Raw genomic sequence first — 230,686 nt, forward strand, 5'->3', positions numbered from 1 at the left:
CTTGTTCATGCCGCACCTCTCGGGATCCGCACCGTGCATTACCGTGTGCTAATCACGTGGGCATCTCAGAAGTTACGATCCGCGTCCATCGTATGACCGTGCGTCAGGTGAGATGATCGGCGGCCCGGATCCGCGGCCCGGCGCCCCGCCGACGCCTACGCGTTGGCCATCGCGGGCTTGAGCAGGACCTTCGTCCAGCCCTCGGCGCGCTTGTCGAACTGGTCGTACGCCTCGGGCGCCTGCTCGAGCGGCAGCCGGTGCGAGACGACGAACGACGGGGTGGCGCGGCCCGCGATGATGAGGTCGCGCAGCTGGCGGTTGTAGGACTTGACGTTGGCCTGCCCCGTGGCCATCCGCTGGCCCTTCTCGAAGAACTTGCCCATGCGGAAGAGCAGCTCGCCGTGCTTGGCGCTCTCGCTCGGGCCGCCGGGGTCGGCGGGGACATACAGGCCGACGACGCCGATCGTGCCGGTCGCGCGGACGGCGTTGACCAGGGTGTTGAGGATCATCGCCGGCTGCTCGTGGCCCTCGGGCACGGTCGCCTGGTACCCGACCGCGTCGATGCCGCGGTCGGTGCCGTCGCCGCCTGTCTGCTCCATGATCTGCTCGGCCGCGTCACCCTTGGTGTAGTCGATCGGGATGGTGCCGATCTGCTCGGCCAGGCGCAGCCGGTCCGGCTGGCGGTCCACCACGAACACCTTGGACGCGCCGCGGATCAGGGCGGAGTAGCCCGCCATCAGGCCGACGGGCCCCGCGCCGAAGACGCACACGGTGTCGCCTGGGCTGACCCCGGCGAGCTGGGTGGCGTGGTAGCCGGTGGGGAATATGTCGGCGAGGAGGGCGAAGTCGTCCTCGTGGACGTCGCCCGGCGGCAGCTTGAGGCAGTTGAAGTCGGCGAACGGCACCCGCAGGTACTCGGCCTGGCCGCCGCGGTAGGGGCCCATCGACACATAGCCGTAGGCGCCGCCCGCGAAGCCCTGGTTCACGGTGAGGCAGAAGCCCGTCCTGTTCGCCAGGCAGTTCTTGCAGAAGCCGCAGGCCACGTTGAACGGCAGGACCACCCGGTCGCCCTTCTTGATCGTCGCGACGCCCGAGCCGACGTCCTCGACGACGCCCATGTTCTCGTGGCCGAAGATCAGGCCGGGCTCGGCGCCCGTGCGGCCCTCGTACATGTGCAGGTCCGAGCCGCAGATGGCGGAGGTGGTGACCCGTATGACGACGTCGGTCGGGTCCAGGATGCGCGCGTCGTCCACTTCCTCGACCGTGACGGAGTAGGGCTCTTGGTATACGACCGCCTTCACAGCTGCCTCCCGGGGTGGCGTGGGATGTCCCTTGCGGCCTGCGCCCTTTGCGGCGTTTTGACCGCCTCCTCACCACCTTAGGGAGGGAGAGCGGAAGTCGCGACAGCAGACGGGTGGCGCGCGGTGCGGATCGACCACGAGCCGATCACGTTCCGCCGCCACTCGTGCACGCCCCGCCCATGAGGGCAAAGCCACCCAGCCGTCTCATGGTGAAAATCGACCACCACTGCTCAGGCGTGACCATTGGCGGCCCCCGGGGGGACTCCTACTCTCGGACCTCAATCAGCGGCGCCCGGCTGGCCCGGCGCCGATCTGACCGAGAGAGGTGGTGTGGCCGCTCTGGGCGCAATGACGCGTTCGCCGAGCCGTCGGCGACTGCTGGGCGGCGCGGCGGCCGGGGCGGCCGCACTCGCCGCCGCGGGGTGCGGGTTCACGCGGGGGACGGGCGACGGGCTCGTGTTCGGGTTCCACGGCGACACCCACGCCCTCGGCCTCTACCAGCGGGTGGGCGACCTGTACCGGCGCCGTAACCCCGGCGTGACGATCCGCTACACCTACGCCGACTCGCTCGGCTTCTTCCAGCGGCTGCCGCTGATGTTCCGCGCGGGCACGGCGCCCGACGTCATCGTGGCCGCGGAGAGCTGGATCTCCGGGCTCAGCCAGCTCGGCGGCTGGGCCGACCTCACCCCCTACCTGGAGCGCGACGGGCTCGGCGAGGACACCTGGGTGCCGGGCGCGCTGACCCCCGCGCGGATCGGCGGCGAGACGCTGTGCCTGCCGTGCCTGGTCTATCCCAAGGGCATCGCCTACAACCTCACGCTGATGCGCGAGCGCGGCGTCCCACCGCCCGGCGAGAGCTGGACCGAGGACGCGTTCCTCGAGACGGCCGCCGCCCTCGGCCACGAGGCCGCGGGGGGACGCGTGTACGGGCTGCACAACGGCTTCGGCACCGCGCAGCCCTATGACGTGCCCACCGTCTACGGCGGGCTGCCGTTCGACCCGGTCGCCCGGCGCATGACCGCCACGTCGCCCGAGGTCACGCGCTCGCTCCAGCTGATGTCCGACCTGATCCACGCGCATGGCGCGATGCCCGACGCGGGCTCGGGCCAGGAGCAGGAGGTACTCAACTTCACCAGCGGGCGCTTCGGCCTCGGCCTCTTCGCGGGCTACTCGCTCCTGCCCTGGACCGAGCAGATCGGCACCAACTTCGAGTGGGGCGTGGCCCCGTACCCCGACGCGTGGTCGGGCACCTACCAGAACAACAACGCCGCCGTCTTCGCGGGCTCGTCACGCAAGGAGGAGGCGTGGGACTTCGCGAAGTTCCTGTCGACCGACCCCGAGGCGCAGGCGATCCTCGGCGGCAACGGCACCCCGGCGCTGCGCGGCGCCGCGGCCGCGTGGTCCCGCTCGCTCGAGGGCCCGGCCCGCGACTACCCGTGGGAACCCATGATCGACCGGATGGCCGGGCAGATCGTCGCCTACCAGGGAGGGGTCTTCAACAAGATCTGGGACATGCTCGGCGTCGCCGTGCAGGCCGTCGAGAACGAGAACGACCCGGTCGACGAGGCGCTGCGCCGCGTGCAGGCGCGCGGAACGGAGCTGCTGCGCGCATGACCGCCCCCACCACGACCCGCGCGCCGGGCGCCGCGCCCCGCACCCCCGCGCCCGCCTCCGCGCCCACCCGGTGGCAACGGCTGCGCCGCTCCGAGGCGTTCGCGTTCTACCTCTTCCTCACGCCCTGGCTGGTCGGCCTGGTGGGGCTCACCCTGGGCCCGATGCTGTTCTCGCTGTACGCCGGGTTCACGCGGTGGGACGGCGTCAACAGCCCGGAGTGGATCGGATTCGACAACTTCCGCGTCATGTTCGGCTCGGATCCGGACTTCTGGCCTTCGTTCGGCCGCACTTTCTTCTACGCCGGTGCCCGCGTGGCCCTGGGCGTCGCGCTGGCCCTGGCGCTCGCCGTCATCCTCAACACCCGGCTGCCGGGGCGGACCTTCTTCAGGACCGTCTTCTTCCTCCCCACGATCGTCACGGGCGTTCCGATGTTCGTGGTCTGGGCGTGGATGTTCGACCCCGATCTCGGCATCCTCAACTACCTGTTGAGCCAGGTGGGCATCGAGGGCCCGGCCTGGCTCGGCGACACCACATGGGCCATGCCCGCGCTGATCCTGATGAGCCTCACCGCCACCGGCGGCACCATGATCATCTTTCTGGCTGGCCTCCAGGGCGTCCCGCTCGAGCTGCGCGAGGCCGCCGTGGTGGACGGCGCGGGCTGGTGGCACCGCTTCAGGGCGGTGACCGTGCCGATGATCTCGCCGGTCATCCTCTTCAACGTCCTGATGGGCCTGATCGCCTCGCTCCAGGTCTTCGCCGAGCCGTTCGTGATGACCCAGGGCGGCCCCGAGCGCTCGACCTACGTCTTCGGGATGTACCTGTTCAACGAGGCGTTCTGGTACTCCAACGTCGGCTACGCCTCGGCGCTCGCCTGGGTCCAGTTCCTGGTCATCGTCGTCCTGACCTTCCTGGTGCTGCGCTTCGCCAGGCGACGCGTCCACTACCTGGGATCCTGAGGAGAGCCGCGCCCATGACCTCCACCGCCCCCGAGCGCGGGCCGCGCGGCGCCGCGCCCCTGCGCCTCACCCTCACCCGCGGCCGGGTCGCCCTGGTCCCGCTCTATGTCCCGCTCGTGATCGCGGCGTTCTTCTTCGCCCTGCCGTTCGCCTGGATGCTCACCGGGGCGTTCAAGGCGCCGAGCGAGATCACCCACTATCCGCCGACGTTCCTCCCCGAGCGGCTGAACGCCGACAACTTCACGCAGGCGGCCGACGACGTCTCGCTGTGGCGCTACCTCGGCAACTCCCTGCTGGTCGCGGTCGTCTCCACGGTCGGCACGGTGCTGTGCGCCTCGCTCGCGGCGTTCGCCTTCGCCTATCTGCGCGCCCGCGGCAGCCGCGTGATGTTCGGTCTGGTGCTCGCCACGATGATGCTGCCGCCGTTCATCCTGCTCATCCCGTCCTACAGCATCTACCAGTGGCTCGGCTGGCTCGACACCTATCTGCCGCTCACCGTCCCGCACTTCCTTGGCGTGGGCGGCGCGTTCTACATCTTCCTGCTGCGGCAGTTCTTCCTCGGCATCCCCCGCGAGATCTTCGAGGCCGCCAGGATCGACGGCGCGGGGCGGCTGCGCCAGTACGCCACGATCGCGCTGCCGCTGGCCAAGCCCGCGCTGATCACCGTGGCGCTCTTCCAGTTCGTGGCGTCGTGGAACGACTTCTTCGGCCCGCTGATCTTCCTCACGGACTCGTCGAAGTTCACGCTGCCCGTCGGCATCCGCTTCTTCCAGGGCCTCTACGCCACCGACTACGGCAACCTGATGGCGGCCACGACCGTGAGCGTCGTCCCGGTCCTGCTGTTGTTCCTGGTGGCCCAACGCTTCTTCGTCCAGGGCATCGCGACGACGGGCGGCAAGGGGTGAACGCTGCGCTGGCCCGCGCGACGGCCACGGCGGGTCCGCTGGCGCGTGTCGTCGCCCGTGGTGCGGGTCACAAACTACTGTCTCTGACCCGCACTTCGTGAAGTCGGTCGGTCGGCCGACGGGGAGCGGGAGGGGCTCCGCCCGTGGCCGCCCGGCATGAGCTGTGCGAGCAGCGGGAGTTGTTCCGGGTCGTCGAGGGCGGAGCCCACCGCGAAGCCGTGGCAGCCCGCGGCCAGGAACGCCGGGGCGTTGTGCGCGTCAAGGCCGCCGGTGGCCACGAAGCGCGCCCACGGGAACGGTCCGAGCTGCGCCGTGATCCACCCCGGCCCCAACTGGGCCGCGGGGAACGCCTTCAGCCAGGTCAGCCCGAGCGCCCGCGCCCGCGACACCTCCGTGGCCGTGGCCACCCCGGGCAGGTGCGGCAGGTCGCGCTCGGCGCACGCCTCGACCACCTCGGGCAGCAGCCCTGGCGCCACCGTGAACGCCGCGCCCTCCCGCGCCACTTCCTCGACCTGCTCGACCGTGGTGACCGTTCCGGCCCCGACCGACCTGCCGCGCTCGCGCCCCGCCGCGATCGCCGCCCGCAGCGAGGGCAGCGCCGAAGGGACGTGCACCGGCACCTCCACCAGGTCGATGCCCAGGTCCCACGCCCGGTGGCACGCGGCCACGGTGCGCTCGGGGTCGTAGCCGCGGAAGATCCCCATCACGGGCCCCGCGGCGAACGCCTTCTCGAAGTAGTCGGTCATGCCCGTCCTCCGGTCGTGTGCGGGGCCAGCCGGGGGCGCGAGCCCTCCGCCCAGCGCGCCCGCGGAATCCCTGTCCGCTCGCAGATCGTGTCCACGTCAGGCAGCGGGCCGTGGTCGCCGGTGCTGCGCAGCGCCGTCCCCGCGATCAGATGCCCGAGCCGCAGCCGCGCCCCGTGGTCGAGCCCGCGCAGCAGCCCGCTGAGCCACCCCGAGGCGAACGCGTCCCCCGCGCCCACCGGTTCCACCACCTCGACGGGCGGCGTGGGCTCGGCCACCACCGCGTCACCGTCGAAGCACACCGCCTCGGTCGCGCCGTCCTTCACCACCAGGCACGCCGGCGCGCCGATCAGCTCGCGCACCCCCGCCGCGTCGGCCACGCCCCACAGCTGCTGCGCCTCGTCGAGCCCGACGAAGACGACGTCAGCCGCCCTCGCGAGCCGCAGCAGCTCGGGAGCGGCGTCGCGGCGCCACAGTGTGGGCCTGTGGTTGACGTCGAAGCTCACCAGCGGCCCGCCGGGGGGCCGTTCCCCCAACAGCCCCTCCACCAGCGCGCGGCAGCTGTCGGACAGCGCCGGGGTGATGCCGCTGAGATGGATCAGCCGGGGCCCGGCCGCCAGGGCGGCATCGCCGGTGTCCGTGTCCATCCCCGAGGCTGCCGAGCCCGCCCGGTAGTAGTAGACCGAACTCCCCCCTGGCGCCGGGTCCTTGAAGTACACCCCGGTCGGCCGCTCGGGATCGCGCGCCACCAGCGACGTGTCCACGCCCGCGCCCGTCAGCTCGGAGAGCAGCAGCTCACCCAGCGGATCCGTGCCCACCCGGCCGCACCAGGACGCCCGGTGGCCCAGGCGCGCCAGGCCCATCGCGACGTTCGACTCCGCGCCGCCAGGGCGCATGTCCAAGGGTGAGCCGCCGTCGAGCCGCCCACCGGGGACGGGCGTCAGCTGCACCATCGTCTCGCCGAGGCAGACGGCGTCGATCGGATCCGGGGATATCGCCACCACGGGGGCATCGTAGTCACCGGGCCCTCTTCCCTGGGGCGCCGGGGTCTGGAAAGGTATGTTTCCCACACGTTGGCATAGGAACGTCCGCGGCCGGAAGCCATACTGGGGAGGGTGGGGCGCCGGCTGTCGGATTACGGGGGCGAGAGACGGGCGATGGTGGAACGCTCGCTGATCCATGGTCGTTACCAGCTGCTCGAGCTCATCGGGCGCGGTGGCATGGGCGAGGTGTGGCGTGCTCGCGACGAGGCGCTCGACCGGCGCGTCGCGGTCAAGTGCCTCAAGCCGCTGGGCACGCGGCAGGACGAGCAGTTCCTGCGGGTGCTGCGCGAGCGGTTCAGGCGCGAGGCCAGGGTGGCCGCCGGGCTCCAGCACCGCGGCATCACCGTGGTGCACGACTTCGGGGAGTCCGACGGCGTGCTCTACCTGGTGATGGAGCTGCTCGACGGCCGGAACCTCAGCGAGCTGCTGAGCGCCCGCCGCCCCGAGGCGCTGCCCGTCGGCGAGGTCGCCGACATCGCGCACCAGGTCGCCGCGGCGCTCGCGTACACGCACGCCCAGGGCGTCGTGCACCGCGACCTCAAGCCCGCCAACGTCATGCGCCTGCCCGACGGCACCGTCAAGATCCTCGACTTCGGCATCGCCAGGCTCGCCCAGGACATCGGCCTCAGCGCCAAGCTCACCAGCGCGGGGATGGCCATGGGCACCCCGCACTACATGTCGCCCGAGCAGATCGCCGGGCTCACCGTCGACCACCGCAGCGACCTGTACTCGCTCGGCTGCGTGCTCTACGAGATCGCCACGGGAGCGCCCCCGTTCGACCTCGGCGACCCCTGGGCCATCCTCCTCGGGCACCGCGACACCCCGCCCGAGCCGCCCCGTCTCCGCCGCCCCGAGCTGCCGCCGCAGCTCGACGCGTTCATCCTCGCGCTGCTCGCCAAGGACCCGGGCGAGCGGCCCGACGACCCCGCAGCGCTCGCCCGTGACCTGGTCGTCGCGCCCTGGCAGCACACCGCCGCGGCGCTGCGCGTCCCCGCGCCCCGGCCCACGGAGCGGCTGCCCGAGTGGACCCGTGGCATGCGCCCGGGGTCGCGCGCCAGCGGCTCCTGGTCCCTGCGGCTGCCGCCCCCCGACAGGACCGCGGGGCTCACGGGGCAGTGGACCGGGCTGCCGCCCGCCACCGTCGTCGAGGCGCCGCCCGCCGAGCGGCGCGGCCCCGCCCCCGAGTACCTGGCCGTGCTGACCAGCCGCCACCGCGCGGGGCTCAGCCTCGGCCGCCTCGGCCGCTGGGAGGAGGCGTGCGACGTGCACCGCGCCGTCGCCGCCGAGCGGGAGCGCGCCCTGGGCGGCGACCACCCCGACACCCTCGAGAGCCGCTACGAGACGGCCTACGCGCTCGGCCGCCTCGGCCGCTGGCGCGAGGCGCTCGACGGCCACCGGCACGTCGCCGACGCGTGCGCCCGCGTCCTCGGCCCCGACCACCCGGCCACGCTCGGCGCCCGGTACGAGACGGGCATCGCCCTGGGCAGGCTCGGCCGCCCCGCCGAGGCGCTCACCCTCTACACCGACCTGGTCGCCGCCCGCTCCCGCGCCCAGGGCGCGAGCCACCCCGAGACGCTCCGCGCCCGGCACGGCCGCGGTATCAGCCTGGGCAGGCTCGGGCGCTGGGACGAGGCCCTCGACGAGGCGCGCGAGGTGTGGGCCGTGCGCGGCCTCGTGCTGGGCGACGACCACCCCGACACCCTGGTGAGCAGGCGTGAGATCGCCGTGGCGCTCGGCTGGTTGGGCCGCTGGGAGGCGGCCCTCGAGGAGTACCGCGAGGTGCGGCAGGCCAGGGAGCGCGTGCTGGGGCCCGGCCATCCCGACGCTCTCACCAGCCGCAACGACGAGGCCCACTGCCTCGAACAGCTCGGCCGCGCGGGGGAGGCCGTCGAGCTGTACCGGCAGGTGGCGGCCCCCGAGGACCGGGGCGCCGCCGACCGCTGAGCGGCCGGGTACGCCCACGTACCATGGCCGCATGTCGTTTCTCCGCCGCCGCAACGCCTCTTCACCCGCCGGGCCCGACTTCGACGTGCTGGCCATGGACCCGGGCGACTGGCCCGGAGTGCTCGGCGCCGGGCTGCTGCCCGCGCCCGACGGGAGCTGCCAGGGCGTTGTGCTGCGCTACGACCTGTTCGGCGGGCGCGGCCCCGCCATGGTCATCGGGAACCTCCCCGAGGGCTCCCCGGCGCGCGAGGTGGCCGACGACGATGTGCCGTTCGAGGTCCACCAGTTGCTGCTGGCCCTGGAGATGGACGAGGAGGTGACGGCGACGGGCGTCGAGGAGGTGCCGGTGATGCACGAGGGCAGCCTGCTGATCGTGCGCCGCGTCAGCTGCTCGGAGGGCAGGATCTCGTGCGTCCAGTTCGACCGCAGCGACGGCGTGCTCGTCACCATCGCCAGCTGGGACCGCCCGATCACCGACGAGCTGTACCAGCTGCTCAAGCCCCTGCCCGCGGAGATGTTCCAGCGCTGATCGCGGCCCCGTTCTCCCGCGCGTCCTAACGCGCCCCCACCGCGGCCCGCACCGCCTTGCGCGCCACCGCCCAGTCGTCGTAGAGCCGCCGCAGCAGCTGTCGGCGCCGTTCGCCGAAGGACACCCCGCCGGGGGCGCGCTCCTGCTCGGCGGGCGCCGCCGGCCCCGGGTGGCGCATGGCGCGCTGCACCGCCTCCTCGCAGCGGCGGATGTCGCGGGTGAGCACGAGCATGAGGTTCACCAGGAACGCGTCGGCGCCGAGCGGCCCAGCCCCCTGCGCGGTCTGGCTGATCAGCCGCCTGAGGCCGGGCGCGTGCGGCAGCGCCGTCCACAGCCGCGCCAGGTCGTAGCCCGGCAGGTACCAGCCCGCCGCGTCCCAGCCGACGAGCACCGGGCCCGCGGGGGAGAGCAGCACGTCGTCGGGCAGCTCGCCGCCGTGGCAGAACTGCCGGGGCGGCCCGCCGCGCCCGCGCGGGGTCAGGGCGCGTAAGAGCGCGCCGAGGTCCCCGGCGTCGCGGTCGGTCAGCAGCCCCATGGCGTGGTAACGCGCCACCCGCGCCGGGTAGTTGACGACGTCGGGGAACGCGCCCCGCGGGGGCCGCCAGGCGTTCACCCGGCACACCGCGTTGAACGCCATCCGCAGGTCCGTCGTGGACGTGCCCGCCGCCGGGTGGCGCGCGGCGGCGCCCTGGCGCCCCGCCACGAACTCCGTGACCAGCACGCAGCCGTACGGGTCGTCGGCGATCAGCCTGGGCACCCGCACCGGCGGCCGGTGCCGCACGAAGAGGCGGTGCGCCGCGATGTCCCTGCGCAGGCCCTCGGCCGCCGTCCCGGCCGCGTCGGGCGGGCCCGCCACACAGGTGGCCACCACCGCGCGGCGCCCCGCCGTCCCCGCGACGACCACGCGCCCCGTGCCGTCGGCCAGCAGCCGCACCGGGCTGAACTCGGGGCAGAGGTCGTGCACGGACGCCAGCGCGGCGCGCAGCCGTTCCCCCCGTTCGCCGGAGAAGTCGAGGCGGCCCGCGCCCCGCGGTGTCCGCACGCCCCCGCGGGCGGGCTCGTCGTGTCCCGCGCCCGGCGGGCGCCCCAGTCGCGGACGCTGCCGGGGGATGACGGGGAGGGGTGCTGAATACATGGGCGGGCATGGTCCCTTCGTCTGCCGGAGGATGCCGGAAGGTCTGTCGCGCTCCCCGGCCCGGAGGGGTCATCGGCACCCTGGGGAAGTGCCGTCCGGCCCCGGTCCGGGGGAGCGCACACTCCACACCACTCCCTCCCACGGGTGGCACACCATGTGGCGAGACATGGCGGACCCTGGCGAATCGTCATGGGCCCCGTTTCCTGCGGTTAGTGTCAACTCAGCCGAGATCCTGGGGGCTTGACGTGAGCAGACGACCCAACACCCGCCTCGCGGACCTGTTCGGGCTCGCGGGGTGGTCCAAGGGCGAGCTGGCCCGGCTGGTGAACCGCCAGGCGGCCGCCCAGGGCCACCCCCAGCTGGCCACGGACACCTCGCGGGTGCGGCGGTGGATCGACATGGGGGAGACCCCGCGCGATCCGGTGCCCGAGGTGTTGGCGACGCTGTTCACCGAGCGACTCGGCCGTGTCGTGACCACCGAGGACCTGGGGTTGCGCCGGCCAGGCGACGCGGGCAAGCGGCCGTCCCTCGACGGACTGCCGTGGGCACCCCGCAGAACCGCCGCGGTCCTCACCGAATTCACGGGAATGGACCTCATGCTCAACCGACGCGGCATGGTGGGCGCGGGCGCCGCGCTCGCCGCGGGATCCGCACTCAGCGACGCCATGCACGACTGGCTCCTGGCCTCACCGGCCGGGGACGCCGGGCCCGACGGCGCCTCGGCCCTCGGCGACCCCGTGGGCCTCGACCGCTACGAGGCCGCGCCCGTCGGCCTCCAGGAGATCGAGGCGCTCGAACACTCCGTGGAGGTCTTCCGCGCGTGGGACGCCGCCAGGGGCGGCGGCCTCCAGCGCAAGGCGGTGGTCGGCCAGCTCAACGAGGTGGGCGGCATGCTCGCCTACCGCCACCCGCCCGCGCTGCAACGCCGCCTGTGGGGGGTGGCCGCCAACCTGGCGGTGCTCGCCGGGTGGATGTCCCACGACGTGGGCCTCGAGCCCACCGCCCAGAAGTACTTCGTGATCGCCGCGCACGCGGCCCGCGAGGGCGGCGACCGCCCCCGCGCGGGCGAGGCGCTCTCCCGCGCGGCCCGTCAGATGGTCCACCTGGGGCGGCCCGACGACGCCCTCGACCTGATGCAGCTGGCCCGTTCCGGCATGGGCGAGGGGGCGCTGCCCCGCACCCGGGCCATGCTGTGCACGATCGAGGCGTGGGCCCAGGCGGCCAAGGGCCAGGGTCAGGGCATGCGCCGGACGCTGGGTGAGGCCGAGGACCTGTTCGTCTCCGACCGGGGAGACGTGCCGCCGCCCAGCTGGATGCAGATGTTCGACGAGGCGGACCTGCACGGCATGGAGGCGCTGGCCTACCGCACGCTGGCCGAGCACGACCCCGCCGCCGCCGCGCCCGCCGAGCGGCACGCCCGCCGCGCGCTCGACCTGCGCGCCGGTGAGCGGCGGCGTTCGCGCATCTTCGACCAGCTGACCCTGGCCTCCGCGTGCCTCCTGGGCGACGACCCCGACCAGGCCGACCGCTACGCCAGGCTGGCGCTCGTCGCCATAGGGGAGAACTCCTCGCACCGGACATGGGACCGGCTGCGCGAGATGTACCGGCTCACCGGCTCCTACGTCCAGGACCCCGGCATCGCCCGACTCCGCGAGGAGATCGCCGAGGCGATGCCCGAACGGGCGCCGGGGGGCGACGCCATCGGCGTTCCCCACCTGGCGGGGGGCGCCGGGCTGGCGGGGCTCAGGATCTGACGCGCGCCACCAGGACGCACGCGTCGTCCGTCCGCCCGGTCTCGCCGCACGCGTCCACCACCACGCGCAGGCACTCGCCCGCGCTGGTGGCCGCGGCGAGCCGGGGGGCCAGGCCGATCAGCCTGGGCTCCCCGCCATGGCCCGTGCGGCCGTCGGGCGGGATGTCCGAAAACAGGCCATCCGTGTGGAGCACCAGCACATCGCCCGGCTCGAGCAGGTCGGTCCGTTCCGCGTAGCCCGCGTCGGTGACCGCGCCGAGCAGCGGCCCGGCGGGCCGGGGCAGGGCCCACCCGGTGGACCCGCGGCACAGCAGCGGCGCGGGATGGCCCGCCTGCGCCCAGGTCAGCAGCCCGCCCATGGGCTCCCAGCGGCAGCACAGGGCGCTCACCAGCACCGGGTGCACCCCGCCGTCGAGCAGCTGGTTGAGATGGGCGAGCAACGCGCCCGGCCCCGCCCCCGTCAGGGCGATGCCGCGGATCGCGCCCAGCGCGGTGGCCGTTCCCGCCACGGCGGCCGGGCCGCGCCCCGACAGGTCGCCCACGCTCAACACGCAGCCGCCGTCCGGGAGTTCGAGGGCGTCGTACCACTTGCCGCTCATCGGCGTCCCCCGCCGCGCCGGCAGGAAACGGGCGGCGAGCTCGAGCGAACCGGGCCGCCCCCGCACCCGCCCCGCCTCGGGCGAGCCCAGCCAGGGCGCGAGCGCCGACTCCTCCAGGTCGATCACCACGCCGTGCGCCGCCCCCACGGGGGCGCGCGGCCGCTCGGCCGCGCCGGCGCGCACCGCGGCGACGGCACTGGCCCGCAGCTCGCTCACATCGCGGATCACCGCCCACATGGCGACCGTTCCGCCCCGGTCGTCGAGCACCGGCTCGCCCGCCATCCGCACGGTGCGCAGCGACCCGTCGGGCCGCCTCACGCGGAACTCGCAGTCCACGGGCCGCCCGTCCACCAGACACCCGGTGACGGCCGCGGTGAGCGCGGGCTGGTCCTCATCGGGCAGCCACGACGGCAGCTGGTCAAGGGTGAGCGGGCCCTCGTCCACGTCCCTGCCGAAGATCGAGAACAGCTCGTCGGACCAGGCGACGCCGTCGGTCATGAGGTTCCACTCGGCGCTGCCGACGCGCATGCCGAGGCTGGCCCTGCCCGGCGGCTCGGGCCCGGCCAGCCGGGCGAGCTGGTCGGTCGCCTCGTCGAGGCGGTGCGCGACCATCGCCCACACGGCGTGCCGTATGCCGTGCCCGGTCCCGGCCGCCGCCTCGGCGAGCCGGACGGCGTCCAGGTCGTCGCGCAGGTGGTGGACGCGCTCGATGAGGTCGTCGAGCGTGGGCCCCGCGGGAACGTCGTTCGCGGGGTGATCCGGGTTGTGGGACGAGAGCATGACTGATCCCCGATACGGCGCGGTCGGGCCCCGAGAGGCCGAGCGGTCGGAGCGGACGACTCCAGACTGTTGCACAGCCTTCCCCTTCCGGTGAGAGATTCAGCCGCCCGAGGCGGCGGTTCCCGTGTGGAAGGTGTAGAACGGCTGTGACCGGCAAGGAGCCCGCCCAACGGAAATCCCGTTGCCAGCTCATCGCACGCACCGGATGCTGACTCATATGTTCGCCAGTCCGACCGAAACAGACATAGCGCCCAGCGGATCCCTCCTCGGGCTCCTCCAGCGAGGGCGCGGCGACGGGTGGCTGCACGCCCTCGCGGCCCCCAGGGCGGAGGCCGTCGCCGCGCTCGAGCGCTGCGTGCTGCACGATCCCCGCCAGGACTGGCAGCTGGAGCACCGCTCCCTCTACTACGCCCGCCTCTACGCGGAGCTCGGCGCCGACCTCGACGCCGTCGAGGCCCACCTCACCGATCCCGAGGACGCCCTGCGCGACGACGAGGAGCGCACCGGGCTCGCCCTGTCCGTCCTCGGCCACCTCACGTCGTACGGCGACCGCAGGGCGCTACGGCTGCTGCGCCGCTACGCCGTCTCGGGCGCCAACTGGCGCTGGGCGCTCGACGAGCTGGCCGTCCGCGACGACGACGCGGGGCTGCGCGCCCTCGGCCCGCGGATCCTGGCCCGCTTCCCGGCCGACGCGGCGGGCGAGGCGGCCCTGACCAGGGCCGTTCGCGACTCGTTCGAGCCGCGCCCCTGGCACCTGTGGGCCGGCGACCCGGCCCGGCCAGGACAGCGCGCCCGCCTCGAACGGGCCCTGGAGCACGGCGACTTCGACCGCTGGCAGCGGCAGCTGCGCCCCACGGGGCCGCAGCCGGGGTGGAGCGTCGCCTCCGTCCTGGAGTGGGCCCGCGAGGGCTATGAGCAGACCCCGCGGCAGTGGCGCGAGGCGTCGGCCGCGCGCTGCCTCGGCGCCGTCGCGGGCCCCGAGGACCGCGGCACGCTGCTGGCCGCCGCCGCCGAAGGACACCCGGCCGCCCGCGCCGCCGCGCTGCGGCACCTCGCCGAGCGTGGCGACCCCGACGTCTTCCCGCTGATCGAGGCGGGCGCGGTGGCGGCCGACGAGGACGTGGCCACGGCCGCGGTCACGGCGTTCGCCCGCATGCGCGGGGCCGCCGCGCTCGCCAGGGCGCGGCTGTGGGCCGAGCGCGCCGACGACCTCGGCGCGTGCGCCGCCGTCCTGCTCGCCGGGCGCGGCGGACCGCGGGACGCGCCCCTGGTGCTGGCCGCGCTCTACCGCGCGGTGCGCACCCACGGCACCGACGCGCGGGAGCTGCGGCCGCTGGTCGAGGGCGTGGGGCGGCTCGCGGTGCCGGGCGCGGTGCCGGTGCTGCGGCACGTCTACCGCGAGACGTCGTCCTCCCATCTGCGCGGCCACACGGCCACCGCGCTGGCCGCCACGGACGGCTCGTTCCCGGCGGGGTTCGCCGTCGAGTGCCTGTGGGACTGCGAGGAGGACACCCGCGAGGTCGGCGCCCGCTGCGCGACCACGGTGGACAGCCGCGTCGTCGAGCGCCTGCGGCGGCTCGCGACCGACCCGGCGGAGCAGGCCGGGGTGCAGACCGCGGTGCGGGGGCGTCTCGCGGGTCGCGCGGGCGGCCGATGAGCCCCTGGCGGTGATGCTCATGGGACGTTTCCCGAACGGACATACGGATGTGGGCGGGGGCACGCCGACGCCGGTGACAACTGCCCTATGCGCACCTCCCCGATGCGAGTCGCCATCATCACCGAGTCCTACCCTCCCGATGTCAACGGCGTGGCCCGCTGCGCGCTGGAGACCGCCCGCCACCTGACGCGGCGCGGCCACCACCCGCTGGTCGTCGCCCCCGCTCCCGCTCCCGCCCCCGGCGTCCGCGCCCGCCACGACGGCCCCGCTCCCGTCGTGCACGTCCCCTCCCTCCCGCTGCCCGGCTATCCCCAGGTCAGGGTCGCCCTCCCCAGCCGCAAGCTCGCCTCGGCGGTGGCCGCTCACCGTCCCGATGTCGTGCACCTGGCCAGCCCGTTCGTCCTGGGGGCCCGCGGCGCCTCCCTCGCCGTGCGGCTCGGCGTCCCCGCCGTCGCGGTGTACCAGACCGATCTCGCGGGCTATGCCCGCACCTACCTGGGCGCGGGCGAGCTGGCCGCCTGGCGGCGCATACGCGCCGTGCACACCGCGGCCGACCTGACCCTGGCACCCTCCACCGCCTCGCTCAACGCCCTTGAGGCCAGGGGAGTTCCCCGGGTCGCGCTGTGGGGCAGGGGCGTGGACACCGAACGCTTCACGCCCGACCGGCGCGACCCCGGGCTGCGCCGCGAGCTGGCCCCCGGCGGCGAGCAGCTGATCGGCTACGTCGGCAGGCTGGCGCCCGAGAAGCACGTGGAGCTGCTGGCCGAGGCGGCCGCCCTGCCCGGTGTGCGGGTCGTGGTGGTCGGCGACGGGCCGAGCGAGGGCGCCCTGCGCGCCGCGCTGCCTGGCGCCCACTTCCTCGGCCGGCGCACCGGCGACGACCTGGCCCGCGTGTACGCGTCGCTCGACGTGTTCGTGCACACCGGCCCTTTCGAGACGTTCTGCCAGACCGTCCAGGAGGCCCAGGCCAGCGGCGTCGCCGTGGTGGCCCCGGCCGTCGGCGGGCCGCTCGACCTGATCGACCACGAGGTCACGGGCCTGCTGGTGCCGCCCCGCGACCCGGCCGCCGTCGCCGGTGCCGTCGCCGCGCTGCGCGACGACGCCCCGCGGCGCGGCCGCCTCGCCGCCGCGGGCCTGGCCGCCGTGGCGGGCCGCACGTGGGAGGCCGTCGGCGACCAGCTGATCGGCCACTACGGCCGCGTGCTCGACGCCAGGGCGGTGGCCGTCAGGTGAGCGGCCGGAACGGTGCGGGGCTGCGCGTCGTCCGCCTCGCCAACTTCGTGGCCCCCGCCTCGGGGGGCCTGCGCACCGCGCTGCGCGAGCTGGGCACGGGCTACGCCGAGGCCGGGCACGAGCCCGTGCTCGTGGTCCCCGGCGAGAGCGCGGGGGACGTGATGACCGGGCAGGGACGGGTGATCACGCTGCCGGGCCGCGTGCTGCCCGGTACCGGCGGCTACCGCGTGCTGACCGACAGGCCGCGGCTGACCCGGCTGCTCGCCGAGCTCGCCCCCGACCGCCTCGAGGTCTCCGACCGCACCACGCTGCGGTGGACGGGGGAGTGGGCCAGGCGGCACCGGGTGCCTGCCGTGATGGTCTCCCACGAGAGCGTCGACGGCGTCCTGGCCACCTGGGGCCTGCCGGAGAGCCTGTGCCGAAGGGCCGCCGACCGCCTCAACCTCCGCACGGCGCACGCCTACACGCGCGTGATCTGCACCACGGAGTGGGCGGAGCGCGAGTTCCGGCGCGTCGGCGCGCGCAACGTCGTTCGCGCCCCCCTGGGCGTCGACCTGCGCCGCTGCCGCCCGGGCTTGCGCGACCGCGCGCTGCGGGACGAGCTGGCGGGGGGCGCCCAGGTGCTGCTCGCGATGTGCTCGAGGCTCTCCCCGGAGAAGCGCCCGGGGCTCGCCCTCGACGCCCTGGCCGAGCTGCGCCGCGGCGGCACGGACGCCGCGCTGGTGATCGCGGGCGAGGGCCCGCTCGGCGGCAGGCTCCGCGAACGCGCCAGGGCCGAGCGGCTGCCCGTGGCCTTCGCCGGGCACGTCGGCGACCCCGCGGACGTCGCCGTCCTCCAGGCGAGCGCGGACGTCGTGCTCGCCCCGGGCCCCGCGGAGACGTTCGGCCTGGCCGCCATGGAGGCGCTGGCCTGTGGCACCCCCGTGGTGGCGAGCGCCAGGTCCGCGGTGCCCGCCCTGCTCGGCACGGCGGGCACGCGCGCCGACGGCACGGGCCGCTCGTTCGCCGACGGGGTGCGCCGCCTGCTGGCCCGCCCCGAGCCCGACCGGCGCGCGGCGGCGCGCGCCCGCGCGGAGGAGTTCCCGTGGCGCGCCGCGGTGGACGCGTTCCTCACGGCCCTCGACGCCCCGCGCGTCCGCGCCACCGCGGGCGGCGAGCGATGAACGGGGAGTCCGAGCACCGGGGCGCGCGCCTCGTCGCCCTCGGCGACTCCCTCACCGAGGGCCTCGGCGACCCCCTGCCCAGGGCGTCGGGCGGCGCGGGGCCGCGGTGGCGGGGGTTCGTGCCGCTGCTCGCCGAGGGGCTGCCGCCCCCCGGCGGCGCGGTCCGCACGGTCAACCTGGCCCGCAGCGGCGCCCGTTCCGCCGATGTGGCGGGCGCCCAGCTCGCCGCCGCGCTGGCCCACAGGCCACGGGTGGCCTCGGTCATCGTCGGCGGCAACGACACGCTGCGCTCGCCGTTCGACATCGCCCGCACGGCCCGCGACCTGGACAGGGCCATCGGCGCGCTGACCGCGGACGGCGCCGTGGTGCTCACCGCGTGCCTCCCCGACCCGGGGCGCATGCTCCGGCTGCCGCGCGCCGTCACCGCGCCCCTCGCGCGGCGCATGCGGGCGCTCAACGACGTGGTGCACCACCTCTCCTGGCGCTACGACGCCGTGCACGCCCACCTCGCGGACCACCCGTGTGTCGCGGACAAGGCGGCCTGGAGCGTGGACCGGCTGCACCCGAGCGAGCTGGGGCACCGGCTGCTCGCCAGGGAGTTCCACGTGGGCCTCGCGGCGCGCGGCCTGGCCGCGGGCCGCCCGCCCTCGCCGCTCGCCGACCAGCCGCCGCCCAGGCCCACGGCGAGCGCCTGGTGGCTGGCCACCCGGGGCACCCGCTGGGTGGCGGCCCGCTCCACCGACCTGCTGCCAGGACTGGCGCGGCTCGCCCTGGTCGAGACCAGGCACCGCGTCGCCGGGACGCTGGAGACGCTCGAGCGCGCCACCAGGGAGGCGACCCGCGACGCCCTGCGCGCCACGGCGGGCCCGCCCAGGGCACCCACCCCCGCCCCGACCCGCGCACCGGCCGCGGTCCCGCCCCCGGCCACCGAGGAGAGCGCCCTGGGGATCCTCGACTAGCCACGGCCATCGCGGCGTTCAGAAGACGAAACCCTTTCCCGTCCGACCGGCGTGCGGGGCGAACAGGTCGAGCAGGCGCGTCCGGGCCGCCCGCACCCGGTGGGCGAGGATCTCCACGATCACCCGCAGCAGCGCGTAGCCGAACGCCGGGTCGCGGTCGCACAGCTCCTGCACCTCCGCGCCGTCGAACCGGTAGGCCCGCACGGGGCTCAGCGCCTCGGCGCCGAAGTCCCACTCGTACGGCGGGAAGAGCCAGGACCAGCCCAGCAGATCGCCCGAGTCGAGGGACGACACCGCCGTCGGCCGCGTTCCCGAGAGGCGCAGGTCGAGCGTCACCGTCCCCGAGCGGAGGATCCAGAACTCGTCGGCCCGCCCCTTCTCCTCGAAGATCCGTTCCCCCTGCGCGAACGAGACCTCGGAGGCCACCTCCATGAGCCGGTCGCGGTACTCGGCGGGGAGCACGCGCAGCAGCCGCCGTGGAGCCGTCATCTCCGAGCCTCCTCCCGGTCCCGCCGGTGCCCTCGTCCTGCCGGTGCCCCGTCCTGCCATTGGACCCCGAACGGCCCATTCCCGCATCCCGGAACGGTGCAGGTGAAGTCGCCGCGCGCCCCCGTGTCCTGGACAGTGGGGGCTCAGGGGGAGGCGAAGGGCGCCGCGTGGCCGAGGAGGAATGTGAACGCGATCCCGCACCCGGGGCGCCTCAACCGCCCGCTCGGCGGAGCCGCCGCCCTCCTGCTGCTCGACCGCGACGGCCGGATCCTGACGGGGACCGCGAGCACCGAGCGGCTGATCGGCCGCCGCCCCGGCGAGCTGCGCGGCATGCGGTTCTCCGACCTCGTCGGCGAGCCGGAGGTGTGGGCCGACCTGGAGGAGCTGACCGACGTCCACGAGGTGGGACATGGCTTCGCGACCCTGCGCCGCCCCGACGGCAGGAGCGCCGACGTGCGGATCGACGTCTTCCCGCTGCTGCCCGACCGCGCGCCCCGCCAGCTCGTCGCCCTCACCGCGGGCGACGCGGCCCGCCGCCAGGAGGAGAACCGCGCGCTGATGCGGGCGCTGTTCTCGCAGAGCAGGGTCGGCCTGGCCATCCACGACGCGGACCTGCGCATCACGCGCATGAACGGCGACCCCGCGGGCGTCGCCCGCCCCACCGACGCGCCCCGGGGGTTCACCCTCCCCGCCGCGCTCGACGACATCCTGGTGGCCGAGGACGCCCGGGCCACCCTCGACCGGTTCCGCCACGTGACCGCCGTCGGCGAGCCGCTCATCCAGTGGGAGCACTCGGGGCGCCTGAAGGCCGCCCCGCAGCGGGAGCGGCTGCTCGCCAGGTCCGCGCTCCGCCTCCAGGACACCAGGGGCCGCCCGCTCGGCGTGCTGAGCATCTTCAGCGACATCACCGAACAGCGGTTCGCCGACCGCAGGATGGACCTGCTGCACGACGCGGCCCAGCGCATCGGCCCCTCACTCGACGTCACCCGCAACGCGGAGGAGCTGGCCCGCGTGCTCGTCCCCCGGTTCGCCGACCTCGCCGCCGTCGACCTCTCCGAGGCGCTGCTCACCGGCGACGAGCCCGGCGCGGTCCACCACGGCGCGCCCGTGCGCCGGGTCGCCGCCGAGGCGGCCGACGGCGCGTGGCCGCCGGGGGCGCACGCCTGCGGCGCGACGTTCCGGATCCACCACCCGCCGGACCACTCCACGCCCGAGGTGCGCACCCTGCGCGAGGAAGAGGTCACCGAGCTGCGCACCGGATCCGTCGAGGACGCCCCTGACGCCCGCCCCGACGCCGACGACGGCGGGCTCCTGCCCGACGAGCACGGCTCCCGCATGGCCATCCCGCTGCGCGCCAGGGGACAGGTGCTCGGCTCGCTCGCCGTGTGGCGCTCGCCCGAGCGCCCGGCGTTCGGCGACTGGGACGCGGAGCTGGCCGAGGAGATCGGCTCACGCGCCGCGCTCAGCGTCGACAACGCCCGCCGCTACACCCGCGAACACCGCACCCTGGAGAGCCTCCAGCGCAGCCTGCTGCCCCAGCCCGACTTCGCGTTCAGCGCCGCGCGCGCCGCGGGCGGCTATGTGCCCGCGGCCACCGCGGCGGGCATCGGCGGCAGCTGGTACGACGTCATCCCGCTCTCCTCCGCGCGCGTCGCGTTCGTCATCGGCGACGTCGCCGGGCACGGGCTGAGCGCCACCGCCACGATGGGCAGGCTCCGCACGGCCGTCCAGACCCTCGCCGACCTCGACCTCGCCCCCGACGAGCTCCTGAACCGCCTCGACGACCTCGCCATCCGCCTCGCCGACGTCGAGCCGCACCCGGACGGCACGCGCGGCGGCGCCATCGGCGCCACGTGCCTGTACTGCGTCTACGACCCCGTCACCGGGCACTGCGCCATGGCCGCCGCCGGGCGCGTCCCACCCGTGGTCGCGGAGCCCGGCGGCCCGGCCAGGGACGTCACCCTCGAGCCAGGACCCTCCCTCGGGACCGGCGGCCCCCCGTTCGAGACGGCGAGGCTGCGCCTCGAACCCGGCAGCATGCTGCTGTTCTTCAGCGAGCAGCTCGTCGCCCGATCCGGGGAGGGCCGGGCAGGCGGCGCCCATGGCCGCGCGCGCCGACTCGCCCTGCTCCGCGACCGGGTGACCGCGTCGGCCGCGGCGGGCGACGCGCCCGCGACGGTCGGGCGCGCCGTCCTCGACGCGCTGCTGCCCGACCGCTCCCCGGCCAACGACGTGGCGCTGCTCGCCGCGACCGTGCACGCGCTGCCCGACGACGCCACCGCCGACTGGGAGTTCCCCGCCGACCCCGCCGCCGTGGGCCGGGCCCGCGACGCCGTCATCACCCGGCTGAAGGACTGGGACCTCGCCGAGCACGCGTTCGCCAGCGAACTGATCGTCAGCGAGCTGGTCACCAACGCCATCCGCTACGCGGGCGGCCCCGTCGGGCTCCGGCTCATCCGGGACAAGACCCTCATCTGCGAGGTCTCCGACCCCAGCGAGACGCAGCCGCACCTGCGCCGCGCCCGCCCCACCGACGAGGGCGGCCGCGGCCTGTTCCTGGTCGCCCAGGTCGCCCACCGCTGGGGCAGCCGCTACACCGTCTCGGGCAAGACGATCTGGACCGAGCAGCTGATGGAGCAGGCCGACCGGTAGGGGCGTCACCGGGTCGGCCGCCGGGCGGCGTTGTCAGTGGCAACGCCTAAGGTGTGGCTCGTGACCGTACGTGCCCGGACGACCAGCTCCCCGACCCCCGCGAGGACCGCCCCAGGACCGGCGGCCGACGAAGGACTCGCCCGTCGGCTGCGCGCCCTCGCCTGCACCGCGCCGCTGCACGACCTCGACGCCCGCAAGGCCAACCTCGCGGGCGAGTACGGCACCTACGCCATGGCCGAGGTGGCGCTCGCCGCGATCGATCACGTCACCCTCAGCATGGACTTCGACACCGGCGCGGACCACGAGGAGATAATCGCCCGCCTGCTGCCCCGCGTCGCCGCCCAGGCCCCCGGCCGTCCCCCCACCGAGCACGAGCGCGTCGCCCGCTGGGTGTTGGACAACCTGATCAACGTCGGGAGCGTCGACCGCGGATTCCGCGCGGTCTACGGGACGTTCGACCCCGACGGCGCCTATGTCCGCAGGGACTACGACTTCAAGCTCATCGAGGAGGTCCCGGGACCCGGCGGCGCGGTCTATCTGCGCACCACCGACGAGGCGGTCAACGTCCTGGTGGGCGCCCTCGACACCGATGTCACCAGCGCGCAGATCGCCGCCGAGGTCAAGCTCGACGTGCTCATCAGCCGCGGCCGCCTCGCCGACGCCCAGCTGGCCGCCGAGCAGGCGCGTTACCGCACGGTGCAGTACGCCGAGACGCTGCGCCGCACCCTGGAGACCACCAGGCGCGACGTCCGCGCCGTCGACTGGCTGCACACCGTCCCCGACCTCATCACCGAGGCCCTCGACCACATCGCCGACCGGTACCGCCACGAGAACGCCATCCTGACGAACATCCGCCGCGCCCGCGACGAGGCCGTCGACACCGGGCACAAGCTGCGCGCCGCCGAGCTGGTGGACATCGTCAAGGACTGCATCCGCCGCCACACCCGCCTCCAGAGCAGGCTGCTCGAGGCCGGGCCCCTCTTCCGCGCCGAGCAGGACCGGCAGGCGTTCCGCGCGCCCGCCGCCCGCGCGGGGACCGACCTGTACGGGCAGCTGCTCGCGCCGCTGCTGCCCCTCCCCGTCGAGCGGGCCACCCGCGTCACCGACGCCTTCTTCGCCCGCGGCACCGGACCGCGCCCGCCGGGCGCCGTCCGCGTCGCCGACCTCGTCGAGCTGCTGCTCACCCCGCCCACGCCCCGCGAGCACCTGGGCGCCGAGCTGCCGGAGCCCGACCTCGTCGCCACCCCGGACGACAGCCGGTTCAGCGACGAACAGCTCGCCGCCGCCCTCGAGTTGCTCCAGCTCCCCGAGGACGCGCCCCGCCGCCTCTCCGGGCTGCTCGCCGACGCGCGGCGCGCCGACCCCGACCTGCCCCACCTGGTCGCGCTGCTCGCCGTGCACGCCGCGAGCCCGCCGGTCGGCACCGCGCACCGCCAGGGCGAGTCCCGGCTGCTGTTCGCCGTCGACGACGGCACCCCGCTCGCCGACCCCGGCTTCGGGGGCGCCGACCTGATCGTCGGCACCGCCCTGCTCGGCCGGGTCGAGCACGCCGCACACGAGGAAGCCCCATGACAGAGAGCCGCACCGAGCCACGCCCCGACGCCCCCGCCGACGGCACGCGCGCCGGGGACCGGCGCGCCGAGGGCCCGCGCCCGCTCACCCCGGCGGACGCCGCCGACGCCGCGCGCCTGGTCTCCTTCGGCCTCCAGCCCAAGCTGGTCCCGGCCCGCGACGCCGAGTACGCCGGGCTCCTGCGGCGTTACCAGGAGGACCCCGCGTTCGCCAGGGTCGCCGACGCCGTCGCCACGGGGCTCGGGCTCGTCGTCCTCGAGGTCTCGCCGCGCGCCGGGATGGCGGTCACCGCCGCCGACGACTCCGTGTTCGCCGTCCGCATGGGCGAGTACGCCCGCCGCGCCACCGCCGACACCGCCGACCGCTTTCTGCACGGCCTGGCCCATCTCGCCGTCGCCGCCCTTGCGTTCCCCCGCCCCGAGGACCTCGCCGACGACGGATACCTCGGCCGGATCACGGTCAACGGCGTGGAGGCGTTCGTCCGCCAGGCGTGCCGCCGCCTGGCGGAGCGCGCCGCCGAGCACGGCGAGATCACCGACCCGGCCACCGACGCCCCCGGACTCGAGGCAGCCTGGCGGGTCTTCGACCGCCGCAGCGCCACCGGGGCCACCAAGGACGCCCGCAGGCTGGCGGGTTCGACCACCGGCATCGTCGGCAAGGCGGTCGCGTTCCTCGCCGACTCCGGCTTCCTCCAGCGCACCGGCGACGACGCCGGGGGCGCGTACCGCACCACCGCGCGCTACCAGTTGCAGGTCAGGGACATGGCGGCGGGCGCCGCGATGTCCGAGCTGCTCGCCCTCGGCGTCGTCCCCACCGACGACGGCTCGGGCTCCCTGGTCCCGGCCGCGACCGACGACTCCCTCGACCTGGTGGACGGGGCGGGGCTTCCGTTCCACCGCTGACCCACGTCCGACCCACGCCCGCGCACACCCCGAAGAGACCCGCCATGTACGAGCTGTCCCGGATCCGCCTCTACTCCATCGGGCCGGCCGGCGCCCGGTACGCCGACACCGTGCTCGACCTGCGCGACGTCGGCGATCCCGTGCCGAGCCCCGCGCCCACCCAGGCGGACTTCTTCGAGGACGAGCCCGTCGGGCCGCCCCGCCGCCCTGCCCCGGCGGGCGTCCTCTTCCTGGAGAACGGCGGGGGCAAGTCCGTGCTGCTCAAGCTGATCTTCTCGGTGATGCTCCCCGGCCACCGCAACACCCTGGGCGGCGCGAGCTCGGGCGTGCTCCGCAAGTTCCTGCTCGCCGACGACTGCGGCCATGTCGCCCTGGAGTGGCAGCACACCCTCACCGGCGAGACCGTCGTGGTCGGCAAGGTCAGCGAGTGGCGCGGACGCCAGGTGAGCAGCGACCCGCGCAGGTTCGCCGAGGCGTGGTACTCGTTCCGCCCTGGCCCCGGCATGAGCCTCGACTCGCTGCCCGTGGCCGAGTCCACCGTGCTGCGCCCCCGCCCCGACGCCGCCGACGGCACGTCGGGCGCCCGGGGCAGGCGCCGCACCATGAAGGGCTTCCGCGACGTCCTGACCGAGACGGGCAGGTCCTACCCCCATCTCGACGTCGTCTGGGAGGAGGTCCACGAGCGCTGGGTCGACCACCTGGGCCGCCTCGGCCTCGACCCCGAGCTGTTCAGGTACCAGCGCGAGATGAACGCCGACGAGGGCGAGGCCGCGGGCCTGTTCTCCGTGAAGAACGACTCGGACTTCACCGACCTGCTGCTGCGCGCCGTCACCGACACCCGCGACACCGACGGGCTCGCCGACCTCGTGCACGGCTTCGCCCACAAGCTGGGCCGCCGCGCCGAGCTGTCCGCGGAGCGGGAGTTCACCGCGGGATCCCTCGACCTGCTGGCCCGCGTCACCGAGGCGGCGGCCGAGCGCGAGTCCGCGCGCGCCGTGCACGGCACCGCCGAGCGCCGCACCCGCGCCCTCGCCCGGCGGCTGACCGCCAGGGGCCTGGCCGAGCGGTCCCGCGCCGCCGAGCTGGCCGCCCGCGTCGCCACCGCCGCGGCCGCGGCCTCGGACGCCGACCGCTCGCGGGCCCACGCGGCCCGCACTGCCGCCGAGTTGGACTTCAGGCACGCGTCGCTCGCGCTGGCCGCCGCGGAGAAGGGCGCCGCGGCGCAGCGCAGGGAGCTGAGCGAGGCCCGCACCCTCCACGCCGCCTGGCAGGCCGCCGAGACGGTCCTCGCCCACCGGGCCGCCGCCGACCGTTCGGCCCGCGTCGCCGCCGCGATCCGCGAGGCCGAGCGGGACGCCGCCCCCGCCCTGGCCGCCCGTGGCCGGGCGGCGGCCGCGCTGGTGCGCGCCCTGCACGCGGCCGCCGCCGCGAGCGAGGGCGTCGCGGCCGATGGCGAGGAGCGCGCCGCCGCCCTCAGAGCGGACTCCGAGGCCGCCCACCGCGACGCCACCGCGGCCGCCACCGAGGCCCAACGCGCCCGCAGCGAGGCCGAGCACCTGCGTCAACGCCTCGCCGAGGTCGAGCAGGAGACCGCGGAGGCCGTCCGCGCCGGCTGGCTCGAGGGCGCGGGCCCGCACGCGGACCCGGCCCGCGCGGCGCTCGCCGCGAGCGACGCCGAGCAGGCCGCCGTCGCCGCGTGGGAGGCGGCCAGGGAGACCGCCGCCCGCACCGCCGAAGAGGCCAGGGCCGCCGCCGCGGAGCACGCCGCCGCCGAGCTGGCCGCGGCCCGCGCCGCCGACGCCGCCCAGGCCGCCGACGCGGCCCACGCGGCCGAGCACCGCGCGGCCGCCGCCCTCGCGGGCGAGGAGCGCCTGGCCACGCTGCTCGGCCTCGCCCCCGCACCCGCGCCGGGCGAGCGACCCGACGGCGCCGAGGCCGCGGGCGGCCAGGCGCCGCTCGGCGCCGATGAGGTGGACCGTTCCGCCGAGACCCTGGGCGAGCTGCTCGACGAGGCCGTCGCGACGGCCGAGCGCCGCCTGTTCGACCTGCGGACCGCCGCGGCCGACGACTCCCGCATCCTGGGCGCCCTGGGCGACGGCGGGCTGCTGCCGCCGGGGCCCGACGTGCTGGCCACCGTCGAGTTCCTCGGCGAGCACGGCATCCCCGCGCTGCCGGGCTGGCGCTATCTCGCCCAGGCCGTCGACCCGGTCGACCACGCCGCCGTGCTCGCCGCGCGCCCCGAGCTGGTCGACGGCGTGATCATCACCGACCCCGACAGCCACGCCCGCGCCCGCGAGGCGCTCGGCGCCGCCGCGCTGCTACCCCGCTCCGCCGTCGCCGTCGGCACCGCCGCCGCGCTGCTCGCCCCCACCCCGCCGCCCGGCGGCCAGGACAGCGGCGTCTTCCTCGTCCCGCCCAACCCCGCGATGCACGACGAGCGCGCCGCCGACGCCGAGCGCCACGCCCTGCGCGAGCGCGCCACCGCGCGCGACGCCGACATCCGCGCGCTGGCCGCCGGGATCGCCGCCGACCGCCGCCTGGCCGCCCGCCTCGCGTCGTGGCGCGCGGGCTGCCCCGCGGGGCGCCTTGCCGAGCTGGCCGCGGGCGCCGAGGCCGCGGCGACCGCCGCCGAGGCCGCCGCCCGCCGCCTCACCGACGCGGCCGCCGCCCGCGCCGCCGCCGATGAGACCGCGGCCGAGGCCGCCGCCGCCCGCGACGACCGGCAGGAGGCCGCCCAGCGCGCCCGCCGCTCGGCCGACGCCCTGGCAGGCCTGGCCTCCCGGCTGCGCGAGCGGGCCCGTTGGGCCGCCAGGGTCAGGGAGTTGACCGCCGACGCCGCCGAGGCCGAGGCCCGATCCGCCGCCTGCCTCGACCGCGCCCGCGCCGCCGACGAGGACCACCGCGGCGTCCAGCGCGCGGCCGACGACGCGCGCCGGACCGCGCGCGCCCTGCGCGCCGAGCGCGCCGAGGTCACCGGCGCCCCCGAGGACCCCGAGCCGCCCGCCCCCTCGAGGGCCGAGGCGTCGCTGCCCGCGCTGCGCGAGGCGTACCGCTCGGCCTCCCAGCTCTACGAGAAGGTCGGCGTCGGCGCCGACCTCCGCGCCGAGCAGGCCCGCGCCGAGGGCGACGAGAGCGCCGCCCTTGCCGCGCTCGACCGCCTGAGCAACAAGGTGCGCACGCGCGCCGCCCGCCTCCTCGACGGCACCGAGGGCGCCGACGGCCCGTCACGACAGGCCGCGGCCGCCCGCGCCGAGGCCCTGGTCCAGCTGATCGAGGGCCGCGCGGCCACCGCGAGCGAGCAGCTGGGGCGGCTGCGCGGCGAGGCCGAGCGGCTCGCCCCCGCCGAGGGCGGCGCCCACATCGAGCTGCCCGACGAGCTGGTCCCCGCCGACGCCGAGCGCGCCAGGGAGCTGTGCAGGGCCGCCACCGCCGACGTCGCCGCGCGCGAGGCCGCGCTCCAGGCCGCGCGCGAGACCCACGAGGAGCTGTCGGCCGACCACCGCGCCGCCCAGGACGCGGCAGGCGGCTTCGACGAGATCGCCGCGCTCCTGCGCGACCTGCTGCGCGACCCCCCGCCGGGCCAGGCCCCCGCCGACGCCGCCACGGGCGAGCCCGAGCCCGCGGCGCCCGAACCCTATGGCGGCACCCTCGCTGAGGCCCGCGAGATCGCCACCGCGACCCGCCGCGACCTGCGGTCACGCGCCGCGGGCCTGGCCGCCGCCGAGGCCGCCGTCAGGGAGGCCGCCGACCGCCTGGTCCGGCACGCCAACGCCACCAGGTTCGAGCACGTCCGCACCCCCGCCCGCCAGCAGATCAGGGAGCTGCCCACCGCCGCACTCCCGGCCCACTCCGCCGCCTGGGCCGAGGCGTTCGCCCCCAGGCTGCGCGTACTCACCGACGAGCTGGCCCAGTTGGAGCGGAACCGGGACGGCATCGTCGACCGGCTGCGCGGCCTGGTCGAGTCCTCGCTCGACACGCTGCGCTCGGCCCAGCGGCTCTCCCGGCTCCCCGAGGGCCTCGGCGAGTGGTCGGGCCAGGAGTTCCTGCGGATCCGCTTCGACGACCCCGACCAGGCCACCCTCACCGAGCGCCTCGGCGAGGTCGTCGACGAGACGACCCGCGCCGCCGTCAGGAAGAACGCGGACCTGCGCCGTGACGGCATGTCGCTCCTGCTCCGCGGCGTCCACGCGGCCCTCGGCCCGCGCGGCGTCCAGGTCGAGATCCTCAAGCCCGACGCGGTGCTGCGCGCCGAGCGGGTCCCCGTCGGGCAGATGGGCGACGTGTTCTCCGGCGGCCAGCTGCTCACCGCCGCCATCGCGCTGTACTGCACGATGGCCGCCCTCAGGGGGAACGACCGGGGCCGCGACCGCCACCGCCACGCGGGCACCCTGTTCCTCGACAACCCCATCGGCCGCGCCAACGCCACCTATCTCCTGGAGCTGCAACGCGCGGTCGCCGACGCCCTGGGCGTGCAGCTGCTGTACACCACGGGCCTGTTCGACACGACGGCGCTCGCGGAGTTCCCGCTGGTCATCCGCCTGCGGAACGACGCGGACCTCCGCGCGGGGCTCAAGTACATCAGCGTCGAGGAGCACTTGCGCCCCGGGCTGCCCTCGCGCGAGCGGGCGGCCGAGCCGGTGCACGGCGAGATCACCGCCACCCGCGTCTTCCGCCGTCCCGCCGCCACCGCGGACGAGCCGGGGCGGTGACGGCCGAACGGCCCGCGGCGACCCGCCCGTTCAGCGGCGGCGGGCCAGCGGGCGCCGCCGCGCCGCGCTGCTCGGCGCCGACACCACACCGTTGCGCTGGAGCCACGCCTGCCGCGTGATCCAGATGTCGAGCACCGCCCAGGTCGCCACGAACGTACTGGCCACCGAGGAGAGCACCATGGGGAACGCCAGCCAGGATCCGGCGAGGGTGCACAGGAGCACCACGACGACCTGGGTCAGCGTCAGTGCGATGATGATGACGGCGCGCACCGCTGCGGTGCGGACCGTGTCCGGCATGCGGGGTCTCGCATACACTCCGCCTTCGCTCCCTGTCAGGTGAGATGCGCGGATATGTCCTCCGTCCCACATGGTAGAACGCCTTGCGGGCCGGGTCAGGACGCCCCAGGACGAGCGCCCCGTCGAGTCAACTCCAGGCGATCCCCGGGTGATAGGCGAGCGCGCGCCCGACCGGTAGTAGGCTCGCGCTGCCGGACGGTGTCGGTGACCGCCGTCGGCTCGCCGGGAGAACCCAAGGGGAGGGCATGCGCTTTCGCGGCACATCGGTGCGACGCAGGACGGCGGCCCTGATGCTGGTGCCCCTGCTGTCGCTCGTGTCGGTCTGGGCGGTGGCGACGTTCATCACCGTGTCCGACGCCCGGTCCGCCCTCGCCGCCTCCGACGCGGCCGACTTCCTGACCGGGCCCACGCAGGGCGTGATCGGCGCGGTGCAGGCGGAGCGCCGCCAGTCGCTGCTCCACCTCGGGGACCCGCGCAGGGCCGAGGAGTTGAGCCGCCTCCAGGATCTGCGGGCCGCCACCGACGAGGCCATGGCCGGGCTCAGGGACGCGGCGGGCCGGGGCAGGGGCGACCTGGGCGGCACGGGAGAGGAGCGCCTCGACGCGCTGCTCGCCGCGCTCGACGACCTCGACCAGCTGCGCGACCAGGTCGACAGCAACACCATCGACCGCCCCGACCTCCTGGACGCCTACAGCGGCGTGACCGGCCCTGGCCTCGGCCTCCTCGCCGTCCTCCCCCCCGGCGCGGGAGCGGACAACGACCGGCGGTTCCGCGCCGTCGTCGGCCTCGCCCAGGCCCGCGAGCACCTGTCCCAGGAGGACGCGCTCGCGGCGGGCGCGCTGGCCGCTGGCGTGGTCACCACCTCCGAGCTGCGCGGGATCGACACCCGGATCGTCAGGCGCGAGACGGCGTACGAGACGTTCCTGCCCGACCTCCCGGTCGACGACCGGCAGGCCCACGAGAGCTTCTGGGACAGCGGCCGCGGGCGCATCCTGGTCACCACCGAGGAGGGCCTGCTCGAGGGCGGCGCCCCCGTCGTTCCCGCCGACCACTGGGCCGACGCGGCCACCGGCGCCCTGGAGTCGCTGGGCGAGCTGGCCGACGAGGCGAGGGGCGCGGCCGACGAGGACACGGGCCCGGCCGTCACCGGCGCCGTGTGGCGCGCCGTCCTGGTGGGCGGCGTCGGCCTGGTGGCCGTGGTCGTCTCCGCGGTCGTCGCGCTGCGCGTCGGGCGCGGCCTCGACCGGGACCTCCAGGCCCTGTCCCGTGAGGCCAGGGACGCCGCCGAGCTGCGGCTCCCCGGCGTGATGCGGCGGCTCGACGTCGGCGAGCACGTGGACGTGGAGACCGAGGCGCCGCGCCTGGAGTACCCGCCCGACGAGGTCGGCGAGATCGGCCGCGCCCTCAACACCCTTCAGCGCGAGGCCGTTTCCGCCGCCGTCGAGCGCGCGGAGACCCGCCGCGGCGTCTCCGAGGTGTTCGTCAACCTCGCCCGGCGCAACCAGGTCCTGCTGCACCGTCAGCTCGGCCTGCTCGAGGCGTTGGAGCGCCGCACCGAGACGGCCGACGAGCTGACCGACCTCGTCCGCGCCGACCACATCGCCACGCGCATGCGGCGGCACGCCGAGGGCCTTGTCATCCTCTCGGGCGCGGCCCCCGCGCGGCAGTGGCGCAAGCCCGAGCAGCTGATGGACGTGGTCAGGGCGGCCGTCGACGAGGTCGAGGAGTACGAGCGCGTCGAGATCCACCGGCTGCCCCCGCTGGCCGTCACCGGAGGAGCGGTCGCCGACCTCACCCACCTCGTCGCCGAGCTCCTGGAGAACGCCACGGTGTTCTCCCCGCCGCACACCGCCGTGCAGGTCACGGGCGAGCGCGTCCCGCACGGCTTCACCCTGGAGATACACGACCGCGGCCTCGGCATGACCGCGGAGGCGCTGCGCGAGGCCAACCAACGGCTCGCCGAGACGCCCGAGTTCGAGCTGTCCCACACCGACAGGATCGGCCTGTTCGTCGTCTCGCGCCTCGCCGACCGGCACGGCATACGCGTCGCGCTCAGGGACTCGCCCTACGGCGGCACCACCGCCGTCACCCTGATCCCGGGCGAGCTGCTCACCGAGACCGCGGAGGAGCCGCCCGAGCGGGAGCGGCTCCCGCGCTCCCCGCACCGCCCCGCGCTCCTGCACGGCCCGATGGACGGCCCGGTCGAGCTCGAGGCCCCCGTCGGCCCCGACGACCACGACCCGGCGGCCGAGCCTCCCGTGGAGCACACCGCGGCCCAGGAGCCCGACACGGTGACCCCGCTCCCTCGGCTGCCCCAGCGCCGGGCCGCGCCCGTGCTGGTCTCCGACCACGGCCGCACGGTCGGCCCGCCGCCCGAGGCCGAGCAGGAGGCGCGCGGACCGGCCCGCCACCGGCAGCAGCGCCCCGGGACCGAGGGCACCACGGGCGCGGGGCTGCCGCGCCGCGCCCGGCACGCGGCCCCCGCGGGGCCCGTCGCCCCCGCCGCCTCCGTTCCGGCCCCCGGCTCCACCCGGGAGGCCGAAGCACCACCCGAGCTCGACGCCGAGCAGGTGCGGTCCCGCATGGCCGCCCTGCAACGCGGCTGGCGGCTCGGCCGTCAGCAGAGCGAACCGGACGGGGACGACTCCCCGCCCCTGGCCCGCCCTTAAGAGACCCAGATCACCGTGAGGCAGGACCGATGACCGCACCGGAGGCCGGGAGCCCGCAGGAGAGCAGGCAGATCGGAGCGCTCCTGGACGAGCTGGTCACGCGCGTGCCCAGCATCCGCCACGCCCTCGTCCTGGCAGCCGACGGGCTGCCCCGAGGCGCCTCGCGCTCGCTGAGCAGGGAGGACGGCGAGCAGTTGGCGGCGGTGGCCTCCGGCTTCCACAGCCTGGCCAGAGGCGTCGGCCAGCACTTCGAGACGGGCTCGGCCCGGCAGACCCTGGTCGAGCTCGACGACGCGTTCCTGCTGGTCGCCGCGGCCGGGTCGGGCAGCGCGCTGGCCGTCTTCGCCGAGTCGGACGCCGACATCGGCACGGTCGCCTACGAGATGACGCTCCTGGTGCAGAGCTTCGGCTCGTCCCTGTCCACCGCGCCGCGCACCATTCCCGGCAACGCCTTCTGACCGACCGCTTGTTCTCGGGTCCGCCGCGCTCGTGTCCCGAACAGGTGACAACGCCGACCGGGCGCGAACCGTTCGCCGCCGCGTCACGTCGATGCGGATGACGGCGGCGGCCCGGGACCGACGGGGGTGGCTCCGGACCGCCGTCGTCCCTGGCGCCAGGGCGGCGGGCGGTCAGGGCGGCGGGCGGTCAACGGCCGCCGGAGAGCGCGCTCCTGTCCACCGGGAAGTCGAACTGCCGCCTCGGGAACGGCTCGTCGTCGAGCGCGAAGTGCCACCACTCGGTGTCCACCGGCGCGAAGCCCTCCGCGGTGAGCGCCGCGCGCAGCAGGGCGCGCGCCTCCCGCTGCTCGTCGTCCACGTCGTCGGACGAGGGGGCCGAGCGCGGGTCGAAGAAGTCGAAGCCCGTCCCCATGTCGACCTGGCGACCCGAGCGCCGCACCAGCGTGACGTCCACGGCGCTGCCGCGGCTGTGCCCCGAGCGTTCGGCGAGATAGCCCTCGTCGAACAGCCGGTCCTTGGGCACCCTCGGATAGAACTCCTCGCGCCGCCCCGTCGCGTCGGGGTCGTCCGCCCAGCGCAGAAAGGACTCCACGGCCCGCCGCGGCCGGTAGCAGTCGTACACCAGCAGCCCGAACCCCCGCTCGCCCAGCGCCCGATGCGCGCGGCGCAGAGCGAGCGCGGCGTCCCGCGTGAGGAGGCACACCGGCTCGCGGTAGCCGTCCACCACGCGCCCCGTGAAGTTGTCGCGCGTGGCGTAGCGGATCTCCTGCCGGATGCCGGGGGCCACGTCGGCGAGGTCGACGAACGCGTCGGGTGCCCTGGCCCCGGCCGCCGCGGGCGCCCCCGAAGCGGCGAGTCCGCCCAGCAGCGCGACCAGCCAGAGAGCTGCGGTGAGGCGGCGCACACACCACTCCTACCAGCGGCCCGCGGCGCCCGCAGGCGCTCGCGGCCCGGCTGCCCGGCGTTCGGGTGGCGCGACCCCGGCGCGGCCCCGGCCTGACCCCGGCCTGACCCTGGCGCCACCCTGGTGCGCGCCCGCGTCTGGTGGCATCGTCTGCTCAGCCGTGCCACGCGTACCCGCCGGGAGGCGCCATGACTGTCCCCACGTCCGCACCGCCGTCCGCCCCCGAGCCGCTGTGGCGGCCCTCGGCGCAACGGGCCTCCGCCGCGCGGCTGACCCGTTTCCACGCCTGGGCCGCCGAGCGGCACGGCGCCCCCGCGCCCGTCGAGGGGGACGCGGCGGCGAGCTACGCGGCGTTGCACGGCTGGTCGGTGAGGGATCTGGAGGCGTTCTGGCGCGCGGTCGCCGAGTGGTTCGACGTCCGCTTCGCCACGCCGTACGGAGCGGTGCTCGGCGCGCGGACGATGCCGGGCGCCGAGTGGTTCCCCGGCGCGACCCTCAACTACGCGGAGCACGCCCTGCGCACGGGCGAGGACCCGGCGCGCGCCGACGAGCCCGCGCTGCTCGCCGTGGACGAGCGCCACGAGCCCGAGCCGATCAGCTGGGCCGAGCTGCGCCGCCGCGTCGGCTCGCTCGCCGCGGCGCTGCGCGAGCTCGGCGTGCGGCCCGGCGACCGGGTCAGCGGCTATCTGCCCAACATCCCCGAGGCCGTCGTCGCGCTGCTCGCCACCGCGGCGGTGGGCGCGGTGTGGACGTCGTGCGCCCCCGACTTCGGCGCGCGCAGCGTCCTCGACCGGGTGCACCAGGTGGAGCCGGTGGTGCTGTTCGCCGTCGACGGCTACCGCTACGGCGGGAAGGTCCACGAACGCGCCGCCACGGTCGCCGAGTTGCGCGAGGGGCTGCCCACGCTGCGGGCCACCGTGCACATCCCGCTGCTCGGCTCGGCCGCGCCCGAGGGGGCGCTCGAGTGGGCGGCGCTGACCGGCTCCGACGTCGAGCCGGAGTTCGAGCGGGTGCCGTTCGACCACCCGCTGTGGGTGCTGTACTCCTCGGGCACCACCGGGCTGCCCAAGGCGCTGGTGCAGTCGCAGGGCGGCATCCTGCTCGAACACCTCAAGCAGATCGGCCTCCACTGCGACCTCGGCCCGGGGGACCGGCTGTTCTGGTACACCTCCACCGGCTGGATGATGTGGAACTTCCTGGTCTCGGCGCTGCTGACGGGCACCACGGCGGTGCTCTACGACGGCAGCCCCGGCCATCCGGACACCGGCGCGCAGTGGCGGGTCGCCGAGCGGACGCGCGCCACCCTGTTCGGCACGTCGGCCGCGTATGTCATGGCCTGCGCCAAGGCGGACGTCCACCCCCGGCGCGACCTCGACCTGTCCGCCACCCGCTGCGTGGCCACCACGGGCTCGCCGCTGCCGCCCGACGGGTTCCGCTGGCTGCACGACGAGGTCGGCGACGACCTGTGGATCGCGTCGGTCAGCGGGGGCACGGACGTGTGCAGCTGCTTCGCGGGCGCCGTGCCCACGCTCCCGGTCTGGACGGGGGAGTTGCAGGCCCCGGGGCTCGGCACCGACCTGCGCGCCTTCGGGCCCGACGGCACCCCCCTGGTCGACGAGGTGGGCGAGCTCGTGGTGACCGCGCCGATGCCGTCGATGCCGATCTCCTTCTGGAACGACCCCGGAGGACGCCGTTACCACGACAGCTACTTCGACATGTTCCCCGGCGTGTGGCGGCACGGCGACTGGACGACCCTCACCTCACGCGGCACGGTCGTCATCCACGGCCGCTCCGACTCCACGCTCAACCGGCAGGGGGTGCGCATGGGTTCGGCCGACATCTACGAGGCCGTCGAACGGCTGCCGGAGATCAGGGAGTCGCTGGTCATCGGCGTCGAGGAGCCGGACGGCGGCTACTGGATGCCGCTGTTCGTCACGCTCGCCGACGGCGCGGCGCTCGACGACGAGCTGCGCGCCAGGATCCGCGCCGCCATCAGGTCCGCGCTCTCCCCGCGTCATGTGCCCGACGAGATCATCGAGATCCCCGGCGTCCCGCACACGTTGACGGGCAAGCGCCTCGAGGTCCCCGTCAAACGCCTCCTCCAGGGCGCCGCGCTCACCTCGGCGGTCAACCCGGGCTCGGTCGACGACCCCAGGCTGCTCGGCTTCTTCGAGAAGCTGGCCGCCGAACGGGCCACTGTCAGTGGCGGCGACTACTCTCGGTGATCGAACGCTTTCGATCCGTCGAGGGGGAGTCATGGCACACACCACGGGGCGCGCGTCGCGGCGCGCGGCCGTTCCGCTGGGGGAGTCGGCAGGCACGGTCGCGGTCATCGCCGACGAGGCCGCGTTCGCGCTGATGCGCGGGTACGGCAGCTTCCGCTTCACCGACCATCCCAGCTATCTGCGGCGCACCGAGGCGCTGCTGCGCGCGCTGGCCCGCCGTCACGGGCACACGAGCGTGGCCCTGTTCGACCCGGTCGGCTTCGCCGACTTCTGCGAGCGGGAGCGCCTGTCACCCGACAGCCAGGCCGCCCGCGCGCGCTACACCGCGGAGATCGCCGCGCGCGGCCCGACGGTGGCCTACGACGGGCAGCCGCTCGACCGGCTGGTCCCTGAGCTGCTCGCCGAGCACATGCGCTGGGAGACCTGGGAGGTGGGCACGGATCTGCTGGCCGCGGCCGGGCCCTGCCCCCGCTGCGGCGCCCCGCAGTCGCGCTGCGCCTTCAGACGGGCGGCGGGCCTGCTGGCCGCGGCGCTCGAGTGGGTCCCGCCGGGGACGCACCACGTGGTGTGCAGCCTGATCACCGAGCCGGGCCCGCTGACCGCTTCCGTGCGCGCGGTGCGCGGCGCTGACGGCTCGTTGGAGATGGCCGAGCCGGAGGCGCTGGTGCTCTGCACGCTCCTCGCCGTCGGCCTGGCGACGGGCGATCCCGGCGGTCTTGTGCTGCGTTCGGCCGCGGACCCGGACGCCGAGCCGCCGCACCGGGGCGAGGAGGTGCGCGGCTGGAGCGTGCGGGACGGGCGGCTGATCCCGCTGACCGAGGGCGGCGTGTTCGCGGCGTACTGCACGGATGTCCTCACCGGCGAGCCCGTTCCGCCCGAGCACGGCGTGGCCTATCGCGCGGCGCCCGCCCTTCCACCCACCGACTGCCAGGGGCCATGAGCCGCGGCCCCCGGGGCTCACTCCCCCGAGAGCACCGCGAGGGCCGCGGCGCGCGCGTCGTCCGCGCTGTCCGCGGCCCGCGCGGCGGCGGCCGCGCGCCCGCACTGCGCGCGGGTGTGCCGCGCCAGCGTCGCCCTGACCCCGGGGATCGCGGAGGCGCCCATGGAGAGGCTGGTGACGCCGAGTCCGGTGAGCACACAGGCCAGTTGGCGGTCGGCCGCCGCCTCGCCGCACACCCCGCAGCCCTTGCCCTCCGCCGCCGCGGCCTCGGCGGCGGCCGCCACCAGGTCGAGCAGCGCGGGCTGCCACGGGTCCTGGAGCCTGGCGACGGCCCCCAGCTGCCGATCGGCCGCGAAGGCGTACTGCGCCAGGTCGTTGGTCCCGATCGAGAGGAACGCCACCTCACGGAGCAGCGCGCGGGCCCGCAGCGCCGCGGCGGGGATCTCCACCATGGCGCCGCACTCGGCGCGCAGCCCGGCGGCCCGGCACGCGACGGCGAACGCCCGTGCCTCCGCCCGGTCGGCGACCATCGGCGCCATCACCTCGGCGCGGACGGGCAGCCCCTCGGCGGCGGAGGCCAGCGCGCGCAGCTGCGTGTCCAGGATGTCGGGGCGTTCGAGCAGGGCGCGCAAGCCGCGCACGCCCAGCGCGGGGTTGGGCTCGTCGGCGCCCCGAAGGAAGGGGAGGGGCTTGTCCGCGCCCGCGTCCAGCACGCGCACCACGACGCGCCCCTCGGGGAACGCCTCGAACACCTGGCGGTACGCGGCCCGTTGCGTCTCCTCGTCCGGCGGCTCGGCCCCCGAGGATCCCCCCGCGCCCTCGGGCCCGAAGTAGAGGAACTCCGTGCGGAAGAGGCCCACGCCCTCGGCCCCCGCCGCCAGGGCGGCCGGCACGTCGGCAGGGCCGCCGATGTTCGCCAGCAGCGGCACCCGGTGGCCGTCCGACGTGACGCCAGGCCCCACGGCCGCCGCCGCGGCCCGCCGGTCGGCCGCGGTCCTGGTCATCGCGGCCCGTTCCTCGGCGCTGGGATTCACCACGACCTCGCCGGTCCCGCCGTCCAGCGCCACGACGGCGCCCTCGGCCAGGTCCTCCGCGCCCGCGAGCGCCACCACGGCGGGCACCCCCATGGCGCGGGCCAGGATCGCGCTGTGACTGGTCGGCCCGCCCTCCCGGGTGATGAAGCCGAGCACCAACGAGGGATCGAGCAGAGCGGTGTCCGCGGGGGCGAGGTCGCGCGCGACCAGGACATAGGGCTCGTCGCTGTCCGGCACGCCGGGCACGGGGACGCCGAGCAGCCGGGCGACGATCCGGTTGCGCACGTCGTCGAGGTCGGCGACCCGCCCCGCGAGATACTCCCCCGCGCCCGCGAGCAGCCCCCGGTACGCGGCGAACGCGTCGCTCACCGCCCGTTCCGCCGTGGCACCCACGCCGATCCGGCGCGCCACGTCGGCCATGAGCTCGGGGTCACGGGCCATCAACGCCTGGGCCTCGAGCACCGCCTGGGCCTCGCCGCCCGCCAGGGTGCCCCTGGCCACCAGGTCGGCGCCGACGGCCTCGGCCGCCCGCTGGGCCCGGCCCAGCTCGTGCGGCGCCTCGCGCGCCGAGGTCTGCCCGGCCGGCGGCTCGAGCACGGCCGTGCCCAGCTGCCTGACCTCGCCGATCGCCACACCGTGGCTGACGCCGACACCGCGGAGCCTGGTCTCCATGTCACCCGCCTCGGCCCGCCACGTTCGGGCGGTGCGCCATGTCAAAGGGTAGGTGATCCGCCCGGTCCACCCCACTTCGCGCCCCGCCCCCGGCCCCGGACGACCGGCCGGGGGAGCGGCCCCGCGCGGCCGGTAGAGTCAGCACCGCACAGCGCCGGCACGGGGTGAGTAGGAGGGCGTCCGGGTGGAGGTCCAGGAGACAGACATTCAGACGGACCGGATCCTGACCATCCCCAACCTCCTGAGCATGGCCCGCCTCCTCGGCGTCCCGGTCTTCCTGTGGCTGGTGCTCTCCCCGGTCTTCGACGGCCCCGACCTGGACGGCTGGGCGTTGCTCGTCCTCGCGGCCAGCGGCGTCAGCGACTACCTGGACGGCAAGCTCGCCCGCCGGTGGAACCAGATCAGCGCCCTCGGCCGCATCCTCGACCCGGCCGCCGACCGCCTCTACATCCTGTCCACGCTGGTCGGCCTGACGTGGCGCGACATCCTGCCGCTGTGGCTGACCGCGCTGCTGCTCGCCCGTGAGCTGGTGCTGTTGGTCACCGTCTGGCGCCTGGACAGGGCGGGTTATGCCCCTCCGCAGGTGAACTTCCTCGGCAAGGCGGCCACTTTCAACCTGATGTACGCCTTCCCGTTGCTCCTGCTCAGTGAGGGAAGTGGCTGGGTGCCTTCTCTCGCTGCTATTTTCGGATGGGCGTTCGCTGGCTGGGGTACAGCGCTCTACTGGTGGGCAGGGATCCTCTACGTGGTCCAGGTCCGCCGTATCCTCGCGGCGGATGCCACGGCCGACTGAGCTCGCCCTGGCAGCGTCGCAGGGGCTTGGAGCCCGCATGTGTCGCACTTTTCCGGGGAGAGCCACCCCGGGCCCGGGCCCCTCCAGACGGGCGCAGTCGGAGTGACTGTCGACTCCCCAAGGAGGACACTTCCGATATGAAGGCCGTCGTAATGGCTGGTGGCGAAGGCACCCGGCTTCGCCCGATGACCGCGAGCATGCCCAAGCCGCTGCTGCCCGTGGCAAACCGCCCGATCATGGAGCATGTGCTCCGGCTGCTGAAGCGGCACGGGCTCACCGAGACCGTCGTCACGGTTCAATTCCTCGCCTCCCTCGTCAAAAACTATTTCGGTGACGGTGAGGAACTCGGGATGGATCTCACCTACGCCCATGAAGAAAAGCCTCTGGGCACGGCCGGAAGTGTGAAGAACGCCGAGGACGCACTCAAGAACGACTCATTCCTGGTGATCTCAGGGGACGCGCTCACCGACTTCGACCTCACCGACCTGATCCGCTACCACCGGGAGCGCGGTGCGCTGGTCACGGTCTGCCTGACCAGGGTGCCCAACCCCCTGGAGTTCGGCATCACCATCGTCGACGAGGACGGTCGCGTCGACCGGTTCCTCGAGAAGCCCACCTGGGGACAGGTGTTCTCCGACACCGTCAACACCGGCATCTACGTGATGGAGCCCGAGGTCTTCGACTATGTCGAGTCCGACGTTCCCGTCGACTGGTCAGGCGATGTCTTCCCGCGCCTTCTGAAGGAGGGAAAGCCGGTCTTCGGCTATGTCGCCGAGGGATATTGGGAGGACGTCGGCACGCACGAGAGCTACGTCAAGGCGCAGGCCGACGTTCTCGAAGGAAAGGTCGAAGTCGAAATCGACGGCTTCGAGATCTCACCCGGCGTCTGGATCGCCGAGGGAGCCGAGGTCCACCCCGACGCGAAGCTTCGTGGCCCGCTGTACATCGGCGACTACGCCAAGGTCGAGGGCGGCGCCGAAATCCGCGAACACACCGTCATCGGCTCGAACGTCGTGGTGAAGTCGGACGCGTTCCTGCACAAGGCCGTGGTCCATGACAACGTTTACATCGGGCCGCAGACCAATCTGCGCGGCTGCGTCGTCGGCAAGAACACCGACGTGATGCGCGCCGCGCGCATCGAGGACGGCGCCGTCATCGGCGACGAATGCCTCGTCGGCGAGGAGTCGATCGTCCAGGGAAACGTGCGGGTCTACCCCTTCAAGACGATCGAGGCAGGCGCGTTCGTCAACACCTCGGTCATCTGGGAGTCCCGGGGCCAGGCCAACCTGTTCGGGGCGCGCGGCGTCTCCGGCATCCTCAACGTCGAGATCACCCCCGAGCTGGCCGTCAGGCTCGCCAGCGCCTACGCCACCACCCTCAAGAAGGGATCCACGGTCACCACGGCGCGCGACCACTCCAGGGGCGCGCGCGCCCTCAAGCGCGCCGTCATCTCCGCCCTCCAGGCCAGCGCCATCGACGTCCGCGACCTGGAGAACGTCCCGTTGCCCGTGGCCCGCCAGCAGACCGCACGGGGCAGCGCGGGCGGCGTGATGATCCGCACCACCCCCGGCGTCCCCGACTCCGTCGACATCATGTTCTTCGACGAGCGCGGCGCCGACCTCTCCCAGGGCGGACAGCGCAAGCTCGACCGCGTCTACGCCCGCCAGGAGTACCGCCGCGCCTTCCCGGGCGAGATCGGCGATCTCCGTTTCCCCGCGAGCGTCTTCGACGGCTACACCGGCTCGGTGCTGCGCGACGTCGACACCACGGGCGTGGCCGAGTCCGGGCTGAAGATCGTCGTGGACGCCGCCAACGGCAGCGCCGGTCTCGTCCTGCCCAGCCTCCTTGGCCGCCTGGGCGTCGACGCGCTCACCATCAACCCAGGCCTCGACGAGGCCAGGCCCACCGAGACCGCCGACGTCCGCCGCGCCGGGCTCGTCCGCCTCGGCGAGATCGTCGCATCGGCCCGCGCCGCCTTCGGCGTCAGGTTCGACCCGGTGGGCGAACGCCTCGCGCTGGTCGACGAGCGCGGCCGCATCATCGAGGACCAGCGGGCCCTGCTGGTGATGCTCGACCTGGTGGCCGCCGAGCGCCGCAGCGGGAAGGTCGCGCTGCCGGTCACCACCACCCGCATCGCCGAACAGGTCGCCGCCTACCACGGCACACAGGTGGAGTGGACGACCACCTCGCCCGACGACCTGACCCGGGTCGCCCACAAGGAGGGCTCGATCTTCGGCGGCGACGGCCAAGGGGCGTTCATCATCCCGGAGTTCTCCTCCGTCTTCGACGCGACGGCGGCGTTCGCCCGGCTGGTCGGCCTGGTCGCCCGCACCCAGCTGTCCCTCTCCCAGATCGACGCCCGCATCCCGCGCGCCCACGTCGTCAGCCGCGACGTCGTGACCCCGTGGGCGATCAAGGGCCTGGTGATGCGCCGCGTGGTCGAGGCCGCGGGCGACCGCTCCGTGGACACCACCGACGGCGTGCGCGTCGTCGAGCCCGACGGCAGGTGGGTCCTGGTCCTGCCCGACCCGGCCGAGGCCGTCACCCACCTGTGGGCCGAGGGCCCGGACGACGCGGCGGCCCAGGAGCTGCTCGACGAGTGGTCGAGCGTGGTCGACAGCGCCGACCGCTGATCCCGCACTCCGCCGGGCCCTCGCCCAAGGGCCTTGCCACCGGGGCCGGTTCGGTCTTCTGAGTGACGCGTGCGACGATGTGCGCCATGCCACAGCAGGAGCCCGGACCGCGCCCCACCGCGCGCCCCGACGCCTCCATGTCGCTGCTGACCACCCTCATGAGCACGACACTTGACGAGGGCTACGCCGAGGCCGCGGCCAGGCGGCGAGCCGAAGGCCGGTCGGACCTGCCGCGCACGCTGCGCGCCAGGCTCTGGCTGGCCACGGGTCTCGTGCTGGCCGGGCTCGTCGTCACCCTGGGCGCCGCGCAGGCCCGCGAGTCCGCCCCCACCGTCGCCCGCGAGCGCTCCGAGCTGCTCGACCGGGTCGACGCGGGCACCGCCGCCGTCGACGTCCTGCACGACGACGTGGACGAGCTGCGCGCCGAGGTGGCCGCCCTGCGCCGCGAGGCCCTGGGCGGCGCGGGGGCCGAGGGCGCCGAGCTCGCCGCCCTGCTGGCCGGGGCGACGCCCGTGACGGGCCCGGGGATCGAGCTCACCGTCGACGACGCCGAGGGCACCGCGGGGACCCCGGGGGATCCGCGCGACGGCGGCGCGTTCGACGCGGGCCGCGTGCGCGACCGCGACCTGCAACGCGTCGTCAACGGCCTGTGGCACTCAGGCGCCGAGGCGATCGCCGTCAACGGGCAGCGGCTCACCGCGCTCTCCGCGATCCGCGCCGCGGGCGACGCCGTCCTGGTCGACAACCGCCCGCTCGCCCCGCCCTACTCCGTCCTGGCCGTGGGCCCAGGCGACGACCTGGCCACCGCGTTCGCCGCGAGCGACGGGGGGCGCCACCTGGCGGCGCTGCGTGACCGTTACGGCGTCAGGGCGGGCACCGACGTGCGCGACGAGGTGTCGCTGCCCGCCGCGCCCGGCCTCACCCCGCGCGTGGCCAGACCCGCGGCCTGACACCGCCGCAGCCCAGGGCACACGGGCCCAGGGCACCCAGGCCCAAGGGAAACAGGAGAGAGCCCCCAGTGATCGCCGTCGCCGGACTCGTCATCGGAGTCATGGTAGGAATCCTCACCCGCCCGGTCGTGCCCACCGGCGTGGAGCCCTATCTGCCCATCGCCGTCGTCGCCGCCCTCGACGCGGTCTTCGGCGGCGTGCGGGCCCTGCTCGACGGGATCTTCGACGACCGGGTGTTCGTGGTGTCGTTCCTCTCGAACGTCACGGTGGCGGCCTTGATCGTCTTCCTGGGCGACGAGCTCGGCGTCGGCGCCCAGCTCTCGACCGGCGTGGTCGTCGTGATCGGCATCCGCATCTTCTCCAACGCCGCCGCGATACGCCGGCACGTCTTCGGGGCCTGAGGCCGATGACCGACGAGCCGATGACCGACGAGCCGGAGAACGCCCCCGCCCCGCCCACGGGAAGGGCCGCGCTGCGGGCCGCCCTGTGGCCGCCCCGCGCCGGTCGCGGCCAGCTGCTCGTCGCGCTCCTGCTGTTCGTGCTCGGGCTCGGCCTGGCCATCCAGGTACGCGCCGCGGGAAGCGACGACACCGCGCTGCGCGGCGCCCGCCAGGAGGACCTGGTGCGGATCCTGAGCGACCTCGAGGACCGCACCGACCGCCTGGAGGACGAGAAGGCGGACCTCGAGGACCAGCGCACGGAGCTGGAGACCAGCTCGGACCAGGCCGAGGAGGCCAGGCGCCAGACCGAGGAGCGCGAGCGGCAGCTGGGCATCCTGGCGGGCACGGTGGCGGCCGAGGGCCCCGGCATCACCCTGCGTATCGACGACCCGCTGAGCGCCGTGGAGGCGGATATGCTGCTCGACGTCGTGCAGGAGCTACGCGCGGCCGGTGCCGAGGCGATCCAGATCAACGACGTGCGCGTCGTCGCCGCCACCGCCCTCGTGGACGACAACGGCGGCGTGCGCGTGGACGACCGGCGGGTCGGGGCGCCGTTCGAGATCAGGGCGATAGGCCGCCCCCAGGATCTGGAGCCCGCGCTCAACATCCCGGGGGGAGTGGTGCAGGCCCTGGAGAGCGAGCGGGCCGAGGTCGTCGTCGAGCGGCCCGAGACGGTGACGATCGACGCCTTGCGATCGGCGGAGCAGCCTGACTACGCTCAGTCGTCGTCGTGACCGCGCTCGATGTCGCGGGGGTGCCACACCCCCGGGGTGTCCGGTGAGGGAAACTGAACGGGGGCCGTGGACGTTGTCGAGACATCCGTCACGGCCGGTGAGAGAGAATGGACCGCCCCGTCCCACGACGGGCCGGCCTAGGTGCGAGGGGATCGCTGGTGAGCTTTTTCGCTAGATTGTTCGGCAGGCGTCAGAGCGGCATGCACAGTGCCGCACGGCCCCGCGCCCGCCAGCAAGGCGAGCCAGCGTCGGCAGCCGGCGCGGAGCCCGGCCGTCCGTTGTTCCGCGACGAGGTGTCATCGCCCGGCGGCATAGGCTCCCAGGGCGGCGAGCCCGCGACGGTGACGTGTTCCCGCTGCGGCCACAGGTCCCCCGCGACCAGCCGTTTCTGCTCGAACTGCGGCAATGGCCTGCGCCCCGGGCTCGAGGGCTCATCGGAGACGACCTCCACGATCTCCATCTCGGGCCTCGAGGCGTACGAGGCCGAGATCACGGGCCAGCACCCCGCGCCCGCGCTCTCCCCCGAGGCCCAGGCCGCGGTCGAGGCGCTGCCGCCGGGCTCCGCGCTGCTCATTGTTCGCCGCGGGCCGAATTCCGGCAGCAGGTTCCTGCTCGACGGCGAGGTGACCACCGCGGGCCGCCACCCGCACAGCGACATCTTCCTCGACGACGTGACCGTGTCCCGGCGCCATGTGGAGTTCAGGCGGCAGCCCGACGGCGGCTTCACGGTGAGCGACATCGGCAGCCTGAACGGCACATATGTCAACCGCGAGCCGATCGAGCAGACGACCGTGCTGGGGAATGGCGACGAGGTCCAGATCGGCAAGTACAGGCTGGTCTTCTTCGCCAGCAGGCAGGGATTCTGAGCCGTCGAGCGGCGCCCGGGCGCCGCGCGGCGGTGCTCGACTATCCAAATGCACCGGGCACCGCCTAGGGTTGCTGTGTGAATCAGCTCGACGTCGTGGGCGTACGGGTGGAAATGCCCAACAATCAGCCCATCGTGCTCCTCCGTGAAGTCGGCGGTGATCGCTATCTCCCGATCTGGATCGGGCCGGGAGAGGCGACCGCCATCGCGTTCGCCCAGCAGGGGATGACCCCTGCCCGGCCGTTGACGCACGATCTCTTCAAGAACGTGCTGGAAGCGGTGGGGCAGGAGCTCAGCGCGGTGCGGATCACCGACCTGCGTGACGGGGTGTTCTATGCCGAGCTCGTGTTCGCCAGCGGTGTGGAGGTCAGCGCCCGCCCGTCCGACGCCATAGCCCTCGCCCTCCGCGTGGGCACGCCGATCTACGGCAGCGATGCCGTGCTCGACGACGCGGGGATCATCATCCCGGACGAGCAGGAGGACGAGGTGGAACGGTTCCGCGAGTTCCTCGACCAGATCTCCCCCGAGGACTTCGGCACGAGCAGCCAGTGACGGCGCGTGGCGATCGTTGACGCGCTGAGGGTGGATGCCTGGCGTCGATGGGGCATGTCTTGGGAGGAGCGCTGTGCGCGTGCTCATCGTGACAGCCGGTGAGCGACGAAGACACGGTAGGGGCATGCGGAACGGAGGCCGGCGTGACAGGTGACGGCGACAGCAGAGCGGTCGGCGGGTTGTCCGCCCTCCCGGGGGCACCTCAGGTGGCGGGTGCGGGGCCGCGGCCGTCCGTCGGGACCCAGGGGCGCGGAGCGCCCGAGCAGCTCGGCTATCGGGGCCCGAGCGCCTGTGCCGCCGCCGGGATCACCTACCGCCAGCTGGACTACTGGGCCCGCACCGGGCTCGTCCAGCCCAGCGTCCGCCCGGCCCATGGCTCGGGCACCCAGCGGCTCTACAGCTTCCGCGACGTGCTCGTCCTCAAGATCGTCAAGCGGCTGCTCGACGCGGGGGTCTCCCTCCAGAGCATCCGCACCGCGGTGCGTGCCCTGTGCGCGGTGGACCTCGCCGAGCTGTCCACCATGACGCTCATGAGCGACGGCGCCACCGTCTACCGCTGCGCCTCCCCCGAGGAGCTGGCCGAGCTGCTGCGCGGCGGCCGTGGCGTCTTCGGGATCGCGGTCGGCGCGGTCTGGGCGGACGTGGAGAGCGCGTTGGCGCAGCTCCAGGCCGAGCGCCTCGACACCGGCGAGGCCCTGCCCGCCACCCACCCTTCGGACGAGCTGGCCCGCAGGCGCCACCGCGGCATCTGATCGAGCGGCGTCTGATCCGACGGCGCGGGCCGCCCCCGGTGTCAGACCCGTGGGGCACCATCGGTGGGGTGAGAGGTCAGCCCACGGTCCTGCACCTCGACATGGACGCCTTCTACGCCTCGGTCGAGCAGGCGGCCAAGCCGAGCCTGCGCGGCAAGCCCGTCATCGTCGGCGGTCTCGGCCCGCGCGGGGTGGTCGCCACCGCGTCGTACGAGGCGCGGCGCTTCGGCGTCCACTCGGCGATGCCCATGGCCCAGGCCAGGCGGCTGGCGCCGCACGCCGCGTGCCTCGTGCCGCGCTTCGGGGTGTACCGGGGGATCAGCGAGACGGTGATGCGGCTGCTGGCCGAGCTGTCGCCGCTGGTGGAGCCGTTGAGCCTGGACGAGGCGTTCGTCGACCTGGCGGCGGGCGACCCGGGCGCCGCGACGGCCGATGAGGCCCTGCGCGTCGGCACGCTGCTGCGGGCCAGGATCAGGGCGGCCACGGGGCTCACCGGCTCGGTGGGCCTCGCGGGGTCCAAGATGCTGGCCAAGATCGCGTCCGAGCGGGCCAAGCCCGACGGCCTCGAGCTGATCCCGCCGGGCGGCGAGCGCGACCTGCTGGCCCCGCTGCCGGTGCGCACCCTGCCGGGGGTGGGCCCGGCCACCGCGGAGACGCTGCGCAGGGCCGGGATCGGGACGATCGGCGAGACGCTGCGGGCGGGGGAGGACGAGCTGTTGCGGCTGCTGGGCAAGGCGCACGGCGCCTCGGTGTTCGCGATGGCCTCGGGCGTCGACGAGCGGCCCGTGGTGCCCGACCGGGACACCAAGTCGGTCTCGGTCGAGGACACCTTCGACGTCGACGTGACCGACCGGGCGCGCGTGCGGTTCGAGGTGGCCGGGCTCGCCGACCGGTGCGCGCGGCGGCTGCGGGAGGCGGGCCGGTCGGGGCGGACGGTGGTGCTCAAGGTGCGGCGTTACGACTTCACCACGCTCACCCGCTCGGAGACCCTGCGCGGCCCGACGGACGACCCGGCCGTGGTGCGCGAGGCGGCCGCGCGGCTGCTCGAGCTCGTGGACACGACGGAGGGCGTCAGGCTGCTCGGGGTGGGCGTCAGCGGGCTCGCGGACTTCACACAGGAGGACCTGTTCGCCCAGGCGGCCCAGGCGGCCAGAGCCGACCGAACGGTCCCGGCGGTCCACGGTGCCCAGCCGGTCCACGGTGCCCAGGCCGGGCCGGAGCGCCCGGCGGGCGAGGACGCCGGGGCCGCCGAGCCCTCGCCCGAGTCGACGCCGGGGGAGGGGCGGGCCGCGGCGCGGTCGTGGCTGCCCGGGCTCGACGTGGCGCACGCGCGCCTCGGGCCCGGATGGGTCCAGGGCAGCGGGCTCGGGCGCGTCACCGTCCGCTTCGAGCGGCCCGACTCGACGCCGGGCCCGGTGCGGACGTTCTCCGTGGACGACCCCGAGCTCGCGCCGGGCGAGCCCCTGCCGCTGGTGCCGGACGGCGAGGGCTCAGGCGTCCTCATCGGTCCCGGGAGCGGCGAGCCGCCCGAAGTCCCTGTCGGGTGAGAGCGCCGGGTCCACCGGGCCGCCGCGCGGCACGTCGAGCCCGTAGTGGTGGTAGAGCTGGAGCTCCTGCTCGGGGGAGAGGTGGCGGCCCACGCCGAAGTCGGGGGCGTCCTTGATCAGCGACCTGGTGAACGGGACGCGCAGCGCGTCGTCGACCACCTCGCTCGGGTCGAGCGGCACGAACGCGTCCCTGCTGAAGAGCCCCGTGCGCACCGCCGCCCATTCGGGTGTCCCGGTGGCGTCGTCGAGGTAGACCTCGTCCACCGTGCCGATCTTGTTGCCATCGCGGTCGAACGCCTTGCGGCCGATCAGACTGCGGGGGTCGATGTCGGTCTGCACGCTTCCTCCAACTGATCGCCACTGTTCACCGAGTGCCCCGGTATGACCTACGTAAGAGCAGATTGCTCGGGCTGGCCAGTCGAGTGGCGGCCAGGATCCCGCCGGAAGGACCGCTGGTAGGCTCGAAGGCGGTTGACGACCTCATGCGGGAGAGTCCCGGCGCCCGAAGGGCCCGGGCGCCGAAGGAGCAAATCCTCCCCGGAATCTCTCAGGCACCCGTACCGCGTGAGTCAGGCCACTCTGGAAAGCAGGGTGGTGGCGGGGCAGCGCTCCTTCGCCGCCCTCACCGACGGTGCAAGCCGTGGCGCGCGAGTGCCGCGGTGAAGCTCTCAGGTCGACATGACAGAGGGGGAGGCCCGTCAGGCACGGCCGCCTGACGCCCCCGCAGGTCGCCGCGACCAGGAGGAGCCTCCCGATGACCACCGACCACACCCCGTTGGCCGCCCTCGAACAGGGCACGCCGTTCGCCGCCCGGCACATCGGGCCCGATGCGGCCGACCAGGCGAAGATGCTCGCCCACATCGGCTTCGGCTCGCTCGACGAGCTGACCGCGGCCGCGGTGCCCGAGGCCATCAGGACCAGCGAGGCCCTGCTGCTGCCCGAGGCCAGGGACGAGGCCGGCGTGCTGGCCGAGCTGCGCGCGCTCGCCTCGCGCAACACCGTGCTGCACTCCATGATCGGCCTGGGCTACCACGGCACCTTCACGCCGCCGGTCATCCTGCGGAACGTCATGGAGAACCCCTCCTGGTACACCGCGTACACGCCGTACCAGCCGGAGATCTCCCAGGGCCGCCTGGAGGCGCTGCTCAACTTCCAGACGGTCGTGGCGGATCTGACCGGGCTGCCGACCGCGGGCGCCTCGCTGCTCGACGAGGGGACGGCCGCGGCCGAGGCGATGGCGCTCGCCCGGCGCGTCGGCAAGGTCAGGAACGGCGTCTTCCTGGTCGACGCCGACTGCCTGCCGCAGACGATCGCCGTCGTCAGGACCCGCGCCGAGCCGACCGGCGTCCCCGTGGTGGTGGCCGACCTGAGCGAGGGCATCCCCGCCGAGGTCGCCGAGCGCGGCGTCTTCGGCGTGCTGATCCAGTACCCGGGCGCCTCGGGGGCCGTGCGCGACCCGCGCGCGCTCATCGAGGAGGCGCACGCCCTGGGCGCGGTGGTGACCGTGGCCGCCGACCTGCTCGCGCTCACGCTGCTGACCTCGCCGGGCGACCTCGGCGCCGACATCGCGGTCGGCTCGAGCCAGCGCTTCGGCGTGCCGATGGGCTTCGGCGGCCCGCACGCGGGGTTCATGTCCGTCCGCGACGCCTACGCCCGCAGCCTGCCCGGCCGCCTGGTCGGCGTCTCGCGCGACGCCGCCGGCGCCCCCGCCTACCGGCTTGCCCTCCAGACCAGGGAGCAGCACATCCGGCGGGAGCGCGCCACGAGCAACATCTGCACCGCCCAGGTGCTGCTCGCCGTGATGGCCGGGATGTACGCCGTCTACCACGGGCCCGAGGGCCTGACCGGCATCGCCCGCCGCGTGCACCGCTACGCCGCCCTGGTGGCCGCGGGGCTGCGGGACGGGGGCGTGGAGCTCGTGCACGAGGCGTTCTTCGACACGGTCACCGCGCGGGTGCCCGGCGGGGCCGCGGCCGTGGTGGCCGCGGCGCGCGACATGGGGGTCAACCTCAGGCTCACCGACGACGACCATGTGGGCATCTCCTGCGACGAGTTGACCGGGCGCGCCCAACTGGCCGCCGTGTGGGCGGCGTTCGGCGTGGCCGGGGACGCGTTCGGCATCGAGATGCTCGACGCCAGGACCCCGGACGCGCTGCCCGAAGGGCTGCTGCGCACCGACGAGTTCCTGAGCCACCCGGTCTTCCACCGGTACCGCTCGGAGACGGCGATGCTGCGCTATCTGCGGCGCCTCGCCGACAAGGACTACGCGCTCGACCGCGGCATGATCCCGCTCGGCTCGTGCACCATGAAGCTCAACGCCGCGGTCGAGATGGAGCCGGTCACCTGGCCGGAGTTCGCCGCGCTCCACCCGTTCGTCCCCGCCGACCAGGCCGAGGGGTATCTGGCGCTCATCCGCGAGCTCGAGGAGCGTCTTGCCGAGATCACCGGGTACGACAGCGTCTCGCTCCAGCCCAACGCCGGGTCCCAGGGCGAGCTTGCGGGGCTGCTCGCCGTGCGCGCCTACCACAGGGCGGCGGGCCGCCCCGAGCGCACCGTGTGCCTCATCCCCTCGTCCGCGCACGGCACCAACGCCGCGAGCGCCGTGATGGCGGGGATGCGGGTCGTGGTCGTGGCCACGGGCGAGAACGGCGACGTGGACGCCGACGACCTGCGGGCGAAGATCGAGAAGCACCGTGATGAGCTGGCCGTGCTCATGGTCACCTACCCCTCGACCCACGGGGTGTTCGAGGAGGACATCGCCGGGATCTGCGCCGCCGTGCACGACGCGGGCGGCCAGGTGTACGTGGACGGCGCCAACCTCAACGCGCTGGTGGGGCTTGCCAGGCCGGGCAGGTTCGGCGCCGACGTCTCGCACCTGAACCTGCACAAGACGTTCTGCATCCCGCACGGCGGCGGCGGCCCCGGCGTGGGTCCCGTGGCGGTGCGCGCCCACCTCGCGCCCTATCTCCCCGGCCACCCGCTGCGGCCCTCGCCCGCCGACGGCACCACGGGCGCGGTCTCGGCCGCGCCGTGGGGGTCGGCCGGGATACTGCCGATCTCGTGGGCCTATCTGCGGCTGATGGGCGCCTCGGGGCTGCGCCGCGCGACGCAGGTCGCGGTGCTCGGCGCCAACTACGTCGCCAAGCGGCTCGAGCCGCACTTCCCCGTGCTCTACACGGGCCCGGGCGGGCTGGTGGCGCACGAGTGCGTCATCGACGTCAGGCCGCTGACGCGGGCGACCGGCGTCACGATCGACGACGTGGCCAAGCGGCTGATCGACCACGGGTTCCACGCGCCGACGATGTCGTTCCCGGTCGCGGGGACGTTCATGATCGAGCCCACGGAGAGCGAGGATCTCGCCGAGCTCGACCGTTTCTGCGACGCGATGATCGCGATCCGCCGCGAGATCGACCGGGTCGGCTCGGGGGAGTGGCCGAAGGAGGACAACCCCCTGGTCAACGCCCCCCACACGGCCGCCCAGCTGAGCGGCGGGTGGGACCACCCCTACAGCCGTGAGGAGGCCGTCTTCCCGGCCGGTGGCGGCCAGGCGGAAGGCCAGGGCGGCGCGGGGAAGTACTGGCCGCCGGTGCGGCGCATCGACGGGGCGTTCGGTGACCGGAACCTGGTCTGCTCGTGTCCGCCGGTGGCCGACTACGCGGGCTGAGCGACGGGTCGCCCTCCCGCGCGGGGGACCGATGGTGCCGGGACCGGTTCGCGCCGTTGCGGGCCGGCCCCGGACGTCCGGTCGGGTCAGCTCGCCAGACCGAGCGGCGCCACCCTGCTCGTCAGCAGCGGCAGCAGGGCGTCCGTGCGGACCGCGCGCTCCGCGGCGATGCCGGGCGGCGCGGGCGCCAGCGGCATCAGCAGGTCGCCGGGCAGCGGGCTGCCGGACTCGGGGTCGGCCCCGAGGTCCGTGTGCAGCCACAGCGTGAGCATGTACAGCTCGGGAACGGACAGCAGCCGGGGCTGGTAGGCCGCGGGCAGGGACTCGGCCAGCAGCATGGCCCGCTCCGTGGACGCGATGAAGGGGCCCTCGGTGACGTGCGAGAACGCCCACCCGTCCGCGGTGAGCATCGTCTCGGCGGCGCCGACGGGGCGCCCGTCGCGGGCCAGCAGGAAGCGCCAGCCGGTGAGCCGGGCCTCGGGGGGTTCGGTCGTGCCGGTCACCGGGGCCAGCCGGTGCACGGGGAGGGGGAGGACCGGATCCAGGTCCCCCCGTTCCAGGCGCAGCGGGTGCGGTGACCTGACGGTGGGCGAGTGCAGCGCCGTCCGTACGCTGCGCGTCGCGGCGGCGGGTGCCGTCGGTATGAACAGGGGCATGATGGGTCGCCTCTCGCTTCGGAGTAGGTCGCCTCTTGTATGGGGAGACACGCCGGCGAAGAGCTTATACGGGGGATGTTCTCCCTACGTTTCAAGTAGCTGACCTGTGAGGTAACGGCAAGAGGGAAAACAGGCCGCCAAGGCGCCAAGAAATCACCAAGGATGCGGCAATTATTCCGCCGGAATATGCCGTCGAGGGAGGTGAGCGCCGTGCGGGGCATGCGTGCCACCCCCGTCACGTGGGCAGGATCGAGCCCGTGACACCGAGTGGTGAGGGAGGCGGCCATGGGCGAGAAGGTGATGGCGGACCGGTTCGACCTCGACGCCCGCGAGCGCTTCAGGGACCGGGTCCACGCGTGTATGGCGGCGCTCGGGACCCTGCTGCGCGACGGCCGCTTCGAGCGCTCGCGTGACCTGATCGGCCTCGAGGTCGAGCTGTGCCTCGCGGATTCCGAAGGCTCGCCGCGCATGGTCAATGACGAGGTGCTCGCGCGAATGGCCACCCGAGATTTCCAGACCGAGCTGGGCCAATTCACGCTGGAGCTGAATATGTCCCCGCGCGCGCTCGCGGGAAGGGTCTTCGACGATCTGGCCGAAGAGCTGCGTATCGCGATCGGATACGCCGACCGAATGGCGGCCGAATGTGACGCGCGCCTGGTCATGACCGGGGTGCTGCCGACGATCACCGCCGAGCAGATGCTGCCCGGCACCCTGTCGCCCAACGATCGCTACAGCCTGCTGAACGACCAGATCATGGCCGCGCGCGGCGAGCCCATCCAGCTGGACATCTCGGGGGCGGAGCGGCTGCGGGGCACGTTCGAGTCCATCGCCCCCGAATCGGCGTGCACCTCCGTGCAGTTCCACCTCCAGGTCACCCCCGAGCGCTTCGCCGCCACGTGGAACGCCGCGCAGGTCGCCGCCGCGGCGCAGGTCGCGGTCGGCGCGAACGCCCCGTTCGTCTTCGGGCGCGAGCTGTGGCACGAGTCGCGGCCGCCGTTCTTCCTCCAGGCCACCGACAGCCGCCCGCCGGAGTTCGCGGCGCAGGGGGTGCGGCCGCGCTCGTGGTTCGGCGAGCGGTGGATCTCCTCGGTCACCGACCTGTTCGACGAGAACGTCCGCTACTTCCCCGCGCTGCTGCCGCTGCTCTCCGACGAGGACCCCGAGGCGGTGCTGGCCGCGGGCGGGGTGCCGAGGCTGGCCGAGCTGACCCTGCACAACGGCACCGTCTACCGCTGGAACCGCCCGGTCTACGCGGTCGCCGACGGCGTTCCCCATCTGCGCGTGGAGAACCGGGTGCTCTCCACGGGCCCCACCGTCGTCGACACGGTGGCCAACGCCGCCTTCTACTACGGGCTGGTCCGCGCGCTGGCCGACCAGCCGGACCCGGTGTGGACGCGGCTGCCGTTCGCCGCCGCCGAGCGGAACTTCTTCGACGCCTGCCGCCACGGCATCGACGCCGAGCTGACCTGGCCGGGCGAGGCGCCGGGGTCGGCGCGGGTCAGGCTGCGCGCGGCCCGGCTGATCGCCGAGCGGCTGATCCCGCTGGCCGCCCAGGGCCTGGACGCGTGCGGCGTCGCGGCGGCCGACCGCGACCACTATCTGTCGATCGTCGAGGAGCGCTGCCGCCGCGGCGTCACCGGCGCCGCGTGGCAGGCCGACGCCTACCACCGCGCGGTCGATGGGGGCGCGGACAGGGCGGCCGCGCTGCGCGATCTGGTGCGGCGGTACTGTGAGCTGGCACGGACGGAGGCACCCGTCCACAGCTGGCCGACCGGGGGGTGACCGCCCGGCGGCCCCGGCGGCCGGACGGGAGGCTCTCAGGTGTGGGTCAAGCCGGAACGGGCGACGGAGCGGCCGCCTGAGGGCGGCCTCCCCCTGTCGATCGACCGCGTCAGGCGGCAGGAGCTGCTGCTGGTCCTCGCGGTGTCGTTGGGGGCGAGCGCGGTCAGCGCGCTGATCAGCTTTGTCGGGGACCTGACCCGCCCGGGAGGGCTCGCCGACCAGGCGGCCACGCTCAACGGCTCGCGCGCCCCCGGGCGCCCGTGGCTGGACCTGGCGTGGCAGCTGTTCTCGCTGTCCACCGGCATCGTCCCCGTGCTGCTCGTGGCGCACCTGCTGCTGCGCGAGCGCGCCGAGGCGGGGGCCGCGGGCGTCGCAGGGCCGCGCGCGATCGGCTTCGACGCCAGACGTCCGGCGTTCGACCTGGGCTGGGGCGCGGCCGTGGCGGCGGGCATCGGCGGGAGTGGGCTGCTGCTCTACCTGGGGGCGCACGCCGCGGGCGCGAACCTCACGGTGGTGCCCGAGTCGCTGCCCGAGGTGTGGTGGAAGTACCCGGTGCTGATCGCCTCGGCGCTCCAGAACTCCCTGCTCGAAGAGGTCATCGTCGTCGGCTATCTGCTGCGGCGGCTCGACCAGCTCGGCTGGACGCCGATGGCCGCGCTGGCCGTGAGCGCGCTGCTGCGCGGCACCTACCACCTCTACCAGGGCATCGGGGGGTTCTTCGGCAACGTGGCGATGGGCGTGATCTTCGTCTGGCTGTACCGGCGGTGGGGGCGGGTCATGCCGCTGGTCGTGGCGCACGCGTTGATCGACATCGTGGCGTTCGTCGGCTACGGGCTGCTGGCCGGCCGCGTCGACTGGCTTCCCACCCTCTGAGGCACGATCCGAGGGCTCTGTCCGAGGGCGCGTCATCCCGGGGCCGTCACCCCGGGCCCTCGCCCGCCGCGAGCGGCAGGGTCTCGATGCGGCCCTCGCCGCACACCGCGCCGAGCGACCAGTCGGCCGTGGTGGCGCCGTACTCGTCGGGCGGGATGACCTCGATCGACGCGGGCTCGGGGCCGCAGGGGCCGTTCGCCGGGTTCTCATCGCCCGGCACCACGGTCCAGTGCAGCTGGGCCCAGACGCTGCGGCCCGGCTCGACGGTCAGGGGCCTGGGGGACTCGGAGTCGTCGCGCACGGTGGTGGTGGGGATGGAGTCGCCGTCGCCCGCGGCCAGTTGGAGCCCGGGCCAGCCCTGGGTGCGGCAGCCGGCGTCGGAGGAGTTGGTGAGGACGAGCGCCGCGTGTCGGCCGCCCGCGCCCGCGTCCAGTGGGTGAACGGCGGCGGTGAGCGCGTCGGGGGAGCACCACGCGTCGTCCGCGTCGCCCCCGGCGCCCTCGGGCTCGGGGGCAGGCTCGGGGTCGGGCTCCCTCGGGGCCTCGGAGGGCGCCAGGTCCTGGTCCTCCGCCGCGTCGGTGTCGTCGGTGTCGGTGTCGTCGGTCGTGGACTCCGGGGCGGCGTCGCGGGGTTGCTCGGCGGGCGGGCGGTCGGCCGACGAGCCGCCGTCCCGCGAGTCGGTGGACTCGGCGCAGGCGGCGACGGCGAACAGGGTGAGTGCGGCCAGGGCCGCGGCGCGTACGGGGTGGGACGCCATGGGATCCTCCGGTGGGGGAGTCGGCGATGCGGAGGAGTGCTGTGGCCATGGGACGTGGCCATGTCACAACGGGTTCCCGGGGGCGCGCCGTGGCACGCCTCACGCCGTGGATCGCGCCATGAGATAGCGGGGCACGGGGATCCGGGGCCCGCCCGTCGTCCGCGGGGGCGGGCTCGCCATGGACCGTCACGACCGGGACGACGCCCGCCCAGTGCGGCAGTGACACGTCCTCGGGCTCCTCGTTCACCCCGCCGGCGCGGACCTTGGCGGAGACCTCGGCCAGATCGAGGGCGAGCACGGCGGTCGCGGCCAGCTCCCTGGCGTTCGGCGGTCGGCAGTCGGCGGCGCGGCCCCGCTGCTCTACGGGGGCCCGCCCGTCGACGAGGAGCTGGCCGCCGTCGCGCGGGCCGCGTTCGACCGCGACGGCGTCCCCGCCGGGCCGATCGCCGTCACCTCGGGCGCGCTCGACGCCATCGAACGCGTCCTGGCCGCGCATCTGCGCCCCGGCGACGCGGTGGCCGTCGAGGACCCGGGCTGGGCCGGATTCCTCGACCTCATCCCCGCCCTCGGCCTGCGCCCCCTGCCCGTCGCCGTGGACGACGACGGGCCGCTGCCCGGGCCCACGGGCCATGCGCTGCGCGCCGGGCGCGCGCGCCCTCGTCGTCACCGCCCGCGCGCAGAACCCCACGGGCGCCGCCGTCTCCCCCGCGCGCGCCGAGGCGTTGCGCGCGGTCCTCGCCGCCCACCCCGACACGCTGCTGATCGAGGACGACCACGGCCATGGCGTCGTCGACCTCCCGCTCCTGCCGCTCTCGGGTCACACGAGCCGCTGGGCGCTGGTGCGTTCACCCGCCAAGGGCTACGGGCCCGACCTGCGGATGGCCGTGCTCACCGGCGACCCGGTCACCGTCGACCGCGTCCAGGGGCGCCAGCGGCTCGGCCCCGGCTGGGTGAGCCACCTGCTCCAGCGGACCCTGGCCACGCTCTGGGGCGAGGGCGCGATCGACCCCGCGGAGGTCGCGCGCTCCTATGGCGCGCGCCGGGACGGCCTGATCGCCGCGCTCGCCGAGCGCGGCGTCGAGGGCCGCGGGCGCAGCGGGATGAACGTCTGGGTGCCCGTGCCCGACGAGACCGGGGCCATCGCCCGGCTGCTGCACGCGGGGTGGGCCGCCGCGCCGGGCGCGCGCTTCCGCCTCGACTCGGCCCCCGGTGTGCGGCTGACCGTCTCCTCGCTCGCCGCGGCGGACCTCGCGCCGCTGGCCGCCGCGGTCGCCGCCGCGGTCCGGCCCCCGGCGGCCCGCAGGACCGACTGACCGGCCGACCGGCCGGGGAACGCCCCATCTAACCTGGGGGAATGCTGCGCGAAACGTTCGCGACCCGCTATGTCACCCCCCTGCGGGAGGGCGGCTCGCTGCCGGGGATCGTGGAGGCCGACGACCTCGGCACCTATGTCATGAAATTCACCGGCGCCGGGCAGGGCCGCAAGTCCCTGGTGGCCGAGGTCATCTGCGGCGGCCTCGCCCGGCGGCTCGGGCTGCGCGTGCCCGAGCTGGTCCGGATGGGCCTCGACCCGGTCATCGGGCTGGGCGAGCCCGACCAGGAGGTGCAGGAGCTGCTCAAGGCCAGCGGCGGCCTCAACCTCGGGATGGACTACCTCCCAGGATCCCTCGGGTTCGACCCGCTCGCCTACCGGGTCTCCGCCGCCGAGGCCGGACGCGTGGTGTGGTTCGACGCCCTGATCAACAACGTCGACCGCTCGTGGCGCAACCCCAACCTGCTCGTCTGGCACGGCGATCTGTGGCTCATCGACCATGGCGCCGCGCTCATCTGGCACCACAACTGGCCCACCGCGGCCGCCTCGGTCGCCCGCCCCTACGACGCGTCCGACCACGCGCTGGCGCTGTTCGGGCCCGATCTGGCAGGCGCCGCCGCCGAGTTGGCCCCGCGGGTCACGGGCGAGCTGCTGGCCGAGACGCTCGCCGAAGTCCCGGACGAGTGGCTCGCCGACGAGCCCGGGTTCGACGCGCCCGACGCCGTGCGCGCCGCCTACGCCGAGGCGTTGACCACCCGCGCGCGCACCGTGTCCGGCGCCATCGCCGTCGGGCGCCCCACGGAGGACAGGCCCTCCCAGGCGCCCGGCTGGCTGACCGGCCGTTCCCACCCGGAGAGCGAGGCCGCACGGTGAACGGACGCGTGAAAGGACGCGAGGTCTTCGAGTACGCGGTGCTGCGCGTCGTGCCGCGCGTGGAGCGCGGCGAGTCCATCAACGGCGGCGTCATCCTCTACTGCCGCGCCCGGTCCTTCCTCGCCGCCCGCGTCCACCTCGACGAGCGGCGCCTGTTGACGCTCGACCCGGGCGCCGACGTCGAGGGCGTGCGCGCCGCGTTGCGCGCCGCCGAGTGCGTGTGCGAGGGCGGCGACGGGGCCGGTGCCGCCGCGGGCGACGACCCGGGGCGCCGCTTCCGCTGGCTGATCGCCCCGCGCAGCACGGTCGTTCAGCCGGGGCCCGTGCACACGGGGCTGACCGCCGATCCCGGCGGCGAGCTCGACCGCCTGGTGCGCGTGCTCGTCCACTGAGCGGTCCTCGCGACCGCGACCCCCCTTCCCCACATCGCCCCCGCCTGGTTACCGTGCGGTAGTCAGTCGTCCGACGGCAAGGAGAACGCCCCATGGCACCCACCGAGCAGCGCGTCGCCATCGTCACCGGCGCGGCCCGAGGCATCGGCGCGGCCACCGCCGAGCGGCTGGCCGCTGAAGGGCGCGCCGTCGCCGTGCTCGACCTGGCCGAGGACGCCGCCGCCGCGACGGTGGGGCGCATCACCGCCGCCGGGGGCACCGCCGTCGCGGTGGGCTGCGACGTCGCGGACGCCGAGGCGGTGCGGCGGGCGGTCGCCCGGGTCGCCGAGACGCTCGGCCCGCCGCAGATCCTGGTCAACAACGCCGGGGTGCTGCGGGACAACCTCCTGTTCAAGATGAGCGAGGCCGACTGGGACACGGTCATGAACGTTCATCTGCGGGGCGCGTTCCTCATGTCGCGCGCCTGCCAGGCGCACATGGTCGCGGCGGGCTTCGGACGGATCGTCAGCCTCTCCTCGAGCTCGGCCCTCGGCAACAGGGGCCAGGCCAACTACGCCGCCGCCAAGGCCGGTCTCCAGGGCTTCACCAAGACGCTGGCCATCGAGCTGGGGAAGTTCGGCATCACCGCCAACGCCGTCGCCCCCGGCTTCATCGTCACCGAGATGACCGCGCAGACCGCGGCGCGGGTCGGCGTGGGCTTCGAGGAGTTCCAGAAGGCGCGTGCCGAGGAGACGCCCGTGCGCCGGGTCGGGCGGCCCGAGGACGTGGCCGACGCCATCGCGTTCTTCACGGGCGACGCGGCGGGCTTCGTCTCGGGCCAGGTCCTCTACGTGGCTGGTGGCCCGCTCGACTGACGCACCGTTCCCGGGGCGCGACCGTTCCGAAGGGTGGGAGAGACCATGACGGATCCTCAGGCGGCCGAAGGCCCCCGCGTCGCCGTCGTCACCGGCGCGAGCCGCGGCATCGGCCTCGGCATAGCGCGGGCGCTGGCCGCCCGCGGCGACCGCGTGTGCGTCACCGGGCGGAACGCCGAGCCGCTCGACGCCGCCGTCGCCGAGCTCGGCGGCCCGGGGCGGGCGATGGCCGTCCCCGGCAAGGTCCACGACGAGGCGCACCAGGACGAGGTGATCGCCCGCGTCATGGCCGCCTGGGGCCGCGTCGACCACCTCGTCAACAGCGCGGGCACCAACCCCGTCCTCGGCGGCCTCGCCGACCTCGATCCCGGCGTGCTGCGCAAGGTCTTCGAGATCAACGTCCTCGCGCCGCTCGCCCTGGCGCGCCGGGCGTGGCACGCCTGGCAGCGCGAGCACGGCGGCACCGTCGTCAACGTCTCGTCGGTCGCCGGGCTCTCCGCCTCGCCGTTCCTCGGCGCCTATGGCGTCAGCAAGGCCGCGCTGATCAACCTCACCCAGCAGCTCGCCCACGAGTTCGCGCCCGCGGCCCGGGTCAACGCGGTCGCCCCCGCGGTCGTGAGGACGAGGTTCGCCGCCCCGCTCTACGAGGGCCGCGAGGAGGAGGCGGCCGCCCGCTACCCCCTGGGCCGCCTCGGGGTGCCGGGCGACGTGGCGGGCGCCGTCGCGTTCCTCTCCTCCGACGCGTCCTCCTGGATCACGGGCCAGACCCTCGTCGTGGACGGCGGCCTCTTCCTCAACGCGGGCCTCGCCTGAGCCGCCGTTCCGCCGCTGTCCGTTCCTCCGCTGTCAGTGCCACCGGGTACGTTCTGATCAACAACTGACCGCGTACCTTCGGAGGTTCACGACGTGACCGGCATGCTGCCCGACTCCTGGCAGGGCGTCCTCGGCGAGGAGCTCGGCAAGCCCTATTTCAAGGAGCTCACCGAGTTCGTCGAGGAGGAGCGGGCGCGCGGCCCGGTCTACCCCCCGCGCGAGGAGGTCTTCGCGGCGCTCGACGCCACGCCGTTCGATGACGTCAAGGTGCTGGTCCTCGGCCAGGACCCGTACCACGGCGAGGGCCAGGGGCACGGCCTGTGCTTCTCGGTCAGGCCCGGCGTGCGGATCCCGCCCTCCCTGCGGAACATCTACAAGGAGATGCACGCCGAGCTCGGCCACCCCATCCCCGACAACGGCTATCTGATGCCCTGGGCCCGGCAGGGCGTCCTCCTGCTGAACGCCGTGCTGACCGTCCGCGCCGGGGAGCCCAACTCCCACAAGAACAAGGGCTGGGAGACCTTCACCGACGCGGTGATCCGCGCGGTGGCCGCCCGCCCCGACCCGGCGGTGTTCGTGCTGTGGGGCGCCTACGCCCGCAAGAAGCTCCGCCTGATCGACACCGAGCGGCACGCCGTGGTCGAGGGCGCCCACCCCTCCCCGCTCTCGGCCAAGAAGTTCCTGGGGTCCAAGCCGTTCACGCGGATCGACGAGGCGGTCGCCGCCCAGGGCCACACCGCGATCGACTGGCGCGTCCCCGACCTGGGCAGGTGAGCGCCCGGGCCGCGCGCCCCGGGGCGTAGTCCGGGGCGCGGCCGAAGGCGCGGGGGACGGCCGCCGCGGTGGCCCGCCCCGCGCCGTCCCGCGGGCCGACGGGCCCGCGTATCCTGCCGGTCCATGTTTGTGCGATCGCGAAGGAGCGCCCTGTGAAGGTCGGCGTGATCGGGCTCGGGGACATCGCCCAGAAGGCGTACCTGCCCGTGCTCACCACCCAGCCCGGTGTCGAGCCCCATCTCCACACCCGCACCCGCGCCACCCTGGACCGGACGGGTGACACCTACCGGATCCCCGCCGAGCAGCGCCACCACGACCTGGACGCGCTCATCGCCGCCCACCCCGACGCGGCGTTCGTCCACGCGCCCACCCACACCCACCCCGAGATCGTCACCCGGCTCCTTGACGCGGGCATACCCACCTATGTCGACAAGCCGCTCGCCTACCGCCTCGCCGAGGCCGAGCGCGTGGTCGAGCTGGCCGAGGCCCGCGGCGTGGCCCTGACCGTGGGCTTCAACCGCCGCCACGCGCCCGCCTACGCGGGTCTCCTCGAGCATCCGCGCGACCTGATCGTGATGCAGAAGCACCGCAAGGGCCTGCCGGAGGACCCCAGGCGCATGGTGTTCGACGACTTCGTCCATGTCGTGGACACCCTGCGCTTCCTCGCGCCGGGCCCGGTGGACCGCGTCACCGTGAGCACGCGGGTCAGCGGCGGGCTGCTGCACCATGTGGTGCTCCAGCTCGCCGGTGAGGGGTTCACCGCCGTCGGCGCCATGAACCACCGCTCGGGGTCGACCGAGGAGAGCGTCGAGGTCTCGGGGCAGGACGCCAAGCGCGAGGTCCGCAACCTCGCGGAGATCATCGACCACAAGGGCCAGCCCAGCGTCCGCCGCCGGGGCGACTGGGTGCCCGTCCCGCGGCAGCGCGGCATCGAGCAGGCGGTCGTGGCGTTCCTCGACGACGTGCGCGCCGGGCGCACACCCGGCGCGCGGGACGCGTTGCGCACCCATGAGTTGTGTGAACGGATCGTCGCCTCCGCGCTCGAGGAGCACGGAGCGGGGATCACTCCTCGGAGGTGATCTCGTCCCCGGTGCCCACGTCCTCGCCCGCGTGGGGCTCGACCACGCCGAAGAAGATCAGCAGCAGCAGCGCCACGCCGATCACGACGCGGTACCAGACGAACGGCATGAACGTCCGGGTGCTGACCCACTTCATGAACCAGGCGATCACCGCGAAGCCGACCAGGAAGGACACGACCGTCGCCAGGATCGTCGGGCCCCACGAGATGTGCGAGCCCTCCTCGCCGATGGAGGTCAGCTCGTACCCGCCGGAGGCGAGCACCGCGGGAATGGCCAGCAGGAACGAGTAACGCGCCGCCGCCTCGCGGGTGTAGCCGAGGAAGAGGCCGCCCGTGATGGTGGCCCCCGACCTGGAGACGCCGGGGACCAGCGCCATGGCCTGGGCGAATCCGTAGATCAGGCCGTCGCGGACCGAGAGCTGCTCGAGCGTCTTGCGCGGCTTGACGGCCCGGTGCTTCCCGCCGGTCGCGTCCCGCAGCGCCATGCGGTCGGCGACGCCGAGGATGATGCCGAGCACGATCAGGTTCACGGCGATGAGCCGCAGATCACGGAACGGGCCGTCGATCGCGTCCTGGAGCGTCAGCCCCAGCACGCCGATCGGGATCGAGCCCACGATGACCAGCCAGCCCATCCGCGCGTCGGGATCCGAGCGCGCCGCCTTGTCCCGCAGCGACCTGAACCACGCCCTGATGATCCTGACGATGTCCTTGCGGAAGTAGATCAGGATCGCCGTCTCCGTGCCGATCTGGGTGACGGCGGTGAACGCCGGACCCGGGTCCTCCCAGTCGAACGCCACGGCGGTGAGCCGCAGATGGGCGCTTGACGAGATCGGCAGGAACTCCGTCAGCCCCTGGACCAGACCGAGAATCAGTGATTCGAACCAAGACATGAACTCTGCGGCATCCCAGGGGAGAGTGTCGTAAGGAGCGTGAGAAGTGCGAGAAACGCGTGGGGTTGATTGATCGGGATCACTCTAAGCCAGCCGGGGGAGTGCCTCGTACCGCGGCCTCCACAAAACCGTTCGACAGGGAGCCCGCGGCGCGTCATCATCGCTTCCGTGATCCGGTACGCCCTCCCCGCAGCGTCGGCCGCAGCAGCGGCCGCGCCGAGGGCTGCCCTCACGTTCCTCCTCGCCGATCTCCCCGGCCTCTCCCTCGTCGCAGCCGACGGCGCCCGACGCTGACCCTTCCCGGATCGTTCCGCGGACCCCGCAGGGGGAGGGTCGGCCGGAAGCCAGGGGTCCGTGTCCCGGCCGCGCGCCGGGATCCCACCTCAGCAGCGAGGAAGAGACCGTCATGCCCAAGCAGGCATACGTGCGCACCAAGCCCCACCTCAACATCGGCACCATGGGGCACGTCGACCATGGCAAGACCACGCTGACCGCCGCCATCACCAAGGTGCTCAGCGACCGCGGCACCGGCACGTTCGTCCCGTTCGACCGGATCGACAAGGCCCCCGAGGAGGCGGCCCGCGGCATCACCATCACCCTGGCGCACGTCGAGTACGAGACGGAGACCCGGCACTACGCGCACGTCGACATGCCGGGCCACGCCGACTACGTCAAGAACATGGTGACCGGCGCGGCGCAGCTGGACGGCGCGATCCTCGTCGTCTCGGCCGTCGACGGCGTCATGCCGCAGACCGCGGAGCACGTGCTGCTGGCCCGTCAGGTCGGCGTCGAACACGTCGTCGTGGCGCTCAACAAGGCCGACGCGGGCGACCCCGAGCTGACCGACCTGGTCGAGCTCGAGGTCCGCGAGCTGCTGACCGCGCACGGCTACCCGGGCGAGGCCCTGCCGGTGGTCAGGGTCTCCGGGCTCGGCGCGCTCGCGGGGGAGCCGCGGTGGACGGCGGCCGTGGAGGCGCTGCTCGACGCCGTGGACACCTGGGTCCCGGTGCCGGAGCGCTACCTGGACGCGCCGTTCCTGCTCCCGGTCGAGAACGTCCTGACCATCACGGGCCGCGGCACGGTCGTCACGGGGGCCGTCGAGCGCGGCACGGTGCGGCTGGGCGACCGCGTGGAGGTGCTGGGCGCGGACACGGAGACGGTGGTCACGGGGCTCGAGACGTTCGGCAAGCCGATGGCGGAGGCGCAGGCGGGCGACAACGTCGCGCTGCTGCTCCGCGGTGTGCCGCGGGACGCGGTGCGGCGGGGCCATGTGGTGGCCAGGCCAGGCAGCGTGACGCCGCGGGACGCGTTCACCGCCGAGGTGTACCTGCTCGGCGGCGACGAGGGTGGCCGCCGCACGCCCGTGGTCACCGGCTACCGGCCGCAGTTCTACATCAGGACCGCGGACGTGGTCGGCGACATCGCGCTGGGCGACGCGGGGATGGCGCTGCCGGGCGAGACCGTGACCATGAACGTCAGGCTCGGCCACCCGGTGCCGCTCGAGCCCGGGCTCGGCTTCGCGATCCGCGAGGGCGGCCGCACGGTCGGCGCGGGCACCGTGACCGCGGTCGAACGCCCGTGAGAGTGGCCCCCCGCCCGGTGACCGCCGGGCGGGGGGCCACCACGGGGGGTGGACAATGGGTGGGTGGACGAACGGCTGCCTGTGATCAGGGACACCGACTTCGGCGAGGCCCGCCTGCTGCCCGACCTCGACAGGGACGGCGCCTGGCTGCTCACGATGGACGGCACGCCCCAGTCGTATCTGGACGTGGCCGACCCCACCCACCTGGAGTTCGAGTACACGCGCAGGCTCGCGCACGTGCTCGACACCGCCGTGCCCGAGGGGCGCGCGTTCGACGTGCTGCACCTGGGCGGGGGCGCGTTCACGCTGCCCCGCCGGGTGGCGGCCGTCCACCCGGGGGCGCGGCAGCGCGTCGTCGAGGCGGACGGCGGGCTGGTCGCGCTGGTCGCCGAGCACCTGCCGCTGCCCGAGGGCGGCGGCATCGCCGTGGAGCGGGGGGACGCGCTGGCCGGGCTGGTCGCGACCGACGAGGCGACGGTGGACGCGGTGGTCGCTGACGTCTTCAACGGCAGCCGCGTCCCCGCGCACCTGACCACCCTGGGCTGCGCCCGGGCCGCGGCCCGCGCGCTGCGCCCCGGGGGCGTCTACGCGGCCAACCTCGCCGACGCCGCGCCCTTCGCGTTTCTCCGCTCCCAACTCGCCACGCTGCGCGCCCACTTCGCCGAGCTGTGCCTGGTCGCCGAGCCCTCGGTGCTGCGCGGCAGGCGCCTGGGCAACGTGGTGGTGGCGGCCTCGCGGCGCCCGCTCGACACCGCGGGGATCGCGCGGCGGGCCGCCGCCGACCCGTTCCCCGCCCGGGTGGTCGATGGCGAGGTGCTCGACCGGTTCATCGGCGACGCCGCCCCCGTGCCCGACGACGCGCCGCTGCCCTCGCCCCGCCCGCCGTCGGGCGCGTTCACCATCCGCTGACGCGGGCGGGCTCCACTCCTCGACCTGGCGTCACTCCTCGACCGGGAAGGGCCGCAGGCTGCTGAGGATCTGGTCGATGGTCTCCTGGGAGGGCTCGCCCTCGTAGCCGGTGTCCATGACCAGCACCCAGGTCGCCATGTCGTTGCTGAGGTCCTGGTAGGAGACGGTGATCACCTTGCCGCCGCCGGGTGAGCCGCACGGCTCGTCGGGGTCCTCGGGAACGCCCGTGACGGTCGCGGTCGCGGTGTGCCCGACGATGCCGTGGTCGCTCTCGAACGGCACCGCGTCCGTGACCTCGATCGTGCCCTCGCGGTCGGGGTCGTAGGCCGCCCAGGCCCACGCGCCCGCCTCGTTGTAGGCGGCCTCCTCGGTGCCGGTCGCGCCCTGCGCGCCCTTGGTCCCGGCCGTCGCGCGCCAGCTCGCGCCGGTCTCCGACTCGGGGCACCAGCCGTCCATGAAGATGGCCGCGCCCGCCATGGAGACATACAACTCGGGCGGCGCCCACTCCTCGTCGTCGGCGGGCTCCTCGGCCTCGGGGTCCTCGTAGCCGACGTACATGCCCTCGCTGCCGATCGTCCAGTCCTCGGCCGGGACGTCGAAGGCGATGTGGCGGTTCTCCAGGGTCTGCACCTGCCAGTCGGGCGCGACCACCGGGTCGGGTATCTGGGCGATGCCCTGGCGCGGGTCGTCGGGGCCGAGGTCGGGCCCTTCCTCCTCCGCCGTGGGCTCCTCCGAGGGGCTGGGCGAGGAGTCGCCGCCCGCGCCCGCGTCGCCGCCGTCGTCGTCACCGCTCAGCACGACGACGCCGGTGATCACCGCGGCGGCGAGCACCGCGGTGGCGGAGACGATGGCGATGGCCATGGTCTTGCCCTTGCGCCCGCCCGAACTCCCGCCCGGCGGTGGGACGTCGGGTGCGGGCACGCCCTGGCCATCGGTCGGCGGGCCCAACGGGCCCGGCTGCTGCCACTGTCCCGGCTGGGGCTGCCCCGGCTGGGTGCCCCACTGCTGCTGCCCGGTCGGCGTCGCGCCCTGGTAGGGGTTCTGCTGCTGATACCCGGGCTGTTGATACGGGTTCGACCACGGGGAGTTGGGCTCGCCCCCCGGTTGCTGTTCTCCTGCCCTCATGCGCGTGACCCTACGGCCCGGCGTGCGCCGGGGCTACGTCGGCCTCGGGTATTGCTACGCACCTGCGACTTACCCGTTGGTAACCTGTGTTCATGACCGACGAACAGACGGCCGACGCCCGCCCCGCCCTCGGCGAGCTCCTCGCCGCCACCGTCCCCATGGTCCGCACGCTCGGCCTCGAGGTCCTCGCGGCGGACGCCGACCGGGCCGTGGTCCGCCTGCCCGACGAGGCCGCCTTCCACAACCACATCGGCGGGCCGCACGCCGGCGCGATGTTCACGCTGGGGGAGTCGGCGAGCGGCGCGATCGTGCTCGCGGCGTTCGGCGACCACCTCTCGGACGCGGTGCCGCTCGCCGTGCGCGCCGAGATCGCCTACCGGAAGCTGGCCAAGGGCCCGGTCACGGCGACCGCCACGCTCGGCCGCCCCGTCGACGACGTGCTCGCCGAGCTGCGGGCGGGCGGCCGCCCTGAGTTCCCCGTGGCGGTCGCCATCGAGCGCCAGGACGGCGCGGTCGCCGGGGAGATGACGATCACCTGGACGCTGCGCCCCACCGGCTGAGCGGCGCGTCGGGCGCGGGCGCGCGCCTCACCCCGAGGCCAGCAGGAGCGTGCCCGCCACCGCGAGCCCCGCGCCCGTCGCCTGCGCCGCGCGCAGCCGCTCGCGCAGCACGCCGCGCGCCGCCACCGCCGTGACCACCGGATCGAGCGCGGCCAGCGAGGCGGCCACGGTGACGGGACCCATGCCGACGGCCAGCGCGTAGGTGCCGTTGGCCGCCACGTCCGCAAGGCCCACGAACGTCAACGCGGGCAGCGCGCGCAGCAGCGTCGCCCGGCCGCCTGGGGGCAGCACGGGAGCGCCCCGCCGCGCCGCGACCAGGAGCGCGGCGCCGCCGGTCGCGACGTTGCACACCCGCTGCACGAACAGCGCGAGGAACAGGCCGTTCACCGACGTCGACGCCTCGGCGATCAGCGCGAGCACCGCGCCGAACCCCACGGCGGCGAACAGCGCGTACCCGATCGTGCGCCGCCGCACCGGCGCGCCCCGCCGCAGCGGCCCGCCCGCGAGCACGATGCCGCCGAACGCCACGAGCAGGCCCGCGCACTGCCAGGGCCCCGGCCGCTCGCCCAGCAGCAGCGCGAGCCCGATCGGCACGGCCGCCGCGGTCGAGGCCAGCGGCGAGACGACGCCCATCGGGCCGAGGGCCAGCGCGTGGTAGAACGCCAGCATCGCCACCGGGCCTATGACCCCGGCCGCCACCGCGAACCACAGCCGCGCGTCCGCCTCGTGCCACGCCCCGGTGGCCACCACGACCGCGCCGAGCGCCACCGCGGCCAGCGCCTGCGACGCCACGACGACGGTCAGCGCGGGCAGCCGCCGCGTCAGCAGGCCGCCGCCGAAGTCGGCCAGGCCCCACAGCAGGCTGGTGACCAGGGCAAGGGCGACCATGCGGCACCTCCGGGACGGGAGACCACACGATCGGTACAGTGTGGTGAACGAAAGAGTCCACTCCAGCGTAGTTCATTGAAATGAGCTTGCGGTACAGGATAGTGATCCACGCCGCGGGTCCACGATGTGCGGAAGGCGTCCGTGACCGATCTCGACCAGCTCACCCAGTCGCTCGCCAGAAACCTCAAACGCCTGCGTGCCGCACGGGCGTTGACCCTCGACGCCCTTGCCGCCCGCTCGGGCGTCAGCCGCGGCATGCTGATCCAGATCGAGCAGGCCAGGACCAATCCCAGCGTCGGCACGGTCGTCAAGATCGGCGACGCGCTCGGCGTGAGCGTGGCCACCCTGCTCGACGCCGGGGCGCCGCCCGCGGTGCGCGTCGTGCCGCCGGGGGAGACGGTCCGCCTGTGGGCCACCCAGGCGGGCAGCCACAGCACGCTGCTCGTCGGCACCGAGTCGCCGGGCCCGCTCGAGCTGTGGAGCTGGCGCCTGATGCCGGGCGAGGGGCACGAGTCCGACCCGCACCTCGTGGGCACCACCGAGCTGGTGCATGTCACCGCAGGGGTGCTCACGCTCCGCGTGGACGGCCTCGACCACCGCCTCGACGCGGGCACTTCGGCCGTCTTCCCCTCCCATGTCCCGCACGGCTACCGGAACGAGGACGCCGACCCCGTCGAGCTCACCATGGCCGTCTCGGTCCCCGCCTCGGCCCCGTCCCCCCGCGGATGACCTGCTGCTACGGTGCCGACATGCGCGCTCCCATCGGTGACTTCCCCGACGCACGGCCCGCCCCCGAGGCGCTGGAGCTGCTCCCCGAGCCGGTGTCCGCGGCCGTCGCCGCGTGGTCGGGGCCCGTTCCCGCCGACCAGTTGGTGTTCGTGGACAGCGACCCCGCGGTGGCCGACACCGCCGACTTCGTCGCGGCGCACGGCTCCGACCTGCTGTCCGCCTCCGCCAACTGCGTCGTGGTCGCGGGCAGGCGCGGCGGCGAGACGCGTCTCGCCGCGTGCGTGGTGCCCTCCGCGGCCCGGGTGGACGTCAACGGCACGGTCCGCCGCCATCTCGGCGTCCGCAAGGCGTCGTTCGCGCCGCACGAGGTCGCCGTCGGCGAGAGCGGCATGGAGTACGGCGGGATCACCCCCGTCGGCCTGCCCGCCGACTGGCCCGTCCTGCTCGACGCGGCCGTCGTCGACCTGCCGTGGGTGCTGCTCGGCAGCGGCCGCCGCAGGGGCAAGCTGATCGTGCCGGGCAAGGCCCTGCTCCAGATCGCGGGCGCCGAGGTGATCGAGGGCCTGGGGCGCTGAGCGTTCTTCGCGGGGCGCGGACCGGTCCCCGACTGATCCGGCATCTGGGCCCGTGGCCAGGTCTCCACCTCGCCCACCGCGTCACCCCTCGGTAGCCCAGGTCGCCCGGACGGGGCCGGGGCCCCGGGCCGACCGGCGTCCCCCGATCCCAACGCCCCTGGTGCGGAAGGGTGTTCGGGAGCACCGTGCCGGACTCCCCGGCCGGTGTGGCGGATTACACTGGCCGCCGTGACCACACAGAGCGGGGTGCCCGGCCGCGCCGAGCGCGGACGGGCCACGCTCAAGGATGTCGCACTCCGGGCCGGGGTCTCGGTGCCGACCGTCTCCCGGGTGATCGCCGGGAACTACCCGGTCGCCACCGCGACCCGCCGCCGCGTCGAGAAGGCCCTGCGCGATCTCGACTATGTCGCCAACACCCACGCCCGCGCGCTGCGCGGCCACGGCGCCAAGACGGTGGCGTTCGTGCTCAGCGACGTGCGCGGCCCCTCGTTCGCCCAGGTCGCCCACGGCATCGAGGAGGAGGCGTCCCGCCGGGGACGGCTGTGCCTGCTCTGTGTGAGCGGCGGCGACCCGGCGCGCGAGCTCGAGGCCGTGCACCTGATGCGCCAGCAGGGCGCCGAGGCCGTCATCCTCATCGGCAGCGTCGTGGACGACGAGCCCTACCGCCGCACGATGGCCGCCCTCGCCCGCTCCCTCGACCGGTCGGGCTCGCGCCTGGTGCTCGTCGGCCGCCCCCCGTTGGGCGAGGCCGTGCCCGCCACGGTCGTCGAGTACGACAACGAGGGCGGCGCGCACGCGATCACCGGGCGCCTGCTGGCCGCGGGCCACCGCGACGTGCTGCTGTTCGGCGGCGACGCCGCGCTGACCACGAGCGCCGAGCGCCTCGCCGGATATCGCCGCGCGCTGGCCGACTTCGGCGTCCCCCATCGGGACGCGCTGGTCGAGAAGGCGTCGTTCGACCGGGGCGAGGCGTATGTCGCCATGCGTGAACGGCTCGCCCGCGCCCGGGACTTCACCGGCGTCTTCGCCCTGACCGACGCGGTCGCCGCCGGGGCGCTGCGGGCCATCACCGAGGCCGGGCTCGCCGTTCCCGACGACATCTCGCTCGTGGGCTACGACGACGTGCCGCCCGCCACGGATCTGCGGCCCCGGCTGACCACCGTCCATGTGCCCTACGAGGAGATGGGCCGCACCGCCGTCCGCCTCGCGCTCGACCGGCACGGCCCCGCCGCGTCCCCCGCCGACCAGCACGTCCTGCTCGGCACCCGGGTGGTGCTCCGCGACTCCGTCGCCCCGCCCCCGACGCGGCCCCGCTGACCGAACGGCGGTCCCTACGGCTCGCCGATGCGCAGCGTCGTGACGCGGGACGTCTCGCCGAGCAGCGGCTGGAGCGAGGACGCCTCGCGCGCGTACTTGGCGCGGTAGGCGTCGTCCACGGCGGCGCGGGTCGCCTCGTCGTCCACCCGGGTCACGGCGACGGGGTGCCTGCCGCGGTCGGACACGATGGTCGCCCGGCCCGCGCGCGTGGCCCGCCGGTACCAGTGGGAGCCCTCGCCGTAGGCGCTGCGCACATAGGGGACGTCGTCGACGGTGACGGACCAGATCGGGGTCTCGCGCTCGCCGCCCGAGGCGAGCGGGGTGGCGATGCGGATGGTGTTGGCGGTGTCCAGGTAGTCCTTGACGGCGGCGAATTCGGGGGTCATCGTGCGGCTCCTCAACGTCCGGCATTGCCGACAAATCGGCTCATGACGGAACGAGGGTAGGCCGGGCGCTCCGCCATCCCCGGCATTCGCCGCTCCGCCCGCGTGGCCCTGACGGCGCCGCTGAAGGAATCTTTCTCTCCCAACCCCCTTGATCTGGAGGAGATTTACGCCATTCTCGGGAATCGAAGGCTCCCCCTCCGCTCCCCTCCCCCCACAGGAGTGCGCGATGTCCCGTGCCCGACGCAGGAGGCTCCTCCGGTCGCTCACCGCGGCGGCGGTGACCGCGGGGGTGCTGCTGACCACCCCCGCCCCCACGGCCACCCCCGCGCCCACCGCGTCCCCGAACCCGTCCCCGAACCCGGCCCCGGCCCCCACCTCGGACCCCGCCGCCCCGCCCGCCGAGACCCCGCCCGCCGAGACCTCGCCGCGCGCCGAGGCGTGGGTGGACGAGCGGCTGGCGTCGATGACGTTGGAGGAGAAGGTCGGCCAGCTCTTCGTCACCTACGCCTACGGCGCCACCGCCGACACGGACGACCCCGAGGACGTCGCCAGGAACCAGGAGTGGCTCGGCGTCGCCAACGGCCGCGAGGCCGTCGAGCGTTACCACCTCGGCGGGATCATCTACTTCACGTGGTCCGACAACCTCGCCGACCCCGTCCAGGTCGCCGAGCTGTCCAACGGCCTCCAGCGCGCCGCGCTCGACCAGCCGTCCGAGGTGCCGCTGCTGGTCACCACCGACCAGGAGCACGGCGTCATCACCCGCCTCGGCGAGCCCGCCACCCGCTTCCCCGGCGGCATGGCCCTTGGCGCCTCAGGCGACCCCGACGACGCCCGCGAGGCCGCCCGCATCGCCGGGGCCGAGCTGCGCGCCGTCGGCATCACCATGAACCACGCGCCCGTCGCCGACGTCAACGTCAACGCCGCCAACCCCGTGATAGGCGTCCGCTCCTTCGGCGGCGACCCGGCCATCGCCGCCGAGCTGACGGCCGCCCAGGTCGACGGATACCAGTCCGACGGCGGCGTGGTCGCGAGCGCCAAGCACTTCCCCGGGCATGGCGACACCGCCGTCGACAGCCATGTGGGGCTCCCGGAGATCACCCACACCCTGGAGGAGTGGCGCGCGCTCGACGCCCCGCCGTTCGCCGCCGCCGTCGAGGCCGGGACGGGCGCGGTCATGAGCGGGCACCTCCGGTTCCCCGAGCTCGACCCGTCGGGCGCGCCCGCGACCCTCTCCGAGCCCATCATGACCGGCCTGCTGCGCGAGGAGCTCGGCTATGACGGCGTCGTCATCACCGACTCGCTCGGCATGGCGGGCGTGCGCGAGACCTACCCCGACGCCGAGGTCCCCGTCCGCGCGCTCGCGGCCGGGGTCGACCTCCTGCTGATGCCGCCCGACCTCGAGCTGGCCCACCGGGCGGTCATGGACGCCGTCGCCTCGGGCGAGCTGACCGAGGACCGCGTGGACGCGTCGGTCCGCCGCGTGCTCACCCTCAAGTGGGAACAGGGCGTCGTGGACGACCCGTTCGCCGACGTCGACCGGGTGGACGACATCGTGGGCAACGCCGACCACCGCGCCGCCGCCCTCGACATCACCGGGCGCACCACCACCCTGGTGCGGAACGAGGGCGCCACCCTGCCGCTGGCCGCCGACGGCGGCGACGCGCTGGTCACGGGCGCGGGCGGCGCGGTGCGCGGCCTGGCCGACCGGCTCGCCGCGAAGGGCCTGCCCGCCACCGCCCACCCCGCGGGCACCGACCCGGACGCGGACGCGATCGCCGAGGCCGTCGCGGCGGCCGATGGCCACGACACCGTGCTGGTCGTCACCGCCAACACCGCCGCCAACGCCGGGCAGGCCGCGCTCGTCGAGGCGCTGGCCGCGACCGGCAGGCCCGTGGTCACCGTCTCCACCGACGTCCCCTACGACATCGCCCACCACCCGGCGGCCGACGCGCACCTCGCGCTCTACTCGTCGGTGCCGGTCGCCCTCGACGCCGCGGCGGCCGTGCTGCTCGGCGAGCGCGGCCCGCTGGGCACGCTGCCCGTGGACATCCCCGCCGCGGACGACCCCGACCGGGTGCTCCACCCCCTGGGCCACGGCCTGCGTTACCCCTAGCCAGGAGAACGAGCGAGAAGCGCAAGAGAACGAGCGAGAAGCGAAGGACGGAACCGATGCGTCAACCCCCGCGCCAACCCCCGCGCCACCTCCTGCGACGCCGACACCTGCTGGCCGCCGCCCCCGCCGCCCTGGCCGCCTCGGCGGCCCCCGCTGCCGCCGCCCCCGCCCGGCCCGCGCGCCCAGGGCGCCGGGTCACCACCGGGTTCGACGCGCTGCGCGCCGACGGCTACGCCTCCCTCGCGGGGCAGCGCGTCGGCGTCATCTCCAACCCCACGGGCGTCGACCGCGACCTCGACCATGTGGTCGACGTCATGGTCGCCGACGGGCGCGTGGACCTCGTCGCCGTCCTCGGCCCCGAGCACGGCTTCCGCGGCACCTCGCAGGCGGGCGAGGGTGAGGACTTCTTCATCGACGCCAAGACGGGCCTGCCGGTCTACAACGCGTACAACGACGCCGCCACCATGGAGGAGCTGTTCGCCGAACTGGCCCTCGACACCGTGGTGTTCGACATCCAGGACGTCGGCGCCCGCTTCTACACCTACATCTGGACGATGTATCTGGCGCTGGAGGCCGCCGCCCGCCTCGGGCTGCGGTTCGTCGTCCTCGACCGCCCCAACCCCCTCTCGGGCGCCGAGGCCACCGGGCCCGTCCTGCACCCGGAGCACGCCTCGTTCGTCGGCCTCAAGCCCATCGCCCAGCGGCACGGCATGACGATCGGCGAGCTGGCCGGGCTGTTCAACGCGGTCTTCGTCCCCGAGGCCACCGGGGGCCGCGCCGCCGAGCTGCGCGTGGAACGGCTCGGGGGCTGGCGCCGTTCGTACCGCTACGCCGACACCGGGCTGCCCTGGGTGCCGCCCTCGCCGAACATGCCCACCCCCGCGACCGCCGACCTCTACGTGGGCACATGCCTGTTCGAGGCCAGCGCCCTCTCCGAGGGCCGTGGCACCACGTTGCCCTTCCAGCTGCTCGGCGCCCCCGGCATCGACCACCGCTGGTCCGAGGCGCTGAACGACCGCGGCGTTCCCGGAGTCCGGTTCCGCGAGGCGTACTTCAACCCCACGTTCGCCAAGTGGGCCGGGGAGACCTGCGGCGGCGTCGAGGTCCAGGTGACCGACCCTGAGGCCCACGACCCGATCGCCGTCGCGCTCACCCTGCTCACCGAGCAGTGGCGGCTCTTCCCCGAGCACCGCTGGCGGTCCCAGGACGGCGGCACCGCCTACTGGCTCGACAAGCTCAGCGGCAACAGGGCCGTCCGCCTCGCCATCGAGGACGGCGCCGACGCCGACGAGCTGCCCGCGCTCTGGGAGGACGACCTCGCCGCCTTCCGCCGCCTGCGCCGCGACCACCTCATCTACCGCTGACGCCGCTGACGCCGCCGACGCCGTTGACACGTTGACGCCCCTGATCCCCGTGCGCCCCACCCCCGCCGATCCGAGAGGACCCCGCAGCGATGAGACGCCGCCGCTTCCTGCACGGCCTGACCGCGACGGCCGGAGCGCCGCTGCTCACCGCCGCCGCGCCGCACGCCGCGCGCGCCGACGACCGGGCGGGCCCGGGCCGTTGGCGCGCGGGACCGCCCACCCTCACGCCCGACGACATCCGCTTCCCCACCCGCTCACGGGCGCTGCGGTACGGGCGCCCCGACGAGGTGGGCCTGATCGGCGACGAGGTGGCACGGATCGTCGATGAGGCCGAGGCGTTCCTGAGCCCGGGGCCCGGCAGGCCCGCGCCGTCGTTCCCCGGCTTCGTGCTGCTCGCCGCGCGCGACGGCGTGATCGTCGCCCACGAGGCGCGCGGCCATGCCGTGCGCTACTCCGGCTGGGACGAGGCGACCGCGACGCCCGTCGAGCTGCCGCGCGACGCGTGGGTGCCCATGGCCAGGGACACGATCTTCGACCTGGCGTCGGTGAGCAAGCTGTTCACGGCGACGGTCGCCACGCGGCTCGCCGAGCGGGGCGCGCTCGACCTGGACGCGCCGGTGGCCGCCACGCTGCCGGAGTTCGCCGCCGCCGACCCGGCGAAGGCGCCGATCACCGCAAGGCAGCTGCTCGTCCACCGCTCCGGCCTGGTCGCATGGCTCAACCTGTGGTCGCTGCCCGACAACGAGGCCCGCCTCGCCGCGATCCACGCCTCGCCCCTGGCCCGCGAGCCCGGCAGCGGCTACGCGTACTCCGACCTCAACCTCATCGTCCTGGGCACGCTCGTCGAACGCCTCACGGGACACCCCCTCGACACCCTGGTCGCCGAGTGGGTCACCGGGCCGCTCGGCATGGCCGACACCCGCTACAACCCACCGCCCGAGCTGCTGCCGCGCATCGCCGCCACCGAGTACCAGCCCGCCACGGGGCGCGGCATGGTCAGGGGCAGCGCGCACGACGAGAACGCCTGGGCGTTCGGCGGCGTCGCGGGCCACGCGGGGCTGTTCTCCACCGCGGCCGACCTCGCGATCCTGGGCCAACTCCTCGCCGACGGCGGCCAGTACGCGGGCACCAGGCTGCTGGCCACCGACACCGTGAGACAGGTGCTCACCGACCACAACGCCGACATCGGCGCCTCGCCACGCGGCCTCGGCTGGCAGGTCGACCAGCGCTCCTACATGGACGCCCTCTGCTCCCCGGTGACGGCGGGCCACACCGGCTACACCGGCACGTCGATCACCGTGGACCCGGTCGAGCGCACGGTGTTCGTGCTGCTGACCAACCGCGTGCACCCGACCCGCACCCGGGGCACCGACAGCGTCTACCGGCGGCGCCCGGCCCGCGCGTTCGCCAGGTCCTTCCCCGTCAGGCCCGTCTCGGGCCTGACGGCGTGGCGCGCGGGCGCCGCGGACGGCGCCACCGCGACGCTGACCACGCCGGTGCGCGGCCTCACGGGCGAGGGGCGCGTGGCGTTCCGCCTCTGGTACGACACCGAACCCGACCACGACATCGGCGCGTTCGAGGCGTCGGGCGACGGCGGGGCGAGCTGGGCGCCCGTGCCGCTCGCGCTGCGCTCCGGCGACTGGCGGTGGGAGACGGACGGCACGTTCCACGGCTGGTCGGGGCGCCGCTGGGCCCACGCCACCGCCACCGTGCCCGCGGGCACCACCCAGCTGCGCTGGACCTACCGCACCGACCCCGACCACCAGGGCCGCGGCGTCCTGGTGGACGCCATCCGCGTCACCCGGGGGCACCGCCTGCTCCTGGCGGACGAACGCCCCGCGGACGCCGCCCGTTTCGTCGCCGACGGCTGGACGGCGACGGAGCGCTGAGCGCTGAGCGCGGCCAGGGCGCGCATGGGACGGGTCAACGGGGGTAGGCGCCGAGCCGGTTGCTCAGCTGCTCAGTTGCTCGGCGACCTCGCCGGTGGGCGAGGTCGCGGACGTGTGGAAGGGGCGATGACGGTGATGACGGTGTCGACGATCGGGACGATCGGGGCGGGCGACGCGGGCGCGCTGCCGGATGTCGCGGAGCCACGCAGGGTCGCGCCGAAGGACGCCCGCGCGCTCTCGAAGCTGTTCTTCCGCCAGTTGGCCACGCTGGATGAGGGCACGCACGAGTACCAGTACGCGCGCAACACCCTGATCGAGATGAACATGTCCCTCGTCCGCTTCGCCGCCGGGCGCTTCCGGGGCCGGGGCGGCGACGACATGGAGGACATCGTCCAGGTCGGGATGATCGGGCTGATCAAGGCGATCGACCGGTTCGAGCTGTCCCGCGAGGTCGAGTTCACCACCTTCGCCGTGCCGTACATCGTCGGCGAGATCAAGCGCTTCTTCCGCGACACCTCGTGGGCCGTCCACGTGCCCCGGCGCCTCCAGGAGGCGCGCGTCCAACTCGCCCGGGCCACCGAGGAGTTGCACACCCGCCTGGGGCGTTACCCCAGGGTCCCCGAGCTGGCCGCGCTGATGAACCTCACCGAGGACGAGGTCATCGAGGCCCGGCTGGCGTCCAACGGCTACACCTCGTCGTCCCTCGACGCCGCCATCGACGGCGACCAGGAGGGGGAGACGGCGCTCGCCGACTTCATCGGCGACGAGGACCCCGCCATCGCGCTGGTCGAGGACTTCCACTCCCTCGCGCCCCTCATCGCCGGGCTCGGCGAGCGTGACCGGCGGATCCTGCACCTGCGGTTCGTCGAGGAGCTGACCCAGGCCGAGATAGGGGAACGGCTCGGCTGCTCCCAGATGCATGTCTCCCGCCTCCTCGCGCGCGTGATCAAACGCCTGCGCGAGGGTCTGCTGACCCGGCGATGAGCGCGTCGAGGCGTCAAGGTCCCGTGGAGACCGCCCTGTTCACGACCGACGAGCGGCGGCGCGTGCGCGAGCTCGTCCTCGCGCGGGCCGAGGCCGACGGCGACCGCTGGTCGGACACCGACGCCGCCCTGGCCGCCGCGACCGCCGAGCTCGAACGGTCCGCGCCGGCGCTCGCCGCCCGCCTGGCGCCCGCGCTCACCGCGCTCGCGCCCCGGCCCGCGCCGGAACGCGCCCCCGCGCCTCACAACAGACCGTGAGCGCCCGGCGCACACCGGCGTGAACGCCCGTCGGGCGCGGAACCATACAGGGGGGTGACCGCGCCTTGACGGGGGAAGGGGCCGTGATGTCACGGGCGAGCGAGGCATGGGGGTACGCGCGGGAGACGGCGCGGGCGCTCACCGGGTGGCACATCGGCCGCGATCCCGGCGAGGGCGAGGGCGAGTCCGCGCGGTCCTGGCGGCTGGCCACCGACCTGCTCGCGCTCGCGGTGTGGCGCGTCGCGGGGGAGTCGCGGCTCCCGGTCGAGGACGTGCCGCTCGCCGCGGTGGCGGGGCGGCTCGGCGACGCCCGCGTGGAGGGCCTGCTCAGCCGCGGCTACCCGCCCGCCGACGTGCCGGGCCCGCCGCCCGGCTGGCGCGGCATCCTGCGGCGCGGCCCCGCGCTGGCGCGCGGCGCCCGCGCGGTGGTCGAACGCCACCTGGCCGCCGCCGTCGATGACGACGTGGCCGACGAGACGAACGGCGGTGCGCCCGGCATGCCGCCCGCGCTGTGGGGCGACCGGGCCAGGGCCGTGCGCTCGGCGGGCCGCCCCGGCACCGTCCCGGCCTGGCGGGAGGCCGCCGACCTGACGCTCGAACAGCTCGCGGACATCGCGTCACGCCACGCGGCGCGGCACTGGGCGCCGGGCAGCGCCGAGCGTTTCGCCACGGCGCAGCTGGCCACCCTCGTCCCCGCGCTCGGCGCCCAGGGCGCGAGCGGCGGCTGGCTGCCCCGGCTGCGCGGGCTGGCGGGCGCCGAGGCGTCGCTCACCGCGGTGACGCGCCAACATCCGCCAGGCGTGGGAGCGTTCGGCCCCCGCCTGGGCGGCGCCCTGGTCTCGGCCAGGGCGGCCCTCCACCCGGCCGTGACCCTCGCGGGCGAGCTGGACCGCGTGTGGGCGCGCAGGCCCGCGGCCCAGAGCGTCGCCCGCTGGGAACGCCAGCACCTGCCACGCCCCCTGCGCACCCAGGTCGCGGGCCTCGAGGACATGGTGGCGGCCGTGGAGCACCTGATGCGTCGGATCGCCGGGGGCACCTGACGTCGACGGTGGCCCCGCGCCTTTTCAACGACGGATCCCGTCCCGAATGCCCGAGCCCTCACCGCCGAACGCCGAATGCCGCCGTGCTCCCCTTGACGTCCACCGGGGAGACGGCTGTCATCGAGGAAAAGCCATTTCCCGTCGTGCCACGGGCACGGAAAGGGGCGCCGTGCTCATGGCGGAGCAGGTGACCGTAGGCGAGTTACTCATGGCCGAGTACGACCAGATCAAAGAGGAACAGCGCGCCCGCATCAGTTTTCGCGACAATCTCCTCTACGCCACGCTCGCCTCCATGGCCGCGGTCGTCGCCGCCGTGCTCCAGGCGGACGGCCGCCCCGGGCTGTTGCTGCTGTTGCCGCCCGTGTCCGTGCTGCTCGGCTGGACCTATGTGGTCAACGACGAGAAGATCTCCGCGGTCGGCCGGTACGTCCGCGAGGAGCTGGCGCCCCGGCTCGCCGAGCTGTCCGGCGGACACGAGCCGCCGAAGGTCTTCGGCTGGGAGGTCAGGCACCGCGCCGACGACCGCAGGACCACCCGTAAACGCCTGCAACTCGCCGTGGATCTCCTGACGTTCTGCCTCGCGCCGATCGCCGCGCTCGTCGTGTTCTGGTCCAGCGGCGCGGGCCCGCTGAGCCTGCTGCTCGTCTCCCTCGGGGAGCTGGCCGCGATCACCGTGCTCGGCTGGCAGATCGTCACCTACGCGGACACCACACGCTCCTGAACGGCGCGTCCCCCCACCGGGCCTCCGCACCGCCCGTGCCCCGCCTTGGCGCGTACACCGCCTTTCGCGAGCGCGATCGCCGGGTCACCATGGAAGGGCGCTGCCGAGCCCGCGCACCGACCGAGAGAAGGATCACGTGATGGACCGAGCGGCGTCCGAAATGGAGACCGAGCTGCCCGACCTTTCGGCGGCCGGGTTGTGCGATCTCGACGACGGGCGGCAATTCACTTCCGTGACGCGGCGCCTGCTCGAACTCGTCGAATCCCCACCCACCCTTTCCATCGCGCGTGATGACAACTGCTGAGAATCCGGTGTCACGGTGACCTCGTTCGGCCCGGATTCGAGGACGGGCGGAGAACCCAGGGAGACGCGCCGCCACCGGCTGCCCGCCGCGGCGTTCGCCGAGCTGGCCCGCGGCTCGGGCGGCCAGGCCGTCGTCGCCCGGCTCCGCGCGGGACAGCGCAGCCGGGCGATGCTCCTGCTGCGGGCGCTGATCGACCTGTCCTCCCGCCACCCCGGGCTCCCCGGACCCCTGCCACCGCCCCGCGTCGCCTGGGAGCTGCTGCTCACGGTCGAACGGCACAGGGCCGCCGAGGTGGACCGGATCCTGCTGCACCCCCAGGTCGGCGCCTGGCTCAGCCGCGCCCTGCGGGCCCTGCGCGGGCGTGGCACCCCCGACGTGCCGCTGTGGCGCGAGGTCGGGCATGTGCACGCCGTTGCCGCCTCGGCCGCCCTGCGGTCCGGCATCGCCTTTCGGGCCACCGTCCCGGTGCGCCACGGCGGAGTGATGATCCCGGCGCTCGGATTCGCCCGACTGCCCGAGGGCGCGGGCGACATCGCCGAGGTCCGCGCCGACGGGCGCGGGCAGCGGACGGTGAGGGCGGCCACCGGCGGCGTTCACCTGCCGAGGGACCTCACCGGGGACGCCCCTGGCTGGTCCGCCGTCAGGCGCCTGCGCGGCGGCCATGGCCCCCTCGCGTACGCGTTCCCGCTCGACGACCTCGACCCCTACCGGAACTTCCTGCGCCCGCTGCCGCCCGAGCGGCTCGGCGAGGACGCGGTCACCCGCTGGGCGACGGGATTCGCGCGGGCGTGGCCCCTGGTGGCCGAGCAGTCGAACGTGGACCCTGCCGGGGTCGCGGCCTGCCTGGCCTCCGTCGTCCCCGTGCCGGGAGTGGCGGGCGCCGAGGCGTTCAGCGCCTCATCGCCCGAGGCGCACGGCTGCGTCCTGCTGAGCCCGCACGACGACCCCGAGAGCCTGGCCGCCTCGCTCATCCACGAGACCCAGCACATCAAGCTGAGCGCGCTGCTCGATCTGGTGCCCCTCATCGACGGCGGCCTCGAGGAGATCCACTACGCGCCATGGCGCTCCGACCCGCGCCCGCTGCGCGGCATCCTCCAGGGCGTCTACGCGTTCCTCGGCGTGACCGGCTTCTGGCAGGCGCGGCGCGCCACCGCGGCACCCGGGGGCGCCCGAAGGGCCGCCACCCTGGAGTTCGCCCTCAGGCGGACGCAGACCGCGGCGGGCCTGCGGGCGCTGCGCGAGCACGCGCGGCTGACCGCGATGGGGGAGCGCTTCCTCGACGGGATCGCCGAACGGCTGGCCCCTTGGCTCGGCGAGCCGGTCGCCGACGACCTGCTCGGCACCGTGGACGACCTGGCCACCGACCACCGGATCGTGCACCGCATGCGGCATCTGCGGCCCGACGAGGAGGGGGTGAACGCCTGGGCACACGCCCGTCGTCGGGGCCAGGAACCGCCGGTGGCCGCGCCGGGCACCGCGGTCCTGACGGCTCGAACGGGCGGCCATGGCCCCCAACTCCGCCTCGCGCTCGCCCGGATCCACGCGCGGGACCCCGCGGCGCTCGCCCGGGCGGCGGACGGCTCGGCGCCCCCGCCGCCCGGTCTGCACACCGCCCCTTCGAGGGCCGAGCTGGCCTGGGCCGCGGGCGACCGGGACGCGGCCCTGCGCGCCTCCCGCGCCGTGCTCGACCGGGACCCCGACGACGTGACGGCCTGGTCGATGCTGACCCTGGCGCTGCCTCCCGGGCCCGCGAAGGCCGCCCTGACGACCCGCCCCGAGCTGGTCCTCGCCCTGCACCGGGCCCTGCGGAAGGGCGGGGGCGAGGGCCCCGACCCGACCGCACTCGCCGTCTGGGCCGCCCGGGGGCTCACCGGGTGAACGCCCCCGCGGCGGCCGCGTTCAGAAGGCGAACGTCGGCACGTCGCACTCGGCCCTGATGCCGCGGACGGCGGACCTGACCGCCGGGTGGCCGTCGCCCAGGACCCGGCGCAGCCCGGCGACGGCCGCCGAGTGCGTCTCGTCCGCCGCCCTGACCTCGCCGAGCGCCCGCAGATCGGCCGACAGGTTGATCGCGCAGGCCAGCGTCGTCGGATGGTCATCGCCCAGGTGCTCCCTGCAACGGGCGAGTGCCGCGGCGTCCAGGTCGTGCGCCTGTCTGAAGTCCGCGAGCGCGTAGTGGTCGCTGCCTTCGTTGATCGCGCCGACCAGGGTGACCGGATGGTTGTCGCCCAGGATCTCGCGCATCACCGGCAGCGTCTCCCGGGTGAGCTCGGCCGCGGGCTCGGGCTCGCCGAGCAGGCGCAGGGTGACGGTCAGGTCGGTCGCGGCGCACAGCGCGGCCGGGTGGCGTTCGCCCAGGACCTCCCGCAGCTCCCGCAGGCTCTTCTCGCCCACCTCCCTCGCGCCGCTGAGATCGCCGGTGTGCCGCAGGTCCATCGCCAGGTGCAGCTCGGTCGTCGCGATGCTGAGGTGCGGGTCGGAGTAGCGGAGCCGATAGCGCTCCAGCGCCTCGCGGTCGAGCACGAGCGCCCCCGTGCCGTCACCCGCCCTGCGGCGGGCCACGGCCAGGGTGGTCAGGGCGGTGATGACGATGGAGGCGTTCGGCGGCAAGGTCCTGGCCGCGTGCGCGTAGACCTCCTCCTGCATCGCGCGGGCCCTCATGAAGTCGCCCAGCTCCCGCACGTCCACGGTGACATTGGTCGCGAGCAGCACGGTCAGCAGCCTGTCCTCGCCCAGGACCACGGCGCTGGTGTCCCGCGCGCGCTCGGAGACACGCAGCGCCGTGGCGTGGTCGCCCACCGCGCGCAGGGCGTGCGCGTAGTCGTTCGCGGCCCCCAGCGTGTAGGGCTCCTCCTCGCCGAGGAGGCGCGTGGCGCGCTCCCAACGGCTGTGGTTCAGCTCGAGGGCGCGCTCGAAGTCGCCCAGGATCCTGGCGTCGTTGGCGACCGAGCCGATCGCCGCCAGGGTGTCCTCGTGGTCCTCCCCGGCCTCGGGGCTCTCCCGCAGCAGCCGCAGCGTGCGGGCGTTGAGCTCCCTGGTCTCCGGATAGTGGCCCAGCGCGTCCAGCGCGTGGCCGAGCCTCCGGGACACCGCGAGCGTCTCCAGGTGCGCCTCGCCCAGGAGCCGCCGCCACGTCGTCACCACCTCGCTGGCGAACACCCGGCAGCCCTCGTGGTCGGCCGAGATGTAGAGGTAGCGCACGAGGTTGGCGACCATCTGCCGGACCCAGGGGTCCTCGCACTCCATGGCCCGCGAGCTGCGGGCGTGGGACAGCAGCTCGGAGTAACGCGGGAACGTGGCGGGGAGGACTTCGTTCGGGTCTCCGTGGGCGAGCAGCAGATGCGCGCCGTGCCGCATGTCCGCCTGCTGCTGCGGGGACATCTGGCCGACCAGCACCGCCTGGACCAGCCGGTGCATCTGAATGGTGTTGCTGCGGTGATTGATCTTCATCAGGGCGTAGCGGTTGATCTCCCTGATGGCCTGGCCGAGCCTGATCGGATCCTGGAGGACACGGGTCAGCTCCGGCGGCAGCGAGATGCCGCGCACCCCGGAGAAGAGCCGCCGTGAGATGGGCTCGGGGGCGAAGAACGAGCAGACCTGGAGCAGTTGCAGCGCCCCCGGGTGGTGCTCGGCGAGCCGCCGCAGCGACATGTTCCAGGCCGCGGCCACCGGCTCGGGGTAGTCGACGGGCACGCCGGCCGTCAGCAGCTCGTGGCGGCGCGAGCCCACGTCGGCCCGTTCGTCCTCGAAGACCTGGAGGTACTCGTCCACCGGCATGCCCGTCTCGCTGAGCCACGCCGCGGCCTGCTCGATGGCGAGCGGCAGGTCGCCGAGTGCCGCGGCGACGCGGTCGGCGTCGCCGTCGGAGAAGCCGGGGCCGCGGCGCCGCAGCAGCTCGACGCTCTCCGTCCTGGCGAACACGTCCACCTCCACGGTGCGCGCGGCCTGTGCCCAGCGCGCGTTCCGCGAGGTGACCAGGATCCGGCCGGTGCCCCCCGCGGGGAAGAACCTCCTGACCGCCTCGACGTCCTCGGCGTTGTCGAACACCAGGAGCCAGTTGCGGTAAGGGCGCCCCGTGCGCAGCGCCTCGAGCACCCGGGGGACCGCGATGTGCGACTGGGTGTCGGCGGGGAGGCTCAGCCGGTCGGCCAGGTTGGCGAGCGACTGCCGGATCTGCTCGGGCCTTTCGGCGGCGATCCACCACACCAGGTCGAAGTCGTCGGCGCGTTGGTGCACGTACTCGAGCGCTATCTGGGACTTGCCCACCCCGCCCAGGCCGTGCAGGGCCTCGGGAAGCACCGCCGCCGTGCCCTCCGCGGTCAGCCGCCGGTGGAGCGCGTCGAGTAATTCCCCGCGCCCGGTGAAGCTGGGGTTGCGCGGGGGGACGTTGCCCCAGATCGATGGCGGGCTCACGGAAGTTCCTTCGTCTGATCGGGGAGAGGACGATCGGGGAGAGGACGAAGTGGTCACGGACACATGGGTTCCTCTCGGGTGCTCGTCCGGCCGGTCCTGTGCCGGAGAGAGGGGTGTCTCGACCGCCTCGGGGGCGGACTCGGGCGGGCTGCGTGGGGGAGTGCGGGGGGGCTTGCGTTCGGGCACGGTGTCGGCCTCGTCGGATGAGTCAACCGGATGGGGGTCGCGCGGGTCACGTCGCCCACCCGAAGGAGCGAGCGCCTGTTGCGCGGCGACGTGGGCCCCGAGGGTGCGCGCGCCCTGGAGGTAGGAGCCGGAGAGGGCTCGGCACACCTGCTCAGCGACGCGCACATAGGGCAGCAGCTCATCGGCGGCCGACAACCGGTGCGCGGATCCCGACGGTTCGCCGAGGAAGTCGCGGATGTCGTGCAGGGGCTGCCAACGGCGGCCGAGCCGGTCGAGGACGCTGCGGAGCGTGTACAGCGACTCGTCGCGCAGGCCCGCGGAGAGCAGCAGCTCCCTGACCCCCGGGTGGAACTCGTAGCCGATCCGGGTCTCGTCCGCGGGATCCGTCGCGGCCACGCGTCTGAGCAGGCCGCCGAGCAGGATGTCCGCGAGGTCGCCGGGGCGGGCCACCGGCTCGTGGAGGCGCTGGACGTACTCCATCACCGGTCTGTTGAGCGGGGCCGCCGCCAGCCTCGACGCGAGCCGGAAGGCGCTCGGCGAGGCGTTCGCCCTGAAGCGGTGGACCCGTTCGACGGCGCTCGGCTCGGGCTCGGCGTCCCAGGGCTCCATGGGCATGCCGGGCAGCAGGCCAAGGATCTCCCGCGTCCGCGGCAGCGGCTCGGCGACCATCCTGGCCCAGCGTCCGAGCCAGCCCGCGTCGAGCGCCACCAGGGGCACCGGCGGCTCGCCGCCGGGCCACGGGAGGCCGTCGGCCGGGCGCCAGGCGGCGTTGGGCGCGCCGGGCCCCGGGACGCGGACCCCGATCCGCTCGGGAACCAGGCCGGTGTTCGCCCAGCGGGCCGGGGAAAGGGGGTGGAGGACGGCGACGTGGGCCCGGCGCGCCCACCGGGTGAGCGCGCGCTTTCCCGTCCCGTCCCACCACGCCGCCCCGATGCCGTCGGTCACCACCAGGACCGTGCGCGTGCCGCCCGCGGCGTCGAGGGGCGCGGGTCCTGCCGGGGCGAGCGGCCGGTCGCCGTCGATGTCGATCCCGCGGACGTCGCGGAACGCCCCCAGCCGCTCGACGGCGGCGACGAGCCGGGCCACTTCGCCCCTCCACACGGACATGGCGCCGCCGCGGTCCACCACGAGAACCAGCTCGGCCCAGCGTTCCCGCCTCGGCACGGACACCGGAAGCCAGAGTCCCTCGTCGGCCGCGCGCTCCGCGGTCGCCTCCTCGTCGAGCTCGCGCGCGACGGGCGAGGGCACGGTGCGCTTGAACGGCCGGAGCGCGCGCTGCGCCGCGCGCTCGGAGACGATCCCCCGCGGGTCAGGGGCGCGAAGGGCCGACGCCGGGCGCCCCGCCACGGGAGCGCGCCCCACGGGTGTGGGAGCGACGGGAGGGGAAGCGGGCGCATCGGCGCGCGGGGGCGTGAACTCTCCGATGTCGGGCGCCCCTTGGGCTGGCTCGGCCTCAGGGGCCGCTCCGGCGCCCGGCGGCTCGGGGGGCGGCCGCGGGGCGGTGGGGCCTGGGCGTTCGGGAGACTCCGACGCCGCGGCGTCGGGGGCGCGCGGGGGAGGCGCTCCGGCGCCGCTGATCGCCAGCCACAGGGCGTCGGCGACATGCCACCAGTCGGGCCCCGCGCCGCCGACCTCCCTGGCTCCCGCACCGCCGTCCCGCCTCATGCCGGGTCCGCGGCGTCCAGTTTGTGCCAAATGGCCTGGAGAAGCTCCTCCCAGCCAGGGCCTGTGCCGTGCGGTCCCGCTGAGGTCGTCAGATACACCGCGTTCAGCAACTGGTCGGCCGCCAGGCCCCCTTCGCGCTCGCTGCGCTCGCGGAACAGCCGGATCAGCTCCTGGACGCGCGGGTCGTCGGCGCGGCCGAGATGGGCGGCGACGATCGAGGCGAGTCGCTCCGTGTCGAGATCGGGCAGGCGCAGGTGCAGACAGCGGCGGAGAAAGGCGGGAGGGAATTCCCGTTCGCCGTTGCTGGTGATGACGATGACGGGGAACGCGCGGCAGCGGACGCGGCCCCCGGCTATGGTCGCGCTTCGCTCGGGATCGTCCGTGAAGATGTCCACGCGCGGGCGTTGGTTCCTTATGCGAAGCAGCTCCGGAATGGTGAACTCGCCCGACTCCAGAATGTCGAGGAGATCGTTGGGAAGATCGATGTCGCTCTTGTCGAATTCATCCACGAGCAGGACGCGCGGCAGCCGGTGGGGCAGCATCGCCGTGCCGAGCGGGCCGAGTTGCAGGAAGTCGCCGATGTCCGTCCCCCGCGGGTCGGCCGCCTCGCCCGACGCGGTCCGCCCGGCCGCCGCCGCGCGGACGCGGCCGACCGCGTCATAGCTGTACAGGCCGTCGCGCAGGGTGGTGCGCGTCGTGACCGGCCAGCGCAGCACCCGTCCGAGGCCGAGCTCCCGCGCGACACGGTAGGCCAACGTCGACTTCCCCGTGCCGGGGCGCCCTGTGACCAGCAGCGGCCTGCGCAGGATCAGCGCGGCGTTGACGAGATCCGTCTCCTCGGTGCCCGACCTGACGTCCGGCGGGTCCGCGCCCAGGCGCCGTGTGGCGTCCTGGCCGTCCTCGGGCGGCGCCGGGGGCTCCACGAGGGCCTCGTCGTCCTGGCCTGATAACTCCCTCGCGGGGTCCTCGCCGACCGTGGCCCGCGCCGTGACGCCGTCGAAGGTGCGCCAGGGCGGGGGCGGCGGAAGGACGTCGTCGAGGCGAACGTCCCGCAGCGGGCGACCCGTGCCCTGATATATCCACCACGGCCGGGGAATCCCCGCCGAGAGGCCGTTCGGGATCGGCTCGCCGCCCATGTGCTCCCGGCGCCCGCGCGCGGCTTCCGCGTCGCCCATCGAATGCCCACCGCCTAATCGGGACCCGCCAACCGGCCTCGGGTCTGGACGGGGCGGGTCGGGTCGTCCCACACGAGAGAAATGTGACTGCCCAGGTGTCGCTCGCGCTCCGCGGCGGAATCCACCGTCAGGGCGTCGAGCCTTAACTGTGTCACGCTTTCCCTGAGCGCTGCTAGGTTCCCATCAAGCCGGTGGGCGACTTCCGGATGGCGTTCCGCGCGCCGGTCCCACACCACGATCGGCAGGCCCGCCCGCCACGCCGCGCGCGCCTCGAGAGCACCCCTCTCGGTGCTTGGCGGCGCGCTCAGTACGGCCGCGACAACGGTCGGATCCGCCTTGATGCGGGCCTCGAGGACGGCGGGGGCCAGCGTCCCCGACGCGTCGGGCGGCCCCTCGATGACCATGGGCGACGCCCGCCCCGGCTCGTTCTCGAGCAGGCGCCAGCGCTGCTTCCACGGGCGGTGCCAGCGCCTGGTCTCGCTGCGCTCCAGGCTGCGGACGACCACGGGGTGGTCCACGCACAGCGGGGTGGCGTAGTCGCTGTCGATCTCCTGGCGCCAGTGCTGGACGGGGATGGCCAGGTCGTCCGTGCTCAGCATGAATTCGAGATGCATGGTCTCGGCGTCCCCCGCCCAGTCGGCCACCGCGTCCCACACCAGGTCCTGAACGATCCGCTCCGCCGCCTCGAGCCCGGCCACCGCGACGCTGACGGTCTGCACGGGCCGCCAGCCCTCGGGGTCGAACTGCCGCCAGGCGGTGAGCAGATAGCCGCCGCTGTCGTCCTGGGGCAGCAACTGGACGACCAGGTAGGCGTCGACGGGGGCCGGGGGCGGCGAGTGCACCACGCGTTGCCGTAACTCCCGTTGCGGGGCGGTGAGGCCCAGGGCCTGGGCCTGCCCGTCGGCCCAGGCGCGCAGCGCGTCGGCCCGGTCGCGGGACGCCTCGGCGGCCAGGTGCTCGATCAGGGCGAGCGCCGGGGGCAGCCCGTCGGGCTGGGCGTTCATGTGGCTCAGGGTCTCGAACGCCACCCATGGGTCGTCCAGGGGCGGCACGCTCTGGAACGGGCCCGCCGCGAGGCGGCAGAGGTGGCCGAGCGCCGGGACCTCGAGTCCGTCGAGCAGCGGGCGCAGCTCGTCCAGGGACGGGCCGGGCAACGCGGGGCGCGCCGTGACCTCGTGGATGACCGCGCCGAGCCGCCGCAGCGCCCGCTGGCTCTGGCCCATCACGACCAGCGTCTCGTAGAGGATCCGCAGCGCCCGCGTGTCGTCGAGGCAGATCCGGGCAAGCTCGGGCAGGAAGTAGCTGGTGACGTGGTGGTGGCGGATGCCGAGGACGGCGGGGAGCTCGTCCGCCATGAGGTCGAGGCAGAGCGAGCGCGGCCCGGGATCGACCAGGCAGCCGAACTCGCGCAGGACGTCCGTCAGCGCCTTGATCGACCTCAGGCCGCCGGGGCCCTCGATCCCCCGGCCCGCGGCGTCGTCGGCGCCCGCGCCGGTCCCGGGGCGCTCATCGGGCGGTTCGGCTCCGCTCAGGCTCTCGCTGAGGGTCCCGGTCACCGCAGGCCCAGCTCCCCGGCGCGCCGGTCGAGCCGGTCGAGCGCGGGGGCGCCTGGCGCGAGCACCCCGAGCACGCCGAACAGGTCGCCCCAGGCGCCGTGGTCGTCGCAGCTCCGCAGCAGCGCGAGGGCCTCGGCGCGGCTGGTGGGCTGGCGTTGGACGGCCGTTCCGACCGAGGGCAGCTCGTCGAGCAGCTGCTGCCACCGGGACGGCGACGCCAGCCCCGGCACGGCGAGCAGGAGGTCGGCGAGGTCGCCGAGCTGCTCGATGGTGAGCCGCGGCGGTCGGGGCGCGGCGGCCACCGGCGGCCCCGCCCGCCCGGTCGCGCGGGACCCGCGGGCCGGGGACAGCCCCGCGATCAGCTCGAACGCGAAGGCGGCGGCGTTCCCCGCGGCGACCGGCTGCCAACGCTCGTCGTGCGCCTCGCCCTTGTCGCCGAGGAGGTCGGAGATCCCCCGGATCACCAGGGCGTCCACATGCGGGTTGAGATGGGCGCCCGCGAGGAAGCCGTAGCCCTCCATGTCCACGGCGAGCGCGTCGCCCGCGCTGGCCGCGAGGGCGCGGGCCACCTGCGAGTCGGGCGAGGTGATCACCCGGCCACCCGCCGCGATGGGCTTGACGTACGCCCGGGGCCGCCCCCGGACCGGGAGATCGATCCGGTCCTGCCAGCGGTCGGCCGCCACCACGGATCTGGCGTGCTGCACGAGGCGGTGCCCCGACCGGTGGGTCTTCTGGCGTGGCAGGAAGCCCTCGGCGGTGTCCTTGCCCGTCTCGTAGTCGTAGACCTCGTCACCCGCGACCACGTCGCCGAGCGCCACGTCCTTGCGCCCGCCGCCGACCCCCACGAAGAGCACGGTCCGCGGGGCGAACAGCGTCACGGCCCGCTCGATGAGCGCGGCGGCCGCCGGGTTCCCGGGGCCCACCATGTGGATCGCCACGCGTCCTTCGTCCGCCCCGCCCCTGGCCACGCCCACCTCGAAGCGGGAGCCGCGCTCCTCCACCACCGCGTCCGTCCGCTCCAGATGGGCCCGCACCGCGCGGTACTCGACCTCGAGAGCCGTCAGGACGACCACGTCCACGTGTGCACTGGCACCGACCGTCACAGTTCCCCCCTGTTGACCGGTTGCGACCGTCTTCCGCATAGACATGGTGCGGTACTGATGAGGTTCCGTCGATGCCATGACAACTGGCCTGCGTCTTCTGCCCGTTGGCGACCGCCCCGGCGGACAGCCGCCGCGCGGCTCCGCCGTCCCGCGCGACCGACCGGCTCGTGGACTTCACCCGTGACGGGATCCTCGTTCCGCCACCTCGTCGCGCAGCGACCGCGTGACGCGCCGGTGCAGCGCGCGGAACGGCTCGGTGAAGCGCGTGTCGTCCACCGCGCGCGGGCGCGGGATCGGCACGTCGAACGACTCCTTGACCCGCCCGGGACCCGACGTCATCACGACCACCCGGTCGGCGAGCAGGATGGCCTCGTCCACGTCGTGCGTCACGAACAGCACCGTCTTGCCCACCGTCTCCCACAGGTCGAGGAAGTCGGCGCTGACCCGCAGCCTCGTCTGCGCGTCCAGCGGCCCGAACGGCTCGTCCATCAGGAACACATCGGGGTCGGCGGCCAGGATCCGGGCCAGCGCGACCCGTTTGCGCATCCCGCCCGACAGCTGGCGCGGAAAGAACGCGCCGAAGCCGTCGAGGCCGACCAGCTCCACCAACTCGGCGGCCCGCGCCCGCTGTTCGGCGGCGGGCACGCCGCGCACCGCGAGCGGGAAGCGCACGTTGTCGAGCACGGTGCGCCACGGCAGCAGCGCGTCGTTCTGGAACAGCAGCCCCACCTCGGCCGGGACGCCGGACGACTCCCTGCCGTCGAAGGCCACGCTGCCGCCGGTGCGCTCGACGAGGCCCGCCACGATCTTCAGCAGCGTCGACTTGCCGCAGCCGCTCGGCCCGACCAGCGCGACGAACTCGCCCTCGGCCACGTCGAGATCGACCCCGCCGAGCGCCGGGGTCCGCCGCCGCTCGCGCCGGTAGTCCAGGCGCACGCCGCGCAGGCTGAGCTTGGGCGCGCCGCTCATGAGCCGGGCAGCAGGGAGAAGTCGAACGCCTCGTCGAACGTGGGCGCGTCCTCGGCGTCCAGCCGGTCCACCTCGGTGAGCAGGTCGATCGTGTCCCGGTACACCGGCTCCTCGATGGCCAGCCCACGCGGCGTGTTGCCGAGCGTGGCGCGCACCGCGTCGGCGAGCACCTCGTCGCTCACCGCGAAGTCCTCATCGGCCAGGCTCTCCACGGCGAACGCCCCGTCCTCCCGCGAGCGGTCCTCCGCCTCCCGCAGCCCCTCGAGGAAGCGCGTCAGCTCCTCCTCGTGGCCCTCGACCCAGTCGGCGCGCGAGAGCACGACAAGGGCGGCGTAGTCGAAGTCCGGCTCCCAGGTGAGGGTGTAGTCGCCGGAGGCCAGCATGTCGGAGAGCTGGGGCTCGCTCACCATGCCCGCGACGGCCCCGCCCTCGCGGATCGCGGCGGCCATGCTCGCGCCGCTGCCCGCGCCGATGACGTTCATGCCGGAGTAGTCCACGCCCGCGTCGCTCGCCGCCTTCAGCAGCTCGGTGTCCGACAGGCTGCCGGGCGAGGTGACCGCGACCGTCTCGCCCGCCAGGTCGGCGACGGACTCCACGCCCGAGCCCGCGCGGGAGACCAGGGAGTAGGGGACGGCCTGCGAGAGCGCGGCGTACGCGCGCACGTCGAGGCCGCGTGAGCGGGTGGAAGCGACGTGCTCGGTCGAGCCGACGAACGCGTCGACGCCGCCGCCGACCAGCGCCTGGACGGCCTCGGCGCCGCCGTCGAAGCAGATCTTCTCGACCTCGACGCCCTCGGGGAACGTCGCGGCGTTGGTGGCGATCGTCGCCACGTTGATGCCGCCGCACACGTGCGCGACGCGTATCGTGCCCGGCTCCGACGCGTCGCCCGCGCAGGCGGTCGTGGCCAGCAGGGCGGCGAGTGACAGGGCGGCGAGCGGCGGCGCGAGCAGGGGCCCGCTTCCGGTGCGCCCGGCTCTTCCGAAGGGTATGGCGTTCCTCATCCGTGGGTCTCCCGGTAGCGCAGCAGGCGGCGCCCGAGGCGGCCCACGGCATGGTCGAAGATCATGGCGACGGTGGTGATGACGACGAGACCGGCGAACACGCCGGTGATGTCGAGGAGGTTGGAGGACAGCTTGATGTAGTGGCCGAGGCCGACGCTCGACCCGACGAGCTCGGCGATGACGGCCCCGATGAGCGCCAGGCCGACGGCCAGGCGCAGGGCGGTGAGCAGCCAGGGGGTCAGGGCGGGGAAGACGACCCAGCGCAGGGTCGCGAGCCGGGAGGCGCGGAAGCTCTTGGCCATGTCCATCAGGTCGGGGTCGATGTTCCGCACGCCCTCGTGGACGTTGTAGAGGATGACGAAGACCACCATGGTCACGACCATGACGACCTTGGAGGTCAGGCCGATCCCGAACCACACGATGAACAGCGGCGCCAGGGCGACCCTGGGCAGGCTGTAGAGCGTCATGACATACGGGTAGAACCACTGCCCGACGATCCCGGAGAACGCGAGGCCGAGCCCGATGGCCACCCCGAGGGCGAGCCCGATCGTGAGCCCCACCCCGAACTCCAGGAGTGTCATGCGCAGATGGGGCCACAGCTCGCCGCTCGAGATCAGCTCGCCGAGCCGCCCGGCCACGGCGGTGGGGGTGCTGAGGTAGAAGTCGTCGACCCAGCGGCCCGAGGCGTACTGCCACAGCAGCAGCGCGAGCGCGCCGACCAGCAGCCGCCCGCCGTGCAGCGCGAGGAAACGCCGCCGGTCGGACCGCCGGTCGGCGACCCGCTGGCGCTCGGCCCGCTCGGCCTCGGTGTCGGCCTCGGTGTCGACGGCCCCGGCGTTCGGCTCGGCGTCCGGCTCGTGGCCAGCCGTCGAACGGGGTTCGATGGGCGTGGACTTCATGGCGTCCCACCCGCCTCGGCGTCGGCCGCGTCCCCCGCGTCGGTGGCCACGGGCCGGTCCGGGTCGGCGCTCCAGGCGCTCCAGGATCCCGGGAAGAGCGCGGCGTCGATCCCGAGGCTCGCCAGCACGGCGATCTGGAACGTCGCCGACACGCCGCTGCCGCAGTGCACGGCCAACGGCCCACCGGAGGAGGCGCGTTCGGCGTCCGCGTACCGCGAGCGCAGCTCGTCGGCCGGGAGCAGCGTCCCCTCGGGCGTCAGGTTCCGCCCCGCCGGGGTGCTGTGGGCCCCCGGGATGTGCCCCCCGCGGTGGTCCTCGGCCCGCCGGGCGTCGAACAGCAGCCCGCGCAGGGCCCGTTCGGCCGCCTCGTCGATGTCCACCACGGGGAGCCGCCCCGGCTCGACCACCAGGTCCCCCGGCGTGACCACCGGCTCGTCGGCGGTGAGCTCGCCCCCGGCCGCCCGCCAGGCGGCCAGGCCACCGTCCAGGATCCGCACCCGCGCGTGCCCGGCCCAGCGCAGCAGCCACCAGGCGCGGGCGGCCGAGAGACCCGAGCGCTCGTCGTAGACCACCACGTCGCTCCCGGCCCCGACGCCCCAGCGCCGGGCGGCGGCCTGGAGCGCGCCGGGCTCGGGCAGTGGCAGCCGACCGCCGGGCCCGCCGCCGGGGGAGGCCAGCTCGGCGGGCAGGTCGACGAAGACGGCGCCCGGCAGGTGGCCCCGCGCGTAGGCGTCGCGGTCCGCGCCGCGCCGCGGGGTGTGGCGCACGTCGAGCAGCACGGGCGCGCGGCCCTCGCGCAGCGCGCGCCCCAACGCGGCCGACGAGACGAACGGCGTGGCCGAGGGCGTGTCGAACGGCGTGGGGACGGGCGCGCTCACCTGGCCACCCCCGCCACGCGCTCGGCGGCGAACCGGTTGGCCGGGCGCGGGAGTCCGAGATGGTCGCGGAGCGTCGTTCCGGCGTACTCGGTGCGGAAGATGCCACGCCGCCTGAGCTCGGGGACGACCAGGTCGACGAACGCGTCGAGGCCGTCCGGCATGTGCGGCGGGAAGATCATGAAGCCGTCGGCCGCGCCCTCCTCGTGCCACCGCTGGAGGGTGTCGGCGATCTCGGTGGGCGACCCGACCAGCTCCTTGAACCAGCCCCTGCGCAGGAACGACGCCTCCACCTCACGCAGCGTCAGCTCCTCGCGGCCGTAGAGCTCGCGGGCCTCCGCGACGATCAGCGCGCCCTCGTCCGACGCGGTGGCCACATCGGCGGCCTCGGCGAGCGGGGCGTCGGGCCGCTCGCCCGCCAGGTCGAGGCCGAGCGCCGCGGAGAGCCTGACCAGGTCGACATCGGGGCGGGTCAGCCGCTGGACGCGGGCGTAGAGCTCGTGGGCCTCCGCGCTCGTCGGCCGCACGTAGACGGCGACGCCCGGGATGATCAACTGCTCGTCCTCCGCCCTGCCGTGGGCCGCGAGGCGCCCCTTGAGGTCGCGGTAGTAGGCGCGGGCCCCTTCGAGGCCGAGCACGGAGGAGTTGGTGAAGCGGACGTCGGCGTGGGCGGCGCCGAGCTGCCGTGAGCGCTCCGAGGCGCCCGCGTTGACCAGGGGGATCTGGCCCTGCACCGGGCGCTCGACGTTCAGCGGGCCCGCGACGCGGAAGAACTCCCCCCGGTGGTCGACGCGGTGGACCCGCCGCTCGTCCACGAAGCGGCCCGTGGCCGCGTCGGCGATCCGCGCGTCGTCCTCCCAGCTGTCCCACAGCAGCCGCAGCACCTCGACGAACTCGGTGGCCCAGTCGTAGCGCCGTGAGTTGTCCCAGTGCTCGGTGCGGCCGAAGTTGCGGGCGGCCTCCTCGTTCTTGCCGGTGACGATGTTGAGGCCGACGCGCCCGTCGCTGAGGTGGTCGATGGTGGCCAGGGCGCGCGCCACCGCATAGGGCTCGGCATAGGTGGTGTTGACGGTGGTGATCAGCCCGATCCTGTCGGTCACGGCGGCGAGATGGGCGGCCAGGGTCAACGCCTCGGGCCGCAGCACCTCGTTGGGCGCCGAGAACTGCGAGGACGGCAGGCCGACGACGCGGTCGCCGATGAAGAAGAAGTCAAACGTGCCGCGTTCGGCGGTGCGGGCCGCGGCGCGCAGTAGCCTGGCGTTGGAGTTCCCGTCCGACGGGGCGCCCGGCAGGCGCCACGCGCCGGGGTGGAAGCCCGTGGGCCAGATGGTGAATCCCAGGTGCAGCGGGCGAGTTGGGGAGGGCATGCGAGCGTCTTTCTCCTGGCGGGCGGAGGGGCCGGGAAGGGGCGGGAAGGGGCGGCGACGCGTGCGGGCGCAACGGGGTGGCGCGGCGAACGGGCGCGGGGGCGCCGGTCGACCGGGCCTGGGCACGCCATGGACGCGACGACCGCGGGGGTGCGGGTGCGGGGGTGCCGAGGGCGGGGGCTAGGGCCTGTCTGATAATTCCCGGTGGATCAGCGAGCGGCGGATGGCGCCCGCCTGGCAAGGCGCCGGATCGCAGCTCGTACTCAGCCGTACTCGCGCGATTCGGCAACGCGGCCAGGCGGGATGCCAGTCGTCGCGAGCCCGCCGGGGATTGTCAGACAGGCCCTAGCGACAGAGCGAGGAGGAGATGGCCATCTGGTCGACATAGCGGCGCAGCGCGGAGTGCTGGGTCACGCGCGCGAGGGCGGAGGCCGTCCCGCCGTGGGGTGACGGCGCGACCGACGGGCGCGGGCCCGCGGTGTCAGTGGCGCGCATCTCGCCCCCTCGGCTCGAACTCTCCATGTATACGTAACGTATACACGGACGGGTGGGCGCGCAAGGCCTGTTGACGCCCGGTGAGGTGTCGTTGGGGTGTGGCGTTCCGCAACGGGCCGCTTCCGCACGGCCTTCGGGACGGTGGCCGGTCAGCCGTGGCCCTGGGCCAGGCCCTCGATGCGCAGGTCCCGCATGCGCGTGAGATGGACGGTCATCGCCTCGCGCGCCCGCGTGGCGTCCCCGCCGCGCACCGCGTCGAGGATCGCGCCGTGCTCGTCGACGGTCGGGTCCGCGCCGTCCCGCCCCCGCCGCGCCGGGCGGTACATCGCGAGCAGGCTGTCGAGCCGGTCGAGGAAGCCGACGATGATGTCGTTGCGCGAGGCGTCGCGCAGCGCCCGGTGCCAGTCCTCGTTCAGCCGCGTCCGCAGCGCGGGATCGGCGACGTCCCTGCGGCTGGCCGCCAGGTGCTCGAGCCTGCTGAGGTCGAACGACGTCCGCCGCTCGGCGGCCAGCGCGGCGGCGGTGGACTCGAGCGAGATGCGCGCCTCGTAGATCGACAGGATCTCCTCGGGGCTGCGCCTGCGCACCAGGAACCCCCGCGCGCTGCGCTCGATGAAGCCGTCCTGCGCCAGCCGCCCCAACGCCTCACGCACCGGGGTCCGCGAAACGCCGTACCGCTCGCCCAGCACGGTCTCGAGCAGGACGCTGCCCGGGGGATAGGCGCCGTGGATCAGGTCGTCCTTGATCCGGTTGTAGTGCACATCGCCCGGCTTGCCACGCTCGCCACCCCGCGCGCCGCCCACCGGCGACTCCCCGGTGCCGACCATGTCCCACTCCCTCGCCCCGAAACCCCTTGCCCCGAAACCCTCGCATCATAGGCGCTGTGCCCAGGGCGGACCGGCGCCCGGGGCGTTCGCCCGGCGATGGCTCAGTCCCGCGGGCTCCCCCCACGCCTGTCGCCGACCATCAACTGCTGGATCAGCGCGTCCTTCTGCGCCGCGCGCAGCCTCCTCAGGCGGGCGAAGTCCGCGGGGGCGATGTCGACGCGGTAGGTGCCCCCGCCGCCGGACTGCCGGGCGATGCAGATCCAGGCCGGCTCGGGAGTGCTCTCGTACAGCACGGCGACGATCGCGCACCACGCGTCGGGACCCGCGGGCTCGTACCCCTTCGCCGTCCTGCTGTAGCCGCGCTCCCGCGCGGTCTCGATCAGCGTGGCCATCTCCCGGGCACTGGCCCGGCGTGCCCCGGCGGGAACGGGCCAGCCGAGGGGGGAGAGCACCCGGCGCTCGTACCGGGCCCTGAGGAGGCCGAGCCTCATGACGTCTCCTCTCCTCGGCGGCCCAGGACGAGGATCTCCGTGTCCGGCGTGAAGTTGGGGTTCCCGGGATCGTTCATGCGGTCCAGTGCCTCGCTGATGCGGTGATTGCCCTGCATCACCGCATCGTTGTGGATCGTGACGACCGAGCCGACCTCGTCCGGATCGTTGATGGCCTCGAGCAGCCTAGCGTCGTCCATGCTGCGCAGCACCCCGCTCTTGAGGGGGTCACCCGCGTCCGGCAGTTCGATCCCCTCCAGATCCCCGAGGCGCATCGGTGTCCGTTCGGCGCGCATCCGCTGGTCGGCGTCGCGGATCCGGGCCTGTTCGCCACCGAACCACGCGCGCATCCTTCCGCGGAAGCCGCCGTATGCCGACAGACCGAGCGGGTCGATGAACAGCAGCGGATTGGGCGGATAGCCGAACGGGTGCGGTGACGGCTCGAGGCCCAGGGGGTCGGGGGAGAGGTAGCGCGCGATGGCGGGGTCGTAGTAGCGGTGCCTGTTGTAGTGGAGGCCGCTCTCCGGGTCGTCGTACTGCCCGGGGAAGCGCAGCGGCGTGTGGGCAGTGCTGCCGACCGGCCAGGCGGTGATGCCCCACAGGGTCGTCCGGGACTGCCATGCGACAGTGCCGGACTCGTCGACCAGCTCGGCGGGGCTGCCCATGAGGTCGGTGACGATGACGAAGAAGCGGGAGTCGATCTCCGCGCGGGTCGCGGGGTCGGTCCGGCGCTCGGTCTGCGTCAGGGGGCGGAAGCCGTCGTACTCCCAGGTGAGCGCGATCGGCCCCGGGGATCCCGGGACGCTGCCGACCTGTTCGACCAGGGTGTCGCCGTCCCAGGTGAACGTGGTCTCCTCGATGACGGACGTGCCGTCCGCCGTTCGGTGCTCCTTCGCCACGCGGCGCCCGAACGGGTCGTAGCGGTAGTGCCAACGGCTCCCGTCGGGCGTGCCGACCGAGGTGAGGCGGTCCTCGGCGTCCCAGGCGTAGTGCCAAGTCCCCTTCGGAGAACGGCGTTCCACGACGCGGCCCGCGGCGTCATACCGGTAGTGGGTGGCGCCCGCCCGCGTGAGCGTGGTGCCGCTGCGCTCGCGCTCGCCGAGCGCGGCGGCACCGGCCTGGCGGGATGGCCAGGACGCGTGGCGCTGGTCGCCGACGGCATCGTAGGCATAGGCCTCGCTCCAGCCCTGGGCCTCCACGGCGGTCACTCGGGCGGCGGCGTCGAGGGTGTAGCGGGTCTCGCCGCGCAGCAGGTCGGCCGCGGCCGTCAGGGCGCCGTCCGGGCGGTAGGTGTAGGCGCGGTGCTGGACGGTGCGTGCGGCGGCGATCAGGGTCTGCTCGGCGAGAGCGTTTCCGGCGTTCCACCGCTGAGCGAGGGTGAGTGTGTCGCCGATGGTGCGCGTCGTCTGCCGCCCCAGCGGGTCGTGGCGGAACGCGAGCGTGCGTCCGGCGGTTGTCACCTCGGTGGGGAGCCCGGCGGGATCGTAGGAGTAGGCGGTGCGGACGCCCTCCGGCGTGGTGCGGGAGGTGCGCTGGCCCGCCGCGTCGAGGGTGAACGCCAGGGTGCGGCCGTTGACGGTCTCCGCCGTGACACGCCCCAGCGCGTCGCGCGCGAACGTGACGTGACAGCCGGGGGCCTCGGCCCGCAGGAGCAGACCCTCCGCGTCGTAGGTGTAGCGGGTGGTGATGCCTCCCGCCGTCTTGGACGCCGTCCGGCCCGCCGCGTCGTAGGCGTAGGCGGTGGTCTGGCCAAGGGCGTTGACCCGCTCGGTGATGCGGCCCATGGCGTCGCGCCGGTAGCTGACGCGGCGGCCGTCCCAGTCCTCCTCCGCGATCAGTCGGCCCGCGGGATCGTACGCGTAACGCCAGGTGCCCGCCTCGGAGTCGGCGACCGAGACGAGGCGCAGGGCGGAGTCGTAGGAGAAGGTGTGACGCGTGCCGTCGGGACCGGTGCGGCTGGCGGGCATGTCGAAGTGGGTGTAGGTGAACGCGGTGACGCCCCCGGCCGCGTCCGTGTACCGCACGCAGTTGCCCTCGCCGTCGTACTCCCACGTCTGCTCCGCGCCGTCGGGGCGGGTCAGACGGGCGAGCAGGCCGTCCACCGTCCAGCGGGTCCTGGTGACCTGGCCCAGTGGATCGGTGATTTCGACGGACCGTCCGAACGCGTCGTACCGCTGGGTGCTGCGGTTGCCGAGGGGATCGGTGATCTCGACAGGAAGACCGGCGGCGTTGCAGTGCGTGGTCGTCGTGGCACCGAGGGGGTCGGTGACGGAGGAGAGGTGCCCCGCCTCGTCGTACGTGTAGCGCGTCGTCGCGTCGGCCGGGTCGGTGACGGCGACGCAGTTGCCGCGCGCGTCGAACGTTCGCAGCCACCGGCCGCCGTTCGGCCGGATGACGGTGGTGGTGCGCTCGGCCGGGTCGTGGGTGTGGATGACTGTGCTGCCGTCCGGACGGGCTTCGGAGAGCGGGAGCCCCATCGGTGTGTATGCGTACCGGGTGACGTTGCCGAGGGGATCGGTGCGGGCGGTGACGTCGTTGCGGTCGTCGTACTCGGTGGTGGCGACGGCACCGCAGGGGTCGACCTCGGCGACCACCCGGCAGCGGTCGTCGACGACGAAGCGGCGGACCGCCCCCTCCGCTGTGGTGGAGGTGGTGACGCGGTGGCCGGGCCAGGCGGGGTCGGTCCCGTCGTAGGAGAAGGTGAGGGTGAGGTGACCCTCTTCGCCGCCCTCGGCGACACAGCGGTCGAGATGGTCGTAACGGTAGCCGTATGACCGGTTGTTGCTGTCGGTCCACCCCGTGATCCGCAGGCGGTCGTCGTAGGAGAAGCGGAGGGACTGGCCGGTGGAGCAGGTGACGGCGGTGAGGTTGCCGTCGTCGTAGTGATAGGCGCGAATCGGCACGAGTGAGTCGTCGTCCGGATCGGCGAGGTACAGACCGGTGACGCGGCCGCCTTCCGTGGTCAGCCGGAGGTGGTAGCCGGCGGAGTGGCGGATGCCGGTGGGGGCGCCGGAGACGTCATGGTCGAAGGTGAGGCTCGCACCGTTGCGGTCGACGATGCGGCGTAACAGGGCTGTACCCGCGGCGTCGGGTGCGGTGAAGAGACGCCTGTGGCCGGTGAGGGGGTCGAACACGGCCAAGCCGCCGTCGTGCCCCCTGGTGAGGGGGAGACGGGGGCCGGTGTCGGGGAGCACGGGGATGTCCGGGTCCTGCGGCATCGGGTACGTCAGCAGCAGGCCGTCCTCCGTGAGAAACACGACGCCTTCGGAGTCGAGTTCGAGGCGCTGGTCGACGGTGGAGGCCCAGGAGGGGCCGAACCAGTGCCCGGCGTGGTAGCCGGACTCGGCCCTTCGGCGGAACGCCAGCGGGAGCGAGCCGGGCAGCCGGATGTCCGTCTGGGGCAGGTACATGGCCCCCGAGGCCAAGTCCACCGGGTCGGTGGCGATGTTCCGGACGATGGACCGGGTCCTGTCGTACGCGCCGCGGGCGCCCTCGGTCACCATGCGGCGGCCGTTGCGGGCCACACCGCGCATGCCCAGCGCCATGCCGCGGAGCCCGCCCCGGGCCAGGAGGGCGGCCCCGCTCGCCAGGCCGCCGAGAGTGGTGAGGCCTTTCATGCCGGGGATGCAGTCGAGTGCGGCCATGGCGACGTCGAAGAGTGATGCCTCGCCTCTGGCGTATTTGATCAGTGTGTCGGCCAGGACGATCAGCGCGGCGGCGAGGACGACCCAGGCCAGGGGGCCGCCGATGATCATGACGACGACGCCGAGGACGGCGACGACGAGCTTGGCGATGTCGACGATGGTGTCCCAGTTGTCGACGACCCAGTCGATGGCGTCCTCCCACCACGACCGGTTCTGGATGCCCGCGTCGGAGGCCGCCTCGATGTCGCGGGCGCAGATCCGGGCGGCCTCCTCGCGCATCTCCTTGGCCTGCTGGGCCAGTTCACGCGCCGCCGACAGATCCGCCTGCGCCGCGTCCACCCGCCCCTGCGCGGCCGATGCCGCCGCCTCGGCCGCGTCATGATCCCGCATCGCGGAGCGGATCTCCGACTCCGACGGCGGCTCGGGGTCCTCGCCCTCCTCCTGGAGGCGTTCGGCCTCCTCACCCGCCCGCCCGACCCAGTCCTCCGCGCCGCCCAACTCCGTCTGCGCCGCCCGCAGATCCGCCTGCGCCGCGATCGCCCGGTCCAGCGCGCGATCCGCCTGCGCCTGCGCGCGTTGCAACTCCGGCCAGTACCGCGCGAGGGCGTCGGCGGCCATGTCGTAGGAGGTCTGGAGCTTGGTCAGGTTCTCGGGAACGCCGTCGAACTCCCCGCGGAACGCGTCCGCCGAAAGACCCGACCAGTCCTGCACCGCGCGGTCGGACGCCATCCCCCGGATCTGCGCCAACGCCTCACCCACGTCGTCCGCGAACTCCTGGAGATCCTCCGCCAGGGTCCGAACCTCCTCCGGATCCCCCGGAGTCGGATCCGAGTCCATGTCCACCGGCGACCAGTCAGACGCACGAGCCATTGTCGTCCCCCGGAATGACGTAACAGATGCGTGACCTACGACGCTACCGGCGGATCAGTCCGGAACACAACGGGACGGAACGGGCGTTGTCCGGGGTCGTTTCCCGCGCGCGTCTGCCACGCATCGTCAAGGGAGCGGCGACGCCACGTCATGGATGGGGGGCCGTCGTCGACCCTATCCTCGTCATCGGCGCACGCCGGGGTGGGATGTCAGGGCGGGGCCGAGCGGCCCCGCCCTGACGCGAACGGCGCGCGTCCCTTCGTCGCCCGCGCCGCCTCAGCGGCGCACCTTGAGGCCCCGCACCCGGTTGAGGGCGGCGGCGACCTCGAAGCGGCGGGGGACCGCGAAGTCCTCGTCCCTGACGGCCAGAAGAGCCGCCACGCCCTCGGGGCCCGCCAGGTCCCGATCGAGCAGGTCGAGCGCCTCCGCGAGGGAACGCCGCCCGTCCAGGTGGCCGCGCCGCACCAGCAGGTCGAGGGCCAGGCCGACGCCGACCACCTGCTGCGCGTCGGCCAGTTGCTCGACGGCGCGCACATCCACCTCGTGCTCGCCGAGGACCAGCTGGTCCCGCCCTCTGGCGCGCACGCGCGGGCGGCCGCGCGCGGTCGGGTCCAACGACGCCGGGTCGGGGCTGCGGTGGACGACGCCGGGGAACGACTCCGCCTCGGCGCGCCGCCCGGTCGGCACGGCCGCCACCCGCCTGGCGCGTTCGGTGACGTCGGACAGCCGGTAGGCGTCCATCATCAACACCCGGTCGGCGACCTCCAGATAGTCGCCCGAGCCGCCCATCACCAGCACCGTGGACACCCCGTGGTCGCGGTGCAGCGAGCGCACCGTGTCCACCAGGGGCGTCAGCGGCTCGTGCTCCTTGGACACCAGCGCCCGCATCCGGGCGTCCCTGATCATCAGGTTGGTGGCGGCGGTGTCCTCGTCGATGAGCAGGACCCGCGCCCCCGCCTCCACCGCCTCGCACAGCGACGCGGCCTGCGACGTGGAGCCCGAGGCGTTGGGCGTGGAGAAGTCCCGGGTGTCCGAGCCCTGCGGCAGGCGGTCGACGAACGCGTGCACATCCACCCGCGTCACCGAACGCCCGTCCTCCGCACGGATCTTGACCGTGTCCGCGCGCGCGGCGACCCGTTCGCGCCCGTCGCCGGGCTCGTGGTCCCTGACGCCGGTCTCCAGGGCGCGCAGCAGCGTCGACTTGCCGTGGAAGCCGCTGCCGACGATCAGCGTCACGCCCTCGGGGACGCCGGTCCCCGTGACGGGCCCGGCGTGGGGCAGCTGCACCGTCACCCGCAGCGCGTCGGGCGCGGTGAAGGGGACGACGTCCGCGCCATCGGCCGGGCGGTCGTCAGCCCCCGTGCGGCGCGGCAGCAGCGCGCCGTCGGCGACGAACGCCACCAGGCCGAGGCCCGGCAGCGCGTCCCGCAGGGCGGCGGAGTCCTCCACGGTCGCCACGAACTCCCGCGCCGCGTCCGCGTCCGACGCCGCGTGGCACAGGGCGCGTTCGGCGACGCGCGGCAGCACGTCGCACAGCAGGCGGCGCGCGGCCCGCCCTTCGATCCGCCGCCCCTGGCCGGGCAGGGCCACGCCGAGCCGCAGCGTGACCGAGCCGTCGGCCGCGTCCACCGCGCACGAGGAGCGGTCGAGCACCTCCTGGCCGCCCGCGTCCACGCGCAGGGCCCGCTCGGGGGCCGCCTCGCGCGCCGCGCGGCGCACCACGTACCCGGCGAGGGCGCGGCGGCGCACGGGGGAGTCCCACAGGTCCCGGGGGAACGCGGCCCGTTCCCCCGGCACCCGCACGGCCACGCGCGCCGGGGGCGCGAACGGGTCCGCCTGCGCCCTGATCAGCTCGACCGTCAGGCCGCCCGGCAGCTTCCACGGGCCGACGAGGCCCTTGTACCTGCCGTACGGCGCGCCGTCGAGCCGTTCGAGGGCGCGGTCGAGACCGTCGCGCCCCTCGCGCTGCCTCATCGCGGCCCCACCGTGCCCGGGGTGCGGCACGTCACAGCGTGCGCTCCAGGCGTTCGGCCACGAGCCTGGTGAAACGCGCCGGGTCGCCGAGCTGGCTGCCCTCCGCGAGCAGCGCCATGCCGTACAGCAGCTCGGCGGTGCCGGGCAGCTCCGGGTCGTCGGCGCGCTCGGCGTGCGCCCTGCGCAGGCCCTCGACCAGCGGATGGCCGGGGTTCAGCTCCAGGATCCGCTTGCTCGTCGGCAGCTCCTGGCCCATCGCCCGGTACATCGCCTGGAGGGCGGGCGTCACATCGCCCGCGTCCGACACGACGCACGCCGGGGAGACGGTCAGCCGGGAGGAGAGCCGCACCTCCTTGACGTCATCGCCGAGCCGTTCGGCCATCCACGTCAGCAGCCCCGCGTACTCCTCGCGCCGCTGCTCGCGCTCGGCCTTGGCCTCCTCGGCCTCATCGCCCGAGTCGAGGTCCGCCTCGCCCTTGGCGATGGACCGCAGCTCCTTGCCGTCGAACGGCGGCACCGCCCCGACCCACACCTCGTCGACCGGGTCGGTGAGGATCAGCACCTCGACGCCCTTCTCGCGGAACGCCTCCATGTGCGGGGAGTTCTCGATGGCCGCCCTGGACTCGCCGGTCATGTAGTGGATGTGCTTCTGCCCCTCCTTCATGCGCTCCACGTACTCCGCGAGGGTCGTCGGCTTCTCCGGGTCGTGCGTGGAGGCGAACGAAGCGACCGCGAGGATCGCGTCGCGGTTGTCGAAGTCGCCGAGCAGGCCCTCCTTGACGACGTGCCCGAACTCCCGCCAGAACGCCGCGTAGTTGTCCGGGCGCGCGGACTTCATCTCCCTGATCGTGGCGAGCACCTTCTTGGCCAGCCTGCGGTGCATCAGCTGGATCTGGCGGTCCTGCTGAAGGATCTCGCGGGACACGTTGAGCGACAGGTCGGCCGCGTCGACCACGCCCTTGACGAAACGCAGGTACTCGGGGATCAGCGCCTCGCAGTCCTCCATGATGAGCACGCGCTTCACATAGAGCTGAACGCCCCGCTTGCTGTCCTGCGCGAACAGGTCGCGCGGTGGGTGCGACGGCAGGAACAGCAGCGCCTGGTACTCGAACGTGCCCTCAGCGCGCACCTGGATGATCTCCAGGGGGTCGGCCCAGTCATGGCTGATGTGCTTGTACAGCTCGTGGTACTCCGCGTCCGAGACCTCGTCGCGGGAGCGCGCCCAGAGGGCCTTGCGGGAGTTCAGCGTCTCCGGCTCGGCCGCTTCCCCGCCCTCCTCGCCCTCCTTCTTCTCCGCGTTCTCCTGCTCCCCTGTGACCATCCGGATCGGCCACGTGATGAAGTCGGAGTAGCGCTTGACGATCTCCTTGATCTTCCACGGCGCGGTGTAGTCGAAGAGCTGGTCCTCGGCGTCCTCGGGCTTGAGCCGCAGGGTGATCGCCGTGCCCTGCGGCGCCTCGTCGAGCGTCTCGACGGTGTATGTGCCCTCGCCCGTGGATGTCCAGCGGGTGCCCTTGTCCTCCCCGGCGCGGCGGGTCACCAGCGTGACCTCGTCGGCCACCATGAAGCTGGAGTAGAAGCCGACGCCGAACTGCCCGATGAGCCCTTCGGCCGCCCCCGCGGCCTTGGCCTCCTTGAGCTGCTCGAGGAACTCGGCGGTGCCGGACCTGGCGATGGTCCCGATGAGCCGCACCACGTCGTCGTGCGACATCCCGATCCCGTTGTCCCGCACGGTCAGCGTGCGGGCTTCCTTGTCGGCATCGAGGGCGATGTGCAGGTCGGACACGTCGGCGCCCAGCGCGTCGTCCCGCAGCGCCTCGATGCGGAGCTTGTCCAGCGCGTCGGACGCGTTGGAGATCAACTCCCGCAGGAACACGTCCTTGTTCGAGTAGATCGAGTGGATCATCATCTGGAGGAGCTGGCGCGCCTCAACCTGGAACTCGAACGTCTCGGTCGGCATGGTCGTGAATTCCCTCACCTGTGTCACCGGTTCACGGGAGCCGAGCCCCCGTGGGCGTCGCGGGCTCCCAGGCTGTCGTCCAGGTGATGGTATGCCGAGCCCGGCTACGCCGGGCAACCCGCGGTAGCCGCGCGTGGCATCAGCCGCCGTGCGTCGCCGCGGTGCGGAAGTCGGTGTAGGTGTACGGGTTGTCGAGGAACCCCGTATCGGCGACCTCGGGGTTCATCCCCCGCCGCCACGCGTCCTCGCCGAGGCGCGACCCGAGGTGGTCCACGGTCGCCGCGGCCGCGCCACGGGGGCACGGCGACCGCGTGCGTGAGGGGCCGCTGCCCGAGGCTGATCGCCGAGGGCAAGGTCCGCCACATCGGGCTGTCCGAGGCGGGTCCGCCACATCGGGCTGTCCGAGGCGGGCCCGCCACGATCCGCCGCGCGCACGCCGTCCACCCCCCTCACCGCGGTCAGGTCGGAGCTGTCGACACCCCCGGGGGCCCGGCCCGCGAGAGCCTCTGACCTCCACGGGAGCATCGGGGCCCGCCGGTTTGGTCCCCGGCGCGCGGGCTACTCGGTGGGGAAGCACCAGCGCCGCCCCGATGAGGACGCCATGAAGCGACACCAGGACTCCCCGGCCGACCGCCTGGCCCGCGGCCTCGGCCGGATCGGTCTCGCGCCGGGCCGGGCCCGGCTCGCCGCGCCGGGCGCCGCCCGGCGCACACGCGCCTCCGTCACGGTCAACCGCCCGCGCGACGCCGTCTACGCCTACTGGCGCGACTTCACGCGACTGCCCCTCTTCATGGACCACCTGGAGTCGGTCGAGACCCTCGACGGGGCGCGGACGCACTGGACGGCCCGCGCGCCGGGGAAGGGCACCGTCGAGTGGGACGCCGAGCTGGTGAGGGACGACGAGAACGCCCTGATCGCCTGGCGTTCCACCGGCGAACCCGCCGTGGGCAACACGGGCACGGTCCGCTTCACCGACGCCCCCGCGGGCCGAGGCACCGAGGTGCGGGTGGACCTCGCCCACGACCCGCCGGGCGGCAGGGCGGGCGTCGCCCTCGCCCGCCTCCTGGGCGAGCACCCCACGCAGCAGGTCCGCGACGACCTGCGGCGCTTCAAGCAGATCCTCGAAACGGGCGAGGTGGTCCGCTCCGACGGCAGCCCCGAGGGCGTCCGCGCGACGCGCCAGGCCAGGCAGCGCCCCGGGCGGCCGCTCCCCGGGCGGCCGCTCCCCGCGGCCGGAGCCGCAGGGGCTGCCGGGGCCGCCGGAGTCGCAGGAGCCGCCGGAGAGGGAGCCACCGCATGAAGGCCATCTGCTGGGCGGGGCGCAACGCGGTCGAGGTCGCCGACGTCCCCGACCCCGCGATCCTCACCGCGCGCGACGCGATCGTCCGCGTCACCGCCACCTCGATCTGCGGCTCCGACCTGCACCTCTACGACGGCTACATCCCGACCGTGCGCAAGGGCGACGTCCTGGGGCACGAGTTCATGGGCGAGGTCGTCGACGTCGGCGCGCAGGTGCGCGACCTCAGGGTGGGGGACCGGGTCGTCGTCCCGTTCCCCATCGCCTGCGGCCACTGCTGGGCGTGCGAGCACGACCTGTACTCCGTGTGCGAGAACTCCAACCCCAACGCTGCCCTGGCCGAGACATTCATGGGGCACGGGCTCGCCGGGATCTTCGGCTACTCCCACATGCTCGGCGGCTACGCGGGCGGCCAGGCCGAGTATGTGCGCGTGCCGTTCGCCGACGTCGGGCCGATCAGGGTCGAGGACGACCTGGCCGACGAGCAGGTCCTCTTCCTCTCCGACGTCCTGCCCACCGGCTGGATGGCCGCCGAGAACTGCGACATCAGGCCGGGCGACACCATCGCCGTGTGGGGCGCGGGGCCCGTCGGCCAGTTCGCCGCGGCGAGCGCGTTCATCCAGGGCGCCGAGCGCGTCATCGTCATCGACCGCGTCCCCGCCCGGCTCGACCGGACCCGCGCGTACACCGGCGCCGAGACCCTGGACCACGAGGACGTCGACGTGCTGGACGCGCTGCGCGACATGACCGCGGGCCGCGGGCCCGACGCGTGCGTCGACGCCGTCGGCATGGAGGCCCACCACCCCACCGGGCCGATCCACGCCTTCGACCGCGCCAAGCAGGCCCTGCGCCGTGCGACCGAGCGGCCCCACGCGCTGCGCGAGGCGATCATGGCCTGCCGCGGCGGCGGGACCGTCTCGGTCGTCGGCGTCTACGGCGGGGCCATCGACACGTTCCCCATGGGCCCCCTCATGAACCGTTCGCTGACCCTGCGCGCGGGTCAGTGCCATGTGCAGCGCTATCTGGCGCCCCTCCTCGACCGGATCCGCGACGGCGAGATCGACCCGTCGTTCGTCGTCTCGCACCGCATGAGCCTGGACGAGGCGCCGCGCGGCTACGAGCTGCTCAAGCACGAGCGCGACAAGTGCAACAAGATCATCCTCAGGCCCTGAACGCCTCGACCGCGGTGCATGCTGGGCGCGGTGCGTGCTGGGGGCATGTCGTTGTCCGCCGGTTGGTCGGTTTCGTGGTGGGTGCGGGTCAGTGATGGCACCTACGGGGGAGGGGGCCTCGGGTGACCGGCCGTCCCTGTCACCGGTCGGTCTCGTCGTCGGCCGGGACCGTTCGCCAGCCGCGCGCGGCGGATACCGCTTGGCGGGTGGCCGATCTCTGCGTGGATGGCGGCCGCCAACTACCCTTCGCGGGCGCGCCCGTTCGGCGAACGGCAAGAACCACCGGACGCTCCGTAGCCGCCGCCCCGGTTCAACCCACCGGCTTCTCCCACACAGAGACATGCGCACGACTCTCGCTGGTGAACGGCGCCCGGCCCCAATCGTCCCAGCGCTCGCTCAGCCGCAGCCCCGCGAGTCGCGCCATCAGATCCAGCTCCGCGGGCCACACATACCGGAACGGAATCGTGCGGTACTCCCCGCGCCCCTCGGTGAACTCGACGTAGTTCGAGCTCATCGACTGCGTCGCGACGTCGTAGAGGTCGCACGCCCACCGGGTCGGGCCCACCTGGAACGGCACCGCGTCCTGCCCTGGTGGCAGCCTGCGCAGGTCGGGGACCATGACCTCCACGACGAAGTGGCCCCCGGGCTCCAGGTGCTCGGCGACGTTGCGGAAGCAGTCCACCTGCGCGTCCTGCGTCGTGAGGTTCATGATCGTGTTGAAGACGAGATAGGCGACGGAGAACGAGCCCTCGGCCCGCGCCGTCGCGAAGTCGCCGATCGTCACGCCGATCGCGTCGCCGCCCGGCTTGGCGCGCAGCCGGTCCACCATCGCCCGCGACAGGTCGATGCCGTGGACCGGTACCCCGCGGGCGGCCAGCGGCAGCGCGATCCGGCCGGTTCCGATGCCCAACTCCAACGCCCGGCCGCGCCCGGCCAGTTCGGCCAGCACCGCGACAGCCGGGTCCACGACGTCCGGCGCGAACCACTCGCCCGCAGAGGCGTCGTAGGCCGCCGCGACGCGTTCCCCGAAGTATCCGTCCCGAGAGTCCATCCCGGGACCGTACGCCGGAGGCGCCCCCACCGCCCGGCATTTACCCGGTGGGCGGGGTCCCAGGGTCAGACGCCGAACGCGGGCGGGTACGCGATGGTGCCCTCAGGCGCCGGGCGGTGGGGATCGAGGGCCAACGCCATCATCGCCTCGTCCGGGACCTCGAACGGCGCGCGGATGCCGAGCCCGGACGCCGGGGCGAACCCGAACCTCGGGTAGTAGTCGGCGTGTCCGAGGACCAGCACCAGGCTCTCGCCCCGCGCCCGGGCCGCGTCCAGCGCGGCGCGGATGGCCGCCGAGCCCGCCCCGGTGCGTTGGAACGCGGGCAGCACCGCGCACGGGGCGAGGGCGAGCGCGGGTCGGCCGTCCACGTGGCAGCGGGTGAGCAGGGCGTGGCCGACCGGCGTTCCCTCGGGCGTCGCGGCGACGATCGACAGGCCGTCGATCCACGCGTCGGAGGCGCGGAGCGCGTCCACCAGGTCGGCCTCGGCGGGCGTGGGGAAGGCGGCGCGGAGGATGTCGCGGAGCGCGGGGATGTCGGCGGTGGCCTCAGGGCGGGTGGTCCAGGCGGTCAAGAGGGATCCGTTCGGGCGGCGGGCATGGCCCGCGTAACCGTAGTCGCCGCCGTGCTCGCGCCGCGGGCCACCGCGCTCCGGTTGCCCCCGCGCCGACGACGCCATCGCACCGCTAGGATCAACCCGCCCCGGGCCACGGGGCGTTGCCGGGCGAGAGAGGGAGCTCCGATGGACGATTTCCTGGATGACGTGGTGGACGAGGCCCTCGACGAGACCGAGGACGCGCTCGAGGACGTCGGCGTCGACGTGGAGATCGACGGCGACTGAACGGGGGGCCGGGCGCCGTCCAGGCGGTCCACCGTCACGACAGCGTCCGCTCCCGGCCCGAGCCGCCCAGGGCCCGAGCCGCCCAGGGCCTTGAGCCGCCGCGTCCTGCCGTTCAGGACGCGATGCACTCCTCGAGGCGCGCCGCGAGGTCAGGATCGGGTCTCGGTATGTCGCCGAAGTGCGGGTCGTGGTCGCCCGGCAGGCGTTGGACCACCTCCGTCAGCGCCTCGCACGGCGGCGCGCTGCGGGCGCAAGGCTCGTCGTCCGTGTCGGCCCCCAACGACGAGACGGTGCGCAGCAGCATGGACTCCACGGTGGTGAACCCCCGGTGGTACAGGCACGGTTGCTCCCACGCGTAGAAGCCGCGCCGGGGCGCGTCGGGGAGCGCTCGGCGCCGGAGCGACCTGCGGTGGTCGAGGACCTCGAGCTCCGTGGCCTGCCGCGCCCAGTGGTCCGCGTCGCGCGTCTCGCCGCGCTGGAGGTGCATCAGATACAGGCAGAGCGCCGCCGTCGACTTGCCCGCGCCCGCGCTGAACTGCCACCAGAACTGCGCCCCGTCCGGCCGGTCGGCCAGGTGCAGCAGGCAGGCGAAGATGAGCGCGCCCTCGGGCGCGAGACGTGTGGAGCGGGCGAGTTCGGCGATGTCGGCGGGCGCGTGGGACGTGCTGATGACCATGCGGGACAGCTCGCTGAGGTCCTGCGCCGACTGTTCGAGCAGGGCGACGGGCAGCCGGTCCCTGGCGACCTCGGGGCGCGGCCGGGTGGCCGCCCCGGTCAGGGCGCGGGCGTGGTCGTCGCGCGTGAGGACCTCCTGCCAGAGGGTCTCGGCGAGGTCCTGCTCGATGCGGCGGCGCGACGCGGCGATCTCGTCCGCCGCGTCGGCGTGCGCCGGGTCGGGGGTGGGGAACGGCACGGCCGCGTCGGCGAGGTAGGCGTCGACGCCCTCGGGCGCGATGCTCTCGGGCGTCATGTCAGTCTTCCTTGTCGTCATGATCGGCGTCGAAGCTCACCCCGAGGTCGTTGGCCAGCTTGAGGCGGGCCACCTTCCGGTGGGAGCGGACGGTGGGCAGGGCGATGCCCATGATGTCCGCCACCTGCCGAGGGGTGTGGCCGAGGACGTACTGGAGGACGATCACGTCGTACTGGCGCTCGGGCAGCCGGGCGATCGCCGCGTACAGCCCGAGGCCGGACTCCAGGACGGCGAAGCGGTCGCGGAAGACCTCGAGGACCACGCGGCGGAACGCGGCGGTCTCGGGTAACGCGGGTCTGCGGCCCTCCGCCTTCAGCCGTTGGGCGATGGCGAGCCGCAGGACGGCCCACGCGGTGGCCTCGGGGGCCTCCTCCCGCATCAGCTCGTGCCAGCTGATCGCCAGGTCGTTCATCACCTGGTGCACCAGCTTGCCCGCCGCTCCCGCGTCGCCGAGCTGGAGCTCCGCATAGCCCTTGTAGATCCGGTAGTTCTGCTCGTGGAACGCCCAGAACGCGGTCGGCAGCCAGCGGTGGGCCAGCTCGCGGACGGCCTGGTCGGCGCCGGGCGGCACATCGGGGACGAGGCTCACGCCTGATCACTCTCCCCTTCGCGCGCGAGGCGACCCGGGGCAGGCGGCACTTGCCCGATGGACCCGGGGCGCGGCGGCGCGCCGGTCACAGCGTCGTGGCTCACGTGGAGGAATCCTTCCCTTGGGCGACCCCCGGGGAGTGCCCCGTCCCTGGACGGGGCGAGGGGGACCGCGCTGGCGAGCTGAACAGCCCTTGGTCATCAGCCAATCGAAAAAATTTGCCGAGCGTTGACGCGGCCGACCCGGAAATTTCCTGGCCCATGCCCCGGGGAAACGCGGCAAACGCCGCCCCCGCGCGGCGCGCGCCCACCGCGCCGCCCGGCCACGGGCCCGCTCTACGCGCCTCCATCAGCAAGGGCGTTCGCACGCCGCACGTGCATACGCGGACATGCCAGGAAGGGGGGCACATCCCGCGCAAACGCCACCGGGCCCCGCGATGTGACGGACGCCATAGCGCGGGGTCGGAGGAGCCGCGTGGCGAGATCCGGACGCGCGCCGTCGTGCGGGCGCGGCGCCGTCGCTACGATCGCGGCGTTCCAGGCATGGGGCTCGTGGCGCGCCGCCGGGGCGCGGGCGCCGACGAAAGGGGAGGCATGGCGGAACAGCCGGAGCGGACAACGGAGTTGGGCACCGGAGCGGCGCGCGCGGCGGTGGCGTTCGACCCGCTGGCGCGGGTGTGGCTGACGGAGGCCGAGGTGGGGTCGTCGCGGCCCGACCTGGCGTATGTGCCGCGCCTGGACGGCTCGCTGCGCGTGGACCTGGGGTCGCTCGCCGACGACGGGGACGACTTCGGGCACATCGTGCACCACCCCCCGGGAAGCGTGCTGCGGACCGGGTCCGTGGACGACATCGCGGCGATGATCAGGTTCTGCGACGCCCACCACATCGAGGTGGCCGCCCGCGGCCAGGGGCACGCGACATTCGGGCAGGCGCAGGTGGCCGGTGGCCTGGTGATCGAGACCGAGCCGCTGAGCCGGATCGGGCCCGTGGGGGAGCGGGAGGTCACGGTGGGGGCGGGGGCGGTGTGGAGCGCGGTGGTGAAGGAGACGCTCAGGCACGGGCTGACACCGCCGGTCTTCACGGACTACCTGGAGCTCTCGGTGGGCGGCACGCTCTCGGTCGGCGGACTCGGCGGCCAGGCGCGCCTGTTCGGCGCCCAGGTCGACAACGTCATCGCCCTCGAGGTCGTCACCGGGGCGGGGGAGGTCGTCAGCTGCTCGCCGACCCGGCGACCCGACCTCTTCCGGGCGGTGCTCGCCGGGCTCGGCCAGTGCGCGGTCATCGTCTCGGCGACGCTGCGGCTGATCTCCGCGCCCGCGACCGTACGGCGCTACCAGCTGTCGTACTCGGACCTGGAGACGTTCCTCGACGACCAGCGGAGGCTCGCCGAGACGGGCCCTTTCACCTATGTCGAGGGCACGGCCGAGCAGGACGAGAACGGCGCGTACACGTCGTTCGTGATCGAGGCCGTCGCCTACGGGCCGCCCGCCGGGTCCACCGGGACCGTTCCGGATGAGGACGTGGCCGAGGCCGAGGATGTGGCCGAGGATGTGGCCGAGGCGCTGCGCGGCCTGGGGTACGACGGGTCGGGGCCGATCGTCGCCGAGGCGCTCGGGTACTTCGACTTCCTCAACCGCCTGGCCTCCGGCGTGGCCGACCTCAAGAACGCCGGCTACTGGACCTGGGCCCACCCCTGGCTGAATCTCGTGCTCCCCGGCGACCGCGCCGCCGAGCTGGCCCGCACCCTGCTCGACGGGATCGCGGGGCAGGACGTCGGCCCCGGCGGCGTCGTGCTGCTCTACCCGCTGGTCCGCCGACGCCTGCACACCCCGCTGCTGCGGGTCCCCGACGACCCGGTGCCCTCCCTGATGGCCGTCCTGTGGACGCTCGACCCCGCGGACCCCGCGGCGATCAGCGCCCGAACGGCCGCCAACCGCGCGGCGTTCGAGACCGTACGCGCCGCGGGCGGCACCCAGTACCCCGTGGGGGCCGTCCCGATGACCGCCGCCGACTGGCGCGGCCAGTACGGCAAGGAGTGGGAGGAGTTCGCCGCGGCCAAGCGCCGTTACGACCCCCATGGCCTGCTCGCCCCCGGCCAGCACATCTTCACCGCCTGAGCGGGCCGTCGCACGGCCTTCCGGCCGGTGCGAGGGCCTCCCCACGATCGCGGCGGAGCGGGGAGAAAGATCCGATGTACTCTGCTGGGGCATCGACGTGGGGAGGAACGCGATGTCCGTGACCGACGACGCCATCGAGGCGATCAAGCAGATGATCGTGGACGGCGAGCTGCGGCCGGGCGACCGCCTCCCCAGGGAGCCGGACCTCGCCGAGCGGCTCGGCCTGTCGCGCAACTCGCTGCGCGAGGCCGTGCGCGCGCTCTCGCTCATCCACGTCCTCGACGTGCGGCGCGGCGACGGCACGTATGTGACGAGCCTCGAGCCCTCGTTGCTGATGGACGCGATGGGCTTCGTCGTCGACTTCCACCGCGACGACACCGTGCTCCAGCTCCTCGAGACCCGGCGCATCATCGAGCCCGCCGCCACCGAGCTGGCCGCCCTCAAGATGCCCATGGCCGACATCGACGCCCTCGCCGGGCTGCTCGACTCGCTCGGCGAGGCCCCCACCGTCGACCAACTGGTGGAGAACGACCTGGAGTTCCACCGGCGGATCGCCGCGGGCTCGGGCAACGCCATGCTGGCCTCGCTGGTGGAGACCCTGTCGGGCCGCACGCAGCGCGCCCGCACATGGCGCGGGCTGACCCAGGAGGGCGCGGTGGCGCGCACGCTCGCCGAGCACCGCGCCATCGTGCAGGCGCTCGCCGGGCGCCAGGCCGACATCGCCCGCGCCACGGCCACCGTGCACGTCGCGGGCGTCGAGCAGTGGCTCCGCCAGACCCTCGTCGAACGGCGCTGAGCCGCCGCATCGGGCGCACCCCCCACCAACACCCCCGATTGATCGGGTCTCTTGGCCGGTCGGGGCGAGGCGTTGCGGCGACATGGGTGGCGACATGGCGGGAATCCGCCGGTTTCGCGCAGTCTTGACGCTCGATACATCGGATGTCTATTGTCGCCGGAAGCCTAGCTCGTTCAAGGCCCAGCTCGTTCAAGGGAGTGTGTCCGTGGCTCGCTTTATCGACATACAGACGCACGACGTGCGGTTCCCCACCTCGCGGACGCTGGACGGCTCCGACGCCATGAACCCCGACCCCGACTACTCGGCCGCCTATGTGCGGCTGCTCACCGACGCGGGCGACGGCATCGAGGGCCATGGGTTCGTCTTCACGATCGGGCGGGGCAACGATGTGCAGGTAGCCGCCCTGCGCGCGCTCGAGGACCACGTGCTCGGGCGCGACGTCGAGGCGACCCTGGCGGATCTCGGCGGGATGTGGCGGGAGCTGGTGCACGACTCACAGCTGCGCTGGCTCGGCCCCGAGAAGGGGATCATGCACATGGCCATCGGCGCGGTCGTGAACGCGCTGTGGGACCTGCGCGCCAAGCGCGAGGGCACGCCCCTGTGGCGGCTGCTCGCGTCGCTCAGCCCCGAGGAGATCGTCGACCTCGTCGACTTCCGCTACCTCACCGACGCGCTGACCCGCGACGAGGCGCTCGACATCCTGCGCGCGTCCGAGGCGGGGCGCGCCGGGCGCGAGGCGCGGCTGCTGGCCGACGGCTACCCCGCGTACACGACCACGCCAGGCTGGCTCGGCTACGACGACGACAAGCTCGCCCGGCTGTGCCGCGAGGCGGTGGCCGAGGGGTTCGGGCAGATCAAGCTCAAGGTGGGCGCCGACCTGGCCGACGACGTGCGCCGCCTCGCCCTCGCGCGCGACGTGTGCGGGCCCGACATCCGCATCGCCGTCGACGCCAATCAACGCTGGGACGTGGCCGACGCGATCCGCTGGGTCGAGGCGCTGCGCCCGTTCGACCTCGCGTGGGTCGAGGAGCCCACCAGCCCCGACGACGTCGTGGGGCACGCCGCCATCGCCGAGGCGATCGCCCCGATCCCCGTCGCCACGGGCGAACACGCCCAGAACCGCGTGGTGTTCAAGCAGCTCCTCCAGACCCGCGGCGCGTCCGTGCTCCAGCTCGACGCCACGCGCGTCGCCGGGGTCAACGAGAACGTCGCGATCCTGCTGCTCGCCGCCAAGTTCGGCGTCAGGGTCTGCCCGCACGCGGGCGGCGTCGGGCTGTGCGAGGCGGTGCAGCACCTGGCGATGTTCGACTTCGTCGCGGTCTCGGGCACGGTCGAGGACCGCATGATCGAGTTCGTCGACCACCTGCACGAGCACTTCGTGACCCCGGTCGACGTGCGCGACGGACGGTACTTCGCGCCCGCGGCGCCGGGCGCGGGCACCGAGATGGTGGCCGCGTCGCTCGGCGAGTACGCCCACGGCTGAGGAGCGCGCACGCGCGGCGCTGCCGGTCGCCGACCTCGGCCGCTCCCCGTCGAGGTAGACGGTCAGTCGGCCCGCGGTGCTCAGGTGATCACCAGGTCGACGAAGCGCCCCCTCGGCAGCACCGCGGACGTCGTGACGCCCGTGCCCGCGCCGATGAACCGCACCTCGTCCGCGGGCGTCAGGTCGATCAGCACCCGCGGCCAAGACACCCGACCTCTGGCGCGGGGGCGCGAGCGGGCTCCTTTCCCGGCCTACACCCAGGACATCCAAGCTCTTCCTTGTCACGCTTCCGGCGAACGGAATAATTGCGGTTCTGTCCGATGCCTTGACGCGGCATACATCGGATGTTTTTATCGCGGCACCACGCGCTCAGGGGACCCCGGCGTCCCTGACCTCGCGCCCCGGCCGGCGACCCCCACGGAGCGGAAGCGCACCCACCCGTCCACACCGAGCAAGGCCGACATTCGCAACGAAGTGGAACATGCAATGAGACGACGACTCATCCTGGGCGTCACTTCCGTCGCCACCACCACGGGGCTCGTGCTGACCGGATGTTCCTCCGGGACCAACGCCGCGAGCCAGAGCGAGGACAGCCTCGTCTGGTCGATGTGGATCTCGGGAGCCGAGGACAAGGCGGCGTGGCAGGAGGTCGCCGACGCCGTCAGCGAGAACGGCGGCCCCGAGGTCACCATCCAGGGCTCCCCGTGGACCGACTACTGGACCAAGCTGCGCACCCAGCTCAGCGCGGGCGGCGCGCCCTGCATCGTCAGCGTCCAGAGCCTGCGCGCCGCCAACTACACGGATGTCCTGGTGCCGTTGGACTCCCTCGCCGAAGAGGCGGGCGTGGACCTCGCGGAGTTCGACGCGACGGCCCTCGACGGGATGAAGGTGGACGGCGAGTTGTACGCGCTGCCGTACGACACCGGCCCCGTCGTGATGTTCTACAACGAGGACCTCTTCGACGAGGTCGGCGCCGAGATACCCGGGCCCGGCTGGACCATGGACGAGTTCGAGGCCGCCGCCGCGCGGTTCGAGGAGGCGGGCACGCCCCTGCTGGCCTCCACGGTCGAGGACATGTTCCTCGAGTCGCTGATCCTCGGCCACAACGGCGGCCGCGTCATCGACGAGGACGGCACGCTCGACGCCACCGACCCGACGTTCTCCGAAGGCCTCGACTGGATCGCCTCGCTCGTCGAGAGCGGCCAGGCCACCCAGGCCAGCGCCGAGGGCACCGCGGACGACAACGCCTATGTCAACCAGCAGGCCGGGATGTACGTCGACGGCCCCTGGTCGCTGCTCGCCCAGAAGGCCCGCGTCGACTTCACGCTCGGCGTCACGACCATCCCGGCGGGCGCCTCGGGGCCCTCGACGTTCTCCGCGGGCTCGGGATTCGGCATCTCCCAGGAGTGTGAGCACCCCGACCGGGCGTTCGAGGCCATCCGGACGATGACGAGCGAGCCCGTGCTGCGCTCGCTCGCCGAGCAGGGCAGGGCGTTCCCCGCGCGCACCGCCGTGCAGCAGGTCTGGTACGACAGCGCGGGCATCGAGGGCGCCCAGGAGGTGCTCACCGCGGCGCAGGAGGCGTCCGTGCCGCTGCCGGGCAACAGGCAGAGCGACCAGCTGGCGCAGCTCCTCACCCAGTACGCGGTCCAGGCCGTCAACGGGCAGCAGTCGGGCGCCGACACGATGGAGTCCATCGCGGGCCAGCTCGAGCAGTGAGCGGTGATCATCAAGTGACGAGTGTGATCCCCCCGCGGCTCGACGAGCCCGCGCCCACCGCCTCACGCGAGGCGGTGGGCGCGAGCCCGGGCCCGGCGAAGCGGGAGCCGGGGCGGCGTTCGTGGTGGGGCGCGGTCTTCGCCGGGCCCCACGCGCTCGGCCTGGCGATCTTCACCGCGGTCCCCATCGTGGCGTCCCTGGTCGTGAGCTTCATGAGCTGGCCCATGGTCGGCGAACGCGGCTGGGTCGGCCTCGACAACTACGCCGACCTCTTCGGCGACCCGGTCTTCAGGACCGTCATCCTCAACACCGTCGGGTTCGTGCTCCTCTACGTACCGCTGAACCTCGTGATATCCCTGGGCCTTGCCGCCTGGCTCACCCCGCGGATCCGGCACCGGCACGTCTTCAGGGTGCTGTTCTTCATCCCCACGGTGACGCCCATCGTCGCCAACGTCGTGGTCTGGCGCATGCTCTACGAGCCCGGCGGGTTCATCGACGCGACGCTCGAGTCGACCGTCGGCGTCCAGGCCCCCAACTTCCTGGTGGACGAGAACTGGGCGATGCTCGCCATCGTCGCGATGAGCGTCTGGCAGGGCTTCGGCTACAACATGCTGCTGTTCTCGGCCGCGCTCGACGCGGTCCCCGACAACCTGATCGAGGCCGCCGAGCTGGACGGCGCGAGCCCGTGGCAGACGTTCTGGCGCATCAAGTTCCCGGCGATCTCGCCCACGATCTTCTTCGGCACGATGATGACGCTCATCACGTCGTTCCAGGTCTTCGCGCAGCCGTTCCTGCTGACCAAGGGCGGCCCGGGCACCTCGACCGAGACGCTGGTGCAGTACATCTACAACACCGGGTTCCAGGTGCAGCAGCTCGGCCTCGCCTCGGCGGGGGCGTGGGTGCTCTTCGTGATCATCCTGGGCGTCACCGCCGTCCAGTTCCTCGGCCAGAAGCGGTGGGTGCACTATGACTAGCCTCACTCGGGCCCGACCGCCCGCCGCCCCGTCCCGGCTGCGGCGGGCCATCGGGTACGCCCTGCTGTGCCTCATCGCGCTGGCGTTCCTCGCGCCGCTCGTCTACATGGTGGCCACCAGCCTCAAGCCCGCGGGCGAGACGTTCGAGAGCCCGCCCACCCTGTGGGGCTCGGAGATCCGCTGGCAGAACTACGCCGACGTCTTCACCTACCTGCCGTTCGAGCGCTTCATCATCAACGGCGTGATCGTCGCCGTCCTCGGCACGGCACTCAACGTCGCGGTCGCGGCCCTGAGCGGCTACGCCTTCTCGCGCCTGAGGTGGCGCGGCAGGAACCTCGTCTTCGCGCTCTTCCTCGCGACGCTGATGATCCCGCAGGATGTCCTCGTCATCCCGATGTATGTGATGATGCAGGACTTCGGCTGGGTGGACTCCTTCCAGGCGCTGATCATCCCGTGGGCGTTCACCGCGTTCGGGGCGTTCCTGTCGCGGCAGTTCTTCCTCACCGTCCCGCAGGAGCTCGACGACGCCGCGCGCATGGACGGCGCGGGCACCGTGCGCACGTTCTTCGCCGTGATGCTGCCGCTGGCCAGGCCGACGCTCGCCGTGCTCGCCGTCTTCACGTTCATCGCCTACTGGAACTCGTTCCTGTGGCCGCTCATCATCGTCAACGACGTCGAGGCGCACGCCACCGTCCCGCTCGGCCTCCAGCAGTTCTTCGGCCAGCAGGGCAGTCAGTGGCACCTCGTCATGGCGGCGTCCGTCATCTCGATGCTGCCCACCGTGATCATCCTGCTCCTCCTCCAGAGACACCTGATCCGCGGCATCGTCACCAGCGGCCTCGGCGGCCGCTGACCGCGTCCGTCCCGCATCTCGAAAGGAAAGACTCCCGTGTCCGTCCCCGCCTGGTTCACCCACGACCGTTTCGGCATGTTCATCCACTGGGGCCTCTACTCGCTCCCGGCCCGCCACGAGTGGGTCATGAACCGCGAGCGGCGCACCGTGGAGGACTACGAGCGCTACTTCGCGCGCTTCGAGCCCGACCTGTACGACCCACGCGCCTGGGCCCGCGCCGCCAAGGACGCGGGCATGCGGTATGTCGTGCTGACCACCAAGCACCACGAGGGCTTCTGCCTGTGGGACTCCAAGCTGACCGACTACACGGCCGTCCACGCGCCCATAGGCCGCGACCTCGTCAGGGAGTTCACCGAGGCCGTGCGCGCCGAGGGCCTCAAGGTCGGCTTCTACCACTCGCTCATCGACTGGCACCACCCCGACTTCACCGTCGACGGCCACCACCCGCGCCGCGACGACTCCCGCGAGGAGATCGACCGCCTCAACGAGGGCCGCGACATGGCCCGTTACCGCGCCTATCTGCACGGCCAGGTCGAGGAGCTGCTGACGAACTACGGCACCGTCGACTACCTCTTCTACGACTTCTCCTACCGCGACGACGACCACCAGGACATCTGGGGCGGCAAGGGCGCGGACGACTGGGGCGCCAAGGAGCTGCTCGCGCTCACCCGCCGCCTCCAGCCCGGCATCGTCGTCAACGACCGCCTCGACCTCCCGGGCGACTTCGTCACCCCCGAGCAGTACCAGCCCGACGCGCCCATGGAGATCGACGGCGAGCCGGTGCCGTGGGAGGCGTGCCAGACCCTGAACGGCAGCTGGGGCTACGACCGCGACAACAAGAACGTCAAGAGCGTCGAGCTGCTGGTGCGCATGCTCATCGACGGCGTCTCCAAGAACGGCAACATGCTGCTCAACGTCGGCCCCACGGGGCGCGGCGAGTTCGATCCCGTCGCGCTGGCCACGCTCGAGGGGATCGGGGAGTGGATGCGCCGCCACGAGCGGTCGATCCGCGGCGCCGGACCCGCGGCGTTCACCGCGCCGCCCGACGCCCGCCTCACGCAGCGCGGCGACCGCCTCTATCTGCACCTCTTCACCTGGCCGTTCGAGCACGTCCACCTGGCGGGTCTTGCGGGCAAGGTCGCCTACGCGCAGCTCCTGCACGACGCGTCCGAGGTGGCGTTCCGCGAGATCGATCCCGACCTCAAGGCGTCGCTCACCGGCATGGGCGGCCAGCCCCCGGGAACGTTGACCCTGACCCTGCCGGTCGTGCGGCCCGACGTGGCCGTCCCTGTCGTGGAGATCTTCCTGACCGACGACGCGGCGGCGAAGGAGGCCGAGTGACCCAGCGCGTCGCCGTCCACACCCGGCTCAAGCCCGGGCGCGAGGCGGACTACGACCGTGTCCACGCCACCATCCCGGCCGAGCTCGCCGAGCGCCTGCGCGCCGCCGGTGTGGTCGAGTGGCGCATCTGGCGCAGCGGCAGGGACCTCTTCCACGAGATCGAGGTGGCGGACTACCGCGCGATGCGCAGGGCGCTCGCCGACGACCCGGTGAACGTGGCGTGGCAGGCCCGCATGGCCGAGCTGCTCGAGGTCGAGGACGACTACGCGGGCGACAACGACGGCCTGCCGCTGGTCTGGAGCCTGGCGTGACGGGCGGCGGCGCGGGCCCGTGGTGGTTCGGCGGCGCCGGGATCGGCAACCTCGGGCACGAGGTCGCCGACCCGGTGGCCCGCGCCACGGTCGACGCCGCGTGGGACGCGGGCATGCGCGGCTTCGACACCGCGCCCCACTACGGCCTGGGCCTGTCCGAGCGGCGGCTCGGCGCGGCCCTCGCGGGGCGCCCGCGCGGGGAGTTCGCGGTGTCGACGAAGGTCGGCCGCGTCCTGGAGCCGGTGAGCGGGCCCGGGGACGGCCTCGTGGGTGACGACCTGGCCAACGGCTTCGCCGTCCCCGCCCTGCACCGCCGCGTGTGGGACGTCTCACGCGCCGGGGTCGAACGTTCGCTGGCCGCCAGCCTTGACCGGCTCGGCCTCGACCACGTCGACACCCTCTATCTGCACGACCCCGACGAGTACGACCCGGCCGCCGCCGCGGGCCCCGACGCGCCCGGCGACCCCCGGGCGGCGCTCCACTCCGGGCTGCGGGCGCTCGCGGCGCTGCGCGACGAGGGCGTGGTGCGGGCCGTGGGCGTGGGCTCCAAGTCGGTGCCGACGCTGACCGCGGCGGTGGAGACGGGCCTGGCCGACGTGCTCATGGTCGCGGGCCGGTACACGCTGCTCGAACAGCCCGCCGCCGCGCTGCTGCGCGCGTGCGCGGCCCGGGGCGTGCGCGTCGTGGCCGCGGGGGTGTTCAACTCGGGCGCGCTGAGCCGCCCCGAGCCCGACCCGTCGCTGCCGTACGAGTACGGGACGATGCCCGCCGCGGTGTTCCAGCGGATCACCGCGCTCCGGACGGTGTGCGAACGCCATGGCGTCGACCTGCCGACCGCGGCCCTCGCGTTCCCCCTGCGCGCCCCCGCGGTGACGGGCGTCGCGGTCGGCGCGCAGTCCCCCGAGCAGATCCAGGAGAACGCCAGCCGCGCCGCCACCCCCGTCCCCGACGCGCTCTGGGACGACCTCGTGGCGGACGGCCTGCTCGCCGAGGAGTGAGGAGGGACACCGACCCGGGCCCGCCGGACGTCGCTAGACGTGGAACGGGATCGTGGTGACCACGATCTTGGGCAGCGGCCTGAGCGAGTGGCGCAGCCGGGCCGCGATCCGGCTGTGCAGGATCCGGTATCTGCGCCGCCGGGGGACGATCTCCGGCAGGATCACCGTCAGCGTCAGGTCGGGGCGCTGGCGGTGCAGCGCCTCCACATAGTCGACCAGCGGCGCGACGATCGCCCGATACGGCGTCACCACGACCTCGAGCGGCAGGTGGTCGCCCCACTGCGCCCAGTACGCGCGGAAGCGCGCCGCCTCGTCGTCGCTCGGCGCGACGTGCAGCGCGAGCACCGGCTGCCGGAGCGAGGCGGCATAGGCCAACGCCCGCATCCCGGCGAGGTCAAGGACGGCGAGCGCCACCACCGACAGGTGGTGGACCTGCTCGGGGCACTCCTCGGCCTCGCTCTCCCCCTCCCGCTCCCTCTCCCGCTCGTCCTCGCCCCCGCCCTCGCCGCCGCGCGGCGCCGGGCCCTCCGCGGGCAGGGCGGGCGCCGAGACGTCGCGCGCGGGCAGCTCGATCGCGTGCGGGTGCAGCCGCAACGCCCGGCCCACCGCGTCGTAGTGGCGCCTGATGTGCGTCGTCACCAGCACGAACGCGCCGATGGCGAGGACCGCGACCCACGCCCCGGCCGCGAACTTGGTGATGCCCGCCGTCACGAACACCACGGCGGACAGCGCGCCGCCGACGGCGTTGAAGATCAGGCTCTTGCGCCAGTGCTCCTCGCGCACCCGGCGCCAGTGGAGCACCATCCCGGCCTGGGACAGCGTGAACGCCAGGAAGACGCCGACCGCGTACAGCGGGATCAGGGAGGTGGTCCTGCCGCCGAAGGCCACGAAGATCAGCAGCGCGCAGACCGAGAGCAGGATGATCCCGTTGCTGAACGCGAGGCGGTCGCCGAACCGCAGGAAGACGCGTGGCGCGTACCAGTCGCGGGCCAGCAGGAAGAGGACGCGCGGGAAGTCGTTGTAGGCGGTGTTGGCCGCGAGCAGCAGCACCGCGGCCGTCGCCAGCTGGACGAAGATGTAGAGCGGCCCCGAGCCGAACGTCCGGTGCGCGACCTGGGACAGCAGCGGCTCGTGGGGGTTGGGCGTGACGCCCGTGAGGTGCACCAGGACGATGGTCCCGGCGAACAGCGTGATGAGCAGGCCGATCATCCACGTCAGCGTCGTGCGCGCGTTGCGCCACTCGACGGGCTTGAACGCGGGTACCGCGTTGGAGATCGCCTCGATGCCCGTCATCGCGGTCGAGCCCGAGGCGAACGCGCGCATCACCAGCAGCAGGCCGACGCTCTGCGTGACGGCGAGGTGCGGCGTCGGCTCCGGCTGGAAGCCGCGCCCGGCCGCCTGCGACAGGCCCACGGCGAGCAGCACCACCATGGCCACGATGAACGCGTACGTCGGAATGGCGAACATCTTGCCCGCCTGCCGCACTCCCCGCAGGTTCCCCGCGAGCAGCACGAGGATCACCAGGACCCCGAGCGGCACCGGGCTGCGGGACAGCGAGGGGAACGCGGCGGAGAACGCGGCGACCCCCGAGGCGATCGACACGGCGACCGTGAGCACATAGTCCGTCATCAGCCCGCCCGCGGCCATCAGCCCGGGGAGGCGGCCGAGGTTCCGGCTGGCGACCAGGTAGGAGCCGCCGCCGTGCGGATAGGCGCGGATCGTCTGGCGGTACGACACCCCGACGGCCACCATCAGCACCACGATGGCCCCGGCGATCGGCAGCGAGTAGCCGAGCCCCGCGCTCCCGGCGAGGACGAGGATGCCGAGCAGCGCCTCAGGGCCGTACGCCACCGACGAGAGCGCGTCGGCGGACAGCACGGGCAGCGCGACCCGTTTGCTCATCCGCTCCCGCGCGATCGCGCTGCTCCGCAGCGGGGCGCCGAGCACAAGACGCCTGGCCCGGTGCGCGGCGCGGGCCCTGCGGCCGCGCCGCGGGACCTCGCCCTCCTCGAACTCGATCGCGGGCGGCTGCCCCTTGAGCACCGGGATGTCGACAAGTCGGCTGAAGCGCGTCGGCCCCACCTCGCCCGGCGGGGGGAAGCTGCCGACGTCAGGCGTCACCGGCAGCGCGCGCCGCCACAGCTCCGCGTCGCCCGTCACCCGCCCCCACTCGTGCCCCACCTGCCGCAGGACCCCGAGCTGCTCGTCGTCGAGCCGCGGAAGCAACGCGGAAGGGGTCGGCGAGCCGCCTTGTTCCGTCCCCTCGCCCTTCCGCCCTTTTTCTGACATGTCCGACACGGGGAACAGTGTCACCCGCCGACCCCCGCCCACCCCGCACCCGCCCCGGCACGTCAGCCCGGATCCGCGGGGACGAGCCCGGCCTCCCGCATCACCAGGTCGACGGTCGCGTCGAGGCCACTGGACGCGGGCACCACGGTCTCGACCGCGCCGGGCAGCAGATCGAGCGGCCGGTACCACGCCCGCAGCTCCGCCTCCCCGAACTCGCCCGCCTGCGGCTTGGTGGCGTGCCGCAGCAGGGTCTCGGCGAACGGGACGTCGAGGTAGTAGGAGCAGGTGGGCCCCCGGTGGTCGCGCCGCAGCGCCTCGAGCATCGGCCCGTAGTGCTCGACATACAGGATCCCCTCGACCACGACGTGGTACCCGTGGTCGAGCGCGTAACGGGCCACGGTGTCGATGAGCCCGATGTTCGCCCCGCCGGGGACGTCACGCTCGCGCAGCACGACGCGCCGCAGCAGGTCCTGCCCCACCAGCGCGATGCCACGCCCGTACCGCGCCCTGATCTCGGCGGCCACGGAGGACTTGCCCGACGCCGAGTTCCCCCGCAGGGTGATCAGCCGCGTCGTCGCCAAACCCACGCGGGAGAGCGGCCCTTCGAGCGTCATCGGTGCCCCCGCGGGTGGTCGTGGAGATGGCGGGCCACTCGGCCCCTCAGGGCGTCGGCGGCGGGCTGGCTGCCCGCGGCCACCTCCGTGAAACTGCCGCGCTCGCCGACATGGACGAACGCCCGGCACGCCCCCACGAGATCCACGGGGCGGCATTATGCCAAAGCGGCATCGAACCGCGCGCCCGGGGCGGCCGCGCGCTCAACTCCCCAGTCAACTCCCCAGCGCGACCTCCCCCGTGGTGCCGTCCGGCCAGGACACCGTGGCCGACCCCGCCGTGAGGCGGACCTCGGGGGGCGGTGGCAGGGCCGCGTCGCGCGTCGTGCCGAGGAAGACCGCCGTGGCGTGCAGCGTTCCCCCCGCCTCGTACACGGGCGTCGCGCTGAACGTGCCGAACGCGTTGACCGCCGTCGCCCGGCGCACCGAAAGCGCGGCGTCGCCCGACGGCGGGTGAAGGACGACGAGCGCGCTGGTGAGCCCGTCGGGGCGGGTGACGACGACGCGGTCGTCGGTGGCCGTGACCTCGGGGGGCCGTTCGGCGGCGAGGGCGTGGCCGCCGATCACCACCGGGTGGCCCGTCCCCTCGGCCACCCTGACGAGGCGCACCTCCCAGGGCCCGTGGACGAGCGAGGCGGTCAGGACGGCGGGGCCCGCGGGCCAGCGTTCGCGATCGGGCTCGCCGAGCACGGGCCAGTGCGCGGTGTGTGCGGAGACCGCGACCCCCTCGGCGAGCAGGACGCGGCGCAGCGGGCTGCGGTGGGACAGCGCGCCGTCGCCGTCGACGAGCGAGACCCGGTTGTCGGGGCCCTGGGGCGCGCGGGCGTCGCCGTCCCTGGGGTGGGCCTGAGGGTCGCCCGAGAGGTCGGGCCGCAGGCCGAGGTCGGGGGCGGTGTGGGTGGAGTAGGCGAGGCGGGCGTAGAACGGGTCGTCGCGCGCGGGGCGGTCCGGGGGCGTGTGGTCGGTGCCGTGGTTGACGACCCGGATGACGCCGTCGGACGCGGTGCCGGAGACCAGCCACCCGGGGGCGGCGAGCGAGCGGGTGAAGTCGCCCCGCTCGACCGGCAGTCGCTCCTCGGGCGCGGTCCACACGGGGTGTTCGGGCGGGAGCAGCAGCCCGGCGAACGCCTGGGAGGCCCAGTAGGGCGATGCGGGCCCCGAGTAGTTCTGGCGTATCGGCGGGAAGCGCGCGTGCCAGCCGAGGGACAGCACGTCCTTCTCCTCGGCGGCGCCGCGGTCGATGAAGTAGCGCAGCATGCCGCTGCCCGCGCGGCGCGTGAGCCCCGGCGCGAGGGGCGTGGCGTCGAACAGGGCGCCGACGAAGAAGGGCGCGGCCGCGCCGAACCGGTAGATGAGGGAACGCCCCTGGAACAGCGGCGCCCCGTTGCCCGCGACCAGGTGCGCCGCGTCGTCGAGGAACGCGCGCAGCCGCTCGCGGTAGCGCGGCAGCAGCTCGGGCTCGGCCAGGCCGCCGGAGATCCGGCAGTACCAGAGCGGGAAGAGGTGCATCGCCCAGCCGTTGTAGTGGTCGAAGTTCCGCCGCTGCCCTGGCCCCCTGGCGCCGTCGGTGTACCAGCCGCCGCCCGCGTACCACTCCTCGGTGCGCTCCACGGCGCGCGCGATGTCGCCCGTCGAGTGGGGCGCGCCGACCGAGCGGAGGAACGCCGCGACGACCGCCTTGAACCACAGCCAGTTGTTGGGCGGCACCTCGGTGTCGGAGATGCCGCCGAGCCAGTCGACGGTCCGCTGCCTGACCCGGTCGGGCAGCCGGTCCCACAGCCGGTGCCGTGACTCGTGCAGGCCGATGGCGACGGCCGCGGCCTCGACCCTGGCCTGCGGCAGCTCGGCGGGCAGCGGCCAACGCCCGGGCGCCGTGGGGTCGGTGCCGTGCTCGAGGCCCTCGGCGTAGGGCGCGAGGACGTGGTCGGCGAGGTGCCTGCCCGCGTGCGCGGAGCGGTAGGCCGCGAGCAGGAAGGTGCGGGCGTACCCTTCGAGGCCGTCGCTCAGGCGGCCCGAGCCGCTCGTCGGCCCCGGCAGGTGGATGAGGGAGTGGCCCGGCACGGCGTGCGGGCGCACCGCGTCGAGCAGCCGCCCGGCGGCCCGCTCCCAGTCGCCGCGGGTGAGGCCCGTGATCGGCGAGCCATCGGCCGGGGCGACGCGGCTGCTTGAAGGGGGAAACACGGCGGCTCCTTCGGTGGGTGACGGCGCTCGGGCGCGGGTCGGCTGCCCAACGCCCGCTCAGGCGGTGCGGTCGAGCTCGGCGCGTTCGAGGCGGTGGGCCAACGGGCGCCCGGCGAGCAGCCGTTCGACCTCGCGCAGGGCGGTGAGCCCGAGGCGGCGCAGCTCGTTGCCGAGCGAGCCCGCGATGTGGGGGGTCAGGAAGACGTGCGGCATCGTGAAGAGGGGCGAGTCGGCGGGCAGGGGCTCGGGCTCCGTGACGTCGAGGACCGCGCGGATGCGGCCTGTCGCCAGCTCCTTCACCAGGGCCTCGGTGTCCACGAGGCTGCCGCGCGCGGTGTTGATGAGCACCGCGCCGTCCGGCAGCAGCGCCAGGCGCGTGGCGTCGAGCAGGTGGCGGGTCTCGGGGGTGGCCGGGGCGTGGATCGACACGATCGCGCTGCTCGCCAGCAGCTCGTCGAGCGCCACCGCCCGCACGCCGAGCGCCTCGGCCTCGGCGGCGTCCACATAGGGGTCGTGGAGCACCACGTCGAAGTCGAAGGGCCGCAGCAGCTCGATCACCCGGCGGCCGATCCTCGACGCGCCGACGATGCCGACGCGGCGCCCGACGTTCCCGATGTCGTGGCGGCGGACGTGGCCCGTTGGGGACCCGGTGGCCCGGTACTCCTCGCGCGCGGTGAAGACGTCCTTGCCGCTCAGCAGGATCATGCCGAGCGTGTACTCGGCCACGGGAAGGGCGTTGGCCGCCGCGGCGGACGAGACCGCGATGCCGCGGTCCCACACCTCGGTCGCCAGGAGCTTCTTCACCGTGCCGCCGGTGTGCAGGATCGTGTGGAGGCGGGGCAGGGCGTCGAGGACGCGCGGGGTGATCAGCGGGCAGCCCCAGCCCGTGACGAGGATCTCCGTGTCGGCCAGCCGGGGGCGGACGGCGGCGTCGTCGAAGTCCGAGACGGTGAGCGCCGGATCGATGTCGACGAGGCCCACGAGCGAGGACAGCACGTCCTCGGGGAAGAGCCGCGGGAGGTTCCCGCCGTCGAGGGCGAACAGGGCGGTGGGGCGCTGGCGCATCGCGAGGGAACACCTTCGATCGGCGGGCATGGGCCGTTCAACCGTGGCCACATGCATCAACTAATGAGCAGATTGCTTCATTCTAGTCACCGGTGAGCATGACCATCCAGAGCGCATGCTCATCGTCCATGAGCACGCACAGGGGTGAACGGTCAGGCGCGGGCGCGGGCCCCGCACGAGGCGCGCACGATCAGCCGTGGTTGCAGGACGAGTTGGCGCACGGGCACGGCGTCGGGCACCGGCGCGTCGAGGCGGTCGAGCAGCATCCTGGCGGCCTGCTCGCCCAGCTCGTGCTTGGGCGGCGCGACCGCCGTCAGCGGCACGTCCCCGAGCGCGGCGATCTCGTCGTCGTAGGCCACGAGCGCCAGGTCGTCCGGCGTGCGCAGCCCCCGCGTGCGCATGCGCCGCATCAGCTCGATGGCGTCGTGGTCGGAGTGCACGAGCGCCGCGCGCGTCCCACTGGCCCGGCACTCGGCGAGGAAACGGTCGTAGAAGTCCGCCGCCGCCACGCTGCCGAGCGTGGGACGGCCGCTGTCGATCACCGGACCCGAGGGGTCGAGCGGCAGCCGGGCCACGGCCGCCGCGTGCCCCTCGGCCACGAGCGGCGCGGTGGGGCTGCCGTTGGTGAACAGGCCCACCCGGTCGTGCCCGAGGCCCACGAGGTGGCTCACCGCCGCGAACGCGCCCTGCCGGTGGTCGGAGACCACGAACTCGCACGGCTCGAACGGGCTCTCGGGCTGCCGTTCGAGCAGCACGAACGGCAGCCCGCGCCCCCGCAGCCGCTCCAGCAGGGCCGACGGCGGATGGTGGCCCCCGGCCGAGGCGATCAGCAGGCCCGTGACCCCGGACGCGCCGAGCTCGTCCAGCTGCTCCAGGTCACGCCGCGGCGCGTAGTCGGTCAGCCCGATGACGACGCGCGCGCCGCGCTCTGCCGCCACCGCCTGAACGCCCGCCACCACACGGGGGTAGTAGTACGTGGCCGAGGGGACGACCAGCCCGAGCACCTGCGCCGACGCGGCCCCCGCGGCGCGCGCCACGGCCCCGGGCGCCCGCTCGGGCGCCCCGGCGGGCGCCGCGCCCGCGCCCTGCGCGGCCAGCACGGCGCCCCCGCGGACCCTGGTCACCCGGCCGCCGGTCTCCAGGTCCATCAGGTCCCGGCGGATCGTGGCGCGCGAGACGCCGAGCCGCTCGGCGAGCTCGGTGACCCTCAGGATGCCGGAGGACTCCAACTCCCTCACCAACAGCTCATGTCGCTGCGTGACGAGCATGTCGGCCATGGTTCCTCCAGTGAACAAATATGGAGCATCCTAGAGCAGCGTCACACCCACCGTGCTCACCATGGAGGAGAGGGCCCACGCGCGGCGGGGCGTTCAGGTGCCCGCGTAGGTGATGTCAGGGCGCGCGGGCTCGGCCATGCCGTCCCCGATGAAGTAGTCGAGGTAGTGGGGCTGCATGTACCCCTTGAACGTCATGGCGTTGCGGTAGGCCGGGTTGTGGGCCGGCGTGTACAGGCGGGTGTCGGTGGGGTGGTCGGTGGTGAAGATGATCAGCTCGTCGTGGTCCGCGTTGGTGTACACGGCCTCCTCGCGCCAGTCGCCCAGGATGTCGCCGTAGAACGTGGGGTTGATGTCCTGGCTGGCGTTGACCGCGCCATGGCTCCACGTGCTCAGCAGCCGCGGCAGGCTGCCGCTCGGCGTGGGGTTCTCCGGGTCCCACTGCTCGATCTTGCCGTCGTTGAGCAGCTCGGTGGTGAGGTCGCCGTCCCACTGGATCGTGGACTGCGGCCAGGGCGCGAGCTCCGTGTCGGGCTCGGTCAGCTCGTCGGTGGCCGCGTTGTGGAGGCCGGAGAACGACCAGACCTCCATGCCGGGGAAGCGCGGGTCGACGTCGCCCGCCAGGCCACGGCCCACGTCGCTGACGCCGTCCTGGACGTGCTGCCAGATCATCTCGCCCGTCGCGGCGTCGTAGTAGTACTCGCGCAGGCCACTGGGGTTGTCCTGCTGCACGCCATAGCCCTCGAGGCCAGGCCGGTCGGGGTCGATGTCGGTGATGTGGAAGCGGTCGCCGTGGACCACGCCGTGCTCCGCGAGCGAGTAGCGCAGGGTGCCGTCGCCGTTGAGCACGAAGCCGATCTCGGCGACCTCGTCACGCCCGTCGCCGTCCACGTCGATGACGCGGGTGTTGTGCCCGTCGGGCGCGTCCTGGTCCTCGCGCAGCCACTTCCACTGCTGGGTCAGCTCCTCGCCGTCGAACCGCCAGGCGGCGATCACCAGGTTGAAGGCGCCGTCGCCGATCCGGTTCTTGAGGTAGGACACCAGGCTTGGCGTGCTGCCGTCGAGGTGGCCCACGCCGAACCGCGCGTAGAGCGGCCCGTCGTCGATGTAGTCGTCCGGCACCGGGGCCGTGGCGCGGGGCGCGCCGGTCTCGCCGTCCAGGATGGCGATGGACTGGTGGACGTCGTCGACCTCCTCGTGCACGCTGCCGTCGCCGAACGTCACGCCGTCGGCGACGCGCACGGCGACCTCCGCCCTGCCGTCGCTGTCGAGGTCCTGAACGGTGACGCCGTCGTTGTGGCCGACGTTGATCGTGGCCGAGCCGCCCTCGATGTTGTTCTGGTCCTCGCTGTTCGGCCCCATGTCGACCTCCCAGAGGAACTCTCCGTCGCCGGTGTACGCCTCGAGCGCCTGCGGGGTTCCCTGCCGGTCGATCACATAGTCGTACTCGCCATCGCCGTCGAGGTCGCCGACCCAGGTGAACTTCACCTCGCCGCCCGGGCGCAGCGGCACGCGGACCACCGGCTCCTCGGCGTGGTCGGCGGTCAGCGTGAACGCCTCGCTCGGCTCCTGCTCGTCCCCTTCGACCACGGGGGCCACCCGGTAGGCGTTGTCCTGGCCCAGGTCGGCGGTGGAGTCGACGATGTTGGTGCCGCCCGTCAGCACCTCGTCGTTGATCCGGGTCCAGTCACCGCCGCCGGTCGACCGGTACACATGGAACCCGATGCCCTCGGGATCAAGGCCCAACAGCCGCCAGGAGACCAGCACTTCGGTGTCGCTCGAGCGCACGGCCACGACGCCGCGGCCCAGGTTCTCCATGGGGCGCGCGGCCTGCGCGGCCGCGGCGTCGGCCGGTGCGGGGTCCGCGGGGTCGGGCGAGGCGTTGCCCAGGGTGCCGAACACGACGACCAGCGCCGTGCCCGCGGCCAGCGCCGTCCACAGGGTGGCCATCCGTCGTCCGGGGCGCCACCGATGGGTGCGTTGCATGAAGACCTCCTCGTCTTCGTGGTGTGGGGGTGTGTGTGAACGGCTCCTGGCTCTCCCGGCTCCGTGGGCGCGGCTCGGTGAAGCGGCCCGGGCGGGAGAGTTAAACCGTTTACACAAGGGGAGCGAAGCATGAGCTCCATAGGGCGTCAATACTCCGCGCACGGCTCGTTCGGATGCCCCTTCGACCCTGAATTATCCGGCTGCGTCGGGGAATTGACGGGGTGGGGCTCCTCCGCGATGATCTGTTGAAGCGGTTTCACAAGGGTGTGCGACGCAGGGAGGTCGGATGGCTCGTCGGCCCACGCCGGATGACGGGCGCGCCCGTCCCACGACGATCCGGGACGTCGCCCGGCACGCGGGGGTCTCGGTCGCCACCGTCTCCCGGATCCTCTCCGGCACGTATCCCAGCGCGCCCGTCACGCGCACCAAGGTCATGCGCGCGGTGCGGGAGCTCGACTATGTGGCGAACGCCCACGCCCGCGGCCTCGCCGGGGTGCAGCCCAAGAGCGTCGCCATCGTCGTCAACTCCGTGACGTCGCCGCACTACGCCCATGTCGCGCAGGGCGTGCAGGAGCAGGCCGCGCGCGAGGGCAGGCTGTGCGTCGTGGGCACGAGCGGCGGGGACCCGGAGCGGGAGCTGGCGATCGTCCAGCTGATGCGCGAGCAGCACGCCGAGGCCGTCGTCCTGGTCGGGAACATCAGCGCGGACGACGCCTACCGCGAGCGCATGGCGGGCTACGCCCGCGCGCTGACGCTGGCCGGGTGCCACCTGGTGCTGTGCGGCAGGCCCTCGCTCGGGCCCGAGGTCCCGGCCATCGTCGTCGAGTACGACAACACCGGCGGCGCCCACGCCATGACGAGCCACCTGATCGCGGCCGGGCACCGGCGCGTCCTGTTCCTGGGGCGGCGCGCCGGGTACACCACGCCGGAGAGCCGGATCGCCGGGTACCGCGCGGCCCTCGCGGCGCACGGCGTTCCCCACGATCCGGGGCTCGAGGTGGACGGCACGATGGAGCGGCACGAGGGGTACCGCATGATGCGCGACCGCCTCGATGGCGGCCCGCGCGACTTCACGGCCGTCTTCGCCTGCAACGACCAGATCGCCGCGGGCGCGCGCCAGGCGCTGCGCGAGGAGGGGCTGCGCGTTCCCGACGACGTCTCGCTCGCGGGGTTCGACGACCTGCCCCCGGCGCCCGACATCGACCTCACCACGGTCCATGTGCAGCACAAGGAGCTGGGCCGCACCGCCGTGCGGCTGGCCATGGAGAGCGAGGTCCCCGGCACGCCAGAGCACGTCCTGCTCGGCACCCGCCTGGTCATCCGCGACTCGGTACGGCAGGCCTGCCCGGCCGCGTGAGGAGCCGCGGCCGTGCGCGGCGGGTCCGGGTGTGGTGGCATGCCCGGCTGGGTGAGGGGCCGCGGCTGTGTGCGGCGGGTCCGGGTGCGGTGGCCTGCTCGGCCGAGTGAGTGGTCGCGGTCCCAGCCGGTGTGGTTGGGGTCAGCGGGGCGGTGGTCTGCCCGGCCGGGTGAGTGGTCGTGGCTGTGTGCGGCGTGGTTGGGGTGCGGCAGGCCTGCCCGGCTGGGTGAGGGGCCGCGGCCGTGTGCCGTGTGGGTGGGGTCAGCGGGGCGGCGACCCCGGACGCCGGTCGCGGCAGGGCCATGCCGCGACCGGCCGCTCCGGGCCGCCGTCGGCGAACACCGGTCCCGCTCCGGGGCGTCGGGCGTTCACCCGCATGCGCGGGGGTGCACGGAGTGCTCAACGAGCACCCGCCCTGAGGTAAGCGGCGGATGAGGACCGGCCCGCTACCGGGACAACGGCCGCCAAGTGCGGTCGCGACCGCGCCCGTTCGGCGAACGGTCCCGGCCAGCGACGAGAGCTACCGTTGACCGAGGCGGCCGGTCACCCGGCGCCCCCTCCGTGGCCCGGCGGCACGGACACCGCGTCAGCGGCCCGCTTACGCCGAGGCCGCGCGCAGGGCGAGGGTGGCGACCGCGGCAAGCAGCAGCACGGCGGCCGGGGGCAGGCCCTTGATGTCGCCCTTGCGCAGGTGCGCCCCCACCGCGCCGACGAAGTAGAGCGTCACGCCGATGGCGGCCGCGATGCCGATCGGTGCCCACCAGATGCCGACCACCAGGCCGATCGCGCCCGCGATCTCGGAGGCCGCGAGGAACGGGAACCAGCCGAGCGGCACGCCGAGGCCGGTGATCCCTTCGACGATCCGCTCGTCGCGCGCGAGCTTGGTCCGGCCCGAGACCGTGAGCATCAGGGCGAGGGCGATCCCGACGATGACATAGGCGATGAACATGGCAACTCCTGGGGACGAAGAGAGGCGGTGAGGAGGCTAGCAGATCATTGAACGCCCTCAACGATCGTGGATCCTCGATTATTCCGGCTTTGCTAGCATCCGTTCCGTGATGGAGAAGCGGCCGGGACTCGCGCTCGCCCTGGTGGGGCGGCTCGCGGGCGCGCGCATCGAGGAGGCGCTGCGCGCGCACGGCCTCAAGCGCGGCCACGCGCATGTGCTGATGGTCCTCGACGACCGGGGCCCGACCGGCCAGCAGGCGCTGCTCCAGTCCCTCGGCGTGGACCCGAGCGTGCTGGTCGCGATGCTCAACGACCTGGAGGGCGCCGGGCTGGCGGAGCGGCGCCGCGACCCCGCCGACCGCCGTCGGCACATCGTGGAGATCTCATCCACGGGAACGCGCCTGGTCGCCGACCTCTACGCCGGGATCGCGGCCGTCGAGGCCGACCTGTTCGCGGGGCTCGACGCGTGCGAGGTCGACGCGTTGCACCGGCTGCTCCTGCGGATCGAGGCGACCGCGGGCGCCCCGTCCTGCGCGGACGGCGACGAGGCGCCCTGAGCGGTCAGGCGTTCGCCTGGGCCGCGATCACCGCGTCCACCGCGCGTTCCAGGGACTCCGCCGCCGCGCGGTGGGCCGCCGTGCGGTTCGCGGCGGTGGCCAGGTCGGCGGCCAACTCGTCCTGTGCCGCCGCCCGTTCGCGGAGGACGGCGGCGGGGGCCGGGCCGCCGTAGAGGGTGCGGCGTGCGACGAAGGCGCGGGCGTCCATCACGTCGCGGAACGCCGCCTCGTCCAGGCCGCTCGGACGGCCCTGGACCTCGAAGGCCGCCTCGTCGAGCACCGCGAGCGTGGTGGTGGCCGGGGTGAGGCCGCGCTCGATGCTGCGCCGCACGAACAGCCCGACCACCTGGTGCGACCTGCGCCAGTCGACGCCGGTCGCGGTGACCAGCGCGGAGGCCACGTCGGTGACCTGGGCCCAGTGCGCGCCCGCCGCCTCGGCCATGGCCTCCGTGCGCACCCGCAGGTCCCGCATGATGCCGTCGAGGTCGCCGAGCCGCGCGGCGAGCTCGCGCCCCGTGGCCCACAGCAGGTCCTGCGAGCGGCGGCGTTCCAGGATGGGGAAGCCGGTCGGGCCGCGTTCCGCCGTGACGACCGCGACCAGCCCCGAGAGCGCCTGCCCGGCCACGGACTTGACGATCTCCAGCGCGTCGGGGTTCTTCTTCTGCGGCATGATCGAGCTGGTGCCGCAGTAGCGGTCGGGCAGCTCGACGAACGCGAACTCCGCGGTCGACCACAGGAACAGGTCGTCGGCGAGCCGGGACAGGGTGGCGGCGGCCGTGGCGTACACCGCGGCGACCTCCATCTCCAGGTCATGGCTGAGGATCGCGTCCATGGTGTTGGCCAACGGGGCGTCGAAGCCCAGGAGTTCGGCGACGCGTTCGCGGCTGATCGGGAAGTCGGTGCCGGTCATGATGGCGGCGCCCGCGGGGGAGCGGTTGAGGCGCCCGTGGAGGCTCGCGCAGCGCTGGGTGTCGCGGGCCAGCGCCCGTTCGAACATCAGGGCCCAGTGGCCGAACGTCGTCGGCTGGGCGTGCTGGCCGTGCGTGTAGCCGGGCAGCACGGTCTCCGCGTGCTCGGCGGCCAGGTCGAGCAGCGTGCCGCGCAGCCGGAGCGCGGCGCCGGTGAGGGCCGTCAGGTGCTCGCGGATCGTCAGCCGCCGGGCGACCTCGATCAGATCCCCCGAGCTGCGGCCCATGTTGATGCGCCCGCCGAGCTCGATGCCGAGCGTGGCGATGAGGTGGTGCTCGGCCGAGTGCATCCCGCCGCCCGCGCGGTCGCGCGCCGCGGCGATGCCCTCGGCCTCCATGGCGCGCAGCGCGCCGAGCAGCGCCGCGGCGTCGGGGCCCGTGAGCAGGCCGCACTCGGCGAGCATCACCAGGTGGGCCTTGTCGAACGCGTGGATCCAGGGCAGCGAGTCGCCCAGCAGGTCGGTGCGGTGGGTGCTCAGGTGCGGCAGCTGCTCCTCGTTCAGCCGCACGCCCGCGCCGCGGAATCCCTCGTACGGGGTGGGGGAGTCGCCGGTCATCAGTGGCGCTCGAGACGGGGGGCGGGGCGGCAGCCGAAGACGGCGAAGTGGAAGAGGAGATACGCGGCGAGGGTGGTGGTCGCGTCGTGCAGGTCGACCATGGGGTTCACCTCGGTCAGGGCCATGGCCGTGCAGTGCGGCGCGAGCAGCCTGACCACCTCGAGCGCCTCGCCCGAGGTGAGGCCGCCAGGCTCGTGGGCGCCCGAGCCCGGGGCGTAGGCCGGGTCGATGGCGTCGATGTCGAAGGAGAGGAAGAGGTGGTCGGCGCCCGAGACATGGTCGAGGATCTGCCGGGCGGCCTGCGCGGGGCCGAGCGCCTGGAACTCCCCCGCGGTGATGTGCGAGAGCCCGTGCGTGTGCTTGAAGTCGCCCGACGTCGGGAAGTTGAAGTGCCGCGAGCCCACCTGCACGCAGTCCGCCGCGGAGATCCTGGCCAGCTCCAGGCTGCGCCGCATGCCGCTCGACTGGCTGAACTTCCCCTGGTGGGGGTTGTGGTCGAGCAGGTCGAGGTGCGCGTCGAAGTGGATGATGCCCACCCGCCCCTCCAACGCGTCGTGCACCCCGCGGGCCACGGGGAACAGCAGCGCGTCGTCGCCCCCGAGCACGATCGGCACCCGGCCCGCGCGCAGCGACTCGGTCACCACGGCGCTGCACGCGTCCGTCGTCGCGGCCAGGTCGTGGCCCGTGACGGGGGCGTCGCCGCGGTCGCGCAGGAGGTCGTCGCCGATGTCGAAGACGGTGTCGCTCTCCAACGAGTAGATGCGCCCGTCCTGGACGCGCTGGGTGATCCAGCCGAGCGCCTGACGGATCCGGTCAGGGGCGTAGCGCGAGCCGGGTCGGCCCAGCGTGGACCCGCCGTCGAAGGGGACACCCCACAGGTCGTAGGAGCGCGGCCCCTGCCGGTTGATCATCTCTGTCCCTTCTCGGCGGTATCGGCGGTATCGGCTGTGTCGACGGTGTCGGGCGTCCGGGCGGTCTCGGTGGACGGGACGGGGGGACCGCCGTGCGCGGCGGTGACCCGGGCCAGGAAGTCCTTGGTCCGCGGGTGGGAGGGGGCGCTGAGGAGGCGCGCGGGCGGGCCCTCCTCGACGATGACGCCACCGTCCATGAAGACGATCCGGTCGGCGACATCGCGGGCGAAGCCCGCCTCGTGGGTGACCACGATCATGGTCATGCCCTGCTCGGCCAGCGTGCGCATCACGGCCAGGACCTCGCCGACGAGCTCGGGGTCGAGGGCGGAGGTCGGCTCGTCGAAGAGCATGAGGAACGGGCGGGTGGCCAGGGAGCGCGCGATGGCGACCCGTTGCTGCTGGCCGCCGGAGAGCTGGCCGGGGTAGGCGTTCCCCTTCTCCGCGAGCCCGACCCGTTCCAGCAGCTCGCGCGCGGTCCGCTCGGCCTCGGCGCGGGGCAGGGCGCGGGTGCGGACCGGGGCCTCCGTGACGTTCTGGAGCACGGTCAGGTGCGGGAAGAGGTTGAAGCGCTGGAACACCATCCCGATGCCACGCCGCTGGCGGGCGATCTCCCTGTGGCTCAGCTCGCGCAGGGTGTCGCCGCGGCGCTTCCAGCCCAGCAGCTCGGAGCGCACCTCCAGATAGCCGCCGTCGGGCCGTTCGAGCTGGTTGACGCAGCGCAGGAAGGTGCTCTTGCCCGAGCCCGAAGGGCCCATCAGGCAGACCACCTCGCCCGCCGTGACGGTCAGGTCGATGCCGCGCAGCACCGGCAGGTCGCCGAATCGCTTGGTCACGCCCACGGCGCGCAGCACGGTCTCGGTGGTCATGCTTCGCTCCCCATCGTCTTCCGGGCGCGCACCCCGCCGCGGGCGCGCCCGCGCACGCCGGGGCCGCTCGCGTCGCGCGTGGGCGTGAAGCCGCGGCCGTAGCGGCGCTCGACGGCGTACTGGCCGATGGCGAGCACCGACACGACGGCCAGGTACCACACGGCCACCACGATCAGCAGCTCGATCACCCGGTTGTTGCGGTAGTAGACCAGCTGGGCGCTCTGGAGCAGCTCGCCATAGGTGACGACGGCGGCGAGCGACGAGGTCTTGAGGGTGGAGATGAACTCGTTGCCCAGCGGCGGGATGATGACGCGCATCGCCTGCGGCAGCACGATGCGGCCGAAGACGGCGCCCGACGGCAGGGCCAGGGAGAGCGCCGCCTCGGTCTGGCCCCGGTCCACGGCCAGGATGCCGCCGCGCACGATCTCGGCGGTGTACGCGCTCTGGTGGAGGCCGAGGCCCAGCAGGGTGGCCATGAACGGCGTCATCACCTCGACCGTCGACCCCTCCCAGAGCCCTGGCACGCCGATGCTGGGGAAGACGAGGGCGAGGTTGTACCAGATGAGCAGTTGCAGCAGGACGGGCACGCCCCGGAAGAACCACACATAGCCCGCGGCGACCGCGTTGGCCACGGGGTTGGCCGACAGGCGCAGCACGGCGATCAGGATGCCGACGAGGACGCCGAGCAGCATGGCCGCCGCGGTGATCACGGCGGTGTTGGCCAGGCCCTCGAGGATCATGTCGGCGGTGAGGTACTCGCCGACCACGTCCCACTCGATGGCGCCGGTGGCGAACGCCCGCACCACGGCGGCGAGCAGCAGCACGATGATCACGGCCGAGGCCCAACGGCCCCAGTGCCGTCGCCTGACCGGGCGCAGGCCGAGCGCGGCGGCGGCGTCGTTCCCGTACATGTCGTCCTTCCGCGAGGGCGGGGCCACAGGCCATGACGGGCCTGATGGCTGGTCGGGGCCCAGTCTCCTCACGGCCACGGGCGCGGCGGCACCCGCCTTTATGTCCTGTCCCGGGGCCGCGGGGTGGACATCCGGTCGGCCACCGCGGGGCTCAGCCGGGCCCGGGGACCACGGGCTCAGCCCGGCTCGGGGGCCGCGCCCTCGGCCAGCAGGGCCAGCCACAGCTCCATGCGCGCGTAGGAGGAGTTCGGGTCGCGCCCGGTGAGCTCGGCGATCTTGTCGATCCGCATGCGCAACGTGTGCCGGTGCACGCCGAGCGCGGCGGCCGAGACGTTCCACTGCCCGTTGTGCGCGAGGAACGTCTGGAGCGTCGCGCGCAGGGTGCGGTGCCGCTCGTCGGCCCCTTCGGCCGCGAGCGGGCCGAGCACGCGCCGCACGAACGTCGCCACGGTCTGCGGCTGTTCGGACCGCAGCAGCAGCTGCATCGCGGCCAGGTCCTCGAAACGGGTCACGCGGCGCCGTTCGATGCGCCCGATCGCGGCGGCCCTGGCGGCGGCCTCGTAGGAGCGGCACACGTCCTCGACGGCGCCCGCCTCGCCGACGCCCAGGTGGGCCCCGGGCAGCTCCGCCATCAGCGCGTCGACGGCCTCGGCCGGTGCGGGCCCGCCGCCGCTGACCAGCACGAGCTGGGTCTCGCCCGTGTGCCGCAGGACGGTGGTGACCCCGGGCGCCCGCCGCCCGTCGAGCAGCGCGTGCAGCCGGTCGGCCGCCGTCCTGGCCGTGGCGCCCTGTGGCCCCGCGCCCCGACCCGCGGGCGCGGGCAGGATCACGAACGCCCGCAGGTCCATCGGGTCGAGGCCCCAGCCCCTGATCTGCCGCGCCCAGTGCAGCGGCAGCCGCCCGCCGCGCAGCACCTGGGCCAGCTCGTCGGACTGGAGCCGCCGCAGCCGGGAGGTGACGGCCTGGGCGCGTTCGATCTCGAGCGTCATCAGGGCCACCGCGCCCGACAGCACGTGGCGTTCGTAGGTGCCGAGCGGGCGGTCGGCGCCCGCGAGCAGAAAGCCGCGGGGCAGGCCGTCCACGCTCAGCGGGTGGATCACGGTCGACTCGCCGGGGCCGAGGATCGTGGAGGAGCTGCGCCCGCCGCTCTCCCTGACCCGTATCAGGTCGGGCAGCAGCGCGGGCAGCCGCGAGGCCGCGGCCGCGGGCCACGCGGCGCGGGCGGCCCCGGTGCTGTCGGCCTGGATCGCCCAGCCGCCGAGCTGCTTGCCGACCTCCCGCACCAGCGTCTCGGTCGACCCGGAGAGCGCGGCCCTGGTGAGGGCCTGCTGGGCCTCGAAGGCGCGGGAGATGGCGTGGTAACGCTCCTCGGACAGCATGTCGGAGACCGCCTCCGAGATGGAGATGTAGGGGGCGTCGACCGGGACGCGGAGCACGGCGATGCCGCGCCGGTCGGCCTGCTCGATCAACGGCTCGGGCACGGTGGCGTGGCCCATGCCGATGCCGAAGCCGATACCGGCGAGGCCCGCGTCGGCCAGCCGGTCCACATAGGGGCGGAAGTCCTCGGGGGCGGTGAGGCGCATCCCCGTGGTGAGCAGCAGCTCGCCGCCGCGCAGCCAGGGCGTGGGGTCGACGACCTCGGAGACATGGACCCAGCGGACCTGCCGGTCGCGGCCCTCGCGCCCCGCGACGAGGTCGAGGCGGAGATCGGGCAGTGCCACGATGCGTTCGATGGTGACGGGCATGGGGGACACCTTCCGTTCTCAGGCGGGAGCGGAGGGGTGTACCAGCGGTCCAGCCCTGGCCAGAACCCTCGACATTTTGTCGGGTGACACCGGCGGAGCGCCAGAGCAATGTGTTGGACACCCGCCCCGGACCACTCCAACCACCGCGATCACCCCTATCCCACCCGTTACTTCGCATCGTTGTGGTTTCGGTCTCATTTCCGCACCGTTTCCGCTATCCGGAAGGATTCCGCTCATGAAGCACCTGCGCGCGATGGCCGCGGTCGGCGCGGTCTGTGCCGTGCTCGCCGGCTGCGGCGGCGACGGCTCGTCCGCCGACGACTCCGACGCCTCAGCCGCCCCCGACGCGTCCGAAGGGCTCGACCTGGACACGCTCCGGGTCGGCAACAGCCCGGTCTACCCGCCGATGTCCTTCCTGCCCGAGGGCGACGAGGACCCCGCCAACCGCCAGGGCTTCGACGTGGACCTGGCCACCGCCATCGCCGACGAGCTGGGCGTGGGGATCACGTTCGAGCAGCAGGCGTACGAGCAGTACCTGCCGTCCCTGTCCACCGGGCGCCTCGACCTGGTGCACTCGGCCATGCAGGACCTGCCCGACCGGCGCGAGACGGTCGACTTCGTCGACTACTACCTCACCGGCCCGCAGCTGTTCACGACGTCCGACCGCACCGACCTGGGCACCCTGGCCGACCTGTGCGGCGGCAGCGTCGTCCTCGACACGGGCGACGTCGGCTACCGCGACGCGCTGACCGCCGCGGCGGACGAGGCGTGCCAGGGCGCCGACCCCATCGAGGTCGTCGCCGCCTCAGGCACCGCCGACGCCCTGATCCAGCTCGACCAGGGCCGCGCCGACGCCACCATCCGCGGCGCCGAGTCGGTGGCCTACCTCATGAACGAGCAGGAGCCGGGCCGTTACGCGACCGTGGACGAGCCGCTGAGCCAGATCCCGGTCGGCATCGCCGTCGCCAAGGACAACCCCGAGCTGCGCGACGCGGTGGCCGACGCGCTGGCCACCCTCGTCGAGAACGGCACCTACGCCGAGATCGGCGAGCGGTGGAACCTCTCCGACCTGCTGCTCGACGCCGTGACGGTCAACGGCGAGCCGGTCGGCTGACCCGTGCGCACGACCATCCTGCGCGGCGGCTCGGTGCTCACCCCCGTCGGCTGGGCGGACGGCGACGTGCTGATGGCCGCGGGCCGCGTGCTCGCGGTCACGCCGCTCGGCGGGGCGGACGCCGTCAGGGCGTGGGCGGGCGACGCGGCGGAGTGGGACTGCCGCGGGCTGCTGGTCGTGCCAGGGCTCGTCGACGGCCACCTGCACGTCCTGGGCGGCGGGGGAGCGTCAGGGTACGGCTCCCGCATCCCCGAGCTCCCGGCCGACGCCGTCCTGGAGGCGGGCATCACCACGTGCGTGGCCATGCCGGGCGTGGACACCCTGACCAGGAACGTCGAGTCGCTGCTCGCCAAGGCCGCCGCCCTGTCGTCGGCCGGGGTGCGGACCCACGCCATGCTGGGCGGCTTCGCCTGGCCGCCACCGGTCCTCACCGGCGAGCCGCGCCGCGACCTGCACGCGCTGCCCCAGCTCGTCGGCGTCAAGATCGCGCTGGGCGAACGCCTGGCCACCGCGCCCGACCGGGTCGAACTCGCCCGGCTGCTGGGCGAGTTGACCTGGGTCGCCGCCACCACGGGCCGGGCGGCGCTGCTCCATGTCCACCTGGGCACCCGCCCGGGTGGCACCGAGCCGCTCGAGTGGGCGCTCGCGGAGTCGGGCGCCGACCCGGCCCGCGTGCAGCTCACCCACGCCAACCACAGCCGCGACACCCTCGCCGCCGCCACCGCGTTGGGGCTGCGCGGCTGCCGCGTCGACGTCAACCCCCTGCTGCACCCCGGGCGCGTGGCCGGGGCGGTCGGCCCCGTCGCGGCCGTGCGGCACCTGCTCGCCGCGGGCGTCAAGGCCGAGCTGCTCACCCTGTCGAGCGACGGCAACGCCTCCGTTCCCCGGGTGCGCCCCGACGGCGGGCGCGAGGCGTTCTCCCACCAGCTCGGCCTGCTGACCTGCGTCCGCGACCTCGTGGACGGCGGGGTGCTCGGCCTCGACGACGCCCTGGCCCTGGTGACCGCGCACCCGGCCGACGCGCTGCGGCTGCCCGACGTCGGCCGGATCGCGCCTGGCGCGGCCGCCGACGTGGTGGTGACCACGCATGAGCCCGCCGTGCTCCACGTGTTCAGCGGCGGCGAGCCACGCGTCGTGGAAGGGCGCGCCGTCGCGCCCTCGCCGTTCCGTGACCCGCGCTGGCCGACCCACCGCACCGATTGCGAGGACTCCCCCCGATGACCCGTCCCTCGACCGCACCCGCCCCCGCCACGGCCGCGCCCGTCGGCCTCGCCATGGGCTACGACCCCGGCACGGACGTCCGCGCGATGGCCGAGCAGGCCAGGACGGCCGAGGAGCGCGGCTTCTCCATGGCGTTCTTCTCCGAGACGCTGTTCACCAACCGCGACTCGGTCACCGCCCTGAGCGCCTTCTCGACCGCCACCGAGCGGGTCGAGCTCGGCACCACCCAGGTGGTCAAGCTCCGCAGCCCGCTGGTGATGGCCCAGACCGCGGCCACCCTCGACGAGCTCAGCGGCGGGCGCCTCGTCCTGGTCGTCGGCGCGTTCACCGCCAAGCACGCCGCCCGCAACGGCGTTCCGCTCACCGACCCGGTGACGACGCTGCGCGAGTACGTGGAGACCATCAGGGCGCTCCTGCGCGGAGAGAGCGTCACCTACGCGGGCGAGGTGGTGCGCATGGAGAACGCCTCGCTCAACTTCACGCCCCTCCGCCCCGACATCCCCATCTGGATCGCCGCGGCGAGCCGCAAGGGGCTCCTCAACGTGGGGGCCATCGGCGACGGCGTGCTGCTCGACGCCGGAGCCTCGCCCGAGTACGCGGCCAACGCGGTCGCCCTCGTCCACGCGGGCTGCGAGCGCGCCGCGCGGGACCCGGCGGAGCTCTCGGTGGCCCAGCTGATCAACACCTCGATCGAGGACGACCCGGCCGCGGCCGTGGCGCACATGCGCTGGGAGGTGGCGTCCAAGTTCACCTACGCCTCCACCCCACGCGCCAAGATGTCGGTCGGCGAGCCGGTGATCGACCCCGACGACCTGCCGGGCTTCCGCGCGGCGTTCGAACGCGGCGGCAAGGGTGAGCTGGCCCGCGCCATCCCTGAGCGCTATGTGACAGGGCTGACGGCCACCGGCACGGCCGCCGACGTCACGGCTCGCGTCGCCGCCTACCGGGCCGCGGGCGTCACCCTCCCCCTGGTCCGCCCGGCCGCCGCCCACCAACTCCCGTCACTCCTCGACACGTTCGGCGTCCCGGCGGCGTAGTCACGGGCCCCTCAGGGGGTGGATTCCAGGGGGTGGGGCGGCTACGACGCCTGGCCTACGTGGCCCGCCGCATCCCGGGTTCACCGTCTCGTACGAATGCACGTAAGAGGCACCTACGGGAGGGAGGGTGGTGGGTGGCGGTCGTCCCGGTCACCGGTCGGCTTGTGGGTGTCTGGGGCCGTTCGCCGAACGGGCGCGGCCGCGAAGGGTCTGCGGGCGGCCGTTCTCCCGGTGGTCGGTTGCGGTGGCGCGCACCCTTCGGGCCTGCCCTGGCCGCCCGAAGCGTTTTCATTCCTGATGTCCGACGAGCTTATGGAGCGGGCCGTCTCGGCGGTGCGGCGCTTACCTGGGCTTTATGCCGGGGCGGGTGCTCTTTTGAAACGGCGCACACTTTGTGTTGAACAGAACGTGCCGCGTTTCAGAAGAGACCCCGGCCTCCTATAAGAACTCCTGACGAAATGATCTTCGAGGTGGTTGGATCACTCCGGGACTGATGATCCGGGGGTGTGGGGTGGCTCGGCCGAAGCCGTGGGAAGTCGATGACGAGCTGTGGGCTGTGATTGAGCCGCTGCTGCCGAAGGTGGAGCGTCGGACCCGACATCCCGGGCGCAAGCGGCGTCCGGACCGGCTGGTGTTCCAGGGCATCCTGTTCGTCCCGCACACCGGTGTCGCCTGGGAACACCTGCCGCAGGAGCTCGGCTTCGGGTCGGGCATGACCTGCTGGCGCCGCCTGGCCGAGTGGACCGAGGCCGGGGTATGGCCCCGGCTCCACGAGGTCCTTCTCGCCGAGCTCCGCGGCGCGAACGCCCTGGACTTCTCCCGTGCTGCGGTCGACGGCTCCCACATCCGGGCGTTAAAGGGGGGAGCCAAGACCGGACGAAGTCCTGTCGACCGGGGCAGGACGGGCAGCAAACACCATCTGATCACCGGCGCCACCGGCATCCCGCTCGCCGCCACCCTGACCGGCGGCAACCGCAACGACGTCACCGAAGTCATCCCGCTCCTCCGGGCCGTGCCGCCCGTGCGCGGCAAGCGCGGCCGGCCCCGGCGCCGACCGGACGTCGTGCTGGGAGACCGCAGCTACGACCACGACAAGTACCGCCGCCTGGTCCGAGACCTCGGCGTGAGACCGCTGATCGCCCGCCGCCGCACCGAGCATGGCTCAGGGCTCGGTGCCCAGCGCCGGGTCGTGGAGCGCGCGTTCGCCCACCTGCACTGGTTCCGTCGCCTGCGGATCCGTTGGGAGATACGTGACGACATCCACGAAGCCTTGCTCACCCTGGGATGCGCACTCATCTGCTGGCGACGCCTGAAGGTGTCCCGGTAGGAGTTCTCAGGTGATGTCGTCGACAAGAGCCTCAAGGTGGCGCTCTCCGTCGCGGGTGTGTGCGCCGGCGGCCAGTGCAGCCTTGGCAAGACGGGCCGCAGCGGGCTCACTGAAGAGTCCGCTGAGGAGCTCGTTGGCCTTCCGCAGGCCGTGAGTGGTCGACTCGACCGCGGTGTCGACCGCTTCGGTCGCGGCGCGGGCGACACCGGGCGGCAGAGCGGCGATGCGGGCGGCGAGGGTGTCGACGACGTGGTCGAGCTCGGTGTCCGGCACGGCCCGGTTCACCCATCCGATCCGTTCCGCGGTCGCGGCATCGATCAGCTGCCCGCCAAGGATGATCTCCAGGGTGCGTGCGCGACCCACGAGACCGGGCAGGTATGCAGTGCCTCCCGCGCCCGGGATGATTCCCAGCTGGCACTCCATCTGGGCCATTCCGGCGCGCTCGAGCGATGCGAACCGCATGTCCATCGCGGACAGCAGTTCCGCACCGCCGCCGCGTGCCAGTCCGCGGAGCTTGGCGATGGTGATCTGCGGCAGCGACCGGATGCGTTCATGGAGCCGCATCATCGGGTTGAGGGACTGGTCTTGTTCGGGCGCAATGGGGAGGGCGACGAATGTCGCGGGGTCGTCGGCGGTCGTCATGTCGCCGTGCGCGACGAAGAAGTCCGGGTCCGCGCTGTCAAAAACGATCACCCGGATGTCGTGGTCGCCGGACATGGCGTCCGCGAACCGGTCCAGGTCCGTCATCAGGGCGGCATCGAGCAGATTGATGGGAGGGTTGTCGATCACGACGTGCGCCACGCCGCTGGTGAGAGAGATCTTGAGGGTCGAGTACGCGTCAGTCATGATTCCCGTCTTCACGCCTGGGCAGCAGGTATCCGATGTATATCTAGTAGTACGGATACACTTCAACGAAATCAGGTATCGCGAGGGAGACCGACGTGCCCGAAGTGGAGCTCAACGGCAACGGCCGGCAGTTGCTGGACCAACTCTTCGACAAGTGGTCCTTGCTGGTACTGGCCGCACTGTGCGACCGCCCCCGACGCTTCAACGAACTCCGGCAACACATGCCCGCTGTCACCCCGAAGTCACTGACCACATGCCTGCGGCGACTGGAGCGCAACGGCATGGTCGAGCGAACGGTCGTGTCCACGGAACCGGTGGCGATCGAATACCGCATCACCCCCCTGGGCCGGACCCTTCGGCCCCCTGTGCACGCCGTGCTGGAATGGGCCGTCGATCACCTCGACGCGGTCGAAGCCGCCCGCTGTCACTACGACGAGCGACGTGTGGACAAGTGACATCACGGCATGTCTCGCACAGGACGACGCCGTTCACCTCAACGGTCACCCAGCCGATCCGGGCCAGCGCCCAGGGCTCATCCACGAACCTGCTCGCCCGGCCCTCGCCGCACCGTCGCGACACTCTCGGTGAACTGCTGCTCGACAGCCGCTATCGCCTGAAGGTATTTCGATAGGAGTTCCAAGTGTCAGATAAGGACCGGCCCGCTACCTGAGCTCAACGTGCGCGCGGTGAACGACGAGAGCGGCGGCCAGGGCAGGCCCGAAGGGTGCGCGCCACCCCAGCCCACCACACAGAGACCGGCCACCAGCAAAGCGGCATCCGCTGCGCCCGGCTGGCGAACGGTCCCGGCCAGCGACGAGACGGACCGGTTACCGGGGCGGCCGCTCACCCGAGGCCCCCTCCCCCGTAGGTGCCAGCCCTGACCCGAACCCACCACGAAACCGACCAACCGGCGGACGGCGAACGGGAGGACGTCCAGCCATGAGCCGCCGTCGCCAAGCCCCCGACCCGCGAGGGGGCACGCCGTCCTCCCGGCCGACGCGCCCCCGCGCACCCGCTCAGCCCATCGCCCGCAGAAGATCGTTGCAGGCCTGCTCGCACCGCCGACACGCCTCCGCGCACACCCGGCAGTGCTCATGCGCGTCCGCGTGCCGCGCGCACTCGTCGCCGCACGCCCTGCACGCCATCGCGCACGCCTCCAACTGCGCCCGCGTGAGATTGGCGTCGTAGCCGGTGTGGCGCGAGAGCAGGCGCCCCGTCGTCTCGCAGATGTCCGCGCAGTCGAGGTCCGTGCGGATGCAGGTGCGCAGCTCGGCCACGCGTTCCTCGGAGAGGCACGCGTCCGCGCACGCCGTACACGTCTGCGCGCAGGCGAAGCACTCCTCGATGCAGCGGGCCAGGGCCTGGCGGTCGATCCGGCCCAGATCGGCCGGGTAGGTGTCCAGCATCTCCTTCACAGGAGCGGTCATCGGTGTCGTCCTTCCGTCGTGCGCGGGGAGGGCCGACGCCCTGACGGCGCACCGGTCCGCTCCTCGGACACCGCCATGGGTAACACCTCGACCGCCGTTCGAACCCCGCGACACCCACGCGCCAGGCCCCGATCCCCGGTTTCGCGTAGCCGCCGCGAAACGCATTCGACGATCCGTTGTCGAATTTCCTTCGACGGTCATGAGCTGCGGAAATGGAGCGCATCGGTCCGCCGGGCCCCGGGTGGGAAAGCGGCAGGGCGGAAAGCCGGGCAATCCGTGTCCGTTTCCCGGCCTTGTGTGATTGACGTGTTACTGCCAATATCGCGGCGGGCGGTGCCGGGACGCGCCGCCGTCGGCCGGGCGTTCCCGCGCGGCCTTCTTCGCCGTTTTCGCGTGAATTCGAGGAGTGTCATGGCCTTTCGGCATGGCAGCAAGGGAACGTCGCGCCGGTGGGTCGGCCTGGTGGTCGGCGGCCTGCTCGCGCTGCTCGTCGGACCTGGCGCGGTGGCCCAGGGTGCGGCCGCCGCGGAGCCCTCCGCCGTCCGGGGTGCCGGGGACACCCGGGCCGCCATGGACGCGGTCGCGGCGATGCAGCCGGGCTGGAACCTCGGCAACTCGCTCGACGCCACCGGCGGCGACGAGACCTCGTGGGGCAACCCCCGCGTCACCGAGGAGCTGCTCGACAACATCAGGGCCCAGGGCTTCAACTCGATCCGCCTCCCCGTGACCTGGACCCAGCGCCTGGCGCCCGACCACACCATCGACCCCGCCCATCTCGACCGCGTCGAGGAGATCGTCGACTGGGCCCTCGCGGACGGCTTCCATGTCATGCTCAACATCCACCACGACTCGTGGGAGTGGATCGCGGACATGCCCGCCGACCGCGCGGGCGTGCTCGCCCGCTACGAGGCCATCTGGACGCAGCTGGCCGACAGGTTCCGTGACGCCGACCCGCGGCTGACGTTCGAGAGCGTCAACGAGCCGCAGTTCAATGGGAGTTCGGGCGACGCCGAGAACGCCGAGCTGCTCGATGTGCTCAACACCTCCTTCCACCGCGTCGTGCGCGACTCCGGCGGCGGCAACGCCACCCGCCTCCTCGTCCTGCCGAGCCTGCACACGTCGGCCGAGCAGCCGCGCCTGGACGAGCTCGCCGCCACGTTCGACGCACTCGACGACCCGAACCTCATCGCCACGGTGCACTACTACGGCTACTGGCCGTTCAGCGTGAACGTCGCGGGCGGGACGCGATTCGACGACACCGCGACGGCCGATCTCACCGGGGCGTTCGACCGCGTTCACGACACCTTTGTCGCCCGTGGCATTCCGGTGATCATCGGCGAATACGGGCTGCTCGGATTCGACCGGCACACCGGCACCATTCAGCAGGGCGAGAAGCTGAAATTCTTCGAATTCCTCGGCCACTACGCCCGCGCCAAGAACATCACCACGATGCTGTGGGACAACGGCCAGCATTTCCAGCGGACCGGATTCCGGTGGAACGACCCCGAGCTGTTCGCGCAGATCGCGTCGAGCTGGACCACCAGGTCGGGCACGGCCTCGTCCGACCAGGTCTTCAGCGCCCGCTCCGCGCCCATCGCCGACGCGTCGCTCACGCTGCACCCCAACGGGACGACGTTCACCGGGCTCTGGCACGGCGACACCGAGCTGACCAGGGGCGCCGACTACACGGTCGAGGGCGACCGGCTCACGCTCACCGCCGCCGCGCTCACCCGGCTCAGCGGCGACCGCGAGTACGGCGTGAACGCGGTGCTGCACGCGCGCTTCTCCTCTGGGGTGCCCTGGCGGATCGACCTGATCACCCATGACACGCCGGTGCTCGGCGCGGCGACCGGGACCACGAGCGCGTTCGCCGTCCCCACCGACTTCCGCGGCGACCGGCTCGCCACGATGGAGGCCGTGTACGACGACGGCACCAACGCGGGCCCCCACGACTGGACGCCCTTCAAGGAGTTCGACCGCGCGTTCGCCCCCGACTACGACGCGGGCGCCACGACGCTGACCCCCGAGTTCTTCGCCGAGGTCGACGACGGCTCGCGCGTGACGCTGACGTTCCACTACTGGAGCGGGACGACGGTGACCTATCACGTCACCCGCTCGGGCACCTCCGTCACCGGCGCCCCGGCCTGACCCTGGTCAGAGCGCCGGGTCAGGACGCCGGGTCAGGGGGACAGGAGGCGGCGGGCCCTGCGGACGACGGCCTCGTCGACCATGCGGCCCCGGTCGTCCAGGATCACGCCTTCGGCGGTCGCGTCGAAGCGGGCGACCAGGTCGCGGGCCCTGGCCAGCTCGTCGGGCGTCGGGGTGAACACGTCGTTCACCACCGGGACCTGGGCCGGATGGACACACGTCCTGCCGTGGAAGCCGAGCCGCTTGAAGGCCACGGTGCCCCGGCGCAGCGCGTCGAGGTCGCGCACGTCGGTCGAGGCCGGGGCCAGCGGGGCGGCGAGACCGGCCGCGGCCGAGACCAGGACGGCTTGCGAGCGGACCCACAGCAGCTCGGGCTCGCCGGGCCCCGGGTCGACGCCGAGGTCGGCGCGCAGGTCGGCCTCGCCGAGCTGGAGCCTGGCCACCCGGGGGCAACGGGCCAGGTCAGCCGCGGCGAGCACGGCCGCCGCGCTCTCGAGCACCGGGCAGAGCGCCATGCGCTCCGCGCCCGGAACGCCGTCCAACAGCCCGGCCAGCGCGGCGAGTTCGCGGACGGAGCCCGCCTTGGCGACAAAGAGACCCGTCACCGCGGGGCCCGCCACCGCCCGCAGGTCGTCATGGCCCCGCTCGCCCGCGTTGATCCGGACCCAGATCCGCGGGCCCGCCGCCGAGGCCGCGGGGCGCGCGGCCAGCCACTCGGCGACGGCGGCGCGCGCGGACTCCTTCCTCGCGGGCGGAACGGCGTCCTCCAGGTCGAGGATCAGCGCGTCCGCGCCTCGCCGCGTGGCGCCCGAGAGCATCTCGGGCCTGTCGCCCGGGACATAGAGCGCCGAACGCGTCGCCCCGCCCATCGCGCCCTCGCTCACGGCCTGGCCGAGGGGCGGCTGAGATAGGCGCCCGAGGGCTCGCCGACGACCTTCCCCGAGCGGAGCACCCGGCGCCCGCGCAGGAACGTGTCGGTGACCCGGGCGGTCAGCTCGAAGCCCTCGAACGGCGTGTACTCCTGCGTGGACTCCGAGTCCGCCGCGCGCACGATCCACGGGTCGTCGTCGGAGACGAGGCAGAAGTCGGCGTCGAGCCCTGGCGCGATGGCCCCCTTGGTGCCGAGGCCGTAGCGTTGCGCGGGGTTCCACGAGGTCAACGCGGCGATCCTGCCGTAGGACAGGCCGCGCGGAATCCCCTCGGTGACAAGCCCGGGCAGCAGGTACTCGGCCCCGCCGAAGCCGGACTTGGCGAGGAACACGTCGTCGGCCGGGTCGCCGAACTTCACCTCCTCACGGCAGCACGCGTGGTCGCTGACCACCCAGTCCACCGTGCCGTCGAGCACGTACTCCCACAGCGCCTCGACGTCCTCCCTGGGCCGCAGCGGGGGGTTGACCTTGCCGCCGGGGCCCCGCGCGGTGGTGATGTCCGCGAGCAGGTGGCCGACGGTGACCTCGCGGCGGAAGTCGATGTGCGGGAACGCCCTGCCCATCCGCACGGCCGCGTCGAGGGCCTTGCGCGATGACAGATGGAGGAGGTTGATCGTCGGCAGCTCGGTCTCGTGCGCCAGATAGGCGGCGATGGAGACGGCCAGGCCCTCCGAGTGGGGCGGTCGTGAGGCATGGTAGGCGGCGAGCCCCGACAGGTCCCCGGCCTCCTCCACCATGCGCGTGTAGGCGGTCATGATCTCCGCCGTCTCGCAGTGCAGGGAGAGCGATATCCGGTCGGCCAGCTCGGGAAAGCGCTCCCTCGCGGCCTGGACGCCGCGCATCACGAACTCGAAGTGCGCGTAGTCGTAGCGCTCGCCCTCGGGCGTCATCAGGAACGAGCTCTGGTCGGCGGAGCGCCCGTGCAGCCCATGGCTTCCGTAGAACATGAAGATCTTGAACGAGCTGACCCCGAAGTCCTCGATCAGCGCGGGTATCTCGTCGATGTGGCCCCGGCTCATGGGCGCCAGGTGGAAGCCGTAGTCGACATACGCCCTGCCCTCGGTCGCGGCCAGCACCTCGGGGAAGAACTCCCCATAGGGGCCACCCTTGTTGAGGTAGTACTGCCCGGTGCGCACATAGCTCAGCGCGGTGGTCACCCCGCCCTGCGCGCTCGCCCGGCTCTCGCTCGCGGCGTCAAGGGACAGCTCGTTGTAGATGCCCCAGTGCTGGTGGGCGTCCACGACGCCGGGGAACGCCAACCGCCCCTCGGCGTCCACCACTTCCGCATCCGGGCCAGGGGCGATCGCCGGGGCGACGCGGGCGACGCGCCCGTCCCGCACCGCGATGTCCGCCTCGCGGGGTCGGTCGTGCTCGTGGCTCACCACGCGGGCGTTCTTGACGACGAGATCGAAGCCGGTCAACGGTGTTGCCTCCTGCCGTTCGCGCGGCCCATGCCGCTCTCCTTGCCCGCCGTTGCCGAGTCGGTGTCGAACTCCGCCAGCGGGCCGAGGAGTTCGCGGATGTCATGCAGGGTGTCGAGGCGCCGGACGCGTTCCATGACGGTCCTCGCCGCCGCCTCGGAGAGCCGATCGGCCGTGTTGTCACGGAACTTCAGCTCGAGGTCGCGCTCCGAGAGCGGGCGCCGAGGGCCGCCCCGGTTGGCGGACACCTCCGCGCGCCAGACGCGCCCCTCGGTGTCCACCACGGTCAGGCGGGCCGGGAACTGATGGGGGAAGATCGCGGTGGCCCAGTCGTCGGGCACCACCTCCACCTTTGCCATCAGCGCGCGCCGCCTGGGCTCGCGGGCCAGCTCGTCGGTGTAGTCGGCCAGGCCGACGCCCAGCCCGTCGCCGCCCCCGTACAGGGCGGCGGCCACCGCGAACGGGCCGCTGAACTGCGCCTGGTAACCGCTCTCCGGCGCGCGCTTGCCCTCGATGGGCCGGCCGATGGTGCGGATCACCGGCGCGGGAACGCCCAGGGTGACGGACGCGATCCGCTCCGGGTCGAGCCCCCGCCGCCGCAGCTCCAGCGCGGCGTCCACGGCGGCGTGGGTGAAGTGGTTGGCAGGGTAGGGCTTGAAGAAGATGCCGGGCACCGCCCACTCCGTGCCCAACCCCCGGGTGATCACGGCCGGTTCGTAGACGCCGTGCAGGAACGCCCGGAAGAAGCCGAACCTGCCCTCGAGCACGGTCGGCGGCCCGGTGAAGCCACGGGCGGCAAGCTGCGCCGCGGTCACCGCGGCCTGGGCGGCCCAGCCGCAGTGCAGCCGTTTGACGGTGCCACCCGTGCGGTTGGACTCGATGATGCCCGACGCGGTGGAGGCGGCGATGCCGAGCACGTCCGTCAGCCCGCCCTCGTCGAGGCCGAGCAGCACCCCGGCCGCCACCGCGCCGCCCAGCGTTCCGCAGATCGAGGTGGCGTGCTGGCCGTGCTCGAAGAAGGTGGAGTTGCCCGCCTCCTCGTCGTAGCCCGCCATGCCGAGCCTGACGCACACCTCGAGGCCGAGCGCGATCGCCCGCACGGTCTCCCGCCCCGACGCCCCGGCCAGCTCGCCCGCGGCCAGCGCCGCGGGCACCACCGAGGCCGAGGGGTGCAGCACGGACGGCAGGTGCGTGTCGTCGTAGTCGAGCGAGTGCGCGAGAACGCCGTTGGCGAGCGCGGCCAGCGGAGCGGGAACGGCCGTGGCGCCGCCGCCGATCACGTGCGCCTGCGGGCGGCCGCCCTGCTCGGCGACGTGCGCGGTGATCGCCGCGCTGGTCGGCAGCCGGTGGGCCGCGACGCACAACCCCACGATGTCGAGCACCCGTTGGCGCACGCTCCCGGCGACCTCGTCGGGCAGCGCCTCGTAGGAGGTGCCGTCGGCGAACGCGGCCAGCGCCGACGCCAGCGTGGCGGTCGCGGGCTCAGCCATCGGTGCCCCCGATCCCGGCGCCGCCCCGGCAGGACACGACGGTGTCCGGCACGAGGGTGTCCGACACGACGGCCAGCGGGCGGACCGGGGAGCCGGTGGCGCCGAAGAGCGGCAGCGGCGCGAGCACGAACGTGAACTCGTGCACCCCCGCCGCTGCCAGCTCGTCGAGCGCCAGCGTCTCGATGATGTAGATCCCGGACTCCACCAGCAGCACGCGGTGCGCGGGCAGCCTGCTGTGCCCGGCCCCCGGCGCGAGCCGTTCGAACGCGATGGTGTCCGCGCCCGCCGCGTGCGCCCGGCGCTCGGCGAGCCAGCGCGCGCCCGCCTCGCCCACGCCCGGCACCCCCGACTCCTCGCCCCGGTAGACCCGGTGGTCGGGGTTCTCGAAGTGCCGCCCCCAGCCGCTGCGGATCAGCACCACGTCGCCCGCGCCGACCGGGGTGCCCTGCCGCTTCTGGGCCGCCTCCAGGTCGGCGGGGGTGATCTCGTGGCCCGGCGGGCACGTCTCGCCGAGCACCGCGGGGATGTCGAGCAGGACGCCGCGCCTGACCATCGGCGCGATCGTGTGCACGCCGTGCTCGGGATAGACGCCGCCCGCCCCCGCCGCCGCCGCGTCGGCGCCGCCGTGCAGCAGCCCGTCCTGCGAGACATGGGCGAGCGCGTCGATGTGCGTGCCGACGTGCGTCCCCATCACCACCATGTCGTTGGCCGCGGAGCCGCCGTCCGCCCGCACCCGGTCGCCGTGGCGGCGCGGCAACGTGTGCCAGTAGGCGGGGTGGTTGGGGGACTGCGGCATGCCGACGAACAGCCGCCTGCCCAGGTCGTGGATCCTGACGCCGTCCCTCACGACGCTCAGCAGACGGTCCCCTGTCGAGGGCGTCATCGGTCCTGCGGGGGGCGTGGCACTGCTCACGGTCGCTTCCGTTCTGGTCGGGCCGGTGCGGGAAGGGGACGACGGCGGGGACGAGGGCGAGGGCGGGGACGGTGGCGGCGCGGGCGGGCTCATCGGACGGCCCGCCGTTCGCGCAGCCTGGCCACCTCGGCCGGGTCCAGCCCCAGCTCCTTGACCAGCACGGCGTCGGTGTCGGCGCCGGGCGCCCTGCCGGTGAAGCGGATCGCCCCTGGCGTCCTGGACATCCGCCACATCACGTTGTGCATCAGCAGCGGCCCCAGGTCCTCGTCCCGCACCCTCGTCAGCATCCCGGCCTCCCGCACATGCGGGTCCTCGACCAGGCCGCGGGCGTCGTAGACAGGCGCCACCGCGGCCCCCGCCCCGGTGAACTCCTCGATCACCACCTCACGGGTCCTCGCGCCGATCCACCCGGCCACCATCCCGTCGAGCAGGTCGGCGTGCGCGGCCCGGCCGCCGCCGGTCGCGAACCACGGCTCGTCGATCACCTCGGGGTGCCCGACCAGACGCATCACCCGCTCCGCGATGGCCTGCGCGCTGGTGGACACCGCGACCCAGTGGCCGTCCGATGTGCGGTAGGTGTTGCGGGGGGCGTTGTTGGTGGAACGGTTGCCGTGCCGCCGTTCCACGACGCCGAGCTGGTCGTAGACGGTGGGGGAGGGGCCCACGGCGGTGAGCAGCGGCTCGAGCAGGCTCAGGTCCACCACCTGCCCCCGGCGCAGCGGGTCGCGCTCCCGCGCGAAGAGCGCCATCATCGCCGCCGACGAGGCCGCGATGCCGCACACGCTGTCGGCCAGGCCGAACGCGGGGAGCGTCGGCGGCCCTTCGGGCTCGCCCGTCAGATGGGCGAAGCCGCTCATGGCCTCCGCCAGCGTGCCGAACCCCGCCCGCCCCGCGTAGGGGCCGCGCTGCCCGAAGCCGCTGATCCTGACGATCACCAGACCGGGGTTGAGCGAGTGCAGCTCATCGGGGCCGATGCCCCAGCGTTCCAACGTGCCGGGTCGGAAGCTCTCCACCAGCACGTCCGCGCGGGCCACCAGCCCGCGGAAGACGTCGGCGCCCTCGGGGTCGGACAGGCTCAGGCCCACCGTTCGCTTGTTGCGGGACACCTCCTTCCACCACAGCGGGTGCCCGTCCTTGGCGTGGCCGTGGCCGCGCAGCCCGTCGCCCGCCACCGGGTGCTCGATCTTGATGACGTCGGCGCCGTAGTCGCCGAGCAGCTGCGCGCACAGCGGCCCGGCCAGGATGGTCGCCGCGTCGATGACGGTGAGACCGGCGAGCGGCCCGGTCGCGGGCCCGTCGGCCTCGGCCCCCTCGGGGGAGGGGGCGCGCGGCTCGTCGCGTGGGTCAGTCATGGGATTCCTCTCGTGGCGCGGGTGGCCAGGGCACGCCCCGGGCCGCGCCGTCCTGGGCGCGGTGCCCCGCGCCCAGGTCGGCGGAGATGTCGGCGGCGGCCCGTGCCACCACCTCGCCCAGCCACTCCTGGCTGGCGTCGTCGAACATCTGGCGCGTGCCGCACACGGACACCGAACCCACGACCTGCCCGGTGGCCCCGTGGACGGCCGCGGCGACGCTGGCCGCCTCGGCCTGCCGCTCGCCGAAGCTGGCCGCGTAGCCCAGCTTGCGGATGCGGCCGATCTCCTCACGGAGCGCCCCGGCCGAGGTGATGGTGGCCTCGGTGACGCCCTCGAGCCTGTGGTGCTCGATGTAGTCCGTCACCTCGGCGTCGGGCAGCGCGGCGAGGATCGCCTTGGACGAGGAGCCCGCGTGCAGCGGGTGGCTGGTGCCGAGCGCGACCGACATCCGGATCTCGTGCGGGGAGAGCACCTGGTCCACATACACCCGCGTCCAGCCCTGCCGGACGGACAGCGTGCTGGTCTGGCCGGTCCGCCGGGCCAGCGCGGCCAGGTGACGGTGCGCCACGGCGGTGATGTCGAGCTCGCGCATCGCGGCGAGGCCGATCCGCAGGGCGCCGGGGCCAAGGCCGTAGAGCTTGGTCTCCTCGTCGAACCTGAGGAACTGGCCTGCCACGAGCTCGCGCAGGATGCGGTGGGCCACCGCCTTGGACAGCCCGGTCTCCCGGGCGACGCTTGAGACCCCGGACTTCGGCGATCGGGCGATCGCGTCGATCACGGCCAGGGCCCTGGCGGTGCCGGAGCGGGACTGTCCTGGCGGGGAGGTGAGGGTGTCGTCGGTGGCCATGGGTTCCTCGGTTGCGTCGTGGCCGACTGGTGCGGCGGTGGGTGGGGGCTGCGGTCGCGGTCAACGGCCGCCCGCTGGGGGCGGATCGGTCACCCGCTCCCGATCGCCTCAGTCAACACCGGGACGTTGCCGCGCACGGCGCGGGAGTAGGGGCAGACGAGGTGGGCCGCCGCGGTCAGTTCGCGCAGGCGCGCGGTCGGCAGCCCCGAGGCGCGCACCCGCAGCTCGACGGAGAGCCCGTAGGCGCCGTCGGCGGCCGAGGTGAGGGTGACCGAGGCGGTGACGGACGCCTCGCCGAGGGCCACGCGCCGCCGCCTGGCCACGACGCCGAGCGCGCTGCGGAAGCACGCGGCGTACCCCGCGGCGAACAGCTCCTCGGGGTCGGTTCCGGTGTCCCCGGGGCCGCGCTCGGCCGGGCGGGTCAGGGCCACGTCGAGCGCGCCGGTGCGGGAGCGGGCCCGGCCCGACCTGCCCTCGTCGACCTCGACGGCCGCGGTGTACAACGCCCTTGGCGCGGGCGCCTGTCGGCCGTCGCGGGCGTGGGCCAGGACATGGGCGGCGAGCGCGGCCGCGAAACGCTCGGGCTGCTCCTCCGCGACGAAGTCGGTGCCGTCGGGGATCACGGTCAGCTCCGCCCAGGGCAGCGCGGCCTCGACCACGTCGTTCATCCGGTCGAGCACGTCGTCGCCGCCGTGCAGCAGGAGCGTCGGGACGTCGGCCAGCCTCGCCGGGTCGAGCCGGTGCGCGAAGACCGCCCGGTAGGCGACCGCGTAGTCGGGGCCGACGCTGAGGTACTCGGCGACCTGCCGGCTGGCCGACGCGGCGCCGATGGTCGGGTAGAGGCGGCGCACGCGTTCCCAGATCACGGCCAGGTGCCCGCCGTCCTCGTCCAGCGTGTAACCCGGCGCGTAGGTCGCGGACTTCTCGGCCCGCTCCGCGTCCGAGTAGAGCGGAAGCCCCTGGAAGACCAGCCCGCGCACCCGCTCGGGCCGCAGCAGCGCCGCCTCGGCCGCGATCACCGCGCCGGTGTGCTGGCCGAGCAGGTGGACATCGGCCAGGCCGAGCGCGTCGGCGATCAGCCAGAGCGCCTCCGCGTACCGGGGGATCGACCACGCCTCGGGCGCCGGGTCGGACATCCCGAACCCCGGGGTGTCCACGGCGATCACCCGCACCCCGTGGGCGGCGAGCGGGCCGAGGGCGGGCTCGAACGTCGCCGACGACAGCGGGGACTGGTGCAGCATCAGCAGCACTGGCCCGTCGTCGGGGCCCGCGTGCCGGTGGTGGACCTGCCCCCATGGCAGGGTGACATAGCCGCGCTCGGCGGCGCCGCGCAGGTGCGTCACCTCGGGAACGGCGGCGGCCGTGGCGCTCATCGCCGCGCCTCCCCCGTGCTCCGGGCGTCGGCCGCTGTCGCCGCTGTCGCCGGTGCCGAGGCCATGGCGGCCATCACCTCGATGACGTGCTTGACGCCCATGCGGTAGTCCTCCAGCCTGATGTGCTCGTTGGGCCCGTCGATGCCCGCGTCCGCCCGTGAGACCCCGACGCCGACGATCGGCGGCCCGGCCAGCGCGCCCTGGTTGCCGATCCACTGGGTGTAGGGCTCCGCGACGGGCTCGGCGCCGTAGACCCGGCGGGCGGCGTCGGCGACCAGGGACACGAACGGGTCGCGGTGGTCGGTCAGATGGGGGCGGCTCGACGCCATCACCCGGACGTCCAGGTCGCCGAAGCCCGCGAGCCGCAGATGGTCGGTCAGCGCCGCGAGGACGCGGTCGGGGTCCTGCCCGGCGATCAGCCGGATCTCGATCTTGGCGGTGGCGGTGGCGGGCAGGCCGAGCGTGATGTCGTCCCGGTTGTCGCCGCCCTCGACGCCGGTGACGGTCAACGTGGGGCGGGTGCGGATCGCCACCGCGGCCCCGGGTGCGTCGAGGTCGCCGGTGAAACGTTCGACCCCGGCCCGTTCACGCAGGAACGCCGCGTCGAACGGCAACGCCCTCAGCAGCTCGGACTCCCGCTCCGTCGGCGGGCGGACGCCGTCGGCGAAGCCCTCGAAGGTGACGGTGCCGTCGGGGCGCTGGAGCGACGCGAGCGCCGCGGTCAGCCGCGCCGTCGCGGCGGGGAGCAGCGCGGCGTTCTGGCTGGTCAGCTCCCTGGCGAGGGTGCGCGCCTTGAGGCGCACATAGAGCACGCCCTTCTCGCCGAGCTTGAGCAGCGGGCGGCCCCGCTCGTCGAGCCAGGAGTTCTCCCACAGCGCGGCGTCGGCGGCGAGCCGCTCACGGTGCGCCTCGGCGAAGGAGGCGAGGCCCGGGCTGTGCAGCCACTTCTTGCCCTCCATGATGAACCGGCTGGTCACCGGGGGCCGCAGGCCCGCGAGCCGCCACGCGGCGGCGGCGTGCACCCGGGAGAGCAACGCGCCCTTGTCGTCGGCGACTCCGCGTGCGTAGAGCCGCCCCTCGTGGATCTCGGCGGCGTAGGGCGGGCTGATCCAGGCGTCGTCGTCGCCGGTCGGCTCGACCTCGACGTCGTAGTGGTTGAAGTGCAGCAGGGCGCGTTCGCCGCCGTCGATCTCGCCCAGGACATAGGGGTGCGAGTCCTGCCAGGGGATCACCTCGGCGCTGCCGCCCCAGCGGCGCAGCGACGCGGCCAGGAAGTCGGCGGTCTCCGCCATCTTCTCCGGCTCCTGGCGTCGGCTGCGGATGCGGCACAGGGCCCGCAACTCCTCGACAAAGGTGTCGAAATGGGTGTCCACCGCGTCGAGCGCCGCGGAGGGGTCCGGCTGGGGCATGGTCGTCGTTCTCCTTCACTCACCGGCCGCCGCCGGTCGTCCGTCGTGGGTCCCGATGGGTCCCGATCCGCTAGTGGATGACCGCGCCGCCGTCCACGAAGAGGGTGTGGCCCGTGGTCATCGCCGCGGCCGGGCTGAGCAGGTAGGCCACGGCGTTCGCCACGTCCGCCGTCCCCGCCATCCGCCCGAGCGGGATCGAGGCGAGCTTGTCCCGCACATAGGCGGCGTCGGCCCTGACGTCCTCGGTCATCGCGGTCCTGACGATGGTGGGCGCCACCGCGTTGACCCGGATGCCGTCCGGCGCCCACTCCAGGGCCAGGACCCGGGCCATGTGCATGACCGCCGCCTTGCTGAGGCAGTAGCCGAGGGTGTCCGGCACGGCGATGTGGCCGTTGGTCGAGCCCAGGTTCACCACGCTCGCCCCGCCGCTCGCGCGCAGCGCCGGGTGGGCGGCGCGGGTGACGCGGAACGTCCCGGTGAGGTTGACGTCGACGACCTCGGCGAAGTCCTCGTCCGTCATGGCGGCCGCGGGGCCCCGGCGGACCACGCCAGCGTTGTTCACCAGGTGGTCGAGGCGCCCGTGCGCGGCCAGCACCTCGGCCACCAACTCCGCGCAGGAATCGGCCGATCGGATGTCCACCCGGTGCCGGGTGTGGCCCTCGCCCGGCGGCGGCTCGGCCTCCCAGCCCGAGGGGCCCGCCGGGCCCGCCGGGTCGGCGAGGTCGGCCGCCGCGACGCGGCAGCCGAGCGCCGCGAGGCGGGCCACCACGGCGGCGCCGATGCCCCGCGCCGCCCCGGTGACCAGGGCCACGCGCCCGTCGAGGCGGTAGGGGTCGGCCGCGCCGGTGGAGCCGCCGGTCACGAGGCCACCACGGTGTTCTGCTGCGCCCAGAACGCCACGCGCTTCTGGATGGAGCGGATCACGAAGTGCGCCAGCAGGCCGAGCGCGGAGAGCACGAGCAGCACCGCGAACATCCCGGCGATGTCGAAGTTGTAGTTGGTCTGGAGCAGCAGATAACCCAGGCCCTCCTTGGCGCCGATGAACTCGCCGACCACCGCGCCCAGGATCGCGAACACGATCCCGATGTCGAGCCCGGCGAAGATGAACGGCAGCGCCGTGGGGAACTGCACCATCCGGAACACCTGCCAGCGGCTGGCGCGGAACGCCTTCAGCATCTGGACGCGGTCGGCGTCCGCGGAGCGCAGCCCCTCGATGACGTTGACGAGCATCGGGAAGAAGGAGATGACCGCGGCCATCACCACCTTGCTGGTCATGCCGAAGCCGAACCAGACGACGAACAGCGGCGCGAGCGCCACCTTGGGAACGGTCTGGAACGCCACGATGTACGGCATCAGGGTGCGCTCGACCAGCCGCACCTGGCTGATCGCGGTGCCGAGCACCAGCGCGGCGCCCACCCCGAAGACGAAGCCGAGCAGCGCCTCCTGCACGGTGACCTGGAGGTGCCCCCAGAAGAGGTCGTCGGTCAGCTGCCGCCACAGCGCGTCGGCGATCTGGGAGGGCTTGGGCAGGACGTACTCGTCGATGCCCATGGGCCTGATGGCGTACTCCCAGAACAGCATGACGGCCACGAACACGCCGGGGACCAGCAGGAGTTCGGGGCGTTCACGCGGGTCGGGGACGCGCAGCCGGGCGCGCCGGGCGCCGGTGGGCGCGTCGGGCGCGGGGCCGCCGACCGGGACGTCGGTCTTGTGCGTGGTCATCCTGGCCTCCTCAGCCGATGACGCCGGTGGCCTGGAAGTGCCGCCGGATGCGGTCGGTGTAGACCCCGGCCCGGTCCGACGACATGACGCCCAGGTCGCGGGGGCGATCGAGGGTGATGTCGACGATCTCGGCGATGCGCCCCGGCCTCGGGGTCATCACGACGACCCGGTCGGACAGGAACACGGCCTCCGGTATGGAGTGCGTGACGAAGACGATGGTCTGGCCGCTCTCCCGCCAGATGCGCAGGAGTTCGACGTTCATGTACTCGCGCGTCATGGCGTCGAGGGCGCCGAACGGCTCGTCCATGAGCAGCACCGCGGGGTCGTGCACCAGCGCCCGGCAGATGCCGGCCCGCTGCTGCATCCCGCCGCTCAGCTCGTGCGGGTACTTGTCGGCGAAGTCCTGGAGGCCGACCATCTCGAGCAGCTCGCGGGCCCGTTCGCGGTGGCGGGCCCGGTCGAGGCGCTGGATCTCGACCGGGACCATGACGTTCTGGAGGATCGTGCGCCAGGGGAGCAGCGTGGCGGCCTGGAAGACCATGCCGATCTCCGCCATGGGCCCGGCCACCTCGTGCCCTGCCACCTTGACCGTCCCCGAGGTCTTGGGGAGCAGCCCGGCCAGGATCTTCAGCAGGGTCGTCTTGCCGCAGCCCGAGGGGCCCACGATGGAGACGAACTCCCCACGGCGCACCTGGAAGTCGATGTCCGACAGGGCGTGCGTGGGCGCCGACTTGCGGGGCCGGTACAGCTTCTCGAGGCCTGCCACCTCGATCCAGGAGGCCGCGTCCGCCGTGGTCGGGGCGGCCGGTGCGGTCGCCGGCCGGTGGCGTCCCAGGGTTCTGATGCCCATGCTGGCTTCCTTTGCTGCTGCGGTCGTGTGATGGGGTGGGGGCCGCGCGGGTGCCGTGGTGGTGCGGGTCGTGGCGCTCAGTCCGCGGACTCGCGGGCGAGGGTGACGACGGCGGCCGGGTCGAAGTCGTTGGCCTCGGCGAGGAGGCTGCCGTCCCAGACGTCGTCGATCTCGACGTCCTCGCTGATCTGGCCCGACTCCCGGGCGAAGTCGACGGTCTTGGTCCACTCCTCCTCACTGATCGCGCCCCAGTCGGCGAAGTCCTCGGGCTCGCCGGTGGCCGGGGTGGCGGACGCCATCCAGGTGGCGAACGTCCTGGCGTCGTCCTCGATGCGCTCGTCGGGGTCGGCCCCCGCCAGCATCTGGGGGAAGACGGCGTAGCCGTCGCGGACCGCGGCCTCGGGGTTCACGGCGGAGAAGAGCATCGACCGGTAGGAGGCCCGCAGGAAGCGGACCAGCTCGTCGCGGCGGCTCTCCAGGGCGTCCTCGCGGACGGCGAACGTGATGGAGCGGATGCCGTCGAACTCCTCGGGGTTGTCGAGGTAGCGGTAGGTCGTGCCGGTGTTCTCGATGGTGGTGTAGGCCTGCGTGTAGAGGGCCAGCACGTCGACCTGGCCGTCGGCCAGCGCGGTCGCGGCCTGCGCGCCCACCCCGACCGGCAGCAGCTCGACGTCCCGCTCGGGGTCGAGGCCCGCGTTGGCGACGAGGCTGCGCGCGTACATCGCGGAGCCCGAGGCCAGGCTGATCACGCCGATCCGCTTGCCCTCCAGGTCGGCGGCGGAGGCGATGTCGCTCTCCGGCGGAACGGCCATCACCCAGGGCCAGTTCTGCACCAGGCCGCCGATCGCCACGACGGGGACGCCGCTCTCGCGGGCGGCGAGGATCGCCCCGGCGTCGGCGGCCGTGATGTCCGCGCTGCCCGAGGCGACCGCCTGGAGGGCGGCGACCGAGCCGTCGGCGTTGGAGGTGGAGATCTCGATCCGCTCCTCATCGAGGAAGCCCTGCTCCTGGCCGACCGCGTAGGTGGCCACCTCCTCCTTGGGCCCGATGACGGCGGAGGCGATGGCGAACTCGAAGCTCGCCGTGCCGTCGTCGCCCTCCGAGCCGCCGCCGCCCTCGTCGCTTCCGCAGGCGGTGGTGGCCGCGAGGGCCGTCAGCAGGGCCGCGGTGCAGCCGAGTCTGAGAATCTGTTTCATGTTCGACACCTCGTTCGGGGAAGGTCGTTGTAGACGTGCTGTTCGTGGATGAGGCCGTCGCGCAGGACGAACACGTCCGCGTAGCGGATGCCGTCGAAGGGCCGGCCCGCCGGGTCCTCGCTGTGGAGGGTGCCGAGGGAGACGACGGTGACCGCGCCGGTCCCGTCCCCTTCCCCCTCGTCGGCGGTGCCGGTGAACCAGCGGTCGCGGCGCTTGCGCACCCAGCGGTAGGACGCGCGGGCGGCGGCGGCCATGGCGGCGGGGGAGGCGTGGCGTTCGCCGCCGGGGAACACCAGGGTCGCGTCGGGGGCGAGCAGCAGACCGGCCTCGTCGAGGCGGCGCTCCTCGCACAGCCGGAGATAGCGGTCCACCAGGGCGCGTGGATCGGTGGGCGCCTGGCGCCGCGGCCCTGCCGGCATCAGCCGGGCCGTCCCGCGAGAAGGGCCTCCCACTGGTCGCGCAGCGGGTGTTCGGCGGGACCGGCCTCGGCGAGGATGGCGATCAGGCGGCCGAGCATCGCGTCCCGCTGCCCGTCGAGCACCCGCTGCTCGGCGGCGTCGGGGGCGAACGCGTCCAACTCGCCGCCCTTGAGCGCGCCGTGCCGCACCAGCACCGCCTCGAGGGCGTGCACGCGCTGGGCGGTGACATGCAGGTCGGTGGAGAGCTGGAGGATCAGGTCGAGCAGCTTGCCGATGCGCGGGTCCTGGAAGTAGTCGTGTTCCGCGGTCATGGTCAACGGGCCCCCGTTCCCTCGGCGTTCGGCGCCGGGACGTTCGGCTTGGTCGCGGAGAGCACCGCCCAGGGGAAGTGCCACTCGGTCCGCTCGCCCCAGCCGTCGGGGCGCACGCCGTCGCGGCGCTCGTCGAAGGGGGTCCACGAGGTGTCGGTCAGGCCCGCCTCATGGCACATCGCGAGGGTGTCGGAGCCGAACAGGTCGTGGAAGAACGGCTCGTTGTTCCGCTCGGCGTGCTCGATGATGGTCGCGTCGCGGAACGGGTCGCCGGTGGCCTGGAACTCGAGGAAGCGCAGCGCGCCGCCGGGCCGCAGCAGCCGGGCCGCCTCCGCGAGGGTCTCGCGCATGGCCTCCGCGGGCATCTCGTGGAGCACCATCGTGCCGGTGACCAGGTCGCACGAGCCGGACTCCAGGCCGGTCGCGCGGCCGTCGGCCTGGCGGTAGGCGATGGCGATGCCCTCGGCCTCGGCCTCCGCGTGCGCCAGGCTCAGCCCGGGCGCGGCCAGGTCGACACCGATGACCTCGGCGTCGGGGTAGCGGCCCGCGAGCGGCCTGGTGCTCTTGCCGAAGCCGCAGCCGATGTCCACGACCCGGCGAGCCCCCGGGAGTTCGGGCAGGGCTGTCGAGGTGAACAGCGTGTGGAACTTGTAGCCGTCGTTGTCCCGCAGCATCACGATGCGGGCGCCGAACTCGTAGACGTAGGCGGACATGGCGTCCGAGTAGAAGCTGCCGGGCTGGATGTGGATGTCGTAGTCCGTGTACCAGGACGGCAGGGGCAGCCCGGGGTCGAGCGTCAGGCTGCCGCCCGCGCCCTCGGGGGCCGTCTCGAGCTGGGCGGTCAGGGTCTCGCGGCGGCTGAGCACCGCGTCGCCCGCGGCCCGCCAGAGCATCTTCTGCTGGACCCGCTCCAGGTGGCTGAACCACGGGTAGAGGGAGAGGCCGCGCAGCTGCTCGGTCGCCTCGTCGACGGTGGTGGCCCGCCGCCCCCCGGCGGCGTGCTCGCGGACCAGGGCGGGGTAGACGGTGGCCGACCACTGCTTGCGCAGGCCGAGGATGTAGTCGGTGCGGGAGCGTTCGTCGAGGGTGAGCTGGTCCTCGATGTCGATCATGACAACTCCTTGGTGCTGATCCTGGTGAGGGACGCGGCGGCGCGCTGCCGCGGCTGCGCGGCGACGCCGTCGGAGGTGACGTGTCGGGCCCTGCGGGCGGGCGTCTCGTGGTGCTGCGGTCTTCTCAGGCCGGTGTGGTGTCCACCGTGGCGGCGAGGGTCCGCGCCGCGGCCACGGTGGAGTCGAGGAACGTTCCGGCCATGCGCCCCTCGTAGACCGCTTCGAGCGCGGTCCTGGGGGAGTTGGCGTCGCCGACCACGTGCACGGGGGGTGCCCCCCGCACGCCGTCGAGGGCGCGGTAGAGCCGGTCGTCGGCGGACGGCAGTCCGGCGTCGACCACGGCGGTGACGCCGGTCAGGTCCTCGGTGTCACCGGCGAGGGTGTCGCGCAGGGTGACCCGGTCCCCTGACGCGTCGACGACGGCGCGCATGAGGTGGACCTTGACGTCGAGTTCGCTCAGCCGCTGGAGCAGGCCGAGCCTGGAGTAGGTCGTGATGCGGGGGAAGAGACCGGCCAGGGGGGTGACCAGGTGAACGGTGGCGCCGCGGCGGGCGAGCCGCTCGGTGAGCGAGGCCGCGGGCCAGCCGCCCACGTCGTCCCGCACGAGGACGACCGAGCCGGTCGGCGCGGGCCCTCCCCCCGCCAGTTCGCCCACCGCTTCGGCGAGGTCGAACACCCGGGGCCCGCCGGGGAGTTCGCGCCGCCGTGGGAGGGATCCCGTGGCCACGAGCACGGCGTCGAAGCCGTCGTGGCGCCCGCCGGGCAGCACGTCGGCCGCGGTGATCCGTTCGCCCGTCATGACGGTGATCCCGGCCGCGGTGACGTCGCGGACGAGCTCGTCGGTGAGCAGCCCAAGCCGCTCGCGGCCCGGCACGGTGGCGGCCGACGCGAGCTGCCCGCCGAGCCGTTCACCCGCCTCGGCCAGGGTGGCCAGGTGCCCGGCCCGGTGCGCGGAGAGCGCCGCCTCGAGACCGGCGGGGCCGCCGCCGACCACGAGGACCCGGCGCGGGGCGGGGCGGTGGGCGCCGCGGGTCGCCGCCCACTCGCGCTCGGCGCCGACCTCGGGGTTGACCACGCAGGAGATCGGCAGGTCGGACTCGAGGCGGCCGACGCACCCCTGGTTGCAGGCCAGGCACGAACGGATCTCGTGCGCCCGGCCGTCGAGCGTCTTGCGGACCAGGTGGGGGTCGGCGATGTGCGGGCGGGCGAGGCCGACCAGGTCGGCGTGCCCTTCCCTGATCAGCTCGGCCGATTCGGCGAGGCTGTCGAGGCGGCACACGGCCAGCACCGGAAGCGTGGGGAACTCCCGCTTGAACAGGGCCGCGTGACGGCGGAACGGGGCGTGTCCGAAGCTCATGTCCGCCATCTGCGTCGCCAGCGAGTGGCTGCCGTGGTAGGCGGAGTGGCTGACGTGCACATAGGCGAGCGCGTGGTCGGCGCGCAGCGCGGCGACGATCGCCAGGACGTCGTCGGGGCCGAGCCCGCCAGGCACGAACTCGTCGGCGCTGACCCGGATGCCGAGCGGCAGCGCGGGGGCGCCACGGGTGACCGCGGCGAGCACCTCGCGGGCGAGGCGGAGCCGGTTCTCCGGGGTGCCGCCGTAGCGGTCGGCGCGCCGGTTGGTGAACGGCGAGAGAAACTGCTGGATCAGATGCCCGTGCCCGAGGTGGACCTCGATGCCGTCGAAGCCCGCCTCGGCCATGCGGCGGGCCGCGGCGCCGAACGCGTCGACGATGACCGCGATGTCGCTCGGGCCCATGACATGGGGCACGGCGGCGCCCGATGACCATGGGACCTCGGTCGGCGCCCAGGCGGCGGTGCGTGTGGCGTCACCGTTGGCCTGCCGCCCCGCGTGCATCAACTGAGCGAAGACGCGGGCCCCTTGGGCGTGCACGGCCTCGGTCACCGCGGCATAGGCGGGGACGCAGCCGTCGTCGAAGCAGCCGAGGCTGATGTGCCGCCCCGCGCTGGTCGGGTGCACCCTGACGGCCTCGGTGACGATCAACCCGACGCCGCCCCGCGCGCGTTCGGCGTGGTAGTCGACATGGCGCCGGGTGGGCCGGTTGGCATGGCCGAAATTGGTGGTGTGGGCGGGCACGACGACCCGGTTGCGCAGCTCGACCCCGGACAGGGAGAACGGCGTGAAAAGGCCAGATATATCCGTGCCTTCCATCGCGCCTCCTCGTTCGGTGCGCCCGTCGACCCCGTCACGATTGTTCCGGTGAGCGATACGGCGTTCGTGTTGTCGGAACAGTAGGGAGCGTTGTGGCGCCCGGTCAATGGGTTGCGCCAAAGAATCTGGCCACCGATCCGTGGCCGTTCGCCGGGTTGTAGGCAATCCCGTCGGGGCACTGCCGCGGCGCGCGCCGGGGGCGCGCCGCCGACGCGGGCACGCGGATGACGTGCCCGTTTCCCCGGGGTGTCGCGCCCGCTTCCCGTCGCGGGCGGTGAAAAGGCGGGCCCTGCCGCGGCGTCGGGCCAGGCGTCAGGTGACCGGCAGGCGGGCGCAGTGGCGGCAGGCGCGGGCCGAGGCCGCCACCGCGGCGTGCGAGGCGGCGGCGAGCGCGCCCGCGCACACCAACAGCGGCCAGTCGGTGGCCAGGGCGGCGGCGGTGACGAGCGCGAGCGCCGCGCCTGCCATGGCGCCGCTCGCGGTGGTCCCGGCCCAGGCGACCACGAGGGGCAGCCCGCGCGGGGTGGGCAGCCGCCGCGCGAGGGTGCCGGTGGCGGCGAGCGCCACGGCGGCGAACAGCGCGGCGAAGGTCGCGACCCCGGCCAGGTGGACGGCCACCAGCTGGGCCGTGCGCGGCAGCTGCCAGGCCTGGCCCTGGTCGATGCTCCCCGCCAGGTACCAGCAGGCCACCAGGAACGGCGAGGTGAGGGCGACGGTCCGCGCGGTGTGCCGCGCCTGGGCGATGGTCAACTCCCGCTGACAGCTGGGGACAAGATCGTCGACCGTCCCGAACTCCCGCACCGCGAGGCGGGCGGCGCGCTGCCGGGGCACGCCGTCGGCGGCGTGCGCCGCGGCCGTGTCCATGAGGCCGTCGCGGATCTCGCCGATCAGCCGGGACTTGGCCCTCGCGGGCCCGTGCAGGGCGGCCGACAGGGCCGCCACATGCTCATCGATCACATCGGCGCGCGGGCCCGCGGCGCTCATGGAGCCAGCCCTGGCGGCGGAACGGCGGGGTTGACGGCGGGGTTGAGGACCGAGCCGATCGCCGCGGTGAACTCGCTCCACGCCGTCCGCTCACCGGCGAGCGTGTGCCGCCCCGCGTCGGTCAACGCGTAGCAGCGCCGCCGCCGTTCGCCGACGGACTGCCAGCTGCTGCTCAGCAGCCCGAGCCGCTCGAGGCGGTTGAGCGCGGGATAGATCGTGCCCGTGCGCAGCTCGAGAACGCCGCCGCTGCGGCGTTGCACCGCGGCGATGATCGCGTAGCCGTGCAGCGGCCCCTCCTCGAGCACGGCGAGCAGCAACCCGTCCAGGTGCCCGCGCACCACGTCCGCCTTCATGGGAGGCAGCCTACCTCCTGTATGAGTAGGCAGTGTATATATAGGCAGCCAATGCATCCGTTGTCCCGACCGAACCGAACCGCACCGAAGGAACTCCCGGTGACCAAGCTGCTGTTGTCCCTGCATGTCCTCGCGGCGATCCTGGCGGTGGGATCGATCACCGTGGCCGCCTCGATGTTTCCGCGCCACGCGCTGCGGGCGCTCGACGGCGGGGAGCGGGAGGGCGGCCAGGACGAAGGACAGGGGACCGGCGTCGCCGCGCTCCTGCACCGGATATGCCGCGGCTACGCCGTCGCGGGCGTCACCGTGCCGGTGTTCGGGGTGGCCACGGGCGCCGCGCTCGGCGTCCTGACCGACGCCTGGCTGATCGCGTCGCTCGTGCTGACCGCCGCGGCCGCGGCCCTCCTCGCGCTGGCCATCCTGCCCGGCCAACGCCGCCTGCTCGCCCTCGCCGGGCACGCGCCCGACCCGGCCGCGGCGCGCCCCATGGCGGCCCGGCTGACCATGCTCACCGGCGTCTTCAACGTCCTCTGGGCGATCGTCGTCGTCCTGATGATCGTCCGCCCCGGCTCCACCACGGGCGCATGAGCGCGCGGCGGACCCCGCGCCCCGCACCAGGAAGGCCGCCCCGATGGATCCGATGAATCCGATGGACAGCGCCCACCGCGAACTCCCCTCCCCCGCCCTGCGGCGCCCGCACGACGCGATCGTCGGCCGGGCCCCGGCCAAGCCGCACAAGGCCCCGCCGTTCACCGTGCCATGGCGGGCCGGTCCGGCAGGCGACGGGGGAAGTCCGGCCCCACCGGGGGCAGTTGATGCCCCACCCGCCCTCGTGGAACGACCACGAGGGCTACCGGCCGAGGCGTGAGCGCGGCTCGCCCCGCGGGGGTCTCGGCATCAGGGCCGCTTCAGGGCCGCGGCCAGCGCGTCGAGGTGGGTGGACACCGGGCCCAGGGTGAGCAGGCCGCTCTGGGCGCCGCCCCACTCGGCCGCGGCGGGCTCGAGGTGGGTGAACGCCCGCCGCATCGTCCGGCGTTCGCCCACCCGCAGCGCGGCCCTGGCCAGCAGGCACCACAGCGCCTCGAAGAGCAGGTCGCGCGGCGGCGAGGCGATGTCCCGCAGCGCGGCGCGGGCCTCCTCCCGAGCCTCCTCGCGATCGCCCAGGTACGCGAGCAGGACGGGGCGCGCCCAGGGCTCGTAGGGGCCCCAGTCGGTCGCCCCTTCCCGGCGGTCGACGAGGTCGATGAGGCCCACGAGGTCGGCGCGGTCGTGGCGGACGTACAGGCACAGGCGCGCCAGCGGCGGCAGGCCGCGTTCGAGCCCCGGCATGCCCGCCCCCTCCAGGAGGGCGGCGGCCTCCTCGTACGCGGCCTCGGCGTCGCCGAGCGGCCGGGTCAGGGAGACGCGCAGCGCGCGGTACCACGTGGTGAAGACGGACACCAGCGGCAGCTCGTGCCGCCCGGCCAGCTCGTCCGCGGCCGCCGCCTGCCGGTCGGCGCCTGCGAAGTCGCCGACGGCGCAACGGGACTGGAGCCGGACGAGGTGGCCGAGGACCTGGTGGGTGACGAGGTTGGTCGGCGTGGCCAGGGAGACGAGCTCGGCGCCGATCGCGTCGCGCTCGGGCGCGAGACCCGCGCTGGCGAAGGTCTGCATGTAGACGCCGTTGAGGGCGAACGCCAGCAGGGCCGCGTCGTTGAGGCGCCTGGCGATCCGCTCGGCCTGGCGGGCCGCCTGGAGCGGGCGGGCGTCGCCCCCGGCTCCCGGCTCGGTGGGCAGCGCCCCACGGGATTCGACGGCGATGGTCGCGAGCAGCCGGGCGCGCGCGGCGTCGTGCCGCTCGGCGGGCAGCAGCCGCAGCGTCCGCTCGGCCACGTCGACCAGCCGACGGGCCTCGGCGGGCTCGTCGGAGCGGGTCCAGTTCGCGGGCACGTCGTAGAGGCCGATGACGCGGGCGGTCAGCTCGGGGTCGCCCAGCCGGTCCGCCGCCGCCACGGCCGCCGCGCGATGGCGGCGGGCCGCCGTCAGCCCGCCGCCCCCGGTGACCGCGAGGTCACGCATGAGGGCGGCCGTGGACTCGAGCCGCGTCCTGGCGTGCGAGGGAACGGCGTTCTCGTACGCCGCCGTCGCCAGCGCCCACACCTGCGAGGCCGCGCCGCCGGGCCCCGGGTCGAGGTGGTCGGCCTGGCGCAGGATGTCGGCCTCGAGGCGGCGCAGCGCCGGGCCAGGGTCGATGCCAAGCTGCTCGCCCAGCGTGCGCCTGGCCCCGCGGAGCACCGCGAGCGCGTCGGCCTGCCGCCCCGAGCGGTAGAGGGCGAGCGCGAGAAGGTGCCAGCCGCCCTCGCGCCACGGGTGTTCGGCGACGTACCCGTCGAGGTCCGCCGCGGCCTCGTCGGCGGCGCCCACCGCGATCCGCGCCTCGGCGAGGCGTTCCACGGCGCGCAGCCGCAGCTCGGCGAGGCGCGCGCACTCGGCGCGGGCCCATGGCTCGTCCGCGAAGTCGGCGTACGCGGGGCCGCGCCAGGAATCAAGGGCGTCGGCCAGCCGCTCCACGAGCCGCGGGGGAGTGAGCGCCGGGGCGGAGCGCACCGCGTCGTCGAAGCGCCAGGCGTCCACCCGGTCGGGCGCGGGGCGCAGGGCGTAGCCGGGGCCCTCGGTGACCAGGAGCCGGGAGGGCGCGCGGGGCGGCCGGTCGGGCTCGATGGCGCGGCGCAGACCGGCGACGAACGTGCGGATCGCGCCGACCGCGTCCGCCGGCGGCTCGGGCCACAGGTCCCGCACCAGCCGTGCGACGGGAACGACGCGGCGGCGGGCCACGAGGAGCCGGGCCAGCACGGCGCGGTGCCGTGGCCCCTTCAGGGGGAGAGGCTCGCCGGTCGGGCCCCAGGCGATCACCGGGCCGAGGACCCCGAAGTCCACGTCCACGTCCGCGCCCACCGCACCGCCCGTCCTTTCCCCCCGCCCGCGCCGCCCGTTCCCCGGCCCGGGCTCAAGCTATCGCGCGCTCATCGGTTGCTCATCCCGGGCGCCGAGCCTGGGGGCGTCCACGCACGACACGAACGACGGCATCGAAACGAGCATCGACATGGGTTCAGCCACGGCACCGACCATCCCCGGATTCGACCACGTCCGCGTCGAGGTGGCCGAGGGCGTCCGCCTCGCCACCGCCGTCGGCGGCAGCGGCCCCCCGGTCGTCCTGCTGCACGGCTTCCCGCAGACCCACCTGATGTGGCGGCACGTCGCGGCCGACCTGGCCCGGGACCACACGGTGATCTGCCCCGACCTGCGCGGCTACGGCGCCAGCGACAAGCCCGACGAGACCGGCCCCGACACCTATGCGAAACGGACCATGGCCCAGGACGTCGTGACCCTGGCCGGGCACCTGGGCCACGAGCGGTTCGCCCTCGCGGGCCACGACAGGGGAGCCCTGGTGGCGTTCAGGGCGGGCCTCGACCACCCGGGGACGATCACCCACCTGGCGTGCCTCGACGTGCTGCCGACGCTCGACATGTGGGAGGCCCTGCACGGCACGGGCGCGGCCGTCGGATTCCACCTCTACCTCATGGCCCAGCCGCCCGGGCTGCCCGAGCGGATGATCGAGGCGAGCGCCGACGCGTTCTTCGGCCACTTCATCGACCTGTGGGCCAACGGCCCCGAGGCGATCCCCGACGAGGTGCGCGCCGCCTATCTGCGGGCCTGCCGCGACGCGGTGCCGTCGATCGTCGCCGACTACCGCGCGTCCGCGGGCATCGACCTGGCGCACGACCTGGCCGACCGCGCGGCGGGCCACCGGCTGGCCATGCCCGTGACCGTGCTCCAGCAGGACTGGGGCGCGGCGCTCGGCTACGACGCCGCGGCCCTGTGGGGCGCGTGGGCGAAGGACCTCAGGCACTCCACCGTCTCGTGCGGCCACTTCATGGCCGAGGAGGACCCGGCCACCGTCACCGAGAGCCTGCGCGCGCTGCTGGCCAGGTGACGCCACCACCCCGCGGGGCCCATGGGCCCCGCGGGGCTCAGGCGCCGATGATCCTGTGCACCAGCTCCGGGGTCCACTCGACGTACTCGACGCCCGCCCCGTCCGCGTGGCGGGCGTAGAGGAACCGGCCCGTCGGCCCCTCGGTCACGGGGGTGGTGAGGGTGGCGCCCGCGGACTCGAGCGTCGCGCCGAGGGCCTTGAGATCGTCGACCACGACGGTGGCCGAGGCGTGCCGGTACTTCGCGCGCTCCTCGGCCGGGCCCGCGATGACCAGGAAGTCGCCGATCGCGGCGAGGCCGATCGCCTCGAACGACAGCCGCAGGTGGGGCTGCTCGCCGGTGAGCCGCTCCAGGAGCGGCAGCGCGCCGTCGAGGTCGTCGGTCCACAGGCGTGCGTAGGTCTTCAGGATGGTCATGACGGCGCTCCCAGGCTCTCAGGCTCTCCGCGGTCTCTTCCGGTTACTGGGGAACCGTAGGTGAGTATGCTCTGACCTGGAAGAACGCACTTTTCCGTGAGAGAGGCACCTGATGGAAACCGAGCAGATCGGGCGCGCGCCCGAGGACGCGGACGTGTTGCGCGCGCACTCCCTGGCGCGCGAGATCTTCTCGGGGGTGGCCAACAAGTGGGCGCTGCTGATCATCAACGTCCTGGGCACGCGGACGCTGCGGTTCACCGAGCTGCGGACCGAGGTCGAGGGCATCAGCCACAAGATGCTCACGCAGACCCTGCGCGGCCTCGAACGGGACGGCGTCGTGCACAGGACCGTCCACGCGACGGTGCCGCCCCGCGTGGACTACCGCCTCACCGAGGCGGGCGAGGCCCTGCGCGCCACGGTCAACGGCATGTGCGCCTGGACCCGCCGCTACCTCGACGAGATCGAGGCGGCCCGCAGCCGCTTCGCGGCACGGAACGGCGACACCCCCTGACACCCCGTCGCGCACGGTGGACCGATGATCATCTGGTTGAACGGCGCGTCCGCGGCGCCAGGGGCGTCGCCGATCAGGTGGTCGTTCACAGGGCGGCGAGAAAGCGCGCGAAGCGGTCGACGCCGCTGTTGGCGGGGGTGAACCCCGGCTCGTCGACGGGGCGTGCCCACAGCGCTCCGGTGGCGCCGTCGAGGCACAGCTCGTCGCCGTAGCAGTGGCCGAGCAGCGCCCAGGGGCCGATGGAGTCGGGCAGGCCTGAGGGGAGGGCGTCCTCGGGGTCGTAGAGGAAGCCGGGCACCACGGGCAGCCCGGCCTCGCTCAGGAAGCGACGCGTTTCCGCGTGCGCGATCCGCCCCCGGGTGCGGCCCGGCGACCGCCGGGCCCCACCCGGGGGCACGGTCGTGGGTCAGGAGTGCGTCTTGGCCAGCAGGTCGAGGATTTCCTCGGTGGTGCCGGTCTCGGCGATGCGGGGGAAGACCTTCGCGACGCTGTTGTGGTGCGCGTCGGCGTCCAGGTCGGTCACCGCGTCCGTGGCCACCGTGACGTGGTAGCCGTGCTCGTGGGCGGTGCGGGCGGTGGACTCCACGCCCATGGTGGTCGCGGCGCCGGTCAGGACGATCTGGGTGATCCCCCTGCGGCGCAGCTGGAGTTCGAGGTCGGTGCCGTGGAACGCCGACCAGTTGCGCTTGGCGACCACGATGTCCTCGGGCTGTCCGGCGAGCGCGTCCACGATCCGGTCCCAGCCCTCGGGCCTGGTCGCGGCGTGGCGGGGGAGGTCGGTGCGGCCTGGCACGGCGTCGCCGCCGTCGGGGGCGAAGGTGAGGCGGACCAGCACGACGGGCAGGCCGCGGTCGCGGAAGGCGTCGGCGAGGCGCACCGTGCGGGCCAGGATGTCGGCGGTGGTGTGCGGTGCGCCCGACGCGGCCAGGACGCTGTTCTGGAGGTCGATGGCGACCAGGGCGGTCTTCGGGTCGAGGGCGGTGACGGCCATGACGGGGCCTCTCTCATGGGAAGGGAACGGGTAACGGGTCGAACGAGGTGGCGTACGCGGGTCGTTGGCGGCCGTGCGCCGCCACGGCGCGGCTCATGACTGCGCCACGGCGTCGAGCAGCTCCATGGCCGCGATGACGGCCTCGAGCTGCTCCCGCGTGCCGTGCTCCTGGAGGCTGCGGGCCAGCCATGCCTCGCGGGCCCGCCGGTCGTCGAGGCGTCGCTCGCGGCCGGTGCGGGTCAGCTCGATCAGCTGGCGGCGCCCGTCGTCGGGGTCGGGGTGCCGTTCGACGAGCCCGGCCTCCTCGAGGGCGGCGACGGTCCTGGCCATCGACTGCGGGCGGACCCGTTCGACGGACGCGAGGTCGCTCGCCGAGGCCGGGCCCGCCTTGTCGAGCCGCATCAGCACCGAAGCCTGGGCCGACGAGAGGCCCTTCGCCTCCTCCAGGGCGTTGATCCTGCGGCGGAGCCGGGTGAACACCACCCATACGTCGCCCGCCGCCCTGGCCGCCGTCCTGGAGATGTCAGGGGCGTGGTCGTTCATGCCCCCACGGTAGATCGACAGCCCAGGCTGTTCAATACGGGCTGTGCAGTCCGGGCTGCACAGCCCGGGCTGTCCATCGCCCGCCGGTCGGTTCGGGCGACGGCTTCGGTATCGTCGACGGCCAGGAGTGAGACCCGCGTGAACGCCGGGGGGCGCATGGTGATCAGGACGGTGTTCCGCGGCGAAGACCTGCCGCGGGCCGAGCGGTTGGCCGCCTTCGACGCGTTACAGGCGAAGAGCCCCCACTCGATGCGCTTCGGGTCGGAGCGCCCCGGGGAGTTCCTGGCCACGGCGCGGGAGCTGGAGCTCGGGGCGGTCAACGTCGTGGAGCTGACGTGCTCGACCGCCGATGTGTGGCGCACGCCGCGGCTGATCCGGGAGTCGGACCCCGAGCTGTACTCGGTCGTGTTCGCGCTGCGCGGCGAGGTCGCGGTGACCCAGGCGGACCGCGAAGCGGTGCTCGGCGGGCGCGACTTCGCGCTGTACGACAGCTCGCGCCCGTTCCGCATCCACATCGCCGCCGACCGGGACACCGCGACGCTGGTGCGCGCCCATGTGCCCAGGGCGCTGCTCCCGCTGCCCGAGGGCGACGCCGACCGGCTGCTCGCGGTGCCGCTGCCGGGGGAGGAGGGCGTGGGGGCGCTGTTCACGCGGTTCCTCGCGGGGCTGACCACGGGCGCCGACGCCTACCGCCCGGCCGATGTGCCCCGGCTCGGCACCATCGCCCTCGACCTGCTGACCGCGGCGCTCGCCCACCACGCCGAGGCCCAGGACGCGGTGCCGTCGGAGTCCCGGCAGGGCGCGCTCCTCGCGCGCATCCAGGCGTTCGTCCAACGGCACCTGCACGACCCGCGGTTGGCCCCCGGCGTGATCGCGGCCGCCCATCACATCTCGCTGAGCCAGCTGCACCGGGTCTTCCGGGCCCACGACACCACGGTCTCGGCCTGGATCCGCGGCCTGCGCCTCGAACGCGCCCGGCGCGACCTCGCCGACCCCGCGCTGCGGGCCGTGCCCGTCCACCGGATCGCGGCCCGCAGTGGGTTCAGGGACCACGCCACGTTCACGCGCGCCTTCCGCGCCGCCTACGGCGCGCCGCCCCGGGACTACCGGCACCGCGCCCTCGGCCTCCCGTCGGCCTGAGGCTCAGGCGCGAAAGCCGCCCCACTCCGGGCAGTTGTCGGGGCCCGGTGTTCCCGGGTGCTGGTCCCAGATGTTGCCGCGGGCGAATGTCCGCCCCTTCCGTCCTCGCATGTTCCGCTCCCCTTCGGATTCCTGGATTCCACTTCCTGGATTCGGCGACTGCGATGCGTCACCGGCCCTCCCGGGGCCGCCCCCGGGACCGACCCGTGACCGCACCGGAACGATCGTGGCACGCCGTCCGCGCGTGGCCTTGTCCCCGCGTGGCCACTCGCTTGACGCCGCGTCGCCGGTCATCCGGGCGGTGAGACCTCGCCGCCGAGACCGATCTCGTTGCCGTCGGCGTCGCGGAAGATCCACTTCCATACGTTCCCGTGCTTCTCCACGTCCACGGGGCGCGGCCCCCGTCCGGCGATCCGCTCGACCTCGGCGGCGGGGTCGTCCCGCCAGATCATGCACACCGCGCCACCGGCCCGCCCCGCGTCCTCGACGATGTACAGGTAGCGGTCCTCGGCCAACCGCCACACCGCCTCGACATCGTTGGGGTGGAAGGCGGGCTCGGCGCCCAGCAGCCGCTCGTACCACTCCAGCGCGCTCGCGTAGTCGCGCACCGGAACTCCCGCGAAGATTCCCACCGCCATGACCGCGTCCCCACTTTCTCGATGTCGACGTCGGCCACGGGGCCGCTCCCGTCGAGAGGCAGACCGCGGCCATCGGCGGAACTCATCTGTGCCCGCACGCGCAGTCGTCCGCCCCACCCGGTGGGGCGGCAAGCGCCGCCGCCGCGGGGGGCGTTGCACAACAGCCCTTGCCGCGCCAGGCGTCGACGCCCTCCCTGACCGCGAGGGCCGCGATGGCCAGCGCCGCGACGGGGTCGGCCCAGGCCCAGCCCAGGGTGGCGTTGGCGACCAGACCCACGAGCAGCACCGCGGAGAGGTAGGTGCACAGCAGCGTCTGCCGGGAGTCGGCGACGGCGGAGGCGGAGCCCAGCTCCCGCCCTGCCCTGCGCTGCGCCGCGGACAGGAAGGGCATCACGGCCAGGGACAGGGCGGCGAGCACGATCCCCGGCGGTGAGCCGTCCGCCTCGCCGCCGCCGGTCAGCGCCCTGACCGCGTCGACGGTGACATAGGCGGCGAGCGCGAAGAACGAGAGGGCGATGATCCGCAGGGCCCGCCGCTCCCTGGCCTCGCGCACGGCGTGGTCGCGCGCGGAGAACTGCCAGGCGACCGCGGCGGCCGACGAGACCTCCACCAGCGAGTCGAGGCCGAAGCCGATCAGCGCGGACGACGAGGCCACCGTTCCCGCGGTGATCGCCACCGCGGCCTCGACCAGGTTGTAGGCGATGGTCGCGGCGACCAGCAGCCGCACCCTGCGGGCGAGGGCTTCGCGGCGGGCCGGGCCTGGGCCCAGGGTCAGGGATATCCGCGCGGTCATGTCAGCGGTCAAGTCAGCAGCAGCCCTTCTCGTCGGCGTCCGGGCACGTGCGGTCCGCCTCGACGGCCACCACGGCGGTGCGCAGGTCGTCCAGCGCGTGGCCGAGCCGTTGGTCGGCGAGCTCGTACCGCGTGCGGCGGCCGACGGGCACGGCGACGACCAGGCCGCAGTCGCGCAGGCACGCCAAGTGGTTCGAGAGACGGGTCCTGGAGATCCCCAACTCCTCGGCCAGATCGGACGGATGAGCCGGGGCCTCGCGCAGGGCGAGCAGCAGGTGACAGCGGATCGGATCGGCCAGCGCGCGGCCGAACCGCGTGAGGATCTCGACCTCGGAAGCGATGGTGAGCACATCGGGAGATTAGTACACGGGATCGTGAATTCATAGATCCATGTATCGGCTCATGTGGAGACGGAGAGGTCCTTCGCCCCCGTTCCCTCCCGACGCGGCGCCCCGAGCCCGCCGGTGCGGCCGAGGGCGTGCACGGCTCCCGCGCAGGCCGCGCCCGTCGCCGCCAGGCCGAGCCAGGCGAGCCACAGCGCGTCATGGCGCTCCGCGACGTCCCACAGCGCGCCGGTCGCGAGGTTGCCCGCGGTGATGCCGAGCCCGGAGACGGTGTGGTAAAGGCCGTAGTGGGTGGCGACGAGCCGGTTCCCCGAGAGCGAGACGATCGTGTCCATCTCGAACGGGTAGATCAACGCGCTCCCCGCCGCGAGCAGCACCACGGCCACCACCAGGGCGGCGACGACCGCGTGCCCCCGGTCCGCGGGTGCGAGGGCGAGGGGCACGAAGGCCAGCCCGAGCCACGCCAGGCCGCGCACCAGTGCCCGGGTGGAGTCCCAGCGGCGTTTCGCCCAGTCCGTGAGCCGCAGTTGGCCCAGCACGGCGACCGCGGCCGAGACCACGAAGAGCCCGCTGGTCACCCGGGTCCCCGCGCCGCCGAGCGCGTGCTCGGCGGCCAGCGGCAGGGCGAGGTAGATCTGGAACGCCAGGACGTAGGAGCCGGTCATCGCGGCGGAGAACAGCAGGAACGGCCGGTTGGACGCGACCACCCGCCACGAGGCCAGCACCCCGACCGCGTCGCCCTCAGCCCCGGTGGCCGGTCGCCGCGCGGGCAGGGCGACCCCTTGCAGCACCGTCAGCGCGGCGAACACGCCCGCCGCCACCGCGCACACCAGCCGGAAGTCGGCGGCCAGCAGCGCGAGGCCGACCAGCGGGCCGAGCAGCATCCCGGCCTGGTAGTAGACGTTGAACGCGGCGAACGCCTCCACCCGCCGCTCCCCGGCCTCGGCCGCGAGGTGGGCGCGGACGGCGGGGTTGAACAGGGCACCGGCGAGCCCGGTGGCCGCCGAGGCCGCGACCAGCGCGGGAACGGAGTCGACCCAGCCCAGCAGCGCGAAGCCCGCCGTGCGCAGCAGGCAGCCCGCCATGATCGGGCCCTTGGGCCCGAAGCGGTCGGCGAGGGTCCCGCCGACGAGGAACATCCCCTGCTGGGAGAGGTTGCGCACGCCCAGGATCAGCCCCGCGGTCCACGCGGCGAGCCCCAGGTCGCCCGTGAGATGGGCGGCGAGGTAGGGCATGAGCATGTAGAACGCCAGGTTGATGGCGAACTGGTTGACCATCAACACCCGTGCGGCGGGCGGGAAGGAGCGGGTGGTCCGCCACAGCGACCTCATGGCGCGACCTCCACCGGCGCGCGCCCGTGCGCTCCCGCCAGCGGGTCGACGACCGTGGCGCACCGCGTCCAGCGGGTCACGACGCGCTCGCCCGGGTGCGCGATCTCCTCGGGCTCCTCGGCCGGTCGATGGCCCAGCAGGCCGTGCCGCCCGCAGTAGGCGTCGTCGAAGACCGTGCCGACATAGCGCTGCGGGCCGTCGGGGAAGACGGCGACGATCCGCCGCTCGGGCGGCGAGGTCGCCGCGAGCCAGCGGGCGACCAGGGCGACCGCGCCCACGCTCCACCCGCCGGTGGCGTAGCGGCGGCGGGCCAGCGCGCGGGCCGCCCACACCGCGTCGGCGGCGGCGACCCAGTGCACCTCGTCGAACAGCGCGTGGTCGACGTTGCGCGGGTGGATGCTGCTGCCGAGCCCGCGCATCAGCCGCGGGGCGTCGGGCTGTCCGAAGATCGTGGAGCCGGTCGTGTCGACGCCCACGACCCGCAGCGCGGGGAAGAGGCCGCGCAGCACCGTGCCGATCCCGGCCGAGTGCCCTCCGGTGCCCACGCTGACCACGAGGGCGTCGATCCGGCCGAGTTGGGCGGCCAGCTCGTGGGCGAGGGGGCGGTAGGCGGCCACGTTGTCGGGGTTGTGGTACTGGTCGGGGCACCAGGCGCCCGGGTGCGCGGCCAGGATCTCCGCGACGCGGTCGCGCCTCGCCCGCTGCCAGCCCCCCGACGGGTGGGCGCGGCCGACCCGTCGGACATCGGCGCCGTAGGCCCCGAGCAGGCCGCTCATCAGCGGTTCCATCCCCGGATCCGTGACAACGGTGACGGGGTGGCCGAACGTGACCCCCGCGAGCGCGAGCCCGAGGCCGAGGGTGCCCGAGGTGGACTCCACGATCCGCGCGCCAGGCGCGAGTCGGCCGCGTTCACGGGCCGCGGCCACCATGTGGAGCGCGGCGCGGTCCTTGATGCCGCCGGGGTTGTGGCCCTCGAGCTTGGCCCAGAAGCCGCGCCCGGCCGCGGTGAACGGCTCGCCCACCCACAGCACGGGGGTGTCCCCGACCAGCCCGGCCGGGGTGTGGGCCGGGCGTCCCGCCGAGGTGAGCAACGCGGCCGGTGAGGGCCCTGACACGGGAATCTTTTCGGAGGGGTAGGACATGGGGCTCTCCTGACGGTCGCCCATGCCCGTCGGGGAACGCGGGAAGGGCGGGGCGACCGGGTGGTGCGCGGATGTGATCGGAACGGCTCGGAGGCCGCCGGGCGTTCACCCCGGCGGCCGGTCCCGATCAGGTCCGCCACACCCCCAACGCCGCTCGGCCCGCGCCGGGATCGGCCGCTCTCCCGCACGCGAACGCGGGGGAGCGCCCCACCGGCGCCTGGCACGCGCCCACGCCCGGAGGAACCGCGAGCGTGGACTGTTCGCCGCCTGGCTGCGGGGCGGACGACTCGCGCTCGGCCGGAGCGGCGGGCTCGTCCGCGCCCTCGCAGGCCGCGCCGTGATGGGTGGCGCACCCCGCGGTCGCCTCGGCCGACCCGCCGGGCGGAAGATGCGCGTGCGCGGGAGCCGCGGACGCCAACGCCAGCGCGTCCACGCGCCCTTGCCCTGCGCCCCCTGGCCCATGGGCGCACGCCAGCAGGTGCACCACACCGGCCACCACGACGAGCAGCGCCGCCGCGAGCCAGGGCGCACTCCGCCGGGTCCCGCACACCATCACATGGCCCAACGTACGCGATCGGTCACCCGGCGTTTCCCCGCGACCGGCGCGGGCGTGCCGCCGCGCGGGATGCGATCCCGCGCTGCCCCGCGGGGTGCGCGTGCGGCTGTGGCTGCTGCTCGCCTATCTGGCGATGCCGATCGACCTGGTCCCCGACTTCATTCCCGTCCTCGGCCAGGCGGACGACGCCATCGTGGCCGCGCTCGTCCTGCGCTCGGTCGTCAGGGCCGCGGGTGAGGAGGCGTTGGAACGCCACTGGCCCGGCACCGCCGACGGGCTCGCCGTCGTGCGTCGGCTGGCCGGGCTGCCCGCCGCGACCGAGGGGCCATGACGTCCCCGCAGGGGGCGGCGTCCCATGGGCTCGCACCCCCGGCGCGCGTCACCGCCCGGGCGAAGGGGCCGAGGTGAGTCGTTCGACGGCGGCGGTGACGAGCGCCGGGTCCTGCGGCTCGGTGTCGAGGGCGCGGTGGATGGTCAGGCCCTCGACGAGCGCGTCCAGCAGGCGCGCGGTGGTCGGGTCGAAGTGGCGCTCGAGGGCGGCGCGGCTGCGGGTCATCCAGGCGTTGGTCAGCCCGCGGAAGGCGGGCTCGCGGGCGGCGAGCGTGTAGAGCTCATGGGTCAGGACGAGATCGCGTTGCGTGCCGAAGACGTCGGCGGTGATGAGCGCGACGAGCGCGCGCTTGGCCGCCTCGACGTCCGCGGCCTCGGACATGCGCCGCTCGAAGTGCTCGATGACGGACGAGGCGAAGCGCGTGAACGCCTCATGGAGCAGCTCGTCCATCCCGGAGAAGTGGTAGGTCATCGATCCGAGGGGAACGTCGGCCGCCGCGGCCACCTTGCGGTGCGAGGTGCCCGCGACACCGGACTCGGCGATCACGTCGAGGCACGCGCCGACGATGCGCTCGCGCCGCTCGGGGTCGCGGCGGCGCGTGCCGCCCGGGGTCCTGCCGTCGGCGCGGGGTGTGTCAGTCATGATCGCCCTGGATCGCTCGGGTGGGTTCGGGGTGTCACGGTCCACATCGTCGCGGAGGCCGCGGGGGGCGTGCGCGCCCGGGGTGGGCGCCCGCGGTGCGCGGCTCGCGCGGTGTACGTTCGTACATATCCGAGTGTACGCTCGTACGCATGACGAGCGATGCGCGGGACCGCCCTTCCCCGGTGGAGCGGCGGGCCAGGGCCGCGGTGGCGGCACTCTTCCTGACCAACGGGGCGCTGCTCGCCAACCTGGTCCCGAGATTCCCCCAGATCAAGGCCGACCTGGGCATGGACACCACCGTCTACGGGCTGACCGTGGCGGCCTTCCCGGCCGGCGCGATCGCGGCGGGGCTCGCGGCGGCGATCGTGATCCGGCGGTTCGGCTCGGCGCGGTCCGCGGTGGCGGGCACGGCGCTGACCGGCCTCGGCCTGCTGACGGCGGCCCTCGCGCCGTCATCGGCCGCGTTCGCCGCCGCCCTGTTCGCGGCCGGGGCGATGGACGCGATCACCGATGTCGCGCAGAACGCCCACGGCCTGCGGGTGCAACGCCGCTACGGCCGTTCGATCATCAACTCCTTCCACGCGGTCTGGTCGATCGGCGCCGTGCTCGGCGGCTCGATGGCCGCGGGCGCCATCGCCCTGGACGTGCCGCCCGACGCGCACCTGGGGATCGCCGCCGCGCTGTTCTCGCTCGTCTCCTTCGTGGCGCTCCGGTTCTGCCTGCCCGGCCGCGACGACGAGCCGGTCGGCGACCCCGCCCCCGGCGACGAGGGCCCGCGCGCGCCGCGGGGCTCCGCCGTCACACCGGGGGTCGTCCTCCTCGTCGCCGCGCTGGTCCTCATCGCGATCGGCGGCACGATCGTGGAGGACGCCGGGAGCTCGTGGGCGACCCTCTACCTCTCGGCCGACCTGCGCGCCGCCACGGCCCTGGCCGCGACCGGGTACATCGCCCTGGTGGGCGCCCAGTTCGTCGGCCGACTGATCGGCGACCGGCTGGTGGACCGGTTCGGGCAACGCGCCGTCGCCCGGGCCGGGGGACTGGTCGTCGCCGCTGGCATGGGGCTGGCCCTCGCCCTTCCGACGGTCCCCGGCACCATCGCCGGGTTCGCGGCCGCGGGCCTCGGCGTGGCCACGCTCGTGCCCGCCGCGATGCACGAGGCCGACCGGCTGCCGGGGCTGCGGGCCGGGACCGGTCTGACGCTCGTCTCGTGGCTGATGCGCCTGGGGTTCCTGCTCTCACCCCCGCTGGTCGGCCTGGTCGCCGACTCCGCGGGGCTGCGCGCCGGTCTCCTGGTCGTCCCCGCCGCGGGCGTCCTGGTCGTCGTCCTCGCCGGGGTGCTCCCCCCGCGACACCGCCCCAGGGCCCAGGAGCCCGACCCCCGCCCGCGAAAGGAGGCCGCTTCCGCGGGGGGATCTGAGAGTGCCTCCCGCTGAGGGGGGTGGCGGTGGTTCGCTGGAACGCGTCGGGGCGGTCCGCCCCGTCCCCGCAACGTCCCACCACGTCTCGCACCAGAGGAACCGATGACTCTCGTACGTGCCCGCGCCGCGATCTCCGCGACGGACCCCCTCGCCCCCTTGACGATCGAACGGCGCGACGTGGGGCCCGGGGATGTGCTCATAGAGATCGCCTGGGCCGGGATCTGCCACTCCGACATCCACACCGTCCGCGGCGACTGGGGGCAGGTGACCTACCCCCTCACCGTGGGGCACGAGATCGTCGGCGTCGTCGCCCAGGTCGGCGCTGAGGTCACCCGCCACCGGGTCGGCGACCGCGTCGGCGTGGGCTGCATGGTCGACTCGTGCCGCCGCTGTGCCAACTGCCTGGCGGGCCACGAGCAGTACTGCCTCGAGGGGTTCACCGACACCTACAACGGCGTCGACCGCGACGGCGGCGTCACCCAGGGCGGCTACTCGACACACATCGTCGTCGACGAGCACTTCGTGCTGCGCGTCCCCGAGGCGCTGCCGTTCGAGAAGGCCGCCCCGCTGCTGTGCGCGGGCATCACCACCTACTCGCCGCTGCGGCACTGGAACGCCGGGCCCGGCACCAAGGTCGCCGTCGTCGGCATGGGCGGCCTCGGCCACATGGCCGTCAAGCTCGCCCGCGCCCTGGGCGCCGAGGTGACCGTGCTCTCCCGCACCCTGGACAAGCGGGACGACGGCCTCCGCCTCGGCGCGCACCACTACCGGGCCACGAGCGACCCGGCGACGTTCGACGAGCTGGCGAACACGTTCGACCTCATCCTGAACACCGTCAGCGCCCCGATCGACCTGGACGCCCATCTGCGGCTGCTGACGCTGCACGGCACGATCGTGAGCGTCGGGGCCCCGCCCGAGCCGGTCCGGGCGACGCTGTTCACCCTCTTCGACAACCGCCGCTCCTTCGCGGGCTCCAAGATCGGTGGCATCGCCGAGACCCAGGAGATGCTCGACTTCTGCGCCGAGCACGGCATCGCCCCCGACGTCGAGATCGTCCGCGCCGACCAGATCGACGAGGCGTGGGAGCGGGTGCTGGCCGCCGACGTCCGCTACCGGTTCGTCATCGACATCTCCACGCTCGCGGCGTAGCCGGGCCCGTCGAACGACCGGGGGGCCCGGGGAGGGCCTCCCGGCCGGGCGCGCGGTGGTCTTACCGTGGGGGCATGGGCTCGAAGGATGAGGTGAGGGAGTTCTTGATCTCTCGGCGTGCGCTGGTCACGCCCGAGCAGGTGGGTCTTCCGTACGGGGGCGGGGAGCGGCGTGTGCCGGGCCTGCGGCGTGAGGAGGTGGCCCTGCTGGCCGGTGTGAGCGTCGACTACTACACACGGCTGGAGCGTGGCGGCATCCGTGGGGCGTCGGAGAGCGTGCTGAACGCGATCGCTCGTGCGCTGCGGCTGAACGACGTCGAGCGTGAGTACCTGTTCGATCTGGCCCGGGGCGTTCCGTTCGGGGCGTCGTCGCGTGCGGTCGAGCCGGGGGTGCGGTCGGTGCGTGCGTCGGTGCGGCGGGTGTTGGATCACCTGACGGTTCCGGCGATCGTGCACGACGCGAACCAGGACCTTGTCGCGGCCAACGCGCTGGGCCGGGCCCTGTACGCGCCGCACTTCGACACGGAGGGGACGCCGAATGTCGCGCGGTTCATCTTTCTCGACCCTCGTGCCCGGGAGTACTACGTCGACTGGCCGCTGGCCCGCCGCACCACCGCGGCGATGATGCGTCTCGAGGCGGGGCGCGATCCGCTCAACGCCCGGCTGACCGCGGTGGTCGGCGAGCTCTCCACGCGGAGCCTGCACTTCCGCGCGGACTGGGCGGGGCACGACGTTCACGAGCATCGCACCGGTGTGAAGTCGTTCCGGCATCCGGAGGTGGGCCTGATCGAGGTCGCGTTCGACGTGTTCGCGATGCCGGGGGAGAGCGGGCTCCAGATCGTGACCTACAGCGTTCCGCCGGAGTCGGACTCGGCGGACGCGTTCGCGCTGCTGGCCGACCTGGCCGCCACCCGGCGGAGTGCGGAGTCTTCGCGGAGGAGCTGACCACGGCCCACGGCCCCGGGCCTACTCCGGGGCGGGTTCGGGCTGGAGCACCTCGCCCGTGAACGCGTCGAGCGGCGCCCGTTCCCCGAGGGGGCGCTCCAGCTCGACCGTCTGCCACACGGGGCGCACCTCGGTGGTGCACACCCTGTCAGGTGGCCCCGGGACGGCCGACGCGGCGATGACGACGCTCGCGTCCGTCTCCAGCACGTCGAAGTCCCGGCCGTCGCAGCCCCCTCTCAGCCACCTGACGGTGACGCTCAGGCCGTCCTCGCTCAGGGGCCCCAGCGCCCCCACCCCCTGCAACTCGCCCTCGCCGCCGTTCCCGTCTTCGTCGTCCACCGGGTCGACGGGCGCGGCCGGTGGCTCGGGGAGGGCGACGGCCGCGTGCCGCAGCGGGGTGTCGTAGCCGTCGAGCGTGAAGAGCCAGGCGGGGACCTGGGCCGGTCCCCGGCTCGTGCGCAGCCGCATCTCGCCACGCTCGACGCCGGTCACCTCCAACGCGTGGACGTCGGTGGAGCCGTCGGCGATCCCACTGTCCATCGCCCCGAAGGCAGCGGCGGCCGACATCAGCGGCACGGTCCCCGATTCCCCGTTCTCCCACCGGATCGAGCCGTCCGCCGCCTCGTCGGGCAGCGACGTCGACGCCCTGACGCTGCCGTTCTCGAACGCCCGCACGTCGGAGTCGTCGCGCAGGCCGCCCTCGGGCAGCTGGACGACGGAGTCGAGCGGGTGGAACTCCTCCGCCCACCGGCGCGCCGCGTCCGATCCCTCCCACGCGCCCGCCACGGCGCACAGGCGCGCCATGCGGTCGTGCCGGGCGTCGGGCTCGGGCGGGCACGGGCCGACGTCAGGGCCCCGGCTCGGCTCGGGCCCCGGCTCCCGCCCCGCCTCCGGGTCCGCGCCGCAGCCCATGACCCCGGCGATGAGGACCCCCGCGACGAGCAGCCCCGTCGCCTGGCGCCTGCCCCACCCGCCCCGACTTCCCCACTCCGCCCGCGGGTTCCGGATACGCATGACCCTCTGACGGAGGAGCGGTCACGCCGGTTCCCGCCCCGGCCCCCGCTCGCCCCCGCCCCCGGCTCCGTGGGCGGCCGTCCAGGTGCGCCGGACATGGCGCGTGTTGGGCAGCTCGGGGTGGTCGAGGAGCCGGAGCGCGTAACCGGCGTGGCGCCGGGCCCGGGGGGCGTCGGTCCGCGCTCTCGACGAGGGAAGACCCGCCCATGACCTGATGTCCCCGGGCGGGCGGTTCCACAACGCGTCGGGCGGCAGGAACCTGCCCGTGGCCACGCGCCGCGCGAACGCCTCGCGGACGGCCGGATTCCGGTAATCCGAACGCGTCTCGAGCAGCGCCGCGTTGAACCGCCGCGCGGCTTCCCCGAAACGCGCACGCCCCTCGGCCAGGCGTGCCGGCGCCGCGGCCCTGACGGCGGGTTCGTCCGCGACGAGCCCGAACGCCCAGCCCAGCCGCGCGTCCCACTCGGCGCCATGGGCGGGCCCGGCGGGGAAACCCGATTGCCGCGCCCGCGCGCCGTGGTGAGACTGGGTGACCGTGCTGACGCCCACGGAGATCGAGGAGTTCGTCGACAACGGCTTCGTCCGGGTCGCCGGAGCCGTGCCGCCCGATGTCGCCGACCGGTGCAGGGGCGAGCTGTGGGAGGCGACCGGCCTCGACCCGGACGACCCGGCGACCTGGACCGAGCCGGTGATCCGGCTCGGCGGCTTCGCCACCCCGCCCTTCCGCGCCGCGGCCAACACCCCGGTGCTGCACGAGGCGTTCGACCAGCTGGTGGGCGAGGGGCGGTGGCGGGCGCCAGGGGGGCTGGGGACGTTTCCCGTCCGCTTCCCCAGCGACAAGGAGCCGGGCGACGACGGCTGGCACCTGGAGGCCAGCTTCGCGGGCGACGAGGGCGAGGGCCGGGTCAACGTGCGCTCGCGCGGGCGGGCGCTGCTGATGCTGTTCCTCTTCTCCGACGTCGGCCCTGCCGACGCGCCGACGCGGGTCCGCGTCGGCTCGCACCGGGACGTGCCGCCGCTGCTCGCGGGCGCGGGCGAGAAGGGGCGGGAGTGGTTCGAGCTGTGCGGCGACGCGGTGGCCGCGAGCGAGGGGCGTCCCGAGGCCACGGCGACGGGCCGCCGCGGGGACGTGTACCTGTGCCATCCGTTCCTGGTCCACGCGGCCCAGCCGCACCGCGGCACGGTGCCCCGGTTCATGGCCCAGCCCCCGCTCGTCCCCACCGCCCCGCTCGCCCTCGACACCACGACGCCGACCCCGGTCGCCCGCCCGATCATCGAGGCCCTGGGAGCGGCGGGCCCGGATGCCCCATGAAGGGACGGCTCACCGCTGGACGTGGGTGAGTGTCCCGAAGCCGAGGTCGTCGAAGCCGCCGCTCGTGGTGCCGTGGTCCCCGCCGCCGCCCTCGGGGCTGTTCGCCCTGGCGATGGCCGCGACATCGGGGGTGGCGAGGCCCCGCCGTCCCCAGTAGTGGTGGTAGACGCGCTCCCACACCGGCCTGACCTGGCCGCGGCCGCCCGCGCCGATCACCGTCTGCTCCCGCTGCGCGCAGTTCTGGCCGTTGCCCCAGCGGTACGTCGTGAACGGCACGTCGTTGCCGAGGTTGTAACGCGCCACATACGCACACGCCTTGAGGAAACGGTTGCCGTCGGCGCCGTAGAGGTCGACGCCCTGGTTCCACGCCATCTCGCAGACGGTCCCCATCAGGCCGATCCCCATGATGCTGTGGGCCTGGTCCCGGCCGCTCTCCTGCCACTGCGCGAGGTCGGCGCCGTGGAGGAACGGCACGGCGTGGGGGAGTGAGCCGTTGCCCTCGCCGTTGTGGAAGTAGTCGACGGCGCGGTCGAACAGCGCCTGGTCGTCGTCGAGGATGCCGATGGCCATGAGCGCGGCCATGGTGCACAGGTCCCAGTTCGCCCAGTAGTTGGTGATGCAGGCGCCGTTGTGGTTGCGCAGGAAGTCGTCGCACAGGGGGAGGAAGACGCTCCGCAGCATCGACCGGAAGCGCGCCAGGTCGAAGCCGGGGTAGCCGCGCATGATCTCGGCCGTGTTGGCGAACTGGTAGCCGTAGATGCCCGCGGCGAGGAAGCGGTCGGCGTTGCCCGTGACCGTGGTGAGCGTTCCTGACCAGGCGTTGAGGATGTCGCGCGCCGTGTCGCCGTGCGCGGCGGCTCCGCTGATCTTCCAGCGCAGCGCGTTCTGGTAGGCGGCGTGGATGTCGTTGTAGAGCTGCGGGTAGTTCTGGCCCTCGCCGCCGCGGATGATCGTGTCCGTCGGGCGCGCGGTCCAGCTCGCCGAGGAGTGGCCGTTGGCGACCAGCCGGTCCCAACCCGCGATCCAGGGCTGGGTTCCCGCCGAGACGCGGGCCCTCATGCGGTCGAAGTCCGCTTCCCTGTGCAGCATCCCGGGATGGGTGAACGCCATCGGGCGCACGTCCGGGGCGCCGGTGGTCGGGGCGGCGGTGGGCTGGGCGCCGGTGGGCGGGGCGGCGAGCGCGGTGTGCGCGGCTCCCGCGACGACCGCGGCGCCGGTGCCGAGCACCGCGGCCTTGAGCATCCCGCGTCGGCTCGGCGTGGGGCGCGCGTGCTGTCCCTGCATGAGCACATACCTCCGGAGTGTGGGGGGTTCGGTGGGGGGACCGACGTGCCGTCATCGTGGGGCCGGTCCACGCGTCCGGGCCCGTCCGCGCGCGGAATCGGAAAGTTTTCCACGGGGCGGCGGGCCGCCTCCCGCCGCGCCCGCCCAGGATCAACGTTCTCTGCCAGGGGCTCGGGGACCGACCGAGGGTCGCGGCGGAAAGTCCCAGCGCACTTTTCCTTGTCGAGGTGGTTCTCGTCGGCGGCGACCGGCGGTACCGTCCTCCGCTAGAAATCGTTTGCTATGACCGCTGTGACGTCGTGCCGCCATGACGTCGTACCGCTCGGAGGAGCCGACATGGGCATGCCGCACAGAGCCGCGTGGGGACCCCGGCGGGCGCTCACCGTGACCGTCCTGCTGGCGCTGCTGGCCGGGCTGCTCGCCGCCACGGGCACAGGACCGGCCGCCGCGGCGCCCCCCGCCGACCGCGGCCGCAACCTCGACCTGATCGTCTTCGGCGACGAGGAGTCCGAGGCCGCGCACGGCCTGGACGCGCCCGGCACCACCGTCGAGACCGGCGAGCCCGGCGAGCGCGCCAGGGTCGCCCAGCCGCTCGACCCGCCGGGGCCACGGGGCGCGGACCTGACGTTCACCATGGCCGTCGACCCCCTGGACCAGAACTATCTGACCGTCAGGTTCTGGGGCGGGGACACCAGCGCGGAGAAAACGATCCTCTATGCCAACGGCGAGCAGGTGGGCTACCGGCGCCAGGGCGACTATGAGGCCATCAACCCCGGGCACGCCGCACCGGCGCCGGGCCGGTTCCTGTATGCGACCGCCATGCTGCCGCTCTCGGTCACCCGGGGCGAGGAGGCGGTCGAGATCACGCTGGCGTCGTTCGCCGACGACTTCGCGACGCCCCTGACCTCGCCCTCGCGCGGCTTCTACCGCGCGTATACGCACACCGACGCCCAGGTCGACATCTCTCGGGAGACGCTGCCCGCGTTCGAGCCGCCGACCGACGTGGCCGACGCCCTGTCGCCACAGGAGGAACAGGCGCTCGTCGACGGGTACACGCGGACCCAGATCGACAACGTCAACGGCATGTCGGCCTCGATCGACGCCTCCCGCACCGCGCGGCTCAGCATCGAGCGGTACAAGGACGATCTGCGGTTCTACGCCAGCGCGTTGACGACGGACTGGTCGCCCGCGCGGACGCCCGAGGAGAAGGCCGCCGCGCTGGAGCGGATCTTCCAGACCGTCGACAACCACGTCATCGACTACTACGGCGACACGATGCTTCTCGGCAACGGCGGCCACCAGTCCGACTGGGGCGGCTACTACGGCGCCCTGGGCGAGGCGCTCTACATCGTGGAGAACCTCATCGCGGACGAGGACGTCTACGGGCGCGAGCGGTTCGAGGCGTTCCTCGACGAGCCGTTCGACACCGGCACCGAGGCCGGGGAGACCTCCCTGGCCTCCGCCGACCTCGACGGCGGCGAGCTGACCCGCCGCGCGGCGTGGGAGCGCACCCTCAAGGCCAACTTCGACTTCGCCCGCTCCCGGCTGTCCTACATCTTCAACCAGGTGATGTACACCTACGAGGGCGCCTGGGAGGCGCACGAGGGACTGCGGGTCATCGGCAGCGACTTCTACGAGGGCAAGGAGCGCAGCCACGCCATCGTCCGCGAGGCGCTCGGCATCGCGCCGTTCCTCGGCGAGGAGATCCTCGTCGGCCCCGACGGCCAGGACCTCGACCTCTTCCACTCGCTCTTCCAGCACGACAGGACCGCGCGCTACACCGACGACTACCGGCTGATCGTGATGAAGGGCCTGGCCACGAGCGACCTGGACGAGGACGGCGCGGTCCGCCGCCGCCTCCCGCTGGGCGAGCACCACCCCACCATCACGGCCGCGGGCCTCACCCGGGAGAACGGCTACGTCGGCAACTACGGCGAGTCCACCAACTACTACCCCGAGTGGTTCCATCGCACCTGGGGGCACGAGGGCGACGAGGAGCTGAACGACGAGATCCTGCGCATCACCCTGCGGAACTTCCACGCCAGGGCCCACACCCGCTACAGCGACACCGACGCGAACGGCGACCGCGTCATGCGCATGAACCAGGTCGTCGACGAGCGCAACACCGCCTTCCCCGGCAAGCTCGCCTACACCAGCGTGGACCGCCCGATGCACTACGCGTCGCTCGAACGGCACATGGCGGAGAACGCCGGGCGCTACGCCGGTGCGGAGTGGTCCGACACCTGGCGGCACGCCGCCGAGGCCGTCGGATCCATGCAGCAACAGCTCGCCGACCACCAGTACTTCAACCACTTCGCCACCAACACCCGCGCCAAGTGGCGCGAGGACCTGCGCCTCGCCGACACCTACGCCTATGTCACCGGCGGACGCGCCGCCCACGACCGGTTCGACGGCGAGGCGCTCGCGGGCGTCGTGCTGCCGCAGACGGACTTCCGCCGCTACACCGACGAGCAGCTCGCCGAGCTGGGCGTGGACCGCGCCGACCAGGAGCGTTCCGCCTGGGTGGACATCGACAACGCGTTCGTCTCGCTGCGCGACGGCGACACCCGCGTCTTCGCCGCGCTCAACGAGCGGCAGCGCGGCTACGCGGGCAACGGCCGCCTCCACGTCCAGCGCGGCGACCACGACGCGGTCGTGCAGATCGAGACCGAGGGCGTCTTCCCCTACGAGGACTACTACGGCCGCATGGACAACATCGACGTCGACTTCATGGAGGACCAGCAGACCGGCGGCGGCGACGCCCCGCAGGCCCTGGCGGGGGAGATCGCGCCGATCGTCCTCCAGCCGGGCGTCGGCGAGGTGCGGCGGGAGAACTTCGAGGCCGACCACGCCTACTCCGGCTACCCCGACCTGCTGACGGCCCAGTACGGCACCTACTTCTTCGCGTTCAACACCACGCGCGAGGCGTACGGCAACGAGACCACCCACCGCGTCCGGCTGCCCGACGGCGTCGGCGGGCGGGTCCTCGACCTGGTCTCGGGCGACGAACTGCCCGTCCGTGACGGCGCGATCAGCCTCGCGCCGCACTCCGCCGCCGTTCTCGTGCTCGAAGAACCCGTCACCGAACGCAGGCCGTCCAACGTCGACTTCACCCGCGCCGTCCCTGGCGACGGCGAGGTCGCGCTGAGCTGGAGCCCGTCGGCGGGGGCCGAGTCGTACACCGTTCGGCGGGCGACCCGCGAGGGCGGCGACCACCGGATCGTCGCGCGCGGCGTCACCGCGACGGACTGGGTCGACGAGGACGCGCGGAACGGCCGCACGTACGTCTACACCGTCACGCCGGTGAACCGGCACGGCGCGGGCAACGCCTCCTACCGCGCCGAGGCCGAGCTGACCGAGCCGGTCTCCCGGCGGCTCGCGGGCTCAGGATGGCGCGACGACCGACTCGGATCGATCACGTCGGGGCGGGCCCGCGTCTCCCCGGACGGGATCGCCATCTCCGGCGGCGACGGCGCGGGCCTCGGCGAGGGCGACGACTACCGGGTCGAGAGCCGCGACATCGACGACGCCCTGCACTTCGTCAGCCGCCCCCTCACCGGCACGGGCACCGTCACCGCGCGGCTCGACGCCCACGAGGGACCGGCGACCGGTGTGATGCTGCGCGACTCCCACGACGCCGACACCCGTGACGACCGCTACGTCTACTTCGGCGCCGACGAGGACGGCGACCTGGTACTCGCCAACAGGTCGCGCGACAGCCGCCACGACTGGCAGGACGAGATCCGCAGCCCCCTCGCCGTCCCCGCCGACGGCATGAACGCCGCCTCCCACCCGTGGCTCCGCCTCCGAAGGGACGCCGAGACCGGGCTCGTGACGGCGTTCGCCTCGGCGGACGGCGCGGCGTGGGAGTACGCCGGGCAGCTGTTCACGCCGTTCGCGCCGGGCGTGCACGCCGGGGTGACCGCGGCCGGGGCGGGCTCGTTCGGCGCCGTCGAGGTGGACCGCACGGCGCCGGGCGCGGTGCTGCCCCACGCGCGGCGCGACGCGGACCGGGTCACGCTCGCCTGGAACAAGCCCAAGGACGCCGTGTGGTTCGAGGTGTACCGCACCGGCGAAGCCCGCACCGCGGAGCGCGACCCCGCGAGGCACCCGCGCGGCTGGGAGCGCGTCGCGGAGGGGCGTGAGACCACCGCGACCGACCGGCTGCGCACCGGGAACGCCTTCTACACGGTTGTCGCCCGGCTCGCCGACGGCGGGCACCGCACATCCGAACGCCCGGTCCTGGCCACCGCGGAGTCCCTCGCGGAGGTCATCGCCAGGGCCGAGGCGCTGCCGCCCGACGCCCACACCCGCGGCAGCCACTTCCTCTTCGCCGAGGAGGTCGCCGCCGTCAAGGCGGCGGCCGCGGAGCCCGAGCCCGACGTGCCCGCCCTGGTCGACCGCCTCCACGCGGCCCACGACCTGCTGGTCTCCCGCGACACCCTGCGCGAACCGTTCCCGGTCACCCAGGACATGGTGCTCGCCTCCACCCCGCCATGGGGCGGCGGCGGCACCCCGGGGGACAACGCCTGGCGCGCGTTCGACGGGGACACCGCGACGTTCACCGACACCACGGCTGCCACGAGCTGGATCACCGTCGACCCCGGCGACCTGGGGCCGATCCCGGTCGACGCGGTGCGCCTCCACCCCCGCGCCAGCCATCCGGCGCGGGCCAACGGCACCGTGTTCCAGGGGTCGGACGACGGCGGGCTGACCTGGGAGACGTTCCACACCGTCGAAGGCGTCGCCGAGGTCCGCTGGTACGACATGCCGCTCGACGAACCGGTGAGCCACCGGCTGATCAGGATCCTCGACGACCACGACGGCCGGGCGAACCTGGCCGAGGTCCAGCTGCGCGCCCGCACGGTCGACACCACGCTGGCGGCGCTGCTGCTCGGCCGGGCGGCCGAGGTCGAGCGGGACCGGCACCCCGCCGAGGCGCTGGCCGCGCTCGACGCCGCCGTCGCCGCGGCCGAGGAGGCCATCGGGGCGGCGGAGCAGGGCGCCGTGGACGCCGCGGCGGAAGGGCTGCGCGCCGCGCTCGCCGCGCTCGCCGCGCTCGACGGGTCGGCGAACGGGGCAGGTTGACCGGCCGTCCGCGGCCACATAGGTTAGAGAACGATTTCTAGATGGCCGGTTCTCCGGATGGCCAGGAGGGACTTTCCCCATGTCCGAGCGTCCCTCGGTGGTGTTCGCCCTGGAGCGGCGTCACCTTCCCCTGCTCTTCCCACCCGAGGTGATGTCGCGGCTCACCGCGCTGGCCGACGTCGACCCCGGGGTCGTCCTCGACCCGCGGGACCCGGCGTCCCTCGATCCGCTGGCGCGCGTGGACGTCCTGATCACCGGCTGGGGCTGCCCGCCGCTCGGCCGGGACATGCTCGACGCCGCGCCCCGCCTGCGCGCCGTGCTGCACACCGGCGGGTCCGTGAAGTCCCTTCTCGCGCCCGAGGGTTGGGCCCGCGGCCTGGTCGTCTCATCGGCCGCGGCGGCCAACGCCCTGCCCGTCGCCGAGTACACGCTCGGCATGATCCTGCTCTCCGGCAAGGGCGTCTTCGAGCTGCGGGAGCGCCTTCGGGCCGAGCGTTCCTTCGTGCTGGGCCAGGTGCACAGGTCCCTGGGGAACGTGGGCCGCAGGGTCGGCCTCATCGGCGCCTCGCGCATCGGGCGCCGGGTCGTCGAGCTGCTGCGGCCCTTCGACTTCGACGTGCTCCTCCACGACCCGTATGTGACGGGGGACGAGGCGCGCGCCCTCGGCGTTCGCAAGGTCGAGCTGGCCGAGCTCCTGACCGAGAGCGACGTCGTCAGCGTCCACGCGCCCGCGACCCCGGAGACGCGCCACCTGGTCGACCGGGCCGGACTCGCGCTGATGAGGGACGGCGCGGTGCTGCTCAACACCTCGCGCGGCAGCCTCATCGACCACGACGCGCTGACCGACGAGCTGGTCGCCGGGCGCCTGCGGGCCATCCTCGACGTCACCGAGCCGGAGCCGCTGCCCGCCGCCTCACCCCTGTACGACCTGCCCAACGCGCTGCTGACCCCGCACATCGCGGGCTCCCACGGCAACGAGCTGCGCCGCCTCGGCCTCACCGCCGTCGAGGAGCTGGAACGGCTCCTCGCCGGGCGCCCCCTGCACCACCGCGTCGAGCACGGCGACCTGCACAGGGCCGCCTGAACGGGCCCGTTCGCGCAGTCCCGCGCGACGGGCGCGCGGCCGACGGTGTGGACGCGCCCGGCCCAGGAGTACGCCCGCTCCGTCGGGGCGCCCGAGCCGCAGCTGGACCGGGGCGGCTGAACGGCGCGAACCGAGGGCGCCGTTGACGCGTCGAAGGGACGGAGACCCTGCGGCGAAGGGAGGACCGGCGATGCGCCTGGGCCTGGCGATCACGGCGGCGGTCGCCGTGGGCACCCTCGTCGGCTGTGGCGGGGGCGACCCCGGCGGCGACGGCGCGCGGACGCCACCCGTCCCGCTCGACGTCGCCCTCGACGCGGACCTCGGCGTCGGCGCGCCCACCGGGCCCGACCACCCGCCGGGCACGTCGGGTCTTGTCGCCGACTACACCGTCACCAACAACGCCGACGTCCCCGTGCTCGTGGTGGAACGGCGGCCCGCGGACATCACGCCGACCGTCGACGTGCCGCTCCCGGACACCGCCGAGTCCAGCTGGGTCTACGCGGACGACTCCGGGCGCGTCCTCGTCACCAAGGAGATGTTCGCGCCCGTCGACGCCGACGCCGGGGCCGCTCACCGGGCCCCCGCGGTGCGGCTCGAGCCCGGCGAGAGCGTCACCGCCCGGGCCTTCGCCCTGACCCCGTTGCGGCGGATCGTGCCCGACCCCGACGTCTTCGTGGTGCCGGGACCGAGCGCCGTGCCGGCCGAGGCCACGTCGTGGTCGTTCTGCGTCCAGGTCGCCCCTGACCCCGGCGAGAGCGGCCCACCGACGATGGCCGACCACACCCCCGACCGCGCGCTCGTCTGCTCGGCGGCGGGCGGCCGCGCCGCGGCGGGATGAGCGGACGGAGCGCCCGGTGCGGCGGGCTCAGCCGCCGAGCGGCGTTGCGGAAGCACGCGACCTGCTCGGCCTGGGCGAGCAACCGGCACCCCACGTCGCGCCAGGGGGACGGCCACCCGGCCGGTGCCGATGGCGAACTCGAGCGCCGATCCACCATCGGCGAGCTCGGCCAGGCGATCCACCGTGGGCTCGAGCACCTCCGCCGCGAACATGCCGATGCCGGGCGTGTCGTAGCCCTCGGCGACTTCGGCGTCCCAGATCTCTTCGTGCCGCACGCCGTCAAACGATCCCCGGAGCGATCACCTGTGTCGACAGGTTTTCGATCACCGTGGACTCCACACACCCGCTGGGCTCGTGGGCCGATGAGGGTCCTCTCGCGGCCGAGTGCCCGTTTGTGACCCCCGGTCTTGAACGGGGTCCACTGCTCGCGGCGGGCCGTGGTCGTTGGCTCCTCGGTCACCCGCCTCGCAGGGGAAGACGAGCACGACGATGGACCCGAGCGGGATGGTCCCGGCAGGTCCCGGCCGGGTTCGGGGGCTGCGGTGCATGGCAAGGGTCTGCGGCATGCCTCGCACCAGAGCTGTCACGAACTCCGAAGCCCGCTGCTCCTCGTCCCGGGCCGGTCGCCGACCTCCCGGGCTGGTGACGGTGGGGTACAACTGTCGGCGTGACAATCCGCGTTCGGATAGCAGTCGCGCAGAGCCCGGTCACCTGTGACCCCTTGGTCAACGGGGTGGCGGTCCGTGAGCTGATGGTGGCGGCCCGGGAGACGGGTGCCCGACTCGTGCACTTCCCAGAGGGCGCGATCTCGGGCTATCCCTCGGGTACCGAGGCGAAACAGGCGCTGGCGGGCTGGTCCATCGACTGGGCGGCGGTACAGAACCAGTTGGAGCTGACCGCCAAGGCGGCGGCCGATCTCGGCCTCTGGGCCGTCGTGGGCTCCAGCCACCGCCTGACCCCGCCGAACCGGCCGCACAACAGCCTGTATGTGATCTCCGACGGGGGACAGTTGGTCGGCCGCTACGACAAGCGCCGGTGCTCCCATACGGAGATCACCGACTGGTACTCACCCGGGTTCGCACCCTTGACCTTCGACGTCGACGGCTTCCGGTTCGGCAGCGCCTTGTGCATCGAGGTCAACTTCCCTGAGCTCTTCATCGAATACCGCGAGCTGGGAGTGGACTGCGTCCTGCTGTCGTCGTTCTCCGACGACCCGGTGTTCGGCGTACTGGCCCGTGGACACGCAGCCGCACACACCTACTGGGTCAGCGTGTCCGTTCCGGCGCAGTGCAGTGCCGCCATGCCCTCAGGCGTCACCGGGCCTCATGGATCCTGGCTGGGCCGATGCCCAGCCGATGGCACGGCAGCCCTGGCCTGCGTGGACCTCGACCGGAGCGACCCGAGCCTCGACACCGCGCTGAACAAGGCGCGCCCCTGGCGGGAGTCGGCCCGGGTCGGCCGGATCTACGAAGCTCGTCGTGTCGCCGACCCGCGCAGCACGGATCGCACCCGCTTCTGAGTTCGTCTGCCGCACGACGATGTCCGCGTCGAGTCCCCGACCGTGGTGTCCCGATTCCGGACCGACTTCTACGACCACCTGGCCGCCCGCGCCACTGCGTTGCTCGAATCGACCGACGCAATGCTGTGCACGGACGGGCCCGTGCGGTCGCCGGTCGACCTGGCCCTCGCGCCGGAGCACCGCCGCGAGCACGGTGCCCGGTGCGGCGGGCTCGATCAGGGCCGGATCGACGCGGCCCGGCTGCGTCGGGCTCCCGCCGGAGCAGCGCGGGCATCATGGCGACGTGGCCGCTCCTCACCCTCCGCCGCTCGCCGTCGACGACCGCGGCAACGTTCTGGTCTCGTTCGTCCCGGGGGCGGAGGACACGCCGCCCGGTGACGCGCCGCTGCCCCTCGCGCTGGCGGCCCTGTGGCACCGTGATCGCGTTCTGATGGCCTTCAACCGGTTCCGGCGGGCCTGGGAGCTGCCGGGTGGGCGGATCGACCCCGGCGAGACCCCGCGCCGGGCGGCCGCGCGCGAGGTGCTGGAGGAAACCGGCCACCCGCCCGAAGGGCAGCTCTCCTTCGTCGGCTTCGCGCGCTTCAGCCTGGCCCCCGACCAGCACGCCGAGTACGGCGCCCTGTTCACCGGCCGGGCCGCCGACGTCTCACCGTCCTTCCGGCCCGACGACGAGATCGCGGCCATCCGGTGGTGGGACCTTCGGGAGGCCTTGCCAGGGCGGCTCCAACCCCTGGACGCCTACCTCGCCGAGCTCAGCGGCACCACGCTGCCGAGCACCCGCCGCGGCACGGCCGGGGGCTGAGGAACGAGCCGCGCGGGCGCCCGGGTTCCGCCGCCCGTCGCGGGGACGGCCCGTGGCGCCCCCACGCCCTGCCGCGCTCAACACCCGTGTCACCGCGCCGCGGGCCGCCGTTCGCTCACCCCGCGGGAGGCGCCGTGCTGTCGCGTACCACCAGGCACGTCGGCACCTCGGTCGGCGCGTCGGGGGCGGGGCCGCCGTCGATCAGGCGCAGCAGCAGGTGGAGGGCCCTGGCCGCCATCTCGGTCACCGGCTGCCGCACGGTCGTCAGCCGGGGGAAGCTCCATGGCGCGGGCGACAGGTCGCCGAAGCCGACCACGCTGACGTCCTCGGGCACCCGCACCCCTCGCCCGGCGAGCTCGGCGCACACGCCGAGCGCCATCGCGTCGGAGCACGCCGCGTCGGAGCACACGAAGAGCGCCGTGGGCGGCTCGGCCATGGCCAGCAGCTCCGCGGCCCCACGCCGCGCGAGCGTCGCGTCGCCGCGGGCGTGCCGGACATACGCCAGGGGCAGCGCCAGCCCGGCCGCCTCGACGGCCGAGCGGAACCCCGCCACGCGCGCGCCGTCGCGCCGGGGGCGCGCGCCGCCGTCGATCACGGCGAGCCTGCGGTGGCCAAGGCCCAGCAGGTGGCGCGCGGCGTCGGCCCCGCCCAGCCGGTCGGCGGCCACCACCGAGGGCGCGTCGGGCGGCGGGTCGAGCGCGGGGCCGATCAGGACGAACGGGACGCCGTGCCCGACCAGCCGGTCGTGGGCGGCGGTCGGCAGCGCGTCGACGCTGAACAGCACGCCGGAAGGGCCCCGCCCGCGCAACAGGTGGAACCACTCGTGCCGTGCGGAGCCGAGCCCGTCCCCGGTGGGCGCCGCGGAGACCAGCAGGCCGACACCGGCCCGTTGCGCGGCCTGTTCGACGCCGCGCAGCACCGCGCCCGACCACGGGCCGTCGAGCCGGTCGGCCACGAGCTCGACCAGCGGCGCGCTCCGCCGGGCGGCGGACGGCGGGCGCCGCGCATAGCCGAGCCTGCGCATGACCTGCGCCACCCGGCGCCGCGTCTCGGGCGCGACCCCCTCCCGCCCGTTGGCCACCTTGGAGGCCGTCGGCACCGAGACCCCGGCCTCCCGGGCCACCACGGCCAGGGTCGGGCTGGCGTTCCCCGATCTGATCATGACGTCCATCCCTTCCTCTCGGGCGAGGAGCTCCGGGCGTGACAGCACACAGGACAGCAGCCTGACAGCAAACGTCTTCTAGACCGTAGAACGGCGCCGACACCCTGTGAAGCCCTTGATACAGGGAGATTTCATTGACGGACATCGCCGCCATCGCTACGTTCTGACAAACGTTATCTGTCGAACGTCGCGCGCGCGTCGTCCGAGAGAGACCGATGACGAGGAATCGAGCGGCACCCGGAGCCGGGAACGGTCGCGGATCACGCGCGGAAGCCTCTCGACAGACAATCAGGAGCACAGGATGAACAGCGCGAAGAAGCGTTGGATGCTCGGCGGCCTGGCCTTCGGCCTCGTCATCGGGACCGCCGCGTGCGGCGGCGGGGACGGGGGCGGCGGCGACGGGCCCGTCGTCCTCGAGGTGTGGAGCGACAAGGCCGGTACGGAGGCGAGCACCGAGGCGTTCAACGCCGCCCACGACGACATCGAGCTGCGGTTCGTCGAGGTCCCCTACGCCGAGATCCCCGGCAACCTCAACAACGCCCACGAGGCCGGGGACCCGTCGGGCACCGCGTGCCTGGCCGCGTCGGACAACCGCCACGGCAGCATGCTGCTGGCCCAGGGTGTCATCGCCGACATAGCCGAGCACCTGGAGCCCGGCGCCGACGCGTTCTCCGACGGCGCCGTCGACGCGCTCTCGCTGGCCGACGCCGTGTACGGCGTCCCGACCCAGCGTCAGCCGATCTTCACCATGTTCCACCGCCCGGCCTTCGAGGAGCGCGGCCTCGCGTACCCCACGACGTGGGAGGAGGCCATCGAGGTGGGCCGCGAGCTGCGCGAGGACGGCGTCCACATCTTCAACCTGGCGGGCGAGGACCCCTCGACGTTCATGGGGCTCGCGTGGCAGGCCGGTGCCCGCTGGTACAGCGTGGACGGCGACGCCTGGCGCGTGGACTTCACCGACGACGCGTCGCGGTGGGCGGCCGAGACCATGCAGACCCTGCTCGACGAGGACCTGGTCGAGCGGATCTCCTACGCCGAGTACGCCGCGATGATGCGGGAGTACGACCAGGGCAGGATCGCCATGCGCCAGCTGTCCACCTGGCAACTCGCGGGCCACCAGCGCAACATGGACGCCTCGCTCGGCCAGTGGGAGCCCGCGCCGAACCTCGCCGCCCCGGGCCAGGACCCGCCCCTGTCGGCGGCCGACACCGGCGGCTACGTGGTGCCCGCCCTGTGCGAGCACCCCGAGGAGGCCGTGGAGGCCGCCGTCTGGCTGGCCATCCAGGAGGAGCCCGTCACCACCATGGCGGACCCGGTGGGCGGCTCCGGCTGGTACCCGGCGGTGGCCGACCCCGAGCCCTACGCCGACGCCCTGGTGCCCGAGCAGCTCTACGGCGACCGCGCCGACCGCGCCGTCCCCGTGATGCGGGGCGCGGCCACGTATGCGGAGGGCTGGCTCTACGGACCCAACTCCACGGCGATGTACGAGGAGTTGGCCGACCAGTGGGGCAAGGCGATGAACGGCGGGACCACGGTCGCCGCCGTCCTCGACCACATGCAGCGGTGGACGGTCCAGGACCTCGAACGCGAGGGCATCGACGTCATCGAGTGACCCGAGGCCGCCGCCCCCCGAGGGCGGCGGCCACCCGGGCCGCTTCCGGACAACGGCAGAACGGCAGGCATCCACCATGTCGACCACCATGTCGACCACCCCTGTGACCGGGGAGCCGAAGGGGACCGCGGGCCCCCGGCCCGGCCACCGGCACCGCCCGCGCTGGCGGACCCTCCGCGCGATCAAGGGGGCGAGCTTCGCGGCGCCCTTCTTCCTCGGCTTCCTCTTCGTCTTCGTCGTGCCCGTGGGGTACGCGGCCTACGAGAGTCTGTTCTCCGAGCGCAGCTCGGGGCTCGGCATCGGCGGCCAGGAACGCGTCTTCGTCGGGCTCGACAACTTCACCCGCGGCCTGTCCGACGGGGCGTTCTGGGCCTCCATGGCGCGGGTGCTGGCCTTCGCCTGCGTCCAGATCCCGGTCATGCTCGGCCTCGCCCTGGTGATGGCGTTGCTCATCGACACCCTCGCCACCCGCACCGCGCACCGGTTCAGGCTGGCCTTTCTCATCCCCTACATGATCCCCGGCGTCGTCGCGGCCCTGATGTGGATGTACCTCTACAGCCCGCGCCTCGGGCCGCTCACCGACGCGTTCGACGTGCTCGGCGTCCATGTGGACTTCTACGCGTCGGAGATGCTGTGGGGTTCCATGGGCAACCTCCTGACCTGGCACGGCCTCGGCTACAACATGCTGATCATCTACGGCGCGCTGCTCGCCGTGCCGCGCGAGCTGTTCGACGCGGCCCGGGTCGACGGGGCGTCCGAGCTGCGGATCGCGCTGACCGTCAAGGTGCCGTTCGTGCGCGGCGCGCTGGTGCTCACGGGCATGCTCTCGATCATCGGCATGCTCCAGATCTTCAACGAGCCGCTGCTGTTCCGGCAGGTGGCCCCCGAGACGGTCACCAAGAACTACACGCCGATCCTGATGATCTACAACCAGGCGTTCGACGCCAACGACTACCACTACGCCGCGGCGCTCTCCATCCTCCTCGCGCTCGTCGTCGGCGCCGTCTCCTTCGCCTTCTACAAGCTCACGAACAGGCCGCAGGCATGACTCTCTCCGAAAAGATCACCACGGCACCCGGGGCCCACGCCACCGAGCCCGCCGGGGCGCGGCGCGCGTCGCGCGCCGACCGGCGCAGGGCGCGGCGGAGCCGCGAGGGGATGCCGGTCGGCGCCGGGCGGTCCAGGGTGGCGGGCGGCCTGGTCCTGCTCGGCCTCGGCCTGTTCACGCTCTACTCGATCGCGCCCGTGTGGTGGCTCCTGGTGTCCGCCACGAAGGACCAGCGCGACCTGCTCCACAGCAACGGGATGTGGTTCGCCGACTTCCACCTCGTCGACAACCTCGAGCAGGTCTTCACCTACAACGACGGCATCTTCTTCCGCTGGCTGCTGAACTCCCTTCTCTACGCCGGGGGAGGGGCCCTGGTCTGCACCCTGATCGCGCTCGGCGCAGGGTACGCGCTCTCCCGTTTCCGGTTCCCCGGGCGGGGCGCGGCGCTCGGCGCCGTCATCGGCTCGTTCCTCATCCCCTACGCGATGCTCACCCTGCCGCTGTATCTGCTCTTCTCGCGGCTCGGCCTGGTGAACACCGTGTGGGCCGTCCTGATCCCCTCGTTCATCAGCCCCTTCTCCGTCTATCTGGCGAAGGTGTACATCGACGGGGCCGTGCCCGACGAGCTGATCGAGGCGGCGCGGCTCGACGGCGCGGGAGAGCTGCGGATCTTCGTCCAGATCGTGCTGCGGATGATGACCACGGGCGGGGCGACGGTCTTCCTGCTGGCGTTCGTGCAGAACTGGAACCAGTTCTTCCTGCCGCTCACGATGCTGCGCGGCGAGGAGCAGTGGACGCTCGGCCTCGGCCTGTACGCCTGGAACGCCAAGCGCGACGAGGCGGAGATCGACCTCTCCGCCCTGGTGCTCACCGGCTCCCTGCTGTCCATCGTGCCCCTGGCCGTCTTCATGGTCGCCATGCAGCGCTACTGGCGCACGGGCGTGACGCTCGGCAGCCTCAAGTAGTGGGCCGCGCCGCTCGTAGACTGACGCCGTGACCACACAGAACGGTGGGACGGGGAAGGCGAGCCCCGGGCGGACCACACTCAAGGACGTCGCGCACCGGGCCGGTGTCTCGGTGCCCACCGTCTCCCGGGTCATCGCGGGGAACTACCCGGTCGCCACCGCCACCAAGCGGCGCGTGGAGCGGGCGCTGCGCGAGCTCGACTATGTCGCCAACACCCACGCAAGGGCCCTGCGCGGGCAGGGCACCAAGACGGTCGCGTTCATCCTGAACGACGTGCGAGGGCCGTCGTTCGCCGAAGTCGCGCACGGCATCCAGGAGGAGGCCACGCGCCGGGGACGGCTGTGCCTGGTCTTCGTCAGCGGCGGCGACCCGCGGCGGGAGCTCGAGGCGGTCGGGCTCATGCGCCAGCAGGGCGCCGAGGCCGTCATCCTCATCGGCAGCGTCCACGACGACGAGGTCTACCGCTCGCGCATGGCCGCCATCGCGACGTCCCTCGACCAGTCGGGCTCCCGCCTGGTGCTGTGCGGGCGGCCGCCCCTGGGCGACGCGGTGCCGACCACCGTGGTCGAGTACGACAACGAGGGCGGCGCCCACGCGATCACCAGCAGGCTGCTCGCCGCGGGGCACCGCAGGGTGCTGTGCTTCGGGGGTGACGCGGCGTTGACGACATCCGCCGAGCGGCTCGCCGGATACCGGCGGGCGCTCGCGGACTTCGGCGTCGCGTTCGACCCCGGGCTCGTCGAGAAGGCGACCTTCGAGCGCGGCGAGGCCTATCTGGCGATGCGGCAACGGCTCACCAGGCCGGTGGACTTCACCGCGGTGTTCGCCCTCACCGACGCGGTCGCCGCGGGCGTGCTCAGGGCGCTCACCGAGCACGGCCTGGGCGTGCCGGAGGACATCTCCCTCGCGGGCTACGACGACGTCCCCCCGGCCACCGACCTGCGGCCGCGACTCACCACGGTGCATGTCCCCTACGAGGAGCTCGGCCGCACGGCGGTGCGGCTGGCCCTCGACCGCTCCCCGGGCGCCGACGGCCCCGACCAGCACGCGCTCCTCGGCACCCATGTCGTGGTCAGGGACTCCATCGGGCCGCCGAGGCACCGGGCCTGAAGGCCCCGCCGAGGGGCCCGGGCCCCTCGCCCCACGGGCGGCGACCAGGGACGGCGGCCGGGTGACCGAACGGCCGGGTGACCGAACGGCCGGGGACCCGGCCGCCGCCCCGGAGACGTCAGCTCGCGCCGAGCATCTCGTTCATCTGGTCGATCTCCGCGGACTGGGAGGCGACGATGTCCTCCGCCAGGTCGAGCGCGGGCGGGTAGGAGCCGTCGGCCAGCTCGGTCCCCGCCATCTCGACCGCGCCCTCGTGGTGTTGGACCATCATCGCGAGGAACGCGGCGTCGAAGGCGGCACCCGTGGCGTTCTCCAGCTCCGCCATCTCCTCGGCGGACATCATCCCGCCCATGTCGTGGCCCGCGTGGTCCATCCCCTCTTCGGGGACCGGCTCACCCCAGGCGGCGAGCCAGCCCGACAGGGTCTCGATCTCCGGGTCCTGCGCGGCCCTGATGCGCTCCGCGAGCGCCAGGACCTCGTCGGACGCGCCCTGTTCGGGGGCCAGGTCGGCCATGTCCACGGCCTGCCGGTGGTGCGGGATCATGCCCTGCGCGAACGCGATGTCCGCCGCGTTGTGTTCGCCGCTCGTGGCGGGCGCCGAGCCGGCGGCCTCGGGCGTGGGGCGGTCCTGGCCGTGCTCCCCGTGCCCCGAGCCGCCGTCGTCGCCCCCGCAGCCGGTCAGCAGCAGCGCCGCGGCCGTGGCGCTCGCCGCGATGGCGGCGAGGCGCAGGGGTGATCGGTGGTGACGCGTTGTGCTCATGGTGGTGCGACTTCCTGCGTGAAGGTGGTCAAGGACGTGCCTGACGGCGGTCGCGGCCGGTCACCGGCCGCGCCCGCGGGCGCGCCTATATGCGCAGGAGTTGGAGGGCGCTCAACGAGGGAGGGGCTCGTCCCCCGCCGCCCGGGTCGACGAGCACGCGCGCGGGCGAGGGTCCCGCCAGGGCGCACGGCAGCACGTCGAGCTGCGGGGCGCCGAGCGCCGGTGCGGTGCTCACGCCGCCCGCGGCGCACTGCGCGTCGGCGTGCTCCGCGTGGCCGCCGCGCCCCTGGTGCGCGTGCTCACCGTCGGCCTGGGCGCCCATGGCCGCGGCCGAGGGTGTTGACCCGTGGCCCGCCGTCGACGACGTGAACGGCGCCGCGGTGCCGGGCGCGAGCCCGTGCATGGCGACCAGGCCGAGGAGGACGGCCAGCGTCAGCAGCGCCACTCGTCCGCGCGCCCCGAAGGGCGCGACGACCGGGAAACGCTGCGCTGACACGAGGGCCATCGTACGCACCGGCCGACGAGGGCCTCAGCGGCCCTCGGTGAGCCGCCGGTCAGGACGGCGTGGAACGGGCCAGCGCGTCGATGAGGGCCTTGGTCACATCGTCGGTGGACGCCGTGCCCCCGAGGTCGCCCGTGAGGATCCCGGCGGCGGTGGTTGCCTCGATCGCCCGGTGCAGGCGGGCGGCCTGGTCGGGCAGGCCGAGGTGCTCGAGCATGAGGGCGCCACTGCCGACCGCCCCGATGGGGTTGGCCAGTCCCCGCCCGGCGATGTCGGGGGCGGAGCCGTGCACGGGCTCGAACATGCTGGGGAAGCGGCGTTCGGGGTTGAGGTTCGCGCTCGCGGCCAGGCCCAGGCTCCCGGCCAGGGCGCTGCCGAGGTCGGAGAGGATGTCGGCGTTGAGGTTGGAGGCGACGACGACCGACAGCTCCTCGGGCCGCAGCACGAACTTCGCGGACATCGCGTCGACCAGGACGCTCTCGGTCTCCACGTCCGGGTGGTCGGCGGCGACCCGCCGGAACACCTCGTCCCACAGGACCATGCCGTACTGCTGGGCGTTGGACTTGGTGACGGAGGAGACCTTGCGCCGGTCGCGGGTGCGGGCGAGGTCGAAGGCGAAGCGGATGACGCGCTCGCAGCCGACCTCGGTGAACAGCGAGGACTGGACCGCCACTTCGCCTCCGGGACCACGCCCGGAGAGGTTGCGCCCGCCGAGGCCCGCGTACTCGCCCTCGCTGTTCTCGCGGACGACGACCCAGTCCAGCTCGGTGGTGTCGGCCTTGCGCAGCGGGCTGACCACGCCGGGCAGGAAGTGCACGGGGCGGACGTTGGCCCACTGGTCGAAGCTCTGGCAGATCCTCAGGCGCAGCCCCCACAGGCTGATGTGATCGGGGACGGTGGGCCAGCCGACCGCGCCGAAGTAGATGGCGTCGAAGTCCTTGAGCCGCTCAAGACCGTCGTCGGCCATCATCGTGCCGGTACGGGCGTAGTACTCGCAGCCCCAGGGGAATTCCTCCCAGTCGAACGCGAAGGCGCCCCCCGAGTCCCCGGCCAGGGCGTCGAGGACGGCACGGCCCGCGGCGACGACCTCTCGGCCCACGCCGTCGGCGGGGATGGCGGCGATGCGGAACGTACGGGGTGGGGTCATGGGTGCCTCCGGCGGGTGTCTCGACACGCTGCGTCTGCCGCGTCCGAGTCAACACACCGCTCCCGGCGGCGTCCAAGACCGGCTTCCGATACCCCCCATAGGCGCCGCCGATCAGTTCGGCGGCACGGCGGCGGGGGTGCCCTGGTCCTGCTGGTGCCCGGCCAGGGAACGGGTCAGGGCGAGGAACGACCGTGCGGCGGGCGTGAGATGGGCCCCGAGGTTGATCATGGCCACATGGAGGTGGGCGGTGGGGTCGATGGGCGCCACCACGGCCCCGCAACGCCGCGCCAGGCGGGCCCAGGACGCGGGCAGCACGGCGACCCCGACCCCGGCCATGACCAGGGGAAGGATCGACGTGCGGTGGTCGACGACGGTGACGATCTCGGCGCCGGTGCCGCCCGCGGTGATGTCGTCGACGATGCCGCGCATGAGGCTGCCGTGCCGGGACGCGATGAGCTTTCGCCCCGCCAGGTCATCGGGGCGGATCGTGACCCCGTCCTCGACGGGGCCACCGGGCGCGGCGACGACCACGAACGGCTGGGCCTCGATCGCCAGCACGTCCACGCCCGAGGCGGCGAAGGGACGCGCCGATCCGAGCAGCCCGAGCTCGCAGGCGCCGCCGCGCACCAGGGACACCACCTCATCGGGGGTGAAGGCGGCCCGCGTGCTCACCGTCACGGCGGGGTGCAGCTCGGCGAAGCGGCGGATGAGGGTGGTGAGCGGCTCGATGCCGGGCGATGGCATGGTGGCCACCTCCACCGTGCCGCGGCGCAGCCCCGACAGGGCGGTGGCGGTGTCGCGGACGGCCGCCATGTCCCGCAGCACCCGCCGACTCGGCTCGATGAGCTCCGCACCGGCCTCGCTGAGGACGACGCCGCGGCCCAGCCGGTGGAAGAGGGCGACGCCGAGCTCGGCCTCCAGGTTGGCCATCGCCTGGGACAGCGACGGCTGGGCCACGTGGAGCGCGGCGGCGGCCCTGCTGAAGCCGCCGTGCTCGACGATGGCCACGAAGTACTCGAGCTGCCGGGCGTCCAACGGCACCTCCCAGGCCGACGCGCAACCGATGGGTGCAGGCTATCCGCCGCGGGCGCGCGTTCAGGGCAGCTCGGGGTTGAGCATGGCCTCGTCCACGGCGGAGTCGGTGACGTTCCACTCCTCGAGGATGGCGGCGTAGGTGCCGTCGTCGATCATGGCGTTGAGCGCCTCGGCGATCACCGGGGCGACGGGGTCGCCCTGGGTGAACACCATGCCGTTGTGGTGCGGCTCGATCATGTCGCTGGCCAACCGCCAGGCGCCCGGCTCCTGTTCGGAGGCGTAGGCGTAGCTCTGCGAGCCGACGGTGGCCAGGTCGGCGCGGCCGCTCTCGACGGCCAGCTCCGCGGTGGGCTGGTCGGGGAAGGTGAGGATGCCGATCTCGGGATCGCCGCTCGCCACGCACGCCTCGGATGCCGCGCGGAGCGTGGGCTCGGTGGTCTGGCCGTTGACCAGCGCGATGTCGAGGCCGCAGATGCCGGACAGGTCGTCGCCCGCCCGGTGCTCGGTGCCGTCGAGGGCCTGGAGGTAGTAGCCGCTGACCATCCAGGAGAGCTGGTCGACGATCTCCAGCCGCTCGGCCGTGACATCGGCCCCCCAGAGGCCGAAGTCGTACCGGCCCGACTGGACTCCGGGGATCATGTCGGCGAACGCGGGCTTCTCGAACGCGAACTCGATGCCGAGGCGTTCGGACAGCTCGGCGGCCACGTCGAGGGCGACGCCGGTGAGCTCGCCGTCCTCGTCGAGGAAGCCGATGGGCGGCCAGGCGCTCTGCACGGCGACGGTGAACCGTTGACCCGCCAGCTCGCTCGCGTCGGCGTCGGCGTCCGCGTCGGCCGCGGGCTCGAGGGCGTCGTCCGCCGCGCAGGCGGCCAGGGTCAGGGCGGTGAAGGCGAGGGCCGCGAGGCGGAGGGCGCGGCCGGGGCGGACGTGGTGCATGGTCACTCCAGGGGTGAGGTCCGCCGGGTCACAGGACCCGGCGCAGGAAGTTGCGGGTCCGTTCTTCGCGGGGGTGGGAGAACATCTGCTCGGGGGCGCCCTCTTCGACGATCCGGCCCTCGGCCATGAAGACCACGCGATCGGCGACCTCACGGGCGAAGGACATCTCGTGGGTGACCACGACCATGGTCATGCCGCTCGCGGCCAGGTCGCGCAGGACGTTCAGCACCTCGCCGACCAGCTCGGGGTCGAGCGCGCTCGTCGGCTCGTCGCACAGCAGCACATCGGGGTCCATCGCCAGGGCGCGGGCGATGGCGATGCGCTGCTGCTGGCCGCCCGACAGCTCGCGCGGATAGGCCCGTTCGCGCCCTGCCAGGCCGACGCGGGCCACCAGCTCCTCCGCGCGGGCGACCGCTTCGGCGCGCGGGACGCCGCGGACCGAGAGGGGCGCCTCGATGATGTTCTCCAGCACGGTCAGGTGCGGGAAGAGATTGAACTGCTGGAAGATCATGCCGATCCTCGACTGCTGCCGCCGGTACTCGGCAGGGCGCAGCGCGCGGACCCGGTGGCCGTCGAAGTGGCGGCCCATCAGCATGCCGCTCACCCAGATCATCCCCGAGTCGGGCGACTCCAGCAGGTTGACGCAGCGCAGCAGCGTGCTCTTGCCCGAGCCCGACGGGCCGACGAGGCAGATCAACTGGCCGCGTTCGACGGTGAGATCGATGCCGTCGAGCACACGGGGGCCGCCGCCGAAGCTCTTGGTGAGCGAGCGGATGAGGATGCCTCCCGCGGCGGCACCGGCCGCCTCCGCCGCCTCGGCGGGCGGTCGCGCGGTCAGGTCGTCGCGGATGACGTCGGCTGCCATGACGGGCTCCTTCGGTGGGGAACGGGCGGCTTCACAGGGAGTCGGGCTTCGGGACGCGCGCCGGGCCGCGGCCCGATGTCCGCGCGAAGCCGCGCGCATACCGTTTCTCGACGAAGTGCTGAGCGATCGAGAGCAGGCTGGTCATGATCAGGTACCAGAGGGTGGCGACCATGAGCAGCGGGATGACCAGGAAGTTCTGGTTGTAGATCAGCTGTGCCGCGTAGAGCAGGTCGGTGACGGCGATGACGCTGACCATCGAGGTGGACTTGAGGGTGCTGATGAGGAGGCTGCCTGCGGGCGGCAGGATGACGCGCATGGCCTGTGGCAGGACGATCCGGCCGAGGACGCGGCGCGGGTGCATGCCGAGGGCCTCGGCGGCTTCGAGCTGGCCGGTGTCCACGGACAGGATGCCGCCGCGGATGATCTCGGCGGCGTAGGCCGACTCGTGGATGGTGAGGCCGATGACGGCGACCGCGGCGCTGCTGATCAGCTCGGAGGTCTCGAACGAGAACCACGCCGGGCCGAACGGGATGCCGAAGCTCAGCCGCGGATAGAGGTAGCCGATGTTGAACCAGAACAGCAGCTGGACCAGCAGGGGCACCGAGCGGAAGAACCACGTGTAGGCCCAGGAGATCGCCTGGAGCACGGGGTTGGCCGACAGCCTCATCACGGCGAGGACCGTGCCGATGAGGAACGACAGGGCCACCGAGAGCGCGGTGAGCCAGATGGTCAGGATCAGCCCGTCGATGATGCGGGAGCTGAACAGGTAGTCGCCGACGGTGCCCCACTGGAACGACGGGTTGCGGGCCACCGACGCGGTCGCGAGGACGGTGGCCAGGGCGGCGAGCGCGCCCAGCACGACGCGTCCGGTGTGGCGGACGGGGATCACGCCCGCCGCGCGCTCGGCCGCGACGGCCTTGGCGAAGTCATCGGGGCTGATGGGGGAGGTGCGGGTGGTCGTCGGGGTGGTCGGGGTGGTCGGGGTGGTCGGGGTCTTCGTGGGCGTCGGGGTCTCCGTGGGGCGGTGCGTCGCGCTCATCGGCTTGGCCTCCGTTCCTGCGCGGTGCCGCGCGGTGTGTCGCGGGGTGGCGATCAGCCGTCGGTCGGCGGGTTGACGGCGATCTCGTCGATGAGGAAGGTGTCGGCGTCGTAGGAGCGGATGATCTCCTCGTAGCTCCCGTCATCGACGAGCTGCTGGAGGGCGGCGGCGAACGCCTCGCCAAGGCCTGAGTCCTGGGCGGTGGCGATGCCGGTCAGGTGCTCGTTGAAGGTCGGCCCGGTGAGGGCGAGCTCCTCGTCCTGGGCGGCGATGTAGATGCCGGAGACGCTGTTGACGGTGGCGGCGTCTGCGCGGCCCGACTTGACGGCGAGTCCCGCGGACGCCTGGTCGTCGAAGGTGGAGACGGTGACGGACCCGTCGCCCGCGGCCTCGCAGGCCGCGGACTGCTCCTCGAGCAGCCCGATGGTGGTCTGGCCCGCGATGGCCGCGACGGTGAGGCCGCAGATCGCGTCCATCGTGTCGGCGAGCGGCTCGGCCGATTCGGCGGTGAGGAAGGTGTAGCCGATGCGGCCGACCGGCACCTGGTCGATGACCCGCATGCGCTCCTCGGTGATGTCGGTTCCCCACAGGCTGACGTCGTAGGTGCCGGACTGGAGGCCGGGTATGGAGGACTCGAACGAGTTGGCCTCCACGTCGAGTTCGACGCCGAGCAGCTCGGCGGCCGCGATCCCGAGGTCGTACGTGATGCCCGTGAGGTCGCCCGACTCGGTGCGGCTGTACAGCGGCGGGTTGGAGTCGCCGATGACGGCGCTGAGCGTCGCGCCGCGCAGGTCGTCGGGGACGAGCGCGGCCAGGTCGGCGTCGGCGGCGGGTGCGGGGGATTCGTCGGAGTCCGGGTCGTCGGCGTCCTGCGCGCAGGAGCTGAGGGTGAGGGTGGCGGCGAAGGCGGCGAGCGCGGCGGCCCGTCTGAGGTGGTGGTGCACGGTGGTTCTCCTCGGTGTGGCGCGGTGGCGCGGTGTGGCGGGGCGGGGCGGGGTGGAGTCGGGTCAGGCGGGGTCGGCGTCGAGCACCAGGTCGCGGATGGAGACCTGGGCGCGGAAGTCGCGGTCGAGCGCGACGTCGGGCGGCAGCAGCGCGCTGGTGCCGGTGGCGACGAGATCGGCGGCGGCGCGACCGAAGCCCGGCGCGAGCTTGAAGCCGTGCCCCGAGAACCCCGCGAGCACGACGACCCTGGCGTCGGCGTCGAGCGCGCCGACCGCGGCGTGGCCGTCGGGCGTGAACGACTCGGGGTAGATCTGGGACTCGACCGGGTCGGGGCTGACGCCGGGCAGCAGCGCCCTGATGAGCGCGGCGGAACGGTGTTGCCAGTCGGCGCGCACATGCCGCCGCATCGTGTCGACGTCCTCGACGTCCCGTGGGTAGTCCGCGTGCGGGGCGAGCTTGACGCGCGTGCCGTCGAGGGCGGACATCGCGCCGTAGGACAGGTCGGGGCCGCTGCGGCGCAGCGTGATGGGGAACCGTTCGGGGCGCAGCAGTTGGCGGTCCTCGACGAAGTGCCAGGTGTGGTAGATGGCCCGGGTCTCCAGCGGAAGCGTGGGCAGCAGGGTGCGGGCCCAGGGGCCCCCGGCGACGACGGCGTGGTCGTGGCGTTCGGTGGCGGTGGCGGTGCCGGTGGCGGTGGCGACCTCGACCCCGCCGCCCGGGGCCTCGGCGACGCCGTGCACGGTCGTGCCGGTGCGCAGCTCCGCGCCATGGGCGACGGCCGCGTCGAGGGCGGCGCGGATGGCGAGGTTGGAGCGGAGCACCCCGGCCTCGGGGTCGAACAGCGCGATCTCGCCGTCGAGCGGGGTGTGTTGCGGGTAGCGGGCGGTGAGCGCGTCGGCGTCCAGCACCTCGTAGGGGATGCCGCGCTGTTCGGCGTAGGCGATGCCACCGGCCAGCACGGGGTGGTGGGCCGGGCCGATGGACAGCCCTCCGGTGCGGTGCAGCAGGTCGGTGTCGGTGGCGCGTTCGAGTCGGCGCCACAGGTGCCAGGAGGCGTCGAGCAGCGGGCCGTAGGCGGGGCCCTCGGCGTAGACGCGGCGGAACATCCGGGTGCCGCCGCCGCCCGCGCCCTCGTTGTGGCCCGGCCAGTACCGCTCGTAGACGGTGACGGCGAAGCCACGGGTGGCGAGCTGCCATGCGGCCATGGAGCCGATGGCTCCGCCGCCGACGACGGCGACGCGCGGGGCGCTCATGCGGGCCTCCTGACCGGCAGCGCGGCCGCGGGGGAGGCGGGAACGGGGCGGAGCGTGGCGGGAGTCGGCGGCGCGGCGGGTGCCTCGTTCACGAGCACGTCGCGCAGTGCGTCGGCCAGCCGGTGGACGGAGGGGTGCTGGCTGGCGTGCGGGACCAGGAGGGAGAGGTGCCGCGGCGGCAGCGCGTCGACGGGCAGCGGGGCGACGCCGGGGTGCTGGTAGGCGCGCAGCGCGAGCCGCGGCACGAGGGAGACGCCGACGCCCGAGGCGACGAGCTGCTGCACCACCATGTAGTCGTCGGTGGCGTGCCGGATGTCGGGGCGGAAGCCGCGCTTGGCGGTGGCGGTGAGCAGGTGGGCGCGGCAGCGCGGGCAGCCGCTGATCCAGGTGGCCGCGTCGAGCTGTTCGAGCCGGATGGCGGGCGCGGCGGCCAGCGGATGGCCGACCGCGACGAGGGCGAGCAGGTCGTCACGGCCCAGGCTGATGCGGTCCATGCCGGGATCGGGGTCGGGCTCGGGCACGTCGTCGTAGTGGAAGACGAGCGCGGCGTCCACCTCGCCGCGCAGCACGGCGCGCGTGGCCTCGGGCGGCTCCTTCTGGGTGAGCCGGATCTCGGCGCCGTCGGCTGAGCGGGAGAGGTCGACGATGACGGGCGCGACGAGCGCGGCGCACGCGGAGGGGAACGAGGCGAGCCGGACGACCTCGTCGCGCTCCCGCAGCACGGCGCGCACGTCGTAGGCGGCGAGGCTGAGCCGCCCGACGACGGCGTCGGCGTGCTTGAGCAGCACCTCGCCCGCCCTGGTCAGCCGCACGCCACGGGAGCTGCGGTCCAGCAGCCTGGTGCCGAGGGAGCGTTCGAGGCGCCGCATCTGCTGGCCGAGCGCCGGCTGGGTCCAGCCCAGGTCCCGCGCGGCGGCGGACAGCGACCCCTTGAGGGCGACCGCGCGAAAGGTGATCAGCAGCTTCGGGTCGAGTTCCGGATACATGGTTCCTCCCTTGGCGGGCGAGCTGGCGGGACGTGCCCCGGTCACGGCGGGTCGCCCCCCGCCGCGTCGAGCGGGTGGAAGGGGCGGCCCTGCTCGTGCTGCGGCTGATGGAGCGCGGCGACGGCCTCGGCGAGGCGCTCCGCCGACTGTTCGAGGATCGGGCGGGGCATCGCGCAGTTGAACCGGACGAATCCGGCGCCCGCGGCGCCGCACTCGGCGCCGGTGACGAGGTCCACGCCGAACGCGCCGAAGTGCCGGTCCAGCGCGATCGGCCCGGTCCCGGCGAGCAGCGGGCGGCAGTCGAGCCACGCGATGTAGGTGGCGGCCGGGACGCGCATCCGCACGCCGGGCGCGTGGTGGCGCAGGAGCTCGTCGAGGAGGGTGAGGTTGCGGCGGAGGTATGCGAGGACATCGGTGAGCCAGTCCTCGCCCCGGTCGTAGGCCGCGACGGTGGCCAGCGCGCCGAGCGTCGAGGTCTTGTGCTCGTTCCAGTGCGCGACCTCGGCCCAGCGGTCGCGCGTGGCGGGGTCGGGGATGATCACCTGGGCGCACTTGAGCCCCGGCATGTTGAACGCCTTGGTGGCGGAGACCGCGGTGATGCTGTGCCCCGCGGCGCCCGGCACCGAGGCGTAGGGGACGTGGCGGCTCGGGGTGAACGTGATGGGGGCGTGGATCTCGTCGGAGAAGACGCGGGCGCCGTGCCGGTCCACGAGGGCGGCGACACGGGCCAGTTCGGCGGCGGTGTAGACCTTGCCGAGCGGGTTGTGCGGGTTGCAGAGGATGAGGGTGCGGGCCCCGGCGGCGAGCGCGCGGTCGAGCGCGGCCTCGTCGATCGACCAGCCGGTGTGGTCCTCCCGCATCGGGACCTCGACGGTGGTCAGGCCCATCACGCGGGGGATGGTGAGGAACGGCATATAGGCGGGCGTGAGCACGGCGACCGGCGCGGCCTGGTCGTGGAACTGGCTGAGGACGACGGTGAGGATCTCCAGCACGTCGGGCATCGCCCGGATGTGCGCCGGGTCGACGGGCCAGCCGTAACGGCGCAGGTGCCACTCGGCGGTGGCGCGGGCGAGGTCGGCGGAGAGCCAGCGCGGCAGGTAGCCGAGCAGCCCCGACCTGACCGCCTCGGTGACGGCGTCCTCGACGGCGGGGGCGGTGCCGAAGTCCATCTCGGCGATGCCCGCGCCGATGTGGCCGGGGAAACGGGTCCACTTGTCGCTGCGACGGGCCGTGAGGTCCGCGACGGTCAGCGCCTCGAACGGCGCGGGGTCGAAACGGGGCGTGGGGCGCAGCGGAAGTGCCGTGTTCATCGGGCGTCCTCCTGGTGGGGGCCTGCGGCGCTCGCACCGTCGGCGAAGGCGCGGAACCCGGCGAGCAGCCGGGGCGCGTCCTCCGCCAGGAGGTCGGCGCAGACCGCTTGCGTGACGTTGTCGGCGGACTGGGGCAGGCCGTTGAGGCCGATGCAGGCGATGCCGTAGTCGACGTGCGCGGCCAGGTTGAAGAGGTGGAGGTTGCGCAGGGCGGCGGGCGCTTCGGCGGTGCGCGGCCGACAGGCCATGCCGGGCCCGAGCTTGGGGTGCGCGCCGATCAGCCGGTCGAGGCGGTCGGGCCGGTCGGGCCGGTCGGGCTCGCGCGCGGCGCCGCCCTCGGCGGTCGGCAGCACGTCGCTCCAGCGCAGGATGTGTCCGGCGAGCGGGGCGAGCCAGTCGACGGCGCCCAGATCGACCTGGAATCCGGTGGCCGCGATGACGAAGTCGGCGTCGACGTCGGGGGTCCCTGGCCCGGTGCGCAGCCGCACGCCCGAGTCGGCGGCGGTCGCCCCCGTGACATCGGTGCCAAGACGCAGCTCGTACCCGGCGTGCGCGCGGCACCGTTCGAGCGACGGTCCCGTGGGCGGGGTCGGCAGGGCGAACTCCTCGCGCGCGAAGGCGCGTTTGATGTGGTCGGGCAGCGTGTGGAAGGCGCGGAACAGCCCCTTGCGCTCCAGCTGGCGGAACGCGTTCCTGGTCGGCAGCTCGGCCCGGCGGCCGAGCTGGACGACGCGGCGCGCGCCGTGCTCGAGCGCGGTGGCCGCGTTGTCGAACGCGGAGGCGCCGAGGCCGAGGACCGCGACGGCGCGCCCGGCGAGCGCGGCGAAGTCGATGGCGTCCGAGCTGTGCGCGGCGCGACCGGGGCGCAGCGGCGCGAGGAACGCGGGCACCCGCGGCCCGCCCGCTCCCGTCATGCCGGTGCAGGCGACGATCTTGCGGGTGCGGAGGGTCTCCGTGCCGCCCGGGCCCTCGGTGGTGACGCGCCAGTGCGCGCCGTCCGGCTCTGCGGCGGTCACGCGGGTGTCGTTGCGCACCTCGAGGCCCGCCGCCTCGCGCAGCCAGCACAGGTAGTCCCTCCACTCGAGGCGGGGTATCAGACGGAGCTCGTCGAACGCGCCGACGCCGTGCCGGTCGTCGTACCACGCGCGGAACGACGCGGCCTGGATCCCGGCCTCGGTCCCGTACAGCTCCTTGGGGGTGCGCAGCGTGGGCATCCGGGCCCAGGTGGACCACGGTCCCTCGCGCCCTGTCGGGGCCGCGTCGAGCACCAGCACGTCGCGCACGGACTCCCGCGCCAGCCGCAGCGCGGTGGCGAGCCCGGCCTGGCCCGCGCCGACGATCAGGACGTCGAGGACGCCATCGGGGCCACGGGTCCAGGGCACGGCGGGATAGGCGAAGGCGGCGAGGTCGTGGCGCACCCGCCGGGTCAGAGCGCCGTCCCCGCCCGGGCGCGGGTCGGCGATCCCTCGCGTGCGCGTGGCTTCGTCGTTCATCAGACCGTGTAGCCGCCGTCCACGCAGAGGTTGGCGCCCGTGACATAGCCGGACTCGGGCGAGGCGACATAGGCGACGAGCCCGGCGATCTCGGCCGGGTCGGCGAACCGGGGCAGCGCGTTGAGCCGCATCATCGCCTCGGCGGCGGGCGAGTCGGGGGGCGGCGTGAACCGGGTGCGGGTCGGTCCGGGGCTGACCAGGTTGACGGTGATCCCGCGGTCGGCGAGGTCGCGCGCCATGCCCTTGGTCATGCCGATCAGGGCGGCCTTGCTCATCGCGTACACCGACGAGGTCCGCCTGGGCACGCGCGTGGCCACGGTGCTGCCGATGGAGATGACGCGGCCGCCCTCCGTCATGACGGCCGCCGCGTCGCGGGCCAGCCGGTAGGGCACCGCGGTGTTGATCAGCAGCGTTCTGGCGACGTCCTCGTCGGTGATCTCGTCGACCGGCCGGTAGATGCCGACGCCCGCGTTGTTGACGAGGACGTCGAGGCGGCCGAGCGCCGCGACGGCGTTCGGTATGAGGGTGCGGACCTGCTCGTCGTCCTCCGCGTCGAAACGCAGCGTGACGGCCTTGCCGCCTTCGGCCTCGATCGCGGCGCACACCTCGGCGGCCAGGGGCCCGGACGCGTCGTGCGCGTAGGTGAGGGCGACGGTCGCGCCCTCGGCCGCCAGGCGACGGGCGACGGCCGCGCCGATGCCCTGCGAGGCCCCGGTGACGAGGGCGGTGCGTCCGGTCATGCGGGTCATGAGCGGCAAACTCCTTCTGCCTGTGCGTGAACTCTCCGAGCGAGGAGGTAAGTGGCAAGAGATTTGCAGAAAGCCGGGCGCACCGGGTAGGTCGTTTTTCTTCCCGGTAGGAAAGAGGACGCTTCAGAACCCGCGCTGAGCTGGTGATACGTGGCGTCAATTCCGTGATCCACGGCGACGGAAGGCACACCTTATATCCCTGGTAGAGCCATTAAGAGCGCCTATCGAAAACACGCTTGTAACGTCTGCGTGAAATTCATGGCGGTTACTGACCCGGTTACTGACCCCTTCGGAGAGGGAGAGGGAGACGCCCGTGGACACCGACGAGCCAGGGGGCGACAGACGACTGTGCGTGGTCGGCGCCGGGGTGCGTGGCACCATCCTGCTCGACCGGCTGCGCGCCCTGCTCGACCCGGCGGGCGGCGCCCCGGCGAGCGCGGCGGAAGGGCTCACGGTCGACCTCGTGGACCCGCACCGGCCGGGCCCCGGACGGATCTGGCGCACCGATCAGTCGCCCCACCTGGTGATGAACACCAGGGCCGACGCCACAACGGTGTTCACGGGCCCCGAGTCGGCGGTGCGCGGCCCCGCCGACCCACCGGCGCCCACGCTCTACGAGTGGGCCCGTCTCGCGGCGGGCGCCCCGCTGGCCGAGCCACGCCGTTCCGCGCTGGCCGAGGTCGCCGACCGGGTGCGCCCCGGCGGCCTCGGGGCCGCGGCGCCCGAGGCCGCACGGCTGCGCCCCTGGGACTTCGCGTCCCGCGCGCTCTTCGGCCGCTACCTGGCCTGGGCGCTCGCTGATGTGATCGCCCGGCTGCCCCCCGGGGTGCGCGTCGCCCACCACGCGCGGCGCGCGGTGGATGTGCGCGCGGCGCACGGGGACGAACGCGCGCGGGTGCTGCTCGACGACGGCACCGCGCTCCCGGCCGACGCGGTGATCCTGGCCCTCGGCTGGCACCTCGGCAGGGCAGGGCGCGGCGGGTCGGGACGCGGCGGGTCGGGCGGCGCGGGAACCGGTCGGCTCGTGCCCGCGGACAGCCCCGTCGACCAGGACCTCGACCGGATCGCGCCCGGTGCGCCGATCGCGCTGAAGGGGCTCGGCATGAGCTTCTTCGACACCCTGATCCTGCTCACCCAGGGCCGCGGCGGCTCGTTCACCGCGGACGGCTCCGGCGGCCTGGCGTACCGGCGCGGGGGCGACGAGCCGATCGTGTACGCGGGCTCGCGGCGCGGACTGCCGTTCCGCGCCCAGCCGGAGCTGCGCGGCCCATGGGCCGCTCCCGACCTCGCGCACACCCGCGGGGCGATCGCCGCCCTGCCCGCGGCCGACGCGGACCTCGGCGCCGCCGTGCTGCCCGCGCTGCGCCGCGACGCGACCCTCGCCTACTACACGACGCTGGCCCGCGTCTCGCCCGGCGCGTTCGCCGGGGACCCGGTCGCGCTGCTCGGCCCACTGGCCGCGCCTGACGCGGTCGACCCGGCCGCGTCGCGCGACGCGGCGGCGCGCGTGGCGCGGGCGGTGCCCAGGGCGGCGGACCGGCTCGACCTGGCCGCGGCCGAGCGCCCGGTGCCCGACGTGCGGAGCTGGGCGGCGTACCGGGCGTGGGCGACGCGTTACCTGACGGACGATCTGCGGGAGGCGGAACGCGGCCCCGACAGCCCGCTGAAGGCGGCGCTCGCCTGCTACGGCGCGGTGCGGCCCCTGCTCCCCGCCGCCGCGGGCGACGGGCGGCTGACCGCGCGCTCCTACGACGCCGACCTGCTGCCGTTCCTGCGGCTCGCCGGGGTCGTGTGCGGGGTGCCGCCCGCGTTCCGGGTCCGCCAACTGCTCGCGCTGCTACGGGCCGACGTGGTCCGCCTGCTGCCCCCCGGCATGCGCGTCGACACGGCGGCGGGCACCGCGGTGGCCTGGTCGGACGCGGTGCCGGGCCGCCGGGTGGCGGTGGACGCGGTGGTCGAGGCGTATCTGCCGCCGCCGGGGCGCGGGGACGGCACCGGCACGGTGCTCGACGCGCTGTGCGCGCGGCGCGAGGCGCGGCCGCACCGGGTGGGCGGCCTGGCGCGCCCCGGGCTCGACGTGGACGCCGCGACGGGCGCGGTGGTCAGGGCCGACGGCTCGCGGCACCGGCGGCTGTTCGCGGTGGGCCTGCCGGTGGAGTCGCTGCGGATCTTCACCGTCATCGCGCCGGTGGCGGGGACGGACTCGGCGGTCCTGCGCGAGGCCGACGCCTGCGCGCGGGCCGCGCTGTCCGTCGGTCATCCGTCGGCCGCGCGTTGAGACCCGCCGACGCCCCCCGGCCGGTCATCTCCCGGGCCCGAAGGGCCGCGTGACCGGGCGTCCGCGTCCTGGTGCGGGGCGAGGACGCCGCGCGCCCACTCCAGGCGCGGCAGATCGATCATCTGGCCGTCGACCCGCACGGCCGCGCCGAGGGAGTCGCCCGCCACCTCCAGGATCCGTCGAGCCCACCGCACCTCCTCGCCCGTCGGCCGCCACGCTCGGTGCACCGTGGGGATCTGGGCGGGGTGGACACAGAGCCTGCCGCCGAAGCCGAGGGCCCTGGCCCGCAGGGACGACTCGCGCAGCCCTCGCTCGTCGTCGAGTCGGGTGTACACACCGTCGAGCGGCGCGGGCAGCCCGGCCGCCCGCGACGCGTTGACGAGGGAGCAACGCGCCCAGTCCAGCTCCGGCTGACCCGGCTCGGACGGGAGGACGCCGACGTCGAGGGCGTAGTCGACGCTGCCGAAGAGCAGTCGGCCCACGCCAGGCACGCCCGCGATCGCGTCCGCGTCGCGCAGCCCGACGGCGCTCTCCACCAGGGCCAACAGGACCGCACCGGGCGGCAGTCGTGCCACCACCGACGCGACGTGCGGCGCCGTCGAGCTCTTGGGCAGCACCACGCCCGCGAGCCCCGGGGCCTCGGCGAGGGCGGCGAGGTCGTCGTCGTGCCAGACGGTGCCGGTGGCGTTGACGCGCACCAGGGCGCGATGTCCGGTCAGCCACGCGGCGGCCGCCTCGCGCGCCCGCGCCTTGTCCTGAGGAGCGACCGCGTCCTCCAGATCGATCAGCACACCGTCGGCGCCGCTGGCCGCCGCCCTGGCGAAGCGGTCGGGCCGGTCACCAGGGACGAACAGCAGGGTGCGGGCGTGGCGTTGCATGGCGTTGCCTTTCCTAGGGAGGGGCGTCACAGGACCACGAACGTGAACCACGCGGTGACGGGGGCGAGGGCGCAGACACCGGCGCCCCAGCGCAGCAGGCCCCGGTAGGTGTCCTCGCGCCGCGGTTCGGGCGTGTTGGCGATGACCAGCGCGCCATTGGTCGAGAAGGGGCTGGCGTCGACGACGGTCGCCGAGGCCGCGAGCGCGATGACCATCTCGGTCGTCCCGATGGCTCCCGAGGCGAGAAAGGGAACGGCCAGCGGCATGAGCGCGCCCAGGATGCCGGTGGTGGAGGCGAAGGCGGAGACGACGCCGCCCACGTAACAGATGATGAGGGCGGCGAGCAGGGGCGCGCCGATGTCGGCGATCATCGTGCCCAGCGAGTCCACGACGCCGATCGTCTGGAGGAACGCTATATAGGTGACGATCCCGCACACCAGCAGCACCACGGGCCACGCGATCTCCTGGGTGGCCTTCTGGGCGGTGGGCCGGAAGAACAGGGCCAGTGCGGCGGCCAGGGTCAGAGCCGTGAAGCCGGTGTCGAAGGACAGCACGGTGGTGCCGAGCAGCAGGCCGATCATGGCGGCCAGGGTCGCCGCCTGTTCCACCCCCACCGCGGTCGCGGGGGTGTCGGCCCGCTCCCGAGGCGCGGTCGGCGGCGGGCTCTCGACGTGGCGGCGCCGGAAGAACAGCCAGGTGACCCCGGCGACGGCCAGGTTGAAGGCGAAGGTGCCCGCGAAGAGCTGCCCGCCGCTCATGGACAGGTCGTTCTGGCTCACGGTGGAGTTGACGATGCCGCCCAGGATCCCGGTGGGCGAGAAGCTTCCCGCCGCGGCCCCGTTGACCGCCATCAGGCCCGCGTAGAGCGGGGCGAGCCCGTGCCGCACGGCGAAGGTGACACCGATGGGCGCGACGATGGCGACCGCGGCGGGCGACGCGGCCCCGGTCGCGCAGAGCAGCGCGGCGACCAGGAAGAGGATCCAGGGCACCACGCCCGCGCGGTGCCCGGCCGCCCGCACGGCGGCGTGCACCAGCCAGTCGACCGTGCCGTTGACCCTGGCGATGCCGAACAGGAAGGTCACGGCGACCAGGACGACGAACATCTCCGCGGGAAACCCGTCCAGCACGTCCTCGGCCGTGCGGCCGAGTCCGGCACAGCCGAACAGGAAGGCCGCGACCAGCGCCAGCACCCCCATGTTGAGCCCTCGAACGCTGGACAGCACGAAGACGGCGACGAGGATCAGGACCCCGGTCAGCTCCGTGGACATGGCGCGCCCCCGCCCAGGTCCGCCGCCGCGGGAGCGCTCGTCCCTGGGGCGTCGAGCCAGGCGAGTACGGCCTCGGTGTGCTCACCGAGCGCCGGTACGGGGCGCATCCGCCGCGGTTCCGCGGCGCCGCCGTGCACGGTGACCGGGGGGATGAGCCCCTCCAACTGCCCCACGGGGCTGTCGAAGGGGGCCCAGCGACCCCGTTCCCGCAGCTGGGGGTGGTCGCTGAACTCGTGAACGTCGCGCCGGCGCGCATAGGCGATCCTGGCCTCTTCCAGGCGGGCCACGAGCTCATCGGCGGTGAGCCCGCCGGTCACCTCTCCCACCAGCGTGTCGAGCTCGCCGCGGTGGGCCACGCGGTCGGCGTTCCCGGCGAAGCGGCGGTCATCGCGCAGACTCCCGCGGCGCAGCACGATGTCGCAGAAGGACGCCCACTCGCGTTCGTTCTGGAGGCCGAGCACGACGACCTGCCCGTCGCGCGTGGTGAACGGCCCATAGGGGGCGATGGTGGCGTGGCTCGCGCCCGTGCGGGCCGGAGCCGTTCCGCCGTAACGCGTGAAGTACTCGGCGTACCCCATCCACTCGCCCAGCGCCTCGAGCATCGATATCTCGAGCCGGGAGCCCTCGCCGGTTCTGGCCCGCTCGAGCAGGGCGGTGAGGATGCCCGAGTAGGCGTACATCCCGGCGCAGATGTCGGCGATGGAGAGCCCGACCTTCGACGCGGTGTCCGGCGTGCCGGTGATGGCGAGCAGGCCCGCCTCGCTCTGGACGAGAAGGTCGTAGGCCTTGCGGTCGCGGTAACGCCCCGTGCTGCCATACCCGGAGATGTCGCAGGTGATCAGCCGCGGATGGGAGAGCGCAAGGGCCTGGTGGCCGATGCCGAGGCGCGCCGCGGCCCCGGGCGCGAGATTCTGCACCAGCACGTCGGCCCGGTCGACCAGCGCGCGCAGCCGCCGATTGCCCTCGGGCGAACGGACATCGAGCTGGACGCTCTCCTTGCCCCGGTTGAGCCACACGAAGTGGCTCGACATGCCTCGGACGGTGCGGTCGTAGCCACGGGCGAGGTCGCCGCTCCCCGGGCGTTCGATCTTGATGACCCGCGCCCCGAGATCGGCCAGTTGACGGGTGGCGAACGGAGCGGCGACGGCCTGCTCGAGTGAGACGACGACGAGTCCGCTCAGCGGGCCTTCGACAGGGTCCGGGGCCGGGCGGATGTCACGATGACGCGGCTCGGGCATGGGGTCCCTCCCATGGAGATCTGCTCGGTGGTGAGGACACTGTGGGCCGCCTCGTGGTCCCTGTGAAATGACGGATTGGCGCCGACCTCATGCGTGGGACGTATAGTCCGAGGATGGAGATCCGGGAGCTTCAGTGGTTCGCCACGCTGGCCGAGCACGAGCATGTGACGCTCGCGGCCGAGCGGTTGAACATCTCGCAGCCGACCCTGTCCAGGGCCGTGCGCCGCCTGGAACAGCGGGTCGGGGTGCGGCTGTTCGACCGGCACCAGAACCGCCTGCGGCTCAACAAGTACGGCGAGGTCTTCCGCGCCCACGCCCTCCGCGCCATCGCCGAGATCGAGGCGGCCGAGCAGCGCATCGCCACGCTCGTCGACCCCGACGCCGGAACGGTGGCGCTCGGCTTCCTGCACTCGTACGGCACATGGCTGGTGCCCGAGCTCCTGGCCGGCTACCGGACGATCGCCCCGCGCACCACGTTCGAGCTGCGCGGCAACGCCGCCGACACCGTGGTCGACGACGTCAGGCACGGCCGCCTCGACCTGGGCCTGACCAGCCCACGCCCCACCGGGGACGACCTCACGTGGACGCCCCTGCGCGACGAACCGCTGTGTCTGCTCGTCCCCTTCGGCCACCGGCTGGCCGAGCGGCGGCAGGTCAGGACCGCCGAGCTGGCCGATGAGACCTTCGTGGCCCTGCAACCGGTGTTCGGGCTGCGGCAGATCGCCGACCGGCTCTGCGCCGCGTCCGGCTTCACCCCTCGTATCGCGCTGGAGAGCACCGAGCTGAGCACCCTCCGCTCCCTCGTCGAGGCCGGTCTCGGGGTGGCGATCGTGCCCATCACCGGCAGCCCGACCGAGGGGCGGGGGCCGGTGACCGCCGTGCCCCTCGGCGATCGAGGGGCCCTGCGCACCGTGGGGATGATCAGCTCGCCGACCGGCACAAGGCCGCCCGTCGTGCACCGCTTCTTCGACCACGTCAGGTCCACAGCTCATGCGCCCTACGCATAGTCGTGGCGAAGAACGGTCATTTCACAACGCCGAGCGCCCCTCTCGATAATCACCTCATGACTGCTGAGAGCCGCCCCGACGCCCCCTCCGCGCGCCGACCGGTCGTCGGCTGGACAGGCCGGTACTTCGAGGATTTCGCCGTGGGGGACGTTTATCGCCACCCGCTGGGGCGCACCGTCCTCGAGACCGACAACTCATGGCTCACCCTGCTCACCCAGAACTCGGCGCCGCTGCATTTCGACCGTCACTACTCCGCGGGGACGGCCTGGGGCAAGCCCCTGGTGGACTCCACGTTCACCCTCGCCCTGGTCACCGGGCAGAGCGTCACCGACATCTCCCAGCATGTGATGGCCAATCTCGGCTGGGACCGCGTGCGGCTGCCCCATCCGGTGTTCGAGGGAGACACGATCTACTCGCAGTCCGAGGTCCTGAGCACGCGGGACTCGAAGAGCCACACGGACGTCGGGATCGTCACGGTCCGCACCGTCGGCTACAACGAGACGGGCACCGTCGTCATCACCTTCGAACGGACGCTCATGGTCTACCGCCGCGGCCACGGCCCGACGTTCGCCTCGGTGGAGCCCGTCTGGGACGAACGCGCCCGCAGGGCCGCGGGACTCTAGGGCCTGTCTGATAATTCCCGGTGGATCAGCGAGCGGCGGATGGCGCCCGCCTGGCAAGGCGCCGGATCGCAGCTCGTACTCAGCCGTACTCGCGCGATTCGGCAACGCAGCCAGGCGGGATGCCAGTCGTCGCGAGCCCGCCGGGGATTGTCAGACAGGCCCTAGGGTCGCACCGGACGGCCGCCCCGCGCCGCGGCGGCCTCACTCGCAGAAGACCCGCACCTTGGCCGAGGGGTCGTCCACGTCGACGTTGACGTCGTCGAGGTGCTCGATGAGCTCCTCGAGGTGCTGCGGCTTGAGCTCGGCGAGGTCGATCGGCACCCCCGACCTCGCCAGCTCCGCGTTGACCTTGGTGAGCGCCTGCGGAGGGACGAGGGTCGCGAGCCGGACCCCGGCGCGCAGCAGCTGGAGCGGGACGCGGACGTTGACCCGGCTCGGCCCGTCGCCGCCGGAGTCGTCCACCGCGTGCACCACCACGCGCAGATACTTGGGGCGGGCCTTCGGGCGTGACGCGGCTCCCGGCGGCGACTCGGGCCGATCCCGTGCGATGGCGTCGATGAGCCGCTCGGCCTCGTCCGCGGTGATCTTGCCCTCGGCCAGCATCTGGAGGATCTGGCGGCGCTGCTCGTTCATGGGTGCTCTTCCCCTCGGGCTCATCTGACGCTTACGAGCACGGCCGTTCGGCCCCGCGCGATCTCGATCCGGGTGCCGGGCAGCGCCCACAGCAGCTGTCCGGCGCCGCGCAGCGCGCCCACCGGGCTCACCCGGGTGACGAGGCACGCGACCAGCCCGCCCAGCACGGCGAGCAGCAGCAGCGGTGACAGCACGAGCAGCACCGGCAGGACAGGGATGTACAGCCGCTGCCGACGGCCGTTGCGGCGGCGACGGCGCACCGTCACCAGGTGCGGGATCATCTGGGGCCCTCCAACTCGGCCAGCGCCTCCTCGGCGCTGATCTCCCCCCGCCGCAGGCGGTCGACGACGTCGGCGGCGGGGGTGGGCGCCGGGTCGGTGTCGACGAAGTCGAGGCGCTCCGAGATCCGCTTGAGCCGGGACTTGATCGTCGGGTAGCTCACCCCGAAGATCCGCTCCATCTCCTTGATCGAGCCGTGCGATCGCACGAACGCGGCGACGAACACCTGGTCGTCGATGCCGAGCTGGGCCAGCTGCGGCGGCTCGAACTGCCCCTCGATCGCGACGCCGCCGCCCGCGAGGCGGACCCGCTCGACCACGAACGGCTGTCCGCGCGTCAGGTCCGTCAACTCCTGCCAGTCCACCCGCGGCTCCCTGCTCTCGGCGACGACACGCTTGCCGTTTATTTGTACCTTGAGATTTTTAAGGAGTCAACGCGGAGATCTTGATTTTATTGATCCGGCCCTCGGTGGGGGTGCGGTCAGGGGGCCTCTTCGGGGGCCAGGGCGAGGAGGGCGACAAGGGCGAGGACGCGCTGGGCGGCGTCGTTGGTGGCGACGGAGTTGTTGCTGTCGGGGGGCGAGGGCGCGCGGATTTCGTCCACCGGGTGGAGGACGGCGTCGCCATCGACGCGGACCGGCGGGTCCCAGGGGCGGCCCCGGGGGTCGTCGAGGTAGTGGGTCCAGGCGCGTTGGCGGAGGGCGGGGTCGTCGAGCTGCTCCCCGGCCCAGGCGGTGACCTTGGAGTAGATGGTGGGGAAGAGACCGGGGTCGAAGTCGCGGCCGTAGCGCTCGATCCGCTCCTCGGCCGGTGCCTGGGCGTAGCGGGCGAAGTCCAGCAGGGTCCTGCGGAACTCCGGCTCGTCGACGAGCTCGATGGTCTCGAACATGATCTGTTCGCCGCAGAAGGCCATGGTGAGGTTGTAGCCCCCGTCGAAGTCGCCGACGCCGAGGTCCGTCAGGTGACCGGTCGTGTGGTCCCATCCGACGTGGCTGCCCGCCTCGCCGGTGAAGAGCCCGGCCGGGAAGGTCGCGATGTCGCGCATGCCGGTGGTGATCCGGTCGCGCCAGCGGGTGTCGCCGGTGCGTTCCCACTCGGTGAGCCAGTTGCTGACCAGCGCGTACCAGTCGGGCCCGATGCGGATGCGGCCCCGCATGGTCCGTTGCAGGGTGGCGTCGGCCTGGAGCGAGGCGCGCATCAGGTCGCCGATGAGCTCGTCGGCGGTGAGGTAGTGGAGGAAGCGGCGGGTGGCGGACTCGGAGACGCGGGCCTCCTTGGCGCCGTCGCCCCAGTGGAGCACGTTGTGGCGGCAGCCGAGACCGGCGAACCGGCCCGTGAGGTAGGTGTCGGTCTCGCTGAGGTGCCGGGTCATCGCGGACGCCAGGCGGAACGTGCGCGGGTCGCCGGTGCGCAGGAAGGCGTAACAGAGCATGGCGTCGGTGCCCAACTCGGCGTTGTCCCACGCGTATCCGCCCACGTCGTAGCGCCACGTGTGGCGGTCGGAGTCGTAGGTGTGCATGACGTCGCCGTGGTCCCAGAAGCCGTACCACGCGTGTTGCTCGACCTGGTGGGCGTAGAAGGCGACGGTGGCGTCGACGGAGTCCTCGAGCGCCCGGCGCGCCGGGGTGGAACGGTCGGGCAGGCCCCATCTGCCGAAGACCCCGGCGGCCAGGTACGTCCCGGGCGCGGCCACCACCTGGGGGCGTGCGGTCAGCGCCCCGGCGAGCTCGGCGATCCTGGCCCGGGGCGGGGTGGTGGGGAACGCCCACAGCTCCATGTCGGTGGAGCGGGAGATCCCTCGCGGATCGCCCCAGCCGTCGCGGCTGTCCTCGTAGGCCAGGGGGGCGCTGTGTCCCCCCTCGTCGTAGGGCCGCATGTCCATGGCGTGGCCCTCGGGGGACCAGGACCACAGCGTGACGGTGGCCCGGTCGGTGGCGGCGCCGGTGATGTCGAGGGCGCGCGGGTACTGCTGCCAGAAGTCGCGCAGCCCGAACCCCAGGCCGCCGCCGACGCCGCCGACGTAGCCGAGGCCGGGCGCCCGGTCGCCGTGACCGGCGTGGCGCAGCCAACTGACGCCCGGCCTGGTCCGTTTGGCGATCGAGAAGTGCGTGGCCGAGTCCTGGGCCAGCCGGAACTCGTTCCAGGTCGCGAGATCGAGGTGGCCGTCGCGGACCGGTTCGTCCCACTCGGCGACCGGCGGCGTGGCGGTACCGGCCACCTGCGCGGCGGTGACCTCCTCGCCCGGGTCCCGCCACAGGCCGGTCAGGACGCGCACCGGCTCGCCCCACACCCCGCCGTCCCGCCCGGCGAAGCGGACATGACGGTCGTGCGGCTCGTCGGTCAACGGCACCGTGAGCCGCAGCCCGAGGCCCTTCACGAAGTCCCGTTCCGGGTCGCCGTCCCACACGAAGTGGTGCACCAGCCGGATCGACTCGGCACCGGCGGACAGGAAGATCCGCAGCGTCCAAGGGAAGAGCGCGCGGCCGTCGCCTTTTGGGGCGTCACCTCCGTGGCCGTCACCTCCGTGGCCGTCACCTCCGTCGCCGTCGCCGTCCTGGGCGTAGTGGCCGCTCAGCTTCACCACCGCGCGCACCGGGCCCGACTGTTCGATGTCCACCTCGGTGGCCACCCCGGTCCAGGCCGTGCGGCGGAGCGTGGCCGCGTCCCCCTCGTCGGGGCCCTCCTGGAGCAGCAGCGTCAACCGGCCGTCCACCGCGGTGATCCGCCCGTCGCGGCCGAGGGAGCGCAGCGGGGTCAGGCCGCCGCCCGCCACCCGCACGTCGACGAGCCCGTTGGACACCACGATGTCCCCGCCGTCGTGCCGCACGGTCACCGGCCGCTCGGGAGCCGTGGGCGCGCCCGGGGCGAGGTGGAGACCGTCGGCGCGCCCGGCGTCGGCGCCGACGCAGTGCCCGCTCCACTTGAGGCTGCCGTCGGGCCAGTAGGCCAACGGCCAGCTCTGCACGGGAACGCCGCGACCACGGGGGTCGGTGAGCGCGAACTCGGTGTCGGCGGCGACCCGGCCGCGTGGCCATGAGACGCCCCAGCGGGCGCCCGTCGTGGTCGAGGGAACGCCGTCGAGCCAGTGGAGGCGCACGGGCTCGACGGCGAGGGGCGTGTCGTCGGGCGGGAGCGGGCCGCGCGGGGCGGGTGCAGGCGTCAAGGTTTTGTCCTCGCTCATCGGTCGTCCCCGCGTTCGTGTTCCGTGGGATCCGCGTTCCTCGTACCCCGGGACTCGCGCAGGACGGCCGCGCCATAGGGCGGGAGGCGCAGCTTTCCGCCGGTGATCGCGCCGGGGGGTTCGAGGAGGTCGACGGGGGCGTTCGGGGTGTCGCCCAGGGCGACGGTGACCTCCTCAGGGGTGTGGTTGATGAGGAAGAGGTGCTCGGTGCCGTCGGCGCCGCGGCGGCGGGCGGCCTCCACGCCGTCGGTGGTCTCGAGGACCGGGGTGACCCCGGCGCCGGTGACGCTCGCGAGGACGACGCGGCGCAGGGTGTCGGGGTCGGGCGAGGTGCCCAGGTAGGTGGCGGTGCCCGCGCCGTGACGGTGGCGGGTCACGGCGGGCACGCCCTTGAGCTCGCCTTCGGTGTAGGTGGCCAGGGCCTCGGCGCCGTCGAGCTCGATGACGTCCTGCCAGTCGTGGGCCGTGCCCGGGTGCCCGGCGTGGCCGAGTCCATGGGTCTCGCCCGGCTGGAGGGGGTTGAACTCGTCGATGTGGATGCCCAGCACGTCGCGGAACGCCCCGGGGTGGCCGCCGTCCCGCACCCGGTCGTGTTCGTCGACGATGCCCGAGAAGTAGGACATCAGCAGATGCCGTCCGCCATGGACGAAGGCGGTGAGGTTGGCGGCGCCCGCGTCGTCCACCAGGTACAGGTTCGGCACGACGACCAGCCGGTAGGCGCCCAGGTCGTCGTGCGGGTGGACGAAGTCGACGGGGATGTTGGCGTTCCACAGCGGGCGGTAGTGGTCGAGGACGCGGGCCTTGAGGTCAAGGTCCTGGGAAGGGTGGTTGGGCCCCTCCACGGCCCACCAGTTCTCCCAGTCCCAGACGATCGCGACCTCGGCGGGGTCGCATGTGCCGCCGACCAGGTCCGCCAGGTGCGTCAGGTCCCGGCCCAGCTCCTTCACCTCACGCCACGTGCGGGTGCGGGTGCCGCCGTGCGGGAGCATCGCGGAGTGGAAGGGTTCCGCCCCGGCGCGGGACTGGCGCCACTGGAAGAACATGACGGAGTCGGCGCCGCGGGCGACGGCCTGGAGGGAGAGGACGCGCATCCGCCCGGCCGCGCGGGCGGAGTTGCGGCGGCGCTGGACGTTGGCGCCGGTGGCCGACTCCATCACCAGCCATGGCCTGCCGCCGCGCAGGGAGCGCATCAGGTCGAACTGGTAGGCCGCGTGGATCTGGCCCTCGGGATCCCAGGTGTTGGGGTAGACGTCGATGGAGACGACGTCCTCATCGGCGGCCCAACGCCGGTAGTCGAGTTCCTTGAACGCCCCCATGAAGTTGGTCGTGACCGGCAGGTCCGGGCTGTGGCGGCGGACGATGTCCCGCTCGGCGAGGAAGCACTCGAGCGAGGCCGCGTCCGCGAACCGGTGGAAGTCGAGTCGCTGCCCCGGGTTCGGGCCGGACAGCTGTCGGCCCACCGGGGTGCCGACGTGGTCGAACGAGTCGTAGCGCTGCCCCCAGAACGCCGTGCCCCACGCCTCGTTCAGGGCGTCGACGGTGCCGTAGCGGGCGGCCAGCCACCGGCGGAAGTGGGCGACCGAGGCGGGGCAGTGGCACGCCCGGCCGATGTACTCGTTGCCGATGTGCCACATGGCGAGCGCCGGGTGGTCGGCGTAGCGCTCGGCCAGCCGCTCGGTGATCCGCGCCGCGTGGTGGCGGAAGACGGGGGAGGAGACGCAGTACTGGTTGCGGGCGCCGAACCGGTAGACATGGCCGTCGGCGTCGACCGGCAGCGTCTCGGGGTGGACATGGGCCAGCCAGGACGGCGGTGCGGCGGTGGGCGTGGCCAGGTCGACGCCGATGTCCGCCTGGGCCAGCAGATCCATGACCTCGTCGAGCCAGCCGAACGCGAAGACGCCAGGGCTCGGCTCAAGGAGTCCCCACGAGAAGACCCCCACGGTCACCAGGTTCACCCCGGTCTCCCGCATCAGGCGGACGTCCTCACGCCACACCTCCTTGGGCCACTGCTCGGGGTTGTAGTCACCGCCGAACGCCAGGCCCCGAAGGCGGTGCCTCAGGCCGGTGAGGCGCTCCTCGGCGCGGTCGGGGTGGGACATGCGCTTTCCTCTCTTCTGCCAGCTCTTCATGCCTGCCAGCTCTTCATGCCTCGGGTGTCACAGGGCACGTCGGACGTCTTCGAGCGACTCCCCGATCAGGGCCAGGTTCTGGATGGCGGCCAGCCCGTACTGCGCGGCGTCGTTCGTGGTGACGCCCGGCAGCTCCGTCACGGGCTCGGCGACGTTCGGGCCCTGGACGTGGACGGGCAGCCGGTCGGGGTCGAGCTCGTTGAGGTTCTTCCGGTTCCCCGCTCCCGTGAGGAAGATCCGCCAGGCCCGCTCGGCCAGGTTCCGGTCGCCGAGCTTGTGGGCGGCCCAGGCCAGCAGCCGGGTGTGCGGGACCTCGGAGAACGCCTCGCCGCTGTCCAGCCAGACCGCCCAGGTCTCCGTCTCCTGCTGCTCGGCGGGCGCCAGGCACAGTCGGCAGAAGTCGAGCCACGCCGCCTCGAACTCGGGCACGTCCACCAGGTCGAGGATCTCGGTGACGACCTCGACGATCCCGAAGAGCGCGCTCAGATGGGAGATGTACCTGCGGTCCCCTGTGGTGTCGAAGCGCCCGGTGGCCGTGTCGAAGTGCGCGATGCCCGTGAGGTAACGCCGCGGCATGCGCCCGATGTCCGTCATCGTCTCGACGATGCGCCGACGGGCCAGCGGGTCGCCTGTCCGTTCCCACTGGGTGAGCCAACTGGCGAGCAGCGCGCCGTAGTCGATGCCGAGGTCGACCTCGAGGGCCCCCGGGTCGAGCGGCCTCAGCCCCTTGCGGGATCCGACCGCGCGGTTGCGGTCCAGGTCGATCAGGGTCTGATCGGTGACGGCGACCTCGTCGAGCAGCTCACCGGTGCGTTCGTCGGCGGTGAGGAAGTGGTGGAACCGGCGGTAGACGGCGCTCGAGACGCGCAGCTGCTTGCACGAACAGCCCCAATGCTGGACGTTGTGCCGCGTGCCGAACCCCGCGAACGGGCCCGCGTGGTAGACGTCGACCTCCCCGGTGTGGCGGGTCATCGCCTCGGCGAGGCGGAAGGTGGCGGCGTCGCCGGTGCGCAGGAACGACAGCCACAGCCACAGGTCGGGCGAGAACTCGGAGTTGGCCCAGGCGTACCCGCCGATGTCGTAGCGCCACGTGTGACGGTCGGCGTCGTAGGTGTGCATGATGTCGCCGTAGTCCCAGAACCCGTACCACCTGCGCTCGTCGACCTGGTCACGGTAGTGGTCCACGAGCAGGTCGAGCCGGTCCTCGATCGCGGCGGCCGTCGCGCTGGAGCGGTCGGGCAGCGACCAGGTGCCGAAGACCCCCGCCGCCTTGATCCGCTCCGGCGGGCAGACGAGCTGGGGCGGCCTGGCGCAGGCGTCGGCGCGGGCGTCGAGGGACGCGTGGTCCGCCGTGGCACCGGCCGCTCGCAGGGTCAACTCGTGTGTGCGGCCGACGCCGTGCGCGTCCCCGAAGCCGGGCTTGTAGTCCTCGTAGGTCACCCCGACCGCCTCGCGCTGCTCGTCCCGCGTCCGCTGGTGCTCGCCGTCGTGGTAGAAGCGCACATCCATCGGGCGGGCCTCGGGCGACCACAGCCAGGTCGTCAGGGAGGCCACGTCGGTGGCCGCGTCGCGCACGTCGATCTGGGTGGGGTGGGACTGCCAGAATCCGCGCAGCCCCATCTCGAGGCCGCCGTCGCCGCTGCCGAGGTAGGCGTAGCCGCGCGAGCGCGTGCCGCCCGGCACGGTGATCCAGCCGTGGCCACGTCCCGTGCG

General features: G+C 73.9%; 200 protein-coding genes, 2 pseudogenes and 2 riboswitches (2 of these 204 running past the window's edge). Of the genes and pseudogenes, 93 read left to right on the forward strand and 109 right to left on the reverse strand.

Translation table 11 applies throughout. The features are described 5' to 3' along the window. Positions 1–9, reverse strand: the 5' portion of a protein-coding gene (locus tag D7318_RS34720) for a hypothetical protein (RefSeq protein WP_120695011.1). 291 nt of this gene lie to the left of the window's left edge; only the first 9 of its 300 coding nucleotides appear in the window; its start codon is at positions 7–9; its stop codon lies off the left edge, out of view. A 146-nt stretch (positions 10–155) separates the two neighbouring features. Continuing rightward, on the reverse strand, positions 156–1,301 hold the full coding sequence (locus D7318_RS01810; protein ID WP_120695012.1) for a glutathione-independent formaldehyde dehydrogenase: 1,146 nt from the start codon (positions 1,299–1,301) through the stop codon (positions 156–158). A 348-nt stretch (positions 1,302–1,649) separates the two neighbouring features. Between D7318_RS01810 and D7318_RS01815 the strand changes: the two genes are divergently transcribed. Genes D7318_RS01815 through D7318_RS01825 form a run of 3 tightly spaced genes read left to right on the forward strand, consistent with a single transcriptional unit; the run spans position 1,650 to position 4,776 of the window. Next, positions 1,650–2,915: an ABC transporter substrate-binding protein gene (locus D7318_RS01815; protein ID WP_120695013.1), complete on the forward strand. Its 1,266-nt coding sequence runs from the start codon at positions 1,650–1,652 to the stop codon at positions 2,913–2,915. Further along, the gene (locus D7318_RS01820) at positions 2,912–3,871 is read left to right on the forward strand and encodes a carbohydrate ABC transporter permease (RefSeq protein WP_120695014.1); all 960 of its coding nucleotides are present in this window, start codon (positions 2,912–2,914) and stop codon (positions 3,869–3,871) included. Before D7318_RS01815 ends, D7318_RS01820 begins: the two co-directional genes overlap by 4 nt. Positions 3,872–3,885: 14 nt before the next feature. After that, on the forward strand, positions 3,886–4,776 hold the full coding sequence (locus D7318_RS01825; RefSeq protein WP_120695015.1) for a carbohydrate ABC transporter permease: 891 nt from the start codon (positions 3,886–3,888) through the stop codon (positions 4,774–4,776). A 74-nt stretch (positions 4,777–4,850) separates the two neighbouring features. On the opposite strand, the gene D7318_RS01830 is transcribed toward D7318_RS01825, so the two are convergent. Together D7318_RS01830 and D7318_RS01835 are read right to left on the reverse strand one after the other, a co-directional pair. Further along, a complete protein-coding gene (locus D7318_RS01830; RefSeq protein ID WP_120695016.1) occupies positions 4,851–5,522 on the reverse strand; it encodes a bifunctional 4-hydroxy-2-oxoglutarate aldolase/2-dehydro-3-deoxy-phosphogluconate aldolase in 672 nt (223 codons plus the stop codon). Further along, positions 5,519–6,523 (reverse strand): sugar kinase, encoded by a 1,005-nt coding sequence (locus tag D7318_RS01835; protein ID WP_230423252.1) that lies wholly within the window; start codon positions 6,521–6,523, stop codon positions 5,519–5,521. Before D7318_RS01835 ends, D7318_RS01830 begins: the two co-directional genes overlap by 4 nt. A 153-nt stretch (positions 6,524–6,676) precedes the next feature. Between D7318_RS01835 and D7318_RS01840 the strand changes: the two genes are divergently transcribed. Further along, the gene (locus D7318_RS01840; RefSeq protein WP_120695017.1) at positions 6,677–8,506 is read left to right on the forward strand and encodes a serine/threonine-protein kinase; all 1,830 of its coding nucleotides are present in this window, start codon (positions 6,677–6,679) and stop codon (positions 8,504–8,506) included. 31 nt (positions 8,507–8,537) lie between these two features. Then, the gene (locus D7318_RS01845; protein ID WP_120695018.1) at positions 8,538–9,035 is read left to right on the forward strand and encodes a hypothetical protein; all 498 of its coding nucleotides are present in this window, start codon (positions 8,538–8,540) and stop codon (positions 9,033–9,035) included. Positions 9,036–9,060: 25 nt separating this feature from the next. On the opposite strand, the gene D7318_RS01850 is transcribed toward D7318_RS01845, so the two are convergent. Then, a complete protein-coding gene (locus D7318_RS01850; RefSeq protein ID WP_120695019.1) occupies positions 9,061–10,170 on the reverse strand; it encodes a phosphotransferase in 1,110 nt (369 codons plus the stop codon). Positions 10,171–10,415: 245 nt separating this feature from the next. On the opposite strand from D7318_RS01850, the gene D7318_RS01855 reads away from it, so the two are divergent. Further along, positions 10,416–11,924 (forward strand): DNA-binding protein NsdB, encoded by a 1,509-nt coding sequence (locus D7318_RS01855; protein ID WP_120695020.1) that lies wholly within the window; start codon positions 10,416–10,418, stop codon positions 11,922–11,924. Here the strand turns inward: D7318_RS01855 and D7318_RS01860 are convergent. Further along, a complete protein-coding gene (locus tag D7318_RS01860; protein ID WP_120695021.1) occupies positions 11,914–13,302 on the reverse strand; it encodes a SpoIIE family protein phosphatase in 1,389 nt (462 codons plus the stop codon). The genes D7318_RS01855 and D7318_RS01860 overlap by 11 nt on opposite strands. 217 nt (positions 13,303–13,519) lie before the next feature. Here D7318_RS01860 and D7318_RS01865 point away from each other — a divergent pair, with 217 nt between their 5' ends. The 4 genes from D7318_RS01865 to D7318_RS34535 all read left to right on the forward strand — a co-directional run bounded on the left by D7318_RS01865 (position 13,520) and on the right by D7318_RS34535 (position 18,314). Continuing rightward, positions 13,520–14,959 (forward strand): HEAT repeat domain-containing protein, encoded by a 1,440-nt coding sequence (locus tag D7318_RS01865; RefSeq protein ID WP_120695022.1) that lies wholly within the window; start codon positions 13,520–13,522, stop codon positions 14,957–14,959. A gap of 102 nt (positions 14,960–15,061) precedes the next feature. Then, complete coding sequence (locus D7318_RS01870; RefSeq protein ID WP_120695226.1) at positions 15,062–16,192, forward strand: glycosyltransferase family 4 protein; 1,131 nt, start codon at positions 15,062–15,064, stop codon at positions 16,190–16,192. After that, complete coding sequence (locus D7318_RS01875) at positions 16,189–17,355, forward strand: glycosyltransferase (protein ID WP_183091232.1); 1,167 nt, start codon at positions 16,189–16,191, stop codon at positions 17,353–17,355. Before D7318_RS01870 ends, D7318_RS01875 begins: the two co-directional genes overlap by 4 nt. Further along, on the forward strand, positions 17,352–18,314 hold the full coding sequence (locus D7318_RS34535; protein ID WP_120695023.1) for an SGNH/GDSL hydrolase family protein: 963 nt from the start codon (positions 17,352–17,354) through the stop codon (positions 18,312–18,314). The genes D7318_RS01875 and D7318_RS34535 overlap by 4 nt, the downstream gene beginning before the upstream one ends. A gap of 18 nt (positions 18,315–18,332) precedes the next feature. On the opposite strand, the gene D7318_RS01885 is transcribed toward D7318_RS34535, so the two are convergent. After that, positions 18,333–18,803, reverse strand: coding sequence for a Crp/Fnr family transcriptional regulator (locus tag D7318_RS01885; RefSeq protein ID WP_120695024.1), 471 nt, complete (start codon positions 18,801–18,803; stop codon positions 18,333–18,335). Between the two features lie 183 nt (positions 18,804–18,986). On the opposite strand from D7318_RS01885, the gene D7318_RS01890 reads away from it, so the two are divergent. From D7318_RS01890 to D7318_RS01905, 4 genes are read left to right on the forward strand one after another with little or no spacing between them, the layout of a single operon-like run. Continuing rightward, on the forward strand, positions 18,987–21,455 hold the full coding sequence (locus D7318_RS01890) for a SpoIIE family protein phosphatase (protein WP_120695025.1): 2,469 nt from the start codon (positions 18,987–18,989) through the stop codon (positions 21,453–21,455). A gap of 60 nt (positions 21,456–21,515) precedes the next feature. Then, on the forward strand, positions 21,516–23,027 hold the full coding sequence (locus tag D7318_RS01895; protein WP_183091231.1) for a hypothetical protein: 1,512 nt from the start codon (positions 21,516–21,518) through the stop codon (positions 23,025–23,027). Further along, positions 23,024–23,929, forward strand: a complete 906-nt coding sequence (locus D7318_RS01900; protein ID WP_120695027.1) for a hypothetical protein — start codon at positions 23,024–23,026, stop codon at positions 23,927–23,929. The genes D7318_RS01895 and D7318_RS01900 overlap by 4 nt, the downstream gene beginning before the upstream one ends. A 44-nt stretch (positions 23,930–23,973) precedes the next feature. Then, the gene (locus D7318_RS01905; RefSeq protein WP_120695028.1) at positions 23,974–28,638 is read left to right on the forward strand and encodes a hypothetical protein; all 4,665 of its coding nucleotides are present in this window, start codon (positions 23,974–23,976) and stop codon (positions 28,636–28,638) included. A 30-nt stretch (positions 28,639–28,668) separates the two neighbouring features. Here D7318_RS01905 and D7318_RS01910 read toward each other — a convergent pair whose 3' ends face one another. Continuing rightward, on the reverse strand, positions 28,669–28,953 hold the full coding sequence (locus tag D7318_RS01910) for a hypothetical protein (RefSeq protein WP_408055432.1): 285 nt from the start codon (positions 28,951–28,953) through the stop codon (positions 28,669–28,671). A 227-nt stretch (positions 28,954–29,180) separates the two neighbouring features. Here D7318_RS01910 and D7318_RS01915 point away from each other — a divergent pair, with 227 nt between their 5' ends. Next, positions 29,181–31,604: a sensor histidine kinase gene (locus D7318_RS01915; RefSeq protein WP_120695030.1), complete on the forward strand. Its 2,424-nt coding sequence runs from the start codon at positions 29,181–29,183 to the stop codon at positions 31,602–31,604. A gap of 29 nt (positions 31,605–31,633) precedes the next feature. Continuing rightward, entirely contained in the window at positions 31,634–32,062 is a 429-nt protein-coding gene (locus D7318_RS01920; protein WP_120695031.1) for a roadblock/LC7 domain-containing protein, read from the forward strand. A 187-nt stretch (positions 32,063–32,249) separates the two neighbouring features. Here the strand turns inward: D7318_RS01920 and D7318_RS01925 are convergent, their stop codons facing one another. Further along, on the reverse strand, positions 32,250–32,966 hold the full coding sequence (locus D7318_RS01925; RefSeq protein ID WP_120695032.1) for a M15 family metallopeptidase: 717 nt from the start codon (positions 32,964–32,966) through the stop codon (positions 32,250–32,252). Positions 32,967–33,154: 188 nt separating this feature from the next. On the opposite strand from D7318_RS01925, the gene D7318_RS01930 reads away from it, so the two are divergent. Then, entirely contained in the window at positions 33,155–35,191 is a 2,037-nt protein-coding gene (locus tag D7318_RS01930; RefSeq protein WP_120695033.1) for an acetoacetate--CoA ligase, read from the forward strand. 31 nt (positions 35,192–35,222) lie between these two features. Then, on the forward strand, positions 35,223–36,131 hold the full coding sequence (locus D7318_RS01935; RefSeq protein ID WP_120695034.1) for a hypothetical protein: 909 nt from the start codon (positions 35,223–35,225) through the stop codon (positions 36,129–36,131). A 17-nt stretch (positions 36,132–36,148) separates the two neighbouring features. On the opposite strand, the gene ptsP is transcribed toward D7318_RS01935, so the two are convergent. Beyond that, the gene (gene ptsP / locus D7318_RS01940; RefSeq protein WP_120695035.1) at positions 36,149–37,837 is read right to left on the reverse strand and encodes a phosphoenolpyruvate--protein phosphotransferase; all 1,689 of its coding nucleotides are present in this window, start codon (positions 37,835–37,837) and stop codon (positions 36,149–36,151) included. Positions 37,838–38,021: 184 nt separating this feature from the next. On the opposite strand from ptsP, the gene D7318_RS01945 reads away from it, so the two are divergent. The 9 genes from D7318_RS01945 to D7318_RS01985 all read left to right on the forward strand — a co-directional run bounded on the left by D7318_RS01945 (position 38,022) and on the right by D7318_RS01985 (position 47,103). After that, complete coding sequence (locus tag D7318_RS01945) at positions 38,022–38,630, forward strand: CDP-alcohol phosphatidyltransferase family protein (protein ID WP_120695036.1); 609 nt, start codon at positions 38,022–38,024, stop codon at positions 38,628–38,630. A 137-nt stretch (positions 38,631–38,767) separates the two neighbouring features. Continuing rightward, positions 38,768–41,263 (forward strand): mannose-1-phosphate guanyltransferase, encoded by a 2,496-nt coding sequence (locus D7318_RS01950; RefSeq protein WP_120695037.1) that lies wholly within the window; start codon positions 38,768–38,770, stop codon positions 41,261–41,263. A 77-nt stretch (positions 41,264–41,340) separates the two neighbouring features. Beyond that, a complete protein-coding gene (locus D7318_RS01955; protein ID WP_183091258.1) occupies positions 41,341–42,213 on the forward strand; it encodes a DUF881 domain-containing protein in 873 nt (290 codons plus the stop codon). A 68-nt stretch (positions 42,214–42,281) separates the two neighbouring features. Beyond that, a complete protein-coding gene (locus D7318_RS01960; protein WP_120695039.1) occupies positions 42,282–42,614 on the forward strand; it encodes a small basic family protein in 333 nt (110 codons plus the stop codon). Positions 42,615–42,619: 5 nt separating this feature from the next. Continuing rightward, entirely contained in the window at positions 42,620–43,387 is a 768-nt protein-coding gene (locus D7318_RS01965) for a DUF881 domain-containing protein (protein WP_120695040.1), read from the forward strand. A 278-nt stretch (positions 43,388–43,665) separates the two neighbouring features. Then, positions 43,666–44,253 carry an FHA domain-containing protein gene (locus D7318_RS01970; RefSeq protein WP_408055433.1) on the forward strand — a complete coding sequence of 196 codons (588 nt, stop codon included), beginning with the start codon at positions 43,666–43,668 and terminating at the stop codon, positions 44,251–44,253. A 77-nt stretch (positions 44,254–44,330) separates the two neighbouring features. Beyond that, positions 44,331–44,804, forward strand: a complete 474-nt coding sequence (locus tag D7318_RS01975; RefSeq protein WP_059008346.1) for a bifunctional nuclease family protein — start codon at positions 44,331–44,333, stop codon at positions 44,802–44,804. Positions 44,805–44,947: 143 nt separating this feature from the next. Continuing rightward, positions 44,948–45,556, forward strand: a complete 609-nt coding sequence (locus D7318_RS01980) for a MerR family transcriptional regulator (RefSeq protein ID WP_183091229.1) — start codon at positions 44,948–44,950, stop codon at positions 45,554–45,556. A gap of 68 nt (positions 45,557–45,624) precedes the next feature. Next, positions 45,625–47,103: a DNA polymerase IV gene (locus D7318_RS01985; protein ID WP_120695229.1), complete on the forward strand. Its 1,479-nt coding sequence runs from the start codon at positions 45,625–45,627 to the stop codon at positions 47,101–47,103. On the opposite strand, the gene D7318_RS01990 is transcribed toward D7318_RS01985, so the two are convergent. Continuing rightward, positions 47,047–47,442, reverse strand: a complete 396-nt coding sequence (locus D7318_RS01990) for a PRC-barrel domain-containing protein (RefSeq protein ID WP_183091228.1) — start codon at positions 47,440–47,442, stop codon at positions 47,047–47,049. The genes D7318_RS01985 and D7318_RS01990 overlap by 57 nt on opposite strands. Before the next feature lie 136 nt (positions 47,443–47,578). Next, a riboswitch (glycine riboswitch) is annotated at positions 47,579–47,676 on the forward strand. Continuing rightward, positions 47,677–47,798, forward strand: a riboswitch (glycine riboswitch). A gap of 59 nt (positions 47,799–47,857) precedes the next feature. Between D7318_RS01990 and gcvP the strand changes: the two genes are divergently transcribed. Beyond that, positions 47,858–50,767, forward strand: coding sequence for an aminomethyl-transferring glycine dehydrogenase (gene gcvP / locus D7318_RS01995; RefSeq protein ID WP_120695043.1), 2,910 nt, complete (start codon positions 47,858–47,860; stop codon positions 50,765–50,767). 86 nt (positions 50,768–50,853) lie between these two features. Here the strand turns inward: gcvP and D7318_RS02000 are convergent, their stop codons facing one another. Further along, entirely contained in the window at positions 50,854–51,423 is a 570-nt protein-coding gene (locus D7318_RS02000; RefSeq protein ID WP_120695044.1) for a hypothetical protein, read from the reverse strand. 285 nt (positions 51,424–51,708) lie between these two features. Here D7318_RS02000 and D7318_RS02005 point away from each other — a divergent pair, with 285 nt between their 5' ends. Further along, positions 51,709–53,205 (forward strand): glutamate--cysteine ligase family protein, encoded by a 1,497-nt coding sequence (locus D7318_RS02005; RefSeq protein ID WP_120695045.1) that lies wholly within the window; start codon positions 51,709–51,711, stop codon positions 53,203–53,205. A 39-nt stretch (positions 53,206–53,244) separates the two neighbouring features. Further along, positions 53,245–54,078 carry a CPBP family intramembrane glutamic endopeptidase gene (locus D7318_RS02010; protein WP_220729461.1) on the forward strand — a complete coding sequence of 278 codons (834 nt, stop codon included), beginning with the start codon at positions 53,245–53,247 and terminating at the stop codon, positions 54,076–54,078. Positions 54,079–54,124: 46 nt separating this feature from the next. On the opposite strand, the gene D7318_RS02015 is transcribed toward D7318_RS02010, so the two are convergent. Next, a complete protein-coding gene (locus tag D7318_RS02015; RefSeq protein WP_120695046.1) occupies positions 54,125–54,835 on the reverse strand; it encodes a DUF4232 domain-containing protein in 711 nt (236 codons plus the stop codon). A gap of 346 nt (positions 54,836–55,181) precedes the next feature. On the opposite strand from D7318_RS02015, the pseudogene D7318_RS02025 reads away from it, so the two are divergent. The 7 genes and pseudogenes from D7318_RS02025 to D7318_RS02055 all read left to right on the forward strand — a co-directional run. Then, positions 55,182–56,148: pseudogene (locus tag D7318_RS02025) on the forward strand (aminotransferase class I/II-fold pyridoxal phosphate-dependent enzyme); the annotation flags it as partial. A gap of 41 nt (positions 56,149–56,189) precedes the next feature. After that, positions 56,190–57,020, forward strand: coding sequence for a HipA family kinase (locus D7318_RS02030; protein ID WP_120695047.1), 831 nt, complete (start codon positions 56,190–56,192; stop codon positions 57,018–57,020). 8 nt (positions 57,021–57,028) lie between these two features. Next, positions 57,029–57,412: a DUF3037 domain-containing protein gene (locus D7318_RS02035; RefSeq protein WP_183091227.1), complete on the forward strand. Its 384-nt coding sequence runs from the start codon at positions 57,029–57,031 to the stop codon at positions 57,410–57,412. A 92-nt stretch (positions 57,413–57,504) separates the two neighbouring features. Beyond that, positions 57,505–58,266 carry a 3-oxoacyl-ACP reductase FabG gene (gene fabG, locus D7318_RS02040; RefSeq protein ID WP_120695049.1) on the forward strand — a complete coding sequence of 254 codons (762 nt, stop codon included), beginning with the start codon at positions 57,505–57,507 and terminating at the stop codon, positions 58,264–58,266. 45 nt (positions 58,267–58,311) lie between these two features. Continuing rightward, complete coding sequence (locus tag D7318_RS02045; RefSeq protein WP_120695050.1) at positions 58,312–59,079, forward strand: SDR family oxidoreductase; 768 nt, start codon at positions 58,312–58,314, stop codon at positions 59,077–59,079. Between the two features lie 102 nt (positions 59,080–59,181). Then, positions 59,182–59,853, forward strand: coding sequence for a uracil-DNA glycosylase (gene ung, locus D7318_RS02050; protein WP_120695051.1), 672 nt, complete (start codon positions 59,182–59,184; stop codon positions 59,851–59,853). A gap of 152 nt (positions 59,854–60,005) precedes the next feature. Next, positions 60,006–60,932, forward strand: a complete 927-nt coding sequence (locus tag D7318_RS02055; RefSeq protein ID WP_120695052.1) for a Gfo/Idh/MocA family protein — start codon at positions 60,006–60,008, stop codon at positions 60,930–60,932. Here D7318_RS02055 and D7318_RS02060 read toward each other — a convergent pair. Next, positions 60,916–61,821, reverse strand: coding sequence for an undecaprenyl-diphosphate phosphatase (locus D7318_RS02060; protein WP_120695053.1), 906 nt, complete (start codon positions 61,819–61,821; stop codon positions 60,916–60,918). The genes D7318_RS02055 and D7318_RS02060 overlap by 17 nt on opposite strands. 406 nt (positions 61,822–62,227) lie before the next feature. Between D7318_RS02060 and tuf the strand changes: the two genes are divergently transcribed. Both tuf and D7318_RS02070 read left to right on the forward strand, forming a co-directional pair. After that, positions 62,228–63,403: an elongation factor Tu gene (gene tuf, locus D7318_RS02065; protein WP_120695054.1), complete on the forward strand. Its 1,176-nt coding sequence runs from the start codon at positions 62,228–62,230 to the stop codon at positions 63,401–63,403. Positions 63,404–63,466: 63 nt separating this feature from the next. Then, positions 63,467–64,312 (forward strand): spermidine synthase, encoded by an 846-nt coding sequence (locus D7318_RS02070; RefSeq protein WP_120695055.1) that lies wholly within the window; start codon positions 63,467–63,469, stop codon positions 64,310–64,312. A gap of 30 nt (positions 64,313–64,342) precedes the next feature. Here the strand turns inward: D7318_RS02070 and D7318_RS02075 are convergent, their stop codons facing one another. After that, positions 64,343–65,437 carry a hypothetical protein gene (locus D7318_RS02075; protein ID WP_147437591.1) on the reverse strand — a complete coding sequence of 365 codons (1,095 nt, stop codon included), beginning with the start codon at positions 65,435–65,437 and terminating at the stop codon, positions 64,343–64,345. 92 nt (positions 65,438–65,529) lie between these two features. On the opposite strand from D7318_RS02075, the gene D7318_RS02080 reads away from it, so the two are divergent. Continuing rightward, positions 65,530–65,997 carry a DUF4442 domain-containing protein gene (locus D7318_RS02080; RefSeq protein ID WP_120695231.1) on the forward strand — a complete coding sequence of 156 codons (468 nt, stop codon included), beginning with the start codon at positions 65,530–65,532 and terminating at the stop codon, positions 65,995–65,997. 27 nt (positions 65,998–66,024) lie between these two features. On the opposite strand, the gene D7318_RS02085 is transcribed toward D7318_RS02080, so the two are convergent. Then, a complete protein-coding gene (locus tag D7318_RS02085) occupies positions 66,025–66,885 on the reverse strand; it encodes a DMT family transporter (protein WP_120695057.1) in 861 nt (286 codons plus the stop codon). A gap of 141 nt (positions 66,886–67,026) precedes the next feature. Here D7318_RS02085 and D7318_RS02090 point away from each other — a divergent pair, with 141 nt between their 5' ends. The 3 genes from D7318_RS02090 to D7318_RS02100 all read left to right on the forward strand — a co-directional run bounded on the left by D7318_RS02090 (position 67,027) and on the right by D7318_RS02100 (position 69,506). Continuing rightward, positions 67,027–67,614 (forward strand): helix-turn-helix domain-containing protein, encoded by a 588-nt coding sequence (locus D7318_RS02090; protein ID WP_120695232.1) that lies wholly within the window; start codon positions 67,027–67,029, stop codon positions 67,612–67,614. 20 nt (positions 67,615–67,634) lie between these two features. Then, positions 67,635–68,189, forward strand: a complete 555-nt coding sequence (locus D7318_RS02095) for a YbaK/EbsC family protein (protein WP_120695058.1) — start codon at positions 67,635–67,637, stop codon at positions 68,187–68,189. A gap of 228 nt (positions 68,190–68,417) precedes the next feature. Continuing rightward, the gene (locus tag D7318_RS02100) at positions 68,418–69,506 is read left to right on the forward strand and encodes a LacI family DNA-binding transcriptional regulator (protein ID WP_230423253.1); all 1,089 of its coding nucleotides are present in this window, start codon (positions 68,418–68,420) and stop codon (positions 69,504–69,506) included. A 14-nt stretch (positions 69,507–69,520) separates the two neighbouring features. On the opposite strand, the gene D7318_RS02105 is transcribed toward D7318_RS02100, so the two are convergent. Then, a complete protein-coding gene (locus tag D7318_RS02105) occupies positions 69,521–69,892 on the reverse strand; it encodes a DUF2255 family protein (RefSeq protein WP_120695060.1) in 372 nt (123 codons plus the stop codon). Between the two features lie 226 nt (positions 69,893–70,118). On the opposite strand from D7318_RS02105, the gene D7318_RS02110 reads away from it, so the two are divergent. From D7318_RS02110 to D7318_RS02150, 9 genes are all read left to right on the forward strand, one after another. Then, positions 70,119–72,005 (forward strand): glycoside hydrolase family 3 protein, encoded by a 1,887-nt coding sequence (locus D7318_RS02110; RefSeq protein WP_120695061.1) that lies wholly within the window; start codon positions 70,119–70,121, stop codon positions 72,003–72,005. A 56-nt stretch (positions 72,006–72,061) separates the two neighbouring features. Beyond that, on the forward strand, positions 72,062–73,369 hold the full coding sequence (locus D7318_RS02115; RefSeq protein WP_120695062.1) for an exo-beta-N-acetylmuramidase NamZ family protein: 1,308 nt from the start codon (positions 72,062–72,064) through the stop codon (positions 73,367–73,369). Positions 73,370–73,458: 89 nt separating this feature from the next. Beyond that, positions 73,459–75,258, forward strand: coding sequence for a serine hydrolase domain-containing protein (locus D7318_RS02120; RefSeq protein WP_120695063.1), 1,800 nt, complete (start codon positions 73,459–73,461; stop codon positions 75,256–75,258). Positions 75,259–75,393: 135 nt separating this feature from the next. Next, complete coding sequence (locus D7318_RS02125; protein WP_408055436.1) at positions 75,394–76,242, forward strand: RNA polymerase sigma factor SigF; 849 nt, start codon at positions 75,394–75,396, stop codon at positions 76,240–76,242. Positions 76,243–76,265: 23 nt separating this feature from the next. Further along, positions 76,266–76,499 (forward strand): hypothetical protein, encoded by a 234-nt coding sequence (locus D7318_RS02130; protein WP_120695065.1) that lies wholly within the window; start codon positions 76,266–76,268, stop codon positions 76,497–76,499. 86 nt (positions 76,500–76,585) lie between these two features. Then, the gene (locus D7318_RS02140; protein WP_147437592.1) at positions 76,586–77,539 is read left to right on the forward strand and encodes a hypothetical protein; all 954 of its coding nucleotides are present in this window, start codon (positions 76,586–76,588) and stop codon (positions 77,537–77,539) included. A gap of 175 nt (positions 77,540–77,714) precedes the next feature. Next, complete coding sequence (locus D7318_RS02145) at positions 77,715–78,260, forward strand: hypothetical protein (RefSeq protein ID WP_120695233.1); 546 nt, start codon at positions 77,715–77,717, stop codon at positions 78,258–78,260. A gap of 139 nt (positions 78,261–78,399) precedes the next feature. After that, positions 78,400–78,564 carry a hypothetical protein gene (locus D7318_RS32590; protein WP_183091226.1) on the forward strand — a complete coding sequence of 55 codons (165 nt, stop codon included), beginning with the start codon at positions 78,400–78,402 and terminating at the stop codon, positions 78,562–78,564. Positions 78,565–78,579: 15 nt separating this feature from the next. Continuing rightward, entirely contained in the window at positions 78,580–80,442 is a 1,863-nt protein-coding gene (locus D7318_RS02150) for an HEXXH motif domain-containing protein (protein ID WP_120695068.1), read from the forward strand. Positions 80,443–80,463: 21 nt separating this feature from the next. On the opposite strand, the gene fxsT is transcribed toward D7318_RS02150, so the two are convergent. The 16 genes from fxsT to D7318_RS34540 form a co-directional block, all read right to left on the reverse strand. After that, positions 80,464–84,828 carry an FxSxx-COOH system tetratricopeptide repeat protein gene (gene fxsT, locus D7318_RS02155; protein WP_120695069.1) on the reverse strand — a complete coding sequence of 1,455 codons (4,365 nt, stop codon included), beginning with the start codon at positions 84,826–84,828 and terminating at the stop codon, positions 80,464–80,466. Next, on the reverse strand, positions 84,825–86,003 hold the full coding sequence (locus tag D7318_RS02160; RefSeq protein ID WP_329604544.1) for an AAA family ATPase: 1,179 nt from the start codon (positions 86,001–86,003) through the stop codon (positions 84,825–84,827). Before D7318_RS02160 ends, fxsT begins: the two co-directional genes overlap by 4 nt. Before the next feature lie 14 nt (positions 86,004–86,017). Continuing rightward, entirely contained in the window at positions 86,018–87,559 is a 1,542-nt protein-coding gene (locus tag D7318_RS02165) for a VMAP-C domain-containing protein (protein WP_230423255.1), read from the reverse strand. Then, on the reverse strand, positions 87,556–88,638 hold the full coding sequence (locus D7318_RS02170; protein ID WP_183091225.1) for a phosphorylase family protein: 1,083 nt from the start codon (positions 88,636–88,638) through the stop codon (positions 87,556–87,558). The genes D7318_RS02165 and D7318_RS02170 overlap by 4 nt, the downstream gene beginning before the upstream one ends. A 198-nt stretch (positions 88,639–88,836) precedes the next feature. After that, positions 88,837–89,631 (reverse strand): ABC transporter ATP-binding protein, encoded by a 795-nt coding sequence (locus tag D7318_RS02175; protein ID WP_120695071.1) that lies wholly within the window; start codon positions 89,629–89,631, stop codon positions 88,837–88,839. After that, positions 89,628–90,632: an ABC transporter substrate-binding protein gene (locus tag D7318_RS02180; RefSeq protein WP_120695072.1), complete on the reverse strand. Its 1,005-nt coding sequence runs from the start codon at positions 90,630–90,632 to the stop codon at positions 89,628–89,630. Before D7318_RS02180 ends, D7318_RS02175 begins: the two co-directional genes overlap by 4 nt. Then, positions 90,629–91,531 (reverse strand): ABC transporter permease, encoded by a 903-nt coding sequence (locus tag D7318_RS02185; RefSeq protein ID WP_120695073.1) that lies wholly within the window; start codon positions 91,529–91,531, stop codon positions 90,629–90,631. Before D7318_RS02185 ends, D7318_RS02180 begins: the two co-directional genes overlap by 4 nt. Further along, the gene (locus tag D7318_RS02190) at positions 91,528–92,409 is read right to left on the reverse strand and encodes a sulfurtransferase (RefSeq protein WP_120695074.1); all 882 of its coding nucleotides are present in this window, start codon (positions 92,407–92,409) and stop codon (positions 91,528–91,530) included. Before D7318_RS02190 ends, D7318_RS02185 begins: the two co-directional genes overlap by 4 nt. Next, positions 92,406–93,773 (reverse strand): NtaA/DmoA family FMN-dependent monooxygenase, encoded by a 1,368-nt coding sequence (locus D7318_RS02195; RefSeq protein ID WP_120695075.1) that lies wholly within the window; start codon positions 93,771–93,773, stop codon positions 92,406–92,408. The genes D7318_RS02190 and D7318_RS02195 overlap by 4 nt, the downstream gene beginning before the upstream one ends. 345 nt (positions 93,774–94,118) lie before the next feature. Further along, complete coding sequence (locus tag D7318_RS32595) at positions 94,119–94,268, reverse strand: hypothetical protein (protein ID WP_183091224.1); 150 nt, start codon at positions 94,266–94,268, stop codon at positions 94,119–94,121. Between the two features lie 149 nt (positions 94,269–94,417). After that, positions 94,418–95,095, reverse strand: coding sequence for a GntR family transcriptional regulator (locus D7318_RS02200; RefSeq protein ID WP_120695076.1), 678 nt, complete (start codon positions 95,093–95,095; stop codon positions 94,418–94,420). 101 nt (positions 95,096–95,196) lie between these two features. Beyond that, positions 95,197–95,586: a hypothetical protein gene (locus D7318_RS02205; RefSeq protein ID WP_120695077.1), complete on the reverse strand. Its 390-nt coding sequence runs from the start codon at positions 95,584–95,586 to the stop codon at positions 95,197–95,199. Further along, positions 95,583–100,097, reverse strand: a complete 4,515-nt coding sequence (locus D7318_RS02210; RefSeq protein ID WP_120695078.1) for a DUF6531 domain-containing protein — start codon at positions 100,095–100,097, stop codon at positions 95,583–95,585. Before D7318_RS02210 ends, D7318_RS02205 begins: the two co-directional genes overlap by 4 nt. A 276-nt stretch (positions 100,098–100,373) precedes the next feature. Continuing rightward, positions 100,374–102,071, reverse strand: coding sequence for an ABC-ATPase domain-containing protein (locus D7318_RS02215; protein ID WP_120695236.1), 1,698 nt, complete (start codon positions 102,069–102,071; stop codon positions 100,374–100,376). 31 nt (positions 102,072–102,102) lie between these two features. After that, positions 102,103–104,031, reverse strand: coding sequence for a molecular chaperone HtpG (gene htpG, locus D7318_RS02220; RefSeq protein WP_120695079.1), 1,929 nt, complete (start codon positions 104,029–104,031; stop codon positions 102,103–102,105). A 139-nt stretch (positions 104,032–104,170) separates the two neighbouring features. Then, positions 104,171–104,305, reverse strand: coding sequence for a hypothetical protein (locus D7318_RS34540; protein WP_268987326.1), 135 nt, complete (start codon positions 104,303–104,305; stop codon positions 104,171–104,173). Positions 104,306–104,632: 327 nt separating this feature from the next. On the opposite strand from D7318_RS34540, the gene D7318_RS02225 reads away from it, so the two are divergent. Then, positions 104,633–105,331, forward strand: coding sequence for an SRPBCC family protein (locus D7318_RS02225; protein WP_120695237.1), 699 nt, complete (start codon positions 104,633–104,635; stop codon positions 105,329–105,331). Then, positions 105,328–106,500, forward strand: coding sequence for a zinc-dependent alcohol dehydrogenase (locus D7318_RS02230; RefSeq protein WP_120695080.1), 1,173 nt, complete (start codon positions 105,328–105,330; stop codon positions 106,498–106,500). The genes D7318_RS02225 and D7318_RS02230 overlap by 4 nt, the downstream gene beginning before the upstream one ends. A gap of 310 nt (positions 106,501–106,810) precedes the next feature. Here the strand turns inward: D7318_RS02230 and D7318_RS02235 are convergent, their stop codons facing one another. The 4 genes from D7318_RS02235 to D7318_RS33635 form a co-directional block, all read right to left on the reverse strand. Continuing rightward, positions 106,811–107,551 (reverse strand): class I SAM-dependent DNA methyltransferase, encoded by a 741-nt coding sequence (locus D7318_RS02235; protein ID WP_120695081.1) that lies wholly within the window; start codon positions 107,549–107,551, stop codon positions 106,811–106,813. Between the two features lie 65 nt (positions 107,552–107,616). Further along, entirely contained in the window at positions 107,617–108,123 is a 507-nt protein-coding gene (locus D7318_RS02240) for a GNAT family N-acetyltransferase (RefSeq protein ID WP_230423256.1), read from the reverse strand. 379 nt (positions 108,124–108,502) lie between these two features. After that, positions 108,503–109,360 (reverse strand): hypothetical protein, encoded by an 858-nt coding sequence (locus tag D7318_RS02245; protein WP_120695083.1) that lies wholly within the window; start codon positions 109,358–109,360, stop codon positions 108,503–108,505. A 1-nt stretch (position 109,361) separates the two neighbouring features. Continuing rightward, a complete protein-coding gene (locus D7318_RS33635) occupies positions 109,362–109,949 on the reverse strand; it encodes a sigma-70 family RNA polymerase sigma factor (protein ID WP_230423257.1) in 588 nt (195 codons plus the stop codon). Between the two features lie 593 nt (positions 109,950–110,542). On the opposite strand from D7318_RS33635, the gene D7318_RS02255 reads away from it, so the two are divergent. The 9 genes from D7318_RS02255 to D7318_RS02295 all read left to right on the forward strand — a co-directional run bounded on the left by D7318_RS02255 (position 110,543) and on the right by D7318_RS02295 (position 120,541). Next, a complete protein-coding gene (locus tag D7318_RS02255) occupies positions 110,543–112,066 on the forward strand; it encodes an FAD-binding protein (RefSeq protein WP_120695084.1) in 1,524 nt (507 codons plus the stop codon). A gap of 112 nt (positions 112,067–112,178) precedes the next feature. Beyond that, entirely contained in the window at positions 112,179–112,862 is a 684-nt protein-coding gene (locus D7318_RS02260) for a FadR/GntR family transcriptional regulator (RefSeq protein ID WP_120695085.1), read from the forward strand. Between the two features lie 199 nt (positions 112,863–113,061). Then, entirely contained in the window at positions 113,062–114,345 is a 1,284-nt protein-coding gene (locus D7318_RS02265; protein ID WP_408055434.1) for an enolase C-terminal domain-like protein, read from the forward strand. Between the two features lie 486 nt (positions 114,346–114,831). Beyond that, complete coding sequence (locus D7318_RS02270; RefSeq protein WP_120695087.1) at positions 114,832–116,064, forward strand: ABC transporter substrate-binding protein; 1,233 nt, start codon at positions 114,832–114,834, stop codon at positions 116,062–116,064. A gap of 14 nt (positions 116,065–116,078) precedes the next feature. Next, positions 116,079–117,038 (forward strand): carbohydrate ABC transporter permease, encoded by a 960-nt coding sequence (locus D7318_RS02275; protein ID WP_120695088.1) that lies wholly within the window; start codon positions 116,079–116,081, stop codon positions 117,036–117,038. Beyond that, positions 117,031–117,891 carry a carbohydrate ABC transporter permease gene (locus tag D7318_RS02280; protein ID WP_120695089.1) on the forward strand — a complete coding sequence of 287 codons (861 nt, stop codon included), beginning with the start codon at positions 117,031–117,033 and terminating at the stop codon, positions 117,889–117,891. The genes D7318_RS02275 and D7318_RS02280 overlap by 8 nt, the downstream gene beginning before the upstream one ends. Positions 117,892–117,927: 36 nt before the next feature. Next, entirely contained in the window at positions 117,928–119,232 is a 1,305-nt protein-coding gene (locus D7318_RS02285; RefSeq protein WP_120695090.1) for an alpha-L-fucosidase, read from the forward strand. After that, positions 119,229–119,543: an L-rhamnose mutarotase gene (locus tag D7318_RS02290; protein WP_120695091.1), complete on the forward strand. Its 315-nt coding sequence runs from the start codon at positions 119,229–119,231 to the stop codon at positions 119,541–119,543. Before D7318_RS02285 ends, D7318_RS02290 begins: the two co-directional genes overlap by 4 nt. Continuing rightward, the gene (locus D7318_RS02295; RefSeq protein WP_120695092.1) at positions 119,540–120,541 is read left to right on the forward strand and encodes an aldo/keto reductase; all 1,002 of its coding nucleotides are present in this window, start codon (positions 119,540–119,542) and stop codon (positions 120,539–120,541) included. Before D7318_RS02290 ends, D7318_RS02295 begins: the two co-directional genes overlap by 4 nt. 33 nt (positions 120,542–120,574) lie before the next feature. Here D7318_RS02295 and D7318_RS02300 read toward each other — a convergent pair whose 3' ends face one another. From D7318_RS02300 to D7318_RS02325, 7 genes are all read right to left on the reverse strand, one after another. Then, on the reverse strand, positions 120,575–122,830 hold the full coding sequence (locus D7318_RS02300) for an APC family permease (RefSeq protein WP_120695239.1): 2,256 nt from the start codon (positions 122,828–122,830) through the stop codon (positions 120,575–120,577). A gap of 62 nt (positions 122,831–122,892) precedes the next feature. Next, entirely contained in the window at positions 122,893–123,444 is a 552-nt protein-coding gene (locus tag D7318_RS02305; RefSeq protein WP_120695093.1) for a kinase, read from the reverse strand. Continuing rightward, positions 123,441–123,590 carry a hypothetical protein gene (locus D7318_RS32600; RefSeq protein WP_183091262.1) on the reverse strand — a complete coding sequence of 50 codons (150 nt, stop codon included), beginning with the start codon at positions 123,588–123,590 and terminating at the stop codon, positions 123,441–123,443. The genes D7318_RS02305 and D7318_RS32600 overlap by 4 nt, the downstream gene beginning before the upstream one ends. 67 nt (positions 123,591–123,657) lie before the next feature. Then, complete coding sequence (locus tag D7318_RS02310) at positions 123,658–125,622, reverse strand: DUF2264 domain-containing protein (RefSeq protein WP_120695094.1); 1,965 nt, start codon at positions 125,620–125,622, stop codon at positions 123,658–123,660. A gap of 57 nt (positions 125,623–125,679) precedes the next feature. Beyond that, the gene (locus D7318_RS02315) at positions 125,680–126,687 is read right to left on the reverse strand and encodes a hydroxyacid dehydrogenase (RefSeq protein ID WP_120695095.1); all 1,008 of its coding nucleotides are present in this window, start codon (positions 126,685–126,687) and stop codon (positions 125,680–125,682) included. Positions 126,688–126,839: 152 nt separating this feature from the next. Then, entirely contained in the window at positions 126,840–127,964 is a 1,125-nt protein-coding gene (locus D7318_RS02320) for a substrate-binding domain-containing protein (RefSeq protein WP_230423259.1), read from the reverse strand. Positions 127,965–128,057: 93 nt separating this feature from the next. Next, positions 128,058–129,947: a rhamnogalacturonan lyase family protein gene (locus tag D7318_RS02325; RefSeq protein WP_147437593.1), complete on the reverse strand. Its 1,890-nt coding sequence runs from the start codon at positions 129,945–129,947 to the stop codon at positions 128,058–128,060. A gap of 286 nt (positions 129,948–130,233) precedes the next feature. Here D7318_RS02325 and D7318_RS02330 point away from each other — a divergent pair, with 286 nt between their 5' ends. After that, positions 130,234–131,304 (forward strand): LacI family DNA-binding transcriptional regulator, encoded by a 1,071-nt coding sequence (locus D7318_RS02330; RefSeq protein ID WP_120695097.1) that lies wholly within the window; start codon positions 130,234–130,236, stop codon positions 131,302–131,304. Between the two features lie 598 nt (positions 131,305–131,902). On the opposite strand, the gene D7318_RS02335 is transcribed toward D7318_RS02330, so the two are convergent. Further along, on the reverse strand, positions 131,903–132,253 hold the full coding sequence (locus D7318_RS02335; RefSeq protein WP_120695098.1) for a DoxX family protein: 351 nt from the start codon (positions 132,251–132,253) through the stop codon (positions 131,903–131,905). Positions 132,254–132,362: 109 nt separating this feature from the next. Between D7318_RS02335 and D7318_RS02340 the strand changes: the two genes are divergently transcribed. Beyond that, positions 132,363–132,809 (forward strand): MarR family winged helix-turn-helix transcriptional regulator, encoded by a 447-nt coding sequence (locus D7318_RS02340; RefSeq protein WP_120695099.1) that lies wholly within the window; start codon positions 132,363–132,365, stop codon positions 132,807–132,809. Between the two features lie 4 nt (positions 132,810–132,813). On the opposite strand, the gene argH is transcribed toward D7318_RS02340, so the two are convergent. The 5 genes from argH to D7318_RS02365 form a co-directional block, all read right to left on the reverse strand. Next, positions 132,814–134,334, reverse strand: coding sequence for an argininosuccinate lyase (argH, locus tag D7318_RS02345; protein ID WP_120695100.1), 1,521 nt, complete (start codon positions 134,332–134,334; stop codon positions 132,814–132,816). Next, positions 134,334–135,245: an arginase family protein gene (locus D7318_RS02350; RefSeq protein WP_120695101.1), complete on the reverse strand. Its 912-nt coding sequence runs from the start codon at positions 135,243–135,245 to the stop codon at positions 134,334–134,336. Before D7318_RS02350 ends, argH begins: the two co-directional genes overlap by 1 nt. Next, the gene (locus D7318_RS02355) at positions 135,242–136,111 is read right to left on the reverse strand and encodes an amino acid ABC transporter ATP-binding protein (RefSeq protein ID WP_120695102.1); all 870 of its coding nucleotides are present in this window, start codon (positions 136,109–136,111) and stop codon (positions 135,242–135,244) included. Before D7318_RS02355 ends, D7318_RS02350 begins: the two co-directional genes overlap by 4 nt. Beyond that, positions 136,108–137,022 carry an amino acid ABC transporter permease gene (locus D7318_RS02360; RefSeq protein ID WP_120695103.1) on the reverse strand — a complete coding sequence of 305 codons (915 nt, stop codon included), beginning with the start codon at positions 137,020–137,022 and terminating at the stop codon, positions 136,108–136,110. The genes D7318_RS02355 and D7318_RS02360 overlap by 4 nt, the downstream gene beginning before the upstream one ends. Positions 137,023–137,198: 176 nt before the next feature. Continuing rightward, the gene (locus D7318_RS02365; protein WP_120695104.1) at positions 137,199–138,767 is read right to left on the reverse strand and encodes a PucR family transcriptional regulator; all 1,569 of its coding nucleotides are present in this window, start codon (positions 138,765–138,767) and stop codon (positions 137,199–137,201) included. Positions 138,768–139,002: 235 nt separating this feature from the next. Between D7318_RS02365 and D7318_RS02370 the strand changes: the two genes are divergently transcribed. From D7318_RS02370 to D7318_RS02385, 4 genes are all read left to right on the forward strand, one after another. Next, a complete protein-coding gene (locus tag D7318_RS02370; RefSeq protein ID WP_120695105.1) occupies positions 139,003–139,881 on the forward strand; it encodes a transporter substrate-binding domain-containing protein in 879 nt (292 codons plus the stop codon). A 3-nt stretch (positions 139,882–139,884) separates the two neighbouring features. Then, entirely contained in the window at positions 139,885–141,102 is a 1,218-nt protein-coding gene (locus D7318_RS02375; protein ID WP_120695106.1) for an amidohydrolase family protein, read from the forward strand. Then, positions 141,099–142,139 carry an LLM class flavin-dependent oxidoreductase gene (locus D7318_RS02380; RefSeq protein WP_120695107.1) on the forward strand — a complete coding sequence of 347 codons (1,041 nt, stop codon included), beginning with the start codon at positions 141,099–141,101 and terminating at the stop codon, positions 142,137–142,139. The genes D7318_RS02375 and D7318_RS02380 overlap by 4 nt, the downstream gene beginning before the upstream one ends. Positions 142,140–142,632: 493 nt before the next feature. Beyond that, positions 142,633–143,466, forward strand: coding sequence for an IS5 family transposase (locus tag D7318_RS02385; protein WP_120695108.1), 834 nt, complete (start codon positions 142,633–142,635; stop codon positions 143,464–143,466). Positions 143,467–143,472: 6 nt separating this feature from the next. On the opposite strand, the gene D7318_RS02390 is transcribed toward D7318_RS02385, so the two are convergent. Next, positions 143,473–144,312 (reverse strand): enoyl-CoA hydratase/isomerase family protein, encoded by an 840-nt coding sequence (locus D7318_RS02390; RefSeq protein ID WP_183091223.1) that lies wholly within the window; start codon positions 144,310–144,312, stop codon positions 143,473–143,475. A 95-nt stretch (positions 144,313–144,407) separates the two neighbouring features. On the opposite strand from D7318_RS02390, the gene D7318_RS02395 reads away from it, so the two are divergent. Further along, the gene (locus D7318_RS02395; protein WP_120695109.1) at positions 144,408–144,767 is read left to right on the forward strand and encodes a winged helix-turn-helix transcriptional regulator; all 360 of its coding nucleotides are present in this window, start codon (positions 144,408–144,410) and stop codon (positions 144,765–144,767) included. A gap of 561 nt (positions 144,768–145,328) precedes the next feature. On the opposite strand, the gene D7318_RS02400 is transcribed toward D7318_RS02395, so the two are convergent. Beyond that, positions 145,329–145,739 (reverse strand): four-helix bundle copper-binding protein, encoded by a 411-nt coding sequence (locus tag D7318_RS02400; protein WP_120695110.1) that lies wholly within the window; start codon positions 145,737–145,739, stop codon positions 145,329–145,331. 411 nt (positions 145,740–146,150) lie between these two features. Here D7318_RS02400 and D7318_RS02405 point away from each other — a divergent pair, with 411 nt between their 5' ends. Continuing rightward, on the forward strand, positions 146,151–147,887 hold the full coding sequence (locus D7318_RS02405; RefSeq protein WP_183091222.1) for a cellulase family glycosylhydrolase: 1,737 nt from the start codon (positions 146,151–146,153) through the stop codon (positions 147,885–147,887). Between the two features lie 32 nt (positions 147,888–147,919). Here the strand turns inward: D7318_RS02405 and D7318_RS02410 are convergent, their stop codons facing one another. The 19 genes and pseudogenes from D7318_RS02410 to D7318_RS02495 form a co-directional block, all read right to left on the reverse strand. Further along, positions 147,920–148,771, reverse strand: a complete 852-nt coding sequence (locus D7318_RS02410; RefSeq protein ID WP_230423261.1) for an HpcH/HpaI aldolase/citrate lyase family protein — start codon at positions 148,769–148,771, stop codon at positions 147,920–147,922. Then, on the reverse strand, positions 148,768–150,237 hold the full coding sequence (locus D7318_RS02415) for a dihydroorotase (protein WP_120695113.1): 1,470 nt from the start codon (positions 150,235–150,237) through the stop codon (positions 148,768–148,770). The genes D7318_RS02410 and D7318_RS02415 overlap by 4 nt, the downstream gene beginning before the upstream one ends. Further along, entirely contained in the window at positions 150,234–151,727 is a 1,494-nt protein-coding gene (locus D7318_RS02420; protein ID WP_120695114.1) for an MmgE/PrpD family protein, read from the reverse strand. Before D7318_RS02420 ends, D7318_RS02415 begins: the two co-directional genes overlap by 4 nt. Beyond that, positions 151,720–152,610, reverse strand: coding sequence for a cyclase family protein (locus D7318_RS02425; RefSeq protein ID WP_120695115.1), 891 nt, complete (start codon positions 152,608–152,610; stop codon positions 151,720–151,722). Before D7318_RS02425 ends, D7318_RS02420 begins: the two co-directional genes overlap by 8 nt. A 119-nt stretch (positions 152,611–152,729) precedes the next feature. Continuing rightward, positions 152,730–153,992 (reverse strand): CaiB/BaiF CoA transferase family protein, encoded by a 1,263-nt coding sequence (locus tag D7318_RS02430; RefSeq protein WP_120695116.1) that lies wholly within the window; start codon positions 153,990–153,992, stop codon positions 152,730–152,732. After that, on the reverse strand, positions 153,985–154,839 hold the full coding sequence (locus tag D7318_RS02435; protein WP_120695117.1) for an IclR family transcriptional regulator: 855 nt from the start codon (positions 154,837–154,839) through the stop codon (positions 153,985–153,987). The genes D7318_RS02430 and D7318_RS02435 overlap by 8 nt, the downstream gene beginning before the upstream one ends. A gap of 89 nt (positions 154,840–154,928) precedes the next feature. Continuing rightward, positions 154,929–155,387, reverse strand: a complete 459-nt coding sequence (locus D7318_RS34725) for an Ohr family peroxiredoxin (protein WP_408055437.1) — start codon at positions 155,385–155,387, stop codon at positions 154,929–154,931. A gap of 27 nt (positions 155,388–155,414) precedes the next feature. Then, positions 155,415–156,212, reverse strand: a pseudogene (locus D7318_RS34730) (alpha/beta fold hydrolase); the annotation flags it as partial. After that, positions 156,209–157,621 (reverse strand): M20/M25/M40 family metallo-hydrolase, encoded by a 1,413-nt coding sequence (locus D7318_RS02445; protein ID WP_120695118.1) that lies wholly within the window; start codon positions 157,619–157,621, stop codon positions 156,209–156,211. The gene D7318_RS02445 and the pseudogene D7318_RS34730, both read right to left, overlap by 4 nt. Positions 157,622–157,691: 70 nt before the next feature. Continuing rightward, the gene (locus D7318_RS02450) at positions 157,692–158,483 is read right to left on the reverse strand and encodes an SDR family NAD(P)-dependent oxidoreductase (protein WP_120695119.1); all 792 of its coding nucleotides are present in this window, start codon (positions 158,481–158,483) and stop codon (positions 157,692–157,694) included. Beyond that, the gene (locus D7318_RS02455) at positions 158,480–159,343 is read right to left on the reverse strand and encodes an ABC transporter permease (RefSeq protein ID WP_120695120.1); all 864 of its coding nucleotides are present in this window, start codon (positions 159,341–159,343) and stop codon (positions 158,480–158,482) included. The genes D7318_RS02450 and D7318_RS02455 overlap by 4 nt, the downstream gene beginning before the upstream one ends. Before the next feature lie 10 nt (positions 159,344–159,353). Beyond that, positions 159,354–160,193 carry an ABC transporter ATP-binding protein gene (locus D7318_RS02460; RefSeq protein ID WP_120695121.1) on the reverse strand — a complete coding sequence of 280 codons (840 nt, stop codon included), beginning with the start codon at positions 160,191–160,193 and terminating at the stop codon, positions 159,354–159,356. 77 nt (positions 160,194–160,270) lie between these two features. After that, positions 160,271–161,389 (reverse strand): ABC transporter substrate-binding protein, encoded by a 1,119-nt coding sequence (locus D7318_RS02465; RefSeq protein WP_120695122.1) that lies wholly within the window; start codon positions 161,387–161,389, stop codon positions 160,271–160,273. Further along, complete coding sequence (locus D7318_RS02470) at positions 161,386–161,808, reverse strand: nuclear transport factor 2 family protein (RefSeq protein ID WP_120695123.1); 423 nt, start codon at positions 161,806–161,808, stop codon at positions 161,386–161,388. Before D7318_RS02470 ends, D7318_RS02465 begins: the two co-directional genes overlap by 4 nt. Then, positions 161,808–162,119 carry a hypothetical protein gene (locus D7318_RS02475; protein ID WP_120695124.1) on the reverse strand — a complete coding sequence of 104 codons (312 nt, stop codon included), beginning with the start codon at positions 162,117–162,119 and terminating at the stop codon, positions 161,808–161,810. Before D7318_RS02475 ends, D7318_RS02470 begins: the two co-directional genes overlap by 1 nt. Before the next feature lie 2 nt (positions 162,120–162,121). Then, positions 162,122–163,231, reverse strand: a complete 1,110-nt coding sequence (locus D7318_RS02480; RefSeq protein ID WP_120695125.1) for a class I SAM-dependent methyltransferase — start codon at positions 163,229–163,231, stop codon at positions 162,122–162,124. A 124-nt stretch (positions 163,232–163,355) separates the two neighbouring features. Beyond that, on the reverse strand, positions 163,356–165,404 hold the full coding sequence (locus tag D7318_RS02485; RefSeq protein WP_120695126.1) for an oxidoreductase: 2,049 nt from the start codon (positions 165,402–165,404) through the stop codon (positions 163,356–163,358). 312 nt (positions 165,405–165,716) lie between these two features. After that, positions 165,717–166,388, reverse strand: coding sequence for a permease prefix domain 1-containing protein (locus tag D7318_RS02490; RefSeq protein WP_120695127.1), 672 nt, complete (start codon positions 166,386–166,388; stop codon positions 165,717–165,719). After that, positions 166,385–166,741, reverse strand: a complete 357-nt coding sequence (locus D7318_RS02495) for a PadR family transcriptional regulator (RefSeq protein ID WP_120695128.1) — start codon at positions 166,739–166,741, stop codon at positions 166,385–166,387. The genes D7318_RS02490 and D7318_RS02495 overlap by 4 nt, the downstream gene beginning before the upstream one ends. 99 nt (positions 166,742–166,840) lie before the next feature. On the opposite strand from D7318_RS02495, the gene D7318_RS02500 reads away from it, so the two are divergent. Continuing rightward, on the forward strand, positions 166,841–167,329 hold the full coding sequence (locus D7318_RS02500) for a hypothetical protein (protein WP_120695129.1): 489 nt from the start codon (positions 166,841–166,843) through the stop codon (positions 167,327–167,329). A gap of 309 nt (positions 167,330–167,638) precedes the next feature. Here the strand turns inward: D7318_RS02500 and D7318_RS02505 are convergent, their stop codons facing one another. Then, positions 167,639–169,675, reverse strand: coding sequence for an AfsR/SARP family transcriptional regulator (locus D7318_RS02505; protein ID WP_408055435.1), 2,037 nt, complete (start codon positions 169,673–169,675; stop codon positions 167,639–167,641). A gap of 148 nt (positions 169,676–169,823) precedes the next feature. Here D7318_RS02505 and D7318_RS02510 point away from each other — a divergent pair, with 148 nt between their 5' ends. Continuing rightward, a complete protein-coding gene (locus D7318_RS02510) occupies positions 169,824–170,714 on the forward strand; it encodes an alpha/beta fold hydrolase (protein ID WP_120695130.1) in 891 nt (296 codons plus the stop codon). A 37-nt stretch (positions 170,715–170,751) separates the two neighbouring features. Here D7318_RS02510 and D7318_RS02515 read toward each other — a convergent pair whose 3' ends face one another. After that, positions 170,752–171,129, reverse strand: coding sequence for a VOC family protein (locus tag D7318_RS02515; RefSeq protein ID WP_120695131.1), 378 nt, complete (start codon positions 171,127–171,129; stop codon positions 170,752–170,754). A 112-nt stretch (positions 171,130–171,241) separates the two neighbouring features. On the opposite strand from D7318_RS02515, the gene D7318_RS02520 reads away from it, so the two are divergent. Then, the gene (locus D7318_RS02520; protein ID WP_120695132.1) at positions 171,242–171,640 is read left to right on the forward strand and encodes a winged helix-turn-helix transcriptional regulator; all 399 of its coding nucleotides are present in this window, start codon (positions 171,242–171,244) and stop codon (positions 171,638–171,640) included. Between the two features lie 85 nt (positions 171,641–171,725). On the opposite strand, the gene D7318_RS02525 is transcribed toward D7318_RS02520, so the two are convergent. The 3 genes from D7318_RS02525 to D7318_RS02535 form a co-directional block, all read right to left on the reverse strand. Then, a complete protein-coding gene (locus D7318_RS02525; RefSeq protein ID WP_120695133.1) occupies positions 171,726–172,037 on the reverse strand; it encodes an SUKH-4 family immunity protein in 312 nt (103 codons plus the stop codon). 9 nt (positions 172,038–172,046) lie between these two features. After that, complete coding sequence (locus D7318_RS02530) at positions 172,047–172,631, reverse strand: hydrolase (RefSeq protein ID WP_120695134.1); 585 nt, start codon at positions 172,629–172,631, stop codon at positions 172,047–172,049. Between the two features lie 93 nt (positions 172,632–172,724). Beyond that, positions 172,725–173,174, reverse strand: a complete 450-nt coding sequence (locus D7318_RS02535) for a MarR family winged helix-turn-helix transcriptional regulator (protein ID WP_120695135.1) — start codon at positions 173,172–173,174, stop codon at positions 172,725–172,727. A 138-nt stretch (positions 173,175–173,312) separates the two neighbouring features. Here D7318_RS02535 and D7318_RS02540 point away from each other — a divergent pair, with 138 nt between their 5' ends. Further along, positions 173,313–174,314: an AraC-like ligand-binding domain-containing protein gene (locus tag D7318_RS02540; protein ID WP_230423263.1), complete on the forward strand. Its 1,002-nt coding sequence runs from the start codon at positions 173,313–173,315 to the stop codon at positions 174,312–174,314. 290 nt (positions 174,315–174,604) lie between these two features. On the opposite strand, the gene D7318_RS02545 is transcribed toward D7318_RS02540, so the two are convergent. From D7318_RS02545 to D7318_RS32610, 6 genes are all read right to left on the reverse strand, one after another. Continuing rightward, positions 174,605–174,952: a VOC family protein gene (locus D7318_RS02545; protein ID WP_120695136.1), complete on the reverse strand. Its 348-nt coding sequence runs from the start codon at positions 174,950–174,952 to the stop codon at positions 174,605–174,607. 82 nt (positions 174,953–175,034) lie between these two features. Beyond that, on the reverse strand, positions 175,035–175,745 hold the full coding sequence (locus D7318_RS02550; protein ID WP_120695137.1) for a cation transporter: 711 nt from the start codon (positions 175,743–175,745) through the stop codon (positions 175,035–175,037). Between the two features lie 13 nt (positions 175,746–175,758). Next, a complete protein-coding gene (locus D7318_RS02555) occupies positions 175,759–176,094 on the reverse strand; it encodes an ArsR/SmtB family transcription factor (protein ID WP_120695138.1) in 336 nt (111 codons plus the stop codon). Between the two features lie 50 nt (positions 176,095–176,144). Further along, a complete protein-coding gene (locus D7318_RS02560; RefSeq protein WP_120695139.1) occupies positions 176,145–177,419 on the reverse strand; it encodes an MFS transporter in 1,275 nt (424 codons plus the stop codon). After that, complete coding sequence (locus D7318_RS02565) at positions 177,416–178,561, reverse strand: PLP-dependent cysteine synthase family protein (protein ID WP_120695140.1); 1,146 nt, start codon at positions 178,559–178,561, stop codon at positions 177,416–177,418. Before D7318_RS02565 ends, D7318_RS02560 begins: the two co-directional genes overlap by 4 nt. A gap of 127 nt (positions 178,562–178,688) precedes the next feature. After that, a complete protein-coding gene (locus tag D7318_RS32610; RefSeq protein ID WP_183091261.1) occupies positions 178,689–179,114 on the reverse strand; it encodes a hypothetical protein in 426 nt (141 codons plus the stop codon). Positions 179,115–179,217: 103 nt separating this feature from the next. Here D7318_RS32610 and D7318_RS02570 point away from each other — a divergent pair, with 103 nt between their 5' ends. Further along, positions 179,218–179,448: a YkvA family protein gene (locus tag D7318_RS02570; RefSeq protein ID WP_230423264.1), complete on the forward strand. Its 231-nt coding sequence runs from the start codon at positions 179,218–179,220 to the stop codon at positions 179,446–179,448. Positions 179,449–179,496: 48 nt separating this feature from the next. On the opposite strand, the gene D7318_RS02575 is transcribed toward D7318_RS02570, so the two are convergent. Further along, positions 179,497–180,090 (reverse strand): TetR/AcrR family transcriptional regulator, encoded by a 594-nt coding sequence (locus tag D7318_RS02575; protein ID WP_120695141.1) that lies wholly within the window; start codon positions 180,088–180,090, stop codon positions 179,497–179,499. A 149-nt stretch (positions 180,091–180,239) separates the two neighbouring features. On the opposite strand from D7318_RS02575, the gene D7318_RS02580 reads away from it, so the two are divergent. The 3 genes from D7318_RS02580 to D7318_RS02590 all read left to right on the forward strand — a co-directional run bounded on the left by D7318_RS02580 (position 180,240) and on the right by D7318_RS02590 (position 183,601). Further along, positions 180,240–181,523 (forward strand): MFS transporter, encoded by a 1,284-nt coding sequence (locus tag D7318_RS02580; protein ID WP_120695142.1) that lies wholly within the window; start codon positions 180,240–180,242, stop codon positions 181,521–181,523. 87 nt (positions 181,524–181,610) lie between these two features. Further along, entirely contained in the window at positions 181,611–182,657 is a 1,047-nt protein-coding gene (locus D7318_RS02585) for an NAD(P)-dependent alcohol dehydrogenase (RefSeq protein ID WP_120695143.1), read from the forward strand. Between the two features lie 74 nt (positions 182,658–182,731). Beyond that, the gene (locus D7318_RS02590) at positions 182,732–183,601 is read left to right on the forward strand and encodes a helix-turn-helix domain-containing protein (RefSeq protein WP_220729463.1); all 870 of its coding nucleotides are present in this window, start codon (positions 182,732–182,734) and stop codon (positions 183,599–183,601) included. Between the two features lie 21 nt (positions 183,602–183,622). Here the strand turns inward: D7318_RS02590 and D7318_RS02595 are convergent, their stop codons facing one another. Both D7318_RS02595 and D7318_RS02600 read right to left on the reverse strand, forming a co-directional pair. Further along, entirely contained in the window at positions 183,623–184,615 is a 993-nt protein-coding gene (locus tag D7318_RS02595; RefSeq protein WP_120695145.1) for a hypothetical protein, read from the reverse strand. Positions 184,616–184,636: 21 nt separating this feature from the next. Beyond that, positions 184,637–185,164, reverse strand: coding sequence for a hypothetical protein (locus D7318_RS02600; protein ID WP_230423265.1), 528 nt, complete (start codon positions 185,162–185,164; stop codon positions 184,637–184,639). On the opposite strand from D7318_RS02600, the gene D7318_RS02605 reads away from it, so the two are divergent. Further along, positions 185,145–185,927 (forward strand): phytanoyl-CoA dioxygenase family protein, encoded by a 783-nt coding sequence (locus tag D7318_RS02605; RefSeq protein ID WP_230423266.1) that lies wholly within the window; start codon positions 185,145–185,147, stop codon positions 185,925–185,927. The two genes, D7318_RS02600 and D7318_RS02605, sit on opposite strands and share 20 nt — an antisense overlap. A gap of 9 nt (positions 185,928–185,936) precedes the next feature. Here the strand turns inward: D7318_RS02605 and D7318_RS02610 are convergent, their stop codons facing one another. Next, entirely contained in the window at positions 185,937–187,211 is a 1,275-nt protein-coding gene (locus D7318_RS02610; protein ID WP_120695247.1) for an alginate lyase family protein, read from the reverse strand. 342 nt (positions 187,212–187,553) lie between these two features. Here D7318_RS02610 and D7318_RS02615 point away from each other — a divergent pair, with 342 nt between their 5' ends. From D7318_RS02615 to D7318_RS02640, 6 genes are all read left to right on the forward strand, one after another. Beyond that, positions 187,554–192,299, forward strand: coding sequence for a fibronectin type III domain-containing protein (locus tag D7318_RS02615; protein ID WP_147437594.1), 4,746 nt, complete (start codon positions 187,554–187,556; stop codon positions 192,297–192,299). Between the two features lie 79 nt (positions 192,300–192,378). Next, positions 192,379–193,383, forward strand: coding sequence for a hydroxyacid dehydrogenase (locus D7318_RS02620; RefSeq protein WP_120695147.1), 1,005 nt, complete (start codon positions 192,379–192,381; stop codon positions 193,381–193,383). 190 nt (positions 193,384–193,573) lie between these two features. Further along, positions 193,574–194,221, forward strand: a complete 648-nt coding sequence (locus D7318_RS32615; RefSeq protein ID WP_183091221.1) for a hypothetical protein — start codon at positions 193,574–193,576, stop codon at positions 194,219–194,221. A 667-nt stretch (positions 194,222–194,888) separates the two neighbouring features. After that, positions 194,889–195,740 carry a carbon-nitrogen hydrolase family protein gene (locus D7318_RS02630; protein WP_268987327.1) on the forward strand — a complete coding sequence of 284 codons (852 nt, stop codon included), beginning with the start codon at positions 194,889–194,891 and terminating at the stop codon, positions 195,738–195,740. Positions 195,741–195,785: 45 nt separating this feature from the next. After that, a complete protein-coding gene (locus D7318_RS34735) occupies positions 195,786–196,118 on the forward strand; it encodes a transposase (RefSeq protein ID WP_120695148.1) in 333 nt (110 codons plus the stop codon). Continuing rightward, positions 196,024–196,542 (forward strand): NUDIX hydrolase, encoded by a 519-nt coding sequence (locus tag D7318_RS02640; RefSeq protein ID WP_230423270.1) that lies wholly within the window; start codon positions 196,024–196,026, stop codon positions 196,540–196,542. The genes D7318_RS34735 and D7318_RS02640 overlap by 95 nt, the downstream gene beginning before the upstream one ends. A 115-nt stretch (positions 196,543–196,657) precedes the next feature. Here D7318_RS02640 and D7318_RS02645 read toward each other — a convergent pair whose 3' ends face one another. Then, positions 196,658–197,704, reverse strand: coding sequence for a LacI family DNA-binding transcriptional regulator (locus D7318_RS02645; RefSeq protein WP_120695249.1), 1,047 nt, complete (start codon positions 197,702–197,704; stop codon positions 196,658–196,660). A 301-nt stretch (positions 197,705–198,005) separates the two neighbouring features. Here D7318_RS02645 and D7318_RS02650 point away from each other — a divergent pair, with 301 nt between their 5' ends. From D7318_RS02650 to D7318_RS02665, 4 genes are all read left to right on the forward strand, one after another. Beyond that, complete coding sequence (locus D7318_RS02650) at positions 198,006–199,316, forward strand: ABC transporter substrate-binding protein (protein ID WP_120695150.1); 1,311 nt, start codon at positions 198,006–198,008, stop codon at positions 199,314–199,316. A gap of 88 nt (positions 199,317–199,404) precedes the next feature. Then, positions 199,405–200,364 carry a carbohydrate ABC transporter permease gene (locus tag D7318_RS02655; RefSeq protein WP_120695250.1) on the forward strand — a complete coding sequence of 320 codons (960 nt, stop codon included), beginning with the start codon at positions 199,405–199,407 and terminating at the stop codon, positions 200,362–200,364. Then, complete coding sequence (locus tag D7318_RS02660) at positions 200,361–201,329, forward strand: carbohydrate ABC transporter permease (RefSeq protein WP_120695151.1); 969 nt, start codon at positions 200,361–200,363, stop codon at positions 201,327–201,329. Before D7318_RS02655 ends, D7318_RS02660 begins: the two co-directional genes overlap by 4 nt. A gap of 28 nt (positions 201,330–201,357) precedes the next feature. After that, a complete protein-coding gene (locus D7318_RS02665; RefSeq protein ID WP_120695152.1) occupies positions 201,358–202,440 on the forward strand; it encodes a LacI family DNA-binding transcriptional regulator in 1,083 nt (360 codons plus the stop codon). Between the two features lie 118 nt (positions 202,441–202,558). Here D7318_RS02665 and D7318_RS02670 read toward each other — a convergent pair whose 3' ends face one another. The 13 genes from D7318_RS02670 to D7318_RS02730 form a co-directional block, all read right to left on the reverse strand. Further along, positions 202,559–203,200, reverse strand: a complete 642-nt coding sequence (locus D7318_RS02670) for a DUF305 domain-containing protein (RefSeq protein WP_120695153.1) — start codon at positions 203,198–203,200, stop codon at positions 202,559–202,561. Between the two features lie 85 nt (positions 203,201–203,285). Further along, positions 203,286–203,696 (reverse strand): DUF6153 family protein, encoded by a 411-nt coding sequence (locus D7318_RS02675; protein WP_230423272.1) that lies wholly within the window; start codon positions 203,694–203,696, stop codon positions 203,286–203,288. A gap of 58 nt (positions 203,697–203,754) precedes the next feature. Continuing rightward, positions 203,755–204,849 (reverse strand): tartrate dehydrogenase, encoded by a 1,095-nt coding sequence (locus D7318_RS02680; RefSeq protein WP_120695154.1) that lies wholly within the window; start codon positions 204,847–204,849, stop codon positions 203,755–203,757. Positions 204,850–204,960: 111 nt separating this feature from the next. Continuing rightward, on the reverse strand, positions 204,961–205,884 hold the full coding sequence (locus tag D7318_RS02685; RefSeq protein WP_120695155.1) for a LysR family transcriptional regulator: 924 nt from the start codon (positions 205,882–205,884) through the stop codon (positions 204,961–204,963). Between the two features lie 60 nt (positions 205,885–205,944). Then, the gene (locus D7318_RS02690; protein ID WP_120695156.1) at positions 205,945–206,820 is read right to left on the reverse strand and encodes a transporter substrate-binding domain-containing protein; all 876 of its coding nucleotides are present in this window, start codon (positions 206,818–206,820) and stop codon (positions 205,945–205,947) included. A gap of 28 nt (positions 206,821–206,848) precedes the next feature. After that, positions 206,849–207,685: an amino acid ABC transporter ATP-binding protein gene (locus D7318_RS02695; RefSeq protein ID WP_120695157.1), complete on the reverse strand. Its 837-nt coding sequence runs from the start codon at positions 207,683–207,685 to the stop codon at positions 206,849–206,851. Between the two features lie 31 nt (positions 207,686–207,716). Beyond that, the gene (locus D7318_RS02700) at positions 207,717–208,724 is read right to left on the reverse strand and encodes an amino acid ABC transporter permease (RefSeq protein WP_183091220.1); all 1,008 of its coding nucleotides are present in this window, start codon (positions 208,722–208,724) and stop codon (positions 207,717–207,719) included. A gap of 53 nt (positions 208,725–208,777) precedes the next feature. Further along, complete coding sequence (locus tag D7318_RS02705) at positions 208,778–209,668, reverse strand: transporter substrate-binding domain-containing protein (RefSeq protein ID WP_120695158.1); 891 nt, start codon at positions 209,666–209,668, stop codon at positions 208,778–208,780. A 63-nt stretch (positions 209,669–209,731) separates the two neighbouring features. Beyond that, positions 209,732–210,922: an N-methyl-L-tryptophan oxidase gene (solA, locus tag D7318_RS02710; protein WP_120695159.1), complete on the reverse strand. Its 1,191-nt coding sequence runs from the start codon at positions 210,920–210,922 to the stop codon at positions 209,732–209,734. After that, complete coding sequence (locus D7318_RS02715) at positions 210,919–211,908, reverse strand: LysR family transcriptional regulator (RefSeq protein WP_120695160.1); 990 nt, start codon at positions 211,906–211,908, stop codon at positions 210,919–210,921. Before D7318_RS02715 ends, solA begins: the two co-directional genes overlap by 4 nt. 41 nt (positions 211,909–211,949) lie before the next feature. Beyond that, positions 211,950–213,218 carry a MalY/PatB family protein gene (locus tag D7318_RS02720; protein WP_120695161.1) on the reverse strand — a complete coding sequence of 423 codons (1,269 nt, stop codon included), beginning with the start codon at positions 213,216–213,218 and terminating at the stop codon, positions 211,950–211,952. Continuing rightward, positions 213,215–214,711, reverse strand: coding sequence for an NAD(P)-binding domain-containing protein (locus tag D7318_RS02725; protein ID WP_120695162.1), 1,497 nt, complete (start codon positions 214,709–214,711; stop codon positions 213,215–213,217). Before D7318_RS02725 ends, D7318_RS02720 begins: the two co-directional genes overlap by 4 nt. After that, a complete protein-coding gene (locus tag D7318_RS02730) occupies positions 214,711–215,460 on the reverse strand; it encodes an SDR family NAD(P)-dependent oxidoreductase (RefSeq protein ID WP_120695163.1) in 750 nt (249 codons plus the stop codon). Before D7318_RS02730 ends, D7318_RS02725 begins: the two co-directional genes overlap by 1 nt. Positions 215,461–215,773: 313 nt before the next feature. Here D7318_RS02730 and D7318_RS02735 point away from each other — a divergent pair, with 313 nt between their 5' ends. Continuing rightward, positions 215,774–217,738: an FAD/NAD(P)-binding protein gene (locus D7318_RS02735; protein ID WP_120695164.1), complete on the forward strand. Its 1,965-nt coding sequence runs from the start codon at positions 215,774–215,776 to the stop codon at positions 217,736–217,738. On the opposite strand, the gene D7318_RS02740 is transcribed toward D7318_RS02735, so the two are convergent. Genes D7318_RS02740 through D7318_RS02750 form a run of 3 tightly spaced genes read right to left on the reverse strand, consistent with a single transcriptional unit; the run spans position 217,717 to position 221,122 of the window. Next, the gene (locus tag D7318_RS02740; protein WP_120695165.1) at positions 217,717–218,616 is read right to left on the reverse strand and encodes an HpcH/HpaI aldolase/citrate lyase family protein; all 900 of its coding nucleotides are present in this window, start codon (positions 218,614–218,616) and stop codon (positions 217,717–217,719) included. The genes D7318_RS02735 and D7318_RS02740 overlap by 22 nt on opposite strands. A 26-nt stretch (positions 218,617–218,642) precedes the next feature. Beyond that, entirely contained in the window at positions 218,643–219,884 is a 1,242-nt protein-coding gene (locus tag D7318_RS02745) for an SLC13 family permease (RefSeq protein WP_120695166.1), read from the reverse strand. Beyond that, the gene (locus tag D7318_RS02750; protein ID WP_120695167.1) at positions 219,869–221,122 is read right to left on the reverse strand and encodes a CaiB/BaiF CoA transferase family protein; all 1,254 of its coding nucleotides are present in this window, start codon (positions 221,120–221,122) and stop codon (positions 219,869–219,871) included. Before D7318_RS02750 ends, D7318_RS02745 begins: the two co-directional genes overlap by 16 nt. Positions 221,123–221,235: 113 nt before the next feature. Between D7318_RS02750 and D7318_RS02755 the strand changes: the two genes are divergently transcribed. Both D7318_RS02755 and D7318_RS02760 read left to right on the forward strand, forming a co-directional pair. Continuing rightward, positions 221,236–222,129 (forward strand): LysR family transcriptional regulator, encoded by an 894-nt coding sequence (locus D7318_RS02755; RefSeq protein ID WP_120695168.1) that lies wholly within the window; start codon positions 221,236–221,238, stop codon positions 222,127–222,129. A gap of 56 nt (positions 222,130–222,185) precedes the next feature. Beyond that, positions 222,186–222,752 carry a MaoC family dehydratase gene (locus D7318_RS02760; protein WP_120695169.1) on the forward strand — a complete coding sequence of 189 codons (567 nt, stop codon included), beginning with the start codon at positions 222,186–222,188 and terminating at the stop codon, positions 222,750–222,752. Positions 222,753–222,953: 201 nt separating this feature from the next. Here D7318_RS02760 and D7318_RS02765 read toward each other — a convergent pair whose 3' ends face one another. From D7318_RS02765 to D7318_RS02790, 6 genes are all read right to left on the reverse strand, one after another. Beyond that, positions 222,954–223,385: an SHOCT-like domain-containing protein gene (locus tag D7318_RS02765; protein ID WP_120695170.1), complete on the reverse strand. Its 432-nt coding sequence runs from the start codon at positions 223,383–223,385 to the stop codon at positions 222,954–222,956. A gap of 20 nt (positions 223,386–223,405) precedes the next feature. Beyond that, entirely contained in the window at positions 223,406–223,666 is a 261-nt protein-coding gene (locus tag D7318_RS02770; protein WP_120695171.1) for a hypothetical protein, read from the reverse strand. Next, positions 223,663–224,028, reverse strand: coding sequence for a DUF2089 domain-containing protein (locus D7318_RS02775; protein ID WP_120695172.1), 366 nt, complete (start codon positions 224,026–224,028; stop codon positions 223,663–223,665). Before D7318_RS02775 ends, D7318_RS02770 begins: the two co-directional genes overlap by 4 nt. A 116-nt stretch (positions 224,029–224,144) precedes the next feature. Then, positions 224,145–226,826 carry an exo-rhamnogalacturonan lyase family protein gene (locus D7318_RS02780; protein WP_120695173.1) on the reverse strand — a complete coding sequence of 894 codons (2,682 nt, stop codon included), beginning with the start codon at positions 226,824–226,826 and terminating at the stop codon, positions 224,145–224,147. A gap of 14 nt (positions 226,827–226,840) precedes the next feature. Then, complete coding sequence (locus D7318_RS02785; protein ID WP_120695174.1) at positions 226,841–228,943, reverse strand: beta-galactosidase; 2,103 nt, start codon at positions 228,941–228,943, stop codon at positions 226,841–226,843. A 57-nt stretch (positions 228,944–229,000) separates the two neighbouring features. Beyond that, positions 229,001–230,686, reverse strand: partial view of an exo-rhamnogalacturonan lyase family protein gene (locus D7318_RS02790; RefSeq protein ID WP_183091219.1) — the 3' portion only. Its footprint extends 360 nt past the window's final position; the window shows 1,686 of its 2,046 coding nt (coding positions 361–2,046); its start codon lies off the right edge, out of view; its stop codon occupies positions 229,001–229,003.

The organism is Streptomyces radicis (assembly GCF_003626575.1).
Taxonomy (GTDB): Bacteria; Actinomycetota; Actinomycetes; order Streptomycetales; family Streptomycetaceae; genus Streptomyces; species Streptomyces radicis.

Bases quoted from the DNA above. Each gene is read 5' to 3' on its own strand.
- D7318_RS01815 (WP_120695013.1), top strand. From the start codon at position 1,650: ATGACGCGTTCGCCGAGCCGTCGGCGACTGCTGGGCGGCGCGGCGGCC.
- D7318_RS01820 (WP_120695014.1), top strand. From the start codon at position 2,912: ATGACCGCCCCCACCACGACCCGCGCGCCGGGCGCCGCGCCCCGCACC.
- D7318_RS01825 (WP_120695015.1), top strand. From the start codon at position 3,886: ATGACCTCCACCGCCCCCGAGCGCGGGCCGCGCGGCGCCGCGCCCCTG.
- D7318_RS01830 (WP_120695016.1), bottom strand. From the start codon at position 5,522: ATGACCGACTACTTCGAGAAGGCGTTCGCCGCGGGGCCCGTGATGGGG.
- D7318_RS01840 (WP_120695017.1), top strand. From the start codon at position 6,677: ATGGTGGAACGCTCGCTGATCCATGGTCGTTACCAGCTGCTCGAGCTC.
- D7318_RS01845 (WP_120695018.1), top strand. From the start codon at position 8,538: ATGTCGTTTCTCCGCCGCCGCAACGCCTCTTCACCCGCCGGGCCCGAC.
- D7318_RS01850 (WP_120695019.1), bottom strand. From the start codon at position 10,170: ATGTATTCAGCACCCCTCCCCGTCATCCCCCGGCAGCGTCCGCGACTG.
- D7318_RS01860 (WP_120695021.1), bottom strand. From the start codon at position 13,302: ATGCTCTCGTCCCACAACCCGGATCACCCCGCGAACGACGTTCCCGCG.
- D7318_RS01865 (WP_120695022.1), top strand. From the start codon at position 13,520: ATGTTCGCCAGTCCGACCGAAACAGACATAGCGCCCAGCGGATCCCTC.
- D7318_RS01870 (WP_120695226.1), top strand. From the start codon at position 15,062: ATGCGAGTCGCCATCATCACCGAGTCCTACCCTCCCGATGTCAACGGC.
- D7318_RS34535 (WP_120695023.1), top strand. From the start codon at position 17,352: ATGAACGGGGAGTCCGAGCACCGGGGCGCGCGCCTCGTCGCCCTCGGC.
- D7318_RS01885 (WP_120695024.1), bottom strand. From the start codon at position 18,803: ATGACGGCTCCACGGCGGCTGCTGCGCGTGCTCCCCGCCGAGTACCGC.
- D7318_RS01900 (WP_120695027.1), top strand. From the start codon at position 23,024: ATGACAGAGAGCCGCACCGAGCCACGCCCCGACGCCCCCGCCGACGGC.
- D7318_RS01905 (WP_120695028.1), top strand. From the start codon at position 23,974: ATGTACGAGCTGTCCCGGATCCGCCTCTACTCCATCGGGCCGGCCGGC.
- D7318_RS01915 (WP_120695030.1), top strand. From the start codon at position 29,181: ATGCGCTTTCGCGGCACATCGGTGCGACGCAGGACGGCGGCCCTGATG.
- D7318_RS01920 (WP_120695031.1), top strand. From the start codon at position 31,634: ATGACCGCACCGGAGGCCGGGAGCCCGCAGGAGAGCAGGCAGATCGGA.
- D7318_RS01930 (WP_120695033.1), top strand. From the start codon at position 33,155: ATGACTGTCCCCACGTCCGCACCGCCGTCCGCCCCCGAGCCGCTGTGG.
- D7318_RS01935 (WP_120695034.1), top strand. From the start codon at position 35,223: ATGGCACACACCACGGGGCGCGCGTCGCGGCGCGCGGCCGTTCCGCTG.
- ptsP (WP_120695035.1), bottom strand. From the start codon at position 37,837: ATGGAGACCAGGCTCCGCGGTGTCGGCGTCAGCCACGGTGTGGCGATC.
- D7318_RS01950 (WP_120695037.1), top strand. From the start codon at position 38,768: ATGAAGGCCGTCGTAATGGCTGGTGGCGAAGGCACCCGGCTTCGCCCG.
- D7318_RS01955 (WP_183091258.1), top strand. From the start codon at position 41,341: ATGTGCGCCATGCCACAGCAGGAGCCCGGACCGCGCCCCACCGCGCGC.
- D7318_RS01965 (WP_120695040.1), top strand. From the start codon at position 42,620: ATGACCGACGAGCCGATGACCGACGAGCCGGAGAACGCCCCCGCCCCG.
- gcvP (WP_120695043.1), top strand. From the start codon at position 47,858: ATGACCACCGACCACACCCCGTTGGCCGCCCTCGAACAGGGCACGCCG.
- D7318_RS02000 (WP_120695044.1), bottom strand. From the start codon at position 51,423: ATGCCCCTGTTCATACCGACGGCACCCGCCGCCGCGACGCGCAGCGTA.
- D7318_RS02005 (WP_120695045.1), top strand. From the start codon at position 51,709: ATGGGCGAGAAGGTGATGGCGGACCGGTTCGACCTCGACGCCCGCGAG.
- D7318_RS02015 (WP_120695046.1), bottom strand. From the start codon at position 54,835: ATGGCGTCCCACCCCGTACGCGCCGCGGCCCTGGCCGCACTCACCCTG.
- D7318_RS02030 (WP_120695047.1), top strand. From the start codon at position 56,190: ATGCTGCGCGAAACGTTCGCGACCCGCTATGTCACCCCCCTGCGGGAG.
- fabG (WP_120695049.1), top strand. From the start codon at position 57,505: ATGGCACCCACCGAGCAGCGCGTCGCCATCGTCACCGGCGCGGCCCGA.
- D7318_RS02045 (WP_120695050.1), top strand. From the start codon at position 58,312: ATGACGGATCCTCAGGCGGCCGAAGGCCCCCGCGTCGCCGTCGTCACC.
- ung (WP_120695051.1), top strand. From the start codon at position 59,182: ATGCTGCCCGACTCCTGGCAGGGCGTCCTCGGCGAGGAGCTCGGCAAG.
- D7318_RS02060 (WP_120695053.1), bottom strand. From the start codon at position 61,821: ATGTCTTGGTTCGAATCACTGATTCTCGGTCTGGTCCAGGGGCTGACG.
- tuf (WP_120695054.1), top strand. From the start codon at position 62,228: ATGCCCAAGCAGGCATACGTGCGCACCAAGCCCCACCTCAACATCGGC.
- D7318_RS02075 (WP_147437591.1), bottom strand. From the start codon at position 65,437: ATGAGGGCAGGAGAACAGCAACCGGGGGGCGAGCCCAACTCCCCGTGG.
- D7318_RS02080 (WP_120695231.1), top strand. From the start codon at position 65,530: ATGACCGACGAACAGACGGCCGACGCCCGCCCCGCCCTCGGCGAGCTC.
- D7318_RS02085 (WP_120695057.1), bottom strand. From the start codon at position 66,885: ATGGTCGCCCTTGCCCTGGTCACCAGCCTGCTGTGGGGCCTGGCCGAC.
- D7318_RS02095 (WP_120695058.1), top strand. From the start codon at position 67,635: ATGCGCGCTCCCATCGGTGACTTCCCCGACGCACGGCCCGCCCCCGAG.
- D7318_RS02105 (WP_120695060.1), bottom strand. From the start codon at position 69,892: ATGACCCCCGAATTCGCCGCCGTCAAGGACTACCTGGACACCGCCAAC.
- D7318_RS02110 (WP_120695061.1), top strand. From the start codon at position 70,119: ATGTCCCGTGCCCGACGCAGGAGGCTCCTCCGGTCGCTCACCGCGGCG.
- D7318_RS02115 (WP_120695062.1), top strand. From the start codon at position 72,062: ATGCGTCAACCCCCGCGCCAACCCCCGCGCCACCTCCTGCGACGCCGA.
- D7318_RS02120 (WP_120695063.1), top strand. From the start codon at position 73,459: ATGAGACGCCGCCGCTTCCTGCACGGCCTGACCGCGACGGCCGGAGCG.
- D7318_RS02125 (WP_408055436.1), top strand. From the start codon at position 75,394: ATGACGGTGTCGACGATCGGGACGATCGGGGCGGGCGACGCGGGCGCG.
- D7318_RS02140 (WP_147437592.1), top strand. From the start codon at position 76,586: ATGTCACGGGCGAGCGAGGCATGGGGGTACGCGCGGGAGACGGCGCGG.
- D7318_RS02145 (WP_120695233.1), top strand. From the start codon at position 77,715: ATGGCGGAGCAGGTGACCGTAGGCGAGTTACTCATGGCCGAGTACGAC.
- D7318_RS32590 (WP_183091226.1), top strand. From the start codon at position 78,400: ATGGACCGAGCGGCGTCCGAAATGGAGACCGAGCTGCCCGACCTTTCG.
- fxsT (WP_120695069.1), bottom strand. From the start codon at position 84,828: ATGAGGCGGGACGGCGGTGCGGGAGCCAGGGAGGTCGGCGGCGCGGGG.
- D7318_RS02160 (WP_329604544.1), bottom strand. From the start codon at position 86,003: ATGGGCGACGCGGAAGCCGCGCGCGGGCGCCGGGAGCACATGGGCGGC.
- D7318_RS02175 (WP_120695071.1), bottom strand. From the start codon at position 89,631: ATGAGCGGCGCGCCCAAGCTCAGCCTGCGCGGCGTGCGCCTGGACTAC.
- D7318_RS02180 (WP_120695072.1), bottom strand. From the start codon at position 90,632: ATGAGGAACGCCATACCCTTCGGAAGAGCCGGGCGCACCGGAAGCGGG.
- D7318_RS02185 (WP_120695073.1), bottom strand. From the start codon at position 91,531: ATGAAGTCCACGCCCATCGAACCCCGTTCGACGGCTGGCCACGAGCCG.
- D7318_RS02195 (WP_120695075.1), bottom strand. From the start codon at position 93,773: ATGCCCTCCCCAACTCGCCCGCTGCACCTGGGATTCACCATCTGGCCC.
- D7318_RS32595 (WP_183091224.1), bottom strand. From the start codon at position 94,268: ATGCGCGCCACTGACACCGCGGGCCCGCGCCCGTCGGTCGCGCCGTCA.
- D7318_RS02200 (WP_120695076.1), bottom strand. From the start codon at position 95,095: ATGGTCGGCACCGGGGAGTCGCCGGTGGGCGGCGCGCGGGGTGGCGAG.
- D7318_RS02205 (WP_120695077.1), bottom strand. From the start codon at position 95,586: ATGAGGCTCGGCCTCCTCAGGGCCCGGTACGAGCGCCGGGTGCTCTCC.
- D7318_RS02210 (WP_120695078.1), bottom strand. From the start codon at position 100,097: ATGGCTCGTGCGTCTGACTGGTCGCCGGTGGACATGGACTCGGATCCG.
- D7318_RS02215 (WP_120695236.1), bottom strand. From the start codon at position 102,071: ATGAGGCAGCGCGAGGGGCGCGACGGTCTCGACCGCGCCCTCGAACGG.
- htpG (WP_120695079.1), bottom strand. From the start codon at position 104,031: ATGCCGACCGAGACGTTCGAGTTCCAGGTTGAGGCGCGCCAGCTCCTC.
- D7318_RS02225 (WP_120695237.1), top strand. From the start codon at position 104,633: ATGAAGCGACACCAGGACTCCCCGGCCGACCGCCTGGCCCGCGGCCTC.
- D7318_RS02230 (WP_120695080.1), top strand. From the start codon at position 105,328: ATGAAGGCCATCTGCTGGGCGGGGCGCAACGCGGTCGAGGTCGCCGAC.
- D7318_RS02235 (WP_120695081.1), bottom strand. From the start codon at position 107,551: ATGGACTCTCGGGACGGATACTTCGGGGAACGCGTCGCGGCGGCCTAC.
- D7318_RS02245 (WP_120695083.1), bottom strand. From the start codon at position 109,360: ATGACGCCCGAGAGCATCGCGCCCGAGGGCGTCGACGCCTACCTCGCC.
- D7318_RS02255 (WP_120695084.1), top strand. From the start codon at position 110,543: ATGGCGGAACAGCCGGAGCGGACAACGGAGTTGGGCACCGGAGCGGCG.
- D7318_RS02260 (WP_120695085.1), top strand. From the start codon at position 112,179: ATGTCCGTGACCGACGACGCCATCGAGGCGATCAAGCAGATGATCGTG.
- D7318_RS02270 (WP_120695087.1), top strand. From the start codon at position 114,832: ATGAGACGACGACTCATCCTGGGCGTCACTTCCGTCGCCACCACCACG.
- D7318_RS02280 (WP_120695089.1), top strand. From the start codon at position 117,031: ATGACTAGCCTCACTCGGGCCCGACCGCCCGCCGCCCCGTCCCGGCTG.
- D7318_RS02300 (WP_120695239.1), bottom strand. From the start codon at position 122,830: ATGTCAGAAAAAGGGCGGAAGGGCGAGGGGACGGAACAAGGCGGCTCG.
- D7318_RS02305 (WP_120695093.1), bottom strand. From the start codon at position 123,444: ATGACGCTCGAAGGGCCGCTCTCCCGCGTGGGTTTGGCGACGACGCGG.
- D7318_RS02315 (WP_120695095.1), bottom strand. From the start codon at position 126,687: ATGCGCCAGCGCCCCACCGCCCTGTTCGCCCTCGACGGCGGGAACCTC.
- D7318_RS02320 (WP_230423259.1), bottom strand. From the start codon at position 127,964: ATGGCCGACATGCTCGTCACGCAGCGACATGAGCTGTTGGTGAGGGAG.
- D7318_RS02325 (WP_147437593.1), bottom strand. From the start codon at position 129,947: ATGCAACGCACCCATCGGTGGCGCCCCGGACGACGGATGGCCACCCTG.
- D7318_RS02330 (WP_120695097.1), top strand. From the start codon at position 130,234: ATGGCTCGTCGGCCCACGCCGGATGACGGGCGCGCCCGTCCCACGACG.
- D7318_RS02335 (WP_120695098.1), bottom strand. From the start codon at position 132,253: ATGTTCATCGCCTATGTCATCGTCGGGATCGCCCTCGCCCTGATGCTC.
- D7318_RS02340 (WP_120695099.1), top strand. From the start codon at position 132,363: ATGGAGAAGCGGCCGGGACTCGCGCTCGCCCTGGTGGGGCGGCTCGCG.
- argH (WP_120695100.1), bottom strand. From the start codon at position 134,334: ATGACCGGCGACTCCCCCACCCCGTACGAGGGATTCCGCGGCGCGGGC.
- D7318_RS02350 (WP_120695101.1), bottom strand. From the start codon at position 135,245: ATGATCAACCGGCAGGGGCCGCGCTCCTACGACCTGTGGGGTGTCCCC.
- D7318_RS02355 (WP_120695102.1), bottom strand. From the start codon at position 136,111: ATGACCACCGAGACCGTGCTGCGCGCCGTGGGCGTGACCAAGCGATTC.
- D7318_RS02360 (WP_120695103.1), bottom strand. From the start codon at position 137,022: ATGTACGGGAACGACGCCGCCGCCGCGCTCGGCCTGCGCCCGGTCAGG.
- D7318_RS02365 (WP_120695104.1), bottom strand. From the start codon at position 138,767: ATGCCCGTCACCATCGAACGCATCGTGGCACTGCCCGATCTCCGCCTC.
- D7318_RS02370 (WP_120695105.1), top strand. From the start codon at position 139,003: ATGAAGCACCTGCGCGCGATGGCCGCGGTCGGCGCGGTCTGTGCCGTG.
- D7318_RS02380 (WP_120695107.1), top strand. From the start codon at position 141,099: ATGACCCGTCCCTCGACCGCACCCGCCCCCGCCACGGCCGCGCCCGTC.
- D7318_RS02385 (WP_120695108.1), top strand. From the start codon at position 142,633: ATGATCCGGGGGTGTGGGGTGGCTCGGCCGAAGCCGTGGGAAGTCGAT.
- D7318_RS02390 (WP_183091223.1), bottom strand. From the start codon at position 144,312: ATGACTGACGCGTACTCGACCCTCAAGATCTCTCTCACCAGCGGCGTG.
- D7318_RS02400 (WP_120695110.1), bottom strand. From the start codon at position 145,739: ATGACCGCTCCTGTGAAGGAGATGCTGGACACCTACCCGGCCGATCTG.
- D7318_RS02405 (WP_183091222.1), top strand. From the start codon at position 146,151: ATGGCCTTTCGGCATGGCAGCAAGGGAACGTCGCGCCGGTGGGTCGGC.
- D7318_RS02420 (WP_120695114.1), bottom strand. From the start codon at position 151,727: ATGGCTGAGCCCGCGACCGCCACGCTGGCGTCGGCGCTGGCCGCGTTC.
- D7318_RS02425 (WP_120695115.1), bottom strand. From the start codon at position 152,610: ATGACGCCCTCGACAGGGGACCGTCTGCTGAGCGTCGTGAGGGACGGC.
- D7318_RS02430 (WP_120695116.1), bottom strand. From the start codon at position 153,992: ATGACTGACCCACGCGACGAGCCGCGCGCCCCCTCCCCCGAGGGGGCC.
- D7318_RS02435 (WP_120695117.1), bottom strand. From the start codon at position 154,839: ATGGCCACCGACGACACCCTCACCTCCCCGCCAGGACAGTCCCGCTCC.
- D7318_RS02445 (WP_120695118.1), bottom strand. From the start codon at position 157,621: ATGCCCCAGCCGGACCCCTCCGCGGCGCTCGACGCGGTGGACACCCAT.
- D7318_RS02455 (WP_120695120.1), bottom strand. From the start codon at position 159,343: ATGACCACGCACAAGACCGACGTCCCGGTCGGCGGCCCCGCGCCCGAC.
- D7318_RS02460 (WP_120695121.1), bottom strand. From the start codon at position 160,193: ATGGGCATCAGAACCCTGGGACGCCACCGGCCGGCGACCGCACCGGCC.
- D7318_RS02465 (WP_120695122.1), bottom strand. From the start codon at position 161,389: ATGAAACAGATTCTCAGACTCGGCTGCACCGCGGCCCTGCTGACGGCC.
- D7318_RS02470 (WP_120695123.1), bottom strand. From the start codon at position 161,808: ATGCCGGCAGGGCCGCGGCGCCAGGCGCCCACCGATCCACGCGCCCTG.
- D7318_RS02475 (WP_120695124.1), bottom strand. From the start codon at position 162,119: ATGACCGCGGAACACGACTACTTCCAGGACCCGCGCATCGGCAAGCTG.
- D7318_RS02480 (WP_120695125.1), bottom strand. From the start codon at position 163,231: ATGATCGACATCGAGGACCAGCTCACCCTCGACGAACGCTCCCGCACC.
- D7318_RS02485 (WP_120695126.1), bottom strand. From the start codon at position 165,404: ATGGAAGGCACGGATATATCTGGCCTTTTCACGCCGTTCTCCCTGTCC.
- D7318_RS02490 (WP_120695127.1), bottom strand. From the start codon at position 166,388: ATGAGCGCCGCGGGCCCGCGCGCCGATGTGATCGATGAGCATGTGGCG.
- D7318_RS02495 (WP_120695128.1), bottom strand. From the start codon at position 166,741: ATGAAGGCGGACGTGGTGCGCGGGCACCTGGACGGGTTGCTGCTCGCC.
- D7318_RS02510 (WP_120695130.1), top strand. From the start codon at position 169,824: ATGGGTTCAGCCACGGCACCGACCATCCCCGGATTCGACCACGTCCGC.
- D7318_RS02515 (WP_120695131.1), bottom strand. From the start codon at position 171,129: ATGACCATCCTGAAGACCTACGCACGCCTGTGGACCGACGACCTCGAC.
- D7318_RS02520 (WP_120695132.1), top strand. From the start codon at position 171,242: ATGGAAACCGAGCAGATCGGGCGCGCGCCCGAGGACGCGGACGTGTTG.
- D7318_RS02530 (WP_120695134.1), bottom strand. From the start codon at position 172,631: ATGGCCGTCACCGCCCTCGACCCGAAGACCGCCCTGGTCGCCATCGAC.
- D7318_RS02535 (WP_120695135.1), bottom strand. From the start codon at position 173,174: ATGAACGACCACGCCCCTGACATCTCCAGGACGGCGGCCAGGGCGGCG.
- D7318_RS02545 (WP_120695136.1), bottom strand. From the start codon at position 174,952: ATGGCGGTGGGAATCTTCGCGGGAGTTCCGGTGCGCGACTACGCGAGC.
- D7318_RS02550 (WP_120695137.1), bottom strand. From the start codon at position 175,745: ATGACCGCGCGGATATCCCTGACCCTGGGCCCAGGCCCGGCCCGCCGC.
- D7318_RS02560 (WP_120695139.1), bottom strand. From the start codon at position 177,419: ATGAGGTCGCTGTGGCGGACCACCCGCTCCTTCCCGCCCGCCGCACGG.
- D7318_RS02565 (WP_120695140.1), bottom strand. From the start codon at position 178,561: ATGTCCTACCCCTCCGAAAAGATTCCCGTGTCAGGGCCCTCACCGGCC.
- D7318_RS32610 (WP_183091261.1), bottom strand. From the start codon at position 179,114: ATGGTGTGCGGGACCCGGCGGAGTGCGCCCTGGCTCGCGGCGGCGCTG.
- D7318_RS02575 (WP_120695141.1), bottom strand. From the start codon at position 180,090: ATGACTGACACACCCCGCGCCGACGGCAGGACCCCGGGCGGCACGCGC.
- D7318_RS02580 (WP_120695142.1), top strand. From the start codon at position 180,240: ATGACGAGCGATGCGCGGGACCGCCCTTCCCCGGTGGAGCGGCGGGCC.
- D7318_RS02585 (WP_120695143.1), top strand. From the start codon at position 181,611: ATGACTCTCGTACGTGCCCGCGCCGCGATCTCCGCGACGGACCCCCTC.
- D7318_RS02590 (WP_220729463.1), top strand. From the start codon at position 182,732: ATGGGCTCGAAGGATGAGGTGAGGGAGTTCTTGATCTCTCGGCGTGCG.
- D7318_RS02595 (WP_120695145.1), bottom strand. From the start codon at position 184,615: ATGCGTATCCGGAACCCGCGGGCGGAGTGGGGAAGTCGGGGCGGGTGG.
- D7318_RS02610 (WP_120695247.1), bottom strand. From the start codon at position 187,211: ATGCAGGGACAGCACGCGCGCCCCACGCCGAGCCGACGCGGGATGCTC.
- D7318_RS02615 (WP_147437594.1), top strand. From the start codon at position 187,554: ATGCCGCACAGAGCCGCGTGGGGACCCCGGCGGGCGCTCACCGTGACC.
- D7318_RS02620 (WP_120695147.1), top strand. From the start codon at position 192,379: ATGTCCGAGCGTCCCTCGGTGGTGTTCGCCCTGGAGCGGCGTCACCTT.
- D7318_RS32615 (WP_183091221.1), top strand. From the start codon at position 193,574: ATGCGCCTGGGCCTGGCGATCACGGCGGCGGTCGCCGTGGGCACCCTC.
- D7318_RS02645 (WP_120695249.1), bottom strand. From the start codon at position 197,704: ATGATCAGATCGGGGAACGCCAGCCCGACCCTGGCCGTGGTGGCCCGG.
- D7318_RS02650 (WP_120695150.1), top strand. From the start codon at position 198,006: ATGAACAGCGCGAAGAAGCGTTGGATGCTCGGCGGCCTGGCCTTCGGC.
- D7318_RS02655 (WP_120695250.1), top strand. From the start codon at position 199,405: ATGTCGACCACCCCTGTGACCGGGGAGCCGAAGGGGACCGCGGGCCCC.
- D7318_RS02660 (WP_120695151.1), top strand. From the start codon at position 200,361: ATGACTCTCTCCGAAAAGATCACCACGGCACCCGGGGCCCACGCCACC.
- D7318_RS02670 (WP_120695153.1), bottom strand. From the start codon at position 203,200: ATGAGCACAACGCGTCACCACCGATCACCCCTGCGCCTCGCCGCCATC.
- D7318_RS02680 (WP_120695154.1), bottom strand. From the start codon at position 204,849: ATGACCCCACCCCGTACGTTCCGCATCGCCGCCATCCCCGCCGACGGC.
- D7318_RS02690 (WP_120695156.1), bottom strand. From the start codon at position 206,820: ATGCACCACGTCCGCCCCGGCCGCGCCCTCCGCCTCGCGGCCCTCGCC.
- D7318_RS02695 (WP_120695157.1), bottom strand. From the start codon at position 207,685: ATGGCAGCCGACGTCATCCGCGACGACCTGACCGCGCGACCGCCCGCC.
- D7318_RS02700 (WP_183091220.1), bottom strand. From the start codon at position 208,724: ATGAGCGCGACGCACCGCCCCACGGAGACCCCGACGCCCACGAAGACC.
- solA (WP_120695159.1), bottom strand. From the start codon at position 210,922: ATGAGCGCCCCGCGCGTCGCCGTCGTCGGCGGCGGAGCCATCGGCTCC.
- D7318_RS02715 (WP_120695160.1), bottom strand. From the start codon at position 211,908: ATGTATCCGGAACTCGACCCGAAGCTGCTGATCACCTTTCGCGCGGTC.
- D7318_RS02720 (WP_120695161.1), bottom strand. From the start codon at position 213,218: ATGAACACGGCACTTCCGCTGCGCCCCACGCCCCGTTTCGACCCCGCG.
- D7318_RS02725 (WP_120695162.1), bottom strand. From the start codon at position 214,711: ATGAACGACGAAGCCACGCGCACGCGAGGGATCGCCGACCCGCGCCCG.
- D7318_RS02730 (WP_120695163.1), bottom strand. From the start codon at position 215,460: ATGACCCGCATGACCGGACGCACCGCCCTCGTCACCGGGGCCTCGCAG.
- D7318_RS02740 (WP_120695165.1), bottom strand. From the start codon at position 218,616: ATGCAACGCCACGCCCGCACCCTGCTGTTCGTCCCTGGTGACCGGCCC.
- D7318_RS02745 (WP_120695166.1), bottom strand. From the start codon at position 219,884: ATGTCCACGGAGCTGACCGGGGTCCTGATCCTCGTCGCCGTCTTCGTG.
- D7318_RS02750 (WP_120695167.1), bottom strand. From the start codon at position 221,122: ATGCCCGAGCCGCGTCATCGTGACATCCGCCCGGCCCCGGACCCTGTC.
- D7318_RS02755 (WP_120695168.1), top strand. From the start codon at position 221,236: ATGGAGATCCGGGAGCTTCAGTGGTTCGCCACGCTGGCCGAGCACGAG.
- D7318_RS02760 (WP_120695169.1), top strand. From the start codon at position 222,186: ATGACTGCTGAGAGCCGCCCCGACGCCCCCTCCGCGCGCCGACCGGTC.
- D7318_RS02765 (WP_120695170.1), bottom strand. From the start codon at position 223,385: ATGAACGAGCAGCGCCGCCAGATCCTCCAGATGCTGGCCGAGGGCAAG.
- D7318_RS02770 (WP_120695171.1), bottom strand. From the start codon at position 223,666: ATGATCCCGCACCTGGTGACGGTGCGCCGTCGCCGCCGCAACGGCCGT.
- D7318_RS02785 (WP_120695174.1), bottom strand. From the start codon at position 228,943: ATGTCCCACCCCGACCGCGCCGAGGAGCGCCTCACCGGCCTGAGGCAC.